This is a genomic window from Rhodococcus coprophilus NBRC 100603, assembly GCF_001895045.1.
Classification (GTDB): Bacteria; Actinomycetota; Actinomycetes; order Mycobacteriales; family Mycobacteriaceae; genus Rhodococcus; species Rhodococcus coprophilus.
In genome coordinates this window covers 1-230,686 of the sequence record NZ_BDAM01000007.1, presented here as the reverse complement: position 1 = coordinate 230,686, position 230,686 = coordinate 1, and the positions used below count along the sequence as shown (strand labels likewise).

At 66.3% G+C, this 230,686-nt stretch carries 212 protein-coding genes (1 of these 212 cut by a window edge); 113 read left to right on the top strand and 99 right to left on the bottom strand.

The window, feature by feature from the left end; all coding sequences use genetic code 11:
• From RDCOP1_RS21910 to dnaA, 6 genes are all read right to left on the bottom strand, one after another.
• A protein-coding gene (locus RDCOP1_RS21910) for an ATP-binding protein (RefSeq protein WP_072701128.1) crosses the window boundary here: on the bottom strand, positions 1 to 2,491 show its 5' portion. It extends 1,493 nt beyond the left edge of the window; the window shows 2,491 of its 3,984 coding nt (coding positions 1-2,491); its start codon is at positions 2,489 to 2,491; its stop codon lies beyond the left edge, outside the window.
• A gap of 365 nt (positions 2,492 to 2,856) precedes the next feature.
• Positions 2,857 to 4,893 carry a DNA topoisomerase (ATP-hydrolyzing) subunit B gene (gyrB, locus tag RDCOP1_RS12970; protein ID WP_072701474.1) on the bottom strand — a complete coding sequence of 679 codons (2,037 nt, stop codon included), beginning with the start codon at positions 4,891 to 4,893 and terminating at the stop codon, positions 2,857 to 2,859.
• 212 nt (positions 4,894 to 5,105) lie between these two features.
• The gene (locus RDCOP1_RS12965) at positions 5,106 to 5,663 is read right to left on the bottom strand and encodes a DUF721 family protein (protein WP_072701126.1); all 558 of its coding nucleotides are present in this window, start codon (positions 5,661 to 5,663) and stop codon (positions 5,106 to 5,108) included.
• Positions 5,656 to 6,891: a DNA replication/repair protein RecF gene (recF, locus tag RDCOP1_RS12960; RefSeq protein WP_072701124.1), complete on the bottom strand. Its 1,236-nt coding sequence runs from the start codon at positions 6,889 to 6,891 to the stop codon at positions 5,656 to 5,658. Before recF ends, RDCOP1_RS12965 begins: the two co-directional genes overlap by 8 nt.
• A gap of 24 nt (positions 6,892 to 6,915) precedes the next feature.
• Positions 6,916 to 8,100, bottom strand: coding sequence for a DNA polymerase III subunit beta (dnaN, locus tag RDCOP1_RS12955; RefSeq protein WP_072701472.1), 1,185 nt, complete (start codon positions 8,098 to 8,100; stop codon positions 6,916 to 6,918).
• Positions 8,101 to 8,606: 506 nt separating this feature from the next.
• Positions 8,607 to 10,286 carry a chromosomal replication initiator protein DnaA gene (dnaA, locus tag RDCOP1_RS12950; protein WP_072701470.1) on the bottom strand — a complete coding sequence of 560 codons (1,680 nt, stop codon included), beginning with the start codon at positions 10,284 to 10,286 and terminating at the stop codon, positions 8,607 to 8,609.
• Between the two features lie 565 nt (positions 10,287 to 10,851).
• Here dnaA and rpmH point away from each other — a divergent pair.
• From rpmH to RDCOP1_RS12905, 9 genes are all read left to right on the top strand, one after another.
• Entirely contained in the window at positions 10,852 to 10,995 is a 144-nt protein-coding gene (gene rpmH, locus RDCOP1_RS12945) for a 50S ribosomal protein L34 (protein ID WP_040744549.1), read from the top strand.
• Positions 10,996 to 11,015: 20 nt separating this feature from the next.
• On the top strand, positions 11,016 to 11,426 hold the full coding sequence (rnpA, locus tag RDCOP1_RS12940) for a ribonuclease P protein component (RefSeq protein WP_072701122.1): 411 nt from the start codon (positions 11,016 to 11,018) through the stop codon (positions 11,424 to 11,426).
• Positions 11,423 to 11,707, top strand: coding sequence for a membrane protein insertion efficiency factor YidD (yidD, locus tag RDCOP1_RS12935; protein ID WP_072701120.1), 285 nt, complete (start codon positions 11,423 to 11,425; stop codon positions 11,705 to 11,707). The genes rnpA and yidD overlap by 4 nt, the downstream gene beginning before the upstream one ends.
• A gap of 68 nt (positions 11,708 to 11,775) precedes the next feature.
• Positions 11,776 to 12,888, top strand: coding sequence for a membrane protein insertase YidC (gene yidC, locus RDCOP1_RS12930; protein ID WP_072701118.1), 1,113 nt, complete (start codon positions 11,776 to 11,778; stop codon positions 12,886 to 12,888).
• A gap of 22 nt (positions 12,889 to 12,910) precedes the next feature.
• Positions 12,911 to 13,477 carry a Jag family protein gene (locus tag RDCOP1_RS12925; protein ID WP_072701117.1) on the top strand — a complete coding sequence of 189 codons (567 nt, stop codon included), beginning with the start codon at positions 12,911 to 12,913 and terminating at the stop codon, positions 13,475 to 13,477.
• Between the two features lie 115 nt (positions 13,478 to 13,592).
• Entirely contained in the window at positions 13,593 to 14,273 is a 681-nt protein-coding gene (rsmG, locus tag RDCOP1_RS12920) for a 16S rRNA (guanine(527)-N(7))-methyltransferase RsmG (protein ID WP_072701468.1), read from the top strand.
• A gap of 697 nt (positions 14,274 to 14,970) precedes the next feature.
• The gene (locus tag RDCOP1_RS12915; RefSeq protein ID WP_072701115.1) at positions 14,971 to 15,942 is read left to right on the top strand and encodes a ParA family protein; all 972 of its coding nucleotides are present in this window, start codon (positions 14,971 to 14,973) and stop codon (positions 15,940 to 15,942) included.
• Complete coding sequence (locus RDCOP1_RS12910) at positions 15,939 to 17,108, top strand: ParB/RepB/Spo0J family partition protein (RefSeq protein ID WP_072701113.1); 1,170 nt, start codon at positions 15,939 to 15,941, stop codon at positions 17,106 to 17,108. Before RDCOP1_RS12915 ends, RDCOP1_RS12910 begins: the two co-directional genes overlap by 4 nt.
• Before the next feature lie 59 nt (positions 17,109 to 17,167).
• Positions 17,168 to 17,872 (top strand): hypothetical protein, encoded by a 705-nt coding sequence (locus tag RDCOP1_RS12905; protein ID WP_072701111.1) that lies wholly within the window; start codon positions 17,168 to 17,170, stop codon positions 17,870 to 17,872.
• 100 nt (positions 17,873 to 17,972) lie between these two features.
• Here RDCOP1_RS12905 and RDCOP1_RS12900 read toward each other — a convergent pair whose 3' ends face one another.
• From RDCOP1_RS12900 to RDCOP1_RS12885, 4 genes are all read right to left on the bottom strand, one after another.
• Positions 17,973 to 19,151: an N-acetylmuramoyl-L-alanine amidase gene (locus RDCOP1_RS12900; RefSeq protein WP_072701108.1), complete on the bottom strand. Its 1,179-nt coding sequence runs from the start codon at positions 19,149 to 19,151 to the stop codon at positions 17,973 to 17,975.
• Positions 19,152 to 19,279: 128 nt separating this feature from the next.
• Complete coding sequence (gene trxA / locus RDCOP1_RS12895) at positions 19,280 to 19,615, bottom strand: thioredoxin (RefSeq protein WP_072701106.1); 336 nt, start codon at positions 19,613 to 19,615, stop codon at positions 19,280 to 19,282.
• 44 nt (positions 19,616 to 19,659) lie between these two features.
• Complete coding sequence (gene trxB, locus RDCOP1_RS12890) at positions 19,660 to 20,628, bottom strand: thioredoxin-disulfide reductase (protein WP_072701104.1); 969 nt, start codon at positions 20,626 to 20,628, stop codon at positions 19,660 to 19,662.
• Positions 20,629 to 20,789: 161 nt separating this feature from the next.
• Complete coding sequence (locus RDCOP1_RS12885; protein ID WP_072701102.1) at positions 20,790 to 21,989, bottom strand: NADH:flavin oxidoreductase; 1,200 nt, start codon at positions 21,987 to 21,989, stop codon at positions 20,790 to 20,792.
• Positions 21,990 to 22,084: 95 nt separating this feature from the next.
• Between RDCOP1_RS12885 and RDCOP1_RS12880 the strand changes: the two genes are divergently transcribed.
• Positions 22,085 to 22,639: a TetR family transcriptional regulator gene (locus tag RDCOP1_RS12880; protein ID WP_174555809.1), complete on the top strand. Its 555-nt coding sequence runs from the start codon at positions 22,085 to 22,087 to the stop codon at positions 22,637 to 22,639.
• Positions 22,640 to 22,657: 18 nt separating this feature from the next.
• Here the strand turns inward: RDCOP1_RS12880 and RDCOP1_RS12875 are convergent, their stop codons facing one another.
• The 5 genes from RDCOP1_RS12875 to RDCOP1_RS12855 form a co-directional block, all read right to left on the bottom strand.
• Positions 22,658 to 23,326 (bottom strand): RsmA family anti-sigma factor, encoded by a 669-nt coding sequence (locus RDCOP1_RS12875; protein ID WP_072701099.1) that lies wholly within the window; start codon positions 23,324 to 23,326, stop codon positions 22,658 to 22,660.
• Positions 23,327 to 23,394: 68 nt separating this feature from the next.
• The gene (gene sigM / locus RDCOP1_RS12870; protein ID WP_072701466.1) at positions 23,395 to 23,955 is read right to left on the bottom strand and encodes an RNA polymerase sigma factor SigM; all 561 of its coding nucleotides are present in this window, start codon (positions 23,953 to 23,955) and stop codon (positions 23,395 to 23,397) included.
• Between the two features lie 105 nt (positions 23,956 to 24,060).
• Positions 24,061 to 27,873, bottom strand: a complete 3,813-nt coding sequence (murJ, locus tag RDCOP1_RS12865; RefSeq protein WP_072701097.1) for a murein biosynthesis integral membrane protein MurJ — start codon at positions 27,871 to 27,873, stop codon at positions 24,061 to 24,063.
• A complete protein-coding gene (locus RDCOP1_RS12860) occupies positions 27,870 to 30,290 on the bottom strand; it encodes a DUF6049 family protein (RefSeq protein WP_072701095.1) in 2,421 nt (806 codons plus the stop codon). Before RDCOP1_RS12860 ends, murJ begins: the two co-directional genes overlap by 4 nt.
• Positions 30,287 to 30,892, bottom strand: a complete 606-nt coding sequence (locus RDCOP1_RS12855) for an NUDIX hydrolase (RefSeq protein WP_072701093.1) — start codon at positions 30,890 to 30,892, stop codon at positions 30,287 to 30,289. Before RDCOP1_RS12855 ends, RDCOP1_RS12860 begins: the two co-directional genes overlap by 4 nt.
• Positions 30,893 to 30,967: 75 nt before the next feature.
• On the opposite strand from RDCOP1_RS12855, the gene RDCOP1_RS12850 reads away from it, so the two are divergent.
• From RDCOP1_RS12850 to RDCOP1_RS12815, 8 genes are all read left to right on the top strand, one after another.
• A complete protein-coding gene (locus RDCOP1_RS12850) occupies positions 30,968 to 32,422 on the top strand; it encodes a CCA tRNA nucleotidyltransferase (RefSeq protein ID WP_072701091.1) in 1,455 nt (484 codons plus the stop codon).
• 160 nt (positions 32,423 to 32,582) lie between these two features.
• On the top strand, positions 32,583 to 36,653 hold the full coding sequence (locus tag RDCOP1_RS12845; RefSeq protein ID WP_072701089.1) for a bifunctional nitrate reductase/sulfite reductase flavoprotein subunit alpha: 4,071 nt from the start codon (positions 32,583 to 32,585) through the stop codon (positions 36,651 to 36,653).
• 170 nt (positions 36,654 to 36,823) lie between these two features.
• Positions 36,824 to 38,479, top strand: a complete 1,656-nt coding sequence (locus RDCOP1_RS12840) for an NAD(P)H-dependent oxidoreductase subunit E (protein WP_072701087.1) — start codon at positions 36,824 to 36,826, stop codon at positions 38,477 to 38,479.
• A complete protein-coding gene (gene fdhF / locus RDCOP1_RS12835) occupies positions 38,476 to 41,157 on the top strand; it encodes a formate dehydrogenase subunit alpha (RefSeq protein ID WP_072701085.1) in 2,682 nt (893 codons plus the stop codon). The genes RDCOP1_RS12840 and fdhF overlap by 4 nt, the downstream gene beginning before the upstream one ends.
• Positions 41,158 to 41,337: 180 nt before the next feature.
• Positions 41,338 to 41,742 carry a TOBE domain-containing protein gene (locus RDCOP1_RS12830; protein ID WP_072701464.1) on the top strand — a complete coding sequence of 135 codons (405 nt, stop codon included), beginning with the start codon at positions 41,338 to 41,340 and terminating at the stop codon, positions 41,740 to 41,742.
• Positions 41,739 to 42,524, top strand: a complete 786-nt coding sequence (modA, locus tag RDCOP1_RS12825) for a molybdate ABC transporter substrate-binding protein (protein WP_072701083.1) — start codon at positions 41,739 to 41,741, stop codon at positions 42,522 to 42,524. The genes RDCOP1_RS12830 and modA overlap by 4 nt, the downstream gene beginning before the upstream one ends.
• The gene (locus tag RDCOP1_RS12820; protein ID WP_072701081.1) at positions 42,521 to 43,321 is read left to right on the top strand and encodes an ABC transporter permease; all 801 of its coding nucleotides are present in this window, start codon (positions 42,521 to 42,523) and stop codon (positions 43,319 to 43,321) included. The genes modA and RDCOP1_RS12820 overlap by 4 nt, the downstream gene beginning before the upstream one ends.
• Complete coding sequence (locus RDCOP1_RS12815) at positions 43,318 to 44,397, top strand: sulfate/molybdate ABC transporter ATP-binding protein (RefSeq protein ID WP_072701079.1); 1,080 nt, start codon at positions 43,318 to 43,320, stop codon at positions 44,395 to 44,397. Before RDCOP1_RS12820 ends, RDCOP1_RS12815 begins: the two co-directional genes overlap by 4 nt.
• Here the strand turns inward: RDCOP1_RS12815 and RDCOP1_RS12810 are convergent.
• The gene (locus tag RDCOP1_RS12810; RefSeq protein WP_072701077.1) at positions 44,394 to 45,674 is read right to left on the bottom strand and encodes an MFS transporter; all 1,281 of its coding nucleotides are present in this window, start codon (positions 45,672 to 45,674) and stop codon (positions 44,394 to 44,396) included. The two genes, RDCOP1_RS12815 and RDCOP1_RS12810, sit on opposite strands and share 4 nt — an antisense overlap.
• Positions 45,675 to 45,774: 100 nt before the next feature.
• Here RDCOP1_RS12810 and RDCOP1_RS12805 point away from each other — a divergent pair, with 100 nt between their 5' ends.
• Both RDCOP1_RS12805 and RDCOP1_RS12800 read left to right on the top strand, forming a co-directional pair.
• Positions 45,775 to 46,488, top strand: a complete 714-nt coding sequence (locus RDCOP1_RS12805; RefSeq protein WP_197713467.1) for a TetR-like C-terminal domain-containing protein — start codon at positions 45,775 to 45,777, stop codon at positions 46,486 to 46,488.
• A 4-nt stretch (positions 46,489 to 46,492) separates the two neighbouring features.
• Positions 46,493 to 47,110, top strand: a complete 618-nt coding sequence (locus tag RDCOP1_RS12800) for a YqgE/AlgH family protein (protein ID WP_174555808.1) — start codon at positions 46,493 to 46,495, stop codon at positions 47,108 to 47,110.
• 11 nt (positions 47,111 to 47,121) lie between these two features.
• Here RDCOP1_RS12800 and RDCOP1_RS12795 read toward each other — a convergent pair whose 3' ends face one another.
• Complete coding sequence (locus RDCOP1_RS12795) at positions 47,122 to 48,126, bottom strand: DUF1648 domain-containing protein (RefSeq protein ID WP_072701075.1); 1,005 nt, start codon at positions 48,124 to 48,126, stop codon at positions 47,122 to 47,124.
• A complete protein-coding gene (locus RDCOP1_RS21955; RefSeq protein ID WP_072701073.1) occupies positions 48,108 to 48,425 on the bottom strand; it encodes a recombinase family protein in 318 nt (105 codons plus the stop codon). Before RDCOP1_RS21955 ends, RDCOP1_RS12795 begins: the two co-directional genes overlap by 19 nt.
• Positions 48,426 to 48,646: 221 nt before the next feature.
• Here RDCOP1_RS21955 and RDCOP1_RS12785 point away from each other — a divergent pair, with 221 nt between their 5' ends.
• Entirely contained in the window at positions 48,647 to 49,006 is a 360-nt protein-coding gene (locus RDCOP1_RS12785) for a hypothetical protein (RefSeq protein WP_072701071.1), read from the top strand.
• A 35-nt stretch (positions 49,007 to 49,041) separates the two neighbouring features.
• On the top strand, positions 49,042 to 49,545 hold the full coding sequence (locus tag RDCOP1_RS12780; protein ID WP_072701069.1) for a hypothetical protein: 504 nt from the start codon (positions 49,042 to 49,044) through the stop codon (positions 49,543 to 49,545).
• Between the two features lie 465 nt (positions 49,546 to 50,010).
• On the opposite strand, the gene RDCOP1_RS21515 is transcribed toward RDCOP1_RS12780, so the two are convergent.
• Positions 50,011 to 50,157: a hypothetical protein gene (locus RDCOP1_RS21515; RefSeq protein ID WP_169848889.1), complete on the bottom strand. Its 147-nt coding sequence runs from the start codon at positions 50,155 to 50,157 to the stop codon at positions 50,011 to 50,013.
• Between the two features lie 145 nt (positions 50,158 to 50,302).
• Complete coding sequence (locus RDCOP1_RS21950; protein ID WP_111731613.1) at positions 50,303 to 50,953, bottom strand: translation initiation factor IF-2 N-terminal domain-containing protein; 651 nt, start codon at positions 50,951 to 50,953, stop codon at positions 50,303 to 50,305.
• Positions 50,954 to 51,643: 690 nt separating this feature from the next.
• Between RDCOP1_RS21950 and RDCOP1_RS12765 the strand changes: the two genes are divergently transcribed.
• Positions 51,644 to 52,078, top strand: a complete 435-nt coding sequence (locus tag RDCOP1_RS12765) for a helix-turn-helix domain-containing protein (protein ID WP_072701063.1) — start codon at positions 51,644 to 51,646, stop codon at positions 52,076 to 52,078.
• 880 nt (positions 52,079 to 52,958) lie between these two features.
• Here RDCOP1_RS12765 and RDCOP1_RS12755 read toward each other — a convergent pair.
• A complete protein-coding gene (locus tag RDCOP1_RS12755; RefSeq protein WP_072701061.1) occupies positions 52,959 to 53,363 on the bottom strand; it encodes an SdpI family protein in 405 nt (134 codons plus the stop codon).
• A 104-nt stretch (positions 53,364 to 53,467) separates the two neighbouring features.
• Between RDCOP1_RS12755 and leuS the strand changes: the two genes are divergently transcribed.
• Entirely contained in the window at positions 53,468 to 56,347 is a 2,880-nt protein-coding gene (leuS, locus tag RDCOP1_RS12750) for a leucine--tRNA ligase (RefSeq protein ID WP_072701059.1), read from the top strand.
• 60 nt (positions 56,348 to 56,407) lie between these two features.
• Here leuS and RDCOP1_RS12745 read toward each other — a convergent pair whose 3' ends face one another.
• The 3 genes from RDCOP1_RS12745 to RDCOP1_RS12735 form a co-directional block, all read right to left on the bottom strand.
• Positions 56,408 to 57,067: an IF2 family translation initiation factor gene (locus RDCOP1_RS12745; protein WP_072701057.1), complete on the bottom strand. Its 660-nt coding sequence runs from the start codon at positions 57,065 to 57,067 to the stop codon at positions 56,408 to 56,410.
• Positions 57,068 to 57,146: 79 nt separating this feature from the next.
• Complete coding sequence (locus tag RDCOP1_RS12740; RefSeq protein WP_072701055.1) at positions 57,147 to 57,710, bottom strand: flotillin family protein; 564 nt, start codon at positions 57,708 to 57,710, stop codon at positions 57,147 to 57,149.
• A gap of 117 nt (positions 57,711 to 57,827) precedes the next feature.
• Positions 57,828 to 58,652 (bottom strand): alpha/beta hydrolase, encoded by an 825-nt coding sequence (locus tag RDCOP1_RS12735; RefSeq protein WP_072701458.1) that lies wholly within the window; start codon positions 58,650 to 58,652, stop codon positions 57,828 to 57,830.
• A gap of 152 nt (positions 58,653 to 58,804) precedes the next feature.
• On the opposite strand from RDCOP1_RS12735, the gene RDCOP1_RS12730 reads away from it, so the two are divergent.
• The 3 genes from RDCOP1_RS12730 to RDCOP1_RS21505 are packed head-to-tail and all read left to right on the top strand — an operon-like array spanning position 58,805 to position 61,273.
• Positions 58,805 to 59,188 (top strand): nuclear transport factor 2 family protein, encoded by a 384-nt coding sequence (locus RDCOP1_RS12730; protein ID WP_072701054.1) that lies wholly within the window; start codon positions 58,805 to 58,807, stop codon positions 59,186 to 59,188.
• A complete protein-coding gene (locus RDCOP1_RS12725; RefSeq protein WP_072701052.1) occupies positions 59,188 to 60,168 on the top strand; it encodes an alpha/beta fold hydrolase in 981 nt (326 codons plus the stop codon). Before RDCOP1_RS12730 ends, RDCOP1_RS12725 begins: the two co-directional genes overlap by 1 nt.
• Before the next feature lie 37 nt (positions 60,169 to 60,205).
• Complete coding sequence (locus tag RDCOP1_RS21505) at positions 60,206 to 61,273, top strand: DUF6777 domain-containing protein (protein ID WP_072701050.1); 1,068 nt, start codon at positions 60,206 to 60,208, stop codon at positions 61,271 to 61,273.
• An 11-nt stretch (positions 61,274 to 61,284) separates the two neighbouring features.
• Here RDCOP1_RS21505 and RDCOP1_RS12715 read toward each other — a convergent pair whose 3' ends face one another.
• Together RDCOP1_RS12715 and RDCOP1_RS12710 are read right to left on the bottom strand one after the other, a co-directional pair.
• On the bottom strand, positions 61,285 to 61,956 hold the full coding sequence (locus tag RDCOP1_RS12715) for an SDR family oxidoreductase (protein ID WP_072701456.1): 672 nt from the start codon (positions 61,954 to 61,956) through the stop codon (positions 61,285 to 61,287).
• Positions 61,957 to 62,006: 50 nt separating this feature from the next.
• Positions 62,007 to 62,657, bottom strand: coding sequence for a SanA/YdcF family protein (locus RDCOP1_RS12710; RefSeq protein ID WP_072701454.1), 651 nt, complete (start codon positions 62,655 to 62,657; stop codon positions 62,007 to 62,009).
• Positions 62,658 to 62,710: 53 nt separating this feature from the next.
• Here RDCOP1_RS12710 and RDCOP1_RS12705 point away from each other — a divergent pair, with 53 nt between their 5' ends.
• Together RDCOP1_RS12705 and RDCOP1_RS12700 are read left to right on the top strand one after the other, a co-directional pair.
• Positions 62,711 to 63,721: a PHP domain-containing protein gene (locus RDCOP1_RS12705; RefSeq protein ID WP_072701049.1), complete on the top strand. Its 1,011-nt coding sequence runs from the start codon at positions 62,711 to 62,713 to the stop codon at positions 63,719 to 63,721.
• A 6-nt stretch (positions 63,722 to 63,727) separates the two neighbouring features.
• Positions 63,728 to 65,161 (top strand): flavin-containing monooxygenase, encoded by a 1,434-nt coding sequence (locus RDCOP1_RS12700; RefSeq protein ID WP_072701047.1) that lies wholly within the window; start codon positions 63,728 to 63,730, stop codon positions 65,159 to 65,161.
• 36 nt (positions 65,162 to 65,197) lie between these two features.
• On the opposite strand, the gene RDCOP1_RS12695 is transcribed toward RDCOP1_RS12700, so the two are convergent.
• Positions 65,198 to 66,223 (bottom strand): pirin family protein, encoded by a 1,026-nt coding sequence (locus RDCOP1_RS12695; protein WP_072701045.1) that lies wholly within the window; start codon positions 66,221 to 66,223, stop codon positions 65,198 to 65,200.
• Complete coding sequence (locus tag RDCOP1_RS12690; protein WP_072701044.1) at positions 66,220 to 67,158, bottom strand: spermidine synthase; 939 nt, start codon at positions 67,156 to 67,158, stop codon at positions 66,220 to 66,222. The genes RDCOP1_RS12695 and RDCOP1_RS12690 overlap by 4 nt, the downstream gene beginning before the upstream one ends.
• An 86-nt stretch (positions 67,159 to 67,244) precedes the next feature.
• On the opposite strand from RDCOP1_RS12690, the gene ggh reads away from it, so the two are divergent.
• Entirely contained in the window at positions 67,245 to 68,582 is a 1,338-nt protein-coding gene (gene ggh / locus RDCOP1_RS12685; RefSeq protein WP_072701043.1) for a glucosylglycerate hydrolase, read from the top strand.
• 56 nt (positions 68,583 to 68,638) lie between these two features.
• Here ggh and RDCOP1_RS12680 read toward each other — a convergent pair whose 3' ends face one another.
• The 3 genes from RDCOP1_RS12680 to RDCOP1_RS12670 form a co-directional block, all read right to left on the bottom strand.
• Positions 68,639 to 69,817, bottom strand: coding sequence for an alpha/beta fold hydrolase (locus RDCOP1_RS12680; protein ID WP_072701042.1), 1,179 nt, complete (start codon positions 69,815 to 69,817; stop codon positions 68,639 to 68,641).
• A 63-nt stretch (positions 69,818 to 69,880) separates the two neighbouring features.
• Positions 69,881 to 70,660 (bottom strand): LLM class F420-dependent oxidoreductase, encoded by a 780-nt coding sequence (locus RDCOP1_RS12675; RefSeq protein WP_072701041.1) that lies wholly within the window; start codon positions 70,658 to 70,660, stop codon positions 69,881 to 69,883.
• A gap of 66 nt (positions 70,661 to 70,726) precedes the next feature.
• Positions 70,727 to 71,371, bottom strand: coding sequence for a TetR/AcrR family transcriptional regulator (locus tag RDCOP1_RS12670; protein WP_072701040.1), 645 nt, complete (start codon positions 71,369 to 71,371; stop codon positions 70,727 to 70,729).
• A gap of 137 nt (positions 71,372 to 71,508) precedes the next feature.
• Here RDCOP1_RS12670 and RDCOP1_RS12665 point away from each other — a divergent pair, with 137 nt between their 5' ends.
• Both RDCOP1_RS12665 and RDCOP1_RS12660 read left to right on the top strand, forming a co-directional pair.
• Positions 71,509 to 72,678 (top strand): acyl-CoA dehydrogenase family protein, encoded by a 1,170-nt coding sequence (locus tag RDCOP1_RS12665; RefSeq protein ID WP_072701038.1) that lies wholly within the window; start codon positions 71,509 to 71,511, stop codon positions 72,676 to 72,678.
• A 10-nt stretch (positions 72,679 to 72,688) separates the two neighbouring features.
• Positions 72,689 to 73,825: an acyl-CoA dehydrogenase family protein gene (locus tag RDCOP1_RS12660; protein WP_072701036.1), complete on the top strand. Its 1,137-nt coding sequence runs from the start codon at positions 72,689 to 72,691 to the stop codon at positions 73,823 to 73,825.
• 49 nt (positions 73,826 to 73,874) lie between these two features.
• On the opposite strand, the gene RDCOP1_RS12655 is transcribed toward RDCOP1_RS12660, so the two are convergent.
• Together RDCOP1_RS12655 and RDCOP1_RS12650 are read right to left on the bottom strand one after the other, a co-directional pair.
• Positions 73,875 to 74,399 (bottom strand): TIGR04338 family metallohydrolase, encoded by a 525-nt coding sequence (locus RDCOP1_RS12655; protein WP_072701034.1) that lies wholly within the window; start codon positions 74,397 to 74,399, stop codon positions 73,875 to 73,877.
• Positions 74,396 to 75,205 (bottom strand): DUF2786 domain-containing protein, encoded by an 810-nt coding sequence (locus RDCOP1_RS12650; RefSeq protein WP_072701032.1) that lies wholly within the window; start codon positions 75,203 to 75,205, stop codon positions 74,396 to 74,398. Before RDCOP1_RS12650 ends, RDCOP1_RS12655 begins: the two co-directional genes overlap by 4 nt.
• 85 nt (positions 75,206 to 75,290) lie before the next feature.
• On the opposite strand from RDCOP1_RS12650, the gene RDCOP1_RS12645 reads away from it, so the two are divergent.
• From RDCOP1_RS12645 to RDCOP1_RS12615, 7 genes are all read left to right on the top strand, one after another.
• Positions 75,291 to 76,745 (top strand): alanine/glycine:cation symporter family protein, encoded by a 1,455-nt coding sequence (locus RDCOP1_RS12645; protein WP_072701030.1) that lies wholly within the window; start codon positions 75,291 to 75,293, stop codon positions 76,743 to 76,745.
• A gap of 47 nt (positions 76,746 to 76,792) precedes the next feature.
• Entirely contained in the window at positions 76,793 to 77,869 is a 1,077-nt protein-coding gene (locus RDCOP1_RS12640; RefSeq protein ID WP_072701028.1) for an ABC transporter ATP-binding protein, read from the top strand.
• 161 nt (positions 77,870 to 78,030) lie between these two features.
• Complete coding sequence (locus tag RDCOP1_RS12635; protein ID WP_072701026.1) at positions 78,031 to 79,308, top strand: ABC transporter substrate-binding protein; 1,278 nt, start codon at positions 78,031 to 78,033, stop codon at positions 79,306 to 79,308.
• Between the two features lie 19 nt (positions 79,309 to 79,327).
• Positions 79,328 to 80,401: a carbohydrate ABC transporter permease gene (locus RDCOP1_RS12630; RefSeq protein WP_072701025.1), complete on the top strand. Its 1,074-nt coding sequence runs from the start codon at positions 79,328 to 79,330 to the stop codon at positions 80,399 to 80,401.
• The gene (locus RDCOP1_RS12625; protein WP_072701023.1) at positions 80,398 to 81,249 is read left to right on the top strand and encodes a carbohydrate ABC transporter permease; all 852 of its coding nucleotides are present in this window, start codon (positions 80,398 to 80,400) and stop codon (positions 81,247 to 81,249) included. Before RDCOP1_RS12630 ends, RDCOP1_RS12625 begins: the two co-directional genes overlap by 4 nt.
• Positions 81,246 to 81,440: a hypothetical protein gene (locus RDCOP1_RS12620; protein ID WP_072701021.1), complete on the top strand. Its 195-nt coding sequence runs from the start codon at positions 81,246 to 81,248 to the stop codon at positions 81,438 to 81,440. The genes RDCOP1_RS12625 and RDCOP1_RS12620 overlap by 4 nt, the downstream gene beginning before the upstream one ends.
• A gap of 92 nt (positions 81,441 to 81,532) precedes the next feature.
• Positions 81,533 to 83,668, top strand: a complete 2,136-nt coding sequence (locus tag RDCOP1_RS12615; protein ID WP_072701019.1) for a transglycosylase domain-containing protein — start codon at positions 81,533 to 81,535, stop codon at positions 83,666 to 83,668.
• Here RDCOP1_RS12615 and RDCOP1_RS12610 read toward each other — a convergent pair.
• Positions 83,643 to 84,257 carry a TetR/AcrR family transcriptional regulator gene (locus RDCOP1_RS12610; protein ID WP_072701017.1) on the bottom strand — a complete coding sequence of 205 codons (615 nt, stop codon included), beginning with the start codon at positions 84,255 to 84,257 and terminating at the stop codon, positions 83,643 to 83,645. The two genes, RDCOP1_RS12615 and RDCOP1_RS12610, sit on opposite strands and share 26 nt — an antisense overlap.
• Before the next feature lie 51 nt (positions 84,258 to 84,308).
• On the opposite strand from RDCOP1_RS12610, the gene RDCOP1_RS12605 reads away from it, so the two are divergent.
• The 3 genes from RDCOP1_RS12605 to RDCOP1_RS12595 are packed head-to-tail and all read left to right on the top strand — an operon-like array spanning position 84,309 to position 87,387.
• A complete protein-coding gene (locus RDCOP1_RS12605) occupies positions 84,309 to 85,562 on the top strand; it encodes an acyl-CoA dehydrogenase family protein (RefSeq protein WP_072701015.1) in 1,254 nt (417 codons plus the stop codon).
• Positions 85,559 to 86,629 carry a phosphotransferase family protein gene (locus RDCOP1_RS12600; protein WP_072701013.1) on the top strand — a complete coding sequence of 357 codons (1,071 nt, stop codon included), beginning with the start codon at positions 85,559 to 85,561 and terminating at the stop codon, positions 86,627 to 86,629. Before RDCOP1_RS12605 ends, RDCOP1_RS12600 begins: the two co-directional genes overlap by 4 nt.
• Positions 86,629 to 87,387, top strand: a complete 759-nt coding sequence (locus RDCOP1_RS12595) for an SDR family oxidoreductase (protein ID WP_072701011.1) — start codon at positions 86,629 to 86,631, stop codon at positions 87,385 to 87,387. Before RDCOP1_RS12600 ends, RDCOP1_RS12595 begins: the two co-directional genes overlap by 1 nt.
• 87 nt (positions 87,388 to 87,474) lie before the next feature.
• Here the strand turns inward: RDCOP1_RS12595 and RDCOP1_RS12590 are convergent, their stop codons facing one another.
• Both RDCOP1_RS12590 and RDCOP1_RS12585 read right to left on the bottom strand, forming a co-directional pair.
• Entirely contained in the window at positions 87,475 to 88,575 is a 1,101-nt protein-coding gene (locus RDCOP1_RS12590; protein WP_072701009.1) for an inositol-3-phosphate synthase, read from the bottom strand.
• The gene (locus RDCOP1_RS12585) at positions 88,568 to 89,125 is read right to left on the bottom strand and encodes a PadR family transcriptional regulator (RefSeq protein ID WP_072701007.1); all 558 of its coding nucleotides are present in this window, start codon (positions 89,123 to 89,125) and stop codon (positions 88,568 to 88,570) included. The genes RDCOP1_RS12590 and RDCOP1_RS12585 overlap by 8 nt, the downstream gene beginning before the upstream one ends.
• Before the next feature lie 242 nt (positions 89,126 to 89,367).
• Between RDCOP1_RS12585 and RDCOP1_RS12580 the strand changes: the two genes are divergently transcribed.
• The 4 genes from RDCOP1_RS12580 (at position 89,368) to RDCOP1_RS12565 (ending at position 94,952) form a co-directional block, all read left to right on the top strand.
• Positions 89,368 to 89,790: a DUF5318 domain-containing protein gene (locus tag RDCOP1_RS12580; protein ID WP_072701005.1), complete on the top strand. Its 423-nt coding sequence runs from the start codon at positions 89,368 to 89,370 to the stop codon at positions 89,788 to 89,790.
• 837 nt (positions 89,791 to 90,627) lie between these two features.
• Positions 90,628 to 92,841 (top strand): transglycosylase domain-containing protein, encoded by a 2,214-nt coding sequence (locus RDCOP1_RS12575; protein ID WP_231923065.1) that lies wholly within the window; start codon positions 90,628 to 90,630, stop codon positions 92,839 to 92,841.
• 9 nt (positions 92,842 to 92,850) lie between these two features.
• On the top strand, positions 92,851 to 94,443 hold the full coding sequence (locus tag RDCOP1_RS12570; protein WP_231922865.1) for a glycosyltransferase family 87 protein: 1,593 nt from the start codon (positions 92,851 to 92,853) through the stop codon (positions 94,441 to 94,443).
• A gap of 26 nt (positions 94,444 to 94,469) precedes the next feature.
• Positions 94,470 to 94,952 carry an RNA polymerase subunit sigma-24 gene (locus RDCOP1_RS12565; RefSeq protein WP_072701001.1) on the top strand — a complete coding sequence of 161 codons (483 nt, stop codon included), beginning with the start codon at positions 94,470 to 94,472 and terminating at the stop codon, positions 94,950 to 94,952.
• Positions 94,953 to 94,976: 24 nt separating this feature from the next.
• On the opposite strand, the gene RDCOP1_RS12560 is transcribed toward RDCOP1_RS12565, so the two are convergent.
• From RDCOP1_RS12560 to RDCOP1_RS12545, 4 genes are read right to left on the bottom strand one after another with little or no spacing between them, the layout of a single operon-like run.
• Entirely contained in the window at positions 94,977 to 95,402 is a 426-nt protein-coding gene (locus tag RDCOP1_RS12560) for a DUF2752 domain-containing protein (protein WP_072700999.1), read from the bottom strand.
• Positions 95,399 to 95,788: a dihydrofolate reductase family protein gene (locus tag RDCOP1_RS12555; protein WP_072700997.1), complete on the bottom strand. Its 390-nt coding sequence runs from the start codon at positions 95,786 to 95,788 to the stop codon at positions 95,399 to 95,401. The genes RDCOP1_RS12560 and RDCOP1_RS12555 overlap by 4 nt, the downstream gene beginning before the upstream one ends.
• Positions 95,789 to 95,819: 31 nt before the next feature.
• The gene (locus RDCOP1_RS12550) at positions 95,820 to 96,407 is read right to left on the bottom strand and encodes a GNAT family N-acetyltransferase (RefSeq protein WP_072700995.1); all 588 of its coding nucleotides are present in this window, start codon (positions 96,405 to 96,407) and stop codon (positions 95,820 to 95,822) included.
• Positions 96,404 to 97,744 carry a glycosyltransferase 87 family protein gene (locus tag RDCOP1_RS12545; protein ID WP_072700993.1) on the bottom strand — a complete coding sequence of 447 codons (1,341 nt, stop codon included), beginning with the start codon at positions 97,742 to 97,744 and terminating at the stop codon, positions 96,404 to 96,406. Before RDCOP1_RS12545 ends, RDCOP1_RS12550 begins: the two co-directional genes overlap by 4 nt.
• Before the next feature lie 154 nt (positions 97,745 to 97,898).
• On the opposite strand from RDCOP1_RS12545, the gene rpsF reads away from it, so the two are divergent.
• The 5 genes from rpsF to dnaB all read left to right on the top strand — a co-directional run bounded on the left by rpsF (position 97,899) and on the right by dnaB (position 102,245).
• Positions 97,899 to 98,186, top strand: coding sequence for a 30S ribosomal protein S6 (gene rpsF / locus RDCOP1_RS12540; protein WP_072700991.1), 288 nt, complete (start codon positions 97,899 to 97,901; stop codon positions 98,184 to 98,186).
• 64 nt (positions 98,187 to 98,250) lie between these two features.
• Positions 98,251 to 98,769, top strand: a complete 519-nt coding sequence (locus RDCOP1_RS12535; RefSeq protein WP_072700989.1) for a single-stranded DNA-binding protein — start codon at positions 98,251 to 98,253, stop codon at positions 98,767 to 98,769.
• Between the two features lie 42 nt (positions 98,770 to 98,811).
• Complete coding sequence (rpsR, locus tag RDCOP1_RS12530) at positions 98,812 to 99,054, top strand: 30S ribosomal protein S18 (protein ID WP_072700987.1); 243 nt, start codon at positions 98,812 to 98,814, stop codon at positions 99,052 to 99,054.
• Positions 99,055 to 99,071: 17 nt separating this feature from the next.
• The gene (gene rplI / locus RDCOP1_RS12525; RefSeq protein ID WP_072700985.1) at positions 99,072 to 99,527 is read left to right on the top strand and encodes a 50S ribosomal protein L9; all 456 of its coding nucleotides are present in this window, start codon (positions 99,072 to 99,074) and stop codon (positions 99,525 to 99,527) included.
• A gap of 519 nt (positions 99,528 to 100,046) precedes the next feature.
• Entirely contained in the window at positions 100,047 to 102,245 is a 2,199-nt protein-coding gene (gene dnaB / locus RDCOP1_RS12520; RefSeq protein WP_174555807.1) for a replicative DNA helicase, read from the top strand.
• Positions 102,246 to 102,542: 297 nt separating this feature from the next.
• Here dnaB and RDCOP1_RS12515 read toward each other — a convergent pair whose 3' ends face one another.
• The 3 genes from RDCOP1_RS12515 to RDCOP1_RS12505 are packed head-to-tail and all read right to left on the bottom strand — an operon-like array spanning position 102,543 to position 105,992.
• Complete coding sequence (locus RDCOP1_RS12515; RefSeq protein WP_072700981.1) at positions 102,543 to 103,550, bottom strand: VOC family protein; 1,008 nt, start codon at positions 103,548 to 103,550, stop codon at positions 102,543 to 102,545.
• Positions 103,547 to 104,407 (bottom strand): alpha/beta fold hydrolase, encoded by an 861-nt coding sequence (locus tag RDCOP1_RS12510; protein ID WP_072700979.1) that lies wholly within the window; start codon positions 104,405 to 104,407, stop codon positions 103,547 to 103,549. Before RDCOP1_RS12510 ends, RDCOP1_RS12515 begins: the two co-directional genes overlap by 4 nt.
• 1 nt (position 104,408) lies before the next feature.
• Positions 104,409 to 105,992: a bifunctional 3-(3-hydroxy-phenyl)propionate/3-hydroxycinnamic acid hydroxylase gene (locus RDCOP1_RS12505; RefSeq protein ID WP_072700977.1), complete on the bottom strand. Its 1,584-nt coding sequence runs from the start codon at positions 105,990 to 105,992 to the stop codon at positions 104,409 to 104,411.
• A 132-nt stretch (positions 105,993 to 106,124) separates the two neighbouring features.
• On the opposite strand from RDCOP1_RS12505, the gene RDCOP1_RS12500 reads away from it, so the two are divergent.
• From RDCOP1_RS12500 to RDCOP1_RS12485, 4 genes are all read left to right on the top strand, one after another.
• Complete coding sequence (locus RDCOP1_RS12500; protein ID WP_072700975.1) at positions 106,125 to 106,745, top strand: TetR/AcrR family transcriptional regulator; 621 nt, start codon at positions 106,125 to 106,127, stop codon at positions 106,743 to 106,745.
• 35 nt (positions 106,746 to 106,780) lie between these two features.
• Positions 106,781 to 107,587 carry a transposase gene (locus RDCOP1_RS22020; protein ID WP_084722592.1) on the top strand — a complete coding sequence of 269 codons (807 nt, stop codon included), beginning with the start codon at positions 106,781 to 106,783 and terminating at the stop codon, positions 107,585 to 107,587.
• A gap of 198 nt (positions 107,588 to 107,785) precedes the next feature.
• Positions 107,786 to 109,573, top strand: a complete 1,788-nt coding sequence (locus RDCOP1_RS12490) for a dynamin family protein (RefSeq protein WP_072700971.1) — start codon at positions 107,786 to 107,788, stop codon at positions 109,571 to 109,573.
• Positions 109,570 to 111,012: a GTPase gene (locus RDCOP1_RS12485; protein WP_072700969.1), complete on the top strand. Its 1,443-nt coding sequence runs from the start codon at positions 109,570 to 109,572 to the stop codon at positions 111,010 to 111,012. The genes RDCOP1_RS12490 and RDCOP1_RS12485 overlap by 4 nt, the downstream gene beginning before the upstream one ends.
• Positions 111,013 to 111,024: 12 nt before the next feature.
• Here RDCOP1_RS12485 and RDCOP1_RS12480 read toward each other — a convergent pair whose 3' ends face one another.
• The 8 genes from RDCOP1_RS12480 to RDCOP1_RS12435 all read right to left on the bottom strand — a co-directional run bounded on the left by RDCOP1_RS12480 (position 111,025) and on the right by RDCOP1_RS12435 (position 118,937).
• Positions 111,025 to 111,381, bottom strand: a complete 357-nt coding sequence (locus RDCOP1_RS12480; protein WP_143152195.1) for a hypothetical protein — start codon at positions 111,379 to 111,381, stop codon at positions 111,025 to 111,027.
• Positions 111,382 to 111,481: 100 nt separating this feature from the next.
• Positions 111,482 to 112,027 (bottom strand): RNA polymerase sigma factor, encoded by a 546-nt coding sequence (locus RDCOP1_RS12475; protein WP_072701450.1) that lies wholly within the window; start codon positions 112,025 to 112,027, stop codon positions 111,482 to 111,484.
• A gap of 216 nt (positions 112,028 to 112,243) precedes the next feature.
• Positions 112,244 to 113,539 carry a DUF7373 family lipoprotein gene (locus RDCOP1_RS12470; protein ID WP_072700965.1) on the bottom strand — a complete coding sequence of 432 codons (1,296 nt, stop codon included), beginning with the start codon at positions 113,537 to 113,539 and terminating at the stop codon, positions 112,244 to 112,246.
• Between the two features lie 59 nt (positions 113,540 to 113,598).
• Positions 113,599 to 115,422 (bottom strand): Hsp70 family protein, encoded by a 1,824-nt coding sequence (locus RDCOP1_RS12465; protein ID WP_072700962.1) that lies wholly within the window; start codon positions 115,420 to 115,422, stop codon positions 113,599 to 113,601.
• A gap of 106 nt (positions 115,423 to 115,528) precedes the next feature.
• A complete protein-coding gene (locus RDCOP1_RS12460; protein WP_072700960.1) occupies positions 115,529 to 115,846 on the bottom strand; it encodes a nucleotide exchange factor GrpE in 318 nt (105 codons plus the stop codon).
• A gap of 62 nt (positions 115,847 to 115,908) precedes the next feature.
• Positions 115,909 to 116,697, bottom strand: coding sequence for a hypothetical protein (locus tag RDCOP1_RS12455; RefSeq protein WP_072700958.1), 789 nt, complete (start codon positions 116,695 to 116,697; stop codon positions 115,909 to 115,911).
• A gap of 165 nt (positions 116,698 to 116,862) precedes the next feature.
• Complete coding sequence (locus RDCOP1_RS12450; protein ID WP_231922866.1) at positions 116,863 to 117,696, bottom strand: DUF3626 domain-containing protein; 834 nt, start codon at positions 117,694 to 117,696, stop codon at positions 116,863 to 116,865.
• An 881-nt stretch (positions 117,697 to 118,577) separates the two neighbouring features.
• Positions 118,578 to 118,937 carry an Rv2640c family ArsR-like transcriptional regulator gene (locus RDCOP1_RS12435; protein WP_072700952.1) on the bottom strand — a complete coding sequence of 120 codons (360 nt, stop codon included), beginning with the start codon at positions 118,935 to 118,937 and terminating at the stop codon, positions 118,578 to 118,580.
• Positions 118,938 to 119,031: 94 nt separating this feature from the next.
• Between RDCOP1_RS12435 and RDCOP1_RS12430 the strand changes: the two genes are divergently transcribed.
• On the top strand, positions 119,032 to 119,538 hold the full coding sequence (locus tag RDCOP1_RS12430; RefSeq protein ID WP_072701448.1) for an ArsI/CadI family heavy metal resistance metalloenzyme: 507 nt from the start codon (positions 119,032 to 119,034) through the stop codon (positions 119,536 to 119,538).
• A 73-nt stretch (positions 119,539 to 119,611) separates the two neighbouring features.
• Here RDCOP1_RS12430 and arsB read toward each other — a convergent pair whose 3' ends face one another.
• Positions 119,612 to 120,652, bottom strand: a complete 1,041-nt coding sequence (gene arsB, locus RDCOP1_RS12425; RefSeq protein WP_174555812.1) for an ACR3 family arsenite efflux transporter — start codon at positions 120,650 to 120,652, stop codon at positions 119,612 to 119,614.
• A 35-nt stretch (positions 120,653 to 120,687) separates the two neighbouring features.
• Positions 120,688 to 121,089: an ArsR/SmtB family transcription factor gene (locus RDCOP1_RS12420; RefSeq protein WP_072700947.1), complete on the bottom strand. Its 402-nt coding sequence runs from the start codon at positions 121,087 to 121,089 to the stop codon at positions 120,688 to 120,690.
• Positions 121,090 to 121,154: 65 nt separating this feature from the next.
• Between RDCOP1_RS12420 and RDCOP1_RS12415 the strand changes: the two genes are divergently transcribed.
• Genes RDCOP1_RS12415 through RDCOP1_RS12405 form a run of 3 tightly spaced genes read left to right on the top strand, consistent with a single transcriptional unit; the run spans position 121,155 to position 124,106 of the window.
• Positions 121,155 to 121,619, top strand: coding sequence for an arsenate-mycothiol transferase ArsC (locus RDCOP1_RS12415; RefSeq protein ID WP_072700945.1), 465 nt, complete (start codon positions 121,155 to 121,157; stop codon positions 121,617 to 121,619).
• Positions 121,620 to 121,661: 42 nt separating this feature from the next.
• A complete protein-coding gene (zapE, locus tag RDCOP1_RS12410; protein ID WP_231922867.1) occupies positions 121,662 to 122,747 on the top strand; it encodes a cell division protein ZapE in 1,086 nt (361 codons plus the stop codon).
• Positions 122,748 to 122,771: 24 nt separating this feature from the next.
• Entirely contained in the window at positions 122,772 to 124,106 is a 1,335-nt protein-coding gene (locus RDCOP1_RS12405; RefSeq protein WP_072700943.1) for a class I SAM-dependent methyltransferase, read from the top strand.
• 26 nt (positions 124,107 to 124,132) lie between these two features.
• On the opposite strand, the gene RDCOP1_RS12400 is transcribed toward RDCOP1_RS12405, so the two are convergent.
• Positions 124,133 to 124,585, bottom strand: a complete 453-nt coding sequence (locus RDCOP1_RS12400) for a PPOX class F420-dependent oxidoreductase (RefSeq protein WP_072700941.1) — start codon at positions 124,583 to 124,585, stop codon at positions 124,133 to 124,135.
• Between the two features lie 89 nt (positions 124,586 to 124,674).
• On the opposite strand from RDCOP1_RS12400, the gene RDCOP1_RS12395 reads away from it, so the two are divergent.
• Positions 124,675 to 124,959, top strand: a complete 285-nt coding sequence (locus RDCOP1_RS12395; RefSeq protein WP_072700939.1) for an ArsR/SmtB family transcription factor — start codon at positions 124,675 to 124,677, stop codon at positions 124,957 to 124,959.
• On the top strand, positions 124,956 to 125,375 hold the full coding sequence (locus RDCOP1_RS12390; protein ID WP_072700937.1) for a VOC family protein: 420 nt from the start codon (positions 124,956 to 124,958) through the stop codon (positions 125,373 to 125,375). The genes RDCOP1_RS12395 and RDCOP1_RS12390 overlap by 4 nt, the downstream gene beginning before the upstream one ends.
• Here the strand turns inward: RDCOP1_RS12390 and RDCOP1_RS12385 are convergent, their stop codons facing one another.
• Positions 125,376 to 126,137, bottom strand: a complete 762-nt coding sequence (locus tag RDCOP1_RS12385; protein ID WP_072700935.1) for a class I SAM-dependent methyltransferase — start codon at positions 126,135 to 126,137, stop codon at positions 125,376 to 125,378. It abuts the gene before it with no gap.
• A gap of 294 nt (positions 126,138 to 126,431) precedes the next feature.
• On the opposite strand from RDCOP1_RS12385, the gene kdpF reads away from it, so the two are divergent.
• The 7 genes from kdpF (at position 126,432) to RDCOP1_RS12350 (ending at position 135,295) form a co-directional block, all read left to right on the top strand.
• Positions 126,432 to 126,530 (top strand): K(+)-transporting ATPase subunit F, encoded by a 99-nt coding sequence (gene kdpF / locus RDCOP1_RS12380; protein WP_072700933.1) that lies wholly within the window; start codon positions 126,432 to 126,434, stop codon positions 126,528 to 126,530.
• Positions 126,531 to 126,537: 7 nt separating this feature from the next.
• Positions 126,538 to 128,238 (top strand): potassium-transporting ATPase subunit KdpA, encoded by a 1,701-nt coding sequence (gene kdpA, locus RDCOP1_RS12375; RefSeq protein WP_072700931.1) that lies wholly within the window; start codon positions 126,538 to 126,540, stop codon positions 128,236 to 128,238.
• A 61-nt stretch (positions 128,239 to 128,299) separates the two neighbouring features.
• Positions 128,300 to 130,393 carry a potassium-transporting ATPase subunit KdpB gene (gene kdpB, locus RDCOP1_RS12370; RefSeq protein ID WP_371836828.1) on the top strand — a complete coding sequence of 698 codons (2,094 nt, stop codon included), beginning with the start codon at positions 128,300 to 128,302 and terminating at the stop codon, positions 130,391 to 130,393.
• 5 nt (positions 130,394 to 130,398) lie between these two features.
• Positions 130,399 to 131,058: a potassium-transporting ATPase subunit C gene (locus tag RDCOP1_RS12365; RefSeq protein ID WP_072701443.1), complete on the top strand. Its 660-nt coding sequence runs from the start codon at positions 130,399 to 130,401 to the stop codon at positions 131,056 to 131,058.
• Between the two features lie 7 nt (positions 131,059 to 131,065).
• Positions 131,066 to 133,609 (top strand): sensor histidine kinase, encoded by a 2,544-nt coding sequence (locus tag RDCOP1_RS12360; RefSeq protein ID WP_072701445.1) that lies wholly within the window; start codon positions 131,066 to 131,068, stop codon positions 133,607 to 133,609.
• Positions 133,606 to 134,286 carry a response regulator gene (locus tag RDCOP1_RS12355; RefSeq protein ID WP_072700927.1) on the top strand — a complete coding sequence of 227 codons (681 nt, stop codon included), beginning with the start codon at positions 133,606 to 133,608 and terminating at the stop codon, positions 134,284 to 134,286. Before RDCOP1_RS12360 ends, RDCOP1_RS12355 begins: the two co-directional genes overlap by 4 nt.
• Before the next feature lie 154 nt (positions 134,287 to 134,440).
• Positions 134,441 to 135,295 (top strand): LLM class F420-dependent oxidoreductase, encoded by an 855-nt coding sequence (locus RDCOP1_RS12350; RefSeq protein WP_072701441.1) that lies wholly within the window; start codon positions 134,441 to 134,443, stop codon positions 135,293 to 135,295.
• Between the two features lie 4 nt (positions 135,296 to 135,299).
• Here the strand turns inward: RDCOP1_RS12350 and RDCOP1_RS12345 are convergent, their stop codons facing one another.
• Together RDCOP1_RS12345 and RDCOP1_RS12340 are read right to left on the bottom strand one after the other, a co-directional pair.
• Positions 135,300 to 136,586 carry an RNA polymerase sigma factor gene (locus RDCOP1_RS12345; RefSeq protein ID WP_072700925.1) on the bottom strand — a complete coding sequence of 429 codons (1,287 nt, stop codon included), beginning with the start codon at positions 136,584 to 136,586 and terminating at the stop codon, positions 135,300 to 135,302.
• 5 nt (positions 136,587 to 136,591) lie between these two features.
• Positions 136,592 to 137,023, bottom strand: coding sequence for a YciI family protein (locus tag RDCOP1_RS12340; RefSeq protein ID WP_072700923.1), 432 nt, complete (start codon positions 137,021 to 137,023; stop codon positions 136,592 to 136,594).
• Between the two features lie 241 nt (positions 137,024 to 137,264).
• Between RDCOP1_RS12340 and RDCOP1_RS12335 the strand changes: the two genes are divergently transcribed.
• Complete coding sequence (locus RDCOP1_RS12335; protein ID WP_072701439.1) at positions 137,265 to 138,554, top strand: glutaminase; 1,290 nt, start codon at positions 137,265 to 137,267, stop codon at positions 138,552 to 138,554.
• 210 nt (positions 138,555 to 138,764) lie between these two features.
• Positions 138,765 to 139,622 (top strand): alpha/beta fold hydrolase, encoded by an 858-nt coding sequence (locus RDCOP1_RS12330; protein WP_231922868.1) that lies wholly within the window; start codon positions 138,765 to 138,767, stop codon positions 139,620 to 139,622.
• Between the two features lie 565 nt (positions 139,623 to 140,187).
• On the opposite strand, the gene RDCOP1_RS12320 is transcribed toward RDCOP1_RS12330, so the two are convergent.
• From RDCOP1_RS12320 to RDCOP1_RS12300, 5 genes are all read right to left on the bottom strand, one after another.
• Positions 140,188 to 140,745 (bottom strand): ABC transporter permease, encoded by a 558-nt coding sequence (locus tag RDCOP1_RS12320; RefSeq protein WP_231922869.1) that lies wholly within the window; start codon positions 140,743 to 140,745, stop codon positions 140,188 to 140,190.
• Positions 140,746 to 140,858: 113 nt separating this feature from the next.
• Positions 140,859 to 141,503, bottom strand: coding sequence for an ABC transporter permease (locus tag RDCOP1_RS12315; protein WP_072700919.1), 645 nt, complete (start codon positions 141,501 to 141,503; stop codon positions 140,859 to 140,861).
• Entirely contained in the window at positions 141,500 to 142,600 is a 1,101-nt protein-coding gene (locus RDCOP1_RS12310; RefSeq protein ID WP_072700917.1) for an ABC transporter ATP-binding protein, read from the bottom strand. The genes RDCOP1_RS12315 and RDCOP1_RS12310 overlap by 4 nt, the downstream gene beginning before the upstream one ends.
• 13 nt (positions 142,601 to 142,613) lie before the next feature.
• Positions 142,614 to 143,525 (bottom strand): ABC transporter substrate-binding protein, encoded by a 912-nt coding sequence (locus RDCOP1_RS12305; RefSeq protein WP_072700915.1) that lies wholly within the window; start codon positions 143,523 to 143,525, stop codon positions 142,614 to 142,616.
• Positions 143,526 to 143,729: 204 nt separating this feature from the next.
• Complete coding sequence (locus tag RDCOP1_RS12300) at positions 143,730 to 146,198, bottom strand: sensor histidine kinase (RefSeq protein WP_084722588.1); 2,469 nt, start codon at positions 146,196 to 146,198, stop codon at positions 143,730 to 143,732.
• Between the two features lie 253 nt (positions 146,199 to 146,451).
• Between RDCOP1_RS12300 and RDCOP1_RS12295 the strand changes: the two genes are divergently transcribed.
• The 9 genes from RDCOP1_RS12295 (at position 146,452) to idi (ending at position 154,027) form a co-directional block, all read left to right on the top strand.
• Positions 146,452 to 147,378, top strand: coding sequence for a LysR family transcriptional regulator (locus tag RDCOP1_RS12295; RefSeq protein ID WP_072700913.1), 927 nt, complete (start codon positions 146,452 to 146,454; stop codon positions 147,376 to 147,378).
• Positions 147,379 to 147,525: 147 nt separating this feature from the next.
• The gene (gene uraD, locus RDCOP1_RS12290; RefSeq protein ID WP_072700911.1) at positions 147,526 to 148,044 is read left to right on the top strand and encodes a 2-oxo-4-hydroxy-4-carboxy-5-ureidoimidazoline decarboxylase; all 519 of its coding nucleotides are present in this window, start codon (positions 147,526 to 147,528) and stop codon (positions 148,042 to 148,044) included.
• Entirely contained in the window at positions 148,044 to 148,391 is a 348-nt protein-coding gene (uraH, locus tag RDCOP1_RS12285; RefSeq protein ID WP_072700909.1) for a hydroxyisourate hydrolase, read from the top strand. The genes uraD and uraH overlap by 1 nt, the downstream gene beginning before the upstream one ends.
• 2 nt (positions 148,392 to 148,393) lie before the next feature.
• Entirely contained in the window at positions 148,394 to 149,314 is a 921-nt protein-coding gene (pucL, locus tag RDCOP1_RS12280; RefSeq protein WP_072700907.1) for a factor-independent urate hydroxylase, read from the top strand.
• A 307-nt stretch (positions 149,315 to 149,621) separates the two neighbouring features.
• On the top strand, positions 149,622 to 149,798 hold the full coding sequence (locus RDCOP1_RS21500; protein ID WP_169848885.1) for a hypothetical protein: 177 nt from the start codon (positions 149,622 to 149,624) through the stop codon (positions 149,796 to 149,798).
• 43 nt (positions 149,799 to 149,841) lie between these two features.
• Positions 149,842 to 150,660 carry a carotenoid biosynthesis protein gene (locus RDCOP1_RS12275; RefSeq protein ID WP_072700905.1) on the top strand — a complete coding sequence of 273 codons (819 nt, stop codon included), beginning with the start codon at positions 149,842 to 149,844 and terminating at the stop codon, positions 150,658 to 150,660.
• A gap of 115 nt (positions 150,661 to 150,775) precedes the next feature.
• Positions 150,776 to 152,410 (top strand): phytoene desaturase family protein, encoded by a 1,635-nt coding sequence (crtI, locus tag RDCOP1_RS12270; protein ID WP_072700903.1) that lies wholly within the window; start codon positions 150,776 to 150,778, stop codon positions 152,408 to 152,410.
• Complete coding sequence (locus RDCOP1_RS12265) at positions 152,403 to 153,374, top strand: phytoene/squalene synthase family protein (protein WP_072700901.1); 972 nt, start codon at positions 152,403 to 152,405, stop codon at positions 153,372 to 153,374. Before crtI ends, RDCOP1_RS12265 begins: the two co-directional genes overlap by 8 nt.
• 44 nt (positions 153,375 to 153,418) lie before the next feature.
• Complete coding sequence (idi, locus tag RDCOP1_RS12260) at positions 153,419 to 154,027, top strand: isopentenyl-diphosphate Delta-isomerase (RefSeq protein ID WP_072700899.1); 609 nt, start codon at positions 153,419 to 153,421, stop codon at positions 154,025 to 154,027.
• Here the strand turns inward: idi and RDCOP1_RS12255 are convergent.
• A complete protein-coding gene (locus RDCOP1_RS12255; RefSeq protein WP_084722609.1) occupies positions 154,024 to 155,532 on the bottom strand; it encodes a PucR family transcriptional regulator in 1,509 nt (502 codons plus the stop codon). The genes idi and RDCOP1_RS12255 overlap by 4 nt on opposite strands.
• 141 nt (positions 155,533 to 155,673) lie before the next feature.
• On the opposite strand from RDCOP1_RS12255, the gene RDCOP1_RS12250 reads away from it, so the two are divergent.
• Genes RDCOP1_RS12250 through RDCOP1_RS12240 form a run of 3 tightly spaced genes read left to right on the top strand, consistent with a single transcriptional unit; the run spans position 155,674 to position 160,570 of the window.
• The gene (locus tag RDCOP1_RS12250) at positions 155,674 to 157,047 is read left to right on the top strand and encodes an 8-oxoguanine deaminase (protein ID WP_072700895.1); all 1,374 of its coding nucleotides are present in this window, start codon (positions 155,674 to 155,676) and stop codon (positions 157,045 to 157,047) included.
• Positions 157,048 to 157,052: 5 nt separating this feature from the next.
• Positions 157,053 to 157,862: an FAD binding domain-containing protein gene (locus tag RDCOP1_RS12245; protein WP_072700893.1), complete on the top strand. Its 810-nt coding sequence runs from the start codon at positions 157,053 to 157,055 to the stop codon at positions 157,860 to 157,862.
• On the top strand, positions 157,859 to 160,570 hold the full coding sequence (locus RDCOP1_RS12240; RefSeq protein ID WP_072700891.1) for a molybdopterin-dependent oxidoreductase: 2,712 nt from the start codon (positions 157,859 to 157,861) through the stop codon (positions 160,568 to 160,570). Before RDCOP1_RS12245 ends, RDCOP1_RS12240 begins: the two co-directional genes overlap by 4 nt.
• On the opposite strand, the gene RDCOP1_RS12235 is transcribed toward RDCOP1_RS12240, so the two are convergent.
• Genes RDCOP1_RS12235 through RDCOP1_RS12220 form a run of 4 tightly spaced genes read right to left on the bottom strand, consistent with a single transcriptional unit; the run spans position 160,541 to position 165,166 of the window.
• Complete coding sequence (locus tag RDCOP1_RS12235; RefSeq protein WP_072700890.1) at positions 160,541 to 161,365, bottom strand: SRPBCC family protein; 825 nt, start codon at positions 161,363 to 161,365, stop codon at positions 160,541 to 160,543. The genes RDCOP1_RS12240 and RDCOP1_RS12235 overlap by 30 nt on opposite strands.
• A 32-nt stretch (positions 161,366 to 161,397) precedes the next feature.
• A complete protein-coding gene (locus tag RDCOP1_RS12230) occupies positions 161,398 to 162,252 on the bottom strand; it encodes an FAD binding domain-containing protein (protein ID WP_072700888.1) in 855 nt (284 codons plus the stop codon).
• Positions 162,249 to 164,675 carry a xanthine dehydrogenase family protein molybdopterin-binding subunit gene (locus RDCOP1_RS12225; RefSeq protein WP_072700886.1) on the bottom strand — a complete coding sequence of 809 codons (2,427 nt, stop codon included), beginning with the start codon at positions 164,673 to 164,675 and terminating at the stop codon, positions 162,249 to 162,251. Before RDCOP1_RS12225 ends, RDCOP1_RS12230 begins: the two co-directional genes overlap by 4 nt.
• Positions 164,672 to 165,166 (bottom strand): (2Fe-2S)-binding protein, encoded by a 495-nt coding sequence (locus RDCOP1_RS12220; protein WP_072700884.1) that lies wholly within the window; start codon positions 165,164 to 165,166, stop codon positions 164,672 to 164,674. The genes RDCOP1_RS12225 and RDCOP1_RS12220 overlap by 4 nt, the downstream gene beginning before the upstream one ends.
• Positions 165,167 to 165,306: 140 nt before the next feature.
• Between RDCOP1_RS12220 and RDCOP1_RS12215 the strand changes: the two genes are divergently transcribed.
• Positions 165,307 to 166,350 (top strand): alcohol dehydrogenase catalytic domain-containing protein, encoded by a 1,044-nt coding sequence (locus RDCOP1_RS12215; RefSeq protein ID WP_072700882.1) that lies wholly within the window; start codon positions 165,307 to 165,309, stop codon positions 166,348 to 166,350.
• 12 nt (positions 166,351 to 166,362) lie between these two features.
• On the top strand, positions 166,363 to 167,175 hold the full coding sequence (locus tag RDCOP1_RS12210; RefSeq protein ID WP_072700880.1) for a mycofactocin-coupled SDR family oxidoreductase: 813 nt from the start codon (positions 166,363 to 166,365) through the stop codon (positions 167,173 to 167,175).
• A 50-nt stretch (positions 167,176 to 167,225) separates the two neighbouring features.
• On the opposite strand, the gene RDCOP1_RS12205 is transcribed toward RDCOP1_RS12210, so the two are convergent.
• Positions 167,226 to 168,023, bottom strand: coding sequence for a DUF5602 domain-containing protein (locus RDCOP1_RS12205; RefSeq protein ID WP_072700877.1), 798 nt, complete (start codon positions 168,021 to 168,023; stop codon positions 167,226 to 167,228).
• A 171-nt stretch (positions 168,024 to 168,194) separates the two neighbouring features.
• Between RDCOP1_RS12205 and RDCOP1_RS12200 the strand changes: the two genes are divergently transcribed.
• Positions 168,195 to 168,827: a pyridoxamine 5'-phosphate oxidase family protein gene (locus RDCOP1_RS12200; protein WP_072700875.1), complete on the top strand. Its 633-nt coding sequence runs from the start codon at positions 168,195 to 168,197 to the stop codon at positions 168,825 to 168,827.
• Between the two features lie 23 nt (positions 168,828 to 168,850).
• Here the strand turns inward: RDCOP1_RS12200 and RDCOP1_RS12195 are convergent, their stop codons facing one another.
• The 8 genes from RDCOP1_RS12195 to RDCOP1_RS12160 all read right to left on the bottom strand — a co-directional run bounded on the left by RDCOP1_RS12195 (position 168,851) and on the right by RDCOP1_RS12160 (position 177,269).
• Complete coding sequence (locus RDCOP1_RS12195; protein ID WP_072700874.1) at positions 168,851 to 170,008, bottom strand: XdhC family protein; 1,158 nt, start codon at positions 170,006 to 170,008, stop codon at positions 168,851 to 168,853.
• The gene (locus RDCOP1_RS12190; RefSeq protein WP_072700872.1) at positions 170,001 to 171,122 is read right to left on the bottom strand and encodes a vWA domain-containing protein; all 1,122 of its coding nucleotides are present in this window, start codon (positions 171,120 to 171,122) and stop codon (positions 170,001 to 170,003) included. The genes RDCOP1_RS12195 and RDCOP1_RS12190 overlap by 8 nt, the downstream gene beginning before the upstream one ends.
• Positions 171,119 to 172,012, bottom strand: coding sequence for an AAA family ATPase (locus tag RDCOP1_RS12185; protein WP_072700870.1), 894 nt, complete (start codon positions 172,010 to 172,012; stop codon positions 171,119 to 171,121). The genes RDCOP1_RS12190 and RDCOP1_RS12185 overlap by 4 nt, the downstream gene beginning before the upstream one ends.
• A gap of 46 nt (positions 172,013 to 172,058) precedes the next feature.
• Complete coding sequence (alc, locus tag RDCOP1_RS12180) at positions 172,059 to 173,042, bottom strand: allantoicase (RefSeq protein WP_072700868.1); 984 nt, start codon at positions 173,040 to 173,042, stop codon at positions 172,059 to 172,061.
• Positions 173,039 to 174,445, bottom strand: coding sequence for an allantoinase AllB (gene allB / locus RDCOP1_RS12175; protein WP_072700866.1), 1,407 nt, complete (start codon positions 174,443 to 174,445; stop codon positions 173,039 to 173,041). Before allB ends, alc begins: the two co-directional genes overlap by 4 nt.
• Positions 174,442 to 175,719 carry a DUF6986 family protein gene (locus tag RDCOP1_RS12170; protein WP_072700864.1) on the bottom strand — a complete coding sequence of 426 codons (1,278 nt, stop codon included), beginning with the start codon at positions 175,717 to 175,719 and terminating at the stop codon, positions 174,442 to 174,444. Before RDCOP1_RS12170 ends, allB begins: the two co-directional genes overlap by 4 nt.
• A 108-nt stretch (positions 175,720 to 175,827) precedes the next feature.
• Positions 175,828 to 176,613, bottom strand: a complete 786-nt coding sequence (locus tag RDCOP1_RS12165; protein ID WP_072700862.1) for a thioesterase family protein — start codon at positions 176,611 to 176,613, stop codon at positions 175,828 to 175,830.
• Positions 176,610 to 177,269, bottom strand: a complete 660-nt coding sequence (locus tag RDCOP1_RS12160) for an SACE_7040 family transcriptional regulator (RefSeq protein ID WP_072700860.1) — start codon at positions 177,267 to 177,269, stop codon at positions 176,610 to 176,612. The genes RDCOP1_RS12165 and RDCOP1_RS12160 overlap by 4 nt, the downstream gene beginning before the upstream one ends.
• A gap of 94 nt (positions 177,270 to 177,363) precedes the next feature.
• Between RDCOP1_RS12160 and RDCOP1_RS12155 the strand changes: the two genes are divergently transcribed.
• The 5 genes from RDCOP1_RS12155 to RDCOP1_RS12135 are packed head-to-tail and all read left to right on the top strand — an operon-like array spanning position 177,364 to position 183,464.
• Positions 177,364 to 178,980, top strand: a complete 1,617-nt coding sequence (locus RDCOP1_RS12155) for a carboxyl transferase domain-containing protein (RefSeq protein ID WP_072700858.1) — start codon at positions 177,364 to 177,366, stop codon at positions 178,978 to 178,980.
• 5 nt (positions 178,981 to 178,985) lie between these two features.
• Positions 178,986 to 180,992, top strand: coding sequence for an acetyl-CoA carboxylase biotin carboxylase subunit (locus RDCOP1_RS12150; protein WP_072700856.1), 2,007 nt, complete (start codon positions 178,986 to 178,988; stop codon positions 180,990 to 180,992).
• Positions 180,989 to 182,152, top strand: coding sequence for an acyl-CoA dehydrogenase family protein (locus RDCOP1_RS12145; RefSeq protein WP_072700854.1), 1,164 nt, complete (start codon positions 180,989 to 180,991; stop codon positions 182,150 to 182,152). Before RDCOP1_RS12150 ends, RDCOP1_RS12145 begins: the two co-directional genes overlap by 4 nt.
• Complete coding sequence (locus RDCOP1_RS12140) at positions 182,149 to 182,646, top strand: MaoC family dehydratase (RefSeq protein WP_072700852.1); 498 nt, start codon at positions 182,149 to 182,151, stop codon at positions 182,644 to 182,646. Before RDCOP1_RS12145 ends, RDCOP1_RS12140 begins: the two co-directional genes overlap by 4 nt.
• Positions 182,643 to 183,464: an HpcH/HpaI aldolase/citrate lyase family protein gene (locus RDCOP1_RS12135; protein ID WP_072700850.1), complete on the top strand. Its 822-nt coding sequence runs from the start codon at positions 182,643 to 182,645 to the stop codon at positions 183,462 to 183,464. The genes RDCOP1_RS12140 and RDCOP1_RS12135 overlap by 4 nt, the downstream gene beginning before the upstream one ends.
• A 10-nt stretch (positions 183,465 to 183,474) precedes the next feature.
• On the opposite strand, the gene RDCOP1_RS12130 is transcribed toward RDCOP1_RS12135, so the two are convergent.
• Positions 183,475 to 184,224, bottom strand: a complete 750-nt coding sequence (locus tag RDCOP1_RS12130; protein WP_072701435.1) for an IclR family transcriptional regulator — start codon at positions 184,222 to 184,224, stop codon at positions 183,475 to 183,477.
• A gap of 214 nt (positions 184,225 to 184,438) precedes the next feature.
• Between RDCOP1_RS12130 and RDCOP1_RS12125 the strand changes: the two genes are divergently transcribed.
• Entirely contained in the window at positions 184,439 to 185,200 is a 762-nt protein-coding gene (locus RDCOP1_RS12125) for a CoA transferase subunit A (protein WP_072700848.1), read from the top strand.
• Positions 185,201 to 185,202: 2 nt separating this feature from the next.
• Positions 185,203 to 185,865, top strand: a complete 663-nt coding sequence (locus RDCOP1_RS12120) for a CoA transferase subunit B (protein ID WP_072701434.1) — start codon at positions 185,203 to 185,205, stop codon at positions 185,863 to 185,865.
• 23 nt (positions 185,866 to 185,888) lie between these two features.
• Here the strand turns inward: RDCOP1_RS12120 and RDCOP1_RS12115 are convergent, their stop codons facing one another.
• The gene (locus RDCOP1_RS12115; RefSeq protein WP_072700846.1) at positions 185,889 to 186,407 is read right to left on the bottom strand and encodes a DnaJ family domain-containing protein; all 519 of its coding nucleotides are present in this window, start codon (positions 186,405 to 186,407) and stop codon (positions 185,889 to 185,891) included.
• Between the two features lie 108 nt (positions 186,408 to 186,515).
• On the opposite strand from RDCOP1_RS12115, the gene RDCOP1_RS12110 reads away from it, so the two are divergent.
• The 4 genes from RDCOP1_RS12110 (at position 186,516) to dmpG (ending at position 190,265) form a co-directional block, all read left to right on the top strand.
• Entirely contained in the window at positions 186,516 to 187,313 is a 798-nt protein-coding gene (locus RDCOP1_RS12110; protein ID WP_174555805.1) for an IclR family transcriptional regulator, read from the top strand.
• A gap of 111 nt (positions 187,314 to 187,424) precedes the next feature.
• Positions 187,425 to 188,267, top strand: a complete 843-nt coding sequence (locus tag RDCOP1_RS12105; RefSeq protein WP_072700842.1) for a 2-keto-4-pentenoate hydratase — start codon at positions 187,425 to 187,427, stop codon at positions 188,265 to 188,267.
• A 1-nt stretch (position 188,268) separates the two neighbouring features.
• Positions 188,269 to 189,204 (top strand): acetaldehyde dehydrogenase (acetylating), encoded by a 936-nt coding sequence (locus RDCOP1_RS12100; RefSeq protein WP_072700840.1) that lies wholly within the window; start codon positions 188,269 to 188,271, stop codon positions 189,202 to 189,204.
• Positions 189,201 to 190,265, top strand: coding sequence for a 4-hydroxy-2-oxovalerate aldolase (gene dmpG, locus RDCOP1_RS12095; protein ID WP_072700838.1), 1,065 nt, complete (start codon positions 189,201 to 189,203; stop codon positions 190,263 to 190,265). The genes RDCOP1_RS12100 and dmpG overlap by 4 nt, the downstream gene beginning before the upstream one ends.
• A gap of 28 nt (positions 190,266 to 190,293) precedes the next feature.
• Here the strand turns inward: dmpG and RDCOP1_RS12090 are convergent, their stop codons facing one another.
• The 9 genes from RDCOP1_RS12090 to RDCOP1_RS12050 all read right to left on the bottom strand — a co-directional run bounded on the left by RDCOP1_RS12090 (position 190,294) and on the right by RDCOP1_RS12050 (position 197,378).
• Positions 190,294 to 190,584 (bottom strand): GNAT family N-acetyltransferase, encoded by a 291-nt coding sequence (locus RDCOP1_RS12090; protein ID WP_072700836.1) that lies wholly within the window; start codon positions 190,582 to 190,584, stop codon positions 190,294 to 190,296.
• A 127-nt stretch (positions 190,585 to 190,711) separates the two neighbouring features.
• Positions 190,712 to 191,188, bottom strand: a complete 477-nt coding sequence (gene bfr, locus RDCOP1_RS12085) for a bacterioferritin (RefSeq protein WP_072700834.1) — start codon at positions 191,186 to 191,188, stop codon at positions 190,712 to 190,714.
• Between the two features lie 48 nt (positions 191,189 to 191,236).
• Complete coding sequence (locus tag RDCOP1_RS12080) at positions 191,237 to 191,434, bottom strand: (2Fe-2S)-binding protein (protein WP_072700831.1); 198 nt, start codon at positions 191,432 to 191,434, stop codon at positions 191,237 to 191,239.
• A gap of 140 nt (positions 191,435 to 191,574) precedes the next feature.
• Complete coding sequence (locus RDCOP1_RS12075) at positions 191,575 to 192,324, bottom strand: AIM24 family protein (RefSeq protein ID WP_072700829.1); 750 nt, start codon at positions 192,322 to 192,324, stop codon at positions 191,575 to 191,577.
• On the bottom strand, positions 192,321 to 193,019 hold the full coding sequence (locus RDCOP1_RS12070; RefSeq protein ID WP_072700827.1) for an AIM24 family protein: 699 nt from the start codon (positions 193,017 to 193,019) through the stop codon (positions 192,321 to 192,323). Before RDCOP1_RS12070 ends, RDCOP1_RS12075 begins: the two co-directional genes overlap by 4 nt.
• An 8-nt stretch (positions 193,020 to 193,027) precedes the next feature.
• Positions 193,028 to 193,648: an AIM24 family protein gene (locus tag RDCOP1_RS12065; protein WP_072701432.1), complete on the bottom strand. Its 621-nt coding sequence runs from the start codon at positions 193,646 to 193,648 to the stop codon at positions 193,028 to 193,030.
• 101 nt (positions 193,649 to 193,749) lie between these two features.
• Positions 193,750 to 194,907: an acyl-CoA dehydrogenase family protein gene (locus RDCOP1_RS12060; protein WP_072700824.1), complete on the bottom strand. Its 1,158-nt coding sequence runs from the start codon at positions 194,905 to 194,907 to the stop codon at positions 193,750 to 193,752.
• Between the two features lie 36 nt (positions 194,908 to 194,943).
• A complete protein-coding gene (locus RDCOP1_RS12055) occupies positions 194,944 to 196,137 on the bottom strand; it encodes an acyl-CoA dehydrogenase family protein (RefSeq protein WP_072700822.1) in 1,194 nt (397 codons plus the stop codon).
• Entirely contained in the window at positions 196,134 to 197,378 is a 1,245-nt protein-coding gene (locus RDCOP1_RS12050; protein WP_072700820.1) for a CoA transferase, read from the bottom strand. The genes RDCOP1_RS12055 and RDCOP1_RS12050 overlap by 4 nt, the downstream gene beginning before the upstream one ends.
• Positions 197,379 to 197,670: 292 nt before the next feature.
• On the opposite strand from RDCOP1_RS12050, the gene RDCOP1_RS12045 reads away from it, so the two are divergent.
• Genes RDCOP1_RS12045 through RDCOP1_RS12035 form a run of 3 tightly spaced genes read left to right on the top strand, consistent with a single transcriptional unit; the run spans position 197,671 to position 201,296 of the window.
• Positions 197,671 to 198,801, top strand: a complete 1,131-nt coding sequence (locus RDCOP1_RS12045; RefSeq protein ID WP_072700818.1) for a thiolase family protein — start codon at positions 197,671 to 197,673, stop codon at positions 198,799 to 198,801.
• 36 nt (positions 198,802 to 198,837) lie between these two features.
• Positions 198,838 to 199,602, top strand: coding sequence for an SDR family NAD(P)-dependent oxidoreductase (locus RDCOP1_RS12040; RefSeq protein ID WP_072700816.1), 765 nt, complete (start codon positions 198,838 to 198,840; stop codon positions 199,600 to 199,602).
• 14 nt (positions 199,603 to 199,616) lie between these two features.
• On the top strand, positions 199,617 to 201,296 hold the full coding sequence (locus tag RDCOP1_RS12035) for a class I adenylate-forming enzyme family protein (protein WP_072700814.1): 1,680 nt from the start codon (positions 199,617 to 199,619) through the stop codon (positions 201,294 to 201,296).
• Between the two features lie 4 nt (positions 201,297 to 201,300).
• On the opposite strand, the gene RDCOP1_RS12030 is transcribed toward RDCOP1_RS12035, so the two are convergent.
• Positions 201,301 to 203,052, bottom strand: a complete 1,752-nt coding sequence (locus tag RDCOP1_RS12030) for a sigma-54-dependent Fis family transcriptional regulator (RefSeq protein ID WP_371836827.1) — start codon at positions 203,050 to 203,052, stop codon at positions 201,301 to 201,303.
• Between the two features lie 245 nt (positions 203,053 to 203,297).
• On the opposite strand from RDCOP1_RS12030, the gene RDCOP1_RS12025 reads away from it, so the two are divergent.
• The 9 genes from RDCOP1_RS12025 to RDCOP1_RS11985 all read left to right on the top strand — a co-directional run bounded on the left by RDCOP1_RS12025 (position 203,298) and on the right by RDCOP1_RS11985 (position 212,385).
• A complete protein-coding gene (locus RDCOP1_RS12025; RefSeq protein ID WP_072700810.1) occupies positions 203,298 to 204,926 on the top strand; it encodes an aromatic/alkene/methane monooxygenase hydroxylase/oxygenase subunit alpha in 1,629 nt (542 codons plus the stop codon).
• 81 nt (positions 204,927 to 205,007) lie between these two features.
• Positions 205,008 to 206,051: a 2Fe-2S iron-sulfur cluster-binding protein gene (locus RDCOP1_RS12020; protein WP_072700808.1), complete on the top strand. Its 1,044-nt coding sequence runs from the start codon at positions 205,008 to 205,010 to the stop codon at positions 206,049 to 206,051.
• A gap of 41 nt (positions 206,052 to 206,092) precedes the next feature.
• Positions 206,093 to 207,199 (top strand): aromatic/alkene monooxygenase hydroxylase subunit beta, encoded by a 1,107-nt coding sequence (locus RDCOP1_RS12015; RefSeq protein ID WP_072701430.1) that lies wholly within the window; start codon positions 206,093 to 206,095, stop codon positions 207,197 to 207,199.
• A complete protein-coding gene (mimD, locus tag RDCOP1_RS12010; protein ID WP_072700805.1) occupies positions 207,196 to 207,537 on the top strand; it encodes a propane 2-monooxygenase effector subunit MimD in 342 nt (113 codons plus the stop codon). The genes RDCOP1_RS12015 and mimD overlap by 4 nt, the downstream gene beginning before the upstream one ends.
• Before the next feature lie 14 nt (positions 207,538 to 207,551).
• On the top strand, positions 207,552 to 208,595 hold the full coding sequence (locus RDCOP1_RS12005; protein WP_072700804.1) for an amidohydrolase family protein: 1,044 nt from the start codon (positions 207,552 to 207,554) through the stop codon (positions 208,593 to 208,595).
• Entirely contained in the window at positions 208,592 to 209,347 is a 756-nt protein-coding gene (locus RDCOP1_RS12000) for a metal-sulfur cluster assembly factor (protein WP_072700802.1), read from the top strand. The genes RDCOP1_RS12005 and RDCOP1_RS12000 overlap by 4 nt, the downstream gene beginning before the upstream one ends.
• Positions 209,344 to 210,369 carry an NAD(P)-dependent alcohol dehydrogenase gene (locus RDCOP1_RS11995; RefSeq protein ID WP_072700800.1) on the top strand — a complete coding sequence of 342 codons (1,026 nt, stop codon included), beginning with the start codon at positions 209,344 to 209,346 and terminating at the stop codon, positions 210,367 to 210,369. Before RDCOP1_RS12000 ends, RDCOP1_RS11995 begins: the two co-directional genes overlap by 4 nt.
• Positions 210,370 to 210,400: 31 nt before the next feature.
• On the top strand, positions 210,401 to 212,050 hold the full coding sequence (gene groL / locus RDCOP1_RS11990) for a chaperonin GroEL (protein ID WP_072700799.1): 1,650 nt from the start codon (positions 210,401 to 210,403) through the stop codon (positions 212,048 to 212,050).
• Between the two features lie 11 nt (positions 212,051 to 212,061).
• The gene (locus RDCOP1_RS11985) at positions 212,062 to 212,385 is read left to right on the top strand and encodes a putative quinol monooxygenase (protein ID WP_072700797.1); all 324 of its coding nucleotides are present in this window, start codon (positions 212,062 to 212,064) and stop codon (positions 212,383 to 212,385) included.
• A gap of 86 nt (positions 212,386 to 212,471) precedes the next feature.
• Here the strand turns inward: RDCOP1_RS11985 and RDCOP1_RS11980 are convergent, their stop codons facing one another.
• Complete coding sequence (locus RDCOP1_RS11980) at positions 212,472 to 213,650, bottom strand: acyl-CoA dehydrogenase family protein (protein WP_072701428.1); 1,179 nt, start codon at positions 213,648 to 213,650, stop codon at positions 212,472 to 212,474.
• Between the two features lie 166 nt (positions 213,651 to 213,816).
• On the opposite strand from RDCOP1_RS11980, the gene fabG reads away from it, so the two are divergent.
• Both fabG and RDCOP1_RS11970 read left to right on the top strand, forming a co-directional pair.
• Positions 213,817 to 214,557, top strand: a complete 741-nt coding sequence (fabG, locus tag RDCOP1_RS11975; RefSeq protein WP_072700795.1) for a 3-oxoacyl-ACP reductase FabG — start codon at positions 213,817 to 213,819, stop codon at positions 214,555 to 214,557.
• A 41-nt stretch (positions 214,558 to 214,598) separates the two neighbouring features.
• A complete protein-coding gene (locus tag RDCOP1_RS11970; RefSeq protein WP_072700793.1) occupies positions 214,599 to 215,810 on the top strand; it encodes an acetyl-CoA C-acetyltransferase in 1,212 nt (403 codons plus the stop codon).
• Between the two features lie 7 nt (positions 215,811 to 215,817).
• On the opposite strand, the gene RDCOP1_RS11965 is transcribed toward RDCOP1_RS11970, so the two are convergent.
• The 10 genes from RDCOP1_RS11965 to RDCOP1_RS11920 form a co-directional block, all read right to left on the bottom strand.
• On the bottom strand, positions 215,818 to 216,702 hold the full coding sequence (locus RDCOP1_RS11965; protein WP_072700791.1) for a LysR family transcriptional regulator: 885 nt from the start codon (positions 216,700 to 216,702) through the stop codon (positions 215,818 to 215,820).
• 2 nt (positions 216,703 to 216,704) lie between these two features.
• Entirely contained in the window at positions 216,705 to 217,574 is an 870-nt protein-coding gene (locus RDCOP1_RS11960; RefSeq protein WP_072700789.1) for a LysR family transcriptional regulator, read from the bottom strand.
• Positions 217,575 to 217,642: 68 nt separating this feature from the next.
• Complete coding sequence (locus RDCOP1_RS11955) at positions 217,643 to 219,205, bottom strand: long-chain-fatty-acid--CoA ligase (protein ID WP_072700787.1); 1,563 nt, start codon at positions 219,203 to 219,205, stop codon at positions 217,643 to 217,645.
• Positions 219,206 to 219,460: 255 nt separating this feature from the next.
• Positions 219,461 to 220,981, bottom strand: a complete 1,521-nt coding sequence (locus RDCOP1_RS11950) for a TerD family protein (RefSeq protein WP_072700785.1) — start codon at positions 220,979 to 220,981, stop codon at positions 219,461 to 219,463.
• Positions 220,982 to 220,984: 3 nt separating this feature from the next.
• Positions 220,985 to 222,214 (bottom strand): TerD family protein, encoded by a 1,230-nt coding sequence (locus tag RDCOP1_RS11945; protein ID WP_072700783.1) that lies wholly within the window; start codon positions 222,212 to 222,214, stop codon positions 220,985 to 220,987.
• Positions 222,215 to 222,270: 56 nt separating this feature from the next.
• Entirely contained in the window at positions 222,271 to 223,107 is an 837-nt protein-coding gene (locus tag RDCOP1_RS11940; RefSeq protein WP_072700782.1) for an HAD family hydrolase, read from the bottom strand.
• The gene (locus RDCOP1_RS11935) at positions 223,104 to 224,210 is read right to left on the bottom strand and encodes a cysteine protease StiP family protein (RefSeq protein ID WP_072700780.1); all 1,107 of its coding nucleotides are present in this window, start codon (positions 224,208 to 224,210) and stop codon (positions 223,104 to 223,106) included. Before RDCOP1_RS11935 ends, RDCOP1_RS11940 begins: the two co-directional genes overlap by 4 nt.
• Positions 224,207 to 225,502, bottom strand: coding sequence for a phosphoribosyltransferase family protein (locus RDCOP1_RS11930; protein ID WP_072700778.1), 1,296 nt, complete (start codon positions 225,500 to 225,502; stop codon positions 224,207 to 224,209). Before RDCOP1_RS11930 ends, RDCOP1_RS11935 begins: the two co-directional genes overlap by 4 nt.
• Complete coding sequence (locus RDCOP1_RS11925; protein ID WP_072701426.1) at positions 225,499 to 226,656, bottom strand: HpcH/HpaI aldolase/citrate lyase family protein; 1,158 nt, start codon at positions 226,654 to 226,656, stop codon at positions 225,499 to 225,501. Before RDCOP1_RS11925 ends, RDCOP1_RS11930 begins: the two co-directional genes overlap by 4 nt.
• Positions 226,657 to 226,685: 29 nt before the next feature.
• A complete protein-coding gene (locus RDCOP1_RS11920; protein ID WP_072701425.1) occupies positions 226,686 to 227,807 on the bottom strand; it encodes a serine/threonine-protein kinase in 1,122 nt (373 codons plus the stop codon).
• Between the two features lie 288 nt (positions 227,808 to 228,095).
• Here RDCOP1_RS11920 and RDCOP1_RS11915 point away from each other — a divergent pair, with 288 nt between their 5' ends.
• From RDCOP1_RS11915 to RDCOP1_RS11905, 3 genes are all read left to right on the top strand, one after another.
• Positions 228,096 to 228,671 (top strand): TerD family protein, encoded by a 576-nt coding sequence (locus tag RDCOP1_RS11915; protein WP_072700776.1) that lies wholly within the window; start codon positions 228,096 to 228,098, stop codon positions 228,669 to 228,671.
• Positions 228,672 to 228,783: 112 nt separating this feature from the next.
• Entirely contained in the window at positions 228,784 to 229,881 is a 1,098-nt protein-coding gene (locus RDCOP1_RS11910; protein ID WP_072700774.1) for a DUF475 domain-containing protein, read from the top strand.
• A 123-nt stretch (positions 229,882 to 230,004) separates the two neighbouring features.
• A complete protein-coding gene (locus tag RDCOP1_RS11905; RefSeq protein ID WP_072701423.1) occupies positions 230,005 to 230,664 on the top strand; it encodes a TerD family protein in 660 nt (219 codons plus the stop codon).
• Positions 230,665 to 230,686: the final 22 nt, after the last annotated feature.

Below are 230,686 nucleotides of genomic sequence, written 5' to 3'. Positions count from 1 at the left end.
CGCGGGCGGGTACACCCGGAGTCGAACCCGGCTGACGCGGGGGAAGTCCCGGCGCCGCACCCGGCTGGCGAGTCGGCAGACCCGAGCGGTTGCCCGGGCCGCGCTGGGGCTGGCCCGGAATACCGGACTCACGAAGCGCCGACAACTCGTGCGCGCCGGTCGTCTCACGCGGAGCGGATTCACGCGATCCCGGCGGGAAGCCCGGGCGGCCCGAATCTCGCTGACGTTCCTCGTCGCGGGGTGCGGCGGGAGCTGCCGGATCTCGGCGGATCTGACCCGAGTCCTGGCCGTCGCCGGATCGTTCGTCTTGTCCGTAGTAGGACCGGTCGTACGCTTCGATCCGAATCGGCTGCGACTTCGGAGCGAAGTCGTCGCGATCGGGCCGGTCGTACGCATCGGCACGGATCGGCTGCGATTGCGGAGCGGACTGCGGTTGGGGCTGGGGCCGTGGCTCGGGTCGGGCCTGCGGCACCGGACGCGGCTTCGGCTGCGGCGCTTCGTATTCCTTCTCACGAGCAGGCGACGGCAGCTGAGGAGTCTCCTGCGAGGGCTGCGAGGCGGGAGCGGGAAGTGCCTCGGGCTGCGAGTCGGGCTCCGCATCGATGACGCGCGGCTGCGGACCCGTCTGGGACAGCGCGAGCGGCGAAACGAGAAGCACGTCCGGGATGTGAACGCTCGCAGTGATGCCGGGGTTACGCGCGGTGTCGAAGGTCGGGCGGAGCCTGACGGTGAGACCGTGACGCTCGGCCAGTCGCGACACCACGTACAGACCCATGTGGCGGGCGGTGTCGGGCCCGACTGCGCCACCACTGATCAGGCGCTGGTTGATGATCTCGAGTTCTTCGACCGGAATACCGATACCCCGATCGGCGATCTCGACGAGAAGGCCACCGTCGACGGCACGCGCGAAGCTGAACGTGACGGTGCTGTCGGGCGGAGACGCCCGCAGCGAGTTGTCCACCAGTTCGGCGAGCAGGTGCACGATGTCGGTCGCCACCGCACCGCTCAACGCGCCGTCGGGGGTGGAACCGATCTGGACTCGCTGGTAGTCCTCGACCTCGGACATCGCGGCACGCAGGATGTCACCCAGTTGCACGGGTGTCGATTGGCCGCGGCGAATACGCGTACCGGAGAGGATCAGCAGGTTGTCGCCGTTGCGGCGCATACGGGCGGCGAGATGGTCGAGCCGGAAAAGGCTTTCGAGTCGGCTCGGATCCTTCTCCTCGTACTCGAGACGTTCGATGAGCCCGAGCTGCTGTTCGACGAGCGACTTGCTGCGACGCGCGAGCGTCTCGAACATGTCGTTGATCTGGAGACGGAGGTGGGCCTGTTCACCTGCGAGACGGAGTGCCTGACCGTGCATGTCGTCGACCGCACGGGCGAGCTGTCCGATTTCCTCGGTGGTGTGGACGGGGACCCGCGTGAATTCGATGTCTTCGATGCTGTCGCCGACCTTGATGCGGTCGATGGCCTCCGGCAGTTCCTGGCGGGCGACCTTGAGGGTTCCGTACCGGAGCCGGCGGATCGGTCCGACGAGCGACCGCGAGACGAGCAGGGCCAGGATGAGGGCGGCGAGCAGAGCGGCGAGCACGATTGCGGTGTCGCGCAAGGCCGCTGCACGGGTTTCCGCGGCACGATCCTGGATCGTGGTGGTGATCTGCTGGGCAGCGGAGTCGATGATGCCGCCGTAGACATCGACGCTGTGCAGCAAGGACGCGCGGACGTTGAGGATCGGGAGCGGGCCTTCGCCGGCCGCCGCGACCATGTCGGTGCGTTCCTTGACGCCGGCGCGCAGGTCTGCGATCTGGGCGTCTGCCATCGGGTACGAGCGCGAAAGCAGATCGAGCATTGCAAGCTCGCCGCCGGAGGCGGTCACGAGCGAGGTGTCTGGCTTCTCGGGGTTCGCGAGAATGTCGAGGACACCGAGAACCTGGCCGAAGAGATAGCGCTGGGAGTACCAGGCATTGACGAGTTGGTTGCCGTAGTCGAGGATCTCGCGGTCGTCGACGCCGTCGAGGACCGCTTCCACGATCCGGTTGAGGTTGTCTCGAACCTCACTGGTGACGGTGGCGATCTCGGCGATCGAGACCGGCCCGGCCTTCATCTTGGTGTAGAGCGCCTCCGCACTGGCGATCGTGCGGTCGAGGTCCGAGACGAGCGCTTCGTCGAACTCGGGGCTGGCAGCGATCGTCTTCATCGTGATGAAAGTTTCGCCGAGGTGATCCATCTCCTCGGGCGTGATCGTGCCTGCCGCCACGTTGCCTGTGGCTGTCGCGAACGCGGTAGAGAAGTCGACGATGTCGGGCACGACCGCGACCTGATCCGCGGCGGAGGAGAAGTGCACAGCGTTGGTGAGTTCGTTCTCGACGCGAAGACCACCCAGGACCATCGCCACGGTCACGGGGACAGCGAGCACGGCGGTGACCTTCGTGCGAAGACCCCACCCCTCGATGTTCCACCACCGCTGGCGGGGCGGCGACTTGTCACTCATGGATTAACAGCTCTCCTTCCACCCCGTTCGCGCCAGGCGACGAGCGCCAACCGGCGCACCGCTCGAACTGAGTGCGTTTTCGATCGATGCATCGAACGAGACGTTCCTGGGTGAGGGCACCATAGCGGTACATACAGGAAATACGGAAGGCGATCTCTCACATCCTCCTGCAAAATGCACCGGACCCCCTGTACGGCAGCCACACTTGCCGGTGGCCCAATGGACTGTACTAGCGGGTAGCCGCCAAGTGTGACCAGCGTGTCATTGTCACGTGTCACAACATCGGGACCCCTAATGTGATGTCTCTCACAAAAGGGGTCCCGATGTGGCCGGCTTTTACTCAGCGAGCAACGAGCATCCCCGCGTCAGACGTCGAGGAACCGCACGTCTTTCGCGTTGCGGGTGATGAAGCTTCTACGTGCCTCCACGTCCTCGCCCATGAGGATGCTGAACAGTTCGTCGGCAGCAGCAGCGTCGTCGAGAGTGACCTGACGGAGGATCCGCACGGACGGGTCCATCGTGGTCTCCCACAGTTCCTTGGCGTTCATCTCACCGAGGCCCTTGTACCGCTGGATGCCGTCGTCCTTGTTGATCTTCTTACCGGACTCGAGACCGGCCTTGAGGAGGACGTCTCGCTCACGATCGGAATACGCGAACTCGGGCTCGCTCCGCTGCCACTTCAGCTTGTAGAGCGGCGGCTGAGCGAGGTAGACGTGACCTTCCTCGACGAGAGGCCGCATGAACCGGAACAGCAGCGTGAGAAGCAGTGTCGCGATGTGCTGACCGTCGACGTCGGCGTCGGCCATCAACACGATCTTGTGATAGCGCAGTTTCGCGATGTCGAACTCTTCGTGGATGCCTGTGCCGAACGCCGTGATGATCGACTGGACTTCCGCGTTCTTGAGCACGCGGTCGATGCGGGCCTTCTCGACGTTGATGATCTTGCCGCGCAGCGGCAGAATCGCCTGGTACATCGAGTCGCGGCCCGACTTCGCGGAGCCACCGGCGGAGTCGCCCTCCACGATGTAGATCTCGCACTTGCTCGGGTCCTTGGAACGGCAGTCGGCGAGCTTGCCGGGCAGGCCACCGATATCCGTGGCGCTCTTGCGCCGCACCAGTTCTCGCGCCTTGCGGGCAGCCAGACGAGCATGCGCCGACGAAACAGCCTTGGTCACAATGGTCTTCGCGTCGGCCGGGTTCGCCTCGAACCAGTGCGAAATGTGCTCGTTGCACGCCTTCTGCACGAACGACTTGACCTCGGTGTTGCCGAGCTTCGTCTTGGTCTGGCCTTCGAACTGAGGCTCGGCGACCTTGACGGAGATAATTGCCGCAAGGCCCTCGCGGATGTCGTCACCCGTGAGGTTGGGGTCCTTCTCCTTGAGAAGCTTCTTGTCTTTCGCGTACTTGTTCACCACGGTGGTCAGGGCCGCACGGAACCCTTCCTCGTGCGTACCGCCCTCGTGGGTGTTGATGGTGTTGGCGAAGGTGTGGACGGACTCGGAGTAACCCGAGTTCCACTGCATTGCAACCTCGAGTTCGTGGCCCGTGCCCTTGGCCGTGAAACCCACCACCGAGTTGTGGATCGGCGACTTCGTGCGATTGAGGTGGCGCACATAGTCTTCGAGACCACCGGGGTAGTGGTAGACGCGGGTCTTGACCTTGTGGACCTGGGGCTTCTGGGCCTCGAGTTCCTGATCCTCGGCGGTCTTGGGCGCGTCTGCCGTCTCGAGGACGACTTCGTCTGTGACTTCTTCGGGAAGGACGCGCTCGTCGGTGAGCGTGATGGTCAGTCCCTTGTTCAGGAACGCCATCTCCTGCAGACGCCGCGCGACCGTCTCGAAGTTGAAGGTGGTGGTCTCGAAGATGTCCGGGTCCGGCCAGAACCGGACGGTGGTTCCGGTCCTCGTCGTCGGCTCGCCCTGGATCAGCTCGCCGGGCTTGGAGTGCGTGTACGTCTGCTCCCAGTGGTAACCGTCGCAGTCGATCTCGACCTCGAGGGTGGTCGACAGCGCATTCACCACGGAGATGCCGACGCCGTGCAGACCGCCGGAGACGGCGTACGCATCGGAGTCGAACTTGCCGCCGGCGTGCAGCTGAGTGAGCACGACCTCGACGGTCGGCGCACCCGACGCGTGCATCCCGACGGGGATGCCACGGCCGTCGTCGATGACCTGGACGCCGCCGTCCGCGAGAAGGGTGACCTCGACCTTCGTCGCGTACCCGGCCATCGCCTCGTCGACCGAGTTGTCGACGACTTCCCAGATCAGGTGGTGCAGACCACGCTCTCCGGTAGAGCCGATATACATGCCTGGGCGCTTGCGTACCGCCTCGAGTCCTTCGAGGACGGTGATGGACGACGCACCGTAGTTGTTCTTGCTCTTGTTCGCCTTCTGGGCAGCCACGGGGGGGTAGCTCTCCTTCTCCGCCTCGGCCACGCACAACGCGCGCGGCATTCTTCATCCATCCTACGTGGCCGACACCCATATGCCCGGGGCGACACAGAATGCGGTTGTAACCCCGCTGACATGCCCGCAGCGGGCCGCGCGCGCATCGACACAAGTAATTTCGTGCGCCGGTTCAGTCCGGCGCTCTTAGCGGGCGCGGGCGACCTGGATCACCCGTACGTATCGCGAGGGCCGCGCCCCCGGACATGGCGCTCACCCTTGCGCCAACTGGGTGCTGTCGGACCGGTGATCCTCAGTTCCTTCACCACTCCGTGGCCGACCGAGGCGGCGATCTTCGCCAGGATCTGCGACTGCATCATCCGGAGCTGGGTCGCCCAGGCCGTGGACTCGGCCGAAATATGCAGGATGCCGTCGCGCAGCGTCGTCGGCTGGGCGTGCCCGGCGATGTCCTCACCCACCACGCGCGCCCAACTCCCCAGGACGGTGCCCTCCGATACATGGGTCGACCAGCCACGCTGCTTCGAGATCGCCCCGGTCAGCGCGCCGAGGGGCTGAGGGTCACGGTCGTCGGGCCCGGGGCCGGACCAGCCGCGACGACGCCTGCGAGGACGCAGATTCCCGCGCGACGCGCGCCCCTGTCCAACGGCCTTGCCACTGGCTTTGGCTGCGGCTCGAGCTTCCTCGAGCGCGCGCCGCGCCAGATCGACGCCCTTGAGTTCGGGCTCGCCGGGCTGCGGTCCGTCGTCGGGCCGTGGCTGATCACTCATCTGAACTCCCCACCGGTTGTGCATGCGGCCACTGCACGGATCCCAGCACAGAGGTCCGACCGTTTTCGGTGTCTTCGACATCTACCGGGAACCGTGCCCCGCTCAACTCGTCCGGAACGTCCTCGGGAACCGCCGCGGTGATCAGCACTTGTTCGGCCGAGGCGGCCACTTCGGCAAGCGCTGTACGACGACGACGATCGAGTTCGGCGAAGACGTCGTCGAGCATCAGCACCGGATCGGTACCGTCGGTCCGGAGCAGTGCGAACGCGCCGAGTCGCAGCGCGAGCGCGAACGACCACGACTCACCGTGACTCGCGTATCCCTTCGCCGCGTGATCGCCCAGGATCAACTCGAGATCGTCCCGGTGCGGCCCCACCAAGCACACCCCGCGCTCTATCTCCTTGGTCCGCGATTCCGCCAACCGGTGCAGGAACACCGTCTCGAGGAATTCACGGTCGTCGGGGGCGGGAACCCGGCCGGGGTCGGAGAACTCCTCGGGCAGGGCGTCACCGAGACTGCTGCGGTATCGCAGGCTCGCCGGGCGGGATTCCGGTGCGATGGACCGGTAGGCCTCCGTCACGTGCGGTGTGAGGGCGTGCAGCAATTCGAGTCGGGCCGCGAGCAATTCCGAGCCGTGCGCGGCGAGGTGGCCGTCCCATACGTCGAGGGTCGCCAATGCACTCGTACCGTCACTCGAGCGTGTACCGCGTCGCAGCGCACCTCCGGCCGTCTTGAGAAGCGCCGAACGCTGTCTCAGCACCTTGTCGTAGTCGGCCCGCACTCCGCTCATCCGGGGAAACCGGGTGGTGAGCAACTCGTCGAGGTACCGTCGCCGATCCCCGGGGTCGCCGCGCACCAGCGAAAGATCCTCGGGCGCGAAGAGAACGGTCCTCAGGATTCCGAGGATCTCCCGCGGCCGGCGGGCGGGCGACTGGTTGATCCGGGCGCGATTGGCCTTGCCCTCGAGGATCTCGATATCGATGCCCAGTTCACGGCCCGCGTTGACGACCTGGGCAGCAGCGAATGCGCGGGTGGTGCCGGCACGTAGCAGCGGTGCGTCGGACGCGACGCGGTGCGACGACAACGTCGACAGGTATCCGAGAGCCTCGAGCAGGTTGGTCTTGCCGTAGCCGTTACGCCCGACGAAGACCGTCGCTCCGGGCTGTAGATCCACGGAAACGGCTTCCCAGGAACGGAAGTCGCGCAACGAGAAGGTGCGAACGTACACGGCCGTCCAAATCTGGCGCGCCGGTCAGCCCGGCAGGCGCACCGGCATCAGCAGATAGGTGTAATCGCTCTCGGGGGCAGCGAAGGTACCCGAAGCGTCGGGCGACGGTTCTTCGTCGACTGCGGGCCGGAGTACGGCGGGCCGGCTCGCGGTGGTGAAACCGAACGAGACCTTGTCGGTGTGCAGCGAGGTCAATCCGTCGAGCAGGTACCCCGGGTTGAACGCGATGACCAGCGGTTCACCGTAGAACTCGGCGGGATGTGATTCCTCGGCGCGACCGGCATCGTCGCCGCCGGCGGACAGGAGGACCCCGCCGTCGGTGAACTCGAGTCGGACCTGTGCTCCACGCTCCGCAACGAGTGCCACACGCTTGATCGCCTCGACGAGCGGAGCGATCTCGACGGTGGCCATCGCAGTGTGCTCGTTGGGGAGCAACTGGCGGAACTTGGGGAATTCGGCGTCGAGCAGGCGGGTGGTGGTGCGACGGCCGTCGGCGACGATGCCGAGCAGTCCCTCCGCACCCACGGACGAACCACTGCCCAGCGCGAGCTGCACAGGCGAATTCGACGATCCGCCAACAGTTTTCGCAGCCTCGGACAGCGTCTTGGCAGGAACGAGCACTGCGGCCGTGGTGGTGTCGGTGGTGGGCATCCACTCGAGTTTGCGCACCGCGAGACGGAACCGGTCGGTCGCGGCGAGCACCACATCGGTGCCGTCGATCTCGACCCGGATGCCGGTGAGCATCGGGAGGGTGTCGTCCCTGCCTGCGGCAACCGCGACCTGGCTGATCGCCTCGGCGAACAGATCGCCGGCCAGCGAACCGGTCTGCTGAGGCAGCTCGGGAAGCTGCGGGTAGTCCTCGACGGGCATCGTCGGGAGGGAGAATTTCGCGCTGCCACACGTGATGAGCACGCGGGTGCCGTCGAGCACCACATCCACGGGCTTGTTGGGCAGCGAGCGGGTGATGTCGGCGAGCAGCTTGCCCGACACGAGCGCCTGACCGGTGGTGATTACCTCGGCGGCGACGTGGACCTGCGCCGATACCTCGTAGTCGAATCCCGAGACGGTCAATCCCTGTTCTTCGGCTCCGAGCAGCACGCCACCGAGAACGGGCACCGGTGGGCGGGACGGCAGACTCCGGGCAACCCACGCGACAGAGTCGGCGAAGTCCTCGCGAGCAACACGAAACTTCATGCTTCCAAGCTCCATCGCCCGGTGGATCCCTTCGATCGTGGTCTCGACAAGTCGTACGAAGTCTGACACAAGGCCCCGACTCCGTGGGGCGGCGTCGGGGGATGCGGCTCCACGGTATGCCTTCCCGGCCTGGTTGGAAAGCTGAGGACTCGGGGCACACGACTCCTCGAGAGGCCTGTGGACCGACTCCATCCACACAGCTGTTTTTAAATAGTTTTCTCAGAAGAACTCACAGAAGTAGTAATAGGTCCTGTGGAATCTGTGGACGGATCGACGTCTACGCTGGTGGGTGTACTTCTCGAGGGCCACACACTCGAGGATGAACTCGAGGACTACTCGAGGATGAATGTGAATTCCTCGAGACTGTTCAACCTCTGTCCACCGTCCGTCCACAAAGATCCCACGTTGTGCACACCCTTGTCCACAAGTGTGAGTGCCCGGACTTTCTCGAGATGCGGGACGAAAATGCCACAGGGAGCGCCCTGTGGGCACTCCCTGTGGATGACTTTCGGCGGTGTGAACTACCGCTTGGACCTCTGCTTGATGCGTGCAGTCAGTTCCTGAACCTGGTCGTAGACCTTCCGGCGTTCGGTCATTTCCTTGCGAATCTTCTTGTCCGCGTACATAACTGTGGTGTGATCGCGGCCGAACGTCTGACCGATCTTGGGTAGCGACAGGTCGGTCAGCTCGCGGCACAGGTACATCGATATCTGCCTGGCCTGGGCGAGTGGACGCGCCTTGCCCGGTCCGCACAGATCGTCGATGGACGTGCCGAAGTACTCCGCGGTCACCGCCATGATGGTCGCGGCGTTGATCTCGAGAGCCGTAGAATCGGGCATCAGATCCCGCAGCACGACCTCTGCCAGCGTCAGATCGAGCGGTTGCCTGTTGAGCGATGCGAAGGCTGTGACACGGATCAGTGCACCCTCGAGTTCACGAATGTTGCGTTCGATCCGGCTGGCGATCAGCTCGAGGACGTCGTGCGGGACGTTGAGCCCGTCCATCCGCGCCTTCTTGCTGAGGATCGCGATGCGCGTCTCGAGTTCGGGCGGCTGCACATCGGTGATCAGGCCCCACTCGAACCGGGTGCGCAGGCGCTCCTCGAGCGTCGCCAGTTGCTTGGGCGGCCGGTCCGACGACACCACGATCTGCTTGTTCGCGTTGTGGAGGGTGTTGAAGGTGTGGAAGAACTCCTCCTGAATACCTTCTTTGCCCTCGATGAACTGGATGTCGTCGACCAGCAGGATGTCGGTCTCCCGGTAGCGCCGCTTGAACGCGACCTTCCGGTCGTCGCGCAGGCTGTTGATGAAGTCGTTCGTGAACTCCTCGGTGGAGACGTACTTCACCCTCATCCCGGGGAAAAGGCGCTGCGCATAGTGTCCCGCCGCGTGGAGCAGGTGTGTCTTGCCCAGGCCGGACGCGCCCCAGATGAACAAGGGGTTGTATGCCCTGGCAGGGGCCTCGGCGATCGCGACGGCGGCCGCGTGGGCGAAGCGGTTCGACGCCCCGATCACGAAGGTGTCGAAGGTGTACTTGGCGTTGAGGCTGCTACTGCCCATCGACGGCGTTTCGGGTGGCGGCGGCTGCGTGAAGTACGACGGCCACGATTCGCGGACCGCGGTCAGTGCCTCCCGGTCGTCGTCCACTTCCTCATGGTCGCCGGGCTCACCGTCGAGCATGTCGTCGCGTGCCGTGCTGTATCTCCGGCGGAGGTGCCCGATACCTTCACCGGGCGACATGCCGTCACGGGAGGAGCGACCGTCTCGAGGCGAACCCGCATCTCGAGATCCCGCCGGCTCGCGTCGTGCGTCCCGGGCGCGGCTCTCTCCACTGCGGGTATCGACACCTGCTCGTTCCTCGGGCAGACCCTCGAGGGGAAGGGTGTCGCGCGGTTCCGCGTACGGATCCTCTGCGGGGTCGTCGATGCGCTCCCGGGGCTCTACCCGGACTCCGAGGCCTTCGACGCGATGTCCCAGGTAACGGGTGAGGACTCGCAGGATCGGTTCGCGCAGATCGCGCTCGATGGATTGCTGGGCCAACGTGGACGGTACCGACAGCAGGGCGAAGCCCTGGGCCAACGTGATCGGTTTGACCAGCGCGAGCCACGCCTTCTGGCTCTTGGTGAGCACTCCGTCGTCCGCTGTCAGCTCGGCGACGACGTCCGCCCACACATCGGCAAGCGCGTTCGGCTCGTCGTTCACGTAGCTTCCTCCCACAGGGTCGACATGATTTCCACACGATTATCCACAGGTGTGGACAACCGAGTGGTATGGCCCGGTGGATGTGTGCTGGTGATGTGCAACTCTGTGCACGGACGAAGGGGACGAACGAGTTTTCGTGCCGGCTTCTTGCGCTCAGTCTGGCATACGAGGCGCGGTCCGGCCGTTGCGCCTCGGCGCCGGTTCAGGAGCGGTCGTGCGCGACCGGCGGCCGCGCACATCGTCGATGCTCGTGCGGCGCCGGCACGAGAGGGCTTGTGTGCTGCGGGTTCGCGGACGAAGCCATGCGAGAGATGGTAGCCCACGGTGATGTGGCACACACCCGTTGTGAGAGGGCAACTTCGGGTCAAGTTGTCCGGCGTGTCGGGTTGCGCGGACACGGAGGCAGCGGTTTGATTTCGCGTCCCGATCCGAGTAGCCTCGAACAGTCACTCATGCAGAAGTGATAGGTCCGTGCTGCACTCATTGCGCACGGGTCGTGCGAAATCCGTATAAGTTAGACCGATGGCGCCTGCCGGCGTCACATATATCTCGAGGAGTGTTGACCGTGGCTAAGGGCAAGCGGACGTTCCAGCCGAACAACCGACGCCGCGCGCGCGTCCACGGCTTCCGTCTCCGGATGCGGACCCGTGCGGGTCGCGCAATCGTGACGGCGCGTCGCCGTAAGGGCCGCGCTTCACTCACCGCCTGATCCCGTAACGGGAGCTCGGGGTGTTACCTGAGCCGTATCGCCTGCGGCGCCGCACGGACTTTTCCGATACCGTCCGTCGCGGTCGCCGTCAGGGGCGGCGGGACCTTGTGATTCACGCTCTCGAGCGTGATCGGTCCGAGTTCTTGGTGAGTGTCGACGGTCCCCGTTTCGGGCTCGTCGTGAATAAGGCTGTCGGGCCGGCGGTGATTCGACATCGAGTCGCGCGCCGGCTTCGTCATATCTGTGCCTCCCTCGTCGAGCGCGTGCCGGCTGACACCGACGTCGTATTGCGAGCCCTGCCGGGTGCGGCGACCGCGGATTCGCGTGAACTCGACAAGCAGATCCGTACGGGTCTGGCTCGTCTCGGACTTCTCGACACCCCGGATGCCGTCGGTGAGCCGGTTGCAGCCGAGCTCGGGAACCACGCATGACCACCTCGCATTCGACCTGGAACGCGATCCGGTCCGCGCCGGCGCGGGCCCTGGTCTTTTGCATCGAGCTCTACCGCACGTACGTGTCGCCGACCCGCATGCCGACGTGCCGATTCGTGCCCACCTGTAGCGAATACGCGGTCGAAGCGTTGCGCAAGCGAGGGTTCGTGGTCGGAACGGCGCTGACCGTGGTGCGGCTGCTCAAATGCGCTCCCTGGCATCCTGGAGGATGGGATCCGGTACCCGAGCGGAGTCATCGGTCGTCCCACGTGGGTACCTGACCGGAGCGAAGACCTGAGACCGACGCCTCTCCGTGGCGACATGGACGACCCGAGGAGTACATAGAGCCGTGCTCGACTTCATCTACTATCCCGTGTCCTGGATCCTCTGGGTCTGGCACAAAGCCTTCTCGTTCGTGCTTGCGCCCGACAGTGGTTGGACGTGGGCGCTGTCGGTGGTGTTCCTCGTGTTCACCCTCCGCGCCATCCTGTACAAGCCGTTCGTCAAGCAGGTCCGCACGACTCGGCAGATGCAGGAGCTTCAGCCGCAGATCAAGGCACTGCAGAAGAAGTACTCGAACGACCGGCAGCGCCAGGCGCTCGAGATGCAGAAGCTCCAGAAGGAGCACGGCTTCAACCCCCTCATGGGCTGCCTACCGGTTCTTCTGCAGGTGCCGGTGTTCATCGGCCTGTTCCACGTCCTGCGCTCGTTCAACCGGACCGGCACCGGGTTCGGTCAGCTCGGCCTGACGCCGGAGCAGAACGCCCAGGTCGGCAACTACGCGTTCAGCCCGGAAGACGTCGAATCCTTCCTCAGCGCGCGTCTGTTCGGTGCCCCCATCTCGTCCTGGATCACCCAGCCGATCGCATCGCTCGAGGCTTTCGCCCCGTTCGGTGACATTCCGTCGCGGTGGCAGATCGCGGCTGTCGCCGTTCCCCTCATGATCGTGGCCGGCATCGCGACGCACTTCAACGCTCGCGCTTCGGTCGCCCGGCAGAGTGCCCAGGCCGCGGCGAATCCGCAAGCCGCGATCATGAACAAGCTGGCTCTCTACGTGTTCCCGCTCGGCGTCCTCGTCGGTGGTCCGTTCCTGCCGATCGCCATCATCCTGTACTGGGTGAGCAACAATGTGTGGACGTACGGGCAGCAGCACCTCGTCTTCCGGAAGATCGACCAAGAAGAAGAAGAGAAGCGCGCCGCGGCGCTCGCACGCCGGAACGAGAATGCTCCGAAGCCGGGTGCCAGGCCCAACAAAGCGAAGAAGAAGAAGGGCGCCGTAGCTTCGGCAGACAGCGCCCCGGTCGACGATACGAGCGCCGAAACCGGGCCGGAAGTTTCACTGACCAAGAAGGATGCAAGCGAAACCGGCACGACCGGCGACACCACGCCGACCTCCGGTTCGGGCTCGTCGACTCCGAAACCGGGTAGCCGTCCCAAGAACTCCAAGCGCAAGCGGCGCTGACCGAAGTAGAAGAGAGCTGATCATGGCCAGTGACCTGGACAAGGCACAGGAGGACATCGAGGTGACCGGCGAGGCGCGCGAGCCTGCACTCGAAAGCGACCCTGAACTCGACACCGACGTGGTCGACGACGAAGACCTGATCGAAGAGGGCGAAATCGCCGGCGACTATCTCGAGCAGTTGCTCGACGTGCTCGACTTCGACGGCGACATCGACCTCGACGTCGAGGGCGACCGGGCGGTAGTCAGCATCGACGGTGGCAAAGATCTGAGCAAGCTTGTCGGGAGCAACGGAGACGTCCTCGACGCACTCCAGGAACTCACCAGGCTCGCCGTACAGCAGGCGACCGGCGAGCGCAGCAAGTTGATGCTCGACATTGCCGGCTGGCGCGCGGGTAAGCGTGCCGAACTGACCGAGCTCGGCACCTCAGCCGCAAAGCGCGTCCTCGCCGGCGGTGGCCGTGAGGAACTCGCGCCGATGACTCCCTTCGAGCGCAAGATCGTGCATGACGCGGTCGCCAAGGTGGACGGGGTCTCCAGCGAGAGCGAAGGTGCCGAACCGCATCGGCGCGTTGTGATCGTGCAGGATTGAGCCTTCCGCTTTCGGCTCGAAGAGGGACCCTGAATCGTCGGGGTCCCTCTTTTCATTCGATGGGGGCCCGACGGAACGGGTGCCGGTGTCGGTGACGCACCGGCGGCAGGAGAGGATGTTTCACGTGGAACAAGACGAGCCAGACCTGCTTGCGAATGCGCAGCGGATTTTCGGCGACCGATTCGAGCTCGCCGAGCGTTACCATCACTCGTTGTCGACCGACGGGGTCGAGCGCGGACTCATCGGCCCGCGCGAGGTGTCCCGGCTCTGGGAACGCCACATCTTGAACTGCGCGGTTCTGGGTGAACTCATCCAGGAGGACGAAGCCGTCGTCGACGTCGGTAGCGGTGCGGGACTGCCCGGGATTCCGCTTGCGATCGCGCGACCCGACTTGAAGATCACTCTCGTCGAACCCCTGCTGCGCCGCACCGTGTATCTGGCGGAATTCGTGGAGACGAACAACCTCGACAACGTTCTGGTGGTTCGCGGCCGGGCCGAGCAACCGAGCGTGCTCCAGGAAGCCGGTGGCGCCGACGTGGTCACCTCTCGTGCTGTCGCTCCGCTCGCGAAGCTCGCCAAGTGGTCGCTACCCCTGATCCACGAGGGGGGCCGCATGCTCGCGTTGAAGGGCGCGTCGGCTCAGGAAGAGATCGACCGTGATCGCGACGAACTCGCTCGTCTCGGTGCCGGCAATCTCGAGGTGCTCGAGTGCGGGCGCGACATGCTTCCGGTTCCGACACTCGTCGTGAAGGCGGAACGTATGCCGCGGGCCTCGCGCCGGCGAAAGAACCGATAACTGTTCCACGTGAAACGAACCCCTCCCCTCCCCCGCTTCGGGAGGTGAGGGGTTCTTCGTTATCTCGGTGTGCCGGGTCATTTCCGGTGCCGCTGCTTCCACATTTCGTTGGACGCACGACGTGTCTCGAGCTCGAGTCACTCTCTCGAGTATCGGAACGGTGCCCATGGGGACTTTCATCACTCGATTTCTCGGGTATCTCCGCCCCACGTCTATTTCGTCACTGTGACGCTCAATTCCTGGACCGAGGTCGAGGGGTTATCCGAATGCCAAACATCCTGTCGAGCAACCATTTACAGGGCAAGCGTTTCGAAAAGTATTGCGCCGCCCTATATTCGAAATCCAGGATCTCCACCGAGACGTCTTGCCCGCGTCTTTCGTCGACGGCCGGACTGTTTCACGTGAAACGACCGGGTGTGCCGGTTTTGGTCGCGCTGTTTCACGTGAAACAAAGACCCATGTTTCACGTGGAACGTCCTGCGGTGCGATCGCGTGGGTGCCACATAGAATGCGGATGGAATACTGAACCGACCGAGGAAGTGGACGTAAGACCACGCGTCGAAGCTGCGACCATTTCTCCGGATCATGTCTCACCCTCCTCGTTGTCGCGAGCGCGTTGTGCGTCGTGCACCGTGTCCCGGGAACGAAGAGGATGTAGCGTGCGGACAGTGCGGATCAATCGTTTAAGGAGCGTTCTATGACGGGTGGATCTGAATCCGCTGTTTCACGTGAAACCGAGGCAATGAACGACGAATTCTCCCCCGTCCCGTTCGATGGGTTCTCCGGGATCGATACGCCCATCGGCGCAGCCGCCCATCGCGCGAGCCAGGTGCTTCATCCGAGTGAGGCAATCTCCCTCCCGAAGCCACACGAGCGCCGAGTCCTCACCATCGCCAACCAGAAGGGTGGGGTGGGCAAGACCACGACCGCGGTCAACCTTGCCTCCGCACTCGCCGTCCAGGGACTGACCGTCCTCGTCGTCGATCTCGACCCGCAGGGCAATGCAAGTACCGCGCTCGGGGTACCGCACCACTCCGGCGTGCCGTCGAGTTACGAGATCCTCCTGGGCGAGGTGTCGGCCGCCGACGCCGTTCAGCAGAGTCCCCACAGTGAGCGACTCTTCTGCATCCCGGCGACGATCGATCTGGCCGGCGCCGAGATCGAACTCGTCTCCATGGTGGCGCGCGAGAATCGACTCAGGAACGCGCTCACCAAAGAGGCGCTGGGACCGCGCGACTACGACTACGTCATCATCGACTGCCCGCCTTCTCTGGGCCTCTTGACGGTCAATGCGCTCGTGGCCGCGAAGGAAGTTCTGATCCCCATCCAGTGCGAGTACTACGCGCTCGAGGGCGTCGGTCAACTTCTCCGCAATATCGAACTCGTACAGTCGCACCTCAACCGCGACCTTCATGTGTCCACGGTGCTGCTCACGATGTACGACGGGCGCACGAAGCTGGCGGATCAGGTCGCCGCCGAGGTGCGCGCCCACTTCGGCTCCGCGGTGCTGCGATCCGTCATCCCGCGAAGTGTGAAGGTCTCTGAAGCTCCCGGCTACGGGATGACGGTGCTCGACTACGATCCGGGATCGCGTGGCGCGATGAGTTACCTCGACGCCGGGCGCGAATTGGCGGCACGCGGGACACAGAAGAAGCAGGGGAACGAATGAGCGCGACACGTAAAGGCGGGCTCGGTCGCGGATTGGCCGCACTGATCCCGACCGGCCCTCCGGTGGATGTGCCCGCATCGGACACCGCCGGAGCGGCTTCGACGACCACTGCTGCTCCCGCGGCGCCTGCCGCCACGCCGCCCACGAAGCCGGCAGCCAGTCGTCGGCAGGGAGCATCGCCGGGGATGACGCTTTCGCCGTCGGGACTCGGATCCGCCGCCGCAGACCTCATCATCGGGGACAGCAAGATCGCCCCGGCGGACGGGCAAGGCGACGACACCGAATTGGTCGAAGCGGGTTCCGAACCTCTCCCCTCCCCCGCAGGTGCGGTGTATCTCGAGATCCCGATCGACCGGATCGACCGGAATCCCAAGCAGCCCCGCCAGGTGTTCGATGAAGAGGCACTGACCGAACTCGTCCATTCGATCCGCGAGTTCGGTCTCATGCAGCCAATCGTCGTGCGGCGGGCCGAAGGTGATCGCTTCCAGCTGATCATGGGTGAGCGTCGCTGGCGCGCCTCGCAGGAAGCCGGCCTCGACACCATCGCCGCGATCGTCCGCGACACGGACGACCATGCGCTGCTGCGCGACGCTCTTCTCGAGAACATCCACCGTGTCCAGCTGAACCCTCTCGAAGAGGCCGCCGCCTATCAACAGTTGCTCGAGGAGTTCGAGGTCACCCACGAGGAACTGGCCACGCGTCTGGGACGCTCTCGTCCGGTCATCACCAACATGATCCGGTTGCTGAAGCTGCCCATTCCCGTCCAGCGTCGGGTCGCCGCGGGTGTGCTGAGTGCCGGACACGCGCGTGCCCTGCTCGCGCTCGAAGCCGGTGCCGACGCCCAGGAGGCGCTCGCGATGCGCATTGTTGCGGAGGGCATGTCCGTGCGGGCGACCGAGGAAGCCGTCATGCTCGCGAACCGGAGTGGCGCGCCCGATGCGCCGTCCCCGGCGCGACGGAAGCCCATCCAGATGCCTGGACTGCAGGACGTCGCCGAGCGGCTGTCCAACTCGTTCGACACCCGCGTGACCGTGAGCCTGGGTAAGCGCAAAGGCAAGATCGTGGTGGAGTTCGGCTCGGTGGACGACCTCGAACGGATCGTGACGATGATGCAGACCCAGCGCGTGACCGACCAGGGCGCTACGAACGAGACCCGTCCGTCTTGACTCCCGGCCGGGGCAGGACAACAGTCTGCTAGAGAAAGACGTGGAGGCGAAAGTATCCCGTGTCGACGCGAGTCACGCCGCTGTCCCTGAGTGCGATCGAGCAATTGCCCACGCACCCGCGCAGGTGTGTGTTCTGGGAAATGGATCCGGCGCCCGAAGGCCACGGCCGCGACTTCTGCGACCCCGAATTCGAGAAGGAAGCATGGCTCTCGATGGTCATGCTCGAGTGGGGGTCGTGTGCGCAGGTCGCCTCGTTCGGCGACTCCGACGACAAGATCGCTGGAGTCGCGTTCTATGCGCCGCCCAACATGGTGCCCCGGGCACGGCTCTTTCCGACCTCACCGGTCAGCGCTGACGCGATCCTCCTCACGACGATGCGGATCGAGCCCCACGCGTCCGACTTGGATGTGGGCGCCGATCTCATCCGTGCGGTCGTGACCGATCTGGTCCGCCGCAACGTCCGGGCTCTCGAGGCGTTCGGATTCCGTCGTCAGGAAGACGACAGGCCCTCGGCGGGGTACGTGCCCAGCACCACGTCGGTGCGCGAGTGCTCCCCGGCCGAGTGCATGATCGGCGCCGACTTTCTCGAGGACATGGGTTTCGAAGTGGTGGCGCCGCATCCGCGCTTCCCTCGGTTGCGACTCGAACTCGATCGCGATCACGGGTGGAAGGAAGAGGTCGAAGCGGCTCTCGAGCGCCTGATCGAAGCGGCGTCGCTGACCGTGGAAGACGTCACCGGGCGCACCGCGCTGGCGGTGCCGTAGACCGATCGCACCGGGCGGCCCCTGCCACGGCACGGGCGGGGCGGGGGCTCAGCGAGTCGGCCGGGACACGGGACTCAGCGAGTCGGCCGGGACAGGGGACTCAGCGAGTCTCGGTGATGGACAGTTCCTCGGCGAGCAGTTCGGCGAAGGTGTAAGTACCGGTCGGTTGATCGTCCTGCCCGAGCAAGTACAACCGCTTCACGGCGACGAGAATCGCCTCGGCGATCACGTCCCGAGTCTTCGGGTCGGCGAGCAGCGATGCGTCGTGCTCGTTGGTGAGGTAACCGAGATCGATCTGCACGGTCGGCATGTTGGTCAGGCGAAGCAGGTCCCACGTGCGACCGTGACTCCGGCAGTCCTGCAGCGACGTACGTGCGACGATCTCGCGCTGGATGAAGCCCGTGAGAACCTGCCCGATCATCGACTCCGAGCCGTGCGAGTTGCCGTAGTGGAAACTCGCGATGCCGCTCGCGTGCGGGTTCGAGCTCGAGTCGCAGCGCAGCGAGATCATCAGGTCGGCACCGAACGCGTTGGACGTGCCGGCGCGCTCCACATCGGTGGGATCGGCGTGATACGGACGCGAGAGGAACGTCTCCATGCCGGTGGCCGCCATCCGGCCCTCGAGCCGCCGCGCGAGATCCCACAAGATGTCGGCCTCGGAAATCGGACCGTGCTCGCTCGGCACGATGATGCCGTGGTCGCGCCCGCCGAGACCGGGATCGATGACGATCCGCTTCCCGCTCAGCTGAGGACCGGACCGTCGTACGATCTCCTCTTCGCTGATGGCATGCGGCGACCCACCAGACACCCGGGTACCGAGCAGTTCGAGCGACCGCAAGGTTTCCGGACCGCAGATGCCGTCTGCGGCGAGACCGATCTCGCGCTGGAACGAACTGAGCCCCTCATGGGTCTTCTGCCCGAAATAGCCGTCCACCCGGGACACGTAGAAGCCGAGATCCTGCAGCCGGGTCTGCAGCGCCGCCACGTCGTCGCCGTACAGCGGTGCGGACAACTGGTACATCAAGGTGCGTGCGCCGAGCCGATACGACGCTTCTTTGAGAGAGCGGTACGTCGCAGGGCCGACGATCCCGTCGACGAGGAGACCGCGCTGCTGCTGGAAGGCACGCACTGCACCGTCGAGCTCACGATCGAAGACGACGTCGGAGCCCATCCAGCCGTCAGAGGAGTCTGGACGAGCGTTGAGGAAACCCAGGCCGGCGAGAGTGCTCCGAATCTCGGCGACTGCCGGGCCATGGTCGCCGTGACGAAGAGGGCGCATGCGTTGGGCCTTTCCGTGCTGACCGGATTGCGCCCAGCGCGGGGCAGGGCAGCATCGAACGGAATTATCTCAGATGCGCCGGGAGCCTGGGCCCCGGGCGCATCCGAGAATCGATCCTCGGGACCGTACTACAGGACGTCCGCGAGGTCCCGGAGCAACGCCGCCTTGCCCTTCGCGCCCACGATGGTCTTCACAGGCTTGCCACCGGAGAACAGGATCATGGTGGGAATGGACATCACCTGGTAGTCGCGGGCCGCCGACGGATTGGCATCGATGTCGAGCTTGGCGATCGTCAGCTTGTCGCCGTGCTCACCCGCGATCTCCTCGAGGACCGGAGCGACCATCTTGCACGGACCGCACCACGTGGCCCAGAAATCGACAAGCACGGGCTTGTCGGACTGCAGTACGTCCTCGACGAACGAGGAATCGGTGATGGTAACGGTGTTGGTGTCCTTGACGGCCACGATATCTCCTGTGTCGAGCGGGAATTGATGAGTGAGTGGTGCTGTCAGACCTGGGCGGGCACGACAGCGGGCGGAACCTCGTGGCGCGCGACGAGCCAGCGCTCGGCGTCGATCGCTGCGGAACAACCGCTGCCGGCCGCGGTGATTGCCTGGCGGTAGGTGTGGTCGACGAGGTCGCCGGCTGCGAAGACACCCGGCAGTGACGTCGCCGTGGTGCGGCCGACGACCTTGACGTAGCCCTCGTCGTCCAGCTCGACCTGCCCGGCGACGAGCGCACTGCGTGGGTCGTGGCCGACGGCGACGAAGAGACCGGTCGCCGGGAGTTCGCTGAGCTCGCCGGTGACGGTGTCCTCGACGGTCAGCGACGAGACGCTGTTCTCACCGTTCACCTCGACGACCCGCGTCTTGGTGAGGAAGCGGATCTTCTCGTTCGCCTCGGCGCGCTCGAGCATGATCTTCGATGCGCGGAACTCTTCGCGGCGGTGGACGATGGTCACGCTGCGCGCGAAGCGGGTCAGGAAGGTGGCCTCCTCCATTGCCGAGTCGCCACCGCCGACGACGGCGATGTCCTGATCACGGAAGAAGAAGCCGTCGCAGGTCGCGCATGCGGACACTCCGCGGCCGAGGAGTCGCTCCTCCCCCGGCACGCCGAGGTACCGCGGTTCGGCGCCCATCGCGAGGACGACGGCACGGCTGCTGTAGGTTTCCCCGTTCGCCACGACGGTCTTGACCGGACCGGCCAGGTCCACTTCTTCGACGTCCTCGGTGCGGATGTCCGCGCCGAAGCGGAGTGCCTGCTCGCGCATCTGGTCCATCAGTTCGGGACCCATGATGCCGTCTTTGAAGCCCGGGAAGTTCTCGACCTCGGTGGTGGTCATCAGTTCGCCACCGAACTGTGTTCCCTCGAACACGATGGGCTTCAGTTCAGCGCGGGCCGCATAGATCGCGGCGGTGTATCCGGCGGGTCCCGAACCGATGATGATGAGATCGTGAATGGTGGGCTGGGTCGTCATGCGGCGAAGGCCTTCCGGGTCGGCGGGCGGGACTGTCGTAGCGGCCGCGGGCCGACAAGCGGCTCGGCAGCATACACAGATGTCAACACCAGGGTAAACGGTGTTGTTCCCCTCGCACCGTGCGTCACCCCACAGCGGGTGACCCACCCACCTCCGGACGGTCAGACGGCTCCGGGGACCTCACGCAGGGTTTCCCTGATCACGCACTTGGTTCCGGTGTAGATCGTGGGCATGCACTTGTTGCAGTGGATGCACAGTCCTTCGTCGGCGGTGTGGTTGCGGAACTTGTCGACGAGATACGGGTCGCGGAGCAGTGCTCGGCCCATGGCCACGAACTCGAATCCTTCGTGCAGAGCGTTGTCTATGGTGTCGATGCGGTTGATACCGCCGAGCAGGATCAACGGCAGCGACAACTCCGACCGGAACTGCCGGGCCATCGGGAGGAAGAACGCCTCCTCGAACGGCAACTTCGGGAAGATCTTGGGTCCGTAAACCTTCAGCCCCCACCCGACGACCTTCGGCTGAGACTGCACGAACTCCTTCATCGGGACGTCACCGCGGAAGAAGTACATCCCGTTGAGCAGCGAACTCCCACCCGTCAGCTGCATGGCGTCGATGGTGCCGTCGGACTCGATGAGCTTGGCCATCGGCAGTGATTCGTCGAGCCACAGACCCTTCGGCACACCGTCGGTCATGTTGAACTTGGCGATCACCGCGACCGAGTCGCCTACTGCTTCCCGGATCGCTGCGAGGACGCGTCGTGGGAATGCTGTGCGGTTCGCGATGCTTCCGCCGTAGTGGTCGCTGCGTTTGTTGAGGTTCGGGCTCATGAACGAGCTGAGCAGGTAGTTGTGTCCGAGATGGACTTCGAGTGCGTCGAATCCCGATTCCACGGCGTACCGCGCCGCTGAGACGTAGTCCGCGACGATCGCGTCGAGCTGATCGAGGGACGCGCCACGGACGAGGCCCATGGCGGGCGCGCTGATCCGCGTCGACGGCGCGGTCGTGCTCATTCCGTTCGACAGTTGATTGGCGACTAGACCCGCGTGCCCGATCTGAGCCGACGCGAGCGCACCCTCGCGGTGTACGGCGTCGGTGAGACGGGTGAGGCCGGGCACGGCATCACGGTCGAGGACGAGGGTGTCGCGGTGGACGCGGCCGGCGGGCGAGACGGAGCAGTAGGCCACTGTGGTCAGGGCGGTGCCACCGCGCGCGACCTCGGCGTGGAAGTCCACGAGCTTGTCGGTGACCGCACCCTTGGGCATGACGCCCTCGAAGGTCGCCGCCTTGATGATGCGGTTGCGGAGGGTGAGCGGCCCGAGGCGAGCCGGTTCGAAGACGGTGGATCGCGGCGCAGTCATGACCCTACTTTCGATGCCAGTGGTATCGTAATTTTCCCGACTATAACCCCGATCACACCCCAGGCGCTGTCTGGTCCCACCCACGCGAGATGCCGATGTCTGCTGCACCCACCGGTCGTCCCCGCGACCCCCGTATCGACAGCGAAGTCCTCGCCGTCACCCGCGAAATGCTCGTTCGCGACGGGTGGGACGGTCTGAGCATGCGTGCGATCGCCGCACGTGCGGGAGTCGGGCGCGCGGCATTGACTCGCCGGTGGCCCAGCAAAGCGCACCTGGTTCTCGACGCTCTGCTCGGTTCGGCGCCCGACCTGTCTCCGTACGACGGGATCGACCGCAAAGGGTGGATCGAATGGGTGGTCGCCGGCAGCAACGAACTCTTCTCGCGGCCGGAGGTCCGTGCCGCACTACCCGGATTGCTCGCGGCGCTGCGCGACCACGAGGACCTGCGAAACGCGCTGTGGCGCACATTCAGCGGCCCCAGCACCGCCCTGTTCACCGAGGACGGCGGCGAAGACGCCGAACTCGATGCGAGAGCGGCACTCGTCATGGCCGCCGGGACCGCGCTGTTCACCGGATTGATCGCTGCCGAGGACGACACTCCGGCGCTGCGCGAGCGGATACTTCACCTGTTGCTGACCATCGCCGAGTGACGCCCGGGTAGCTGGCGCCTACCCGATGGTATGAATTGCGAGGGTGGCGGGATCGGTTGCGTCACATTCGGTTCCGACAATCACTGCCGTCAGCTGCGGAGGGTTCGGCCCGCTGAGGAGGAGCAGAACCGCCTCGCGCTCACGGAATTCGGTCTGCCGCGATCCCAGCAACGGAGACGAAGAATCGAATCCGTTCGCCTGCAAGCATTCTCGGAGACGATCCTTGTCCGAGAGGGGACCGAGCGAAGTCTTGCCGACCATCGAACGCAGTTCGGCGGGATCGAACACGGCATCGCTGGGCGGAGCGGCGTAGGCGTCGCTGCCGGTGTCGTCTCCACCCGGTGCCGAATCGATCAGGACCATCGCGAACACAGCGGCGAACACTGCTGCCGCGGCGACACCGGCTCCGGCAATCCATTTCCGGGCAGGGCGTCGTCGGGCAGTTGCCAGCGCGGTGTCGATCCGGGCGGCGACATCCTGAGGAATCGGCTCTGCCGGTTCGCTGTCGCGAAGCCGGCCCAGCCGCGCCTGCACCGCGTCGAGACGTCCGACAACCGCGGCAGCTTCCGGGTCGGCACGTACCAAGGGCCAGAGGCGTTGCGCCACGTCGTCGTCCAGGACGCCCGCATGCAGATCGGCGAGCAGGTCGTGCGAGTACGGCGGACGGGGTATCTCGTCCTCGTTCATGCGCGTTCTCCTCGACGGATCGGGTGTCCTCACCAGAGTAAGACGATTCGGGCTCGTGTTCGGTTCCCTCATTCGCGAAGGTCGCCGAGCACCACCGCGAGTTTGCGGCGCGCCCGCGCGCACCGGCTCTTGACCGTTCCCTCCGGTACGCCCAGTCGAAGGGCTGCCTCACGTACCGAGTATCCCTCCACGTCCACCGCCACGATCGCCGCCCGCTGGTCCGGTGGAAGAGTGAACAGCGCTGTTCTCACATCGAGTGCGAGCTCAGTGTCATGGATGGAATCCCTTACCGCACGCGGTTTCTCGGATTCGTCCGTGAACAGAGGCACCGTCGGCCGAACCTTGTTGCGGCGGATGCGGTCGAGGCACGCGTTGACGACGATGGTGTGCATCCAGCTCCGCACCGCGGCGTCCTGGCGAAAGTTCGCAGCCATCCGATGCGCCGACAACAGTGCCTCCTGCAACGAATCGGCCGCATCCTCGGGTGAGTAACTGGTGCGTCGCGCGACCTGCCACAAATGGTCGTAATGGCGCGACAGCAACGTCGCGAACGCCTCTCGATCGCCGGCGACGTGCGCCGCCAGCAACGCGGCGTCGGACGCCGACGTACCCGAGACTTCTGTAGGCACAGAGTCGTCGGGCACGGCGATTTTTGCGATCCCCCCGAAAATTCGCACGCGCGGATGGTAGCCGATCGCACGGGCGTTGCCCCGGCTTACGCTGGGGCAATCCGATTACTCGGAGCCGCTGAACTCGATCTCGGAGATCGAACTCTTGTTGCTCCCACCGTCGGAGCTCAGGCCCGTGATCCACACCAACACGTGCGAGGTGCCTCCATCGGCCTCGAGCGGAATCTCGGTCTCGCCGGATCCCAGTGTCCCCGAACCGATCAGCTGGGTCTGGTCGAGAGAGGTCGAATCCGATGGTGCGCTCCGGATCTCGACGACCGTTCCGGGCGACGAGGACGTGATCTTCGCCGACGACAGCGTCGCCGAGTCCTCGAGCGTCACCAGGAGGCCGACCCCGTTCTTCAGGGAGGGGAACGGATCGAAATAGGCGTCGGTGCTCCACGACGTAGCAGGATCACCGTCGATTGCCAGCGACGCCGACGCGGGCGAATCGGGGGTGCCCTGCGGGGAGAACACCGCCACCGAAGAGGCGGTGACCGGTCCCCCTGCCGCTGCGGGAGCCGCCGCGGACGGAGGAGCGGACTCGGGTGACGCGGGTGCTTCAGCGGTCGGCGTGAGACCGAATTCCTGACTGGTCAGCGGGGCGTCACTCGTGTCGCCGGCGAGCAGATTCGTGATCCACCAACCGATGAGCGACAACAGCACGACCGTCGTGATCCCCAGGCCGATCAGCGCGTAGAGCATGCGCTGGGAATGCTTCTTCTTCTGCTCGAGTGCTTCCGGATCGGCGAGCGCGTGGGTTTCGGTCATGCTCGCGCGCTGGCCGATCCGCAGGGCGGGAATCAGATCGGTCTTCTGATCGACCACCGACGCCTGATCGAGGATGTGCTGCACGGTGGCTGCGGTACGGATACCGCCGTCGGTGCTCAGCGCTCGCACGGCGACGGCAGAGATCTCGAACGGCACGTCGGGACGGAGCACCTTCGGCTCGACGGGCTTTCCGTCGGCGCCGCGGTCCGCGTCCGGCATCCCACCGATGGTCGCACCGCTGTGATGCGGCGCCGGGGGGCGGCCGGGTGCGGCCGGTTCGTCGAGCGGCCAGCGACCGGTGATGAGCCCGTAGAGGCTCGCGCCGAGGCCGTGCACGTCGGAGACGGCGTCCGAATCCGAGAAGGTCGCGGGGAATGCCAGGACCGCGTCACCGGAGACACTGATCCGGATCCGGTCGGGATGGTCGATCGACAGCGCGCTGCCCGCTCGGTGCGAAGCTTCGGCGGCAGCCGCGAGAGCGCGGACGGCACGCGCGGCGCCCAGCGGCGACGGCTCGGTTGTGGACATCTCTCGCAGCGACCGGCCGGGCGTCCACTCGGCGACGACGATGCCGCCCGAACTTCCGCGGACCACGTCGAGGACACGCGCCAGGCCGGGCGAATTGATCCGGCCGAGCCGGAGCGTGCGGGACAGGATGGCCTGCGGGGAGTCCGGACCGGTGCCGTCGGCGGCACTCTGGTCGGCGTCCACGAAGGTCAGTGCCACTTCGCGATCGAGCTTGACGTCGAGTGCCTGCCAGAACCGCAGGCCGCGCGCGCCGCCGTGGGGCGAGAGGAGACGGTACCGTCCACCGGCGACGGAGGCGCCCGCAATGAGCTCGGGGCCGCGCATCGTGCGGCGTGGCGCCGCACCGGGGACTCGTACGGGCGGGAGCTGCGGCGATCCGATCGGTATGACTCCGGTGTCGTGGTGGGTGTCGCGCGGCGGCCTGGGTGGCGTCGGCCGTTGATCGTTGCCGGCCGGCGTCGAACCCGCCTGCTGTGACGCGTCGATCGTGGACCTTCCGGCAGCGTGGTCGTCGTCGCTCACCCTCACTCCTTCGTTGTCGACTCGTCCACTTCCGGTGCGGAGCCGAGGATCGCCGGTGGGGGCCGCGAAGTAGCGCGGACCACGGCGCCCGTGTCGAATCTGCTGTTGACCAGGGTACGGGAGTTGTTGCTGCGCCTCGCCTCGACGGGGCACGTCTCTGATCGCCGGCATGATCTCGGTGATCGCGTCGTACGGACCGACCCCGTAATCGCCGTAGTCGATGCGTGGCAGGACGACGGTCTTCTCGAGATCCGACTCGGGGTACGCGTCGTAGACGAAGCGCCGGCGGGCGGGAACCACCGCTCCATCGTCCTGCGAGGTACCGGTGGCACCGGCCTCTTCGGATTCAGGCTCGTCTGCACCGCCACCGCGCACCGCGGAGATCTTGCGCCGGACCGCGGCTTCGATCGCCATGACCTCGGGCACCTTGAGCAGGTACATGCCGACCAAGGCGACCAGCAGCATCAGCACACCGCTGATCGCGACGCGCACCATCGAGCCGAGACCACCGAAGCGCTCGGCGAGGGCGTCGAGCTGCAGTAGCCGGTCGGCGACGAGGACGACGCCGGCGGCACCCGCCGACGCGAGCACCACGTGCCAGATCGTCCGGCCCACATTGGCCATCCGCAGGTCACCGAGGGTGCGGTGCAGCAGGAAGCCACCGATGAACGCACCGCACGTGAAGGCGATACCGGTCGCGACGCCGAGGAGGACGACAACCTGCTGGTCGTCGGTCGCGACCACCGGGGCGAGCGCCGACAGGCCGATCTTGACGGCGGTGATCCCGAGGATGATCCAGGTCGGGGTCCACGCCTGCTCCCGCGCATAGAACACGCGCAGGTGGATGAGCACCAGCGAATACGGGATCAGCGTGAAGGCGGACCAGCTCACGGCCTGGCCCAGGAGCGAGGCGTTGCCCGCGCCGAAGTTGCCGTACCCGTACAGCGCGGTGCCGACGTGCGTGCCCGCGATCGTGAGGAACGTGACGATCGGGATGAGCGCGATCATCGTCATGCGCGTCGCTACCGATAGGTCGTCGACGACCGCTGGGGTGTCGCCTTCGGCGGCGTTGCGGCTCAGCCGCGGCATGATCGCCGTCAGCACGGTGACGCCGAGAACGCCGTACGGCAACTGCAGCAGCAGCCAGGCGTTGTTGTAGATCGCCGGGCCGGCAGCGTCGGCACCCGACGAGATGTTGGTCGCGAAGATCATGCCGATCTGGCTGATCAGCACGTACAGCACGATCGCGGCGGCCATACCGCCGAACTGGCGCAGGCGGTCGTCGAGGCCCCACAGCGGCTTCAGATTGATGCCTTCGCGGCGCAGGGCAGGGATCAGGCACATCGCTTGGGTGACCACGCCGAGAAGCACACCCAGACCCAGGACCAGCAACTTCGGCTCGCCCATGCGCACCGGGTCGAGGCTGATCTCTCCGGGCATCAGGTAGTAGATCACCAGCACGACGAGCACGACGACGTTGTTCGCGACCGGAGCCCAGGCGCCGGGCTTGAACACCTGCCGCGTGTTCAGGATGCCGGTGAACAGGCCCGACAGGCCGTAGAACACGATCGCGGGCAGCAGCAGGTACGACAGTGCTGTCGTCAGCGACGTCGACACCTTGCCGGAGTCGTCGAGGAACACATGGGTGGTGAGCAGCGGCGCGGCGGCCACGGCGAGGATGGTGGCACCACCGAGCAGCACCACCGCCGCGGTGAACAGCCGCCGGACGAACGCCTCGCCCCCGTCAGGGTCCTCGCGTTCGGCTCGGACGAGCACCGGCACCACGATCGAGGTGAGCACGGCGCCGAGGACGAGCTCGGAGATCATGTTGGGGATCTGGTGGGCCACGGTGAACGAGGACGCGACACTCGCACCGAGCAGCGTGAGGATCAGAAGCTGCTTGAGGAACCCGGTGATGCGGCTGACCAGGGTGGCGACGGCGATGGAACCGGTCGCGGCGAGCAGGCTCGGAGTCTTCCGGGCGGTGGGACCTGCACCGGTGACGTCCGGTGAAGTCGTCGGTGACTTCACGTCGTCGCGGGTCGCGTTCCCCGTCATTCTCGTTCGTACCCTTCGTCGGCTGGATCCGGTTCCCCGCGGAACCGGTGCAGAAGCCGCCTGCCCGCCAGGAACAGCAGGAGCGCTCCCGCACAGCCCGTGACGATCGCGAGAATCCGGCCATACGCATTGGAACGTACCGTCACGTTGGTCGGACTGCCGAGAGACAGGCCGGAGTCCGTGGTGAGCGAGAACTCGAGCGAGAGCTTCCGCGAGTCGCTGATCTGAGCGGGCACCGTCAGAGTGCGACTACCGCGCGGAGGAAGCTGGGTCGGTCCGATATCGGTGATCTCCATCGCCGCCGGCGCGTCCACATTCAACCGCACTGTGATGCCCACGGGCAGATCGTTGCGCGCTACCAACAGTAGGGGACTCTGTTCGGAAGTCAGGGTGTACACACCGCCCGGTGAGAGGACTGTCACTCCCGCGAACATTCCGTCCACGGCCTCCTCGACTTCCACAGCGCGCAGATCCGCAGCGTCGGCTGCTCCCTCGGGATCTTGACCACGACGTCCCGCGGACGACATCGCGCGCAACAGATCCTCCCGCAGCGGCGCGAGGAACTCCTGCGGTGTCAGCTGAGCCTGGAGATCCTCGACCATCGCAGCCTGGAGGGCGTCGAGTCGCGGTGGCTGTTCGGCAGCGATCGTGAGCACCTCTGCCGACGCCCCGTCGGTGATCGCCTGCTCCGGATAGGAGAGCGCGGACGCGATCGGGTCGTCGGCGGTCGCGGCGGCCGCCGCCACGAACTCGGCGAAGGGACGTGCCGTCGCGGTGCCGGAACGAACCAGGGACGAGACCATCGACAGGGTCGCCGACGCCTCCTCAGGGGACGGTGTCCACACCTGGGGCGGAGCGAACAGCACGGACCGGCCCGCGGGGGGCAGGGGCAGTCCTGTCGCTTCGCTCACGGACGGAGTAAGCGCGGGCCAGGCCAGCGCGCCGAGCGCGTCCTGGAGGCGCGCGGTCGCGGAGTCGTTGCCGAGTTCGTAGCGTGCGGACTTGGTCACGAACGACGGGGTCGACGGTTCGTAGCCCATCCCCGCGAGGGCGGCTGCCGCCGAAGCGTCGAACAGGCCCGCGGTCAGTCCGTCGACTCCGGACACACGGACGGCGTTGCGCGGGGGCAGGCCGCTCATGCCGGCCCTCCCGTCCTCCACCGCGGTATCCGCGAGGAGCGCTGTGACCGGGCCGTTCGCGGCGGCGAGGAGTCCGGCTTTCTCGGTGAGGACTCCCGAATCGGGCCAGACGACGTCGGGGAGAGACGTGGTCCTGAGGATCGTGTCGATGATGGTGCGCGGGGATTCGAGCGCGGGAACGTTCAGCGACGGGTCGTCCAGTTCAGCGAGCGCGGTGAGATCCACCTGGGCGAACGGCACCGCGACCGTGCACATGGACGCAGCCAGATTCCGGATCCGTCCGAGCCAGGCTATCGCCGCGTCGGTGCCCGATCCCGGCTGAGCGTCACCCATCGGATCGGCGGGGTCGTCCACGACGAGGTAGTCCCGGGTCATGTTGGTCACGGTGACCAGCAGGTCGGGGTCGACGGCCAGGCACATCCCTTCCGTGACGCGCGGGTCCGTCTCCAGCGCCTGCTCGGCGGCACGCAACAGCCCGTCGAGCCGTCCTCCGTCGGCGAGCGACGTGGCGAGCACGTCGTCGACGAGGCGCACCGGTTCGGTCACCGAGCCGGGGACACCCGATGCCAGCCGGGGCTTGTCGGCGAGGGGCCACAGCATCGAGACGGCGACGGGACGCGACACGTCGGGAGGTACGGCGGGAAAGGTGTCGGCCGCGCTGCGGGGCGTGGTGCTGCCCGTCCCGCCCGACTCCGCAGCCGCGGAGGTTCGTGGGCCACTGGTGTCCTGGCCTGCGGGTATGCCGAGAACGGGCAGGAGAAAGCGTGCATCGTCCAGCCGGGCCTGTCCCCCGTACTCGGGTGAGCCGTTGACATTGACGAGCAACGGATAGACGCCCGGAGTGTCGATACCGAGCGACGGTTCGGCTTCGGAGCGGAGAGGTAGTTCGATCGTGAAATCGACCCGGTCGCCCTGGCCGAGCCGGTCGGTCACCTCCTCGAATTCACCGACGGTGTCGAACCCCGACTGGTCGAGGGAGAGCGAGGTGCGCAATGCGGCGGGGTCGGAGATGACGGGTGCCCGCTGGAGCCGCACCCAGACGTCCTCGACGTCGCGGTCGCCGACATTGGTGACGGTGCCCTTGACGGTGACCACCGATTCGCTGGTGAGCGACACCACCGATGGGGTGATCTCGTCGATTGCCAACTCGAGGAACTCGGGGCCTTCGGAGGTCGGCTGAGCCGACACGGGTGCCGGAATCGCCACACCGATCGTCGTGAGAACGAGCGCGAGCACGGCCAGAACCGCGGCACCCGCCCGGGAAACCACCACCGTCATCCGAGATGGGCCCCCGGTTCGTCGGTGCGGGGACGCACCTCGGGATGCATCTCCGCAATGAGTTGGTCTGCGACGTCGGCGAGCTTACGTTCGTCCGCGTAGGCGAGTCGTGACCGGAGCTCTCGGAGCGGCACCCATGCGACTTCGGTGACTTCTACGTCTGCGTCCGACAGTTCGCCGCCGAGGTAGCGCAGAAGGTAGTGGTGCACCGTCTTGTGGACCCGGCGGCCTTCGGTGACGAACCAGTAGTCGATGCTGCCGAGCTCGGCGAGCACTGTGCTCCGTACGCCGGTTTCTTCGTGCACTTCGCGCATCGCCGTCATCTCGGCGGTTTCGCCGTGTTCGATGTGGCCTTTCGGCAGCGACCACAGAAGCCGGCCGCGGCGATCGGTGCGTCCGATGAGTGCGGCGCACAACTTGTCGGGTGGGCCACCGAGTCCGTCGACGACGAGCCCGCCCGCGGAGGTCTCCCTGACGGTGCGCAGGCGCGGGACCGGAGCGCCCGGAGCGCCCGGGGCTCCCCCCTGAGCAGCCTTTTTCGCGCTCGTGCCACGACGCCGCGAGCTGCGGCGGTTGCGATTGGCACGTTCGGCGGGCGACACCTAATAGATAGTAGATGTAGCGCCGTCGGTCCCGGCTCAACCACACGAACGCCCTGCTCGGTAAGGTGCAAAGACGTGAACTCACCCACCGCAGATCCCGACCGCCGAACCCGGTTGCTCGCCGGAGCCGACGTCACTCTGCGCTCGTTGTCCGATGTCCTGGCCCCTCTCGGCGCACGGTTCGCCGAGGCCGGCCACGAGCTGTATCTCGTGGGTGGCAGCGTCCGTGACGCCGTGCTCGGTCGGCTGGGCACCGATCTCGACTTCACCACTGATGCGCGGCCCGAGAAGGTCCAGGAGCTGTTGCGCGGGTTCGTGGACCATCAGTGGGACACGGGTATCGACTTCGGCACGGTCAGCGCGGCCAAGGGATCCGAGCAACTCGAGATCACCACCTTCCGCAGCGACGCGTACGACCGCGTGACCCGGCATCCCGTCGTCGAATACGGCACGAGTCTCGAAGAGGACCTGGTCCGACGCGACTTCACCGTCAACGCGATGGCAGTCCGGATCGGCCCGGACGGCGCCGGTGAGTTCGTCGACCCCCTGGGCGGAATGGATGCGCTGCTCGCGGGCGTACTCGACACACCTGCGCGACCGGAGGATTCGTTCGAGGACGACCCGCTGCGGATGTTGCGCGCGGCGCGCTTCGTTTCGCAGCTGGGTTTCACGCTCGCCGACCGCGTCCACACGGCGATCCAGGAGATGGCCGACGAGATTTTGCGCATCAGCGCCGAGCGGGTGCGGGCCGAGCTCGACAAGCTGATCCTGGGAGACCATCCGGTCGAGGGCATCGAGTGCATGGTGGAGACCGGTCTGGCGGAGCGGGTGATCCCCGAGATTCCCGCGATGAAGCTCGAGATCGACGAGCATCACCAGCACAAGGACGTGTACTGGCATTCGCTCACGGTGCTCACGCAGGCGATCGATCTCGAGGACGGTGATCCCGACCTGGTGCTGCGCTGGGCAGCACTGCTGCACGACATCGGCAAGCCCGGCACCAAGCGCAACGAATCCGGCGGTGGGGTCAGCTTCCATCACCATGAGGTGGTCGGGGCGAAGCTGGTGCGCAAGCGGATGCGCGCACTGAAGTACCCGAAGCAGATGATCGAGGATGTCGGCCAGCTGGTGTTCCTGCATCTGCGGTTCCACGGTTACGGCAAGGGTCAGTGGACGGACTCGGCGGTGCGCCGGTACGTGCACGACGCCGGCGACCTTCTCCCCCGGCTCCACAAACTGGTGCGCGCCGATTGCACGACCCGCAACAAGCGGCGCGCCGCCGCCCTGCAGGCCACGTACGACGACCTGGAGGTCCGCATCGCGCGGCTGGCCGAGGAGGAGGGCGTCGCGAAGGTCCGGCCCGATCTCGACGGCAACGCGATCATGGAGATTCTCGGCCTCCCCCCGGGCCCCGAGGTGGGGCGCGCGTGGAAGTTCCTCAAGGAACTGCGGCTCGATCGAGGTCCTCTCGACCGCGACGAAGCCGAGGCCGAACTCCTGAAGTGGTGGGAGCAGCAACCGAAGTCCTGAGGTTGTTTCCGGCACCTCACAACTCCGTGTGTCGCCCGTGAGCCAGATGTCACAGCGTGCTCATCCCGTTTGACGCATCCGAAACACCGAGTCCGCAGCATGGAGAGCGTCGTATCGGCGACGGCACCGGCGGGACCACGGTGCCGGCTAGGAGACTCGGATGCAGGACGCAATCACGACGGTGAAGACCGCCTGCTCCTACTGCGGTGTCGGGTGCGGCATGGTGCTCGACGTCGCCACCGATCCGGAGACCGGAACCCGCAGGGTGGTCAAGGCCTACGGCGACAAGGATCACCCCACCAACAGGGGCCGGTTGTGCACCAAGGGCGCGACGAGTGCGGAGATGCTCGCCGCGGGAGGGCGGCTCGAGACCGGCTTCGTGCGGGACGTCCGAGGTGGAACGCTGTCCCCGGTGCCGGTGGACGCCGCGATCACCGAAACCGCACGCCGATTGTCCGAGATCCTCGAGACCCACGGACCCGACGCGGTGGCGTTCTACGTGTCCGGTCAGATGTCGCTCGAGTCGCAGTATCTTGCGAACAAGCTCGCCAAGGGCTTCCTGCGAACCAGTCGCATCGAATCCAATTCGCGGTTGTGTATGGCGTCGGCGGGCACGGGTTACAAGCAGTCGCTCGGATCGGACGGCCCGCCCGGTTCCTACGAGGACTTCGATCACGCCGACCTGTTCTTCGTATCCGGGTCGAACATGGCGGACTGCCATCCGATTCTCTTCCTGCGGATGATGGAACGAGTCCGGCGCGGTGCGAAACTCGTCGTCGTCGACCCGCGCCGCACCGCGACTGCGGACAAGGCCGACCTGTTCCTCCAGATCGCACCGGGTACCGACCTCGCGCTGCTCAACGGACTGCTCCACCTGATCGTCGAGAACGGGCACGTCGATCGAGCCTTCGTCGACGAGTACACGGAGGGGTGGGAAGCCCTGGAGGCGCTCGTCGCCGAATACCCTCCGGCTCTCGTCGCCGGCATCACCGGCCTTGCGGAGTCCGACATCCGCACTGCCGCGCGGTGGATCGGAGAGGCCGGGGAATGGATGAGTTGCTGGACGATGGGGCTCAACCAGAGCACGCACGGCACCTGGAACACCAACGCCATCTGCAATCTGCATCTCGCAACGGGCGCGATCTGCCGCACCGGCAGTGGCCCGTTCTCCCTCACCGGTCAGCCCAACGCGATGGGCGGGCGCGAAATGGGTTACATGGGACCGGGTCTGCCGGGTCAACGCAGCGTGCTCTCCGACACCGACCGGGTGTTCGTGGAGGAACGCTGGGCGCTGCCTTCCGGCACGCTTCGCCCCGAAGCGGGGACCGGCACGGTCGACATGTTTCGGGAGATGGCGGAGGGAAACGTCAAGGTCTGCTGGATCATCTGCACCAACCCGGTGGCGTCGGTCGCGAACCGGGCGACCGTTCTCGAGGGTCTCGAGAAAGCCGATCTGGTCATCGCGCAGGACGTGTTTCTCGAGACCGAAACCAACTCGTACGCCGATATTCTCCTGCCCGGCGCGCTGTGGGCGGAGTCGGAGTACGTGACCATCGGCTCCGACCGGACCCTGAACCTGTTGCAGCAGGCTGTGGAACCGGTCGGGGAAGCGCTGCCCGACTGGCAGATCATCGCGCGGGTCGCCTGCGAGATGGGATTCGCGGACGCCTTCACCTACTCCTGTGCCGAGGAGGTCTTCGAGGAGATCAAGCAGTTCTGGAATCCGCAGACGGGGTACGACCTGCGGGGTGTGTCGTACGACCGGCTACGGCAGGGTTCCGTGCAGTGGCCGTGCGCCCCGGACACCGGTGACCGCAATCCGGTGCGGTACCTCAACGACGGCAACAGCCGGTCGCTGGTGGTCCGCGAGGACGGATCCGTGCCGCAGCTGGCCTTCGCGACCCCGGACGGGCGAGGTCGATTCTTCGCCCGGCCCCACCTTCCGGCCGAGGAACTACCCGACGACGACTACCCGTTCGTTCTCAATACCGGACGGGTGCAACATCAATGGCACACACTCACCAAGACGGGCAAGATCGCGAAGCTCGGCAAGCTCGATCCCGGACCGTTCGTGGAGATCAACCCCGAGGACGCGGTGCGGTATTCGATCTCCGACGGTGACGCGGTGGAGATCACCTCGAGGCGGGGCCGTGCCGTTCTTCCGGCGGTGGTGACCGATCGGGTGATGCCCGGCAACTGTTTCGCCCCGTTCCACTGGAACGACCTGTTCGGGGACGACCGCGCGATCAACGCGGTGACGAACGACGCCGTGGACCCCGCCTCCTTACAGCCGGAGTTGAAGGTCTGTGCGGTTGCAGTGGCAAAGGTCGCTGTGCCGCCCGAACCGGCACCCGTCACCACGGACGATTCGGTGATCGGGCGGATCGCGGCGGAACTCGGGGTCGCGGATGTGCCGGTCCCTCGGTTCGGCGACGACGAAAGAAATTATCTTGCAGGGCTTCTCGCAGGGCTGCGTTCGTCGAACGTCACGGCCCCGCCGAGCCTGCCGCGTTCGGCGCCGTTTCCGGCGGCCACACGGGCCTGGCTCGACGGACTGCTCGCGGGGATGTATGCATCGAACGGGCCCACCGGCGATGCCTCCGGAACGACGTCGGACGAGGCAGAGGATTCGGAACCTCCCGTCGTGGTGGCGTGGGCATCCCAGACCGGCAACGCCGAGTCCTTCGCGGAGGTCTGCGCCGACCGTGTGCGTGCGGCCGGCCGAGCGGCGACCGTCGTCGACATGTCGGCGATGAACGTCACGGACCTCGTGGATGTTCCGGAATTGCTCTTGGTGACAAGCACATTCGGCGACGGGGACGCGCCGGACAACGGCTCCGCCTTCTGGAAGCGCCTCAGCGGTGACGACGCCCCCGCTCTGGCAGGTACCCGCTACGCGGTCCTGGCTTTCGGCGACTCGAGCTACGACGACTTCTGTGGCTACGGACGCAAACTGGACGAGCGCCTTGCCGATCTCGGAGCGACCCGCCTGGTGCCACGCGTGGAGTGCGAACCTGACTTCGAGGACAAGGCGAACGAGTGGGTCGGTGCGGTGCAGAAACTGGTGGCACGCGGTGAGGTGCCGCCCGCGCCCGCGCTCCAGGTGGCAGCACCGGCGTACACCCGCAAGTCTCCGTTGGTCACCCGGTTGACGCGCAACACGGCTCTCAGCGCGACCGGATCGTCGAAGGATGTGCGGCAGTTCGGATTCGAGCTGTTCGACCCGGAATTCGAGTACGTTGCGGGTGATGCTCTCGGGGTCATGCCGACCAACGGACCCGAGGCCGTCGACGAATGGCTCCAGGTGACCGCGCTCGATCCGGAAGCGCCTGTCGAAACCCCCGACCGGCCCACTGTCGGGCTTCGGGAAGCCGCTGCCCGGTATCTCGACATCACCAGGACCACCACAGAATTGCTGCGCTTCGTACAACGCCAGAGTGGAAGCGCCGAACTCGCCAAGTTGCTGCGACCCGGTAACAAGATCGAGCTGCAGCGGTGGCTGTGGGGGCGGCAGGCGATGGACGTCATCGCCGAATACCCCTTCAAGGCGCCGCTCGAGGAATGGCTCCCTGTCCTCACCCGGCTGCAACCGAGGATGTACTCGATCTCGTCGAGCCCGAAGACGAACCCGCGCGAGGTGCAACTCACCGTGTCGGTGGTCCGATACGGTTTCGAGGGCCGCGATCGGGCCGGCGTGTGTTCGAGCTTCCTCGCCGATCACAGCAAGGGTGTCGACATCCCCATCTTCGTGCAATCCAACCCGCACTTCCGGCTTCCGCCGGGCGACACCCCGATGATCATGGTGGGTCCGGGCACGGGTATCGCCCCTTTCCGGGCATTCCTCCACGACCGCCGCGAATCCGGGCACACCGGCCGGAACTGGCTCTTCTTCGGCGACCAGCGTTCCGACACCGACTACCTGTACCGCGACGAGATCGAGCAGATGCACGCGGACGGGTTTCTCACCAAGCTCGAACTCGCGTTCTCGCGCGACCAGCGTCAGAAGGTCTACGTCCAGGACCGTATGCGGGAGCAAGGCGCCCACCTGTGGAGGTGGCTGGAGGACGGTGCCCACTTCGCGGTGTGCGGCGATGCCGGGCGAATGGCGAAGGACGTCGACGCGACGCTCCGCGAGGTGGTTCAGACGCACGGAAGGCTCGATCAGGACGCCGCTGCGGCCTACGTCGATCAACTCGTCGCGGAGAAGCGGTACGTCCGCGACGTCTACTGACCACCCCTGCTCCGATGGCCGGTGACCTGGGGGCACAGGGGGCACAGCATCTTGCCCTTGAACGACACTCCATATGCGGGCGTTCGGGATGAATCGCCGTGGGAGGTTGATCGACGCGGTAGGCGCGGAGGATCATGACCACGAAGGCTACGTCCGAGTGAGGGGTCGCCATGGGATCTGCCCCACGCGACGCATTCATCGATTGGCAGACGCGTTTCGGCGTCGACGGCGCCGAGATCGTCCGTCGCCTGAAGGAGGCGCAGACCGATCACGGCACCATCGCGCGTTCGGACGTGAGGACTGTTGCGCAAGATCTCGGAATGCCGGTCGCAGCGGTGGCCGGTACAGCAGCGTTCTACGCGGATCTCGCCGTCCCTGTGCGGCAAGAACGGCACGTGCGAATGTGTCGTGGCACGGCGTGCTTCGTCGCCACAGGCGGCAGCGCAGACGAGTCCCACCTCGACGGCGATCCTGGTGGTTCGGCGTCGGTTCAGCACGTCTACTGTCTCGGATACTGCTATGCAGCTCCGGCCGCCATGGACGGTACGACACCCGTAGTGGGTCGTCCTTTTATTGCCGCGAACGCTGTTGACCGGCGCGAGGATGTGCCGGTGATTCCGTTCCGGGCTGCCGACTCCGAGGCGGTGGTGCTCGCCGGACTCACCGGCGCTGCTCGATCGTGGCAAGTATGGCCTGAGGTGGTGAAGACAACGCCTCGAGAGCACATCCGTAACGAGGTTCTCCGGGCGGGACTTCGCGGCCGGGGCGGCGCCGGTTACCCCATCGCGGCGAAATGGGCTGCCGCGGGGGCCGGGGACCCGCCTCGGTATGTGGTCGCCAACGGGGACGAGGGTGATCCCGGCTCCTACTGTGATCGACTGCTCATGGAGTACGACCCAGCGCGCGTGCTGGAAGGCTTGGCCCTCGCCGGTTACGCGGTGGGGGCACAGCACGCCTACGTCCTGGTCAGGTCCGAATATCCCGCTGCGGTCGACGCGATGCGTGCCGCCGTCGACGAAGCCCGGCGCGCCGGTCATCTCGGATCTGGGGTGCACGGCGCGGATGTCGACTTCGACGTCACGATCCTGGTGGGAGCGGGGTCCTATGTGGCGGGCGAGGAAACCGCGCTCCTCCGATCCGTGCAGGGGCTGCGGGGTGGAGTACAGGCGCGGCCGCCCTACCCGACTGCTCGTGGTCTGGCGGCCCGGCCGACCGCGGTCAACAATGTCGAAACACTCGCCGCCGTGCCGTGGATCGTGCAGCACGGAGGCCCGGCATATGCGGCGCTCGGGCTGCCCGAGGAGAACGGGACCAAGCTCGTCAGCCTGAACGGACTGTTCCGCCGTCCCGGTGTCTACGAGGTCGAGTTCGGCACCTCACTCCGGACGATCGTGGAAACCCTCGGGGGCGGGATGCGGGACGGGCAGACTCTGCGGGCAGTGCAGGTCGGCGGCCCGCTCGGTGGGTTCCTGGGATCGGACGACCTCGACGTCCCACTGTCCGCGCCCGCGCTGGCAGAAGCGGGCGCTGCACTCGGGCACGGCGGCATCGTCGCGATCGGGGACACCGTACGCGGACAGGAGTTACTGCACCATCTGTGGACCTTCGCGGATGCGGAAAGCTGCGGCGCCTGCTCCCCTTGCCGGGTCGGATCGAGGCAGGGACTGGAGCTGTGTTCGGCACCGGATCAACGTCTACCGCCGGAACGGTTGCTCCAGACGATGGAGCGGGGCAGCTTGTGTGCCTTCGGGCGCGGAATTGCAGGCGCTGTGCGCAGCCTGCTCCGTGTCTATGCGGCGGATTTCGGTGGAACGGAGGAGTCGTGAGGGCGATCGTCGACGGCACGAATGTCGAGGTACCGGACGGTGCGCACCTTCTTGCCGCGATTCGTGCCGCAGGCGCCCGTGTCCCGGCCCTGTGCCACGACGACCGTGTCTCGCCGCGGGGCTCGTGCCGGGTCTGTCTGGTCCTTGCCGACGGCGACATCGTCGCTGCATGCACGACCCCGGTTCACGACGGGGTGGTAATCGAGACCGAAGGTACGATCGCCTCGTCGATCGCACGCGGCGCCTTGGAGTTGATCGTGTCCGAGTTGCCGGACCGGGCCCTGCAGATTCCCGTCGATCGCAGCGAATTGGTGCAAGCATGCGACCTGCTCGGTGTGAGCCGGAAGCCCGGCAACGCAGTCGAACGTGGGCGGGGAGTCGACGACTCGCACCCCTACATCAGGCTGGATCGCGACCTGTGTATCGCCTGTGGCCGATGCGTATCGATGTGCGCGGAAGTCCAGGGCACGTTTGCGTTGGAACTGAGCGGTCGTGGATTCGACACCGTCGTGTCGGCCGGAGATGGTGGCGCATGGATCGATTCGCCGTGTGTGAGCTGCGGCAGCTGTGTGGATTCGTGCCCGACCGGCGCGCTCACCGAGCCCGGGTTACGCGATCCGCGTCCGATCACCGGTACGACCAGCACGACCTGTGGCTACTGCGGGGTCGGCTGCACACTGAACGTACAAACCCGAGGAGCGGAAGTCGCCGCGATCACTCCTGCCCTCGACGGACCGGTCAACCGTGGGCACGCATGCGTCAAGGGACGATTCGCGCACGGGTTCCTCCGCGCCGACGACCGCCTCGACACCCCCTTGACGAGATCGGACCGTTCCGGTCCGCTGCGGCGAACCACATGGGCAGAGGCGATCGGGTATGCCGCCGATGAACTCGCCCGGATCCGGGATCGTCACGGTGCGCAGTCGATCGGTGTCATCTGTTCAGCCCGCGCCACCAACGAAGAAAACTACCTCGCCCAGAAGTTCGCCCGAGTCGTACTCGGCACCAACAACATCGACAATTGCTCACGGCTGTGTCACGCACCCTCGGCGGCGGGGCTGACCCGCTCGCTCGGTTTCGCCGGCGGAACCAACACCATGGATGACATCGACCGCGCCGATTGCATTCTCCTCGCCGGCGCCAATCCCACCGAGGCACATCCGGTCGTCGGTGCCCGCATTACCCAACGTGTGCTCGCCGGAGCGAAATTGATCGTGATCGACCCTCGCAGAACTGGACTCGCCGACCTCGCCGACGTCCACATCCAGGCACGACCGGGATCCAATGTGGCCGTGTTCAATGCCCTGGCCCATCTGCTCATCACACACGGTTGCATCGACAGGGACTTCCTGGCCGAGCGAACAACCGGACTCACCGAACTGACCGAACTTGTCAAGGACTACCACCCCGGACGTGTCGCCGACATCGCCGACGTGCCGCAGAATCCCTTGAGGGAAGCCGGACGGCTCTTCGGTGAGGCGCAGCGTCCGATCATCGTCTACGGCCTCGGCGTCACCGAGCACATGCACGGCACGGACGGCGTCCGCACTCTCGTCAATCTGGCGCTTCTGCGCGGCGCGATCGGCACCGACGGGTGCTGCGGCGTCCTCCCCCTGCGCGGGCAGAACAACGTGCAAGGCGCATCCGACATGGGGGCGCTACCCGATCTGCTGCCCGGATACCAACCCCTCACGAACGATGCGGCCCGAAACCGTTTCTCCGATGTCTGGAACAGTCCGGTACCACCCCACCCGGGCCTTCGGATACCACAGATGTTCGATGCCGCCTGCGCAGGCGAACTGCGCGCCCTCTATGTCATCGGCGAGGATGTCGCCGCATCCGACCCGAACACCGAGCACGTCCGGAAAGCATTGGCATCATGTGAGTTGCTCATCTGCCATGACCTGTTTCCGTCCGAGACGGCGCGTGTCGCAGACATCGTGTTTCCGGCCGCATCCTTCCTCGAGAAGGACGGAACCTTCGTGAACTTCGATCGGAGATTCCAGCGTGTGCGACCCGCGGTCGCGCCGCCGGCCGGGGTCCGGACCGATTTCGACATCATCGCCGGTGTTGCTCGTGCGATGGGCGCCGACCTCGGTTGCGTCACTCCCTCGGACGCGATGGACGAATGCGCTCGGGTCGCGCCGATGTTCGCCGGCATCTCGCACCGCCGCCTCGACCTCGCGGGCCCGCTGCACTGGCCGTGTCCCGACCGCGGGAAACCCGGGCAGGCCGTCCTGTATCTCGAGCGGTTCGCCACCGGCGACGGCCGGGCCCATCTCGCGGCCCGGCCCTACCTTCCGCCGGGTGAAGCCCCCGACGCCGATTACCCCTTCGTACTCGTCACCGGCCGACGGCTGACGCACTACAACACCGGCTCGATGACCAGGCGCACACCCGACATCGACCTGACCCCGCGCGAATCCCTCGATCTTCACCCTCACGACGCTGCAGCGATGGGTGTGCAGACCGGCGGCACCGTCGAGGTCCGCAGTCGGCGTGGCACCGTGTGCCTGACCGTCACCGTCACCGACGACACCGCTCCCGGGACAGCGTTCTGCGATTTCCATTTCCCGCACGCACCGGTGAATACCCTGACCTCCGCTCGTACAGACGAAGACACCGGGTGCCCGGAGTACAAGATCACCGCCGTGGCGATTCGCCCGGTCGGTCGATAACCGGTCGGCCTTCTCCGTACTCATGTGCTCGAAGCGGGGCGATTCGTCGATGCGGTCGCTGCACACAACCGTGCGGACTGTGGGGACGGGACCGCCAGGAAGGCGCGCTCGCCTACAGGCTTGAATCATCCGCATCTGCGGAAGTATGGTCAGCTGCATGACTCGTATGCGGACGCATCGGTGACCTCCTTCCGTATCCGCGATGCTGCGGGCCTGCTCGGCGTCAGCGACGACACCGTCCGCCGCTGGATCGACCAGGGCGCGCTTTCCGCGACCAAGGACGACGCGGGCCGCAAGGTGATCGACGGACGGGAACTTGCCGCGTTCTCCCGTGAACAGGCCGATGCGGCGCCCGACCTGCTCGGCGTCGGCAGTTCGGCCCGCAACAAATTCGTCGGTCTCGTCACCCGGGTGGTGTCCGATCCGGTGATGTCGCAGGTCGAGATGCAGTGCGGTCCGCACCGCGTCGTCTCGCTCATGAGTACCGAGGCGGTGCAGGAACTCGGCCTCGAACCGGGCAGCGTCGGGGTCGCGGTGGTGAAGGCGACGACCGTCATCATCGAAACTCCCGGAGGTGCCTCGTGAAGCGGGCACGGGCCGCATCGATCCTGGCGGCGGCCGTCGCTCTGGCCTCCGTTTCCTGTGGAACGGACACCGGTGCCCGCTCCGACGGTACGAACGGTTCTTCCGCCGGGGAGACGCTCACCGTTTTTGCGGCGGCGTCGCTGAAGGACACCTTCACGGAGATCGCTGCGCAGTTCGAGGAAACGCATGACGGCATCACGGTCGATCTTGCGTTCGCGGGCTCGTCGGACCTGCTGGCCCAACTGTCGCAGGGTGCGCCCGCCGACGTGTTCGCCCCAGCCGACACCGGCACCATGAGCCGAGCCGGAGACGACGGTCTCGTGTCGGGCGACCCCGTTCCGTTCGTTACCAACACCCTCACGATCGTGACCGAGGCGGGGAATCCGAAGGGCATCGAATCGTTCGACGACCTGACTCGGTCGGGGGTGACGGTGGTCGTCTGCGCTCCGCAGGTGCCGTGTGGAGCGGCCACCGTTCGCGCGGAAGAGGCGACCGGCGTCGAACTCGAGCCGGTCAGCGAGGAATCCTCCGTCACGGATGTACTCGGCAAGATCACCTCGGGACAGGCCGACGCAGGACTGGTCTACGTCACCGACGCCCGCTCGGCAGGCGACAACGTCACCGCCGTGCCGTTCCCCGGGTCGGCAGACTCGGTCAACACGTATCCGATTGCGGTGCTGGAGGATTCTCAGAACCCGGATACTGCACAGATGTTCGTCGACTACGTCGCCGGTCCGGAAGGCCGGAAGATCCTGGCCGACGCCGGGTTCGACGTCCCGTGACGGCAGCCGCCCGCACTCCGACCGGCCTGCCGGCCTGGATCTACGTTCCGGCGATCGTCGGCGGAGTGTTCGTGGTGCTGCCGCTGGTCTCGATCGTCCTGTCCGTCGACTGGCAGCGATTCCCCGAGTTGGTCACCTCCGAGGCGTCCGTCCAGGCGCTCCTGCTGAGTCTGCGGACGGCGTTGACCAGCACCGTGCTGTGCATCGTGTTCGGTGTGCCGATGGCCGCAGTCCTCGCACGCAGCACCGCACGCGTGATGCCCGTGCTGCGCTCACTGATCCTGTTGCCACTCGTGCTGCCCCCGGTGGTGGGCGGTATCGCACTGCTCTATACCTTCGGCCGGCGCGGACTGATCGGTGAACACCTAGAGGCGTTCGGGATTCGAATCGCTTTCTCCACCACCGCCGTTGTGCTCGCCCAGACATTCGTGGCGCTGCCGTTCCTGGTGATGAGCCTGGAGGGAGCACTGCGTACCGCCGGCCGGCGCTACGAGGCCGTGGCCGCAACCCTCGGTGCTCGGCCCACCACGGTGTTCCGCCGGGTCACCCTGCCGTTGGTGCTGCCAGGACTTGTGTCGGGTGCGATCCTGGCGTTCGCCCGGGCACTCGGGGAGTTCGGCGCGACACTCACCTTCGCAGGCAGCCTCCAGGGCGTCACCCGCACCTTGCCGCTCGAGATCTACCTCCAGCGCGAAACCGATCCCGACGCCGCCGTCGCGCTGTCGCTGCTGCTGGTCGTCGTGGCCGTGCTCATCGTGGTGGCCGCTCGGGGGCGGCGGACAGGCGGCGAGCTGTGACGGGTCTGCGCGTGCGAGCGCGGGTCGACGCAAGGTCGGTGGACCTGGATCTCGAGGTGTCGCCCGGCAGCGTCGTCGCGATTCTCGGACCCAACGGCGCCGGGAAATCCACGCTGCTGAATCTGGTTGCGGGACTTGTGCAGCCGGATGACGGACATATCGAGCTCGGTGGTCGCGTTCTCACCGACACCGAAACGGGCGTGGCGGTGCCGCCGCACCGAAGGTCGGTTGCTCTGCTCGCGCAGCAGGCACTGCTGTTCCCACACCTGACCGCCGCAGGCAATGTGGCGTTCGCGCCGCGTAGTGCCGGGATGAGCCGAGGCGCCGCGCACGCGGAGGCACTGCGCTGGCTCGAGGCCGTCGAGGCCCTGGAGTTCGCCGACCGCAAGCCCCATCAGTTGTCGGGCGGCCAGGCACAACGGGTCGCCATCGCCCGTGCTCTGGCCGCCGGCCCCCGACTGCTCATGCTCGACGAGCCGATGGCAGCACTGGATGTCGCTGCGGCACCGGCGATCCGGTCGCTATTACGACGGATTCTGCGCGAGGAGCAACGTACCGCGCTGCTGGTCACGCACGACCCTCTCGACGCGCTTGCCCTCGCGGACCGCGTCGCGGTCGTCGAGTCCGGGCGCGTCGTCGAACACGGCACCGTGCGCGACGTTCTCACTCGCCCACGTAGTACCTTCGCCGCGCGAATCGCGGGAACGAACCTGATTGCCGGCACCGTCACGAGCGACGGACTGCACGCCGAGGTGGGCACGGTACGAGGGGTCGTCGACGACGAGTGTGTGGAGGGCGATGCCGCTGCGGCCGTGTTCGCCCCCGCGGCGGTCGCCGTGTATGTGGAAGAGCCGCACGGAAGTCCGCGCAATGCGTTCGAGGTGATCGTGACCGAACTCGAAGTCCGGGGGGCGACGGTACTGGTGCGCGCTGCGGGCGGTCTCGCCGCCGAGGTGACCCCCGCCGCGGTTGCCGACCTTGCTCTCGAACCGGGTTCGAAAGTGTGGTTCGTGGTCAAGGCGGCGGAAGTACACGTCCATGGTGCCGCGCTTCCGGAGCGTGCGATGCGCGACTAATCACGCATCCGCCTCGAGGCGAGTACGGCAGCGAGCGCACATGCGTAGATCAGACCACCGGCAACCGCGAGTGCCGGCGAGTGACCGTCGGGCGCGATGACGAAGGCCGACGCAGCAATGGCGGTGAGGAACGCGAGATTGAACACCGTGTCCTGCAATGCGAACACCTGCCCGCGTCGCGCGTCGTCGATCTCGATCTGCATCGCGGCGTCGCCGGTCAGTTTGATGGTCTGGCCGGCGAGTCCGAGGAGGAACGCGGCGACCAGCAGGAATTCGATCGTCAAGGGGGTCACGAACGCGAACTGCACGACCGTCGCGGCGATCAATCCCATGATCACCGTGCGAGGGCGTCCGAGCCGGGGCAGGAGCACAGGTGTGAGCACTGCCGCGACGAGCATGCCGGCTGCGGTGCAGGCCACGGCGACGCCGAATCCGACGAGTCCGCCGGAGCCATCGGAGGTGGTCTCGGCTGCGCGCAGGACGAGCAGGGTGATGAGGGTGTTCAGGCCGAACACGATGCGGTGGGCCCCGATACCGAGCATCGCGGCGGCGACACCGGGATGCTCGGCCACGGCGCCGGCGCCGGTACGCAAACCCGCGAGCACCGCGCGTACCGGGGACCGGGGACGTGCGCCGTCGGGTCCGAGCGCGTGGCGGGCGAACCCTCCGGCGGCGACCGCGCCGACGATCGAACCGCTGACGCCGAGCGCCACCGCGACACCCGACCCGGTGTCGCCCGCGCCGACGGCACCGATCGTCGTGACCGCGACGGCGGCGCCCGCAGCCGCGACCACCGAACCGGCTGTCGCCAGAACGGAATTGACCGGTACAAGCCATGATCGGGCCGCGACGTGAGGTAGTGACGCCGACACCCCGGCGAGAACGAACCGGCTCACTCCCACGGCGGCCAGTGCGAGCAGCATGAGCGGCAGTTGGGGTCCTCCGGCGAGCAGCACCGCCGCGGCGGACGCGACGAGCACGCCGCGCGCCGCGTTGGCCCACAGCAGCACGAGCCGGCGATCCCAGCGGTCGAGCAGTGCTCCGGCGAATGGGCCGATCACCGAGTAGGGCAGCAGGAGAACCGCGAACCCCACGGCGATGTCCACCGGGTTCGTGTGCCGTTCCGGGTTGAAGAGGATCGCTCCGCCGAGGGCCGCCTGGAACAGCCCGTCCCCGAATTGCCCGGCGAAGCGCACCGCGGTCAGTCGCGCCAGCCCCGGGGAGTGACGCAACGCCGTCGCGGTCGATCGCCAAGCCTGCTTCCGCGAATCCCGCACACCTCGACCCTATCGACCGCGCAGGTGGCGGTTCTTCCCGCACGGTCGTGAGCGCCGCTCACATTTGTTTGCGGTGCTCGCGGTAAGGCACGCTGGGAAGGTGACGACACCCCGCGCCCGTGCCCGCGCTCGCACCCTGGCAGACATCGTGACCATCGGCCGTAAGCATCTCGCAGCCGGTGGGGCCGAGGCACTCTCGTTGCGCGCGGTAGCCCGCGACCTCGGGGTGGTCTCGTCGGCGGTATATCGGTACGTGGCCAGCCGCGACGAGCTTCTGACACTTCTCGTGATCGATGCCTACGACGATCTCGGCGATGCCGTCGACGCTGCGGTCGCGGCTTCGGACCCCGACGACCACCGGGCGCAGTTCATTGCTCTGGGCCGCGCGGTGCGCGCGTGGGCGCTCGCAGAGCCCGCTCGATACGCGCTGATCTTCGGCACCCCCGTGCCCGGCTATCACGCGCCCGCCGACCGGACCAACGAACCGGGCACCCGCGTCGTCCTGCGTCTCGTGCGCATTCTGGACGAGGCGCACCGGGCAGGGGCGCTGGAGGCGTCGGCCGGGGTGGAAGTGACGGCCGGACTCGTCGCAGATCTCGACCGTATCCGCGCAGAGATCGCCGCGGACCTGCCCGACGAGGTCCTGGCGCGGGGATTGTTCGTGTGGCCGACGGTGTTCGGCGCCGTGAGTTTCGAAGTGTTCGGCCAGTACGGCACCGGCACGTTCACGGACCCGGAATCGGTATTCGACTACCACCTCGCATTGCTTGCGCAGGCCGCCGGGTTCCGCCCGGCATCGGGGCGAGCACGGTGACAGAATGTTTCCCGTGGCGCAGCACCAGGAGGAACCCGAGGACCGCACCGCACCTGTGACTCCGAGGGTGCGGCCCGGAAGTCTCCTGGTCGCCGCCACCGACCTCACCGAACCCACCTTCCGCCGCAGCGTCGTCTACATCGTGGAGCACACTGCTTCCGGCAGTTTCGGTGTCGTGCTCAACCGCATCAGCAACACCTCCGTCGATGCGATGCTGCCGCGCTGGACCCGGCTCTCGGCGGCGCCGAAGGCGTTGTTCGTCGGCGGACCCGTCCACCGGAGCTCGGCGCTGTGTCTGGGCACGGTGCGTGTCGGGGCGACCGTCGACGGCGTGCCCGGTATCCGCCGTGTCGACGGCCGTGTCGTGATGATCGATCTCGATTCGGATCCGGCCGTCATCGCCCGCCATGTCGAGGCGGTGCGGATCTTTGCGGGGTACGCGGGGTGGAGTGCGGGCCAGCTCGATCGGGAGCTGCGCAACGACGATTGGATGGTCGTCTCCGCACTCCCGTACGACATCTTCGCGCCCGCTCACCTCGACCTGTGGGCGCGCGTGTTGCGTCGCCAGCCGCTACCGCTGGCACTGCTGGCAACCCACCCGATCGAGATCGAACGGAACTGACCTGCCCACCCTCAGGAGGACGGTTCGGTCAGCCCGGTGGCGTCGGTGGGTGCGTTCGCTCCGCGGCGATCCGCGAGTGTGTTGAGTGCCCCGGCCAGCTCGCCCGCCCGCGCCGAGGTGACGGTGAAGACGTGGCCCGACGCGATCGTCACCACCACGGCGGGGCCGCTCGTGGTGACGAGGCCGTACCTGCCGCGCCCCTTCACCCGCAGACCCCAGCCTCCCCAATCCTGGAACGGGCGGGTCTCGGTGACGTCGGCCCCGACGATCTCGTCGAGGTCGTAGAGCACCGCATCCGTCGCGAGATTGCGTACCCGGATGCCGTCCTCGTCCACGATCACGGTGAAGCGCAGCAGACTCACGACCAGCACGGCGAACGCAGCGACGAGCACCGACGGCCACCAGCTGTCGGCGACCGCACACACCAGCACGGTCGGCACGAGGATCAGGCCCAGGAGGACGACTGTGGTGCCGGCGCCGATGCCGACCCGGTCCACGAGCGGTGACTCGACCGGTCCGCGCGGCAGGTCGGGTGCGGGAGGCTGTGTCGCGGGTATGCGTTCGCGGCCGTCGCGGAGCAGGGCGGCACCCAGCCATCCGACCGCGGCACCCGCGATCGTGCCGACGGCGATCGACCACGTGGGAAATGTCGTCTGCGCCGCATCCGCAACGTCGAGTTGGCTGCCGAGCACGGCGACGTACGTCGCGACCATCAAACCCGTGACCCCGAGACCCATGACGAGCATGTAGCGACGCATCATCAGCAACGACCGGGCGAGCGCCGCGATCGCACAGCAGCCACCGCCGACCAGCACGACGAGCAGCGCCATCGTCCAGGCCGAGGATTCGACCGGGCCGAAGGAATCCGGGCCGGAAACACCCCAGTGGGTCGCCACCTCGTCGGGGAGCCGTGGCTCCCAGAGGTGGGCGAGGAAGAGCATCGAGGCGGCGGCAAGTACCGGAAGTGCAACGCCGAAGAGAACACCGACAGGATCGATCACGCGGGTCTGCGACACGGCCTCACCCTAAGGGCCCGAAGTCTCGTTCGCGCGTGGAGTTGGTCGAGTGGAGCCAGCGACCGTCGTCGGAGTCGAACATCGATCCGGTGGGAGTTGGTGGCGACGAGGGTGTTGCCTTCGCGGCAGGCGGCGAGTGCTTCGCGCAGACCGGGCCGGTGTCGATTGCGTCCGGTGTAGCCCTTGTCGGTATAGATCCGTGCGTCGGGGACTCCGAGGCGTTTGAGCGCTGTGCGTTGCGCTCGCAAATCTTGGCCCGCGGCGTTGCATCGGGCATAGCCGATCAGGATTCCGTGCATGCGGTGGTGATAGTGCTGTTTGGGTCAGCTATACGAGACCGGCATACAAGACAGTTAAACAGGACGGCCGGGCGGCCGTCTTCCCCAGGACACGATCGAGTGCCGGGCCGCTTCGCGTGTGCTGTTTGAGGATCGTTAAACAGCACACCCTTCCCGCCCGGCCAATCCAACCGCTATCCTGTGATTAGTTGTCATTTTTGTTTAAAGATTATGATCAAATCATGGATAGCTACAGCGAGTTGAGGTCGGCGGTTGCAGACTCCGGAGTGCACACCACGACGATGGAGACCCTCAAGCGGATCCAGGACGCGGGACGACTGGGTATCCACGTCCGGTCCGCCATCAGCCGGGCCCTGGCGTCTCACGGGATCGGTCACCTTCCTGCAGAACTGCCGCCCAACCAGGACGACGAGGTCCGCCTCTACCTGTTAGGCACCCCCATTGCCGATGTGGTGAGCGCGGTCCTGACCCCTAGTGAGCGTGGGGATGCGATGTTGCGTTCCGTGGGTTCGTCCGATGCCCAGGAGAAGCTCGCGTTGATCCGGGACATCGTGTGCGGTTCCCACAAAGAGGGGATCTGACGTGCTCGTACCTGACAGGGATCGAGGGGTGGGTCGTGCACGCCTTCATTGACGAGTCGAAGCGCGGCGACTACATCCTGTGCGCGGTGACTGTCCTGCCGGCGGGCGTGGACGAGATGCGAAAGCGGATGAGGGACCTGTGCCCCAAGGGGAACAGCCGGATTCACATGAAGTCAGCAGGGAAGGCCGCATCGAAGATCGTGACCGAGGTCGCGAAGTTGGACGCCGAAAGTCGCCTGTACGTGGTCAAGTCGCCGAAACTTACCGAGCGTGAAGCACGGGACCTCACGCTCGAGGCTGCGGCTTACGACTTGATGGAACTGTCGGCAAGTCGCGTCGTCATCGAGTCATGCGACCAGGACAGGGAAGATAATCGGGCGATCCGGAAGGTGGTAGGCCCTCAAGCTCCGTTCGAGTACCTTCACGATCGACCGAGCAATCCGTTGCTGTGGCTTCCGGACGTTCACGCGTGGGCGTGGGGCCGGGGTGGGTCCATGCGCCGCAAGATCGAGCATCGCATCGAAGTCGTGACGCTTTGAGATACGCGAAGGTCCCCTCCGGATGGAAGGGACCTTCTACGTGTGATGGGCACGCAAGGCTGGAAACCATTAGGTGGAGCTGCCCACGAATGGGTACTTACGCTCCGGAGACCTCCTACACGTACCGCTTCCCTTGACTACTGTCTCGGGCACCTACGACTGTAGCACTTCAGTACCGTTCCAGTACTACCTCTGTACTAGTACAGCACCATCTCTACAGAGCTTGCGGGCGCTCAAGTCAGCCGTCCTGAGCCCCGCTTGGCCGATGCGGATCAGGTCGTCGGTGGTGCGCATCGGATTGGCGAGGAAGGCTCTGAGATCCTCCGATTGGGGCCAGTTGGTTACGCGCGCCTCAAGCAGCAGCGTGAACGCCATTCTTGGCGATTTTTACTCTGACCTGGGGTTTTGCCGGAGATTTTGGATAGACTTGTCCCTCCCTCAGAAGTCAGGCGTTTTTTGCCCGGCCTACTTGCTCTTCTTCTTCGCCTTGACAAGGCGGACTGCGCGCTTGTTCACGCGATCCGACACCAAGGGAAGAAGCCGCAGTACGAAATTTCCGACTGCGAGGAGAGCAGCAGGGACGGACAGATGTTCCGCGATAGTCGCGAGCATCGCCGCACCTCCGCTTCTGGGGGATGACACCGACCAAGGCCAGTGTTTTGTGGGCCGCAGCGGGATTTGCTGCGGAGTTCGAGATGCCTTTGGGCATAGAAAAACCCGCTCCGGTGGAGCGGGTTCGAGGTTGTTGTGGAGCTGCTTACCAGCGACGCGTGCGGTTCCTGGCACGATCGTCGGCGGCGATCATCACGAGTCCGATCTTGAACAACCAGCCGCGATTGCCACGGCGAACGGGAGTCAGATGACCGCGGCGGATCCAACTGCGAACGGTCGAGGGGGCGACTCCGAAGAGCACGGCTACTTCATTGGTGGTGATGAGTCGGTTGTAGTAGGCGTCCGAGATTCCCAGTTTGGGAAAAACCTCGGGATCTTTTGTTCTGCTGCGTGTTTCGCTCTGCGCTCGCATCAGGTCGTCTCGATCGTAAAGGGTGGCGCGACCACGTTTTCCCTTGCCTTGTATATAGCCGCGTGAAGCCCATTGGCGAATCCGGTCGGGGCGGATGCCCAGGATCTGTCCAGCTTCGACGGCGGTGATCAATTGGCTCTGGGCCACGGCGGGCGTGCGTTTGTTCGGAGCCGGGGGACGCGGTCGCGGAGGCGGTTGAATCGGCAACGGATACGGGGGCCGGCCACTGGGCGGCGCCATCCGCATCCGTTGCACCACCTCACCCCTGAGGGTTGATGAAGCCGACTTCACGAACTCGCCCTGGTGCCGAAGCTGCGCAAGTAGGTCTCTGCTGGGGATGCCCAGTTCCTTGGCGAGTTCGTGGACCCGCATCTCATTGCTCAATCGGGCCTCGTGGTGTCGATCAAGTGTGACGGTGCATCAGTTCCGAAGTTTACGCGCCACCGCTCGAAATGCATCCGAGCTGATCAAGGCATAAAAAAACCCTCCCGGGAAACGGAAGGGCATTGATTTTGGGCGCAAAAATTCCGCCAACGGCAACAGTACACAATTTTGGGAGGGGCGTCAATCGGTGGACCATGTGTGGATCTCCCAGTGAAACCCCAGAGAACATCCCCGGTGAAGTCACCAGGAATGTTTCTCAGCTGAGGTCTCGGTGGCGTCCCCCGCTCGCGGGGGGCGGTGCAGCGATCATCGAGATTCAGTGGGGACGTGATGGATCCGGCCGGTGGTGGTCGAGGAGTTCGGCGACGTCCAGGGGTGGTGGCGCGCAGGGCGGTGATGTGTCCGTCGGTGATCCACACGGTGCCGTAGCTTGTCGATGGTGGCATCGGGTGTGGGTGTGTGGATTTCGGTGCGGGCGAGGACTTCTCCGGTGGGGCCGACCATGACCCCGAACAGATCCGCGTCCTGATCGGGCGGGAGCCCTCAGATTGGGGTCCTGTTGACGATCGTCAAACAGCACACTCAGGAATCCGCCCCAACGAGCCATGCGGACTTCCGCCGCGAGTCGAAGATTGCCCATTTTGCGTTTATTTCGTTTGCTGCGTATATTTCACTTAGAGGAGGTGGGGTATGTCCGCGATCGAACATCCCAGTGCCGTGGAGCAGGAACAGGCACGACAGGCGCTCAATGCCCTCCGGGACGTCAAAACCGGTCCCGACACGCTCGACGTCACCGTCGCCGGGGCAACCGAGTCCGTGCACCTGCCGAGTGCGGCCCTGGAGTTGATCAAAGACGTCTTGGCCAACATGGCGGCCGGCCAGGGAGTGACCGTGGTTCCCGCGCATGCCGAGCTCACCACCCAGCAGGCCGCCGAGCTGCTCAACGTCTCGCGCCCGCACGTGATCAAACTCCTCGACCAGGGCCTCATCCGGTATCGACTGGTGGGCCGGCATCGCCGGATCCTGGCGTCGTCGCTTCTCACGTACCGGCGCACCCAGCAGCGCGACGCGCGTGGGGCGGCGGACGAACTGGCCGCGCTGTCCGAGGATCTCGGACTGTACTGACGTGACCCCGTAGAGTTCGCCGCTGATGTTCGGGTCGGCGTCGACCAGTTGCGCTTCGATCGGCACCGCCGCCCACGGGGCGTCGACAGCGGTACGGATGAACCAGTCGCGTTGGGCGTGGCTGATCCGGGAGCGCACCTTGTGTGTGCGGGCAGTATCGTCGGCTGATCGCCTGGGCGGGTCCGGGTCCGGGCAGGTCGTAGCGGGCGGCCACGGTCACTGTCGGATAGGCATGGGCCTTTGCGGTCGCGGTGTCGATGTCGCTGCTGCGGCCGGCGATCACCAACATGGTGGCCCCGGCCTCGCCTCCGGCGCGGTTCACAGCTCCTGCTGCCCGGGCGGGTCCGGGTCGGTGTCGTCGTCGCCTCCCGGATCGGTGCGTTGGAGTCGCAGCGGACGTGCCTGCGTTCGTCACAGTACGGATTTCCGTCGGGTCCGGCCGGCTCGAGGTGCGGATCGTGCGAGCAAGGGCGCGCAGCTGCTGGAGCGATCGGATTCCGTCCGGGACGCTGCCGTCGCCGGGTGGCCGTCCCCCTCGGGAGCAGGCGCGGAAGTCCTCAGTGCCGGTCTCGTTCATCGCATCGTGGAGGTCTTGCGCTGCGGCGATGCACTCGGCGCGGTCCTGTTCGGCGAGCGAGCCGAGGTACCTCTTGCCTCTCCGGCGCGATTCGGTGGCCGGTGCGTCAGCTGTGGGTCGATCGTGTGCGGAATCGGCCGCGTGGTGCGGGTGAACATCGTTCCCCTCGGTGCGTATTCGGTGGTCTCTCATCATGCACGCCACCTGACGGCTCGACCGCGCATCGGCTCTGGACGGATGCGATCACACTGCCCCCGGGCACAGGTAGGTTGCCCGGCGGACCGGCAGCGGGATAGGAAGAGGTCAGGCGCTCGGCTCGCACGCCCCGCGAAGGCTGCACGCACCGCATGACGAGCCGCACCCGTCGGATTCCTCGGGCTTCGTGGCTGCCGCGACCCGGGCACCGACAGCGCCACCGGCACCGGCGGTGACGAGCGCCGCGACGACGGTGACGACGATCGCGATGACCGCCGCGACGGTCGGCAGCGTCAGGGACGCGATTCCGCCCACACCGAGGAGGGCAGCGGCACCGAGCATGCTGGGGGCAGCGACCTTGTTGGCCAGCGCGAATGTGGCGTCGTCGCGCATCGAGTCGGGGGTGCGCACGCCGGCCCAGCGGTTCCGCGGCAGCTTCCCGGCCAGTGCTGCGGCACCGACCGCTCCGACGACGAGAGCGAGCAGGAAGAGCAGAAGGGCAACGATCAGCACCCGGTAAGGATACGCGCCGGGCGAAGGCACCGGTCGGGTCGGGTGCGGGCACGTTCTACCCTGGTAGGAGCCCACAAACGCCGGCCGAGTAGATAGCGATCAACGTGACCCGTCCCGATCAGACCCCCGCACAGCCGCACACTGCTGCTCAGCAGTCGTCCGACGCCACCCCGAAGCATCGGTACACCGCCGAACTCGCGGGGCAGATCGAGCAGCGCTGGCAGGAGCTGTGGCGCGAGCGCGGTACCTTCCACGCCCCCAATCCGGTAGGTGCGCTGGCCGGCGACGTGCCCGCCGACAAGCTGTTCGTGCAGGACATGTTCCCGTACCCGTCGGGCGCGGGTCTTCACGTCGGTCACCCGCTGGGCTACATCGCGACCGACGTGTACGCGCGCTATCACCGCATGCAGGGCCGGAACGTGCTGCACACTCTCGGCTACGACTCGTTCGGCCTGCCGGCGGAGCAGTACGCCGTCCAGACAGGAACCCACCCCCGCACGACCACCGAGGCGAACATCGCCAACATGAAGCGCCAGCTCGGGCGTCTCGGACTCGGGCACGACGAGCGCCGGTCCATCGCGACGACGGATGTCGACTTCTACCACTGGACGCAGTGGATCTTCCTGACCATCTACAACGCCTGGTACGACCGGGCGGCAGGCAAGGCCCGCCGGATCTCCGAACTCGAGGCGGAACTGGACTCGGGTGTCCGCTCGCTCGAGGACGGGCGGGACTGGTCGAGCCTGTCCGACACGGACAAGCAGGCGGTTCTCGACGACCACCGGCTGGTGTACCGCTCGAATTCGCTGGTCAACTGGTGCCCCGGGCTGGGTACGGTGCTCGCGAATGAGGAGGTCACGGCGGACGGTCGTTCCGAGCGTGGGAACTTCCCGGTGTTCCGGAAGAACCTGCAGCAGTGGATGATGCGCATCACCGCGTACTCCGATCGGCTGATCGACGATCTCGAGTACCTGGACTGGCCCGAGAAGGTCAAGTCGATGCAGCGTAACTGGATCGGCCGCAGCAACGGTGCGCAGGTGAAATTCGCTGTCGCCGGCCATGATTCGGATATCGAGGTCTTCACGACCCGCCCCGACACGCTGTTCGGTGCCACCTACGTCACCCTCGCACCCGAGCACGCACTGGTCGACGAGATCGTCGCCGCGTCCTGGCCGGAGGGCGTCGATGCCCGCTGGACCGGGGGCGCAGCCACTCCCGCCGAGGCAGTGGCCGCGTACCGGGCGTCGATCGCGGCGAAGACCGACCTGGAACGGCAGGAGAGCAAGGAGAAGACGGGCGTCTTCACCGGTGCGTTCGCCGTCAATCCCGTGAACGGCGAGAAGTTGCCGGTCTTCATCGCGGACTATGTCCTCACCGGGTACGGCACCGGAGCCATCATGGCGGTTCCCGGCCACGACCAGCGTGACTGGGAGTTCGCGACCGCGTTCGGTCTGCCGATCCGCGAGGTCATCGCGGGCGGCGACATCTCGGTGGAGGCGTACACCGGCGACGGTGAACTGGTGAACTCCGGCTACCTCGACGGCATGACGGTGCCGGACGCGAAGAAGGCGATCATCGCCGAACTCGAGAAGTCCGGCGCGGGAGTCGGAAAAATCCAGTACAAGTTGCGCGACTGGCTCTTCGCGCGCCAGCGCTACTGGGGCGAGCCGTTCCCCATCGTCTACGACGCACAGGGTAATGCTCATGCGATCCCCGAATCGATGCTGCCCGTGCAGCTTCCGGAGGTCGAGGACTACGCTCCCGTCTCGTTCGATCCCGACGACGCCGATTCCGCGCCGTCGCCCCCGCTGGCGAAGGCCGTCGACTGGGTGAACGTCGAACTCGATCTCGGTGACGGTCTGCAGCACTACACCCGCGACACCAACGTGATGCCGCAGTGGGCCGGAAGTTCGTGGTACCAGTTGCGGTACATCGATCCGCTCAACCAGGAAGAGTTCTGCGCCAAGGAGAACGAGCAGTACTGGACGGGGCCGCGTCCGGATCTGTACGGGCCGAACGACCCGGGCGGTGTCGATCTCTACGTCGGCGGTGTCGAGCACGCCGTGCTGCACCTGCTGTACGCGCGCTTCTGGCACAAGGTGCTCTTCGACCTGGGTTACGTGACCTCGTCCGAGCCCTACCGTCGCCTGTTCAACCAGGGATACATCCAGGCGTACGCCTACACCGATGCGCGCGGCGTCTACGTTCCGGCGGACGAGGTCGTCGAACGCGACGGCAAGTTCTTCTGGGCCGGCCCCGGTGGTGAGCAGGAAGTCGCCCGCGAGTACGGGAAGATGGGCAAGTCGCTCAAGAATTCGGTTGCGCCCGACCAGATCTGCCACGACTACGGTGCCGACACGCTCCGTGTGTACGAGATGTCGATGGGCCCGCTCGACCAGTCGCGCCCGTGGGCGACCAAGGACGTCGTCGGTGCGTCCCGGTTCCTGCAGCGTGCGTGGCGCTTGGTCGTCGACGAGGAGACCGGCGACGTGCGGGTCACCGACGAGACGCCCGGGGACGAGACCTGGCGCGCGCTCAGCAAGGCGGTGGCCGGTGTCTCCGACGATTACGCGAACCTGCGCGACAACACCGCCGTCGCCAAGCTCATCGAGTACACCAACCACCTGACCAAGCAGTATCCGGCGGGTGCGCCGCGTGTCGCGGTCGAACCGCTCGTGCTCATGCTCGCTCCGGTGGCACCGCACCTCGCAGAGGAACTGTGGTCGCGGCTCGGGCACACCGAATCGCTGGCGCACGGGCCGTTCCCCACCGCCGACGAGAAGTGGCTCGTCGAGGACACCGTGGAGTACCCGATCCAGGTCAACGGCAAGGTACGCAGCCGCATCACGGTGCCGGCGGACGCGAAACCCGATGCGATCGAGGCCGCAGCGCTGGCGGACGAGAAGATCGTGGAGATGCTCGCCGGTGCGGCGCCCCGCAAGGTGATCGTCGTGCCCGGCAAGATGGTCAACGTCGTCAAGTAGATCGAACAGAGCAACGAGTGCCCGGCGGCCGGTGGGCTGCCGGGCACTCGCCTGCTTCGGCTACTGCGACTTACGCGCCGACTTCTCCGCGTCGGCGAGGTTGCCCGCCTTCTTCGCGTGCTCCTCGGCCTTCTTGGACTCCAGCTTCTTTGCCACGGCATCTTCGAGCGCGATCTTGGCCGGCTCGGATGCCTGCTTCTCGGCCTCCCGGACGACGGCCTGCTGCTTCCGCTTGGTCGCTTCGGCGGACTGTCGTTGCTTCTCGGCCTGCCGCTCGGCCTGTGCGGTCTGGGCGGCCTTCTTCTGCGCCGCTTCCTGCCCCGCCTGCTTCTCTCGCGCGGCGCGCTGGCTGCGTGCCTGCTCGACTTCCTGTTCGCGTTTCCGGCGAGCGTCCTCCCGCTCGTCGGCCGCGCGTTCGTGTGCGCGCCTGAGTTCCTCGTCTGCGGCACGTCTTTCGTCGGCAGCCTTCCTGTCGAGTTCTTCGGCGCGGATCACGGCCTGGGCGCGTTCGTTGGCGAGTGCCCCGCGGGTCGCGATGTCTTCGTCGCCGACGACACTGCCGACGATTCCGTCGAGCATCCCGAGGCCTCGCTCGTACATCAGCCGTGGCATCGCATCGGGCGGAAGGATCCGCAATTGCCGTTCGATCACTCCGAGTGGGAAGCGGACGACCCGGTATTGCAGTCGCAGAACGCTTTTGGGTAAGGCGATCAGGTCCATGGGCGCATCTCCAGTCTCCGGTTCTGTGGTCCGTACGAATCCGAGGTCACGGAACACGGGTAGCCGGGCAACAGCCCGGTCAGCGGTCGTGTTCTTCGAGCGTTTCTTCGAGTGCCTCGGCCCTGCGACGTTCCTGTTCTGCTTCCAGTCGGGCGCGTTCGGCGTCGCTCACGGCTGCCCCGTGTTCGGCGTGGGCCTCATTCACGTCGGCGGCAACGTCGGCAGCCTCGGCGTTCTCCCGCACGCGGGCGCGCTGCTCGTCGATTGCCGCGTCGCGTGCCGCCCGGGCCTGCTCGCGCGCGACATGTTCCTGCCGTTCGCGTTCGGCCTGCTGCTTTCGCAACTCGGCTTCCTGCTGGGCACGTGTTTCGGTGGCGTCGGCGCGGCGCTGCGCCGCCTCACGTTCCTGGCGGCCGGCGTCGTGCACGGCCTCGAGGTGTTCGGTGGCCTGTTTCGCCTCGGCTTCGGCCATCCGCGCGGACGTGTCCGCTTCCTTCAGTTTCCGGGCCTCCTCCTGTTCGAGGCGGCCTTCTGTTGTCAGGGAATCGTTGCGGGTGAGCGCACCGGTCACTTCCTTGAACTTGCCGACGACGGATTTCCTCAATCCGTCGCGGGCCTTGTGTGATGCATCCTCTTCGGCCACGGGAACTCCCTTCCGATGGATCCACGAGAAAGTGGTTCTCGGGGGGATATCCGCAGAAGGGGTGCTTCAATCCTCGACGGGCCCTCGATCTCGGCCGATCGGGAATCGTCGCGGCCGTCAAGCCGGAGTGCGAGTGTCCTCGAGGTTGCCGTGCACGAAATCGAGCACGTCGCCCAGCACTTCGTCGTGGTTGGTCTCGTTGAAGATCTCGTGCCGCGCGCCGGGATAGATCTTCGACGACGCTCGGGGGCCGGCCAGGGTGGCCCAACCGGCCGCGGTGCCGTCCAGGGGCACGAGCCGGTCTTGTTCTCCGTGCAGCCAAAGCACCGGCACGGTGTCGATCGCACCGGCCGAAGTGATGAGGTCCAGGCAGGACTTCAAGGCCTGGAGGGTGCGGCGCTCGAAGGGGCCGTGCCACACGAGCGGATCTTCGACGTACGCGCGACCGACCTCGGGATCGCGCGAAAGTGTCGCGGGATCGATAGGGGCGTCGGGGATCTCGTCTGCGGCCAGCAATTCGTCGACGACGGCCCAGGTGCCGAGGACCGGGCCGGAGAGAACGACCGCTGCGAGTTCGCCTCCGAATCGCTGCGCGTACCGGGCGGCGATCATGCCGCCCATCGAGTGCCCGATCAGTGCGACGGGAAGCCCGGGGTTGTCGTTGCGCGCCGTGAGATCGAGGAGACGGAAGTCGTCGACGACGCGCTCGAAGTCGGACACGACTACACGCTCACCGTCGCTGAGGCCGTGACCGGCATGGTCGACGGCGTACACCGCGGCGCCGTCGGCGACGAGTCGGGCGGCCACGTGGTCGTAGCGTCCGGCGTGCTCGCCGTAACCGTGACACAGCAGTGCGATATAGCGGGGCGACGCCGTCTCCCATCGTCGCGCCGCGAGTGTTCCGGCGTGTCCGTCGAGGGTGAAGGCGAGGGTCTCGGGCATCGGGCTCCTGGCGTCGCGGGTGAAACCGTCGTTGGCGGGGGTAAGCATGGCACGCCCGAGGGCTGGATCGGCGCCTTCACGGTCTGTCGGGAATGCGCGTCGTGCTCTAACCTCCAAGGTGAAACACGTTCTAGAAACGAAGGGGCACACCTATGGCACCCACCCGTGACGCGATTCGGACCACGGTCGAGAACTATGTCCGCTCGGTGGCGAAGGGAACGGTGGACGACGTGCTCGCCCTCTACGCACCCGGCGCGACCGTCGAAGACCCCGTCGGTACGCCGGTGCGCACGACCGAAGCGGAACTGCGCGAGTTCTACGGGGTGATCGAACCCATGACGCAGACGGGCGAGGTGCTCGAACTCAAGATCGCGGAGAACAACGCGGCCTTCCTCTTCCGGCTCGTCACCCACCTCGGCGAACAGGATCTCGTCATGGAGGTCGTCGACGTCATGACGTTCGACGAGGAGGCGAGAATCTCCAGCATGAAGGCATATTGGAGCCAGGAGGACATGAAGACCGTCCCGGCGTCCTGATGGCGACCCGCACCGTCGAGGTCGACGGTTTCACGTGGAACATCCACGACGACGGTGAGGGCCCCGCCGTGGTCATGTGCCACGGCTTTCCCGGCCTCGGCTACAGCTTCCGGCACCAGAGCGCCGCCCTCGCCGCCGGCGGCTTCCGGGCGCTCGCGCCCGATATGCCGGGCTACGGGGGGACCGGGCGACCGCAGGCGGTCGAGGAGTACACCTCGGTCGCCATCGCCGACCGTCTCGTCGGCTTGCTCGACGCACTGGGTATCGACAGGGCGGTGTTCGTCGGTCACGACTTCGGTGCGCCCGCAGCGTGGACCGTCGCACTGCGTCATCCTTCGCGCGTTTCCGGTCTCGTCCTGCTGGCGGTGCCGTACACGCCGGACAGGTTGCCCGCGCGCCCGACGGAGTTGTATCGGAAGATGGCCCGCCGCCATTTCCTGCACCTGCACTACTTCCAGGAGCCCGGCGTCGCAGAATCCGAACTCGATCCACGGGCACGAGAGTTTCTGCATCGACTGTTCTTCGCGCTCTCCGGCGACTACCGGTATCTCGACGTCTGGAATCACCCAGCGGAAGGAAACGGTTACCTCGACGTCCTCCCCCAGGCGCCGGATCTTCCGTGGGGGTGGCTCACGGAGGAAGAACTCGACACATACGCCGCAGCGTTCGACCGGACGGGATTCGGCGGCGGATTGTCGTGGTACCGCGCCTACGACGCGAACTGGATCGCTTCGGCGCCCTACGCCGGGGCCGCCGTCACCGTGCCGACCCTGTTCGTTGCGGGCGACCGCGATCCGGTGCTGACGATGTCGGGTACCGAGGCGCTCGATCGAATGGCCGCAGCGGTCCCCGACCTGCGCGGTGTCCATCTCCTCGCCGGAGCCGGACATTTCGTGCAGATGGAACGGAAGGACGAGGTCGACGCTCTGTTGCTGCACTTCGTAGGCGAAGTCGGTTCTGCTACCGGAAGTTCCGAATAGCCGATCCTCCGATGGCCGGCGCCCCTAACATGACGACGTGGCCACCGACACAGTGCGAGGACTCGGACTGGTGCTCGCACTCACCGCACTCGTGGTGGGTGCGTGTGGCTCGGGCGGCTCGCAGGAGCCCGCGACCGTTCGGCTCCAGGTCGCCACATCGCAGGGCGAGTATCCGTGGACGGGCCCGCTGCTCCCACCTCAGGCACCGGTCGCCGTTCCCCCGCCCGCACCGGACGCCGTCGAAGAGGCCGGCGACCCGGTATCGGCAGACGGTGCGGTTCCCTCGGTACCGGGCGACCGGGCGGCGCTCTACGGCGGAAGCCTCGAACGAACGCTGTGCGATCGGAACGCGATGGTCGACACCCTCGAGGGGGATCGTTCCAAAGCGGATGCCTGGCGCGGCGTGCTCGAGGTCGCCGACATCCGTGGCTACATCTCGAAACTCAGTCCGGTGCTGCTCCGCGCCGACACCCGCGTCACCCTGCACGAGTACCGCGACAACGCGGCGAGTCCCGTGCAGGCCGTGCTGGAGACAGGGACGATCGTGCTCGTCGACAACCGCGGAGTCCCCAGGGTGCGGTGTGCGCGCGGAAATCCGTTGTCGTCGCCCGTGATGACGGCCGATGCGGAACTCGAGGGCCGGACCTGGCCGGGCTTGAATCCGGAGCGACTGTTCGTCGTTCAACCCGCCGAAAAACCTGTCGAGGAGTTGCGGGTCGTCGACATCATGACCGGCGGCATCCTCCCGGTCCGGGTCGGAGAGGGTAAACAGGCGCCCGCGCCACCACCCCCACCGCCGCCGATCGAGACGTCGACGGAAAACCCGCAGTCTCCGTCATCGGAGGAGCGCCGCGCTCAGGTGCAAGAACCCGCACCCGTCCCCGAACCTGCCCCCGCTCCGGCACCAGCGGCACCGCCGCCGGAGTTCGTGCCGCAGCCCGCTCCGGCTCCGGCTCCGGCCCCCGAACCGGCGCCGGCCCCACCACCACCTGCGCCTGTCCGGCCGCCCGCTCCCGCACCGGCGCCTCCGCCACCTCCCCCGCCGCCGCAGATTCAGATCCCGATCCCGGGCGCACCGCCGGTCGTCATTCCCCTACCGTTCTGAGGTTTTTCCGCTCACCACGGTCGGAGGACTATCTCGGTGGGCTGTGCGTCGCGTGGCGTCTCGACTGCTTGCCGCACTGCGCGGGCCACGGTGCCCGGCTTCAGGAAACGCTCCGGGTCGTATTCTCCGCCCTCCGTCGCAACGATCGCGCGTTGCATGTCGGTGTCGATCCGGCCCGGATGCACGGAGGTGACCCGCAGCGACGGCTCCTCGAGCCGGAGTGCGTCACCGAACGCACGCAGTGCGAACTTGCTCGCCGCATACGCGCCCCATCCCGCGTTCGCGCGTAACCCGGCGCCCGAATTGATGAGCACCACATGCCCGCTCGCTGCCCGAAGGGCCGGAAGCAGCAACCGGGTGAGTTCGACGACCGCGACGACGTTGCTTTCGAAGGTGTCACGCCACTGCGCCGCATTCGCGTCGGCGATCGTTCCCAGGTCCGCGATTCCTGCGTTGTGCACGAGGACGTCGAGGCGGTCGATATCCGCCGTCGCCGCGGCAACGGCGTCGTGATCGAGAAGGTCGACGGGCCACGCGGTCGCACCCGGAAGCTCGGCGAGCACGGCGTCGAGAGAGTTGCGGCGTCGTCCGCCGAGAAGAAGATCGTGGGTGGGTGCGAGTTCACGGGCGATCGCGGCGCCGAGACCGCGGCCGCCGCCGGTGATGAGGGCTGTTGGACGCATGGCGTCCACACTATGAGCTGCGGCGCGGCATCGACACCCGCGGACGGGCGTCAATGCACGGCGAGGATTTCGGCGAGCCTGTCGTCGGGCGGGGTGCTGACAAGCGGATCACGTGGGAACCGCAACTCCAGGAACGCCTTCGGCCGTGAGAGCAGGAATTCGCGAAGAAGATTGCGGACGCGGGTGCTCACACGGACGTTCCCGCCCGCCCGGACCCCGGTGATGTCGATACCCGCCCGGCGGCACAGAGCGACGGCGCGGGAAAGGTGGAACGACTGGGTCACGACGAGCGCCTGCCTCACCCCGTAGGTCTCCACCGCGCGCCGTGCGGTGTCGTAGGTGTCGAGCCCGTAAGGATCGGTGACGATTCGCTCGCGCGCGACGTCGTGGGCGACGAGGTACCGCACCATCGCTGCGATCTCGTCCCCGGATCGGCCTGCCGCGTCGCCCGACACCAGCACGGCCTGCACGCGCCCGGCGCGGACCAGTTCGATTGCGGCGTCGAGACGTCCCCTCAGGTACGTCATCGGCAGACCCGCGCGCACCCGCGCCCCCGGCACGATCACCACGGGTGCGGCGGGCGCGTCGGTGAGGTCCACCATCCGGTCGTCGGCCTGTGCGGTCACCTGCGACGACACCCAGGCGAGCACGGATACGGCGCCACCGGCGGCGACGGTGAGGACAATCGGACATTTCGGCATGATCTCCACGGTACGGGCCCTCGCGGGGACGATCTCGCGGCCACAATGGAGTGATGGATCCGGTCACAGCTCTCAGTGAGGTCGCGTTCTATCTCGAACGCGAACACGCCGCCACCTACCGCGTCCAGGCGTTCCGGCACGCGGCCGATGTGGTCGCGGACCTCGACGACCTCACGCGCGCGTCGCGGCGGCGGAGCGACAACTGGACGGAACTGCCCGGTATCGGACCGAAGACGGCGGCGGTCATCCGGGAGTCGTTCGACGGTGTTCCCGACTATCTCGTCCGGCTTCGCGAAGAGGCCGAACCGATCGGCCTGGGTGGACAGGAGTTGCTGGCTGCGTTGCGGGGAGATCTGCACACTCACTCGGACTGGTCGGACGGCGGTAGTTCCATCGAGGAGATGCACAGTGCCGCGTCCTCGATGATCGGACACGAATACTTCGCGCTCACCGACCACTCCCCGCGCCTGACGGTCGCGAACGGGCTGAGCGCCGAACGCCTGCGCACACAACTCGACGGCGTCGCCGAGATCAACGAGAAGGGCGAGGGCGCAAGGATACTCACCGGTATCGAAGTCGACATCCTCGACGACGGCACCCTCGACCAGGACGAGGGCCTTCTTGCGGAACTCGACGTGGTGGTGGCCAGTGTGCACTCCCACCTCCGTGCCGACCGGGACGTGATGACGAAACGGATGCTCTGCGCCGTCGCAAATCCTCACGTCGACGTGCTGGGCCACTGCACGGGCAGATTGGTCACCGGCGGCCGTGGGCAGCGTCCGGAATCGAAGTTCGACGCAGAGAAGGTGTTCGCGGCCTGCCGTGACCACGGCACCGCGGTGGAAATCAACTCGAGGCCGGAGCGGCGCGACCCGCCGTCACGCCTGATCGATCTTGCACTCGAGACGGAATGCCTGTTCTCCATCGATACCGACGCGCACGCGCCCGGCCAGCTCGCATGGCTGGGTTACGGTTGCGAGCGCGCAGCCGAGCGGGGCGTCGAACCGGATCGGGTGATCAACACGTGGCCGGCCGGCGACCTCCTGGCCTGGACCGAAGGGTAGGAAACGGTGGAACATGTCGATGTGCTGATCGTCGGAGCCGGACTCTCCGGGATCGGTGCCGCCTATCGCCTTCGGACGCGGTGCCCGGATCTGAGCTACGCGATCCTCGAGGGTCGCGACGCGATCGGTGGAACGTGGGATCTGTTCCGTTACCCGGGAATCCGCTCCGACAGCGACATGTACACCCTGGGGTACCCGTTCCGCCCGTGGCGAGGTGAGAAGTCGATCGCCGACGGAGCGGACATCCTCCGATACGTGCGCGCCACGGCCGCAGAGAACGGCATCGACAAGCGAATACGATTCGGCCACAAGGTCACCGAGGCTTCGTGGTCCACCGAGCAGGCCCGCTGGACCGTGCGGGTCCGCACCGCGGACGGGATCACGGAGTGGACGTGCTCGTTCCTCTATCTGTGCAGCGGCTACTACAGCTACGAATCCGGGTACCTTCCCGAGATCACCGGGCTGGACGATTTCTCCGGCACCGTGGTGCACCCCCAGTTCTGGCCCGACGGTCTCGACTGGCACGACAAGAAGATCGTGGTGATCGGCAGTGGAGCGACGGCGATGACTCTGGTGCCCGCGCTCGCGGAACACGCCGCGCACGTGACCATGCTGCAGCGCTCACCGTCGTATGTGATGTCCCTTCCGGCCCGGGACCCGTTGGCGCGTGGGCTCCACCGGTACCTGCCCGGTGCCGTCGCCCATCGTGCGGTGCGAGCCAAGAACGTGATGACCAATCTCGGCTTCTACCAGTTCTGCCGTCGTGCACCGTTTCTCGCGAAGCGGGTGCTGCACATGCTCACCGAGCGTCAGTTGCGCGACGATGTGCACGTCGATCCGCACTTCACTCCTTCGTACGATCCGTGGGACCAGCGGCTGTGCGTGGTGCCGGACTCGGACCTGTTCCGGACTCTGCGGGCCGGTACCGCCGAGGTCGTCACCGACCACATCGACACGGTCACCGAGAAGGGCGTCCGATTGCGTTCGGGCACCGAACTCGAGGCCGATATCCTGATACCCGCGACCGGTCTGCGCCTCGTTCCGGCCGGCGGGATCTCGATCACCGTCGACGGCGAACCCGTCGATCTCTCGACGAAGGTCATCTACCGGGGAACGATGCTCGACGGCATCCCGAACGCTGCACTGTGCATCGGTTACACGAACGCGTCGTGGACCCTGCGTGCGGACCTCGCATCGCTCTACGTGTGCCGCTTGCTCGGCTACATGCGCCGGAAGGGATACCGGATCGCAGTACCGTCCTACACCGGGAACGGGGAGCGCAGACCGCTGCTCGGACTGAACGCGGGATACATCCACCGTGCCGAGAAATCACTGCCTGCACAGGGTTCGCGCAGTCCCTGGCTCATGCGCCAGAACTACCTGCTGGATCTGCCCGCCATGAGGCTCGGCCGAGTCACCCGGTCCATGCATTTCGAGTGACGAGGGTTCGAGTGACGAAGGCGGGAGGCGGTCCCGTCAGGGAGTTTCGAGCTTCCCGTCGGGGTAACGGGCGAAGCGTCCCGAATCCGCCGGATGGACCGGGCCGTCGGAGTTCCACGGCCAGCCACCGAACCCCGTGCGCCGGTAGTCGTCGAAGGCTTTGCGCACTCCCGCTTCGTCGTTGAGGACGAACGGTCCGTACGACACGACGGGTTCGCCGATCGGGCGACCCTGCAACATCAGGATCTGCGTCGCCTCTCCGCCGCCCCGGAGCACGACCGGCGCGGACGCGTCGACGAGCGCACCGTGCCCGGCCTCCACCCGGGTGCCGCCGATATCGGCTGTGGAACCGTTGTAGACGTAGAGAACCCGCCGGGTTTCGGAACCGGCGGCGGGCGGAAGAGTCCACTCCGCGCCGGCCTCGAGGTCGATGTTCCAGATCGCGACGTCGGCGTCGGGCCGGGACGCCCAGGAGGCCGGCGGCGGCGACGGCGGGACGGCGTCACCGAGGGCCCCTGCGAGCACCCGGACGTGCGTGGCGCGTCCCGAGGCGTCCGTCGACGCGACGGTGGGCGTCGCCTCGCTCCACAGCATCGTGAAGTGCGGGTCTGCGGTCTTCGACTCGCGGGGAAGGTTGAGCCAGATCTGGAACAACTCGAGGGGATTGGGGCGGTCTCGGTGGAGAAGCGGGAACATCTCGCTGTGCACCACGCCGTTGCCCGCGGTGAGCCACTGCGTGTCGCCCTCCCCGAAGCGCGCTGTGGCACCCACCGAGTCGGAATGATCGATGATGCCCTCGCGCACGAACGTCACGGTCTCGAAGCCGCGGTGCGGGTGCTGGGGGAAGCCCGGGACGGTCGTCCCGTGGTACATGTTCCAGCCCTCGGGGTTCCCGAAGTCCTGACCGATGGGCCGCCCGGTGAGCGGAGCGTCGGGACCGAGTTCGGAGTTGCCCGCCGGATACGCGTCCACGTGGTGGGCGACGAAGAGGAACGGATCGATCGTCTGCCAGGGCGAACCCAGAGGAAAAACCTGCATTACGGGCGAGTCCACGGAAGTCATGACTCCTGCAACCCCTGCGGCTTCCCATTTGTTCCGCCCTCTGCCGGTGTGGCGGGCTTCCGTACGGGGGCTTCACTGTCGTCGATCACGCGGGAACCCGCCGCGAACCGTCGCACCTGGGTGTCGTCCCACAGATGTGCCGGGACCGCCCCGCCGAGCAAATCCCTTGCCAGAGATGGGTTCCGGTCCAGCGGAGTGTCGCTTCCGGCGATGATGATGTTGCCGTAGCGCCGGCCCTTGAGCATCGCGGGATCGGCGATGACCACCAGGTGCTCGAACACGGACCCGATCGTGGCGGCTTCGCGTCGCGCGGTCGTCAGGTCGCGGGTGTCCCCGCAGTTGACGACGTAGATGCCCCCGGGAGACAGCACTCGCCGCGCGTGCCGCGTGAACTCGACGGTCGTCAGGGCCACGGGCGTCTTGTTGAAAGCGAAGACGTCGCGGACGATGAGATCTCTGCTGTCGTCCGAGAGGGTGGTGAGCACCGCGCGAGCTTCACCGACTCGAATCCGGAGCAGGGGCGCGCGGGGCAGGTCGAACCACTCCCGGACCAACTCGGCGAGCCGGCCGTCGATCTCCACGACCACCTGACGAGCGTCGGGGTACACGGCCGCGAAGTACCGTGCCATCGTGCAGGCTCCCCCGCCGAGGTGCAGGGCGCGGATCCGGGCGTCGTCGGCGAACCTGCTCTCGACGAGCATCGCGATCCAGCGCATGTACTCGAATTCGAGCAGCGTCGGGTCGCCCAGGTCGATGTGGGAGCTGGGTACACCGTTGACCTCGAGCACCCAGCCGTCGGGCAGATAACGGTCCTTGACCAGCTCACATGTACCGGTGTCGATGTCGTACATACCTTCGACGGGGCCCTTCGGCTCATCCGTCGTTTTTCCCCGGCGCGGCGTCGATGCAGCCCGGCCACCTCGCTGCCTGCCCATTCTTCGAGCCTAGTCCCGCGTGTATCGCGCGTGTTACACAGTCCGGCCCGGCGTGCGGATCGGCGGGGAAGCCGGAGAATGAGACGATGCCGGACCGAGGATTCACACCCACTCAGCTCGCTGCGCGCGCCGCCTACCTGCTGCGCGGCAACGACCTGGGCACCATGACCAGTGCTGCACCCCGGCTGTATCCGCACATGTGGAGCTGGGACGCCGCCTTCGTCGCGGTCGGGCTCGCACCGCTCAGCGTCGAACGTGCCGTCGTCGAACTCGACACCCTGCTGTCTGCCCAGTGGAAGAACGGCATGATTCCGCACATCGTTTTCGCGAACGGTATCGACGGGTACTTCCCTGGGCCGGCGCGCTGGGCGGTGTCCGATCTGGCAGCCCACGCCCCTCTCGGAGTCGAAACTTCGGGCATCACCCAGCCGCCGGTGCACGCGATCGCGGTGCAGCGCATTCTCGAGAACTCGCGGCGGCACGGCCGCAGCACGCGCGCCGTCGCGGAGGAGTTCCTCGACCGCCGGTGGGCCGACCTCGTGCGCTGGCACCGGTGGCTCGCTCATGCCCGTGACCTGGACGGGAACGGCCGCATAGCGCTGTACCACGGATGGGAGTCCGGGATGGACAACTCGCCACGGTGGGATCTGGCATACGCGAACGTCTCAGCCGGCGAGGTCCCGCTCTTCCGGCGGGAGGATCTCAACCACGTCGCCGATCCCGCCGAGCGGCCTACGGACGGTGAGTACGCCCGCTACCTGTGGTTGCTCGAGGAAATGAAGGTGGCGCGTTACGAAGACGACGCACTCGCCAAGACGATGAGCTTCGCGGTGGAGGACGTGTTCGTCAGCGCGGTGTTCTCCCTGGCGTGCGAGGTCCTCGCCAACATCGGCGAAGAGCACTCCCGGCCCAACGCCGACGTGCGCGAACTGTACGGCTGGGCCGAACGGTTCCGGCACGGCGTGGTCGCCACCACCGACCCACGCAGCGGCGCGGCGAAGGACTTCGATCTGCGCAGCGGACGATGGCTGACCACCGACACCCTCGCGATGTTCGCTCCCCTGCTGTGCGGCGGACTCGACCGGCAGGCGGAACGAGCGTTGATCCGCACGTTCGAGGGCCCGAAATTCTGTGGTCACCCCGACCTGCGATATGCGGTGCCGCCGTCGACCTCGCCCGTTTCGGGTGCCTTCCGGCCCCGCGAATACTGGCGCGGGCCGGTATGGCCGGTCATGACGTGGCTGTTCTCGTGGGCATTCGCTCGCCGCGGCTGGGCGGAACGGTCGAACATGTTGCGGGCAGAGGGGTTACGACAGGCGAGCGACGGTTCGTTCGCGGAGTACTACGAACCGTTCACGGGTGAGCCGCTGGGCAGTATGCAGCAGTCCTGGACCGCTGCCGCGGTGCTGGACTGGCTGGGGTAGCGAGGCGAGGGAGGTGCTCAGCCGCCGAAGATGAACGGGTGATGAGCGTTGTGCCATCAAGATCCGTCCGGTACGACACTTTCGGCCACGCCCTCGTCGTTCGTCTCGGTCGCGCCGGGACGCGAGTCCAGGAACGGAAGTATCCGGCGCGTGATCGCCTCGTTGTAGGCGGCCGGAGCCTCGATCGGGTTCGCATGCCCGATGCCGTCGAGCTTCGACACGAGCAGCGTGCCGTCGGGTCCGCCCGACTGGTCCACCAGGATCTGTTGCGTGTACTCGACGTCCACGACCGGGTCGGCGGGTGCGTACCGGGGACGGAGGAACACCATGGCGGGGCGAGCCTTGTCGTCGCGTTCGTCGGCGAGCGCTTGCAGATTGTCGACGGCACCCGAGGCGACGATCGCGCGGAACTGCGATTCGATCATTCCGTTGCTCGGGGCGTCATCGGACAGGATCTTGTCACGCAGCACTTCCTCGATCACGCCGCGCAGTTCGGCGGTGTCGATCCGCAGGTACCAACGGTCCGAAGGGACGACGAACCGTTCCTGACGTGCCGCGATCTCCACCGACATCCGCATGATGCGGCTCTCGCGGGCGCCCGGGATCCAGCCGGCCCAGCGGAGCATCTCTTCACCGGCGTTGCGGCTCTCGGCCCGCACCGCGTGGAGGTCGACGGGAGTGCAGTCCAGCACCACGCCCGTCACCTCCAGCGGGGTTTCCTCGTACAGGTGCTGTGCGACCTCGAGGGCGATGATGCCGCCCATGCTGTGTCCGACGAGGACGATGTTCTCCACGCCCGACCACCCGGCGCGCTCGAGGATCAGGTCGCTCACGACGGCGGTGTCGAGACCTCGGTTGTCGTATTCGACCGCCCACACCTGGCCGATCTCGCTCAGCGCGGACAGAGACTCGGCGGTGGCGGTCGCATCCAGATTGCCGAGTCCGACGAGATCGACCACCGCGGTGTCGAGCGCGCCGGGTGGGGCGTCGTGGACCTGGTGGATCCGCGGTTGCGTCAGGGCGAGTTGTTCACGAACGGGTGCGACATCCCACGACCAGTACTGGGCGGCCAGTACGACCAGTGGGACGAGCAGATAAGCGATGCGGGCGAGGGTGCGGCGTGCCGGCCCGGCGTTCGGCGAATGCCCCAGCCGGGTGTCGCGCAGGCGCCGCCTCCGGCGATCGTCGTCCCAGTCGCCAGGGCTGCACGGTGGAAGCATCGGTACATACGGCATGCATCATCGATGGTAGGTGCCTGCGTGTTTCGCCCGCATGAGGCACCTACCACCTGAGGTTTCTCAGGCGAGCCCGGCGCTCGCGTCACGCCAGGCGATCGCCTCGACCAGGCGAGCGAGGTCGTAGTCGGGGCCCCCGATTCCGACGGTGAACTGGGTGATGCCCTGTTCGACGTACACCGCGGCCTTGTCGACGCCCGGCCAGTCCGTGGAACGCTCGATCTCGTCGGGGTTACGGCCCAGGTCGGCGCAACGCTGCGCCAGGATCTCGGACTTCTCGACGTGCGTCTCGAACTCACCGAAGCTGTGCCAGATGTCGGCGTACTTCGCGACGAGCGGAAGGGTCTTCTTCGGTCCGCCCCCGCCGATGAGGATCGGGATGTGCCGCGTGGGCGGCGGGTTCAGTTTCTGGAAGCGCGACGTGATACGGGGCATGTACTCGGCGAGCAGGTCCAGGCGGGAACCCTTCGTGCCGAAGTCGTAGCCGTACTCGTCGTAGTCCTTCTCGAACCAGCCCGATCCGATGCCGAGGATGAGACGGCCGCCGCTGATGTGATCGACCGTTCGCGCCATGTCGGCCAGCAGGTCGGGGTTGCGGTAACCGCCTCCGGTGACCAGCGCGCCGATCTCGATGCGTTCGGTCTGCTCGGCCCAGGCACCGAGCATCGTCCAGCATTCGAAGTGAGCGCCGTCGGGATCGCCGTAGAGCGGAAAGAAATGGTCCCAGTTGAAGACGATGTCGACGCCGGCGTCTTCGGCGCGGAGCACGGTGTCCCGGATGACCCTGTAGTCGGGCTGTTGCTGGGGCTGGAGTTGGAGTCCGATGCGTATGGTGCGCGTCATGGTTCCACCGTAGGACGCGGGCGTCCACTCCGCACCGCTTGGCGAGGTAGTGCCCGGCCGGTGGCGTCACATTCGTGCCGGTTCGTCCGGGAGGCCGGGGTATTTGTCCTCGAGCCCGCGCAGGAACGATTCCAGCAGGAGTTCGAAGCTGTCCACGTCGATCTCTGCCGCGTACTCGCGTAGCCGATGAGCTTGGGAGAGGTGTGGATAGCGGGAGTTGTAGGTCTCGATGTGGTCGTCGAAGCTGCCCGCGAACGACGTGATCGCCGAGCCGATGACGATGTACTTGATCGAAGCGCCGATCAGGGTCGCCAAGCGAGGGGGCCAGCCCGCGCGGGTCAGTCCGCCGTGGACGGCGTCCGCATGATGCAGGGCGGTGGGACGCTGTCGTGGGCTCGACGCCAGGAAGGGGACGAGGTTGGGATGGACGGCGAGCGCGGCCCGATACGAGCGCGCCCAGATCCGCAGTCCTTCCTGCCAGTCCTCGCCCTCGAATCCGCTCACGTCCACCGTCTCGGCGATGCCGTCGGCGATGTCGTCGAACAGCTCTTCCTTGTTCGCGTAGTGGCTGTAGAGCGAGGGTGCGCGCACGCCGAGTTCGTCAGCGATCCTGCGCATGGACACGGCAGCTAGGCCGTACTCGTCCACGAGCGAGAGCGTGGTGTCGCGAATGAGCGACCGGCTGAGCAGGGGCGTGCGGGGTCGTGCCATGGAGGGTCCTTTTCGGCGCCGATCTGGACGAACTAACGATGTAAGGTTAGTTTTGCATTGTGTTGGGCGCCACAATCCGCAAAACGCGGATCCGGGCGCTCATGAGCCATTGCCACCACTCGTGACGGAAGGCCCCCATGAACCTGAAGCTCACCGAGGAGGAGCGCGCATTCCGTGACGAGATGCGCACCTTCTTCACCACCGAGATCCCCGCCGATGTGCGCTCGAAGGTCGCTGCCGGCAAATCTCTCGGCAAGGACGACTTCATCGCGACTCAGCGTATTCTCCATGCTCGGGGCCTAGCCGTCCCGAACTGGCCTGTCGAGTGGGGTGGTCAGGATTGGACCCCCATGCAGCGCAATATCTGGCTCAGCGAGATGCAACTCGCGTCGGTGCCCGAACCGCTGCCGTTCAATGCGTCGATGATCGGTCCTGTCATCGCGCAGTTCGGCTCGCAGGAAATGAAAGAGCGCTTCCTCCCCGCCACCGCCAACCTCGACATCTGGTGGTGCCAGGGATTCTCCGAGCCCGAAGCCGGATCGGATCTCGCCTCGCTCAAGACCCGCGCGGTGCGCGACGGTGACGATTACATCGTCAACGGACAGAAGACCTGGACCACCCTCGCGCAGCACGCCGACTGGATCTTCTGCCTCGTCCGCACCAATCCGGACGTGAAGAAGCAGGCCGGTATCTCGATGCTGCTCATCGACATGAATACACCCGGGGTCACCCGTCGGCCGATCAAGCTGATCGACGGCAGCCACGAGGTCAACGAAGTGTTCTTCGAGGACGTGCGTGTTCCCGCAGAAAACCTTGTCGGAGAAGAGAACACGGGCTGGACGCAGGCCAAGTTCCTGCTCGGCAACGAACGCACCGGGATCGCCCGTGTCGGCGCAACCAAGGTCAGGCTCGCTCGCGCCAAGAGCCTCGCGGCCGACATATCGGTCGGAGACGGCACTCTGCTGTCGGATCCGCTCTTCGCCGCGCGTCTCGCCGAACTCGAGAACGAACTGCTCGCTCTCGAACTCACACAGCTGAGAGTGGTCGCCGGATCCGCCGATGGCAAGCCCAATCCGGCATCGTCGCTGCTGAAGATCCGTGGCTCCGAACTGCAGCAGGCGGCGACCGAGCTTCTCGTCGACGTTGCGGGACCCGACTCGCTTCCGTCCGGCGCCTCGGACATCGATTCGCCGGTGTGGGCGCAACTCACCACTCCTGCCTACCTCAATACCCGCAAGGTGACCATCTACGGCGGTTCGAGCGAGGTACAGCGTTCGATCATCGCTTCTTCGATTCTCGGACTGTGAGGCCCAGGACATGAATTTCGAACTCGACACCGAGCAGGATCTGCTCCGTAAGACCGTCCGCGACATGCTCACTGCGGCGTACGACGTGGAAGCCCGCAACCGGGTCTCCGACAGCGACCTGGGGTGGAGCCCCGAGGTGTGGAAGCAACTCGCCGAACTGGGAGTGCTCGGACTGCCTTTCGCGGAGGAATACGGAGGCATGGGTGCCGGCCCGGTGGAGGTCATGGCGGTCATGACCGAAATGGGCCGCACGCTCGCACCCGAACCGGTACTGGCCGCGGTGTACCTGCCGGGCGGTCTCGTCGCCGAACTCGGTAGTGAGGCACAGCGTTCCGAACTCGTACCGCGGTTGTCCGAAGGGGATCTCCGGTTAGCTTTCGCGCACGACGAGCCCGGTAGCCGGTGGCCCGCGATCGACGTCGCCACCACCGCTACCCGCGACGGAGACCGGTGGGTCCTCTCCGGCCGTAAGAACCCTGTGCTGCACGGCGATTGCGCGGAGATGCTCGTGGTGTCCGCGAAACTCCCCGACGGTGGTGTGGGCCTGTTCCTGGTCGATGCCGGAGCAGACGGTCTCACACGCACCGTGTATCGCACGAACGACGAGCGACGCGGCGCGCAGATCGTGCTGGACAGCGCCGCCGCGCAACCCCTCGGTGACGCCGTCGACGCGTCCTCCGCGATCACCGCTGCCGTCGTCCGCGCGCAAGCCGCGCTGTGCGCCGAAGCGGTCGGAGCGATCGATGCGTCGGTTCAGCTGACGACGAGTTATCTCAAGCAGCGCAAGCAGTTCGGCGTGCCGCTGTCGATGTTCCAGGCGCTGACGCACCGCGCCGCCGATATGTACGTGATGTACGAACTGGCGGCCAGCATGAGCCTGTACGCGACCATGGCACTGGCGGACGGCATCGTCGATCCGGTCATCGCTTCGCGGGCGAAGTTGCAGGTGGGCCGCACCGCACGCAAGGTCGGGCAGGAAGCGGTGCAGATGCACGGCGGCATCGGTGTCACCGCCGAACACTCCATCGGCCACTACCTGAGCCGGCTCACCGCGATCGAGCACACGCTCGGCACCATGGACGACCACCTGCGGGTGCTTTCCGGCGGGCTGACGTCGTACGACCGGGTGGAGATCGCCGGAGTGTGAAGCACTCGAAGGTGCAGCAGGTGCGAAAGCGCGCCCGGCGAATTGTTCGTCAGGCGCGCTGTTCGCTCCCGTTGATCCCGGTCGCCCGGAGCACGAAAGCTGCTTCCGGACCGATTATCTCACCCACCAACGTGAGGAACCGATCGACGAAGCAGGCACCGTGGGCGGCTTCCGTCGGGTCGTCCGGATCCTGGGGATCGAGATGGTGCGCAAGTTCGTGCAGGACGACCAGTTCCCGGAAGGCCCACGCACGATTGGCGTGGTGCTCGGGGAGTGCGATCGTGGCGCAATCGTTTTCGTAGTGCGCGGCGGTGTTTCCTCCGCGGGCCCGGATACGGACGGGTACCGCGGCGCGGGACCAGCGGGCCCGTACCCAGTCCAGTGCCAGAACCGCGTCGACGTACCGCTGCACGGAGTCGAGAGACGCGAAGCGCCGTTCGACGGGCAGCGTGACACTCGATCCGGCCACGTCGACCGTCCGCAGGCCGCGTTCGTCGGCGAGATCGAACATGCGGCGCACCAACGACTCCGACTCGTACACCGCCGACTTGTGGATGTCGCGAACCCGGGTCATTCCTCCAGCCTCCTCGGCGACGACGGAAGCTCGGGTGCCGTACCCAGGCGGGCCGCCCGACCCGCGCGGTCGCCGGCCCGCTGCGCATCGGTCGAGCGGGCAGACGGGGCACGGTTGCCCCGCCAACTCCCCCGCGCCTGCGACGTACTGCGGTAGAAGTCACGCAACTCCAGGGCCTTTCCGCGGAGCACCAGGTCGGTTCCAGGCGATGCCGACACGGCTTCCTTCTCGGTCTCCTGCTTGGTTTCGGCCAGTCGCGCTCCGATACGGGCGGCGAAGGCCGACTGGAAATTCAGCCTCGCCGTCACGGGAGCGATCGGTTTGCGCACCCGCGTCCGCACCTCGCGCCCGCCCCGGCGCTCTACGACGGTGCGGACCGTCGATTCGCTGCGGTAGGTGCCGGAGCGCAGGTACGCGTCGGATGCTCGGACCATCTGCACGAGCAACGACGAGTACAGCGCCTCGCACACGTCGATGTCTTCGGCGAAGCCGTACGCGAAGATGACCGTCGACGTCGCAGTGATGTCGCACTGCACGTCGTTGGCGGCGGCGATGGCCAGGAACAGTTGCGCGTACGTGCGCAACCCCTTCTTGCCGACCTCGCCGATGGTGACCAGTCGCTGCACCGGTCCGGCTCGGCGTTCTCTCGCGCCCGTGTGGGCCCGCGCCATCGCGAGATCGACGGAGGCAGCGGTGGCGAGGCGCTGAGCGGCAGCCATGAACGCGTCGGCTTCGTGGGCATTGTCCGTGGACTCGGCCTGTCTCAGCAGGCCACCGATCCGGGTCAACATCTTGTCCGAGCTCACCAGAAAAGGGTAGGTCTTCCCACCGACGCGGTGTGCCCGGGTGAAAGCGCTGCGGGATCTCCGTGAACAGCCCAGGATCGGCAGGATGGACGTCGCAGTCGATTTCGTCACCGAACTCAACGACCGGTTCTGGTACGCCGTGATCGCGTTGCTCATCGGATCCGGCCTCTACTACACATTCCGGTCCCGGTTCATCCAGATCCGGCTGATCCCGGACATGCTGCGTTCCATCGTCGAGAAACCGTTGGACCTGCCCGACGGGGAGCGCGGAATCTCCGCGTTCCGGGCGTTCTCGATCTCGGCGGCGTCCCGCGTCGGTACCGGCAACGTCGCCGGGGTCGCGATCGCGATCAGCCTCGGAGGCCCGGGCGCGGTGTTCTGGATGTGGGCCATGGCGCTCATCGGTGCGTCGACGGCCTTTCTGGAATCGACCCTCGCGCAGTTGTACAAAGTGCGGGACAAGGGTGCCTACCGCGGCGGGCCCGCGTACTACATGCAGTACGGCCTCGGGAAGCGCTGGATGGGAATGATCTTCGCGGTGATCATCACGATCACCTACGGACTCGTGTTCAACGCGGTGCAGACCAACTCGATCGTCGATGCGGTCGCCGGTTCGGTCGGTGAGAAGACCTTCGGTCTGCAGGTCGTCGTGGGGATAGGAGTCGCGTTGTGCGTGGCCGCAGTGATCTTCGGTGGCGTCCGGCGGATCTCGTCGGTGTCGCAGATCGTGGTTCCGGTGATGGCGGCCGCGTATCTGGTGATCGGGATCGTGGTCGTGGTCCTCAACATCGGCGAGGTTCCCGGGATGTTCCGGTTGATCTTCGAGAACGCGTTCGGGCTTCGCGAGATCGTCGGCGGCGGATTCGGTGCGGCATTCATGAACGGCATCCGCAGGGGCCTGTTCTCGAACGAAGCGGGGATGGGATCGGCACCCAACGCCGGCGCCACCGCCTCGGTATCGCACCCGGTCAAGCAGGGACTCGTGCAGAGCCTCGGCGTGTATTTCGACACCTGGCTCGTCTGCTCGATCACCGCGTTCATCATCCTGTTGTCCGAACCTCAGTTCGGTGGAGGGATCGAGGGTGCGGCCATGACCCAGAACGCGTTGTCGCTGCAACTCGGCGACTGGACCGTGCATTTCCTCGCCGTCATGATCTTCTTTCTCGCGTTCACCTCGGTCATCGGCAACTACTACTACAGCGAATCGAACATCGAATTTCTCACCGGGAACCGCAGAGCGCTGCCGTATCTGAGAGCCGCGGTGGTGCTGTGTGTGTTCCTCGGCGCGATCGGGTCGGTTCCCCTCGTCTGGGCGCTCGCCGACCTGTCCATGGGAGTGATGGCGATCGTCAATCTCGTCGCGCTGATCCCGCTCTCGGGTATCGCCTACGCGATGTTCCACAACTACACCGCCCAGCGGAAGCAGGGGCGTGACCCTGTGTTCCACCGCGGGGACGTTCCCGGAGTGCGCGGCATCCAGGTCTGGGGCGACGACGACGAGTTCACGCCGAGTACCGGAAATACGCGACAAACACGGTAGATTCCCGTACCGCACGTGCCTGTGTTCCGCTTCGGAAAGGATCTGCGATGGCCTCGGTGACCTTCGACAAGGCGGTCTGCCTGTTCCCGGGCTCGAGTACACCCGCGGTCGATTCGCTGGATCTCGAGATCGAGGACGGGGAATTCCTTGTTCTGGTCGGGCCCTCGGGATGCGGGAAGTCCACCTCCCTGCGCCTGCTCGCGGGGCTCGAAGAAGTGCACAGCGGCCGCATCCTCATCGGCGACCGCGACGTCACCGCGCAGGACCCGAAGGAACGCGACATCGCGATGGTCTTCCAGAACTACGCGCTGTATCCCCACATGTCGGTCGCCGAGAACATGGGGTTCGCGCTCAAGCTCGCGAAGCATCCCAAGAGCGAGATCCGGGAGCGGGTGGTCGAAGTCGCCAAGATGCTCGACCTCGAGCCGTTTCTCGACCGCAAGCCCAAGGCACTGTCCGGTGGCCAGCGACAGCGTGTCGCGATGGGCCGCGCGATCGTCCGGCAACCGCAGGTATTCCTGATGGACGAACCGCTCTCCAACCTCGACGCCAAACTCCGCGTGCAGACCCGCACGCAGATCGCGCAACTGCAGCGCCGGCTGAACACCACCACCGTCTACGTCACCCACGACCAGGTCGAGGCGATGACGATGGGTGACCGCGTCGCAGTGCTCGACAAGGGCGTGCTGCAGCAGTGCGCGTCGCCGCGCGTGCTCTACAACAAGCCCGCCAACGTCTTCGTCGCCGGATTCATGGGGTCGCCGGCGATGAATCTGTTCCGTCTGCCGGTGATCGATCGCTGCGTGATGCTCGGCGATACCCGGGTGCCGGTGCCCCGCGACGTGGTCGGTCAGGTCACCGAGTCCGAAGTCACGCTCGGTATCCGTCCCGAGCATCTCGAGATCTCGAGCGAGGGCATCCCGATGGACGTCGACGTCGTCGAAGAACTCGGTTCCGAGGCGTACGTCTACGGTCGCGCGGTCGTCGGTGGCCGTGAACAGCAGCAGATCGTCGCGCGGAGCGACTGGCGGAGCCCGCCGCAGAAGGGCGAGCGCGTGTATCTGCGGTTCGATCCGGAGCGGGTCCACATCTTCAAGGCCTCCGATGGAGCACGTATCGGCTGACTTTCGCCGGGGCGGTGGAGGGGGCCGAACCCGACACCGGACCGGTCCAAGATGGGCGGAATGCCGACTTTTCGCGGTGGCGCGTGCCACAGTAGTGCCCTGTGTCGGTAACCCCCGTGTTACCGGCGAGTTTTTTCCGACCTCGAATGGGGAGATTGTTGATGATTCTCAACACGAAGGCGATGCGTAGAGCCGCGATCGCCGCGACGGCGGCCACAGCGCTCGTCCTCGCAGGGTGCTCGTCCGACGACAACGCAGGCAGCGACGACGGCGACACCAGTGCCGCAGCGGCCGGCGGCCGCGGACCGATCACGATCGTCGAGGGGCAGGATCCCCTGAACACGGCGCTCGAGAGCATCATCGCCGACTGGAACGCCGACCATCCGGACGAGCAGGTCACGTTCAAGCCGCTCGCAGCGGAGGCCAACGACCAGTACGACGACATCGCGCAGCGTATGCAGGCGCGCAGCGACGAGTACGACCTCATCGCCGTCGACGTCACCAACACCGCGGAATTCGCCGCCAACGGATGGCTGCGCCCCCTCGAGGGCGAGTACGCGATCGACACCGAGGGTCTGCTGCCCGCCACGGTCGAGTCCGCCACCTACAACGGCACCCTCTACGCGGCCCCCAAGAACACGAACGGTGCGTTCCTCTACTACCGCACCGACCTCGTCGACCAGGCACCCACCACGTGGGACGAGCTGAAGGCCGAATGCCCGAAGGCAGAAGAAGCGGGCATCGCGTGCTACCTCGGCCAGTTCAAGAACTACGAAGGTCTGACGGTCAACGTCACCGAGATCGTCAACGGCTTCGGTGGATCCTTCGTCGGTGAGAACGGTCTCGCATCGGCCATCGACGAGCAGACCGCAGAGGGCCTGCAGTTCATCGTCGACGCGTTCGAGGACAACATCATCCCGGCTGCTGCCCAGACCTACAGTGAGGGCGAGTCGCAGACCGCGTTCGGCAACGGCGAAGCGATGTTCCTGCGCACGTGGCCGGGCTTCTACACCGACGGTGAGAGCTCCTCGATCGCCGGTAAGTACGGCATCGCCGTCCTCCCGGGTGTCGACGGTCCGGGCGCGTCCACGCTCGGCGGTTACAACGTCGGCATCAGCTCGTTCAGCGATGCGCCGGAGACCGCTCGTGACTTCCTCGAGTTCATGCAGACGCGTCAGTCGCAGCTGTACTACGCCGAAGCCGGTGGCGCTCCCGTCCTCGCCGAGGTCTACGACGATGCGGCGATCATCGAGCAGTACCCGTACTTCACCACGCTGAAGGAAGTTCTCGAGGCTGCCAAGCCGCGTCCGGCGTCGCCGTACTACTCGGCCGTGTCCAAGGCGATCTCCGACAACTCCTACGCCGCGATCCGCGGTGAGAAGACCGTTCAGCAGGCGCTGGACGACACCTCGGCCGGCATCGCAACCGCCGGCAACTGATGCTCTAGGAGCAGTACACATGGCAGAACCGCAGGTCGGTATTCCCGCGGATCCGCCACACGACGCCGCGGTCGGGACCATGCCAGGTCCCGACCGCGGGCGTGTCGGTGGACGGCATCGTGTGCCCAACACGCCCGTACCGGTGGTGAAGAAGCGCAGCACGATACCGATATGGATGTTCGTCGCTCCGTCGATGATCGTCCTGGCCGTCATCATCTTGTATCCGCTCGGACGAGCGGTGTGGATGTCGATGCACGGTGACGCGAAGACCCTCGATCCCGAGACCGGCCGGTTCGTCACCGGTGGCTTCGTCGGAATCGAGAACTACACGCGCTGGCTCACCCAGACCTGCGGGACGGCCACCGGCACGATCCCTTGCCCTCCGGGGACGCTCGGCTCCCAGTTCTGGCAGTCCATCTTCAATACGTTCTTCTTCACGGGCGTGACCGTGACGCTCGAAACCGTGGTGGGTTTCGCGATGGCGCTGGTGATGGCCAAGTCGTTCCGCGGCCGCGGACTGTTGCGCGCTTCGGTCCTGGTGCCGTGGGCGATTCCCACGGCCGTCACCGCCAAGCTCTGGTTCTTCATCTTCGCCAACGACGGAGTCGCCAACAAACTGCTCGGCACCGACATCATGTGGACCGCCGATCCGTGGCCCGCCCGGTTCGCCATCATCGTCGCCGACGTGTGGAAGACCGCGCCGTTCATGGCGTTGCTCATCCTCGCGGGCCTGCAGATGATCCCGTCCGACGTGTACGAGGCCGCGAAGGTCGACGGCGCCAACGCGTGGCAGCGCTTCACGCAGATCACGTTGCCGCTGGTCAAACCCGCGCTGATGGTGGCGATCCTGTTCCGCACCATGGATGCGCTGCGCATGTACGACCTGCCCGCGATCATGATGGGCTCCAACCCGGCGACGTCCACGATCTCGGTGCTCGTGGTCGACCAGATGCGGCAGGGCGCCAATTCGGCGTCGGCACTGTCGACGATCACGTTCCTCATAATCTTCGCGTGCGCATTCGTCCTCGTCCGGTTCCTGGGCGCCAACGCGGTCAGTACCCAGGAGAAGCAGCGAAAGGGAGAGGTCGCATGACCGCCGCGCGCACATCCAGGACCCGGTGGCGGTCACTGGGCACCTATCTCGGGGTCGCGATCATCGTCGTGTGGGGCCTCGCACCGTGCTACTGGATGATCGTCACCGCACTGCGGGACCCGAAGGACACCTTCAGCACGTCCCTGTGGCCGTCGAACCCGACGTTGCAGAACTTCGCGGACGCACTCGATCCCGCGGCCAAGGTGAACTTCTCGCGTGCGCTGCTCAACAGCGTGATCATCGCGGGCGCCACCACCGCGGTGGCTTTGCTCATCGGTGTGTTCACGGCCTATGCGCTGTCGCGGTTCGAGTTCCGCGGCAAGTACTTCGTCACCGGCATCATCCTGGGCGCCTCGATGTTCCCGGTGGTCGCGCTCGTCACGCCGCTGTTCCAGTTGTTCACCGACATCGGCTGGATCGGCAGTTATCAGGCGCTGATCATTCCGAACATCTCGTTCGTGCTGCCGCTGACGGTGTACACACTCACGTCGTTCTTCTCCGATCTTCCGTGGGAACTCGAAGAGGCCGCCCGGATGGACGGTGCCACGCGCGGGCAGGCGTTCCGTCTCGTGATGCTGCCGCTGGCCGCCCCGGCGCTGTTCACCACCGCGATCCTCGCGTTCATCGCGACGGTCAACGAGTACCTGCTGATGTCGCAGCTCTCGAGCGAACGCACGGCGCCGGTGACGGTCGCGATGGCCAGGTTCACCGGCACCGACCCGTACGTCACCCCGTATGCGTCGATCATGGCCGGCGGCACCCTGGTCATGGTGCCGCTCGTGATCATGGTTCTGCTGTTCCAGCGGCGGATCATCTCGGGTCTGACCGCGGGTGGCGTCAAGTCGTGAAACGCGTTCCGAGACGGCAGCAACTGGAGATGCTGCTCGGCTTCCTCAGCATCTTCACCGTTTTCGCGGTGATCGGTGCGGTAGCCGAACTGATGTCACCGGCGCCGGGCATCGTCCCGTCGCTGGTGCTTCTCGGCTTCGCCGTGGCCTGGTGGTTCGCGTTCCGGGCTTGGCGGCGCACCGGTCCATGACCTGTTCGTAGATCAATGGGGTCGGGCACTTTCCGTATCATGCGTTCGGCGGTGCGATTTGCCCGTCCCGGACTCCGGAGAAAGCGGTACGTGTGACTTCCTCGAAACGCCCGACAGCCGGCAGACACGGTGCTGCTGCCGCGTCCGCGAAGGCCCGCCGGTGGCGGGTAGCGCGATATGTGGTGCTCGCCGTCGTCGCGCTTCTCGTGATCGTGCCCGCAGGCTTCTTCATGTCGTCGTATTCGTCGGTGGAGGTACCGCGTCCGGCCGACCTCAAGACCAATCAGATCGCGCGGATCTACGCGTCCGACGACACGACCGAGATCACGCGGGTCGTGCCGCCCGAGGGAAACCGCGTCGAGATCACCATCGACGACGTGCCGGAGCATGTCCGCAACGCGGTGTTGTCGGCGGAAGACCGCGATTTCTACACCAACCCGGGTTTCTCGATCACCGGTTTCGCCCGCGCTGCTCGCGACAACGTCATGGGCAAGGAGAGCGCGGGCGGTGGTTCCACCATCACGCAGCAGTACGTCAAGAACGTTCTCGTCGGTGCCGACCGGACCCTCGACCGGAAGATGCGCGAACTCGTCATCTCCACGAAGATGGCGCGCGAATGGTCGAAGGACGAGATCCTCGTGGCCTACCTCAATACGATCTATTTCGGGCGCGGCGCGTACGGAATCGCAGCGGCGTCGCAGGCGTACTTCGGTAAGTCCGTCGGCGAGTTGTCGGTGGCCGAAGGCGCTGTGCTCGCGGGCGTGATCCGGACGCCGTCGACGCTCGATCCCGAATACAACCGCCTCGCTGTCGAGCAGCGCTGGAACTACGTGCTCGACGGCATGGTGGGCATGGGAGTGCTCGACGAATCCGAGCGCGCGACACAGGTTTTCCCCGACACCGTGCCGTCGAACACGCTCGCTCTCGCCAGCCAGGCGACGGGTCCGGAGGGCCTGATCCGTACTCAGGTGCTGCGCGAACTGTCGCAGGCCGGAATCAGCGAACAGGTGCTCAACACCGAGGGACTGCGTATCACCACGACCATCGATCCCGTCGCCCAGCAGGCCGCGGTGGATTCTGCGCGCGGCACGCTCGAGGGTGAGAACCCCGAGTTGCGTACCGCGGTGGTCTCGATCGACCCGCGCTCGGGCGCCGTGCGGGCGTACTACGGCGGCGAAGACGGTGCCGGTTTCGATTACGCGCAGGCTCCGCTGCAGACCGGTTCGTCGTTCAAGGTGTTCGGCCTGCTCGCCGCTCTCGACGAGGGAATCGGGCTGAATGCGAAGTACGACAGTTCTCCCCTGAAGATCGGCAACCTCGAGATCGGCAACGTCGAGGGCGAATCGTGCGGGCGCTGCACCATTGCGGAGGCACTCAAGCGGTCGCTCAACACGAGCTTCTACCGGCAGATGTTGTCTCTGCAGGACGGTCCCCAGAAGATCGCCGACATCGCGCATCGGGCGGGTATTCCGAAAACTATTCCAGGAGTGGAAGGTACGACGCTCGGAACCACCGACGGGCCACCGGAGGGTGGCATCGTGCTGGGCCAGTACGAGTCGCGGGTCATCGACATGGCATCGGCTTACGCGACGCTCGCGGCGTCGGGAACGTTCCGCGCGCCGTACTTCGTGCAGAAGGTCGTCACGGGCGACGGTGTGGTGCTTCTGGACCGGCCCGCGTCCCCCGCCGAGCAGCGCATCGATCCTGCCGTCGCCGACAACGCTACGCAGGCGATGCTGCCCATCCCGGCGCATTCGCGCGGGCACGGTCTCGCGGGCGGCCGGCCGGCTGCGGCGAAGACCGGCACCACCCAGCTCGGCGAGACCGGACTCAACAAGGACGCATGGATGGTCGGTTACACGCCCTCCCTGTCGACCGCGGTCTGGATCGGAACTCCCGACGCGGGCCCCATCACGAACCGCTCGGGAGGATCGATCTACGGATCGAGCCTGCCGGCGGACATCTGGAAGGGCACGATGGACCGGGCCCTCGCGGGCACCGAGATCGAGAGCTTCCCGTGGCCGGCTCCGATCGACGGTCAGGCCGGTGTGCCCGCCGACCCGGGCATCGAACCGCCGAAGGAAACGCCCCCGCCCGGACGCCGGCTTCCCGACTTCTCGAACCTTCCGCCCATCATAATCCCGGCACCGCCGGTTCAGTTGCCGGTGCAGGTTCCGCCGCAGATCGAGGTCTTCCCCGGGGTCACGATCCAGATTCCGGGTCTGTGAAACCGTCGGCCGGTGTGAGGACCGGCGGCAGGAGCGTGCTCGCGTAGTCGACGACGTCGTCCACGGAGAGATTCGGTTCGCGTAACCGGTCGATCGCGAGCGACTCGACCATCGACCACCATCCGCGCAGCCGAATCCGGGTGAGCGGGGTGTCCGGGCAACCGAGTGCCGCGATCACGCGGTCGACCAGCGTGTTCTTCATCGAGCCGTGGATCTCCCGGATCTGCGGGTCGGAGCCGTAGCCGCCGTGGAAGCAGGCTTGATAGTTGTCGCCGTGGCGGTCGACGAACGAGACGAAGGCGCGCAGAACGGCCCGGAGAGGGTCGGGATCGCCGGGTGCGGGGACCGCCGCACGCAGCAGGCGGCGCGCGGCCGATCCGACGACCGCGACGTAGTAGTCCTGCTTGGTCGGGAAGTAGCGGAACAGCAGGCTGCGGGAGATCCCGGCGAGTTCGGCGACTCGGTCGATCGAGAGCGCGTGGATGGGACGCGCGGCAAGTTCCTGCAGACCGATGGCGACGAGTTGCCGGCGTCGCTCCTCGGGTGGCAGCCGGCGTCGTCTGCCGTCCTCTTGTCGCGGGGTGCTCATCCGGTTAGCCTAACTGAGCATTGCTCATTTACCGCCCTACGGAAGGCGCACATGGATTTCGGACAGTCCGACCGCAGCCGCGACTATCTCGAGCGGCTCCGTACTTTCATCGCCGACGAGGTTGCTCCTGTGGAAGCCCGCCTCCATGCCGCCCGCGGTGTCGCGCAGGCCCAGCGTCAGGACACCTCCGGTGCAGACACCTGGGCAGTGACCGACGAATTCCGCGAGCTCCAGCGCGCCGCACGCGCCCAGGGTCTGTGGAATCTCTTTCTCCCCGATCCGGAACTCGGGGCCGGTCTGTCGAACGTCGAATATGCCTCCCTCGCAGAAGAAATGGGACGCTCGCCGTTCTACTCGGCAGTGTTCAACTGCTCCGCTCCGGACACCGGCAACATGGAGGTGCTCTACCACTACGGCAGCGAAGCCCAGAAGGAGCAGTGGCTCCGTCCCCTGCTCGACGGTGAGATCAGGTCTGCGTTCTGCATGACCGAACCGGGCGTCGCCTCGTCCGATGCCACGAACATGGCCGCGACCGCCGTGGTGGACGGCGACCAGGTGGTGCTCAACGGACGCAAGTGGTGGAGCACCGGCATCGGGCACCCGGACTGCAAAGTCCTGATCTTCATGGGCCTGACCGATCCCGAAGCCCACAAGTATCAGCGACATTCGATGGTTCTCGTACCCGTCGACACCCCCGGCGTAACGATCGAACGCATGTTGCCGACCATGGGTTTCTACGACGAACCCGCGGGCCACGGCGAGGTGTCCTTCACCGACGTGCGACTGCCGCTCGACGCGATCATCGCAGGACCCGGCCGCGGATTCGAGATCGCCCAGGGCAGGCTCGGTCCCGGCCGTATCCACCACTGCATGCGACTGGTCGGTCTCGCCGAACATGCTCTCGAACTCGCGTGCCGGCGCGGACTCGAACGCACCGCGTTCGGCAAGCCCGTCATCGACCTCGGTGGTAACCGTGAGCGTGTCGCCGACGCGCGCATCGCGATCAACCAGTTGCGTCTGCTCGTCCTTCACGCGGCGTGGTTGCTCGACACGCAAGGTCTTGCCGGCGCCCGGTCGGCGGTATCGGAGATCAAGATCGCTGCGCCGCGGGTGACGCAGCAGATCGTCGATTTCGCGATCCAGATCCACGGCGGCGGAGGGCTGTCCGACGATTTTCCGCTCGCCGGCGCATGGACGGCGGCGCGGTCGCTGCGCCTCGCGGACGGGCCGGACGAGGTTCATCAGAGTCTGGTCGCGCGGGGCGAGCTCGGAAAGTACAAGCAGGGTGGGGTGCGGCAGAAGTGACCGCTCTTCCCGACAACGCACGCGAAGTCCGTGAAGAGGATGGGTTCGACGTCGCGGCGGTCGCATCGTGGCTCTCCGAGCATGCGGGCATCGGCGGCGTACCCGAGGTACATCAGTTCGCCGGTGGGGCTTCCAATCTCACGTATCTGCTGAGGTATCCCGACCGTGATCTCGTACTGCGGCGACCGCCGGTGGGGGCGAAACCGTCCTCGGGTCACGACATGGTCCGCGAGTACCGCATCCAGTCGTTGCTGGCGCCGGTCTATCCGTACGTGCCGACGATGATCGGACTGTGCACCGACCACAGCGTCCTCGGCAGCGATTTCTACGTGATGGAGCGGGTACGCGGAACAATTCTGCGCACGAATCCGCCGGCGGACCTCGCACTCACCCCCGAAGAGACCCGTCGGCTGTGCCTGCGGGTCGTCGACCTGCTCGTCGAGTTGCACAGCGTCGACCCTGCGGCTACGGGATTGGACGAATTCAGCCGCGGCACCGGATATGTCGCCCGGCAGGTCGCGGGATGGTCGTCCCGGTACGAGAAGGCCCGCACCGACAACGTTCCCGACTTCGATCGGGTGCGGGTGTGGCTCGAGGAAGCGCAGCCCGCCGACGTGGCGCAAACCGTCATCCACGGCGACTTCCGTCTCGACAACGTCGTCCTCGACGAGAACGACCCGTGTGCACCGCTGGCGGTGCTCGACTGGGAACTCGCGACCGTCGGCGACCCCCTGATGGATCTCGGTTCCTCGCTTGCCTATTGGGTGCAGGCCGACGACGATCCGTTGCTGCTCGCGACCAAGCGACAGCCCTCGGACCTTCCGGGAATGCTGACGCGGCAAGAGATCGTGGACTACTACTCCGAGAAAACCGGCCTGCCGGTGAACAATTGGGGTTTCTACGAGGTCTTCGGACTGTTCCGGCTCGCCGTCATCGCGCAGCAGATCTATTTCCGCTACTACCACGGACAGACCACGAACCCGGCGTTCAAGGACTTCTGGGTGATAGTGGGCTACCTCGATACGCGCTGCAACGCGCTGATCGACCGAATCGAAAGCGAAGTGTGATGGCTCGACCGGAACGACAGAACATCCTGATCACGGGCGCGAGTTCCGGTCTCGGCGCCGGGATGGCGCGTGAGTTCGCAGCGCGGGGACGCAATCTCGCGCTGGCGGCACGACGTGTCGAGCGGCTCGAGGAGTTGCGGTCGGAGTTGCTCACCGAACACCCGCACATCACCGTCACGCTGCGCGCTCTCGACGTCGACCGGCACGAGGACGTCTTCACCGTCTTCCGCGAGTTCGACGAGGAACTCGGGGGAATCGACCGGGTCGTCGTCAACGCGGGGCTCGGTAAGGGACAACCGTTGGGCACGGGCTACTTCCGGGCGAACGTGCAGACAGCGAACACCAACTTCCTCGGCGCCCTGGCACAGAGCGAGGCGGCACTCGAACTCATGAGGCCGCGTAATGCGGGCCACGTCGTGCTGATCTCGTCGATGAGCGCTCTGCGCGGGATGCCGAGAAACATGACCACATACGCGGCCTCGAAGGCGGCGGTGGCGTCGCTCGGCGAGGGGATGCGGGCGGACCTGGCGGACACCGGAATCGGCGTGAGCACGATCTACCCCGGCTTCATCCGGTCGGAGATCAACGAGAAGGTCAAGAATGTGCCGTTCATCGTCGACACCGAAACGGGATGTCGCGCACTGGCGGCGGCGATCGAGAGAGAGCCTGCCCGCGCCTACGTGCCTGCGTGGCCGTGGTTCCCGCTGGGCCTCGCGATGAGGGTGCTGCCGTTGTCGGTCGTCCGCCGGATGGCCTGACCGCTCTTCCGGAAACAAAAAACGGATGTCACATTCGGGCAGTACGAGCACTGCCCGAATGTGACATCCGGTGGAACGAGGCGCGAATCAGGCGTCGGCGCCGATGATGAAGGCCTCGAGCTCGGTACGGGCCTTGTCGTCCGCCATCTGGACCGGCGGGGACTTCATCAAATACGCGGAAGCCGGCAGGATCGGTCCGCCGATGCCGCGGTCCTTGGCGATCTTCGCCGCACGGATGGCGTCGATGATGATGCCGGCGGAGTTCGGCGAGTCCCAGACCTCGAGCTTGTACTCGAGGTTGAGCGGGGCGTCACCGAAGGCGCGGCCCTCGAGGCGCACGTACGCCCACTTGCGGTCGTCGAGCCACTGCACGTAGTCGGACGGGCCGATGTGCACGTCGCGGTCGTGAACCTTGCCGGCGAGCGGGCCGGTGAGGTTGGACGTGACGGCCTGGGTCTTGGAGACCTTCTTGGACTCGAGACGCTCACGCTCGAGCATGTTCTTGAAGTCCATGTTGCCGCCGACATTGAGCTGGTAGGTGCGGTCGAGCACGACACCGCGGTCCTCGAACAGCTTCGCCATCACGCGGTGGGTGATCGTGGCACCGACCTGCGACTTGATGTCGTCGCCGACGATGGGGACACCCGCGTCGGTGAACTTCTTCGCCCACTCGGGGTCGGATGCGATGAACACGGGCAGTGCGTTGACGAACGCCACACCGGCGTCGATGCAGCACTGTGCGTAGAACTTGTCGGCCTGCTCGGAGCCGACGGGCAGGTACGACACGAGAACGTCGACCTCGGCGTCCTTGAGTGCCTGCACGACGTCGACAGGCTCGGCCTCGGAGACCTCGATGGTCTCGGAGTAGTACTTGCCGATGCCGTCGAGGGTGTGGCCGCGCTGCACGGTCACGCCGGTCGGCGGTACGTCGGCGATCTTCATGGTGTTGTTCTCGCTCGCGAGGATCGCCTCGGACAGGTCGAAGCCGACCTTCTTGGCGTCCACATCGAATGCGGCAACGAACTTGACGTCGCGCACGTGGTACGAGCCGAACTCCACGTGCATCAGGCCGGGGACGGAAGCGGTGGCGTCCGCGTCCTTGTAGTACTCGACGCCCTGGACCAGGGACGAGGCACAGTTCCCCACGCCCACAATGGCCACGCGCACCGAGGTGCTGTTCTCACCCATGGTCGGGTTCTCCTTCTTTGTTGCGTGCTGCTGTCGACTGCTCGGCGGCGATCAGTTCGTTGAGCCAACGCACTTCGCGTTCGCTCGACTCGAGGCCGAGCTGATGGAGCTGACGGGTGTAGCGGTCCAAGGTGCCGCCGGCCCGTCCGATCGCGTCGCGGAGCGCTTCACGGCGCTCCTCGACCTGGCGGCGCCTGCCCTCGAGAATCCGCATCCGCGCCTCGGCGGGGGTGCGGCTGAAGAAAGCGAGGTGCACACCGAATCCGTCATCGGTGTAGTTCTGGGGTCCCGTGTCGGCGACCAGTTCGGTGAAGCGTTCCCGCCCCACCGGTGTGAGCCGATACACGCGCCGGGCACGTCGTTTGACGGTGCCGGGTACTCCCGAATCTTCTTCGATGAGCCCGTCCGCCTGCATGCGCCGCAGGGTGGGATAGAGCGACCCGTAGGAGAAGGCACGGAACGGCCCGAGGAGCCCGGTGAGACGTTTACGCAGCTCGTACCCGTGCATGGGCGACTCGAGAAGAAGGCCGAGGATAGCGAGTTCAAGCACGAGTCACCTCCTTGTCCGAGCGAACCAACCGATTGATACGACACAAAACTATATCGCGCCGATATAAACGACGATACGCCTAGGGCGGAATTGTGGGAGCAGGCCGTACACCCGGAACGGGCTCCCGTACGTGGTCTGTGTATCGCCGGGCCCTCCGGCGTGACCCAGATCGCCGTGCGTCCCATGGTTGCTGTTACCACTCCGCACCCACCTGTCGGCTCGGCGCACGTACTCTGGGGTCCGTGCGAATTCAGCGGCAGGTGGTGGACTACGCGTTGCAGCGTCGGTCGCTGCTCGCCGAGGTCTATTCGGGGAGGCGAGGGGTGGCAGAAGTCTGCGACGCCGGCCCCTACCTGCTGCGGGCAGCGAAGTTCCACGGCTTGGGCAGCGACGTCACCTGCCCGATCTGCCGGAAGGAGCAGGTGACCCTCGTCTCGTGGGTCTTCGGAGAGAAGCTCGGCCCGGTGTCCGGGTCGGCCCGCACGCCCGAAGAGCTGACCCGTCTGGCTGCCAGCCAGGAGGAATTCTCGGTCCATGTGGTCGAGGTATGTCGCACGTGTAGTTGGAATCACCTGGTGCAGTCGTACGTGCTGGGGTCGCAGCCGGCCCCGAAGCGCCCACGTCGCCGGTCGACGGGGCAGGACCGTCGCACCGCAAGCGAGTGAACGGGCCCCGGACGACGTGAGCGAACGCTGCCCGATGAAGTTCCTTCCCGCATACCGCCAGCACGATCGAATCGTCGTGTGCCCGTCTCCGGACGGGCATTCGGAGATGCGGCGCCATCCGTCGCGCAAACAGTTGGAGATGAGTACGTGAGTTCCCCCGACAACGAACCCGAGGGCAACAGGTCGAACCCGCCTCACCGGGACAACCCGGGAGGTCCGCCGCCGCAGCAGCGACCGGCGCCGCAAGGGGGACCCGCCCAGGGACGACCGTTGCCGCCTCAGCCGCGCCCCCAGGGCCGGCCCGGCCAGCCTCAGCCGCCGCAGCCCGGCGGCCGTCCGCCGTACCCTCCCCAGCCGTACCCACAGCAGGGCCGGCCGCCCCAGGGGCAGCCGTATCCCCCGCGTCGCGGTCCTGTGCCTCCCAACCCGAACGCTCAGAACCCGAACGCCCAGCCGCCTCGCGGACCGGGCGCCGGTCCGGTGCCGCCGGGAGCGAACCCTCCGCAGCGCACGCAGCAGTTCCAGCCGGGTGCCCCCGGCGGCATGTCCCCGGCCAGGGGTCCCCAGCGGCCGCCGCAGGATGCGGCTCGTGGTCCCCAGGGCGGTCCGTCCGATCCCGGTGCGGCGACCCGCCGCGTGGCGACCCCCGCCGGCCCGCCGTCGCGCTCTGCGCAGGACTCGCGTCCGACGACCGCCGTCGCGGGTGGTCCTCCCGGGACGCCGCCTCCCACCGGCCGTAAGGGCGGTGGCGGTCGTGGTGGCAGCGGAGGCGGTGGCCGTAAGAACACGCGCTGGCGCACCATCCGTCGTATCGGTTACGGCGTGGTCGCGGCAGGCATGCTCGTACCGTTGCTCGCCTTCATGCTTGCGTACGTGGCGCAAGATGTGCCGCGCCCGGGTGAGCTCGTCACCAATCAGGCTGCGACGATCTACAACTCCGACGGAACCGGCGTCATCACCAAGGTGATCCCGCCCGAAGGCAACCGCAAAGAGGTCGCACTCGATCAGATCCCACTGCACGTACGGAACGCCGTGCTCGCAGCGGAGGACCGCGACTTCTACTCCAACCCCGGGTTCTCCGCGACCGGTTTCATCCGTGCCGCGCGCGACAACATCCTCGGACGTGAGAGCGCAGGCGGTGGTTCGACCATCACGCAGCAGTACGTCAAGACCGCGCTGGTCGGCAACGAGCGCAGCCTGACCCGCAAGATGAAGGAACTCGTCCTCTCGGTCAAGATGGCGAACCAGTGGTCCAAGGACGACATCCTCGCCGCATACCTCAACACCATCTACTTCGGTCGCGGTGCGTACGGCATCTCGGCCGCGTCGAATGCGTACTTCGGCAAGCCGGTCAACGAACTGACCATCGAGGAAGGCGCGGTTCTCGCGTCCTCCATCCAGTTGCCGTCGCTGCTCGATCCCGAACAGAATCCCGAGGGCGCGAAGTCCCGCTGGACCTACGTGCTCAACGGCATGGTGGACGCCGGCACCCTCAACTCCGCCGACCGCGAAGGTATGGAGTACCCGGCATACGTTCCGCTGGCAGAACTCGACAACGGCGATCAGTCCTCGGGCCCCGAGGGCTTGATCAAGGGCCAGGTGCTGCGCGAGCTGGCAGCCGAGGGGATCGACGAGACCCTGCTCAACACCGCCGGTCTCGAGATCACCACGACCATCGATGCAAAGGCGCAGTCCTCCACGCTCGACGCAGTGAGGAACACCCTCGAAGGCGAACCGGAGGAACTTCGCACCGCCGTCGTCTCGGTCGACCCCCGGTCCGGAGCCGTGCGCGCCTATTACGGTGGTGAGAACGGAATCGGGTATGACTTCGCGAATGCGGGCCTGCAGACGGGTTCGTCGTTCAAGGTATTCGGTCTCGCCGCGAACCTCGATCAGGGTGTGCCGCTGTCCAAGACTTACGACAGCGGTCCGCTGACCGTCAACGGCATCAAGATCGGCAACGTCGAAGGCCAGTCGTGTGGCGAGTGCACCATCGCCGAGGCGCTCAAGCGATCGCTGAACACGAGCTTCTACCGGATGATGCTCGAGATGGACGACGGCCCGCAGGCCATCGCCGATATGGCGCACAAGCTGGGCATCCCCAAGGAAGTTCCCGGCATCGGTGAGACGCTCACCGAGCCGAACGGCGCCGGCCCCAACTACGGCATCGTGCTGGGCCAGTACCAGTCCCGTGTGCTCGACATGGCATCTGCCTACGCGACGCTGGCGGCATCCGGCCGGTACCACGAGCCGTACTTCGTGCAGAAGGTCGTCACGTCCGAGGGTGAGGTCCTGCTGGACCGGGGCAGCCCTGTCGGCGAGCAGGTGGTCGACGAGGTCGTCGCCGACAACACCACCGCCGCGATGATGCCGATCGCCGCCTACTCCAACGGGCACGCGCTCGCGGGAAGCCGTCCGTCCGCATCGAAGACCGGTACGGCGCAGCTCGGTGACACCGGCTCGAACAAGGACGCGTGGATGGTCGGTTACACCCCGTCGCTCTCGACCGCGGTGTGGATGGGAACCGAGGAAGGCCTCCCGCTCGAGAACAGCTGGGGCGGGATGATCTACGGCTCCGGGCTTCCGTCCGACATCTGGAAGGAGACGATGGACGGTGCGCTCGAGGGCACCGAGGTCGAATCCTTCCCCAAGCCCGGAGCGATCTCGGGTGTCGCGGGTGTGCCCTCGTGGACGGTGTCGGAAACGGCGAAGCCCACCAAGACGGCGCCCGAGACCACCCGCACCATTCCGACCATTCCGGAGATCCCGGAGATCACCACCCAGAACGTGGAGATCTTCCCGGGTGTCACGATTCCGGTACCGGGAGTCGCGCCGCAGACCACCCGGCCGACGGTGCCGTCGCGTCCGGACTCCGGAGTGGAAGAGGAACAGGAAGAATCCGGCGGCGGGGTCAGCGGCAACGACGAGGAGAACTCGCCGTCGCAGCAGACCACGCAGAACCGTGTACCGGGGCAGAACGAGCAGCAGACGATCCCCGGCGCGCAGGGGCAGATTCAGCAACTACGGCCTGAACTCGCGCCGGCACGGTAAACAGGTCGCGTGATCGACGAAGGGGAGCACACAAACCGGGAACCGGTGTCTCCGGGACCCCTCGCCGAGGATCGCCGATCGGTGGATTGGCGCGACACCCCGGGTCGTACCGACCCGATGGTGTCGCGCCTGACCACGTTGATCGGCGGTCCCGTCGGTAGGCACGCCATGATCGGCCGGGCCCGCTTCTTCACTCCCGTGCGCGCGATGCTTCTGCTCGCGGTGGTGTTTCTCGCCTTCGGCTGGTTCACGAAGGCGGCGTGCATCCAGCAGGCGCCGATGGGGCCCGCGGGCGAACTCGGCCTCGACTGGAGCGACAATCGCCAGTACGTGGCGATGTGCTACTCGGACATCGTGCCGTTGTACGGGGCGGAGCGTCTCAGTGAAGGCGCATTCCCCTACAAGACGTCGTGGGAGGAACCGGGCCCCGACGGGCAGATGCAGACCCGGTACATGGAGTATCCGGTCGTCGCGGGTCTGTACCAGTACGCGTCCATGCGGATCGCGAAGGCATGGGACGCGACACCCTGGCTCCCCGGCGGCCTTCAGGTGGCGCTCTATTTAAATGTCGTGGCCTGGGGACTCGCGCTGGCGTGGCTCGCGACCGTGTGGGCCACGGCCATGTCGGCGGGCCGGCGTGTCTGGGATGCTGCGCTCGTCGCGGCCTCTCCGCTCGTGATCGTCCACGCCTTCACCAATTTCGATGCGCTGACCACTGCGTTCGCCGCCGGTGGATTGCTTGCGTGGGCGCGACGCCGGCCCGTCCTCGCGGGTGTGCTGCTCGGCCTCGGAGCCGCCACGAAGCTGTATCCGCTGCTGTTGCTCGGACCGCTGTTCGTCCTGTGCCTGCGCACCGGGAAACTCCCTGCGTTCTACCGGACGGCGGGCGCGACGGCGGTGACATGGCTGCTGGTGAATCTGCCGATCATGCTGTTGTACCCGAAGGGCTGGGCGGAGTTCTTCCGCTTGAACTCCGAGCGAGGCGCCGATCCCGACTCGATCTACAACGTGCTGCACTCGTTCGTCGGGTGGCCGGACTGGGCACCGTCCACTCTCAACACCGTGTCACTCGTGCTGTTCGCCGCAGCGTGTGCCGGCATCGGGTGGGTGGCGCTCACGGCTCCGCGCCGTCCGCGGCTGGCCCAATTGGCTTTCCTGGTCGTCGCGGCGTTTCTGCTCACCAACAAGGTGTGGAGTCCGCAGTACTCCTTGTGGCTCGTCCCTCTCGCGGTGCTTGCCATTCCCCACCGCAGAGCACTGCTCGCCTGGATGACTGTCGATGCCCTGGTGTGGGTACCACGCATGTACTACTACCTCGGTCCCGCCCACAAGGGGCTACCCGAGCAGTGGTTCACCGTGACCGTCCTTCTTCGTGACGTCGCGGTGGTGGCACTGTGTGCCGCGGTGCTGTGGCAGATTCGGCGGCCGACCGCCGACCCGGTCCGATACGGGTTCATCGACGACCCGGTGGGCGGCGTCCTCGATCAGGCGCCGGACACGCCGCCGTCCTGGCTTCCGGACCGGCTGCGCCCCGCTCATCAGCGGGTGAGACAACCGAAATCATCCGAATGGATTACGGCTTCTGGCGCCCCGGGGTCCTAGGCTGGAAGAGGAAGTGAGGGGGTTGTGTGACGACGGACGGACGAGCATCGGGTCTGGGTGTCGGAGGTACGTCCTCGGGCTTCATGGCGTGCGACCTGGCGCGCTCGGTCGCAGCCGGTGACGCCGCTGCGCTCCCGCTGCTGCTTCGTGACCTGCACCCTGCGGTATCGGCCTACAGCCGGGCGCGGGCGCGCAACGTCGGGCACCCGTTCTCGGAGGCGGATCGTCTCGCCCTCGACGCGTGCCGTTCCATCCTCGCCGCGCTGGCCTCCCCGTCCGGTGCCGACCTGCCGTTCCTGCGTCTTGCGTACTCCCTGGCGGCCGAGACTGCCGACACCCGCTTCGCGGTCCGGCGCGACGCGCCCCTCACGCGCCTCCAGCAGGACATTCTGATCCTCCGCACGATCGTCGGCCTCGATCCCGAACAGACGGCGGTAGCCATGGCTCTCAGCCCCCGCCGTGTCCGCGTCGAGCAGCACGCTGCACTGTCGTCGCTACGCGCGGCATGACGTTTCTCCCGTGCTTCGGACAGGTCAGATACGCAGGGCGGTGAACGGCGCGACCGGAATGTTGCGCACGACGAACCACAGCGCGATCGTCACCAGCGCGATCCGCGGAGCCCACCGGGAGCGGCCCCATTGCGGTCCCGTGGTGCCTCGCACGCGGCCGACCGTCCATGCTGCAAACGCCACCACCGCGATCGCCACCGCCACCACGCCCAAGGCGTTGTAGTGCAGCGCGGCCTGGATATCCAGGTGCACAAGCGAATACAGCATGCGAGAGAGTCCGCACCCCGGACAGTAGATGCCGAAGATCGTGTAGGTCGGGCACGGTGGGATCACGCCGCCCGGAGTGGTCGGGTCGGCCCACACGACTGCCGCGCACACGCCCGCCGTGCCCGCCGCGACGAGTGCCGGGGTTCTCAGGCGCGTGAGCGCGGGGCGCAGGGTGTCGCTCATCCCGATTTCCCCGATTGTTGCTCGGACCGAGCGACCCGGTGCCCCTTCGGACGGTACGTCCGCCCGAAGCTCCGCGGACTGTCCTCGTAGATGTCGATCAGGTCCCAGTCGAGTCGCCGCCCGCCCGGCGCGACGAAGACCTGCAACTCGTCGATCAGGTCGTGCTCGAGCGCCTGCCGGGCGATGTCGGCACTGATGATCTGCACATCCCTGTCGCCCGCGTCGTACTCCGCCCTGCCCGAGATGATCACCGCGACGTCTCCGGCCATGCGTTCCGTCGTGCCCTCGGCAAGTGGCTCTGACGCCGACAACCAGCTCATGTCGTGACCGGGTCCGGCGATGAAGCCGTCGATCGAGCATGTGAATCCCCAGGCCACCTTGCCCATCTCTACTCCTTGCCGGTCGAAGGTGACGACGTCATCGGTTCAGCCGTGCTTCCAGCCGCACCCGCGCGGCGGGCCACTCGTCGTCCGTCATCGAGAACAGGGCAGTCGTCCGCCAGCTGCCGTCGCGTCGCCGCCGGTGTTTGCGCAGCATTCCTTCGTGGTGGGCGCCGAGGCGGGCGAGGGCGTCGCGGGAACGAGTGTTGAACTCGTCGGTGTGCCACTCCACGCGTACCGCACGGAGGTCTCCGAAGGCGCGGCGCAGCAACAGCAGTTTCGCTTCGGTGTTGACGTGGGTGCGCTGGACCGTTGTCGACAGCCAGGTGTGCCCGATCGTGAGTTTCCGGTGTTCCGGTTCGAGCAGGTAGTACGAGGTGGAGCCCACGACGGCGCCGGTGTCCTTGTCGATCACCGCGTAGGGCTGCCGGTCCGGATCGTCGACGGCGCTGCGCACGAACGATTCCGCTTCGGTGGGGTCACGGATCACCGCGTTCGACCAGCGGAAGATGTTCTCGGGATCGTCGGCGGCGGCCAGCAGCCCGGGCGCATGTGCGGCGGTCAGGGGATCGAGCCGCACGCGCGCACCGTCGAGAGGCGGGTGTTCGGACCAGATGTCGCTCATCGAACGCTTTCCGTGCCGAGGGCTTCCCGACCGTGCTCCGCGGGTGGGATGCCGGGCGGCGGCCGCCGCGGTGCGCGCAGGAAGACGAAGAACAGCACGACCAACAGTATCGCGCGACCCCACACGCCGATGGTGGTGAGAACGAGCGGTAGTTCGATGTCGATCGCACCCCCGGTCGCGTAGAACCAGCGGAAGACACCGATGCCTATCGCGAGGTCGACGACGAGATATGCCGCGACGAGCCGCCACGGAACCCGCAGCAGGACCAGCAGCGGCAACAACCACAGCGTGTACTGAGGCGAGTGGACCTTGTGGAAGAGCATGAAGCCGCACAGCATCGCCGCTCCGACCGAGAGCCACGGGTAGACGCCGTCGCGGAGATACCGCCGCCGGCCGAGCCACAGGGCGAGAACGAACGATGCGGCGATGAGCAGCGGCGACACCCAGGCGACCACCGTGTTGAACTCAGGTGTCACAGCGGTGCCCTCGTAGCCGCCCAGCAGTGGACGCAGACCCCAGAACCAGATCGTGTTGCTCGTCCCGTCGGCCGCGCGGTTCTGCTGGAACGTGAACGACGCGCGCCACCCCTCGTAGCCGACGACAGCGAAGGGAAGGTTTATCGCGATCGTCGTCGCCACTGCGGTCGCGGCCACCGCAAGCGCGCCGCGAACGTCACGCACCGTGCGGGGCGCACGACCGCCGGTGAACACGTAGATCATCAACGGCAGCACGAAGATGCCGGGATAGATCTTCAGACAGAACCCTATTGCGAGGAGCGCCGCCGCGAGGACGCCGCGCGTGCGCAGCGACCAGCGTTCGACGCCGACCACCGCGATAGCCAGGACCGTGACCGCGACGACCGGAAGTTCCCAGTTGAGGAACGCGTAGAGCACCAGCGGCGGTGTCGCCGACCATGCGAGGGCGGCCCATCCCGCGAGGCGCGCGAGTAGCCACGCGGTGAGGAGACCGAACGGCGCGAGAAGCAGGGCGGACTGCAGCAGGAAGTCCGCGTCGGTATGGACGCCGATGGCGCCCAGCCACATCAGCAGACCGCTGAGCACGGGATATTCGACGGCGCCTCCGACGAGATTCCCGGCCGCGTCGATGCTGCCGTCGACGAAGGGGAACTGGTGGAGATTGATGCCACGTCCGAGCCACAACTGCTGGATGTCGGAATAGCAGACGTGCGCGTCCTTGATGTCCTCGAAGCGGATCGTGCGACCGAGTTCGTCGAACGGTGGACCTGCACAGCGGGCCTTGTTGAGGTATCCGAGCCAGAGCGCCACCGCGCACGTCAGCACCGCGACGAGCGAGATCGTCCTGGGGCTCGTGCGCATGGAATCACCCTAGGTCAAATCTTCTGTTCGGGGCGGTGGTCGATTTCCCTGGTCAGGGCTGGCTCATGTACCCTTCTTGGGTTGCTGACGCAACGACCCTCCTGTCACGGATCGTCCGTGACCGTTCACAGTCCATAGGAGGTGATGAGGTCTTATGCGTCATTACGAATTGATGATCATCCTGGACCCCAGCCTGGATGAGCGCACTGTTGCTCCCTCGCTGGATACGTTCCTCAATGTTGTTCGCCAAGAAGGCGGCAAGGTCGACAAGGTCGACGTGTGGGGTAAGCGTCGTCTCGCATTCGAGATCGCGAAGCAGAGCGAAGGCATCTACGCGGTCATCGACATCAGCGCGACGCCCGCCACGGTTGCAGAGCTGGATCGCCAGCTCGGTCTGAACGAGTCGGTGCTTCGCACCAAGGTTCTGCGCCACGGCAAGTGAGCCTGTCGGCGCCTGGCCGTAGGCTCTGGCGCATCAGGTCTCCACACACAGCAGGAGGAACCACATGGCAGGCGACACCGTCATCACCGTGGTCGGCAATCTGACCGCCGATCCCGAGCTGCGTTTCACCCCGGCGGGAGCTGCGGTCGCGAACTTCACCGTCGCGTCCACTCCCCGTATCTTCGACCGTCAGTCCAACGAATGGAAAGACGGCGACGCTCTGTTCATGCGCTGCAACATCTGGCGCGAGGCAGCGGAGAACGTGGCTGAAAGCTTGACCCGGGGCTCGCGCGTAATCGTGCAGGGCCGGCTCAAGCAGCGCAGCTACGAAACGCGTGAAGGCGAAAAGCGCACTGTCGTGGAGCTCGAGGTCGACGAGATCGGCCCCTCGCTCCGTTATGCAACCGCCAAGGTCAACAAGGCCGGTCGCGGTGGCGGCGGAGGCGGCTTCGGTGGTTCTTCCGGCGGATCAGGCGGTTCACGCCCTAGTTCCAACGCGAACGTCGGCGGCGACGACCCGTGGGGCAATGCTCCGCAGGCCGGTTCGTTCGGCGGTTCCGGGGACGACGAGCCCCCGTTCTGATCCGACCTTCGATCGGAACATCCAGAAGTACGGAGAAAGACCATGCCTAAGTCGCCCGCGCGCGAGAAGGTTTTGAAGAAGAAGGTCTGCACTTTCTGCAAGGAAAAGAACACGCAGATCGATTACAAGGACACAACGCTGCTGCGTAAGTACGTCAGCGATCGCGGCAAGATCCGCGCTCGCCGCGTCACCGGCAACTGCGTGCAGCACCAGCGCGACATCGCTGTTGCTGTCAAGAACTCCCGTGAGGTCGCTCTGCTGCCTTACGTCTCGACGGCTCGCTAGGAAAGGGAGGGAACACGATGAAGCTCATCCTCACCGCCGATGTGGACAACCTCGGTGCGCCTGGCGACACCGTTGAGGTCAAGGACGGCTACGGTCGCAACTACCTGCTGCCCCGCGGCCTGGCGATCGTTGCCACCCGTGGCGCCGAGAAGCAGGTCGAGGGCATCCGCCGTGCGCAGGAAGCCCGCGCAGTGCGTGGCCTCGAGCACGCCCGCGAGCTCAAGGCCGCCATCGAGGGCCTCGAGAGCGTCTCGCTGAGCGTCAAGACCGCCGGCGACTCGGGCAAGCTGTTCGGCTCGGTTACCGCTGCCGACGTTGCCGGCGCGCTCAAGGCTGCCGGTGGCCCGGTTGTCGACAAGCGTGTCGTCGAGCTGCCCAAGGCTCACATCAAGGCGACCGGCAAGCACCAGGTCGTCGTGAAGCTGCACCCGGACGTCGTCGCGAAGTTCACGCTGGACGTCGTGAGCGCCTGATTTCCGGTTCGAGGAGCCCCGCGCGATCGTTGCGCGGGGCTCCTCGGCGTCTGTGCACAACCTGTGGATTACGGCTGTGGGTAAATCCAGCCTTGTGATCGGGGTCATATCGTTTCGGGAACGAACTGATGAACACGCCCGGGCGTGCTTGTTACCGCGACACGCCGAAAAAGTGTTCTTCCACAGGTGTGAACAGTGATTTTCCCCGGATAACCTGCACCGTTATGGAATGTGAGATGCATCCTCCCCAGGTTATCCACATCAGGTGCACAACCCTGTCCACCTGATTCCACAATTTATCCCCAACTGTGTGCACAACCCGATTTGGTCGCGTCAGGAATCGTCCCTAACGTCGAGCGCGCAACTCTCCCCTCGGGGGGGGGCGTCGCGCGTCCCTACGCGGTGTCGGTGGGGACAGGTAGAACGTGGATTGATTCCGGTGGCGCTCACCGGGAGTCGGTACGGGAAACGGCCGGCGAACCACCGGGCGACGGTATTGGAACGGAAGGCGGCATCACGTTGGCTGTTGTGGACGATCGTGGCCATTCCGACTATCCGGGGCCTTCCGACGAAGAGCCCGGCGGCGATTTCGGTCGCCAGCCTCCCCAGGACATGGTCGCCGAACAGTCCGTCATCGGCGGCATGCTGCTGAGCAAGGACGCAATCGCCGACGTTCTCGAGGTTCTGCGCCCCGGAGATTTCTACCGTCCCGCGCACCAGGCCATCTACGACTCGATCCTCGACCTCTACAGCCGCGGCGAGCCCGCCGACCCGGTCACCGTGTCGGCAGAACTCGATCGCCGCGGCGAGCTCAAGCGCATCGGCGGGCCCGCATATCTCGTCACCCTCACTCAGACGGTGCCCACCGCCGCGAACGCCGGTTTCTACGCGGAGATCGTCGCGGAGAAGGCCATCCTGAGGCGGCTCGTCGAGGCGGGCACCCGCATCGTCCAGTACGGCTACGCAGGCTCCGACGGTCAGGACGTCGCCGAAGTCGTCGACCGTGCGCAGGCCGAGATCTTCGACGTCTCCGAACGACGCACCACCGAAGACTTCGTGGCTCTCGAAGAACTGCTGCAGCCCACGATGGACGAAATCGATTCCATCGCCAGCCGCGGCGGTATCTCGCTCGGCGTGCCCACCGGTTTCGCCGAACTCGACGAACTCACCAACGGTCTGCACCCGGGCCAGATGATCATCGTCGCCGCCCGCCCCGGTGTCGGCAAGGCGCTGGCGCTCGACACCCCGCTCCCCACGCCCAGTGGATGGACCACCATGGGCGAAGTGCGCGTCGGCGACGAACTGCTCGCCCCCGACGGCACTCCTACCCGTGTCGTCGCGGCCACCGAGGTCATGCACGACCGTCCCTGCTTCGACGTCGTATTTTCGGACGGCACGGTCCTCGTCGCCGACGAACAGCACCAGTGGCGCACCTCGGACGGCGTGGTGCGCACCACCGGCGAACTCGCCACGACCGTCGACGCCGGGCACACCGTCCCCCACACCGAGCCCCTCTCGCTCCCCCCGGCCGAGTTGCCTGTCGCGCCGTTCACGCTCGGTGCGTGGCTCGGCGGACCGCCGTCCGACGCAGAAGTGAACATGCGTGTCGAGGGCGAGGGCGGGTTCACCGAAGAACTGATGTCGCTCGGTGCCCACATCCCCATCGAGTACCGACGCGGGTCGATCGAGCAGCGCCGCGACCTTCTTGCCGGACTTCTCGACGCCGGAGGCCGCGTCGACGACGACGGCACCATCCGATTCCCGACCGAGCGTCTCGCCGACGACCTCGCCGAACTCGTGACGAGCCTCGGGTACGCATGCACGGTCGACGACGGTGTGGTCTCGTTCTGCGCCGACGACGATGTATTCGTGCTGCCGAGCAAGGCAGTGCGCCACAAGGAATGCCGGCAGACCGTCGTACGCGAGCGGAGCATCGTCGCCGTGCGCCCGGTCCCGTCGGTGCCCGTGCGCTGCGTTGAGGTCGAGGGCGATCACATGTACCTCGCGGGCCGGGCGATGATCCCCACCCACAACTCGACTCTCGGCATGGACTTCATGCGGTCGTGCTCGATCAAGCACGGCATGGCATCTGTGATCTTCTCCCTCGAGATGGGAAAGACGGAGATCGTCATGCGCCTGCTCTCCGCAGAGGCGAAGATCAAGCTCGGCGACATGCGCTCGGGTCGCATGACCGACGACGACTGGACTCGCCTCGCGCGGCGCATGAGCGAGATCAGTGAAGCACCGCTCTACATCGACGATTCACCGAACCTGACGATGATGGAGATCCGCGCAAAAGCGCGGCGGCTCAAGCAGAAACACGACATCCGCCTCATCGTCGTCGACTACCTGCAGCTGATGACATCCGGAAAGAAGGTCGAGTCGCGACAGCAGGAAGTCTCCGAATTCTCGCGTAGCCTCAAGCTTCTCGCGAAGGAACTCGAAGTTCCCGTCATCGCGATCTGTCAGCTCAACCGTGGTCCCGAACAGCGCACCGACAAGAAGCCGATGGTCTCCGACCTCCGCGAGTCGGGATCGCTCGAGCAGGACGCCGACATGGTCATCCTGCTGCACCGCCCCGACGCATTCGAGCGCGACGACCCGCGCGGCGGCGAAGCGGACCTGATCGTCGGTAAGCACCGTAACGGTCCGACGGCGACGATCACCGTGGCCCACCAGCTGCACCTGTCGCGGTTCGTGGATATGGCGCGAGGCTGATCTTCTTCTGTACGTTCCGGATCTAGTTGGCCATTTCCGGAACTACATGTCCCACACTTGTCATAAATCCCACCTGTATGTCCTAAACGGCCCCCGATTGATAACGGGCTGTGAGTTGAGTCCCGGATGATCGTGTAACGCGGTCCTCGTCCTCGTCGGCGGATTCGCCCGCGAGACACGGCCACCGCGTGAATGTCGATCTGGTCGACCTCACCATGGTGCATGAAGGGCAGTTGGTCGAAACCGAGCCGAGGATCTGACCCTTTTGTCGGCCGGCGCCGTTCGTGCGTCAGGTGCTCACCTGGGGATGCCCTCCAGAGGGCTCAGCGCCGGGACGGTCATCTCCTGCTGCATCTTCGAGCGGACCATGGTGCGGAACATGTTCATCTTGTGCAGCACGGTCTCGCCGACCGGGGTGTGGCCCCAGATCGAGATGCCCTGGTAGGTGGACGGCTCCCAGGTGGCCTCGACCTCCGGGGTGATCAGGACCGGGTTCCAGCCCACCTCCAGCTCGAACCCCGATGGGGTGACGCAGTAGAAGGAGAGTTCCCGGTCATTGGTGTGCTGGCCCACCGCCCACATCATCTTGAAGCCCTCGGCGGTAACCCGTTCGAAGGCGCCGACCATGTCGTCGAGTTCGGCAACCTGGATGTTGACGTGCTGGACGTCGGAGGGGATGGGGTTGACGGCCAGACCCTTGACGTTGGCGAGGGCGATCGAGTGGTGGCGCTCGTTCACTCGCAGGAACCGGATCCGCAGGGAGATCGGCCCTACTCGTTCCTCGATGAAGTCGGTGAGACGGGCGTCGAACACCTCGGAGTAGTAGCCGTGCATCTGCATGGCGTCCTTGGATGCGATGGCCACGTGTCCCATGCCGCTGGCACCGGTCACGAACGCCGAGTTGAGCATCGTCAGGGGCTTGCTGGTGGTCCGTGGCGTCGTGAAGATCTCGGTGGCAATGCCTTTGGGGCCGGCGAAGCGCCACAGTCGCTCCACGCCGCGCAACGCGCACTCCTCGGGAGTGCCCTCGGTGATCGGGATGCCGGCCTTGACCACTCGGCCCAGGATCACGTCGAAGGTTTCGTGGTCGTCGACCTGCCAGCCGAGGGCGGTCACGTCTTCCCGGTCGCCCTTCTGGATCAGGAACCGGCATTCACGGTCGTCCAGTCGGAAGCGGGTCACGTCGGGGCTCAGCACGTCGATGTGCATGCCGATGGCGTCGCGGCCGAATCGCTGCCACTCGCTCATCCTGCGTGACTCGACCACCAGGTAGCCCAGGTGGACGGAACCGAAGACGTCTGTCATGCCTGCCCCCCGGTCGCAGAGGCGCCCTCGGACAGGAAGAGTTCGGCCAGCGCCCGGAACCGGGAGGCCTGCTCGATCTGGACCCAGTGGCCGGCGTGCGGCAGTACGTGCAGCTGGGCGTTGGGCAGGTGCTTGGCGTAGTAATACGAGGCGTCGACGCTGATGATCGAGTCCTCGCGGCCGTGCACGACGAGGACCTCGTGGTCGACCTCGCCGAGTTGCTCGGCGGTGAAGAACAGCGGGGTGGGCTCGGGGGTGAATGTCCGCTCGTGCGAGCGGCGGATGTCGGACCGGGCGGCGAACTCGGCCCGCTCCTTGGCCACCTCGCGCAGGGTGTCTCCGAAAGACGACGTGTCGTGCATGAAGTGCTGGAGTAGGTTCTCCATGGCGTCGGGTGACTCGTTGGTGTAGTAGAGCACCATCTTGATGAGGTTCTCGCTCGGCGGCAGCGGTGCCCCGGCGCTGCCCATCAGGATGACTCGGTCGAACCGCTCGGGCTTGCGCTGGAGCATCAGCATCGCGAGCATCCCGCCCAGCGAGTTGCCGACCACGTGCGTCTTGTGGACGTCCAGGGCGTCCAGCAGAGCGAAGAGGGAATCGACCCGAGTCACAGAGGAGGCGCCGACACCGGCGGGCAGGTCCTCGGGGTGCTCGGAGTCGGCGAAACCGAGGACGTCCGGGGCGATGTGATGGTAGTCGGGCATGGTCTCGACGAGCTCGGCCCAGTTCGAACGGGCGCTGACACCCGGTCCGGAGCCGTGCAGCCACAGGATCGCGGGCGCCTCGGTGTCGCCGGCTTCCAGGACGTTGAGTCGCCAGGCCTCAGCCTGGACGTCGCGGGTGGTGATCGTGTTCATGTCACTTCTCCTTGAGGTTGCCGCGGGGGGCGGGGACGTCGAGGCCGGTGGCGTCGGTGGCCGCGACGAGGCGGTCGGGTCGGACCACGAGCACTCGGGCGTCGAACTTCGCTGCCCAGTCGCCGAGCAACCCCGTGTGGTCCACCAGGGAGTCGGGGTCGGTGGCGGTGTCGGTGGCGGGGTGAACGGTCAGGAACCGGGCGCCCAGAGCACTCCAGGCCTGAGCCTGGGTCGGGGACATTGCGTGCCGGGGGTTCGTCCCCAGGCCGAATACCAGGAACCCGCGCCCGGCCAAATCGTCCAGCAGACCGGTCGTGCCGGAGGCGTCGGTGACCTGGGGCTGCGGGATCATCCGCCCGACGGCGCTGCGCCGACCGGTTCGGCCGGTGGCCCATCCGTCGACGAAACGGTTGGTCTCGTTCTTGGGACGCAGTGCCTCGATGACCAGCTTCACGTTCTGCAGCTTCGGGGCCAGCCAGTTCCTCAGGCCGACCGCCCAGCCCTTCTCCATCTCGATGAATCGGCCCAGCCGCAGGGAGATGTCGGTCATCTCCTTGACGTGCATCCACCGCTCGGACTGGACGGTGTCGAGGATGTCCTCCCCGACCCGGCCGTGCACGAGCGCTTCGATCTTCCACGCGATGTTCTGCGCGTCGCGGATCCCGGACTGCATGCCCTGGCCGGCCCACGGCGGCATCAGGTGGGCGGCGTCACCGATCATCACGACGCGCCCGGCGCGCCACTTCTCGAGATGTCGCACGTGGTGGCTGTAGAACGCCCATCCCTTGATGGTCACGTTCTCCTCGGTGATGCCCAGCGGTGCCAGGCGCTCCCAGACTCGTTCCTCGGACTCGTAGTCGTCGTCCCGCTCGCCGTCGTTGAGCGGAATCTCCCAGCGGTGGTTGCCCTTGGCCAGCGGGATGTCCACGACCGGCCAGGTCTGGTCGGACCAGAAGACCAGCTCGTCATGCCCGGGCCAGGGCTTGCGTACCGCGCCGTCGATAACCAGCCAACGGCGTGGCTTGGTATCGCCGACCAGAGAGTAGCCCGCGGCCTCGCGGACCCGGCTGCTACCTCCGTCGGCACCGATGACGTACTTGACCCGCAAGTCGTAGGGGTTGTCGGCGGCGTCGGTTGCGATGAGCGTCACGCCCTCGGAGTCCTGGGACAGTTTGGTGAAGGCGTGGCCGAATCGGAGGTCGAGCGACTCGTGCTGCGCGCAGTTGTTCCGCAGCTCCTGTTCCATGTCGGGCTGGTAGATCATCATGGCCGCCGGCTGTCCGAGCTCGCCAGGGTAGACGTCGAGGTGGAAGACCGTCTGGCCGGTGTAGGTCTTCCAGGTCATGCCTCGGGCCGGGTCCATATCCTGCTTGACGCGTTCGGCGACTCCGAACTCCTGAAAGATCCGAAGCGTCCAGTCGTTGACGGTGACGGCGCGGGCGCGGCTGTAGAGGTCTTTATCCTTCTCCAGGACGACGGTGGAGATCCCCGCCATGCCCAGGTAGGTGGCGGCGATCACGCCGCTCGGTCCGTAGCCGACGATCGCGACGTCTGCGTCGTAGCCGGTGTGCTCGGGTCTGGTCATTCGAAATTCTTTATCCTCTGTGATCGGAACCACTTCTGGATGGATCATTCCAGTCAGTCGGGATTCATGCAATGCTGCGAGGCGGACGAGCGAGTCGGGAAGGGAGTGCGCAGCGGCCTAGACTCCGGGGCTATGGCCGGACGAAACCGTACCGAGATCCGCGGCGAGCAATCCCGCGACGACGTCCTGCGCGCCGCTGAGGAACTCATGTCCCGCCGCGGTTACCGGGCCACGAGCATGGCTGAACTGATCCGTGAGTCGGGGGTGCCGTCGAGCAGCATCTACTGGCACTTCAACTCCAAGGCAGGGGTGCTCGCAGCAGTCATGGAGCGCGGTGCCGAGGCGTTCTTCGCCAGCATCTCCGCCGACGCGCCGGACAACGGTGCAGTAGACCCCCGGGAGGCGCTCGAGCGGGTATTGCGCCGCAGTATCGGTGCCGCCGTGGACAACCCCGGTTTCCTGACTCTCTACCTGGACTTCCTACTGCATGCGGAGGATGAACCGGCCATCGCCGACCAGGTGGCAGGGGTCCGGCGGATGGCTCTGGAGACCGTGCGCACCAACCTTCGGTTGGGGTATGCCAGCTACGGTGAGGAACGGGCTGCTCGCGTCGCGGACCGAATCGCGCCCTTGGCGGTGGCCTTCTTCGACGGCATGTTCGTCGCCGCCAAGTCGGTGGACCCGCCGGACGTCGAGCAGGCCCTGGTCGACGTCGCGCGGTCCTTGCACTTCGTGGCTGAAGCCACGCACTGACTGGATGGCCTGTGGCCACGACACCGCGCAGTCGCATGGACTGGACACCGTGCTCGGCTAAGGCAGTGGCGATCCTGCGGGCGCTTCACCCCCGAGGACTGGTCGACATGAGCACCCATCGACCTGTCGATGTCCTACCGGATCGGCGAGCCGACACTGTGACCGAGTGGCTGACGACGCATCCAGGCGCTCGGGTGATCTGCCGCGATCGCGCCGGCGCTTACGCCGAGACGGTTCGTGCCGGTGCACCGGAGCCGATCGAGGTCGCCGACCGCTGGCATCTATTGCACAACCCGGCCGAGGCGGTGGAGAAAACCGTTGCTACTCATCACCATTGTTTGCGATCTACGATCGCCCCGGAGCCGGGCGTCAATCGGACCAATATTGAGGAGCAACAGCAGGCCGCAGACGAAATGATCGCGGTACGCCAGAAGAACGCGCGCCTCGCCGAACGCACGGAGTGTCGTTTCGCGGACGTATCTGCCCTCAAGCTCCAAGGACTACCCATTTCGGCGATCTGCCGGGAGCCAAGCCTGGCACGCAACACGGTCAGGCGGTTCTACCGCGCTGCCGATGTCACCGAACTACTCGCCGCTCCGGCGGCGAAAGTCTCAATTCCTGGATGGCCGCGGTCAGGGCGGATGATCTGCCCCTGCTGCACCGCTTCGTTCGTGGCCCGGAAACCGACCGTGATGCACCCCGAAACGGACTCACCCTCACCCTACAGTTCCCGCGCCGTCGAAGGTCACGTCAACCGTATCGAGATGCTCGAACGGCAGACGCAGACGTATGGTCGTGCCGGTTTCGATCTGCTCCGCAAACGAATTCTGCTCAGCCACTGACACCCAGAAGCCGTCACGGAAAGTGGGCCAGAACCAGTTTTCACGTGCCGTCGGCACGCGTCATTTTGGACTGCACGGCGACATCTTCCCCGCCGCGGTGTCGTCGGGGCCTTACGGCCCGAACTCTTTCCGGGTTGGGAGACACATGATGGCTTCTCGGGTGACCGAAATGTCCGTTCATAGGTAGTCTCCTGGTCCGTGTCTGCTAATCCGTCTCCGGCTGAGGTGATCGACGGTGCATGCAAAGTCCTGCGCGCCTACAAACTCGACGCAGTGGCGGCGCGCGCCGAACAGAAACTGTCCGGCGACTCCCGGTCCCATGCGGTGGTCGTGGTGGGAGAGATCAAACGCGGGAAGAGCCTGCTCGTCAGTGCATTGATCGGCCGCGACGGTACCTCGGTCGACGACGTGGAGAACTCGACCGCCGTGGCGATCCGGTTCGTCGCTGCGGACGACGAGTTCCCGGAGGGGACCGCCGAATTGGTGTTCGCGGATGCGCGACGTCGCATCGACCGGTCCGAGCTCGCGGACTGGACTGTCACCGGTGGCCGGAAGGTGCGGGACCCATCGGTCGAGGCGTTGCCGATCGCCGCGATCGTGCCGGTCGCATCACCTCGCCTGGCCGAGGTCGCCGTCGTCGACACCCCCGGCACCGGAGGTCTCGATCCGCGGCATGCGGCAATGGCGGCCCAATCGGTCGACAAGGCAGCGGTATTGGTCTTGGTATGCGACGCGTCGACACCCCTCACCGAACCGGAGATGCGGTTTCTGCGGGAGAGTGCGTCAGGCGTCGAGAACGTCGTCGTGGTGGTCACCAAGACCGACAAGAACCTCACTCGCTGGCGTGAGGTCGTTGCGGAGAACCGAAGGGCGATCACTGCACATGTCGGGCGGGACATCCCGGTTGTCGCCGTTTCGAGCGTACGGGCGTTGGCTGCCTACCAGTTGCGCCCCTCGCCAGCCCGTGACCGCGCTCTGGCCTGTTCGGGGCTTCCGGAATTGTGGTCCCTACTCGACGAACGTCTGGCCGCAGCGCAGCGGTGGCCGGTGACCGACGCGCTGCGCACCGTGCTGGAAGGTTTGCGCCAGGTCGAGCGCACCATCGAAGAGGATCTCACCGTAGCCCGCGACGGAGAAAAGGCTCTCCCCGATCTGACGGCCGAGGTGGAGCGCCTTCGCGGGCTCAAAGACGAAGTGCAGCAATGGGAACAGCATCTGCAGCGGGATTTGACACTTGCGCGTCAACGTGCGGTGGCCCGGCTCGACGAGGCTCTCGCCGAGGTCCGCGAATCGTGGACGACGCGGATCAACAAATCGTCCATGGAGGTGCTGCGCCGTTCACCCCAGGTGTTCACAGCGCGCATCCAGGCGGATCTACTCGCCGCGATGTCCGTCACGGCGGAGGTGTTTCTCGACGATCTCGAACAGATCGTCGCCGGGCTGTTCGAGGATGGTGAGGAGTGGGAGCGTATCCGCGAGATCACGGTCACCGCACTGCAGGCCGAGCCGCTCACGGTCGGTGAGGTCGCTTCCAAACGGCAGGGCTTGCTGGATCCGAGTGTGCTGACCATGGGCATGATCGGCACCACGATGCTCGGTGCGGCGATCGGAGCCGGTGCGATCGCCGGGGTGGCGTGGGTAGCGGTCAACCTCGGATTCAAAGCGATGCGGGCCGGCAAGACGAACCTGCTCACCTGGTTGCGCGAGACTATCGCGACAGCGCGCACCGCCACAACGCGGATGCTCGAGGCCGCGATGGCAACGACTCGCCCCGAGATCGTGCTGCGGCGTCGCCGTTGTCTCCAGGACCGGATCACGGAGTTGCAGAGCCGGATCGAAGAAGCCAAGCGTTCCGCTCAGGTCGACGCGGCCACACGCACGGCGAATGTCGAACGGCTGGAGAAGAACCTGCGCATCACTCGCGGCAGAATCACCCCCGTCGAAACCGCTCTGGCAGCCGCAACGGCGGCGGGAGCTGCCGCATGAGTACCTCCCACCGCCCCGCTGCGGCCGGTGCTGTCGATCCGGTCCATCACCGCATCGACGGTGCGTTGCACCAGCTCGCGTCTCTCGGCGGAGATCTGGTCGGACACGCCAACCGCATCGGTGCGATTCTGTGGTCGCCGCCGCGGGTCGTGGTGACAGGTCGGCTCAAAGCCGGCAAATCGACCCTGGTCAACGCGCTGATCGGGGCACCGGTCGCAGAGACCGCGGCCCTCGAAGCCACCAACGTGGTCACCGTCTACGAGAACGGCGCGCCCTCCCGGGCGGAGGTCGTGTTGCTCGACGGTGACCGACGGCCCGTGCCGCTGTCGCTCGGCGCGACCGTGGACGTGGGTGTCCCTACGGCCGAGGTGGCTTACGTGCAGCGCTATCTGCCCTCTCACGCGCTTGCACGCATCACCCTCGTCGACACCCCTGGCCTGGCGACGCTGACGGTCGCCAACGCCGCCGCGACCGAGCGGGCGCTGATCGACGGATTCGAGCAAACCCGCTCGGCGTCGGTGGACGCCGATGCGGCCGTGTTCTTGTTCGACTCGATGCCCCGCACCGACGAGGTGGACTTCCTGCAACGCTTGGGGTTCACACCGTTGAACACGCTCGGAGTGCTTTCCCGCGCAGACGGATTCGGCCGGGGCGTTCTGGGTAGGCGTGATCCGCTCGGGCACGCCGCCGAACACGCGGGTGTGCTGGCGCGGCGGCTGTCCGGCACGGTCGGGACCGTGGTGCCGGTAGCCGGGCTGTTGGCTCAGACCGCGCACACCGGCGCGTTCACCGACGCAGATGCCCGGGCACTGGCAGCGCTCGACCCCTTCGCGCCGCTCGAGTTGTTCGATCTGCTCGATGCCGACCCGGGTGCGCTGCCGGTGCCGCGAGATGTGGTGTGGCGATTGCTCGAGCTGATCGGTGAGTACGGGGTGGTGCACGCCCGCGGCCACACGGCCGGAGGGGCACACCAGGTCAACGAGTGGCTGTCTTCGGTCTCCGGGATCGGTCCGTTGCGGTCCGTGCTGGACCAGTCGGTGCGGCGGTTTGCGGTGTTGCACCGCGCCGGCAGGATCGTGTCCGAACTGGACTCACTGGCATATACCCATCCCGCTCGGGATTCGATCCGCCAGATCGTGTCGGCGCTGCGCACCGACCCGGCTCTGACGCCGGTGGGTCTGCTCCGTGCGCTGCGCTCGCTACTGCAAACCGACCCGGCTGCGCCGGTGGTGGAGGAGCTGACGCAGGTGCTGAGGGGAACCACAATCGCCGAGTCCCTCGGGTGCGACCCGGCTTCCCCTCCCGACCGTCTTCGAGCTGTAGCGCGGGAGCGCTTGGTAGCGGTGCAGGCCCAGACGCTGAGCACCCGTTCGGCGGGTGAAGACGCGGCGCTGGCGGCACTGACCCAGGCCTACACGGTGGTTGCTCGCGGGCAATGACGCGAGCCGGGTTTACAGATCCGGACCGGCGTCGCCGCTGTCGGTGCCGGCCGCAGGATCGGGAAGCTCGGGTTCGTCGAGTTCCGCGAAGTCGCTGGGGGCGATGTCGACATCAGCATCGGTGGCCCCGCCCTCGGTGCCGGGAGCGGCTCCGAGATCGTCGGCCGTGAAAACATGGAGGTCGAGGTCGAGGTCATCGGGCTCGTCGACCGGGATCAGAACCCCGCCGACTGCCGCCGTGGCGGGGTCGGTGGCGACGTCGAGCATCTGGTCCCACGACTGCTCCGGCAGCTCCGGGAGGCCCGCGAGCACGTCGATGCCGAGCAGCTCCCCCAACGGGGGTAGCGGATCGGTCTCTCCGGTTGCCATAGCCACTTCCTTCTTCCGGGTCTGCACCCACCATCGTGCACCTTCATCCACTTGGATGGGTGCAGAGCCCGCAATGTTCCCGTCGATCCGAGCGGAGCGATCAGGGAACGAGGTCCGCAGGATCGAGCCGCGACGGATCCAGCAGTCCGACGAGCTGCATGCGCCCCCGGCTGATTCGGCTCTTGATCGTCGCCACCCCGACATCTTGATGTTCGGCGATCTCGGCGTAGGTCAGCTGCGCATACTCACGCAGCACGACCGCGACCCGAAATTGCTCGGGTAACTGCGCCAGCGCGCGCCGGACCGCGTCGGCGTCGACAACGCCGTCCGCCAGCGCGGGACCGGCGGCGCGCTCCGCGAGGCCGGTCTCGTCGACGGGGAGCTCACGGCGCTTGCGCACGATCGCCAGTGCCGCATTGCTCGCGATGCGGTACAGCCAGGAGGAGAACTGGGCGGTGCCGCGGAACTTGTCGAGGTTCTGCCACGCGGCGATGAGCGTGTCCTGCAACGCATCTTCGGCGTCGTGCCGGTTGCCGGTGACCTGCACGCACACCGCCCACACCCGCGTCCGGGACGGTGCGATCAGTGCAGCGAACGCGGCCTGGTCACCTGCCCGGCAACGCTCGATCAGTTCGGCTTCCTTCATGACGGCCCCCATCTGTCCGGGCAGTAACCTACCTGTTGCCGTCAGTCAAGCGCGAGGCATGGAAGGCCAGATCGACAGCGCCCGAGATTCCTTGCCGATCGGGCACGCCGATCGGCCGGCTCGGATGTCGTCAAGGCGTCGATACGGCAGTGGCTGGAACGGGCCGCGGGCGCCGGCACAGAGCGCACCCCGGCCGCCCGGCGAGCTCAACCTCGTTCAGTTCTTGCCCAGCCCTACTTCGTCGGCGCGGACGAACTTGGTGTACTGCGCGCCGAGACGCTGCGGCACAGTGCGCAGGGTGTCCTTGTCCGGATCGGTGTTCCCGATCGGCCGATGGCCGGACAGCTCGGCCATGTAGCGGTCGTGGACCATCAAGCAGAACGCCACCCGACCCTGCGTCGTGTCGCCCGACCAGCAAGTGGTTCCGGGCAACTCCTGCGTGATCGACGTGTCTTCGATCAGGTCGGGGTACTCGCCGAGGAAGATCTCCGCGATACCGTCGCGCAATTCCTCAGCCGCAGCATTGCTGCCGGCGCGGTACACATTGGAGTTGTGCACGGCGACGCGGTCGACACCGGCGGTGTCGAAGATCTTCTGCGTCGCCACAGGGTCGATCGTGAAGTGCAAGAACCCATCCGGGCCGTAGACCGCGGAGTCGGAGTTGCGGGAGTTCTCGCTCTCGACGAACCCGACCGAGCGGGCAAGAACCTTGTCCACATCCACCGGTAGTCTCTCGATCTCCTCCGTCGGGGTGGGGGGAAACCGATCGAGCAACGCCATCTGTTGCTGTACGGCCGTCTCGGTTGTGCTGGTGAGCCACGCGGTATCCGCGTCGGCGTCACGGGCGTAGGTGGAGATCACGAACATCCCTTGGGGAGTGAATGTTCCGACGTCCTCGGTACCGGTCTCCCACAGGTGGGTGGTCGCATAGGTGCCGGGCAGTCCATCCAGTGTGAGCGGCGTCTGCGGCCCGCTGGAAAACGCGCTGTCTTCCGGATCGAGGGCATTGAGGTACAGGGCCTCGGCAGCTCCGGCGGCGTCGGCCTCGCTGGGGAAACGCCACACCGCGATGCCCAATTCCCGGGTCTGCTCGGGGTTGTCGCGGAAGCTGTGGAAACCGCTGATCAAGCCGTACTGCACGATGGTGTCGTCGGCACCGGCCTGTAAGAACGAGCCGACGCCCCCCACGCTGACCCCGTTCCGGACTCCGCCGGCGACGAGTGTCGGGTCGACATCGTGGGGATGGACGACGAACTCGGCCAGTCGTTGGCCTTCGACGGCGGGCCCGAAGTCCCCGGCAAACTGTCCTTCGGCCACGAAATCACGCGGTTCGGTGTTGTAGTCACCTGTGTCCAGTGAATTCAGGTCGAGTGCCCCACCGGCCGTCTCGGTGCTGGTCGCGGAATTGTCGATCTGACTGTCGGCGTCGGTACCGGAAGTGCATCCGGCCACTGTCACAGTGGCGACTGCTGCCAGCGCCAGGACGGCGCGCGGCGTGCGGGAAATAGGCATGGGAGAACAACTCCTTGTGAGTACGGAAAATCAGAAGAAGGCGGCGGATGGAGGAGCGCTCACACGTCCCAACCGAGTTCGGCCAGTAGGGATGAACCCTGGTCTACTTCGTCCATCGAGAAGCGCACGTTCAGTCCCGTCGACTTGTCGATGAAGGTGAAGCTGACGTCGGTTTCCGCCTCGTCGTAGTCGACGATCCGGCTGCCGTCGGGCGACACGGCAGTGGTGTGCCCGTCCTTCGCGTCTCGAAGGCGGATGAACATCGATCGTGCGTACTGGTCGTCACGCCAGGCGGTGACCGAATAGTAGTCTTGGCGCTGCATTCCGACTGCCTTGCCGAGCGTCGAATCGGGATTGATCAGGCACCGCACCTGAAGTGCTCCTTCACCCGAGAAGCCGGATTTCTCGCAGGCGGTGGAAGAAGTGAGCAGTTTCGTCGGCAGCAGCACGAGCACGTCGTCGGTGGCATCACTGCGGTAGTCCGAATCCGCTGTGGCCGCGGGTAACCTACCGTCGGAAACCGCTGTGTCGCCTGGTGCAGGGGATTGCTCCAAAGCGGCCGCTGCGGAGGCGGGTGTGCCGGAATCTCCGCCGTTCGCGAAGGTGAAGACCACGCCCGCTGCGACGATCCCCGCGAGCACCACACCGGCAACCACCAGCGGCGTGCGGGACTTCGCCGACCGTTCGCCGGTGCCGGTGTCGGCGACGGTTCCTGGGTCGAGCGATCGGGACGCCACGGCCTGCTCTGCCGGCCGACCCGGTCTCGGTCGCAAGACCTCTGTGTCCAGTACGGCCGACGGTTCTGTGCCGCGTCCTCCGGCAACAAATCCGGCTGCGCCTTTGGCCACCACCGTCTTCGGGTCGTCGAGGGTCGCGATCGGGCCGAGTTCAGACAGACGCCGGTGGACGTAGGGTATGCGCGACGATCCGCCGGTCAGATAGAGCGCTTGCAGCGTCGAACGATCTACACCTGCCTCGCGCAATACCTGTGCGGCAAGTCGCACGCCGCGGGTGATCTGCGGTTCGATCATCTGCTCGAATTCGTCACGGGTGAGCGTGAACACCATGTCGGCACCGTTGCCGGTGACCCGGATCGTTGCCGAGGGATGCTCGGACAGCAGTTCCTTCGCCCGGCGGATCTGGTCGTCGAGAGTGCGCCGGGTGTCGAGCCCGGCCGGGCTGCGCAACCATGCCATCAGATCGGGGTCGTCGTCGCGCAATCGATCCTCGACCCAGCGAGCGATCGTCGCATCGATGTTCTTCCCGCCCAGGGAGTTGTCCCCTCCGGCACGGATCACTTCGAAGGTCCATTGGCTGGTTGCGGTGAGCACCGCGATGTCCAGTGTCCCACCGCCGAAGTCGAACACCGCGATGGTCGAGCCTTTGACGATCTTCGCGTCGTGCTGACGCGAGTAGTAGAACGCCGCCGCCCGTGGCTCGGAGATCAGGGACACCGCCCCACCGAGACCGGCGAGCGAAGCGGCCTCACGAAGCACCGCGAGTTCGCGCTGCGACCAGGCTTCGGGGTGTGTGAGCACCACCTCGGACGGTGGTTGATTGTTGTGACGTTGGAGGGCTTGGCCGTACACGGTGCGCAGTACCGCCGCGATTGTCGCAGCGACGGCGATGTCTTGGCCGCGCACGAGTAGCCATCCCGCCGCGACGTGCATCTTCGGCGCGATGATGAAGCCGGAAGGATCCACGGTGGCCTGGTTGATCGCCACGTCCCCGGTCGTGATCGAGTGGGGGCCGTCGACATACACCGACGACGGCATCAGGTTGCCGGCGTGGGTGAGCGGCAGCGATTCGACCCTGTCCGGGCCGATGCGGTGCGCCGCAGACGTATTGGACGTTCCGAAATCGACCGCCAGAACCCAGCTCATCGGAACATCCTCCCCTCGAACACGATGCGGCCCGACGACCGTGTTGCCTGCACCTCGCCGGAAGTAGCCGCCGCGGGGCTCGGCGCGGACTGCGCGATGTGCGATATCACGACGCCCCCGGCTCCGGGCAGCGAGACGGCGGAACCTGTACCCGCACCTCGACATACCGCAGTATCCGTCCGCCGTGGCGCCAGCCCGGCCGTACCGTGGCGGCGATCAGGTTTTCCTGTCCGGGCGTGGACACCGGCACCACCGCCACCGCCCGATGGATGTTCGGGTCGAACCTGGAACCGGTGTCGGCGACCAGTCGCTCGACGCCGAGCGCAGCCAGTCGGGCCACTGCCTCGGCCCGCTCGGGTCCGTCCGCGGCAACATCGGCCGCGGCGACCAACTCGTCGATCTGCTCGTCCACCCGGGGATTCATCGCATCCACCTACTCTCCAACATCGTCCTCCGAACTTGCAGTGGCACAACAGTCGGACGAGCTCAGACCATGTCGGCATCGACGGAGCCGGCATCGGTTCCGTAGGTGGAGACGTCGACGTAGTCGTCGGCAACGCCGTCGCCGTCGTAATCGACCGCGCCGGAATGCAGGTCCACTACTGCGTCGACCAGTCCGTCGCCGTCCTGGTCGTACACGGCGACATCCAGCAGGCCGTCACCATCGAAATCTCCGGCAGCGCTGTCGACCTGGCCGTCACCGTTGGTATCCATTTGGATCAGGTCTGCTACCCCGTCACCGTCGGTATCGGCGACCACCGCATCGATCTGTCCGTCCCCGTCGAAATCGAACGCGGACAGATCGACCTGTCCGTCTCCGTCCATGTCGATATCGGTGACGTGGGTGCCGTCCTCGAGCGTGTACTCGTCGAGCACGACAGGCTCGCTCTCACCGGCGACCGCGGGCGTCGGGGGCGCCGAGGTCGCGGAGGTCGAAGCGGAGGAAGACTGCGCGTTTTCCGAAGCCGCACGATCCGCCCGATCCGAAGCCGAGGACGACGATCCCAGCGATTCGGTAGAGCCCGAGCTGCTCGCCGAGCCGTGGGACGAGTCCGAGTTCGACGACCCGGACGAGTCGTAACGCTCGTAGCGTTCGTACGACTCGTAGCTCGTCGACCCCGACTGCGCCGCCGACGACGATCCGAACGAGGAGTCGTTGTCGTGCGACGCCTGCGATTCGTACGACGAATCTGCACGATCGCTGGCGGTGGACTCCGACGCTGCGCGGTCGGTGCTGTTCGAAGCGGTGTTTCCGAAGAACGACTCGGTAGCCATGCTGGTGCTCTCTTTCGACGTCTGGGGATGACGCAGATAAGAGACGCGGCGCGTACGAAAGGTTCCCAACGAATCGAAAAATTTCTCGACGGGCGCGCCCGGTCGCCGGCGCTCGTGCGCAATTGTCGGCTGGGGAACTTGCCCCGCCTTGAACTGCCGGGTGGGTCACGGTGCAGGTGCTGCCCGGCCGTACCGGGCGACGTAATGCCACACCTTCTTCAGATCTTGTGGATCGACACTCCCTACCCGAGCTGGTCCGAGCGAATACGGCGTGATCCACTCTTGCCGGGCGACCGAGCGAGCCACCTCGACCACCGCATTCCCTCGGTACTCCGGATGAGACTCGACCTGCTCTATCGCGAGTCTGTAGCCGGCGTGCCACAGAACAGCGCAGGGCATCGTCCTTGCGACGTCCTCGAACCGAGTGCCTCGGTAGCTCGGGTCCAGAACGAGTGCCTCGACATCACATTCGATGTTGATGGGCCCGTGCACATGGGCCTCGATGTAGTGGTCGAGCGGATCGTCGAACTCGGCAACCGCAGCGGCCTCCATCAAATGGCTCGATGTCTGCGCGGTCCCGAACAAGTGTGGTTCGTGCACGCTGTCGGGAAAGCAGAACGTAGTGCGCTCGAGAGTGTGTTCAGCCAGCACGAAGTACGACGACCCGAACCGCGGCGAACCCCCGTAGCCGTCGCACCGACGGTCGAGGGAACCGTATTTGGGACGATCCGACGCCGGGCGTGAGTCGTAGACACCGCCGAACATCCGGCTTTCCCACCGCCACCGATCACCGCCTTCGAACGCCGTGAGTCCACCATTGCCAGTGTTCGTCTCGAACTGTGAAAGATAGGCGCCACGATGGGCAATTGCGGACAGCGTCGACCGCCCACGGTACGGAGCATCCGGATGAAAATGCATCGTGACCCGCATCGACCCGCTGATGCTCTCCCCCACAGCCAACGCACGTACGTGGGCAACTGCAGCCTTTGCCGAATCCACCAGCCTCTCCATCGCGCACTCTCCCGCTATGCGACGCAACACTGCAACCACGCGGTCGCCACACCGCATTCTGCCTCGAACTGCCACCCGCACGTCGATTGAACGGTAGTTCTGCGACCGCGGTGCCCGGCAGTGCTTCGTGAAAGGCCTGAAGCATTCACTCGCCGAGGCGTTTCCATTCCATAGGCGCATCCCGATGCGTGCCACGCAGGCCACCGTTGGCGTGCTGTTCGAGCATGAACAGCACGTAGTCGCGGAAGCCTTCCACGGCTGCGTCAACGCCTGCTCCGCGGCCTCTTCGGTGCGGTCCGCATAATGCCGCATCTTCTCTTCGAGTACGACGGCGGCGAGTTCCTGCGCCGATGAGAACCTGCGGTAGATCGTCCCCCACGCCGACACCGGCAACGTCCGCAATGTGTTCGAGGGTTACGTCGGTTCCCTGCTCGGTGAACACTGAGGCGGCTGCGCAGATGATGGCGCGCCGGTTGCGTTCGGCGTCGGCTCGCCGCGGTCGATCCTGGTTCATGGTGCGACCCGGACGAGAGCACGACGTCGAGCCGGGGGCATGGTCTTCGCGGGTGGTCCCGACGAGGTTGCGAGCCGAATCCTCCACCTACACAGCCTTCTCGGAAACGATCGTCGGATCCTGCAGATGGATGTCGGTGGCATGTCGCAGGCGGAGGTGCTTCGCAGCATCGAACTTCTGGGCACCGAGGTCCTCCCTCGAATTCGCCGGGAGGTGGGCTGAGGCCGGCAGAACATGTAAGGCCGGGACCTCCGGTCTTCGAGTTCGTCACTCCGCCCGTGGAGCACGAGCCGTGCCGAGCAGTCGGGTATAAGCGGACCCTCCTGTAACGACCCCGATTGGGCATTCGGCGGCGTCAGGTGCAGCAGTTCGGATCCAGTACGACGCGCAGCGCTTCGAGCGCGTCCGTTCGTACGCGGTGGTGGACGTTCATTCCGTTGCGGGTGGATTCCACCATCCCCGCCTTGCGCAGCTGCCCGAGATGGTGACTGACGGTGGATTCCGACAGGTCGACCGCCGTGGCGAGGTCGCATGTGCAGACTTCGCCGGCGGGGTCCGTTAGCAGGATCGACATCAGCTGGATGCGGGTCGGATCGGCCAAGGCTTTGAGGCGGAGTGCCACTTCGAGTGCAGCGTCGGCGCTCATCGGGGCGGCGGCCACCGGGTCGCAGCAAATCGGTGTGGTGATGTCGACGACGGGCAAAGCCTTGGGCATGTGACTATTCTGCCGACCTCCTTGACATATGTCAAAAAGGTGGACCACACTGGAACTCTCTAATTCGATGTATGTCTCACACGTGGAGGTTCTCATGTCCCGCGCTCAGCTAGCCCTCAACGTCGACGACTTGTCCGAGGCCGTTGCGTTCTATTCGAAGTTGTTCGGTGCCGAACCGAACAAGCTCAAGCCGGGTTACGCGAACTTCGCGCTGTCGGAACCGCCTCTCAAGTTGGTGCTCCTCGAGAATCCCGGCAAGGGCGGCTCGCTCAATCACCTGGGCGTCGAGGTCGAATCCAGCGAGAAGGTGCACGAGGAGATCGCCAGGCTCACCGACGCCGGGTTGTTCACCGACGAGGAGATCGGCACGACGTGCTGTTTCGCCACGCAGGACAAGGTGTGGGCCACCGCTCCGGACGGAGAGAAGTGGGAGGTCTACACCGTGCTCGCGGACAGCGACACCTTCGGCACGAGCCCCACGCTGCTCGCGGACGAAAACTCCGGTGGGGCAGCGTGTTGCGGGACGGCCGCCTCGTCTGCCGCTACCGAGCCCGACGGCGACAACCGCACCGCTGCGGAGCAATCGACTTCGTGCTGCTGACACCTCAACCCCCGTCCTCCCGGGTGGATATCCGGGAGGACGGGGCTCGGTGAACTGCCGATTCCCTTGCCGCTCAGGAGGCGGTGGAGGTGGACGCTCGGGCGAACCGCTTCCGCAGGGCAAGCGAGACGTACACGAGCGCAACAAGTACGGGCACCTCGATCAATGGGCCCACTACTCCGGCCAGGGCCTGCCCCGAGGTGACGCCGAACGTCGCGATCGCCACTGCGATCGCCAGCTCGAAGTTGTTTCCGGCGGCGGTGAACGCCAGGGTCGTGGTGCGCTCGTAGCCCAGGCCCACGGCGGCACCGAACAGGTAGCCACCGCCCCACATGAGAGCGAAGTACGCCAGCAGCGGCAATGCGATCCGCCCGACATCCCAGGGCTGCGACGTGATCCGATCGCCTTGGAGCGCAAACAGAATCACGATCGTGAACAGAAGGCCGTACAGCGCCCACGGGCCGATCTTCGGGATGAAGGTGTCCTCGTACCATGCGCGGCCCTTGGCCTTCTCGCCGAAGTGTCGCGTCAGGAAACCGGCGACCAGTGGGATGCCGAGGAAGATCAATACCGATTTGGCGATCTGCCACGGCGAGACATCGAGAGTGGTCTGCTCGAGTCCGAGCCACCCGGGCAGCACCGACAGGTAGAACCAGCCGAGTACGGCGAACATGACCACCTGGAAGACGGAGTTGATCGCGACCAGCACTGCCGCGGCCTCACGATCACCGCAGGCGAGGTCGTTCCAGATGATCACCATCGCGATACACCGCGCCAGTCCGACGATGATCAAGCCCGTGCGGTACTCGGGTAGATCCGGGAGCAGTAGCCACGCAAGTGCGAACATCAGGGCCGGGCCGAGCACCCAGTTGAGGACCAATGACGAGATCAGCAGCTTGCGGTCGCCGGTGACGGTGTCGAGACGGTCGTAGCGGACCTTCGCCAGCACCGGATACATCATGATCAGCAGACCCAGCGCGATCGGCAATGAGATGCCGTCGATCTCGATGACACTCAGCGCATCTCCGAGTCCGGGGATCATGCGGCCCAGGAGGAGACCGGCGACCATGGCGACGCCGATCCAGACGGGCAAGAATCTGTCGAGGGTCGACATCTTGCCGACGACCGGCGGACGGCCGGTAGTGGCGGTCACGAGAGTGTCTCCTGGGAAGTTGCGCTCGGGGCACAGTACGAGGCGGGTAGTACCCCGGATTCGATGGCCAGCACCGCGGACAGTTCTTCGAGAGCAGCGGGGACGACTCGGTAGTACACCCAGGTGCCGCGGCGCTCGCAATCGAGCAACCCGGCTTCGCGCAGCACTTTGAGGTGGTGCGAGATGGTGGGCTGCGCCAGATCGAATGCGGGGCTGATGTCGCAGACACATGCCTCGCCACCCCGGTGACCCGCGACAATGCTGAGCATTCGCAAGCGCACCGGATCGCCGAGGGCTCTGAACACCCGGCTGAGGTCGGCCGCCCGCTCGGCGGACAACGGCTCACGCCCGATCGAGGGGCAGCAAGGCGCGACCCCACTCGACAGCTGATTCGACATACGTCTATATTGACGCTTGTCGATACAATGCGTCAAATGGGCCTCACCGGAAAGGGCCATCCACCGTGTCAACTCCTTCGGTGCTGTTCGTCTGCGTGAAGAACGGCGGCAAATCCCAGATGGCCGCCGCGCTCATGCGTAAGTCCGCCGGTAACCGCGTGGCCGTCCATTCGGCCGGAACGGCCCCCGGATCGTCCCTCAACGCCCTGTCGGTGCAAGTACTCGACGAGGTCGGTGCACCGACCGACGGTGAACACCCCAAGCCGATCGATCCGCACCTCCTCAGCGAGGTGGACCTGGTCGTCACTCTGGGCAGCGAAGCCCGCGTCGACGCGCCCGCCACTGTCGTCGTGGAGAACTGGAACACCGACGAACCGTCGGAACGCGGTATCGACGGGATCGAGCGCATGCGTCTGGTTCGCGACGACATCGCCGCCCGCGTCGAGGCACTCGCCGTCCGATTGCTCGCGGCCGCGGACGGACGACAACCCGCTTCGTTCCCAGAGGTCACTCGCGACAAGCGTGAGTGAAGTCTCTGTCTTTCCGCCGCCCGCGCGCGTTAGGGTTCGCCCGTGCGCAGGAGATTCAGAACACCGCCCCCTCGTGCGCTCGGGGTCACCATGTCGGTGTTCGACACGACTGCGCAAGAATTGGGCTTCGCTCTCGACGCCGCACAACAGCGTGCGGTCGCAGTCCTCGCGGGCTCCGATCGGAATGTTTATCTGTGGGGTCCGGTAGGCCGGGGCAAGAGTTGGCTGATGGCAACGTATTTCGCCGCAGTGCCGACCGACCGGAAGAAGCGCATCCACTTCCACGAGTTCTTCCGCGATCTGCATCTCGCCATCCGGCGACATCGCAGCAATCTTTCGGCTGCCCTGGACGAACTGCTGAGCGACGTGGACCTGCTGTGCTTCGACGAATTCCACGTCCATGACCCGGCGGACGGAAAGTTCATCGCTCGGTTGGTGCCCGCGCTTCTCGAGCGCCGCATCCGGGTAGTCCTGACCTCGAACTACCCGCCCTGGTCCTTGCTCCCCAACCCGCTGTTCCACGATGACTTCCTCCCCACGATCGAATTGATCGAGAGTTCCCTGACGGTCGTCGCGATCGACGGTGCTCTCGACTACCGAACCACCTCCCGCCACGAAGGTGGATTCGCCGCAGGATGGTGGGTCACGCCCGGTACAGCGGAACAGCGTGCTCATCTTGGGCTCTGCCCGCCGGATCACGGCGAACGGACAATCCTCGTCCCGGCCGGCCATGCCGTGCACGCCCGCCGCGTGACGGAGCATTCCGTCTGGTTCGACTTCGGCGACCTCTGCGGAACCACCACGGCACCGGCCGACTATCTCGCGCTCGCGACGAGCCATCGGGAGTGGGTGATCGACGAGGTGCCCGACCTTCGCACCGCAGGACGGGAAGCGGCGCAGCGCTTCGCCAATTTGGTCGACGTGCTGTACGACCAGGACGTGACGCCCGTTTTTCTCGCAGCCACACCTGTCGCCGATCTCATCGCAGGCGCTCGGCTTCGCCTGGATATCGCACGGATCGCGAGCAGGCTCGGCCAACTCGGAGCTGTCGAAGCGGAGGAAGGCTCGCGACCTGAGCCGAACCGTGCCTCAGTTCCGATCGACTTTCCCGAACGAGGCGACCGCTGATGCCGGATCGTTTACCGTCGAGCGATGAACGGCGACACCAAGCGGTCCGCTGCGGTCCGGGTCCGGGACGCATTCGAGAATATCCTGGGTATTCCAGTGCCCGTGCGGGTTCGGTGCTGGGACGGTTCCGTGAGTGGGCCGGAATCGGCTGCGACGGTGGTGTTTCGCAATCGCCGCGCGATCCGCCGGGTGTTGTGGTCGCCGGGCGAACTTGGACTGGTGCGCGCGTATATCGCCGGTGACCTCGAGATCGACGGAGACGTGTACGCGCTGCTGTCACTGCCCGAGCTCGTGACCCGGGTCGGGGCGTTCGACGTCCGAGACGCCCGCCGGGCGCTCGGCGGTGTGTGGGAGTTGGCCCGGCTCGGTGGCGTCGGGTTGCGGCCGCGACCGCCCGAGGTCGAGGTGTCTCGGCGGCGCGGCATCAAGCACAGTCGCGCCCGCGACGCGTCGTCGGTGTCGCATCATTACGACGTCGGCAACGAGTTCTACCGGATCTTCCTCGGGCCGAGCATGGTGTATTCGTGCGCGTACTGGGACGAGACGGCAAAGGATCTCGACGCCGCCCAGCATGCCAAGCTCGACCTGGTGTGCCGCAAACTCGGTCTGCGTCCGGGGATGCGACTGCTCGACGTCGGCTGCGGGTGGGGGTCGATGGCGATCCACGCTGCGCGCCGCTACGGCGTCGACGTCGTCGGAGTGACGCTGAGCCGCGAACAGGCGGCGTGGGCACGAAAAGCCGCGGCGGAGGCGGGCCTGTCGGATCGGCTCGAGTTCCGGGTCCAGGATTACCGAGATGTCGACGACGGGCCGTTCGACGCGATCTCGAGCATCGGGATGTCGGAGCACGTCGGTGATGCCGCGCTGCCCACCTACGCCGCCGCACTGCACTCACTGTTGCGGCCGCAGGGCAGGTTGCTGAACCACGCTATCGCCGCGGTCCGCACACGAGATCCCGGTGGCAACGACAAGCCCGGCCTGATCCAGAACTACATCTTTCCCGACGGGGAGATCCTGCCGCTGAGTCGCACCGTGGACGCGTTCGAGCAGGTCGGTCTCGAAGTGCGCGACAGCGAGGCATTGCGGGAGCACTATGCGCTGACGCTCCGCGAATGGGTGCGCAGCCTGCAGGAATCCTGGGACGATGCTGTCGCCTCCGTGGGCGCGGAGCGCGCACGCACGTGGCTGCTGTATCTCGTGGCCAGCGCGCTCGGATTCGAGGAGCCCGGCAGGCTCACCATCCACCAGGTGCTCGCCGTGCGCCCCGCCGACGACGGAACGAGTGGTGTTCCCCGGACGCGATCACAGTGGCTCGCCGCGTCGAAGACGCGTGAGCTGGACGCCGCAGAAGCCCCCTGAAGCACGTCCGGGACGGTTCGGGGCGCTCACGCAGGCGGAAACCCGCCGGTGGCGACCGGTCCCCAGCGTTCGATCCGAATGCGGATCAGCGACTTGTTCTGACGAGCCATGGCCTCGCGATATTCGTTCCAATCCGGGTGCTCGCCGGCGATTCCCCGGTAGTACTCGACCAGTCCGTCGAGGGCCTCCGGCATGTCCAGCACCTCTGCGCGACCATCGACCTGCACGTACGGCCCGTCCCAGTCGTCCGACAGCACACACACCGAAACGCGGGGGTCCCGCCGGGCATTGTGGGACTTGGCTCGTTGCGGGTAAGTGGAGACGACGATGTTCCCCTCGGCATCGAGACCGCAGGTCACAGGAAACATCTGGGGACTCCCGTCCGCGCGGAACGTGGTGAGTACCGCCCGGTGCCGTGAACGGAGAAACTCGAGAAGTTCGTCGCGATCGACCTTGTCGGCGGTGGCTGTGCGGGGCATGTCGGACCTTTCAGTCGGGTGTCGTCACACCGTGAATTCTGTGCCGGAAAGTATTGATATGCAAGTAGATACTTGCCTATAGTGGGGACGTGGTCACCGTCTATCGTGCGCTCGACGACGAGACGCGGCGCATCATTCTCGACGAATTGGCGGCGAGCGACGGAAAGACCCTGTTCGAAATCTGTTCCCGGCTCACGATGCAACACGGACTCGGCCTTACGCGCCAGGCGATCTCGCAGCACCTCGGCGTTCTCGAGGCGGCCGGGCTGGTGGTGACCGAGCGCCGGGGCCGGTCCAAGTTCCACTACTTCAATTCGGAGCCACTCACCGAGATCACCAGGCGATGGCCCATCGGGGAAGGAAGAGAACCATGAGACTCGACATGACGAGCGTGTACGTCGACGACCAGCAGGCAGCCCTCGCGTTCTATACCGAAGTGCTGGGATTCACGAAACGCCACGAGATTCCCCTCGGTGACGACTGGTGGCTCACCGTCGTCTCTCCCGATGCTCCGGACGGTCCCGAACTGCTGCTCGAGCCGTCTGATCACCCCGCCGTGAAACCCTACCGGGATGCACTGGTGGAGGACGGAATTCCCCTGGCGCAGTTCACCGTCGACGATGTCGACGCCGAGTTTGCGCGGCTGACCGCACAAGGGGTGGTCTTCACGCAGCCGCCGACCGATATCGGCACGGTAATCGTCGCGGTCTTCGACGACACCTGCGGCAATCTCATCCAGATCGTCGCGCCGAAGCCGGAACCGGTGGGTGAAGCATCTCTTCCGCAGTGATCACTGCACCCCCAGTCGCACGGTCACCGGCCAGGTGATCCGCCGTCTCCGGGTCGGCTCCCCCCAAAGGCGGCGCAGGTCCGCCGCGAAAGAGTGGAGCAGCGGCGTCCGCTGGGCGGCTTCGACGGCACGCACGGCAGACCACGTCGAGATATAGCCGAGTGTGTCGTCCACGGTCCACTCTTGGTGGATCTCCATCGGCGGTGCCTGGACCTCCGTGAACGGAAATTCGATATCGGCGTATCCGCTGTCGACGAGTTGCCGTTCCGGAGGCCAGTACCGTCCGATCTCGAACCGGTAGAAGTCCTGGAATCGCGCGTCGAGGTCCGGGCCGAACTGCATCACGCCGTAACTGACGAGCGCGAGCACCGCCTGATCGGCCGCGATCCGGCGCACCTCGGAATAGAATGCGCGCCGATCGAACCAGTGTGCCGCCTGCGCTGCCGTGATCAACGCGGTGCTCCGGTCGAGAATCGGCATGTTCTCGGCGGCAGCGACGACATACCGAACCCCCTCGGCCTCACGAGCATTGCGAAGTTGATCGACGCTGGGGTCCGACCCGACGACCGTGTCGAAGTACGGGGCGAGCTGTGTTGTCAGCTGGCCGTTTCCGCAACCGGCATCGACCGCGAGCCCGTACGACGGAGCAAGGGACGCCAAGAACCTCGCCAGGTCGGCTGGGTACTCGGGACGGAACCGTGCGTACGCCTCGCCGCCCCGATCGAACCAGTTCTTCGGTGGCCCCTCCTCTGCCTCGGACACGCTCGTCCCCTTCCGTGGGTGGCCGGCGTGCCCACCAGCCACTAGTCGACCGCCCGGGCTGTGCGCCGTAAGGAAAACGTCAGGAACGGTACCTCGGGGCGTCAGGATTCCGCATGGATCCACGTCGCCGGCCCGGAGGAGTGCCAGCGTGGTCTGCGGGCGCCGACCGGCGCTCACTGCGCCGACGACAGGGGAAGACGACATGGCAGACACCGCGTATGTGGTGCTGATCCTCGCAGGATTCGTAGCGTGCTCGCTGGTGCTGCGCGCTCTGCGGTCGGATGGTGAAAGCCGATGACCTGGGCCGGAGCGACGAGCGTCGGGCTCGTCCTGATCGTCGCGGCACTGGTGATCTATCTACTCGCAGCGCTGCTCGACCCCGAGAGGTTCTGACCGTCCGATGAATCCTGCTATTGCCGCGGCACTGCACATCGCCCTCGTCGTGGCTGTTCTCGCACTGGCATACGTTCCGCTCGGTGACTACATGGCGCGGGTGTACACCACCGATCCCGATCTCCGTTCCGGAGACGGGCGGGTGGAGTCGCTGATCTACCGTCTGGGCCGGATCGATCCGCGCGCCGAGCAGACCTGGTACGGGTACGCGGGCAGCGTGCTCGGGTTCTCGCTGGCGAGCGTTCTGGGCTTGTACCTGCTACAGCGCACCCAAGGACTTCTGCCGCTCGACCACGGCCTTTCCGGGGTCAGCCCCGCGGTCGCGTTCAATACCGCGATTTCGTTCGTCACCAACACCAACTGGCAGTCCTACGTTCCGGAAACCACGATGAGCCCAGTGACCCAGTCGGTCGGGCTCGCCGTGCAGAACTTCGTGTCGGCCGCGGTGGGCATGGCCGTTGCGATCGCCCTCATCCGCGGCATCGTGCGCACCGTACGGGGTGGCGAAATCGGAAACTTCTGGGTCGATCTCACCCGGGGCACGCTCCGCATTCTGCTGCCACTCGCGTTCGTCATCGCTTTGATTCTGCTCAGCCAGGGCGTCATCCAGTCCTATCGCTCCGGGTTCGACGCGGTCGGTGTGGACGGCAACGGATTCACCACCGCCCTCGCGCCCGTCGCATCGCAGGAAGCCATCAAACTCCTGGGCACCAACGGCGGCGGCGTGCTGGCGGCAAACTCGGCCCATCCGTTCGAAAACCCTACTCCGGTCAGCAATATCGTCCAGATCATCGCGATCCTGCTGATCCCGGTGGCGCTCACCCGCACGTTCGGCACCATGGTCGGGAACAGGCGTCAGGGATTGACGGTGCTCGGGGTGATGGCGCTGTTGTTCGCGGCGATGCTCGCATTGGCTTCTGCTGCCGAGTCCGGTACCCGCGGGGCGGCTGCCACGGCGGCCGGCGCAATGATGGAAGGCAAAGAGGTCCGGTTCGGTATCCCCGGATCCGTACTGTTCGCGGTGTCGACGACCGGTACCAGTACCGGCGCAGTGAATTCGGCACACGACAGCATGTCACCTCTCGGCGGCGGCACCGTGCTGCTGAACATGCTGCTCGGCGAGATCGCCCCCGGTGGGGTGGGCAGTGGCCTCTACGGGATCCTGGTTCTCGCGGTGATCGCCGTATTCGTCGGTGGCTTGCTCGTGGGCCGTACGCCGGAATTCCTGGGCAAGAAACTCCGCAGACGCGAAATCACCCTCGCCGCTCTGACGGTTCTGGTGATGCCGGCACTGGTGCTGACCGGCACGGCCGTCGCCGTGATCCTGTCGTCCACCACCGGCTTCATGGGGAACTCCGGCGAGCCGGGTACGCCCGGGGCGATTCACGGATTCGGGGAAGTGCTGTACGCCTACGCATCCGCCGCCAACAACAACGGCAGTGCCTTCGGCGGTCTCACCGTGACCAGCGACTGGTTCCAGGCCTCGCTCGGGATGTGCATGCTCTTCGGGCGCTTCCTCCCCATCCTGTTCGTGCTCGCTCTGGCCGGGTCGTTCGCGGCGCAACGCCGGATCCCCGCGGGCGCCGGAACGCTTCCCACCACCGGCGTCGCGTTCGCGGGCCTGCTCACCGGCACGGTGGTCCTCGTCGCGGCACTCACGTTCTTCCCTGCGCTGGCGCTGGGGCCCATTGCCGAGGCCCTGCAATGACTTCGGCGTTCCGTCCATTCCGCTCCATCACGACTTACACCCTGGAGATGTCTCGGTGACCATCGAACTTCGACGCCCTCGGGAGGACGACGTAACCGCGCCCGCCCCCCGCATCGCCGACGGTCTGTTCTCGCCCCGGCAACTGATCGAGTCCCTGCCGGGTGCAGTGCGCAAACTCGATCCCCGGCACATGGCACGCAACCCGGTGATGTTCGTCGTCCTGGTCGGTTCGGCGATCGCAACCGGTGCCGCGATCGTGGAGCCCACCGTGTTCTCCTGTCTGATCGCGCTGTGGTTGTGGTTCACGGTGCTGTTCGCGAACCTGGCCGAATCGGTCGCCGAGGGGCGGGGTAAGGCGCAAGCGGCGAGTCTCCGGAAGGCGAAGCAGAACACCGTCTCTCGCCGCTTGATGCCGTCGGGCTCGGAAGAGTCCGTACCGGCCACCGAATTGAAGGTCGGAGATCTCGTCGTCGTGGAGGCCGGTGAGACGATCCCCGGCGACGGCGACGTCATCGAAGGGATCGCAACCGTCGACGAGTCCGCGATCACCGGCGAATCCGCGCCGGTCATCCGTGAATCCGGCGGGGATCGTTGTGCGGTCACCGGAGGCACCACCGTGTTGTCGGACCGTATCGTCGTGCGGATCACCGCTCCCGCGGGCCACACGTTCGTGGACCGCATGATCGCTCTCGTGGAGGGCGCGTCCCGGCGGAAGACCCCGAACGAGATCGCGCTCGACATCCTGCTTGCGGCACTGACGATCGTGTTCCTGTTCGCCGTTGTCGCTATCGGGCCCATGAGCGCGTACGCGGGCGCCGAGCAGGGCCCGGTCGAGTTGATTGCGTTGCTGGTCTGCCTGATCCCCACCACGATCGGTGCGCTGCTGTCGGCGATCGGTATCGCGGGGATGGATCGGCTCGTGCAGCGCAACGTGCTGGCGATGTCCGGGCGCGCTGTCGAGGCTGCAGGAGATATCGACACCCTGCTTCTGGACAAGACCGGGACGATCACCTTCGGCAACCGCCGCGCGACCGCGCTGCATCCCGCGCCCGGAGTGACGGAGGCGGAGGTGGCCGGCGCCGCGCGACTGTCGAGTCTTGCCGACACGACACCGGAGGGGCGCAGCATCGTGGAACTGTGCGCCGAGCAGTACCGTCTCGATCCCGAACCCACCGGGGTCGGCGCCGACGCGGAGTTCGTGCCGTTCAGCGCGCACACCAGGATGAGCGGACTCGACCTCACGGACGCGGAGGGCACGGCGGTACGTATCCGCAAGGGCGCCGCCGACGCGGTCGGCCGCTGGACCGCACAATTCGGGACGACGGTGCCGGCCGCCGTCACCGATCTCGTGACGGACATCGCCCGCAGGGGCGGCACCCCCCTGGTCGTTGCCCGGGTGTCGGGCACGACAGCCTCGGTGCTCGGCGTCGTCGAACTGTCCGACGTGGTCAAACCCGGTATGTCGCAACGTTTCGCACAGCTCCGGTCGATGGGTATCCGCACCGTGATGGTCACCGGGGACAATCCGCTGACCGCGAAATCCATCGCGGCAGAGGCGGGTGTGGACGACTTCCTCGCCGAAGCGACCCCGGAGGACAAACTCGCCCTGATCCGCTCCGAACAGGACGGTGGCCGCCTCGTCGCGATGACGGGCGACGGCACCAACGATGCGCCCGCACTCGCGCAGGCCGACGTGGGCGTGGCGATGAACACCGGCACCTCTGCCGCCAAGGAAGCGGGGAACATGGTCGACCTCGACTCCGATCCCACCAAACTGATCGACATCGTCGAGATCGGCAAGCAACTGCTCATCACTCGCGGCGCTCTGACGACGTTCTCGCTGTCCAATGACCTTGCGAAGTACTTCGCCATCCTGCCGGCGCTGTTCAGCGGCATCTACCCGCAGTTGGCAGCGCTGAACATCATGGGGCTCGCGACGCCACAGTCCGCGATCCTCTCGGCGGTGATCTTCAACGCGCTCGTCATCGTCGCGCTCATCCCGCTCGCACTGAAAGGCGTGCGGTACCGCCCCGCCGCCGCATCGTCGCTGTTGGGGCGCAACCTGCTGGTCTACGGCGTCGGCGGCGTGGTGACGCCCTTCGTGGGCATCTGGCTGATCGACCTCGTCGTTCGTCTCGTTCCGGGAATCGGGTGAATGTCATGAGTCAAGGAAATTTCGTGCTCGGTTTCGTGCGGCAACTGAAGGCAGGAGTCATCGTGCTGGTGGCCCTCACCGCGATCGTCGGCCTCGCGTACCCCGCGGCAGTGTGGGCAGTGAGCCGGATCGACACCCACGCCGCGGAAGGATCGCCGCTGGCCGATTCGGCTGGGTGCGTCGTCGGCAGCGAACTCATGGGAGTCGATCCTCAGGTGGCTGCCGGGGAACCCGATCCCTTCTTCCACCTGCGTGTCGTCGGTTCGGTCGCGGACGGCGATCCGTTCGCTCCCGGCGATCCGGCCGCGGCTCTGCCGTCCAACCAGGGGCCCAGCAGCGAGGTGCTGGCGCGGTTCGTGGACGAACGACGCGCCGCGATCGCGGTCCGCGAGGGTGTTGCTCCCGAGGATGTCCCCGTCGACGCGGTCACGGGCTCGGGTTCGGGCGTCGACCCGCACATCTCTCCCGCGTACGCCGCGATCCAGGTACCGCGAGTCGCACGAACGCTCGGTATTCCGGAGGATGACGTCCTCCGCGTCGTCGCCGATCACACTCAGGGACGTCAACTCGGGTTCCTCGGCGCCGAGCGCGTCGATGTTCCCGCCCTCAATGTCGCGCTGGGCTCGACCGCCCCGGACTGTGCCGGTGACACACCGGGTGGATGATGGCGAGATGACCGGTTCCGACCACACAGCATTCCCCGGCGCATCGCGGCGGGGAATGCTGCGGATCTACCTCGGTGCCGCTCCCGGTGCCGGCAAGACCTACGCCATGCTCGATGAGGCGCATCGGCGTCTCGCGCGCGGTGGCGACGTGGTGGTCGCGATCGTCGACACGCACGGCCGCGCACATACCGCCGAGAAACTGGAGGGGCTCGAGATCGTTCCGCCTCGCCGGATCACATATCGCGACAGCGAGTTCGAGGAACTCGATCTCGACGCCGTGCTGGCGCGGCGGCCCGCTGTCGCGCTGGTCGACGAACTCGCCCACACCAACGTGCCCGGTAGCCGGAATGCCAAGCGCTGGAAGGACGTCGAGGAACTGCTCGCCGCGGGAATCGACGTGCTCTCGACCGTCAACATCCAGCATCTCGAGTCCCTCAACGACGTCGTGGAGCAGATCACCGGTGTGGTGCAGCGCGAAACCGTCCCCGACGACATCGTCCGCCGCGCCGACCAGATCGAACTCGTCGACATCACTCCGCAGGCACTGCAGCGCCGGCTCGCACACGGAAATGTGTACGCGCCGGAGAAAGTCGACGCCGCACTGCACAACTACTTCCGCGAAGGCAACCTCACCGCGTTGCGGGAACTGGCACTGTTGTGGCTCGCCGACCAGGTCGACCTCGCACTGGCGAAGTACCGGGGTGATCACGCCATCACCGCCACGTGGGAGGCACGCGAGCGGGTCGTCGTCGCCATCACCGGGGGCCCCGAATCCGAAACGCTCGTGCGACGCGCCAGCCGTATCGCAGCGAAATCCAGTGCCGCACTGATGGTGGTGCACGTCGTGCGGGGCGACGGCTTGACCGGTGTGTCCGCACCCCGGATGGGACAGGTCCGTGAACTCGCCGCGAGCCTCGATGCGAGTCTGCACAGCATCGTCGGCGACGACGTCCCGAGCGCACTGCTCGACTTCGCCCGCGAGGTGAACGCGACCCAGCTGGTGCTCGGGACCTCTCGCCGCCCGAGGTGGGCGCGCATTCTCGACGAGGGTATCGGCGCCGCCGTGGTCCGGGACTCCGGAAAGATCGACGTGCACATGGTCACCCACGAGCACACCTCGTCGGTGCCGGGGCTGGCGCTGGCCGGCCGGCACGACCGCCGGCTCCTCTCGTGGGTCGCGGCCCTGTTCATCCCCCTCGCTGCCGCTGGCATGATGATGGTCCTCGACCGGGTCACCGGATTCACCGACCAGAACATCCTGTTCTTCGTCGTGGTCCTGGCGGTCGCGCTGTTCGGCGGTATCGGCCCGGCGATCGTCGCGGCGTTGTTGTCCGGTCTGCTGTTGAACTTCTTCTTCACCGACCCGCGTCACAGTCTTCTCCTCGCGGACCCGGGGAACTTCGTCACCACCGGCGTGCTGCTCGTCGTCGCCGTCGCGGTGGCGGCGCTCGTGGATGCGGCCGCCGCGCGCAGCAGGGAAGCACGTCTCGCGTCCCAGGAGGCCGAACTCCTCGCATCGTTCGCCGGTGCCGTGCTGCGTGGGGCCGATGTACCGGCGCTGCTCGAGAAGGTCCGGGAAACCTATGCGCAGCAGGGCGTCGGATTCGTCCGCAGCGAAGGGGACGGCTGGGAGGTGCTCGGATCCGCGGGAGCAGCGCCCCCGTTGTCGATCGACCAGGCCGACACCGTCTGCCGGATCGACGACAAACCGTACGTGCTGCTGCTGTCCGGCCCACGCCTCCGCGCGCGCGACCGCAGGATCCTCACCGCGGTGACGGCACAGGCCGCAGGTCTGGTCCGGCAGGAAGAACTCGCCGTGGAGGCTGCGCAGGCGGCGACGCTCTCCGAAACAGACCGTATGCGCCGGATGCTGCTGTCGGCGGTGAGCCACGACCTGCGCACTCCGCTCGCGGCGGTGAAGGCCGCGGTATCGAGTCTGCGCAGCACGGATGTCGCGTTCTCCCCGGACGACACCGCCGAACTGCTCGCGACCATCGAGGAGTCGGCCGATCAGCTCACCCGCCTGGTCACCAACCTGCTGGATTCCTCCCGGCTCGCCGCCGGGGTGGTGGCGCCGGCGTCCGAGCGGGTGTATCTGGATGAGGTGATCCATCGAGCCCTGGTCACCCTCACGAGCAGTGGCCCCGGCACCGCCCGCTCGATACGTGAGCGTGTCGAGGTCGAGGTGGACGACTCTCAGGTGCAGGCAGACGCCGCGCTTCTCGAACGTGTCCTGGCCAACCTCCTCGACAACGCGCTGCGGTACGCACCGACCGGCCCGATCCGGGTCGGTGCGACCTGTGCGAACGACCGGGTGACGGTGACGATCGCCGACTGTGGGCCGGGGCTCGCCGACAGCGAACACGACGACGTCTTCTCCACGTTTCCGCGATCCGGCGATCAGCGGGCGGCGGGCGGCGCGGGATTGGGGCTGACGGTCGCCCGCGGTTTCGTCGAGGCGATGGGCGGCACGGTCACCGCCACCGGCACTCCGGGAGGTGGCACAACGATGATGGTCGAACTCGCCGCGCCGCACGAGGACCCCCGGTGACCCGCATCCTCGTCGTCGACGACGAGCCCCAACTGTTGCGCGCCCTGCGCATCAATCTGACGGCACGGGGCTACGACGTGATCACGGCCGCCGACGGACGTACCGCCCTGCTTGCGGCGTCCCGTCATCATCCGGACGTGATCGTCCTCGATCTCGGGCTGCCGGATCTGGACGGCATCGAAGTGCTGGCGGGCCTGCGCGGCTGGAATACCGCACCCGTCATCGTGCTTTCCGCCCGGACCGATGCCGCCGACAAGGTGGCCGCTCTCGATACCGGTGCAGACGACTACGTCACCAAGCCGTTCGGAATGGAGGAGTTCCTCGCCCGCATCCGCGCCGCCGTCCGGCGCGCGGCGACGCTGCCCGATCTGTCCGACCCGGTGGTCGTGACCGATGCGTTCACCGTCGATCTCGCGGCGAAGAAGGTCGTGCGAGACGGGGCCGACGTCCATCTCACCCCCACCGAATGGGGCATGCTCGAAATGCTGGTGCGCAATAGTGGGAAGCTCGTGGGCCAGCGTGAGCTTCTCACCGAACTGTGGGGACCGTCCTATGTCGGCCAAAACCATTATCTGCGTGTCTATCTGACGCAATTGCGGCGCAAGCTCGAACGAGACCCGACTCGTCCGCGGCATCTGATCACCGAGTCCGGGCGGGGTTACCGGTTCGAGCCTTGACCTGCACCTCCGGGCGAGTTCCGGGCGGTGCAACCGTTGACCGGGACAACGCTGTCGCCGGGATGTGCCGTTAGATTAGCGTGGCCGGTATGACACCTGACCGCCTCGTAGGGCGCGGACCGCGGATGGCGGCCGCCGGACGCCTCCGATGACTCTGCGCCTCGGCATCACGAGCCCTATCGTGACTCGGGTGCCCGGAGTCGCCGGGGACTGGGAGGCCGACGCGGGCGTCGAGGACCTCGTCGCGATCGCGGAAGCCGCCGACCGTCTCGGCTTCGACCATCTGACCTGCAGCGAACACGTGGCCGTACCGGTAGATGTTGCTGCGCAACGAGGTTCGACCTACTGGGATCCACTCGCGACGTTGGGATTCCTGGCTGCGCGCACGCGGAACATCCGGCTCGTCACGCAGGTACTCGTGCTCGGGTACCACCACCCCCTCGAGATCGCGAAACGCTACGGGACCCTCGACCGAGTCAGCGGTGGGCGACTCGTCCTGGGCGTCGGTGTCGGCAGTCTCGCAGAAGAATTCGAACTCCTCGGAGCTCAGTTCGCAGGACGTGGCGAGATCGCCGACGACGCGCTCCGCGCCCTGCGTTCGGCCTGGGGCCGCGAACGACCGTCGTACTCCGGTGCGCATTTCGAGTTCTCCGACATGGTCGTGGATCCCCACGGTGTCCGTACCGAAGTACCCGTCTGGGTCGGGGGCCGCACACCGCGATCTCTTCGGCGTGCGGTGGAACTCGGTAACGGATGGGTGCCCTTCGGCCTCGATCTCGACACCCTCACCGAGATGTTGTCGCGTGTCGAACCACCCGCCGCTTTCGACGTCGTGCTCGGCACCGGCCGGCCCGTCGACCCCATCGGCGACCCGGTGCGGACCGCGGATCGGCTCAGACGCATCGGCGAGGCGGGTGCCACCGTGGCGGGCGTGACGATCGCCGCGACGTCGTCGGAGCATTACCTCGATCAACTCGAGGCACTCGCGGCGCTGAACCGGCAGGAATGAATTCTCACAGGTCGAAGGACTCGCGGACTTCCTCCGCCTTCGCCAGGAGCACCGCACGCTCTCGTTCGTTTCCGGTCAGGCGTGCCGCCTCGAGCAGCTCGCCGCGAGCCTCCACCCCGCGGCCGACCCGGCGGAGCAATTCGCCCCGGACACTGGGCAGCAGGTGGTACCCGGCGAGAGTGCCCGACGCGGCGAGCCTGTCCACATGTTCGAGCGCGACCGCCGGGCCTTCGGCCATCGACAACGCGGCCGCATGGTTGAGGTCGACGACCGGGGACGGCGCCACCCTGGCGAGGATTTCGTAGATCAGGACGATGCGGTCCCAGTCCGTGTCCTCGAAAGTGAGCGCGCGGCTGTGGCATTCGGCTATCGCCGCTTGAAGCCCGTACGGCCCCCGGCCCCGCCCGATTGCGTCGGCGCGGGCGAGTGCGGCAATGCCGCGATTGATCTGGGCGCGATTCCACCGGGTGCGGTCCTGGTCGGCGAGAAGGATCGGCTCGCCGTCGGGGGTCGCGCGGGCGGCGAACCTCGACGCCGTCAATTCCATGAGTGCGACGAGTCCGTGCACTTCGTGTTCTTCGGGGAGAAGCTCGGCGAGGATGCGGCCCAGTCGCAATGCTTCGTCGGCGAGGTCGGCGCGGATCCAATCGCCACCCGAACTTGCGACGTAGCCTTCGTTGAAGATCAGGTAGATCACGCCGAGTACGGCACTGAGCCGGCTCGGAAAGGCCTCTCGGTCCGGCACTTCGAAGGGCACCCGGGCGGCGGTGAGGGCCTTCTTGGCGCGAACGATCCGCTGCTGGACAGCGGTGGTGCGGGTGAGGAAAGCCTTCGCGATCTCGTCGGTGCTCAGGCCCCCTACGACGCGGAGGGTCAGAACCACCTGGGCGTTGCGGTTCAGCACCGGGTGGCACGCAACGAACATCAGCCGCAGCACGTCGTCGTCGATCCGGTCGGGATCCCACGCGTCGGTGTCGAACTTCGATGCGTCGTCCCTCAACTCGCGTGCCAGATAGGCATAACGCTCGTCGAGCCGGTCCCGGCGCCGCCACCCGTCGATCGCTCGTCGGGTGGCCACCGATGTCAGCCACGCCGCCGGATTGCGCGGTACCCCGGTTCCCGGCCACTGCTCGAGTGCCGCGAGCAGTGCCTGTCCAGCAAGATCTTCTGCGAGATCGAGATCACCGACGGTGCGTGTCAGGGCCGCAACGATCTTCGCCGACTCCATGCGCCACACGGCCTCGACGACGCGGCGTGCGTCGTCGAGGCCGTGCGGCCGCGTCTCGCTCATCTCGGTCAGCCGACCACCGGCTTGTCGGTGCCCAGTTGCTCACGCCATTCGGCTTCCTTGCGGACGTATTCGTTGTTCTGATCGAAGTCCTCGGCCGCGGTGACGCGACGTACTTCGAGCTTGGAACCCGGTCCGAGGGGGCAGCGTTTCGCCCACTCGGCGGCTTCCTCCCTGCTCGAGGTCTGGATGATCCAGAAACCGTTGAACAGTTCCTTGGTCTCCCCGTACGGGCCGTCGGTGACCAACGGAGGATCGGAGTCGAAGTCGACGACGAATCCTTCCTCGGCGTCGGACAGGCCTTCCCCCGCGAGAAGGACACCAGCTTTGATCAGATCCTCGTTGTACCGGCCCATGGCGTTGACGATCTCGTTGAAGTCCATGTTCTTGGAAGCTTCGATGGCGGCGTCGGTGGACCGCATCACCAGCATGTATTTCATGGGATTCCCCTTCGTGTCGGAGACCGCGATTCGATCTCTCCTATCTACCCGTCGAACGGGCCGATCGGCGATCGACATTCCGGAGAGATCTTTTTGCCGGGGGTTGCTCGTAATTACCTGTACCCGCACCCGGTATTCCATCGTGGCCCGACGCCTCACGGGTTGTCTACGAATCCGCCTCCTCATTTCCCCGAGGGAACGCCCACGACCGGCGGTATCCGCAATGAGCGACGATGGACCGATGCGTTCACCTCTGCCGGATTACCTGACCGAAGTTCTCTCCGTCTGTTCGAAAGGGGCAGGCGCGACGTCAGACCACATCCCCGAATTGAAGAATGCGGATCCGGACCGCTTCGCGATTTCGCTGGTCACCGCGGAGGGCGTGACATATTCGGTGGGTGACGACGAGACCGAGTTCAGCATCCAGTCGATATCGAAGCCCTTCGTCTACGGTCTCGCGCTCGAAGAGCAGGGCTTCGAGAAGGTGCTCGACAGGATCGGTGTCGAACCGTCGGGTGAAGCCTTCAACGAGATTTCCCTCCAGCGAGATACAGGTCGTCCCCTCAACCCGATGATCAACGCAGGCGCCCTCACCGCACACGCACTGGTGTGCGACAACGCGACGGCAGAGTCTCGTGTCGAGGCCATCCGGAGCCTGTTGTCGTCGATGGCGGGGCGTGAACTCGAAGTCGACGACGCGATCGCAGCCTCGGAACTGAACGCGTCGTTCCGAAATGTCGCTATCGCGAACCTGCTGCGCAACTACCAGAGCTTCCCCGACGATCCCGACGACGTGGTCGCCGGATATGTCGGGCAATGCTCGGTGAAGGTGAATACGGTCGATCTCGCGATGATGGCCGCCACGCTCGCCGGCGGAGGTGTGCAACCGCGCACCGGCGAGCGGATTTTCTCCCGTTCGGTCGTGCGGCAGGTGCTGTCGGTGATGGCGACCTGCGGAATGTACGACGCGGCAGGCGACTGGCTCTCCACCGTCGGCATTCCCGCGAAAAGCGGCATATCGGGCGGGATCATCGGAGTTCTTCCGGGCCAGTTGGGTATTGCGGTGTACTCGCCCCGGCTGGACGAGCACGGCACGAGTGTGCGCGGCGTCGAGGCCTTCGAGCGGTTGTCGCACGACATGAACCTCCACCTCATGGAGGCACCGATCGTGTCGCAATCGGTGTTGCGCCGCCGTGCCGTCCAGGGAGAGGGCGATGAGGCCTTCACCCTTCTCGAACTCCACGGCGACATCCACTTCACGAACGCAGAGGGGATCGTGCGGGCGATGGTGGAGGATCCCGCCGAAACTCCGGGCGTGGTGTTCGATCTCACGTTGGTCCGGGCGGTTCTTCCGGTCGGACGCAGGATGCTGCTCGAGGTGATCCGGCGCCTTCACCGCGACGACATCGAGGTTGCGCTGGTAGACCCCGACGGACGCCTTGCCGACCCGGACGCCGGTGACGGCTATCGTCCACGAGTCGTCTCCTCGGTCGACGAGTTGCGGCAGGGAGTCACCGGCTCGCCCCAGTGACGCCGTGGTACCGGAGTGACGCGAGGGACGCGCGCGCCCGAAGGCCGGAGTGGATGCTGGCGTGGGCCACAGGAGTGAGCTACGGTGTCGTCCGGTGTGCCGCAAGGTCGGCGAAGAGTTGTCGTGCCTACGAGAGAAGATTCATCCCATGCAGTTCACCTGTGAACATGTCGTCGTGCCCGGTTCGGCCCGGGTTGTCGGGTGATTCGGATGCTCACCCGATCCCCCTACCGCTGCCCCGGTGACGACAGCGTCATTCATTCTGCGTGCGCGGGCATGCTGTCGCACTGGGCAAGGCCGGTCGACGAGCACATCGCACGCACGTCGCTGGGCGAGACCTACATCCTGAGTATCGGCGAGGCCACCGCCCGGCCGATCGTCGTCCTGGCCGGTGGAGACCTCCCGGCCGCGGGACTGCGACTCCTCGCGGAGGAGTTCGACAACTCCAGCCGCGTCATCCTGGTCGACCTGCCGGGCCTGCCCGGTGGAAGCGCCCGCACCCGGCCTGCGTCCGAGATTCACGCGGCCTACGGTCGCTGGTTCGTCGAGGTGCTCGACGCACTCGGACTTCCGAGCGCCTCGGTGATCGGACTGGGCTGGTCGGCGTCTGTCGCGGCCGCTGCGGCCGACGTGGACCGCGTCGACAAACTCGTTCTCGCCGCGCCGCTGGGTCTTGTGCCTCGCGCGCGGTGGCATCGCGCCCTCATCCCCGGCCTCCAATGGCGGAACGAACCGAATCTCGAGAACACCCAGCGATACCTGCAGGCGCTGGCCGGCAGTGGCTATCAGCCCGACGATCCGACGCTGCGCTGGTCGTGTCGCGTCGGTGCGTACTGCACCTCGCTGACCGGCCTGCCGCGGATCGGTCGTTCGGTGCTCCAGCGCTGGCGGGGCCGCCCGGTCGAGATCGTGGTCGGTGAGCAGGATCCGCTGGTGCAGGTCTCGTCGCTGCGCAAGCTCGCCGAGGACATGGCGATCGATCTCCAGGTGGTTCCGGGCGCCGGACATCTGCTCGCGGTCGAAGCGCCCGCCAGGCTCGCAGAAGAGGTCTTCGCCCCTCGGGCATGAGCCGTTCTTGCGCGGCACCGCGAAAGTGTGAGCTACGTCGCGTTCAGAACCGTGGTATCCGGTGGTACACCCATTAGGACATACGGCACGGACGGAAGGTCGACGATGCTCTTTTCTTCGCTGTATCCCGTAGCGGGCCGTGTCAAGCCCGATTCGGGCGCGGCCGAACCTGTGAATCCGGCGCCGTCCGAGGATTCGCTGAGGACGACGGTCTCCGCCCTGCGCGCGTGGGGTGCGGATGATTCGGGTGCGGGCACCACAGGTCGCTCGTAGCGCACCGAAATCGGTGGGTGTTCCGGTGGCAAATGCGGCGCCGGACTCCCCCGACGGGCGTGCCTCAGTCCGGCGCCGCAGTTCGCAACACGACACGTCGTACCACAACGTGAGGGTCCCCGCCGAGCGGGCTGTGTAAACCGTAATGGAAGATCACGAAAAGGTCACGCGAAAGCGACACTCCTCGTAGGTCGACGTCTGCCGCGTCGATCGCGTCATCGCTTCCGCACCGCCGCGTAGGCGTATTCGTGCAGGGCACAGCCACCGAGAGGGCTCCGGTACGGGGATTCAGTCACCCCGGCGAGGCCCTCAGGCCTTCCGGCACCAGCACGCGGCGCAGCACCGCGAAGATGCCCAGCACTACCACGGAGCACACCGCCGCGAGAGCGGCACCGCCCACCACGAGTGCGTAGTCGCTACGCGCGAGACCGTCGACGATCGGCCTGCCCACTCCGCCGAAACTCACTGACGCCGCGATCGTCGCGGTAGCCACGATCTGGACCGCCGCTGTCCGCATCCCTACCAGGATGAGCGGCATCGCAACGGGTAGTTGCGCGCGGAGCAGCACCTGGACGCGGGTCATGCCCATACCGCGCGCCGCATCCGTGAGAGCGGGATCGACGTTGCGGATCCCCTCGTAGGAGTTGAGCAGCACGGGCGGCACCGCCAGTGCCACGAGCGGAACCAGAATCGGCACGAGTCCGATGCCGTAGAGCACCACCAGCAGTACGAGCAGTCCGTAGGTCGGAAGTGCCCGCGCGGCGTTCGCGAGGAGGGTCATCAGGATTCCGCCGCGGCCCGTGTGCCCGGTCCACAGCCCCAGAGGCAGCGCGAGCAGGACGGTCAGCATGAAGGCCAGGAGCGTGTAGCCGAAGTGTTCGAGGAGGCGAGCCGGGATTCCGGACGGTCCCGACCAGTTCGCGGCGTCACCGAATCACTCGACGAGATAGTGCCACAACGTCGTCACCGGGTTGCTCCCGCAGACCGGTGCAGCCACGGTGTGGCCAGCCACTGCACGAGCACCAGCACCGCGTCGGCGACGAGTGCCATCACGACTGTGATCGCGACTCCGATCAGCGCGAGATCGAGCCGGTCCAGTTGCACCGACGCGGTGAAGAGCGACCCGAACGCACCCATTCCGATCAGCGCACCGACACTGACCAAGCTGATGTTGGCCACGACCGCGACACGCAACCCCGCGAGGACCGCGGGAAGCGCGATCGGCAGATCCACGATGAGCAGCCTGCGGGGTTCGGAGAATCCCATCGCGATCGCGGACTGGCGCACGCTGTCCGGGACTCCACGCAGTCCGTCGACCACGTTCGGAACGAGGCCGGCGAGGGCATACACGGCGAGCGGCAGGATCACGGTCGTCCGGCTGATGCCGGTGAACGCGATGAGCAGGACGAAGAAGGCAAGCGACGGAATCGAATACAGCACACTCGAGATCGCCAGGACGGGAGGGTACGCCCGCGGCCATCGCACACACACCAGGCCGAGCGGCAGCGCCACCACCAGTCCCAGGAAGGACGCACCGAGAGCCATCACGAGGTGGTCCGACAGCAGTTCCCAGAACGTACCGAGGTAGCCCGGGATTCGGAGGTTCACGGGCGACCCTGCGCCGGTTGGGAATCCGCACGGCGTCGATGCCTGCTGCGAATTACCGCGGTCACTTCTTCGCTGCTGACGACTCCGATTGCCCGCCCTCCCTCGTCGACTGCGACCGCGAACCCGGACGGCGACAGTACCGAGGCGTCCAGAACGCCACGCAACGTGTCCTGTCCGGGCACGAAACCCCGTCCGGCCGGCGCGAGGGCCTCGGGTGCCTGCGGGTCGCGCCAGCCGAGGGGCCGTTTCTCGTCGTCGACGACGAGTAGCCAGCGGTCGTCGCCGGCCCGGCCGGACACGTCTCCGGTGGTCGTGATCCGATCGGTGTGCAGCGGAAGATCTGTTGTGGAGAAGAACGAGAGCAGCCGCACTCCCCGGTCGACCCCGAGGAATCCGGCCACGAAGTCGTCTGCCGGATCGCCCAGAAGCTCTTCGGGAGTGGCGTATTGGGCGAGCACCCCACCCGGACGAAGTACGGCGACGCGGTCGCCGAGAGTGATCGCCTCGTCGATGTCGTGGGTGACCAGCACGATGGTCTTGGCGAGGACCGATTGCAAGCGCAGCAACTCTTGCTGCAACTCCTTGCGGACCACCGGGTCGACCGCCGAAAACGGTTCGTCCATCAGGAGTATCGGCGGATCGGCGGCGAGGGCGCGAGCCACGCCGACGCGTTGCTGCTGCCCGCCCGACAGTTGTGCCGGGTATCGACGGGCCAGTTCCTCTCCCAGTCCGACCCGGCCGAGCACCTCCATGGCGGTCGCCCGGGCCTGCTTGCGTGAGGCACCCATCAATCGTGGCACCGTTGCGACGTTGTCTACGACGGTCCGGTGTGGGAACAACCCGGCGTGCTGGATGACGTATCCCATCCCCCGCCGGAGCGTTCGAGGATCCTGGGTGCGCACGTCCTCACCGTTGACCAGCACGCGCCCGCCGGTCGGGTCCACCATCCGGTTGATCATGCGGAGAGAAGTGGTCTTACCGCATCCGGACGGTCCGACGAACACGGTCAGCGTGCCGGTGGGCACCTCGAGCGACAAGCCGTCGACCGCCACCGTTCCGTCGGGATACTGCTTCTCGACGTTGTCGAAAGTGATCACATCACACCGGCTTTCATTTCAGGCCGTTGCTCTGCAACCATTCTTCGGCGACGACGTCGATGTCACGTCCCTCGGTGACGACCTGTCCCACCAGTTCGATGAGAACATCTGTGGTGAGGTTCTGCGACACGGCGTCGAGTGCTGCGACGTCCTCGTTCGTCAGGTCTTCGCGGTGAACGAGTGGAGTGACATTCTGCGCTCCGAAGACCGATTCCGGGTCTTCCAATGCGACAAAGGGTTCGGTGCTGAGGGAGGGATCGGTGGTGAAGATGTTCGCGACCTGGATGGTGTCGTCGCCGAGCGCACGGATGGTGATCGGTCCGCCCGTGTCGGTGGGCACGAACTCTTCGAACTCGACGCCGTAGACGTCGCGGAGGCCGACGACACCCTGGCGTCGAGTCTCGAACTCCGGCGGTCCGCCGAGGGCGAGTTCTCCCGCCACCGGTGCGAGGTCCGCGATGGTCGTCAGATTGTAGCGATCCGCGGTCTCCGTCGTGACGACCAAGGCGTCCTTGTTCTCACCGGGCGCGGAGGTAAGGATGGTCAGCCCCTCGGGAAGCGACTCGGCCAGAGCCGAATTGACCTCGTCGGTGGTCGCGGCAGTGTTCTCCGGGTCGACGCGGGCGAGCAGCGCACCGTTGTACTCGGGCAGCACGGTGATGGCCCCCGACGCGACCTGGTCGTAGTAGATTTCCCGGCTGCCGATGTTGAACTGGCGTGTCACTTCGGCGCCCTCGGCTTCGAGCGCCTGAGCGTAGATCTCTGCGAGCAAGACGTTCTCGGGGAAGTTGGCAGAACCCACGACGATGGGGCCGCCCTCCCCGGCGTCGGCTGCGAGTGGATCATCGGCGTTGTTTCCGGAGCATCCGGCCACCACCAAAGCGGCGGTGGCGACAACTACGGCGGTGCGCACGAAACGTTTCACGTGTTTCTCCCTCGGCGTCGGCGTGTCGACTCTAACGCGCTCATCCGGGGGATACGCCTGATTTGTCGCCGATCTGCGCCCCGATGCAGGTGATGCCGCCGGGGACCGAATGGTCGCCCTGCGGCATCACCTGCATAGGTTCAGCGCCGGATGCAGGCTCCGGCTGTCGAGCCCGGGCTCACACCGTCGAGGCGGAGGAACCGGTCACTCACCGTTGTTGCGTGAAACCCAGCGTTCGTGCAACTGTCCGCGCCGGATTCCCGGACTCGTTCCGGGAGCGGGTCCCGGCGGGTTGCTCGGCGGAAGGGGACGCTCCCACGGATTCTCCGCCGGTGCGCCGTTGTTGTACGAGTCGTTGCCGTTGCGGTCGTACCCGTTGTTGTACGAGTCGTTGCCGTTCTGGTCGTACCCGTTGTTGTTCTGCTCGAAGGAGCCGTACGAGTCGTCGCCGTTCTGGTCGTACCCGTTGTTGTACGAGTCGTTGCTGTTCTGCTCGTATCCGGCGTACGAGTCGTTGCTGTTGCGGTCGTACCCGTTGTTGTACGAGTCGTTGCCGTTCTGGTCGTACCCGTTGTTGCTCTGCTCGTAGGAGCCGTAGGAGTCGCTGCCGTTCGCGGACGCGTCGCCGCCGTTCTGGCCGGCCGAGGCAAACGCTTCGTTGCCGTTCTGGGACCCTCCGGCATACGACTCGACGGCATTCTGACTGTAGGAACGAGTCTGGTCGTACTGATCGGTGTACTCCGACGAAGTCTCCCCGGCCGGCGTCGGAAGTCGTCGGGGCCGGTCGATCTGGAACGGATCGGACTGGCTCCCGGTGCCCTTGAGCAAGCGGATCGGCAGGTACAGGCTCGCGGTGACGCCGGAGTTGGTTGCGGAGTCGAACGTCGGGCGCAACCGCACCGTGATGCCGTGGCGGGCGGCGAGACGGGCGACCACGAACAGACCCATGCGACGAGCCGCACCGGAACCTGCTTCGCTGTCGGTCGCCAACCGTTCGTTGATCTCGGCGAGTTCGTCTCCGGGGATGCCGATTCCGCGGTCGGCGATCTCGAGGAGCAGACCACCGTCGACTGCGCGCGAGAACGCGAAGGCCACGGTGCTCTCGGGCGGTGAGGCGCGCAGCGCGTTGTCGAGGAGTTCGGCAACCATATGGACGACGTCGGTCACCGCGGTACCGACGAGGGAACCTTCCGGGGCGTTTCCGACATTCACACGCTGGTAGTTCTCGACCTGGGAGACTGCGGCACGCAGAACGTCGCCGAGCGGGGTGTCCGGGATCCGGCCCATGCGCTGCCGGGTGCCGGCGAGGACGAGCAAGGAGTCACCGGTGCGGCGCATACGCGCTGCGAGGTGGTCGAGTGCGAACAGGTTCTGCAGACGTGTGGGGTCGCGTTCTTCGTGTTCGAGCGAGTCGATGAGCGAAAGCTGCTGCTCGACGAGCGTCTTGTTGCGGCGGGCCAGCGTTTCGAGCATCTCGTTGACCTGGCGGCGCAACTGGGCCTGCTCGCCGGCCAGGCGGAGCGCGCCCTCGTTCATCGTGTCGACAGCGCGGGCGACCTCGCCGACTTCTTCCTTCGAGTGCACTCGCACGGGAGGAAGCGTCACACTGTCGATCTCGGCGCCGTCCTTGATCGCGGCGATGGCCTCGGGCAGGCTCTGTTCGGCGGCGAGCAGCGTGTCGTTTCGCAGGCGGCGGAGGGGGCGCACGATCGACAGAGCCACCATGACGGTCAGGCCCAAGGCGACCGCCAGCACGACGGCAATACCGATGGCGTTCTTGAGTGCCTCGGTACGAGCTTCGCTCGCATGCTGGTCGAGGAGGCCGACGATGCGGATCGAGGAGTTGCGGACTTCCTCGATGTACACCATGAGGCTCGTGAAGATCGAGTTCCGCAGTGCTGCGGTGTCGCCGGAGCCGCTGTCGAGGCCGGCAGTCAGTGTTCGGCGGTTGTCGAGTTCGGCGGTCAAGGCATCGAGGGAGCTCGTGTCCGTGATGCTGGGGTTGGCCTCGACGGTCTCGCGCAGGATCGACACCTGGGCGGCGTCGGTGCCGAGCGCGTTGCTCCACATCAGGAGGGACCCTTCGGTCCCGTCACCGAGCGCGGAGAACGCCACGACCTGGTCGAGCAGTGCCCACTGGGTCGTCCACATGTCGAGCAGGGTCGCGCTTTCCTGCAGGACGTCCGGTTCCGGCGCGGTCGACGCGGCGGCGCGGAAGACCGAACTGACACGGCTGATGAATGCCTGTGCCCGTTCACTGGCGACCAGTGGTGCCATCGACCCGGCGACGGCGCTGTCGAGCAGGCTGTTTCCCTCGGCGAGCACCTTGTTGAGCGCCGACTTGATCTCGGGCTCGAGGCTGATGTTCGCCATCTGTTCCGTCAGGACCCGCTCGGCTTCGCGCGAGGTTGTCTCACCGTTGTCGGTGGGCAACCCGATGATCGTCGCCGCGGCGGCACCGGCGACGCCGGTGCTGTACTCGGCGAACATCGGAAGAATCGAGACCTGCTCGGCAGCGGTGGCGAAGTGGCGCGAGTCCTCGAACAGGGTGTAGACGCGGAGCGATCCGAAGAAGGCGGCCGCGATGATGGGAACCGCCACGATTGCGGTGACCTTGCGCCATAGGCGCCAGTTTTCGGGGGAGTACTGCCGGAACTGTTGCTTGAGACTCATCGTGTTCGGCCCGAACCTCTCTTGTACGTACACCGGTCGGCCGGCCGAAGCGGATGACAAATCACATGGGCCAGGGCGAAACACGGGTCCGCCGCCGTCAGGACGTGGGTCAGCGTAAGTGTCGTTCGACCGGCTCACAAGATCGAAAAGTAACTCGGATAGCTGCTATACATCTTTGGGTATAGGCAGCGGTGGTGGGATACGATCCCGCCGGAATTTACCGTTACGCCGGGTTCCGGAAAGGTGGTGCCGAGTGGACTTGAGGCGGGTGGATCTCAACCTGCTTGTCGTCCTCGACGTGCTGCTCTCCGAATGCAATGTGACCCGCGCGGCCGAACGACTGAACATGTCGCAGCCGGCGACGAGTACGGCCCTCGCCCGGCTGCGGAAACAATTCGACGATCAGTTGCTGGTGAAGAACGGTCGCAACCTGCGACTCACCCCACGGGCGCAGGCACTCGTCGGACCGTTGAGGAGCGTGCTGCACACGCTGGAACGTTCCATCCTGACCGAACCCACATTCGACCCGACCGTGGATTCGCGTGTGTTCACACTGCTGACCGGCGATTACACCGAGGTCGCGCTGCTCCGCATGCTCATGCGACGAGGGCATCCGGCCAACGTCAGGTTCGATCTGCGCCCCCTCAGCAAAGCGTCCATCGCGGCCTTCCATCGCCACGAGGCAGATCTTGCCGTGCTGCCCGAACAACTGCTCGACGCACCGGAATTCGAACGGTGCCACCGCAGGGCCGTGCTCACCGACCGCTATGTCGGTGCGGTATGGACGGGGCATCCGTACACGGGGACGGAACTGAACCGCGAAGTGCTGTCCCACTACCCGTTCATGTCGTACCTGCAATACGACGACGACACGGCCCTGGGCCGGTCACTGCTGCGCGCGGGGATCGTCGCGCGTACGGGGGCATCGACGACGAATATCGCGGTGCTCCCCTACGCACTCGAACACACGGTCTTCGTCACGCTCATGCCCGAACGGATGGCGGAACGGATGGCCGCGGTCGCATCGCTGCGCATCCTCGAGCCGGCGTTCGACCTGCCTCCGCTCTGTGAATACGCGGTCTGGCACGAGGAATCCGAATCGGATCCCGCTCACATATGGCTCCGTAGCCAGATCGACCCGTCGCTCGTCGAGCGCGTGCCGGTCTCCCAGCCCGGCTGACCGCGCCGCGACGCCGGTCCGGCGTCACCGGAGACGGCTTTGTCGGATCATCCAAGGAGTGGGTAACGCTCCCCGCGAACTTTGTAGCGCGTCCGGTACCGGCAGCTCCTTCCATCCGCCATCGTGGGGACAGGAGAGAGGAGTCCCGTGCCGTATACCTGTGCCGAGTTCGATGCGCTTCCCGTCCCCGACGCAGACGCGATCCTGTCCGAGTGCTGCTCGAGCAGGACGTGGGTAGGTCGACTCGTCGACGGACGCCCCTACGGTGCCCGCGCCGAATTGCTGCGCGCATCCGACGAGGCAACGGCTGCACTGGCTCGCGACGACGTCGCCGACGCCCTCGCCGGGCATCCCCGGATCGGGGAGCGTTCGGACCACCCCTCGTCGCGACGGGAGCAGGCGTCGGTGGGAACCGCCGATGCGCGCATCCGCGATGCGCTCGCCGAGGGCAACCGGGAGTACGAGGAGCGCTTCGGGCACGTCTATCTCGTGCGCGCGTCGGGGCGATCCGCCGCCGAACTCCTCTCGATCCTGCAACGCCGCCTCACCCATGACCCCGAAACCGAATGGAACGAGACCAAAGCCGCTCTCGCCGAGATCAATCGCGTGAGGCTCGAAGTGCTTGTCGCCGACGACTCGGCCGGTCCCGGAAGGAAAGGTGTGTAGTGACCATCCTGAGCACGCACGTCCTTGATGCGACCACCGGAACACCCGCAGCGGGTATCGAGGTGATGCTCTCGTCCGGCGGAGCGGAACTCGCGCGTTCCCGCACCGACGACGACGGACGGATCACCGAATTCCCCTGTCCGCCGATCGAAGCCGGGACCTACACGCTTACGTTCGCGACAGGTGATTACTTCGCGCATCGGCGAACCGAGACCTTCTATCCCGAAGTCGTCATCACATTCCGGATACCCGAACAGCGACCGGATGCCGCACCGGACGAAAACCGGAAATTCCATGTACCGCTGCTCTTGTCGCCCTATTCCTATTCCACCTATCGAGGGAGCTGACCGTGAGTGAACTGACCGGAAAGATCGTGCTCGGCTCCAATCGCTACGGCAAGGCCGAGAACCGGGTCGTCCGGATCCAGCGGGACACCCCCCGCCACGAGATCCGCGACCTCAACGTCTCGACCTGCCTGCGGGGCGACTTCGACGCCGCACATCTGGCCGGCGACCAGGGCGCCGTGCTGCCCACCGACACCCAGAAGCAAACGGTGTACGCCTACGCGAAGAGCAAGGGCGTGGAATTCGTCGAGACCTATGCGCTCGACCTCGCGCGGCATTTCGTCGACGATGTCGAACCCGTGCGCGCAGCCCGCGTCGAGATCGACGACTACGCCTGGGAGCGGGTGTCGATCGACGGCGTCGAACACGATCACACGTGGACCCGCACAGGTCCGGAGGTGCGCACCGTCGCGGTGACCGTCGAGGGAACCGGGGCCGAGCGACAGGAATGGGTGATCGGCGGAGTCAAAGATCTCGTCGTGCTCAAATCGACCGGGTCCGAGTTCGCGGGCTTCCTCACCGACCCGTACACGGTGCTCGAGCCGACCTCCGACCGTGTGATGGCGACCAGCCTGGTCGCGCAGTGGCGTTTCACGACCGTGGCCGTCGACTGGGACACCACCTATTCCGGGATCAGGGCCACGATGCTCGAGCGCTTCGCGAATCTGCAATCGAAGGCCCTGCAGCAGACCTTGTTCGAGATGGGCCGGGCGGTGCTGGAGAAATACCCGGTGATCGCCGAGATCCGCCTGTCGGCGCCCAACAAGCATCACTTCGTGTACGACCTCGAACGGTTCGGTCTCGAGAACCCCAACGAGGTGTTCCACGCCGACGATCGGCCCTACGGGCTGATTCAGGCCACGGTGGAACGGGAAGATGCACCCGACGCCGGAATCGCATGGGAGCGATTCGTCGACTGGATGTGACGGCCGGACGACTGTTCGGGACGTGGTGGTGTGCGCCTGCAAGCCCGGCGCGCGCCACCACTTTCGTGTTGCGGGGGTGAACGGGGAACTTTTTCGGTCCCGTACCCATCCGCACCTACCCCGGCTCCGAATCGCAGGCAGACGGTAGAGGACCGTCTCCGTCCCGAAACGTGTCGGCACGGTGACCGCGAGACGAGGTGGCCCACATGCGCGCGCAGGTAGAAGCAGGTTTCCTGGCGATTCATACTCCGCTGGTCGAGTCCGGCACGTGGCCGCTCAGCGTCGTGCCGATGTGAGGCGAGATCTGATGTCTCCTCCTCCTGCCGCCGGCTCCCCCCGGCACCACGGCCCGTACTCGTCGTCGGGTGTCGGATTTCTGCAGATGTTCATGGATGCCCAGCGGGTAGACTCCGCGGTGTCGAGCGATTCACCCGAGGAGGTGGCGCACGACGCCGACCCCACGGACGAGCGGCTGCAGCGATGAGCGTGGTCCCGCCGCACCACACGCCGACCCGGTACGCGCGCCGATGACGCGCGTGGTGTGGGCGATCGTCGCGGGTGCGGTGCTCGCCCAGATCGCTTATCCGCTCGCGAGCGATGCTTCGAGGGATGTCGTCACCGTCGCGGTCGTGCTCCTTCTCACGGCTGCGTCGCTGGTACATGCCGCCATCACGCGGGGCCCGCTCTGGACCGTGGTCCTCTTCGCCTCGACTGCCGGACTCGGTCTCCTCTCGGAGGTCATCGGTACTGCGACGGGTTTCCCGTTCGGAAGCTACTTCTACGCCACCGGTCGACTCGGTCCCGAGATCGTGGGCGTTCCGGCGGTCGTGCCCCTGGCGTGGACTGCCGGCTTCTACCCGATCTGGTGCGCAGCAACCTTCGTCCTCCGGCGAGCAGGGATATCGGGAGAGAGACGGGCCTTCGGGCGAGTGCTGATGGTCGCAGTGGGGATGGTCGGATGGGACCTGTACCTCGACAGCCAAATGGTGACCGACGGGCAGTGGACCTGGACCTCCGGCAACGCCGGGCTCCCCGGTATCCCCTCCATTCCGTACACCAACTACCTCGGCTGGTTCGCCGTCGCGCTCCTGATGGCGATCGTCGTGGACAGGGTGGGAGGGCTGACCGAGTCGCGCAGGCCGCGCGGCCGGAGCATGTCGGATGCCGCGCCGCTGGTTCTTTTCCTGTGGACGTGGCTGGGGTCGGGTTTCGCGCACGCATTCCTCTTGGAGGGTGACGAAATGCGCTTTTCGGCTGTCTACGGTTTCTGCGTCATGGGGGTCGTAGGGTTCCCCTTGGTGGCCTTATGGATTCGGCAACCCGGAAAGGTCACGGTGAAGACATGATCGCAACGAAGACGTCCGCTCCACGAGAAACGAGCCGGGAAATGAGCACATTCGTGCCGCACTGCGTCGTAGCCACCGTTGTCGTCGCCACCGTCGTTGCGAGCGGGGGCCGGTCATGAGGTCGGTACCCGGTGACGTCGACTCGGTCGTGGTGGTGGGAGCGGGCCTCTCCGGTCTCGCCGCCGCGTTGCATCTCGCCGGCGCGGGCAAGCGCGTCACCGTCCTCGAGCGCGACAGCACGGTCGGTGGACGGGTGGGTACCTACCCGGTATTCGACGACGCAGGCCGGCCGCTGTACAGGATCGACAACGGTGCCAGCGTGCTCACGATGCCGGAACTCATCTCCGACGCGCTTTCTGCCGTCGGGGAGTCGTTCGCGACCACCACTCCCAGAGTCGAACTGAGCAAGCTCTCTCCGAGCTATCACGCCCGCTACGCCGACGGAACTTCCCTGAACGTCCACTCGGATCCCGCAACCATGTATGCGGAGATCGAAAGGGTATGTGGCCCAAGCGATGCGGATGGATATCGCAGGCTGCGGGACTGGCTGGAGACGATCTTCGACACGGAGTTCGATCGCTACATCGCCTCGAACTTCGATTCACCGCTCGACCTCGTGGCGTCGCGTGCAGCCCTGCGCGACACGGTGAAACTGGCCTTGCTCGGGGGTTTCGGGCGGCTCGGCCCCCGGATCGCGTCGTTCGTCGAGGACGACCGGCTACGCCGGATCTTTACTTTCCAGTCCCTCTACGCGGGCGTTGCTCCGTCGAAGGCGCTCGGCGTGTACGGCGCCATCGCACACATGGACACCTCGCTCGGAGTCTATTTCCCCGCGGGTGGAATGTCCGCGATCGCGGAAGCGATGGCGGACGCGCTGACACGGCACGGCGGCGCGTTGTGCACCTCCGCCGAAGTCGCCGAACTGGAAATCCGGAACAAGCGAGCGACGGCCGTCCGGACGACGGACGACCGCCGCTTCCCCTGCGACGCGCTGGTGCTCACGGCCGACCTTCCGGTCGTCGACGGGTTGCTGGAGCAGGCCGGCGTGACGGCCCGGGGCAAGAAGCGTGGATACGGTGTCGTGTCTCCGTCCGCGGTGGTGTTCCACGGCACGGTTCCCACCGAGGTCACGCAGTCGTGGCCCTCCGCCTCGCATCACACGATCGACTTCGGCGAGCAGTGGGCCGAGACGTTCGCACGTATCACTGCAGGACGCGGGCGTGGACAGTTGATGGAGGACCCGTCCTTGCTCATCACCCGGCCGGCGGTCAGCGACCCCTCCCTGCACATGGTCCGAAACGGTGTCCGGAGCGAGCCGGTGTCGGTGTTGGCACCGTGTCCCAACTTGGCGTCCGCTCCCATCGACTGGAACCGCCGGGCCGTCCCCTACATGCGGGAAATCCAGATCGTTCTCGAACAGCGTGGTTACCGGGGGCTGACCGCCGCGATGGTGATCGATCACCTCGACACTCCGCAAACCTGGCTCGAGAAGGGCATGCTCGACGGAAGCCCGTTCTCCTCGGCGCACGTTTTCAGCCAGACCGGCCCGTTCCGGCGCAAGAACATGGTCGCGGGCGTCGACAACGTGGTGCTGGCGGGGTCGGGTACCACACCCGGTGTCGGGGTGCCGACCGTCCTCGTCTCCGGGCGCCTGGCCGCCGAGAGGATAATCGGATCGTCCGGGAACGAGAGGTCTCGGCAGCCTGCCGCCACACGGCCGGGACTCTCCGAGGGAGTAGAGCATGGGTGAACTCGCCGGGATCGACCCCGGACTCCACGAGGCGTATCGTGTGTGCCGCGAACTGAACGAGCAGCACGGGAAAACGTACTTTCTCGCGACGCGAATCCTTCCGGCGTCCAAACGCGCAGGCGTGCACGCACTCTACGGATTCGCGCGGATGGTCGACGATGTCGTCGACGTCGAAGGCGGCTCGGATCGTGCGGCCGCGGCGACGGTGGATGCGTTCGAGGAACACATCCGATCCGCCTTCGCCGGAGGACCTCTGGGACGGAGCCGATCCGATCTCGTGCTCGCAGCGCTCGTGGATACCACTGCGCGATACGATATTCCGCACGATTACTTCTACGCCTTCCTCCATTCGATGAGGATGGACATACCGGGAACGCCGATGTTCCGCTCTCGGTACCGCACGATGGACGAGTTGTCGGAGTACATGTACGGATCGGCCGCGGTGATCGGCTTGCAGATGCTTCCCATCCTCGGCACCGAAGTCGATCGCGAGGAGGCATCGGGCCCGGCTGCCGCGCTCGGGGAGGCTTTCCAGCTCACGAACTTCATCCGGGACATGGGCGAGGATCTCGATCGAGACCGGATCTACCTGCCCACATACGATCTGGAAGCTTTCGGAGTCGATGAGGACCTGCTCCGATACTGCCGGACGACGGGCCGTAACGATCCCCGGCTCGAACGTGCGCTCGCCCACCTGATCGCGCACACCCGGTCGGTGTACCGCACCGCCGACCCCGGAATCGACATGCTCGACCCTCCGGTGCGACCGGGCATGCGCACGGCGTTCGTGCTGTACCGCGACATTCTCCGGGAGGTGGAAGACAGCGGATATCGCGTACTTCATCAACGGGCCCGCGTCTCCCGGCGGCGTCGCCTCGCTGTCGCTGCGCCACGCTTGGCGGAGGCGGGATGGACAACCTTCCGTACCCGGGCGAAGACGGCCAAGAGCGTGGGTCAGGCGTAGTGACCGGCCCGCCACTCCCAGAGAAACGGACAGACAGGAACACCATGGAGCATGTAGTGCTGCTCGACGATGCGGGCCGCGCCGTCGGCACCGAACCGAAGGCCAGCGTGCACACTGCGACGACACCGCTGCACCTCGCGTTCTCGGCGTACGTCTTCGACCAGGACGGAAACCTGCTGATCACGCGGCGTGCCCTGGAGAAGCGGACGTGGCCCGGCGTCTGGACGAACAGTTGTTGCGGTCACCCCGCGCCGGACGAGCCACTCGAACTCGCCGTCCACCGTCGGCTGGGCCAGGAACTCGGCATCGAGATCGACGACGTCGGCATCGTCCTGCCGTTCTTTCGGTATCGGGCGGTGATGGACAACGGCATCGTCGAGAACGAGATCTGTCCCGTGTACCGGGTTCTGTACCGCGGGTCGCACCCGGCTCCCGATCCGGACGAGGTGTGCGGAGTCGAATGGGTGGATTGGACGACGTTCGCGGATGCGGTGGTGAACGGAACCCGTGACGTGTCGCCGTGGTGCTTGGAGCAGGTGCAGCAGTTGCGGAAGCTGGGGCCCGACCCTCTGCTCTGGCCGGTGGCACCGGTGACCGATCTGCCCCTGGCCGCGCCCGATCGCCCGGACGAGGACCTCCACAGCCCCGCCTAGGACTGCTGCATGTGCAGCGACCGGAGCGCGAGATAGACGTCCAGCTTGTCGTCCAGCCGGGACAGATCCCGGCCGGTGAGCTTCTCCACCTTGCCGATTCGGTAGCGGACGGTGTTGAGGTGCACGTGGATCCGGTCCGCGGTGCGTCGCCACGAACCGCTGCATGCGAGAAACACCTCGAGTGTGGGAAGCAGCCCACCGTCGTTCGAGAGGTCGTGATCGAGCACCGGGCCCAGCACGCGTCGTGCGAAATCGTGACGCAACCGGTCGGGAACCGCCGAGAACAACTCTGCCGCCGAGTCCATCGCGGCGACGCGCACCGATACCGGCTCGGGAAGGTCGCCGTCGTCCGCGGCCAGTGCGGTTGCGGTGGCGATCGCACCGGCCAGCGACCCGAGTGTGCAGGTCGCGCTGACTCCGATGCGTAGGCCCGTGCCCTCCGATGCCGGGACGATGCGTGACAGCCGCCGGCGGAGCAGCATCCCGACGTCGGTGTTCTCACCGGCGACGGTCAGGACCACTCGGTCTCCGTCCAGAGCACTGACGCTTCCCGGAAGAGCGTCGCAGAGTACGGCGCGAAGGGAATGCAGGCGATCGGTGGTCACCACCCCGGCTCGGGGATGGACCGGCACCCGGCGCGCGACCACCGTGACGAGCCTCCGCGATGCGTCGAAAGCCGTTGCCGCACCGGCAACGACACCGGTGGCGTCACATGTGTCCCACGTGGAACGCCTGCGCTCGTCCCGACGGACACGGTCGAGTGCGGCGACTGCCGCAAGCTCGCCGAACGCGTCCAGGCAGTCCGCACGGCCAGGACCGGTGTGCCGCACCACGAGCAACCACGAGGATGCGCGGTCGCGCAGGCCGGCACCCACGGAGAGAACGGTGTAGTCGCCCGTCGTGTGGGGAAGGCGCTCGGCCGTCAAAGCCGACTCTACGAGGTGGTCCACGGTGTCCTCGTCGAGGTGCTCGTCGCCTACGAGACATACTCCGGTAGCGGTCAGCAGCCAAGCATCGGCACCGAATTCACTTGCGGTGCGGGCGAGTAGATCGTCGATGCTGCGGCCGTCGGCCACCGCCTCGAGGAGACGCCGCTGCCGCGCGAGCCCGTTCTGCAGACGGTCCATCCGCGCACCGGACATGCGTGCCGTGAGGCGCTCGATGATCCGGCTGAACGGCATGTCGGCGGGAACCGAGACCAACGGCAAACGGTGCCGTATGCACGCGGCCACCACGTCGTCGGGCACCGCCCCCAGCAGCGCCTCTCCCGCGGCGAGAGCCGTCACGCCCATGCGCGCGAGGTGCTTGACGAACAGGTCGGAGTCCTCGGCGGACTTGTGCCACACCAGCCCCGAGAACACCAGCGACCCCGCGCTGACATACCGGGTGGGATCGGGCATGTCCGTCGTACACGTCCGGAGCACCGGACGGTCGAGCATCGCACGGTCGCCGTGCAGGACCCTGATCCCGAGTTCGGCATCGTCGAGTACATCCTGGAGAAGCACTGCACCACCTCCGTGCGTCGATCTTTGGACGATCGCACAATACGAAGCGGTCATTTCGTTGCGGTTTCGTACACGGTGCCCGGGGTGTTGCGTCTCGAGCAGGAGTTCACTGGTAGGTGTCCGCCTACGTGAGGAGCAACCGTGCACACTCGCCCCACCACCCGCCCCACCGTGATCCGCGGTGCACACGTGGTCACGATGGATGCAGGACGTGCCGAATACCGCAGCGGTCATGTCGTGGTCGAAGGGAACCGGATCGTCGCCGTCGGCGACGGCGAACCCGTCGGGTACGACGACGCGCGGATCGTGGACGGCACGGGATGCCTCCTCACCCCCGGACTCGTCAATACCCACCATCACCTGTATCAATGGATCACTCGCGGCCTGGCGGTGGATCACACGCTGTTCGAATGGCTGACCACCTTGTACCCGATCTGGGGTGGCATCGACGCCGACATGGTCCACGTGGCCGCGACGGGTGGCCTCGCGCATCTGCTGAAGACGGGATGCACGACCAGTACCGACCATCACTACGTCGTCCCGCGAGACGGGGGTGATGTCTTCGGGGCCGAGATCGCCGCCGCAGCAGAGGTCGGTATCCGGTTCCACCCGTGCCGCGGGTCGATGGACCTCGGCGCGAGCGCGGGCGGTCTGCCGCCGGATCACATCGTCGAGGATCTCGACGCGATCCTCACAGGAAGCCAGGACGCCGTCCGGCAGTGGCACGACCCGTCGTTCGATTCGATGCTCCGGGTCGCGCTGGCGCCCTGCTCGCCGTTCTCGGTCACGGGTGAATTGCTGAAGCAGTCGGCGGTACTCGCCCGCGACCTCGGCGTCCGGATGCATACCCACTTGGCGGAAACCCTCGATGAGCAGGACTTCTGCATGGAGAAGTTCGGGTGCAAGCCCGTCGAGTACATGGAATCTCTCGGGTGGACGGGCCCGGACGTCTGGTACGCCCACGCGGTGCATCTCGACGACCGCGACATCGGGGTGCTCGCCGCGTCGGGAACAGGTGCGGCGCACTGCCCGACGTCCAATGCGCGCCTCGGTGCCGGCATCGCCCGCGCGGCGGATCTCTACGCTGCCGGGGTCCCGTTGGGCCTCGGTGTCGACGGCGCCGCAAGCAACGAGTCGTGCTGCATGCTCGAGGAGGCCCATCACGCGGCACTGTTCGCGCGGGCACGCAGCGGTCCCCGTGCGATGACGGTCCGGCAGAGCCTCGCCCTCGCGACCATCGGTGGTGCCCGGGTGCTGGGGCGCGAGAACGAGATCGGGTCCCTCGAGGTGGGCAAGCTCGCGGATATGGCTCTGTGGCGGCTCGACACCCTCGCGCATTCGGGGATCGCGGATCCGGTGGCGGCTCTCGTCCTGGGGTCGCAACCACCGTTGGATCTGCTCCTTGTGAACGGTCGGGAGGTAGTGCGCGACGACCGGGTTCTCACCGTCGACACCGAGGTCGTCGCGCGTGGTGTAGCCGGCGCGCACGATCGTCTCGTCGCCAAAGCGGGGTGAGGACAATGGATCTGCACACGGTGGCCGATTACACCGTCGCGCGGTCGCGGGACGATCTCGCCTGGGGGCCGGGTACGGCGTTCGTCGGAGGCGGGACGTGGTTGTTCTCGGAGCCGCAACCACACCTGAGGCGCCTCGTCGATCTCTCCGGATTGGACTGGCCCGCGACGTTGCACGGCGACGCCGGTCTCGAGATCGCTGCGACGTGCACCGTCGAGGAACTCTCGGCACTGTCCGATACCGAAACGTGGACTGCGGCACCTCTTTTCCGGCAGTGTGCGGATGCCCTGCTCGCTTCGTGGAAGATCTGGAAGCGCGCCACGGTCGGTGGCAACATCTGCCTGTCGCTCCCTGCCGGTGCAATGATCTCGCTGGCAGTCGCGCTCGACGCCGACGTGGTGATCTGGAGCCGGGACGGCGACGAGAAGCGGGTACCGGTGGAGGAGTTCGTCACCGGGGCGGGCGAGAACATCCTCCGTGACGGAGACATCCTCCGCAGCATCCGAATCGCACCGCGCCTTCTCGACTCGCGCACCGCCATGCGGAAGATCTCGTTTTCCCCACTCGGGCGTTCCGGTGCGGTGGTGATCGGCCGCCGCGACAGCGACGGTGCGTTCACCTTGTCGATCACCGCCGCCACGACCCGCCCCTACGTATTGCGATTCCCCGGCGCCCCGTCGCCGGCAGACCTCGAAGCCGCACTTGCCTCGCACGTACCCGCCGACGCCTACTACGCGGACGTCCACGGCACCCCGAGCTGGCGTAGAGCGGTCACACAGGTTCTCGCGCAGGAAGTCCGGGAGGAGTTGTCATGAAGCTGACAGTCAACGGCAGCGAGGTCGACGCCGCGCCGCGACCGGGACAGTGCCTTCGCACGATGCTGCGGGAACACGAACACTTCGAGGTCAAGAAGGGCTGCGACACCGGCGACTGCGGTGCGTGCTCGGTGCTCGTGGACGGCGAGGCGGTGCACTCGTGCGTGTATCCCGCGGCCCGGGCGGAGGGGTGTGCCGTGACCACGGTCAGTGGTTTGGGTACACCCGACGAACTCCATCCCCTTCAGCGACGGTTCGTCGACGCGGCCGGATTCCAGTGCGGATTCTGCACCGCGGGCATGATCGTCACCGCATCCACCTTCACCGAATCCGACCTCGACGACCTGCCGCGCAAACTCAAGGGAAACCTGTGCCGCTGCACCGGATACCGCTCGATCGACGACGCGCTGCACGGTGTCACCAACGTCGAACGGTCGTGCGGAAAGCAATTCGGCGCTTCACATCCCGCGCCTGCCGGTCCCCGCGTCGTCACCGGCACCGAACCGTACACGTTCGACAGTGTGGTCGACGGTGTGCTCCAGATCGCGGTACTCGGCAGTCCGCACCCACATGCCCGGATCGTCACGATCGACACCACTGCGGCCGAACAGTTGCCGGGAGTGCACACCGTCCTGTGCTGGCGCGACGCACCCGAAGTCGCCTATTCGACCGCGCGCCACGAAAACCGGGAAGAAGACCCCGACGACACCTACCTCTTCGACCGGACCCTGCGATACGTCGGTCAGCGGGTCGCTGCGGTGGTCGCCGAGACCGAAGCCCAGGCGCAGGAAGCTTGCCGGCTTCTCGAGGTGGAATACGAGATCCTGCCGTTCGTGCTCGATCCGGACGAAGCCGCTTCCCCCGGCGTCCCGCTGCTGCACGGCGACAAAGGCCCGCAAGCACGGATCGCCGACGTCTCCCGCAACCTCATCGGCGAGGTGCACGGTGGATGCGGTGACGTGGAAGCGGGGATCGCCGCGGCCGCGGCGGTCGTGCGAGGGCGCTGGCAGACCCAGCGGGTCCAGCACACCCATCTCGAAACGCACGGAGCCGTCGGATGGCTCGACGACGACGGTCGCCTCGTGATCCGCAGTTCCACCCAGGTGCCGTTCCTCGTCCGCGACGAACTGTGTCACATCTTCGGACTCGAACGGCACCGCATCCGGGTGTTCACCGCCCGCGTCGGCGGCGGGTTCGGCGGAAAACAGGAAATGCTCGTGGAGGACGTCGTCGCGGCTGCCGTCCTGCGCACCGGCCGTCCCGTGCGCTGGGAGTTCACGCGCTCGGACCAGCTCACGGTCGCGCCGTGCCGACATCCGATGCGGGTCGACGTCACGGTGGCCGCCGATGCCGAGGGCATTCTCACGGCCATGGCAATCGATGTCCTCAACGACGGCGGCGCCTACGGCAACCACTCGGCGAGCGTGATGTTCCACGGGTGCGGCGAGTCGGTCGAGGTCTACCGGTGCCCGAACAAGCGAGTCGACGGCCGGTCCGTCTACACGAACAACCGGCCCTCCGGCGCCTTCCGGGGCTACGGTCTCGGACAAGTGATATTCGCGGTCGAGTCCGCCATGGACGAACTGGCCGTCCGGTTGGATCTCGACCCGTACGAACTGCGACGACGCAACGTGGTGGTGCCCGGCGACGAACTGGTTGCCGCCCACCCCGAGGGCGCCGACCTGGGTTTCGGCAGCTACGGCCTCGACCAGTGTCTCGAACTCGTGCGCACGGCGATGTCGAGTGGGCGAGGGCTTCCCGAACCGAGCGGGCCCCGATGGCAGATCGGGGAGGGAATGGCACTTGCGATGATCGCGTCGAACCCACCGGGCGGGCACTTCGCCGACACGTCGATCGAACTTCTCCCGGACGGAACGTATCTCGCACGTGTCGGCACCGCGGAGTTCGGCAACGGCACGACCACGGTGCACACGCAGATCGCGGCGTCCGTGCTGGGGACCGATCCGGAACGGATCCGCGTCGAACAGTCGGACACCGATGTCACGACGCACGATACGGGTGCGTACGGATCGTCGGGCACCGTCGTCGCCGCCAAGGCTCTGCTGGCCGCTGCCGGAACGCTGCGCGAGGAGATGGCGAAATGGGCGGCCGAACTGGCAGGAGGATCGCCTGACGACGTCGAGTTCACCAGCGACGTCGCGCAGGTGAACGGTACGGAGGTGTCGTTCGCGGATCTGCTGGAGGCCGCCGGGGGGACCCTGCGCGCGGAAGGCAGCCACGGGGGACTTCCCCGGTCACTCTCGTTCAATGTGCAGGGGTTCCGCGTCGCAGTCGACACCGGCACCGGCGAGGTGCGGATACTGCAGTCGGTGCAGGCCGCGGACGCCGGCGCCGTCGTCAACCCCGAGCAGTGCCGTGGACAGGTGGAAGGTGGTGTCGCGCAGGCCATCGGGGCCGCCATGTACGAGGAACTCGTCACCGACGCCGCCGGCACCGTCGTGACTTCGACCCTGCGGAACTATCACATTCCGCAGTACGCGGACGTGCCCCGTACCGAGGTGTACTTCGCGGACACCTACGACACGCTCGGTCCGATGGGCGCGAAGTCCATGAGCGAGGCGCCGTTCAATCCCGTCGCACCTGCGCTGGCCAATGCAATCAGGCGAGCCATCGGAGTCCGGCCGCACGAACTACCGCTGTCCCGCGACCGGATCTGGTCACTTCTTCCGGCGCCCACAGGCCCCTGAACGACGCCCGCATGCATTCGAACGGCGCCCGCAGGACGCCGAACGGCTACGGTTGCGCCGCCGGACGGTGCGGCTCGACACCACGCCCACCACGATCGCCACGACGGCCACCACGGCGATCGGGACGAGACGCTGGATGACCGAACCCCGCGCGAACTCCATGAGGTCGAGAGGTTCGGTCTCGGGCTGGGGTTTCGTCCCGGAGTGCGCGGTGCCGGTCCCCGTCGATTGCGCGGTGGCCGCAGAGGGCGGGGCGGGTGCGGTGCCGTCGGGTGGCGTGGTCGCCGCCGCCGGCGTACCGGACGGAACCTTTTCGTTGGGGACCGATTCGGCTGCAGCCGGTTCCGCGGCTTGGGGTCCGAGCTTGTCCGACAGGCAGGACGCGAACTGTTGGAGAATCTTCCCGCCGACATCGGAAATCATGCCTCGCCCGAACTGTGCGGGCTTGCCGGTGACCGTCATGTCGGTGTGGACCGTACCGTCGGTGCGGTCACCGTCGCCGGTGAGAACGATCGTGATGGTCGCGCTGACGGTGCCGTTGCCGCGCGTGTCCTTCGCGTTCGCCTCGATCACGGCCTTGTGGTTCTGTTCGTCCGACTCGACGTAGCGGCCCGTGCCCTTGAACGTCAGCGCCACGGGCCCCAGTTTCACCTTCACCGTGCCGGTGAAGGTGTCGCCCTCGACTCCGGTGAGCTTCGCCCCGGGCATGCAGGGGGCGACCTTCTCCGGGTCGAGCAGGGCCGTCCACACGACATCGACGGGCGCCGGTACGGACAGGGTGTGATCGAGTTGCATTGTGTCCTCTCAGTCTTGGAAGATTCCGGAAATCAGATGCCCGCGGCTGTCGTCACGGCCCGGCGCGTGAGGACCCGCGCCAGATGGCTTCGATACTCCGCGTCGGCGTTTCCGTCCGTCATCGGGTCCGTTCCGTCCGTCGCACGTTCCGCGGCTGCCCGGATAGTCTCCGCGGTGGCGGGCTGACCCACGAGAGATTCTTCGACGCCGTGCGCCCGGACCGGCACCGTCGCCATATTCGTCAGCGCCACCTTCGCCCGTTCGATGGTGCCACCCGCGACCGAAACAGTCGCGGCGACGCCGACTATCGACCATTGTTGTGCTGCGCGATGGAACTTTTCGTACCTCGCCGCCCAGTCGGTGTGCTTCGGAATGCGTATCTCCGCGAGGATCTCCCCGGCGTCCAGGGCAGTGGTGAAGTAGTCCTGGAAGAAGTCCGCCGCAGCCACAGTGCGGATACCCGAGGGGCCCACCACCCGGAACGTCGCATCCAGTGCCATGGTGGGAGCAGCGAGATCACCCGCGGGATCGGCATGTGCGAGTGATCCGCCGAGGGTTCCCCGATGCCGGATCTGTGGATCCGCGACGGTCGCGGTGGCTTCCGCGAGCAGTCGCGCATGCCGGGCGACGAGAGGGTCGTGGAGCACTTCGTGGTGCGTCGTGGTCGCGCCGATGACGATGTCGTCGCCGTCCTCGCGGATGCCCCGCAACTCGGCCACGCGACCGAGGTCGACGAGTGCCGACGGCGCCGCGAGACGTAGCCGCAGCACCGGCATCAGGCTCTGACCCCCGGCGATGATCTTGGCGTCCTCACCGGCGTCGCGAAGTGCCGTGACGGCCCCGTCGAGGCTGGTGGGGGCGAAATACTCGAACGCTGCCGGAATCATTCCGTTCCTCCCTGGCTGGAAACCGCACCGTTGCCGTCGGCTGCTCCGCCGCTCTGCGCGGAACGAATGGCATGCCACACCCGCATCGGAGTACACGGCATCTCGATGTCGCGAACTCCGTACTGCCGCACCGCGTCCAGCACCGCGTTTACGACGGCCGGCGTCGACGCGATGGTCCCGGCCTCACCGACACCCTTGACGCCCAGAGGATTTCCCGGTGCCGGTGTGTCGGTGCGGTCCGTGGTGAACGACGGCAGGTCGACGGCGGTCGGCAACAGGTACTCGGCGAACGAACCGCTGAGCAGAGTGCCGGACTCGTCGTGCACCGCTTCCTCGTAGAGCGCCTGTGCGATCCCTTGGGCAAGGCCACCGTGTACCTGTCCCTCGACGATGAGGGGGTTGACGACGTGGCCGATGTCGTCCACGCAGACGTATTTGCGGATGCGTGCGTGACCGGTGTCGGTGTCGACCTCGATCGCACACAGGTGGGTGCCGTGCGGGAACGAGAAATTGTCGGGGTCGTACGTCGCCTCGGAGTCGAGGTTCGGTTCGATTCCGTCGGGCAGATCGTGCGCGGCGAACACGGCCAGCGCGATGTCGGTGAGTCCTACCGATTTCGCGGTTCCCTTGACCCGGAACTGCCCGTCGGTGAAATCGAGATCGTCCTCGGCGCATTCCATGAGATGAGCGGCGATCGGTCGTGCCTTGGCGACCACTTTCTCCGCGGCCTTGACGACGGCGATGCCGCCGACGGCGAGCGACCGCGACCCGTAGGTGTCGAGGCCCCGCGGTGACGACTGGGTGTCGCCGTGCAGGACTTCGATGTCCTCGAACGGAATCCCGAGCCGATCGGCGACGATCTGGCTCCACGCGGTCTCGTGTCCCTGCCCGTGCGCGGACGCTCCGGTGACCACCTCGACCTTGCCGGTGGGCAGCATGCGGATGGCGGCGTGCTCCCAGCCACCGGCGCCGTACGAGAGCGATCCGAGGACCCGGGACGGCGCCAGACCACACATCTCGGTGAAGGTCGACACCCCGATGCCCAACTGCACCGGGTCCTTCCGCTCCCGGCGCTCGGCCTGCTCGCGTCGCAGGCTGTCGTAGTCCAGCAGTTCGAGCGCCTTGGCTGTGGCCGCTTCGTAGTTGCCGGAGTCGTAGGTCAGGCCCGCGACGGTGTCGAACGGAAATTCCTCGTGCCGGATCCAGTTCTTCTTGCGCAGTTCGATCGGGTCCATCGACAGTTCGACGGCGAGTTCGTCCATGATGCGTTCGATCGCGAAGGTCGCCTCGGGCCGGCCCGCCCCCCGATACGCATCGGTGGGCACCTTGTTGGTGAACACGTTGGTGCAGGTGAATCGGTAGGCGTCGAACTTGTAGATGCCGTTGAACATGAACGCCCCGAGGATCGGCACGCCGGGCGTGACGAGTCGCAGGTACGCGCCCATGTCTGCGAGCAGATCCACTTTCAGGCCCGTGACGGTCCCGTCGCGTCGCGCCGCGATCGTGATCTTCTGGATCTGGTCGCGGCCGTGGTGCCCGGCCATCATCGACTCACTGCGCGTCTCGGTGTACTTGAGAGGCTTCCGCAACCGCCGCGAGATCAGCAGTGTGAGCACCTCTTCCGGTGTCACCTGGAGTTTGCCGCCGAATCCGCCACCCACGTCGGGGGCGATCACCCGCAGGGTGTGCTCGGGGATACCGAGCGTCATCGCAAGCATCAATCGCAGAATGTGCGGCACCTGCGTGGCCGACCACATCGTGGTCTGGGCGGCAGTGGGGTCGACGACCACCGACCGCGGTTCCATGAACGCGGGAATAAGGCGCTGTTGGCGGAAGGTCCGCTCCACGACTACTTCCGCGTCGCGGATGGTGTCGTCGACGTCGCTCCCACTGCCCGCTTCGGCGGAGTCGTACACCCACGTCGCACTGCGGTTGGTTCCGAGGTCGGGGTGGAGGACCACGGTGTCTTCGGCGGCGGCCGCGAGGTCGAGTACGACCGGCAGGTCCTCGTAATCCACATCGATCGCGTCGAGTGCGTCGTGCGCTTCGTAATAGGTGCGGGCCACCACCACGGCCACGGCCTCCCCCGCGAACCTGACCGTGTCGACGGCGAGCGCCGGCGCGGGTGGGGTCAGCATGTCTTCGGTGATCTGCCACGCGCACGGCAGACTTCCCTGCTCCTCTGCGAGATCCGCGCCGGTGTAGACGGCGACGACGCCCGGTTGCTTCTTCGCTTCCTCGACGTCGAGGTGGGTGATGCGGGCGTGGGCGAAGGGGCTACGCAGTATCGCGGCGTGCAGCATGCCGGGAAGGACGATGTTGTCGGTCCAGCGGGTGCGGCCGGTGATGAGATGTTCGTCTTCCTTGCGGCGGCGTGCCCTGCCGAGTTCGGATTCGGTGCGTGGTTCGGCGGTGCTCGTCATCGTGTGCCTCCCTGCGTTTCCGCCGGTGCCTCACGAAGGCGCTGGGCGGCGTCCTGCGCGGCAGCGACGATGTTCTGGTATCCGGTGCAGCGGCAGAGGTTTCCTTCGAGGCTGTGCCGGACCTGTTTCTCGTCGGGATCGGGGTCCTCCGCGAGCAGATCGATCGTCGCCATGATCATCCCCGGCGTGCAGAACCCGCACTGAAGCGCGTGTTTCTCGCGGAACGCCTCCTGGACGGGGTGCAGCGAGCCGTCGAGTGACAGTCCTTCGACGGTCGTGACCTCTTGCCCGTCGACCTGGACTGCGAGTACGGAGCACGATTTGATGCTCCGGCCGTCGAGCAGGACGGTGCATGCGCCGCAGTTGCTGGTGTCGCAACCGACCACCGTCCCCACTTTGCCCAGTCGGTCTCTGAGGTAGTGCACGAGCAGAAGGCGGGGTTCCACCTCGTCGGTATAGGGCGTTCCGTCGACGGTGACAGTGATGCGCATCGAACCTCCAGTTTCATGCCGCGGGCGATTCCGGTGATACAGATCACTGACACTGTGCGTCACGAGAGGGGGACGATGGCCTGAATCGAAGAAATCGGTCGCCGCGGCTCGGGTGAACCACGAAGACGAGGGGCTCGCTGATGGGAATCGCGGCAGTGATCGTCCCCGAACGTGCCCTCGAAGTGACCGAAGTCGACTGGGGGCCGTGCGCACCGGGCGAGGTACGTATCGAGGTGGCGTACTGCGGAGTGTGCGGGTCGGATCTGCATCTGTTCTTCGATCCGCCGGACCCGCTCACAGGGCATGTCCTCGGGCACGAGTTCTCCGGGATCGTGAGCGAGGCAGCAGCGGATGTGGAGGGATGGAACCCCGGCGACCGGGTGGTGGTCCGGCCGATCGACGACTGCGGAGACTGCACAGCGTGCCGGAGCGAGGACGGTGTCTGCCTCACCGGTCTGGTTCGAGGGCCCGGCCTGGGACGTCCGGGCGGGCTTGCGGAGTCGGTGACCGTTCCCGCCGGAATGCTGCACCGGATACCCGAGGACCTGAGCTTGCGGGACGCCGCTCTCACCGAACCGCTCGCGGTGGCGGTGCGCGCGGTTGCGCAGTCCGAGGTCGTGCCCGGCGACGGGGTCGTGGTGTTCGGTGCCGACCCGATCGGCCTGCTCGTCGTCGAGGTGCTCCGGGCCAGGGGCATCACCGACGTTCTGGTGATCGAACCCAACGACGCGCGACGTGCGCTCGCGAGCGGATCGGGCGTGCGGACGGCCACGCCCGGCCGGGTGCGTGAGGAAGCCGCCGCGTTCGCCAACGGTCCCCGCGCGGTCCTCGAGTGCAGCGGTCACCCGGGGTGCGCACAGAACGCCGTCGACCTCCTCGGCTATCGCGGTCGTCTGGTGATCGTCGGGATCTCCTCCGTTCCCTCCGAAGTCCTGTTGTCGCAGGTCTCGATGTTCGAGATGACGATCGTGGGCTCGACCGCCTACAGCGAGCGAGACTTCGACGAGGCGCTCGGCCACCTCGCTGCCGGACGCATCAGGGCCGACGCCCTCGTGACGTCCGTCGTCGGTCTGGACCGTGTCGATGCGAAGTTGCGCGAATTGTCCGACGGCACCGGACCGGACATCAAGGTCCTGGTGCAACCGACCGACCCCGGGTCACACGACCCGAGGAAATCGACCTGAGGAGAACAGTCCGTGAGCCGATTCGACGGCAAGATCGCTTTCATCACCGGTGTGGCCCGAGGTCAAGGGCGGGCACATGCCGTCCGGCTTGCACGTGAGGGCGCGCGCATCGTCGGCGTCGATATAGCGGGCCCGCTGCCCGGGGTGCCCTACGAGTCCGCAACGCTCGCCGATCTCGACGAAACGCGCCGTCTCGTCGAGGCCGAAGGCGGGAAGGCGCACTTGGTGCAGGGCGACGTTCGTGATCTCGAGGTGCTGAAGGAGGTCGCGCAGGAGGGCGTGGCACGATTCGGTGGCCTCGATGTCGTCGTCGCCAATGCCGGAATCTGCATCCCGGAGACGTGGGAAGAGATCAGCCCCACCAGTTTCCGCGACACCCTCGACATCAACGTCACCGGCACGTGGAACACCGTCACGGCGACTGCACCTCATCTCATCGAGCGTGGCGGTGGCTCGATCATCCTCATCAGTTCACTGGCCGGGGTGAAGATGCAGCCGTTCATGGTGCATTACACGACCAGCAAGCACGCGGTGACCGGGATGGCCCGCGCGTTCGCAGCAGAGCTGGGCCGGCACAACATCCGTGTCAACAGTGTTCATCCGGGTGCAGTGAACACACCGATGGGCTCTGGCAGCATGCGCGAACGGATCGCCGAAACCGCGGCGACCAACCCCAAGCTCGCGTCGATGACCACCCCGTTCCTCGAGAAGTACATGGCGGAACCGGAGGAGATCGCGGATATGGTGGCGTTCCTTGCCTCCGCCGATTCGACGTTCGTCACCGGACAGCATCTCGGCGTGGACGGCGGTGCTCAGTACTTCTGATCGGGCACCGGTTCGGTCATCGAAGTGCTCGTGCGACCGGTTGGGCGGGCTTACGACGCCTCGCGCATCGTGAGCCCGCCGAGTTCGACCGTGTACGTCTGCGCCGCTTCGTCCCACCGCACGGCGTAGGTGGTCGGGTAGAGGCCCGCGCGCTGGTACGCGGCGGGCTGAGGCAGTGGCTCCTCGATCGTGGGCCGGGACGCGAGCCACTCCCGGGTCATCATGGGTTCGATGAACGCCTGCTTGCCGTCCCACGACCCGTAGAGCACCCTCTCGGTGAAGTGGTGCTCGGTCTCGGTGGTGTCCAGCCAGTGCAGTCCCATGCCGGGGACAGTCGCTGTCAGCGGATTCCCGTCCGGTTCGTACCCCCGGGGCATGTACGGGGGGTCGGGCACGCGGGACGCGGCCTGGATGTAACCCGGGGCGAGCGGCTGGATCGCCTCCACCGTGGCTCTGTCCAGTAGATAGAAATGCACGTCGAAGTGCGGAACGTCGAAACCGTGTTCGGGGTTGTGGCCCCGGGAATTCCAGTCGATCGTGACGTGGTCGAACGGGGTGGTGTTCGCCTGCTCGGGTAGGTCGAGCACGTAGGCCTCGGTGATCGGCAGCAGCCCGTCGGGCAGGTTGTCGAGCGCGGCCGCGTCGAGTCGCACACCGAGCGCGGCAGGCGTGCCCTCGGCGTCGAGAGTGACATACGTGCGGGCCGAGCCCGCGCCGACCGGGCGGGCCGGCCCGTCGGCCGAGACGGGGACACCCTCGCCGGCCACGGTTGCCGGGGCGGCGAATACGCTGAGGAATACCGCAGCGGCGATCACGGAAACTGGCCGAAAACGTGGACGAACAACCATCTGAGGCCCTCGATTCGGTCGCCGGGCAGCATCGTCTCGGATCGTACCGAGGTACCGCGGGCGACGAGACGGACCGGATCGATTCGTGATGTGCGGGGTAACGGGATTTCGGTGCGCGCTGGGGAGAAAACGTGTTGTCTCCCGTGCGGTCGCACTGCTTCGATCGGTGTTATGAGCGAACGAACACGGCTGACTCGCAAACCCGAACGAGGCAACGACGATCCGGGAGTCCTGCATCGCCTCCTCGACGAGGCGCGCGTGGCCCACGTCGGGTTCGTGCGTCGCGGCTGTCCGGTGGTGCTTCCCATGGCCTTCGGCCGGGACGGCAATCGGCTGTTCCTCCACGGGTCTACCGGCGCCGGCGCGTTCCTCGATTCTCGTCAGGGGCTGGAGGTGTCGGTCGCGGTGACTCACCTCGACGGACTCGTGTTCGCGCGGTCCGCATTCGACAGCAGCATGAACTATCGCAGCGCGGTGATCTTCGGGCACGCAATGCCTGTACCGGCCGAAGACAAGCAGGACGCGCTGCGGGCGGTCACCGAACACCTCATGCCAGGCCGCTGGGAGGAAGTCCGTCCGCCCACCCCGAAGGAACTCGCGGCGACGACGGTGCTGGTGCTTGCGCTGGACGAGGTGAGCGTCAAGGTGCGCGCGGCCGGTCCCGGCGAGGATCCGGACGACGGCGAGGACCGGTCGGTGTGGGCCGGGGTCGTCCCGATACACACCGCCTTCGGCGCTCCGGAGAGGTCGCCGCTCACCGATCCCACACTTCCGTTGCCGAGGTCGGTCACCGCGCTGCTCTGACGGCCGCTCACATCCGGCCGGGCTCAGATCTTCCGGGCGGCACTGCCCACGGACCGAACCGGTTCCTCATGGGCATGGATCGGTCCGTCGGTCTCGCCGAGTCGCTGCCCGCGACCACCCCACCGCAACGCGATGATCTCGGCGGCGATGGACACCGCGGTCTCCTGCGGTGTCCTGGCCCCGAGATCCAGGCCGATCGGTGACGACAACCGGGCGAGGTCGTCGTCCGTCATTCCCGCTTCCCGCAACCGGGCCATCCGGTTGTCGTGCGTACGACGCGAACCCATCGCCCCGACGTACGCCACGTCGAGTCGCAGCGCGACCTCGAGCAGTGGAACGTCGAACTTGGGGTCGTGGGTGAGCACGGTGATCACCGTGCGCTTGTCGATCCGGCCGGCGGCGGCCTCGGCGGCGAGATAGCGGTGCGGCCAGTCCACGACGACTTCGTCGGCACCGGGGAAACGCGCCGCGGTCGCGAAGACGCCCCGCGCGTCGCACACCGTCACGCGGTAGCCGAGGAACGCACCGAGATCGGCCATTGCGGCGGCGAAATCGATTGCGCCGAAAACGATCAGCCGGGGAGGTGGCTGGAACACGTTGACGAACACCGACATTCCCTCGCCACGGCGTTCACCGTCGGTGCCGTAGTGCAGTGTCCCCGAACGTCCGACGTCGAGCAAGCCGCGCACGTCGTCGGTGACGGCGTCGTGCATCCGCTCGGACGGCAGCGTCCCGGCGTCACGATCGGGCCACACCACGAGGCGTTGCCCGAGTACCGAGGGATCGGGATGTTCGGTGACCGTCGCGATCGCCACGGGCTCGCCGCTATGCACCGAATCGACGACGTCGCCGAATGCGGGGAATCCGGTGGTGTCGATCCGCTCGACGAACACGTCGATGATTCCGCCGCACGTCAATCCCACGCTGAACGCGTCGTCGTCGGACACCCCGTACCGCTGCAACACGGGTGTGCCGTCGCCCATCACTTCCTGAGCGAGTTCGTACACCGCGCCTTCCACGCATCCACCCGACACGCTGCCGGTGACCGTGCCGTCGCCCGCGACCAGCATCGATGCTCCCGGCGGGCGCGGAGCAGAACGGAACGTCGACACCACGGTGCCGACGGCGACGGTCTCGCCGGCGCGATAGCGGCGGTCGAGTTCGTCGAGAACCTCACGCACGATGAACCTCCTCGAGCAGTGTTTCCAGTGTCGCAAGGCTGTGGCCCGCGAGCAGACGATCGACGTGCGGCAGCGCGGCGGAGATGCCCGATTGGATCGGTTCGTATCCGCTGTGCCCGGCGTGCGGGTTGACCCACAGGACAGCATGCGCCAACCTGCGCAGCTGAGCCATCTGCTCGCCGAGGAGTGCCGCGTCGCCGCGTTCCCAGCCGTCGGAGAAGATCACCACGACCGCACCCCGGGCCAGTCCGCGCCGGCCCCAGCGGTCCAGGAAGGCACGCATCGTCTCGCCCAGTCGCGTGCCGCCGGACCAGTCGGGCACGGCACGCGCGGCGGCGGCGAGCGCGTGGTGCGGGTCGCGGGCGCGCAGGGCACGGGACAACCGCGTCATGCGCGTGCCGAGCGAGAACACCTCGGTTCCGGCCGGGTGGGATCTGGTGACGACGTGCGCGAATCGCAACAGCGCATCGGCGTAGGGGGCCATGGACCCCGACACGTCGATCAGCAGCACCACCCGGCGTGGCCGCGTCGCCCGGCGATGACGCACGGGGCTCACCGTCTCGCCGCCTGCCCCGAGCATTGCCCGCAGCGTTCGGCGTGGATCGACGTCGCCGCGCCGGGAGGGACGCCTCCGCGCGGCCGCACGCCGTGGCGGGCGGGGTCGCAGTCGCGTGAGCATTTCCGTCAGGTGGGCTTGTTCGGCGGGGGTCAGCTCCGCGATGTCGCGGTGCCGCAGTACCTCGGTGTCGTCGGCTGCGACCTGCAGCTGCGGCGTCTCTTCGCCGGAGTCGTCGCCCGCAGGCCCCCGTGTGCTCGCCAGTGCGGCGATCCGAGCGGTGCGGGTGCGGTGGCCCCGGGTGCGGGAGATCGCCGGCACATCACCTCCGAACCAACTGCGAAATGCGGCGTCGTAGCGGGGCAGGTCGTCGGGTTCGCGACACAGGGTCGCCCGTCCTGCCCAATAGACCTGCACCGGATCGCCGAGGTCGATTTCGCGGAGCGCCCGGACATATGTGCCGGTCGCGTCAAGGGCCACCGGCATGCCGGATTCGGCGAGTGCCCGGGTGAACCCGGCGAAGCCCACCAGCGTGCCGTGTCCGCCGGCCGAGGTCATCCGGCGAGGACCCGGTCGAGACCCGCGCGCATCGCGCGCTCGAAGTCCTCGCGGTATTTGAGGACGGCACCGAGGGTCGCGGCGGCGGTAGCCGCGTCGAGCACGTCGCGATCGAGTTCGTGCAGCGCACGAGCCCAGTCGAGCGACTCCGCGACGCCGGGTGGTTTGAGCAGGTCGTAACCTCGCAGGGCCTGGACGGCGTGCGCGACCTGCGAGGCGAGCCGGGCATCGATCTCGGGCAGTCGGCGCCGCAGTATCGCGATCTCGCGGTCGAGGCCGGGGTGCTCGACCCAGTGGTACAGACACCGCCGTTTGAGCGCGTCGTGCACCTCGCGGGTGCGGTTGGACGTGAGTACCACCAGCGGCGGCACCGCCGCACGGATCTCGCCGAGTTCGGGAACGGTCACCGCGTTCTCGTCGAGTACCTGGAGCAGCAGCGCCTCGAATTCATCATCCGCGCGGTCGATTTCGTCGACGAGCAACACGCACGGAGCTCCGGTGAGGGCTGCGAGCAGCGGCCGGGCCAGCAGGTACCGCTCGGTGTACAAGGAACGCTCGGCGGTGTCCGCGTCCAATGCGCCCCCGCTCGCGGCCTCGAGCGTGCGCAGGTGGAGCAATTGCCGGGGAAAGTCCCAGTCGTAAAGCGCCTGCGACGCGTCGATGCCTTCGTGGCACTGCAACCGGACGAGCGGCAGGCCGAGCGCCTCGACGAGCGCCGTCGCGAGAGAGGTCTTCCCGGTGCCGGGTTCGCCCTCGCAGAACAACGGCCGTCCCATACGGATCGCGAGGAACGCCGTCGTCGCGAGGCCCTCGTCGGCGAGGTATCCGGTCGACTCGAGCGCCGCTACGAGATCCCCGGGGGACTGCACTTCGGTCACCGCACCTGCCATGGGCTGAGCCTAGGACACCCGGGCGCGCGGCGACGGCGACTCGAAGTCACGGGGTGCCCGGTTCTGTGAGGCGCCCGTGCACGCGTAGCCGCGAGATACCCCCGTCCGGATACACGTCCAGTCGCACGAACGACATCGGAGTGTTCGCATCGATGCGGAACCGGTGACGGCAGTCGGGGAGCAGAGCGGTTTTCGGAAGCAGTTCGACGAACGCCGATTCGTCGGTGGCGTCCGACCCGGCGGGCAGGCCCGACAGTCGCGCCCATCCCGGCGCATTGCCGACGTAGTACGACGTGTCGATCTCCACGTGGTCGACCAGCGAGGTGCCGGCCAGGCGCACCGTGACGTGGTCGTTTCCGTCGTCGCGGCGCCGTGCGTTCTCCCACCCTCCGCCCATGTTCGCGGCTCGGCCGGGGGCGATGATGTTTCGCGGCGAGGAGTAGAAGTGGTTCGAGCAGTCGGCGATGTCGGCACCGTTCTCGAGCGCCGCCACGTCGATGGTGCCGGTGAGGAATGCCGGGTCGGGACGAACCTCGCCGTGGACGCGCAGTCGGGCTACGCCCCCGTCGGGATAGATGTTGAGACGCACGTGGGTCCAGCGTCGTTCGCTGTCGACGGGGAAGGCGTTCGCAGTGTCACCGAGCAGCGCCACCTTGCCGACGAGGGGTTCCCAGGGCGCTTGCAGCAGTTCGGCGGCGTCGGGATATCCGTCGGCACACACGGCCTCGATCGACGCGAACGGCGGGTAATTGCCCGTGAACCATGCGGTGTCGATGACCACGCCGCGGATCACGCCGGGGGCACCGAGACGCACGATAGCGAAATCGTGCCCGGGTTCGCGTCGCCTGCGGGTCTCCCACCCGTCGTACACCTTGCCCTTGTGCCCGAACGCGGACAGGTCGTGCTGAGCCGCACCGGGAGCGATGAGATTCTCACGCTGCGCGAACAGTTCGTCGTTGGCGTACATCACCGAACCGGTCAATTCGCGGGAAGCGAGATCGGGGAGTTGCCGGAAATCGAGTGACGTCATCGAGTGTCCTTCCGGGACAGCAGTTTCGCGCGGGGCGCAGGGGCGGGACTGTCGCCGGTGGCGACGGGGGCGGGACTGTCGCCGGTGGCGACGGGGGCGGGACTGTCGCCGGTGGCGACAGGGAGGGGTTCGCCGGCCAGCCATGTCTGGCGCACCACCCCGGCGAGCGCCATTTCGGCATAGGGGGTGACGGCGTTGCGGTGATGGAGCTTTTCGGGAAAGACCACGAAGGCGTCGTCGGGGGCGAGGACGCACAGGTCGGCGGTGTTGCCGACGGTGATCTCGCCGCGGCCCGCCAGTCCCGCCACGGCAGCGGTGTTGCGGGCCATCCAGCGGACCACGTCGGCGAGCGAGTGTCCACGTCTCCGTGCTTCGGACCAGACGATCGGCAAACCCAGTTGGAGGGAGGAGATGCCGCCCCAGGCTTCGCCGAAGTCACCGATTCCCAACTTCTTGAGTTCGGGTGTACACGGTGAATGGTCGGACACGATGCAGTCGATCGTGCCGTCCGCCAGGCCGCGCCACAGACCTTCTCGGTTGGTGGCTTCCCGGATGGGTGGGCAGCATTTGAAATGTGTGGAGCCGTCGAGGATTTCCTCACTGAACAGGGTCAGGTAGTGCGGGCAGGTCTCCACGGTGATGCGGACGCCGGCCTGCTTCGCCGCCGCCACGAGCGGCAGGCTCCCGGCGTCCGAGAGGTGGAGAATGTGGACGCGGCAACCTGTTTCGGCAGCGCCGTCGATCACCTGGGCGATGGCTCGTTCTTCCGCGAGGCGTGGTCGCGAGTGCAGGAAGTCGGAGTAGCGACGGCCCGACGGTGCCTGCTGGGCGTCGAGCGTGGGTCCGTCCTCGGCGTGGACGATGAGAAGGCCGTCGAATCCCGCGATGATCCGCATCGCTGCGACCATCTGTTCGCGGTCCAGCGGCGGATACTCGTCGAGTCCGGAGTGTGCGAGGAAGCACTTGAATCCGTATACGCCTGCGTCCCAGAGCGGTTCGAGATCGGCGAGGTTGCCGGGGACGGCACCGCCCCAGAAGCCGACGTCCACGACCACCTGGGGTGCGGCGACCTTCTTCTTGACCTCGAGCGCAGCTACATCGACGGTCGACGGAATCGAATTGAGCGGCATGTCGATCAGCGTGGTGACCCCGCCGGCGGCGGCGGCGCGGGTCGCGCTCGCGAACCCCTCCCACTCGGTCCGGCCGGGGTCGTTGACGTGCACGTGGGTATCGACCAGGCCGGGAAGCAGCGCTTCGTCGTCGGCCAGGACGACCTCTCGTGCCCCGGGAACCGGTGTCGCGTAATCCTCGACGGCGACGATCCGTCCGTCCCGGATGATCACTGCGCACGCCCGTTCACCGTCGTCGACGACGGCGCGGCGGGCCCGGATGACGGTGGTCACTCGAAATGTCCTTCCTGACGGGTGAATCCTGCCAACTCACCCAGTCGGCCGGGCGTGACGCCCGCGCGCTCGCGGACCTCGGAGTCGGTGAGGGCTCCGCATTCGAGCCCGCGATGCAGGAACGACGCGAGTGCCCGCACGGTTGCGGGTTCGTCGAGGAACCCGCCCTCGGTACGCGCGAGATACGTCGAGATCCGTGCGGCGGCGGACTCGAACGAACGACGGTAGAAGGCGAATGTCGCCGCATAGCGGGTCGGTAACTGGGCGGGGTGCAGGTCCCAGCCCTGGTAGAAACCGCGGCGCAAGGACCGGTCGACGAGCCTGGCGTGCAGTGACCAGGCAGCGCGGATCTCGTCCGCCGCGCCGACCGGGAGTCGGTTGGTCGAACCGTCCGAGAGCAGCACGCCGGTGCCCGCCGCGGCGACCTGCATGGTCGCCTTCGCGTGGTCCGCGACCGGATGGTCCATCGCCTGGTATTCGGCCGCGATACCGCACGCCGCCGAATAGTCGTAGGTTCCGTAGTGCAGACCCGAGCAGCGGCCCTGTGCGGCGTGGATCATCGACGCGACCTGCGCGGTCCCGTCGGGTCCACAGACGGACTGGGGTGTCTCGATCTGGATTTCGAAACGCAGCGGTGTCGTGAGTCCGTGGTTGCTCTCGAGGTATTCGCACACGGTGACCATGGCGGCGACCTGTTCGGATGCTGTCACCTTGGGCAGAGTGACGACGAATCCCGCAGGGAGAGAGCCGTTGTCGGCGATCTCGGCGAGGAACATGTCCATGGTGCGTACTGCGCGTGCCCGAACTGCGGGTTCGAGGCACTTCACGCGGATGCCCGAGAACGGCGTCGGGTTCGGGGTGGCCCGTAACGCTCGAGCCGCCCGCACGAGGTGGGCGTCTTCGTCGGCGTCACGTCCGCCGGGTGCGATGCCGGCTTGCGGGAACCCGTCTTCGAAGTCGATCCGCAGATCCTCGATCGGCTCTGCGGCGAGTTTCGCCTCCACGAGCGGCAGAACCTCGCGGGCGAGGGTGGGTTCGATGCCGACGATGTCGGCGAGGTCTTCCGCTCCGGAGACATATCGGGAGAACGTGTCCTGCGCCTGCGCACCCCACGAACGAACCGTGTCGGCGTCGTATCGATCGACGGGAACGTAGACGGTATGTACGGGTTGCCGTTCCGCGCGGAGTCCGGGATAGGCCGCGGCGTACCGGGCATCGACGGCACCCAACGCGACATCGAGCGAGTCGAGCAACCGCTCGCGTCCGTCTGCCATCCGATCTCCCGTGTCTGCTCGGGGTGTATTCACCCTTGTATACGTGCTCAGGGGGCAGACGGTAGTGCTCTCGCGTCAACCGATTGATTACTCCGGGTAACGACTGCGTTACGTGGCCTTCGGCGCGCCGGGACGGACGGTGAGGATCTGCGACATCGTGCCGATCGGTCCGGACGTGTCGTGGAGCACGGTGCTCGTCAGACCGACCCCGTCGCCGCCGAACGAGACCGAGGTGTCGAAACCGATCCAGTCGCCGCGGGGTTCGGCGAACAGATGGACGGTGAGGTCGAGATTGGGAAATGCCACCTCCCGCGGATCTGCCCGCACGGTCATGCCGTTGGCGATGTCGAACAACCCTGCCGCGGCCGCGAGCGGGCTCACCTTCTCACCGTCGACGAGCGGGACCGGCGTCCGAACCCAGAACGACGCCCGCCCCGGCTCCTTCTGGTTGCGGCGGACCTCCACCGATTCGATGAAGCCGCCGGGCCAGATCGTCGTGGGGTCCCACGGAGCGCACCGGTCGGGTGCGGCGATGCGGGGCAACGTCGTCCCCTGGATCTCGGCGGTGGGCTGGGGCTGCATCAGCCAGGCGCGTGCCCGCACCACTGCCCGCCCCGCGTAGGTCAACGTCGCTTCCACCAGTTCGATGGTGCGGCCAGGGCGCAGTACGTCCACCGTCACATCGACCACATCGACCGGAACCGTTCCCAGGATGTCGTACGACAGGCGGCCGATCACCAGTGCGTCGTCGCGGCGAGCGTCGCGGTCGCACTCGATGACGTGGGCGAGAAGCCCGAGTGCGGGTGCGATGTGCTGCTCGGTCTCTTCCCATGCGCCGCCGGCACGCGGGGTCGCGCGATACGAGGCCGGCCCGAGTCGTTCGAAGTAGCTCATCTGTCCTCTGTGCTGGTCGTCGGTCGGTTGTTCGCCGGTTGCAGTTGGGGGGCCGCGGCAAGTGCCGACAGGGCCATCAGTCGAAGGACGGCGCGGGTGCCTTCGGGTGAGCGCGGGTCGGCGCTGTGGGGGGTGGAGTTGATCAGTCCGAATGTCGCGTGGGCCATCGTGCGCGCGTCGGACTCGGCCAGATCCGGGGTGATGCGGCACAGGATCCCGACCCAGATCTCGACGTACCGCCGCTGGGTGAGCCGTACTTCGCGCCGAGCGTCGTCGGGCAGCGAATGGAGTTCGCGGTCCTGGACGCGGATGAGGTCGGGGTCGCCGAGGGCGAAGTCGAGGTGGAAGTCGACGAGTCTCTCGAGCGTGTCACGCGGGTCGGTGGTGTGGGCGACGACCGCGGTGCCGCCGGCGAGCAGCCGCCGGCTGATGTCGACCAGGAGTTCGACGAGCAGGGCGTCCTTGTTGGGGAAGTGCCGGTAGACGGCGGGGCCGCTGATACCTACCGCCGCACCCAGATCCTCGAGTCGGACCCCGGCGAATCCGCGCTCGGCGATCAGCCGGGCGGCGGAACGAAGCAGTTGGGCACGACGCTCGGCTTTGGCGCGACTGCGCCGCGTCGTCGCGGGTGGTGCCGCTTCGGCCGGCTCTTGCATGCGGGAAAACTCCACTCGTCTGTGATCTGGACAACTCGGTTAATCATAACTAACCTAGATTTCAGTTAATGGCGATTAGTTCAATCAACCGAGGATGGTGTCCGTGACGACCGCCCAGGCGATCTCGACAACCAGCCGCGACCAGCACGAACAACTGGTCGGAGAGCTCCGCGACAGGCTTGCCGCGGCAGCGCTCGGCGGCAACGAAAAATCCCGTGAGCGGCATGTCTCCCGCGGCAAACTGCTTCCCCGCGACCGCGTCGACGGTCTCCTCGACACCGGAAGCCCCTTCTTGGAGCTTTCGCCGCTCGCCGCCGCCGGCATGTACGACGACGAGTGCCCCGGTGCCGGCATCATCACCGGTATCGGCCGGGTGGCCGGGCGCGAATGCGTGATCGTCGCCAACGATGCGACCGTCAAGGGCGGCACGTACTACCCCGTCACGGTGAAGAAGCACCTGCGGGCGCAAGAGGTGGCCTTGCAGAACAACCTTCCCTGCCTCTACCTCGTCGACTCCGGCGGCGCGTTCCTTCCCCGGCAGGACGAGGTCTTCCCGGACCGCGAGCACTTCGGCCGCATCTTCTACAACCAGGCGACGATGAGCGCCAAGGGCATTCCGCAGATCGCCGCGGTGCTCGGATCGTGCACCGCCGGCGGCGCCTACGTGCCCGCGATGAGTGACGAGGCCGTCATCGTCCGTAACCAGGGCACCATCTTCCTCGGTGGCCCGCCGCTGGTGAAGGCCGCGACCGGTGAGGTGGTCACCGCGGAGGAACTCGGCGGCGGCGACCTGCACTCCAAGGTCTCCGGCGTGACCGACCATCTCGCCGACGACGACCGCGACGCCCTGCGCATCGTGCGCAACATCGTCTCCACCTTCGGACCTCGCACGGAACGGCCGTGGGACGTCGAGCCCGCCGTCGAACCCGAGAAGTCCCCGGAGACCCTGTACGACGTGGTCCCCACCGACTCGCGCATCCCCTACGACGTGCACGAGGTCATCGCCCGCATCGTCGACGGCGCCGGCGCCGGCCCTGGATCCAGCAGCTTCCACGAATTCAAGGCGGAATACGGCAAGACCCTCGTGACCGGGTTCGCTCGCATCCACGGACACCCGGTGGGCATCGTCGCGAACAACGGCGTGCTCTTCGGCGAATCCGCAGTCAAGGGAGCACATTTCATCGAACTGTGCGACAAGCGCTCGATCCCGTTGCTGTTCCTCCAGAATATTTCCGGCTTCATGGTCGGCCGCGACTACGAGGCCGGTGGCATCGCCAAGCACGGCGCCAAGATGGTCACCGCCGTTGCGTGCGCCCGCGTCCCGAAATTGACCGTGGTGATCGGCGGGTCCTACGGCGCCGGAAACTACTCGATGTGTGGGCGGGCGTATTCGCCGCGATTCCTGTGGATGTGGCCCAACGCGCGCATCTCCGTGATGGGTGGCGAGCAGGCCGCGTCGGTCCTCGCGACCGTCCGATCCGACCAGCTGGACGCCTCGGGCAACCCGTGGACCGCCGAGCAGGAAGACGAGTTCAAAGCCCCGATCCGCGCGCAGTACGAGGCGCAGGGCAATCCCTACTACTCGACGGCTCGGCTCTGGGACGACGGAATCATCGATCCTGTCGATACCAGAAAAGTTCTCGGACTGGCACTTTCGGTGTGCGCCAACGCGCCCCTCGAGCCGGTCTCCTACGGCGTCTTCCGGATGTGAGTGACATGAGCGATACGAATCGGATCGATACGGTTCTGGTAGCCAACCGCGGTGAGATCGCCGTGCGGGTCATCCGGACCCTGAAGGATATGGGACTGCGCTCCGTCGCGGTCTTCAGCGAAGCCGACCGCAACGCGCGGCACGTGCGTGAGGCCGACACCGCGGTTCTGCTCGGTCCTGCGGCGGCACGCGAGAGCTACCTCGCGATCGACAAGGTCATCGACGCGGCAGTCGCGACCGGCGCGCAGGCCATTCATCCCGGATACGGGTTCCTTTCGGAGAACGCGGCTTTCGCTGCTGCGTGCGCCACCGCGGGTATCGCGTTCCTCGGCCCGTCTGCGCATGCCATCGAGACGATGGGTGACAAGATCACCGCGAAGAGCGCGGTGTCGGAATTCGGAGTCCCCGTCGTACCGGGCATCTCCCGGCCGGGACTGACCGACGCGGACCTCATCGCGGGCGCCGAGGAAGTCGGCTTTCCCGTACTGGTCAAACCGTCCGCCGGTGGCGGCGGTAAGGGCATGCGCCTGGTCACCGATCCGTCCGATCTGCCGGCCGCACTGGTGTCCGCGCGACGTGAGGCGGCATCGTCGTTCGGCGACGACACCCTGTTCCTCGAGCGGTTCGTCCAGCGGCCACGCCACATCGAGGTGCAGATCCTCGCCGACATGCACGGCAACGTCGTCCACCTCGGCGAGCGCGAATGCAGCCTGCAACGCCGCCACCAGAAGGTCGTCGAAGAGGCCCCGTCGCCCCTTCTCGACGCTCAGACACGCGCGCGTATCGGCGAAGCCGCGTGCAACACCGCCCGCAGCGTGGACTACACCGGCGCCGGCACCGTCGAATTCATCGTCTCCGCGGACCGGCCCGACGAGTTCTTCTTCATGGAGATGAACACCCGCCTGCAGGTGGAGCACCCGGTCACGGAAATGGTGACCGGCCTCGACCTCGTCGAGTGGCAGGTCCGTATCGCCGCCGGCGAGCCGCTGGGCTTCCGTCAGGACGACATCACCCTCACCGGCCACGCCATCGAGGCGCGCATCTACGCCGAGGATCCGGCCCGCGGCTTCCTGCCCACCGGCGGGCACGTCGCCGACGTCGTCGAGCCCTCCGGCCCGGGAGTGCGCGTCGACTCCGGCGTGCAGGCCGGCACGATCGTGGGCAGCGACTACGACCCCATGCTCGCCAAGGTCATCGCCCACGCCGGCGACCGGGCCGGTGCCCTCCGCCGCCTCGACCGGGCACTCGCCGACACCGCCGTTCTCGGCGTGGTCACCAACGTCGACTTCGTGCGCTTCCTCCTCGCCGACGACGAGGTCGTCGCCGGTGCACTCGACACGGGACTGCTCGACCGGCGCCTCGAGGACTACGTCGCGACGGGGACGTCCGACGCCGCTCTCGTTGCCGCTGCCGCGTACCGCTGGTTGCAGCGCTGGCCCGGCTCGAACTGCGACCCGTGGGCGGTGCCGGACGGCTGGCGTGTCGGCGCCCACCTGCCCACCAGTTTCCGGTTCACCTCCGGCGACCGCACCATGCACGTGCGCCTGACCGGAACCCCGGCCGAAGGCTCCGCGAGTATCGAAGACGGCGAACGTAGTTCACTGTCCGCGACCCTCGACGGATCCGTCCTCGCCGTGGTGCTCGACGGCCGTCGCCACGTCTTCCGGGTCGCTGAGTCCGACGGCGCGATCTGGCTCGCCGACGGCCACGGCAGTGTCTCGGTCCGAGACGTCGAAGAGGCCGGTGTCCGCGGGGACGACGCGCACGCCGGTGACGCCGACATCACCAGCCCGATGCCGGGAGCAGTCATCGCCGTCGCCGTCGAAACGGGGGCCGAGGTGACTGCCGGGCAGGCGATCGTGGTCGTCGAAGCCATGAAGATGGAGCATTCGCTCACCGCGCCGGTCGACGGCACCGTGGAGCTCTTCGCCTCTGCGGGTGAGCAGGTCAAGGTCGATCAACTTCTCGCGCGGGTCACCCCGCACGCCGAAACGAAAGAGGCAACGGAATGACGGAATACCTGGCAACCGGCGGGCTTCCCGACGAGTACGAGCAGCTGCGCAAGACCGTTGCCGACTTCGCGCGTACCGTCGTCGCCCCGGTCGCGGCCGAGCACGACGCCGCACATACGTTCCCGTACGAGGTCGTCGCCGGCATGGCGGATATGGGCTTGTTCGGTCTTCCCTTCCCCGAGGAGTACGGCGGAATGGGAGGCGACTACTTCGCTCTGTGCCTTGCGCTCGAGGAACTCGGCAAGGTCGACCAGTCGGTCGCGATCACCCTCGAAGCCGGTGTGTCCCTCGGTGCGATGCCGATCTACCGCTTCGGCACCGACGCCCAGAAGGAGGAGTGGCTGCCCCAGCTCGCCTCGGGCCGAAATCTCGCCGCGTTCGGGCTGACCGAGCCCGGCGCGGGCAGCGACGCCGGGGGAACGAAGACCACCGCGAAGCTCGACGGCGGCGAATGGGTCATCAACGGCAACAAGCAGTTCATCACCAACTCGGGTACCGACATCACGTCGCTCGTGACGGTCACCGCGGTCACCGGCGTACGGGACAACGGGAAGAAGGAGATCTCCACGATCCTCGTTCCGGCATCCACCCCCGGTTTCACCGCCGAGCCCGCCTACAACAAGGTCGGCTGGAACGCGTCGGACACGCATCCGCTGACGTTCGCCGATGTGCGCGTGCCCGAGGAGAACCTGCTCGGTGAGCGCGGACGCGGTTACGCCAACTTCCTGCGGATCCTCGACGAAGGCCGCATCGCGATCGCCGCGCTCTCGACCGGTGCCGCACAGGGATGTGTCGACGAGTCGGTCAAGTACGCCAAGGAGCGCGAGGCGTTCGGCAGCCCGATCGGCAGCAATCAGGCGATCGCATTCAAGATCGCTCGCATGGAGGCGCGAGCCCACACCGCCCGCACCGCCTACTACGATGCCGCAGCGGCGATGCTGGCCGGACGGCCGTTCAAGAAGCAGGCTGCCATCGCGAAACTCGTTGCCTCGGAGGCAGCCATGGACAATGCCCGCGACGCCACCCAGATCCACGGTGGCTACGGATTCATGAACGAGTACGCCGTCGCGCGGCACTACCGCGACAGCAAGATCCTCGAAATCGGCGAGGGCACCACCGAAGTGCAGCTCATGCTCGTCGGACGGGAGCTGGGCCTGTGAGTGGGGCGGCACCCGCGGAGGGTGAGAAGCGAATCACCCAGCGGGGACTGTGGTTCGAGGAATTCGAGCTCGGCGCGGTCTACGAACATCGGCCCGGACGTACCATCACCGAGGCCGACAACGTCCTGTTCACCACCCAGACCATGAACACGCAGGCACTGCACCTCGACGCCGCGTACGCCGCCGGCACTGCCTTCGGGGAGCGGCTGGTGAACTCGATGTTCACCCTCTCCACCATGATCGGACTCTCCGTCGCGCAGCTGACACAGGGAACGATCGTCGCGAACCTCGGGTTCTCCGAAGTCGCGTTCCCGAAGCCGTTGTTCCACGGCGACACGCTGTACGTGGAGACGAAAATCCTCGACAAGCGCGAATCGAAGAGCCGGCCGGGCGAAGGCATCGTCACCCTCGAGCACACCGGGCGCAACCAGCACGGTGACGTCGTCGGGATCGCAGTCCGCCAGACCCTCGTACAGAAGAGGCCCACGACATGACATGGACACTTCCCGGCCCGGCGTGGCTGTTCTGCCCTGCCGACCGACCCGACCGTTACGCCAAGGCTGCTGCACGCGCCGACGTGGTGATCATCGACCTCGAGGATGCCGTCGCGCCTGCCGACAAGCAGGCGGCCCGTGATGCGCTCGTCGCCACGCCGCTCGATCCCGAGCGCACCGTGGTGCGGATCAACCCGGTCGGCACCGAATATCACGGACCCGACCTCGAGGCATTGAGCCGCACCGCGTACACGCGGGTGATGCTGCCGAAGTGTGAGAGCGGCGATCAGGTGCGATCGCTCGCACCGCTCGAGGTGGTCGCTCTCGTGGAGTCTCCACTCGGTGTGCTCGAGGTCGCGGACATCGCGAAGGCCGGAAACCTCATCGGCATGATGTGGGGCGCGGAGGACCTCGTCGCCGGATTGGGTGGCAACTCCAGCCGGGGGCCGGACGGCCTCTACCGGGGGGTGGCGCAGCACGCCCGCGCCGTCACCTTGCTCGCAGCGAAGGCACACGGTCGGTGGGCGCTCGACTCGGTGTACCTGGACATCAAGGACACCGACGGCCTGCACGACGAATCGCTCGACGCCGTAGCGGTCGGATTCGACATCAAGGTGGCGATCCACCCGGGCCAGATCGATGTGATCCGCCGCGCCTACGCCCCGACGCCGGACGAAGAAGCATGGGCACGGCGGGTACTCGACGCGGCACAGTCGCAGCGCGGCGTGTTCGACTTCGAAGGCAAGATGGTCGACGCCCCGGTGCTGCGTCACGCCGAGCGGTTGCTCCAACGTGCTGCGGCGGGTGCACCTTCGTGATCGGACCGCGTCACCGGGTGCGGTGACGCAGTAGCTGAGTGAGGCGGTGTGCCCCACTGAGCAACAGGGCCCCGACGTGGGGTGTGCGATCGGCTCGGAAGCGACTTTCCACGCCGGTCAGGCTCAACGCCCACGTCGGGGCTCCCCTGTGGTCGAACACGGCCGCACCCATTCCCCAACTGCCCTCGACGACGAGTGCGGGATTGACGGAGTATCCGGTCAGGCGTGTCGCCGCTATCCGTTTCTCGACGGCGGCGCGAGAGTGAGCGTCGCCCCATGCGGCGGTCAGGTCGACGCGGGACAGGTATTCGTCGATGTCCTTGTCGGACATGTGCGACAGGATGGCGAGCCCGGCGGACGCAACCCCGAGCGGGAACCGGATTCCGATGTGCAGAACGTGCGACCGCAATGGGAAGCTGCCTTCTTCGCTTGCCACGCAGACTGTTTCGTCTCCTCGGCGAGCGGTCAGAAAGGCGCTTTCCCCGGTTTCGCGGGCGAGGTCGCGCAACACGTCGCCGGCGAGGTCGGTGATGTCGTATCGCGTCGCTGCCACCGAGCCCAGCAAGTACAACTCCGGCCCGAGCGACCACCGGCCCGACTTCGGGTCCCGGTCGACGAGTCCCTCCTCGGCAAGCGAGCCGAGAAGGCGATGGACAGTCGGCCGGGCCAGGTCGGTCGCGCGGGCGAGATCCGACGTGGTGGCCCCGTCCGGTTCGTACGACGACACCGTCCGCAGTAATGCGCCCACCCTGCCGACCAACTGTCCCTGTGCACTCACGGCCCCAACTCTACGTCCACCCAATGAACAGATTCTCGACAGGCGTCCGGATAGCGAGCAATCACATCGGACTCGGCGCGCTCACTTGTGATTCTCACCTGCACCGATTTAGTTTGACGAGACGAGACGGTGGCGTTCATCCAATGAACGTCCCCCGGCCGAACTGGTCGGGGCCGACTGACCCGAGAGGTGTGCATTGGCAACGAAAGTATTCCGGTCCGCGACCGAAGCCGTCGCGGACGTCACCGACGGTTCGTCCCTGGCGGTCGGCGGGTTCGGTCTGTGCGGTATCCCCGACATCCTGATCCGGGCACTCGCCGAGTCGGGTGTCACCGACCTCGAGGTCTTCTCCAACAACTGCGGAGTCGACGGTCACGGGCTGGGAATTCTGCTCGGCGACAGGCGTATCCGCCGTGTCACCGCGTCGTACGTGGGTGAGAACAAAGAGTTCGCGAGGCAGTATCTCTCGGGAGAACTCGAGGTCGAGCTGACACCCCAGGGCACGCTGGCCGAGAAACTGCGTGCCGGTGGCGCGGGTATCCCCGCCTTCTTCACTCCCGCAGGCGTCGGGACGCCGATCGCGCTGGGCGGACTGCCGTGGCGCTACGACGCCGGCGGAGCAGTCGCGGTGGCATCGCCGCCGAAGGAGGTGCGTGAGTTCCGGGGCAAGAAGTACGTGCTCGAGGAATCCATTACCGCGGACTTCTCGCTGGTACACGCGCTGAAGGGGGACACCGAGGGGAATCTGGTGTTCAACAAGGCCGCGATGAACTTCAACCCGCTCGCGGCGATGGCCGGTCGCATCTGCATCGCGCAGGTCGAGGAACTCGTCGAGCCGGGCGAGATCGACCCGGGACAGGTACATCTGCCGGGGATCTTCGTCGATCGCATCGTGCACACCGGCGTCCAGGACAAGCAGATCGAGAAGCGCACCGTCAGCGCCGGCAAGGAAGGGTGATCATGAGCGTCGAGGTCGAACGGGCAGTGGGCTGGACACGCACGCAGATGGCGGCGCGCGCGGCGCAGGAACTGGCGCCGGGTGAGTACGTGAATCTGGGAATCGGGTTGCCCACCTTGATACCGAACTACTTGCCTGCAGGCGTACGGGTCACACTCCACAGCGAGAACGGCATCCTCGGAACCGGGCCCTACCCTGTGGAAGAGGCGATCGACGCCGACCTGATCAATGCCGGCAAGGAGACCGTCACGGTCAACGCGGGTGCCGCATTCTTCGATTCCGCGCTGAGCTTCGGCATGATCCGCGGCGGGCACATCGATACCGCGGTGCTCGGGGGGATGGAGGTCTCCGCGACCGGTGACCTGGCGAACTGGATGGTGCCGGGCAAGATGGTCAAGGGCATGGGCGGTGCGATGGACCTGGTGCACGGTGCGCGCAAGGTCATCGTGCTGATGGAGCACACCGACAAGTCGGGCAATCCCAAGATCGTCGAGCGTTGCTCCTTGCCGCTGACCGGTGAGGGCGTCGTGCACCGGATCATCACCGACCTCGCGGTGATCGACGTGACCGGCGACGGATTGGTCCTGCGTGAATTCGCACCGGGAGTGACCGAGGAACAGGTGCGCGCGGCCACCGGCGCGCCTCTCACCGTCAGCCCGGCCTGACACTCTCCGGTGGTTCTGCACCGTCACCCGGCGCGGAACCACCGGAGGAACCGGCGCTTCCGTGCCGGTCGCGCGCGGCTGGAGGGAGGATCGGTGCGCCCTGGCTGAGCTGCCTGCAGCGCGCGCCGCGCTTCCTCGCGCCGCGCCTGGCGTCCCGCTTTCCAGGTCTCGACCACTTCGTCGGCATTCGCCTTGTGGATCGGGATCGGTAGCTGACCTGGAACGAGCATGCATTCCATTACCCGCCGGTTGAGTCGGGCGACTATCTCCCGCACTGTTTGTTCGGACGGTACATTCGCTACGGTCTCGGGCAACCGCTCGATCTCCCGGCGCAACTGCAGCGGCAGCGGGAGCAGTGCCTCGGCCGACAGTCCTTGCCGCGCGAGGTAGGCCTTCACCCACCACAATTCGTCGTCGCCGTGGTCGGGAATCGGTTTTCCCGCGCCCGGGAGATCGTCGAAATCGCCGCGCTCCTGTGCGGCGCGGATCTGCCGTTCGATCCACGTCTCGAAGGTGATGTCCGGTCGTTTCCGCTCGGTCACCGATCCAGAATGCCACTGCGCCCCGGTGGCGACGCAACGTTCCCTGCCGTCCCAAGGACGTCCGAAGCCGCTGCCGTCCGGTGTTGCCGGTGGCATACCCTGTGGCACATGGAAGGACAGCGGCCGACGCGCCGGGCGGCCGACCCGCCCGTGGACACTTCGACCGTGCTCGGCAAGGTCGTCACCGTCCTGCACGCGTTCACCGCCGACGACCACGGAGTGTCGCTGGCCGAACTCGGCCGCCGGACGGGTCTGGCCAAAGGCACTCTGCACCGCGTGGTCAACGACCTGATGAACGTCCGGTTGCTGGAAAAGGACGCGTCCGGATACCGCCTCGGTGGTCAGATGTTCGAACTCGGTATGCGTGCGTCGGTGGAGCGGCGACTGCTCGAGGTCGCGATCCCGTTCATGGAGGATCTGTACGAGCGCACCCACGAAACCGTGCACCTCGGCGTCCCCGAGGGCACCGAGGTCGTCTACGTCTCCAAGATCGGCGGTCATCGACCGGCGCCGGCGCCGTCGCGTGTGGGCGGACGAATGCCCATGTACTGCACCGCTATCGGCAAGGCTCTGCTCGCCTTCTCCTCGCCGGCGCTGTTCGCGGACGTCGTCGCCGACGGGCTCGCCCGCAAGACGCCGCGCACCATCACCGCGCCGGGCCGGTTCCGCGCGCACATCGATCGGATAGCCGAGACGGGCGTCGCCTTCGAATACGAGGAGTCGGCTGTCGGCTTGGTGTGCGTCGCCGCCCCGGTGCTCGTGGGCGACGACGATCCGGTTGCCGCGATCAGTGTCACCGGGCCTGCGACGCGGTTCCGGCCCGAGAAACACGCTGCTGCGGTGAAGGCGGCCGCGGCGGGTGTGGCAGCAACGCTCGGTCGTCGCGCGGCGCTGCGAACACCCTGAGCGGGACTGCTGGGGATTTGTGCCGGGTCGTTCCACTGAGCGGAACCTACGGCTAGGTAAGCGGTACTCGTACCCCCACGATGGAGTTACCCATCGATCGACGAGGACCTGATGACCACTACTCCGAACCCCGCCGGCGAAGCCGCACACCTCGAAACCGTCAGCGCAGCAGCCACCCGGCTCATCGACGCGACCCGGACCGCGGTGCCGTGTTCCCCGGTACGGGATCTTCTCGGCGAAACCGACATCGACCTGGCCTATGCGGTGCAGCAGCATCTGACCGAGCACAAACTCGCGTCCGGTGCCCGCATCGTGGGACGGAAGATCGGCCTCACCTCGCCGGCCGTTCAGCAGCAACTCGGCGTGAACCGCCCCGACTTCGGGGTGCTGTTCGACGACATGGACGTCACCGATCTCGCCGAGGTGCCCAGCGATCGCCTGCTCCAGCCCAAGGCCGAAGCCGAGATTGCATTCGTGCTGAAGGCGGATCTCGACGACGACGATCTCGACCTCGACGCCGTCCGGGCGGCCGTCGACTATGCGGTCGCGGCGCTGGAGATCGTCGACAGCCGGGTGGCCGGATGGGATATCAAGATCACCGACACGGTGGCGGACAACGCCTCGAGCGGCCTCTACGTGCTGGGTTCCCATCGCGTGCCCCTGGCCGACTTCGAGCCGATCGACGCAACCATGCGGATGTACGTCGACGACGAACTCGTCTCGGAGGGCACGGGCGCAGCCTGCCTCGGCGATCCGCTGAACGCACTGCTGTGGCTCGCGCGCACCGCACGCGAATTCGGTCAGCCGCTGACTGCCGGTCAGGTAGTGCTGTCCGGTGCGCTCGGCCCCATGGTGCCTGCTCCCCCCGGTGTGACCGTGCGCGCCGAGATCTCGCCGCTCGGCACCGTCACCGCCCCCTTCTCGTCCTCACCGACTTCGGCACAGGAGAACTGACATGACCACGACCAAGGTCGCCATCATCGGGCCGGGCAACATCGGCACCGACCTGCTCATCAAGATCAAGAGGCTCGCCGACAGCGAACTCGAGACGATCGCTCTCGTGGGCATCGATCCCGCATCCGACGGCCTGGCCCGCGCCAAGCGACTGGGCATCGACGCGATCTCCACCGGAGTGGAGGGTCTCATCGAGCACCCCCGTTTCGACGAGATCGAGATCGTCTTCGACGCCACCTCGGCGAAGGCGCACGAGTACAACGAGAAGATGCTGCGCCCGCACGGCAAGATTCTGATCGACCTCACCCCCGCCGCGATCGGCCCCTACGTGGTGCCTCCCGTGAACCTCGACGAGCACCTCGACGCGACGAACGTCAACATGGTCACTTGCGGTGGTCAGGCCACCATCCCGATTGTTGCCGCCATCTCGCAGGTCACGCCCGTCTACTGGGCCGAGATCGTCGCCTCGATCTCCTCGAAGTCGGCCGGCCCGGGTACTCGCGCCAACATCGACGAATTCACCGAGACGACGTCGCAGGCCATCGAGAAGATCGGTGGCGCCGCACGCGGCAAGGCGATCATCATCCTCAATCCCGCAGAACCGCCGATGATCATGCGCGATACGGTTCTCGCGCTCGTCGGCGAAGACCGCAAGGACGAGATCGTCGCATCGATCGAAGCGATGGTCGCCAAGGTTTCCACCTATGTGCCCGGATACAAGCTCAAGCAGGAAATCCAGTTCACCCCGATCAACGAGACCGTCGGCACGCTGACCGATCACACCGGTCCGATGTGGAAGGTGGCGGTGTTCCTCGAGGTCAAGGGCGCAGCACACTACCTGCCCGAGTACGCGGGCAATCTCGACATCATGACGTCCGCTGCCCTGCAGGTCGGCCGGGCAGTCGCGGCACGCAAGAAGGAGCAGGTTTCGGCATGAGCGAGACGATCACGAGTGACGCCCGGCAGCGCGAATACGCGACTCACGGTGCCGCCCTGTACATCCAGGACGTGACCCTGCGTGACGGCATGCACGCCATCCGCCACCGCATCACCCCCGACGACGTTGCAGCGATCGCCGGCGCACTGGACCGCGCCGGTGTCGACGCGATCGAGGTCTCCCACGGCGACGGCCTCACCGGGCACTCCCTGACCTACGGTCCGGGCAGCCACACCGACTGGGAATGGCTCGAAGCCGCTGCCGGAGCGATCAATTCGGCAATTCTCACGACGCTGCTCCTCCCGGGTATCGGCACCGTCCACGAACTGAAGCGTGCCTACGAACTCGGTGTGCGGTCGGTGCGTATCGCCACCCACTGCACCGAGGCCGACGTGTCCGCCCAGCACATCGCTGCGGCAAAGGAACTCGGCATGGACGTCTCCGGCTTCCTGATGATGTCGCACATGGCTCCTGCGGAAGAGCTCGCCCGACAGGCGAAGCTCATGGAGTCGTACGGCGCCGACTGCGTCTACGTCACCGACTCCGGTGGACGGCTGACCATGGACGGTGTCCGCGAACGTGTCCGCGCCTACCGCGACGTTCTCGAAGACACCACGCAGATCGGTATCCACGCGCACCAGAACCTGTCGCTGTCCGTCGCGAACTCGGTCGTCGCCGTCGAGGAAGGCGTCATTCGCGTCGACGCGTCGCTGGCCGGGCAGGGTGCCGGAGCGGGCAACTGCCCGATCGAGCCCTTCGTTGCTGTGGCGGACCTGCACGGCTGGAAGCACTCCTGCGACCTGTTCGGTCTGCAGGATGCCGCCGACGATCTGGTTCGTCCGCTCCAGGACCGGCCGGTCCAGGTCGACCGCGAGACGCTCACCCTCGGTTATGCCGGCGTGTACTCGAGCTTCCTCCGGCACGCCGAGACGGCCGCGGACATCTACGGACTCGACACCCGCGAAATCCTCGTGGAGATCGGCCGTCGTGGACTGGTCGGTGGCCAGGAGGACATGATCACCGACGTCGCGCTCGACCTCCGCAACCGCGCGGGTCACTGACGATCGTGTGCTCGCGTCGGCGGCGAGTTCAGTCGGCGAGATCCTGATACTCAGGATGCTTGGCGATGAAATTGTCGACGTACGAGCAGATCGCCACGACTCGCTTGCCGCGCTCACGCACGTCGTCGAGTGCGAATCGGACCAGCTTGCCGGCGAGGCCCTGACCGGAATAGGCCTTGTCGACCACGGTGTGGTCGAACACGAGTTGGGTGTCGCCGTCGGGGTGGTACTCGGTGAATCCGATGACGGAGCCGTCGTCGACGAGTTCGTAGCGCTGCCGGTCGGCGTTGTGAACTACGTGCACGGACGAGTCACTCACGGTGTCCCCTCACTGTCGAGAGCAGATTGAACGAGTACACCGTACATACCGCGCACGAAAAGACGGGCCGCGACAGATGTCGCGGCCCGTCTTCGTGACTGCGGGGAACCGTTCGGCGCCGTGCCGGCTATTCCGAAGGCGAGATGTGCTGGGCGATGTAGAGCGGTTCGCCCAGCTGTGCCAGCAGGTCGAGCTGGGTTTCGAGATAGTCGATGTGTTCTTCCTCGTCGGCGAGGATCGCCTCGAAGATGTTCGCGGAGGTGATGTCGCTGACCGACCGCATGTATTCCGATCCCTTGCGGAGCCGGTCGCGGGCTTCGATCTCGACCTGGAGATCCGCCTCGAGCATCTCCTTCACGTTCTGTCCCAGGCGGAGCGATCCGAGCCGCTGATAATTGGGGAGTCCGTCGAGGTAGAGGATGCGGTCGGTGAGAGTCTCGGCGTGACGCATCTCGTCGAACGACTCCGCGCGGGTGTGTGCCGCGAGCTTCGACCATCCACGGTCTTCCTGCATCTTCGAATGAAGGAAGTACTGGTTGATCGCGGTGAGCTCCGCCGTCAACTGCTCGTTCAGGTATTCGATGACCTTCTTGTCGCCCTTCATGGCACCTCCCGGGGTGAACCATCAGGTTTACCGCCGGGCAGGGGCTGGCTACACGGCGGTCTCGAGCTCGATCGTCTCATTCCGTACGCGAGCCTGCCGGATGATCGCAGAGATGTTGCGTACGCAGTTTCCGCAGTCGGTCCCTGCGCGGCACGCCGCGCTCACTTCGCGGGTGCATCGCGCACCTGCGGCCACCTCTTGCTCGATGTGGTGGTGGGTGAGGGCGTGGCAACTGCAGACGATCATGTGAAGTCACCATCCTGGAGGTTGTTAGGTTGCCCAAACCTTACCTCTGGTTAGGCCCGCCTATCCTGTGAGCGTAGTCACAATTCGGTTGAGTCTGATCCGGGCTATGCCCGGTGTCGGCCCAGGGTCCGGTGCGGGAGTTAGCTCTGTTGCAGCTGTTGCGAAACGACCTGATTGATGCGCTGCAATCCAGAGGGCGACAGGCCTGGAATTTGATTTTCGAGGGTTCGCACCAGCGATGAGTCGTCGATCACCTTCTCGCTCGACTGGATCAGCACCGTCCCGGCGCCGGTGAAGTCGAACTGGCGTTCCTCGCCCGACTGCACCCCGAAACGTCGCGCGCCGGCGGACACGAATCCCGTGATCCACGATTCGTCGTAGTGGTGGCTCGGGGACGGGCAGTCGGCCCAGCCGACCAGTGCTTCGGGATCGACGCGCAGCGGCGGTTCGGCGAACATCACCGGACCGTTCGACGAGGCGAGGAACCTGCCCGTTCCGATCAGAGTGAGGAAACCCGGCACGATCGACTGGTTGAGCGACAGGCCCGGCTCGAAGGCCAGCAGGTTCGACTGCCGGATGGTGAGGTTGCCGTCGTCGAGGTCGTAGGAGTTGATGTCGTACCCGCGGTCCCCGAGGATCAGCTTCCCGAAGCCGTCGGCCACCACGTAGTCGCCGAGATACATCGGCGCCGAGAATCGCCGGGCCACCATGTCGAGCAGTCCGCCCTGCAGTCCGTGGGTGAGGGCGGAGAACCGCACTTGCCCGTAGTACGCGATCATCGCGCCCTTCGACAGGAACCACGGCGTCTGCAGATCGATGCAGTAGGCGTAGCTGTTTCCGGGAACGTTGTCGCTCCCGGTGAAACTCGAGGGATTGAGGACGACGCTCACAGTTTCTCCTCCGATGCCTGCACGTAGACGATGCCCTGACCGGTGCACTCGAGTTGCATGGACTCGCCACCGCTGCGGCCGACGTTGCGCCAGCTCATCGACGATTTCAGTTCGGTGCGGACGCCTCCGCTCGCCGCGACGAAGGCTTGCGGATCCACGATCACGGGCGCAGGCCCACCCACACGAAGTTCGAAGACGCCGCCGTGCGCGAGCAGCACCACCGCGCCGTACCCGGACAGCTGCGTCGTGAACATTCCCGTTCCGGTGACCGCGCCCGTCGCGGCGCCTCGGAGTGCGCCCAGCAGGCCGCCTCCCCCGCCCGCCTGTGCCGCGCCCGACGACACGACGGTGCTCTGCAAGCCGACCGTGTTCGCGAGCAGCCGGGACGCGTCGACGCGAAGCTCCCCGCCGGCGGACATGTCCACCACGTGGGTTTCGAGGCCCCGGAATCCGTAGTGCACCGTGCCGGTGCCCTGCGCGATCATCGTTGCCTCGTGCTCGCCCTGAAGTATCCGCCCGGCCATGCCGGCGAGCCCGCCGAAACCGGGAGCGCCCCCGGCTCCGCCGGGTACACCGTGGGGAGCGAAGCGGACGTCGCCGGTGTAGAAGAGCATCGCGCCCCGTCGGGCGATCACGGGACCCGAACGGTTCAGGTCGACGCTGACGACCTTGCTGTTGACCTTGGTGAATGCCACTGCCGTCCCTAACGTTCCGCGGGCTGGATGGAGACCACGCCCGTGCCGTCCCACTTCAGAGAAAAGGCTTCTCCGCTGCCCTGCCCGACCATCGAGCGCCACGACACGTCGGTGACGAAGGACTGTGTCAGTTGTCCCTTGGCGCAGACGAATGCGTCGGGATCGACGACGAGGGGGTACTGCGGCGACACCTCGAGATGGATCAGGGGACCGCCCGCGGAGAGCAGCGCGACCTGGCCGGTTCCGGTTACCGTCGTGGTGAACAGGCCCTGCCCGCTCATGCCGCCTCGCAATCCTGCGAACGTCACGTTGGTGTTCAAGTTGCCGTTCAGCGCGAGCAATTGTTCGGACTCGACCTGCAGGGTCTCGTTGTTCAGTTCGAGAATCGTGACGTCCTGCCCCTGATGTGCGAGGTAGACGACGCCCGTCCCGGTGCATTCCATGAGCGACAGGCCCTCGCCCGTGGCGCGCTGGCGCAGACCCGCGAGGACGCCCTCACCTCCACCGAAGCCTGCCGATTTGAATGCGACCTGTCCCTCGTAGGCCACCATCGAGCCCGAGAGAGCCCTGATTCCGGAGTTGCTCAACTGGGCCTCGATGACCCGTTTCGATTTCACGAGCAGTCGCATGTCGCGAACGATATCGGGTGTGCGCACGCACCGCGCAGCCGCATTCGCGAACAACGGCGCCACCCGCTCCGAGAGCAGGCGGCGCCGTCGCGGGACTCGTCCTACAAGCCCAGATCCTTCGCGATGATCGTCTTCATGACCTCGCTGGTACCACCGAAGATCCGGGTCACGCGCGTGTCTGCGTACAGACGCGCAATGGGGTACTCGGTGATGTAGCCGTAGCCGCCGTGCAACTGCAGACACTTGTCGATGATGCGACCGGCCGCTTCGGTGGCGAAGAGTTTGGCTCGCGCGGCATCGGCCACCGACAGTTCGCCGCGGTCGTTGAGTTCGATGGCGTTGTCCACCATGATCTGCATCGCCTGCAACTCGGTCGAGCATTCGGCGAGCACGAACTTCGAATTCTGGAACGAGGCCACCGGCTTGCCGAACACCTTGCGTTCCTTGGTATATGCGATCGCGTGGTCGATCGCGGCGGCCGCCGTCGCGGCGGCACCGAACGCGATGGTGAGCCGTTCCTGCGCGAGATTCTGGGTCAGGTACGAGAACGCTTCGCCTTCGTTGCCGAGCAGATCGGTGACGGGGACCTTCACGTCGTCGAACGACAACTCGGCGGTGTCGGAGGTCTTCAGCCCGATCTTGTCGAGTTTGCGTCCGACTGCGAACCCTTCGCTCGTGGTGTCGACCACGAGCATCGACAGTCCACCGCGGCGGTTCTCCGGGTCGAACGGTGAGGTCCGGCACACCAGGAGGATCCGGTCTGCGAGTGCGCCACCGGTGATGAACGTCTTCGCGCCGTTGACGACGTAGTGGCTGCCGTCGTCCGAAAGTTTTGCGGTGGTGGAGATGTTCGCGAGGTCGGAGCCGGTTCCCGGTTCGGTCATCGCAATCGCGAACATCAGTTCACCCGAAGCGAATCCGGGCAGCCAGCGCTGTTTCTGCTCTTCCGTCGCGTGCTGCATGATGTACGGCAGGATGAGGTTCGAATGCACCGAGTACGAGCCGAATGTCACGCCCGCAGCAGCGGTTTCCTCCGTCACCACGACGTTGAACTTCAGCGACGACTCACCGCCACCGCCGTACTCCTCGGGAGCCTGGATGCCGAGGATTCCGAGGTCACCGAGACGGTTGTAGAACTTGCGGGGAGGATGGCCGTCGGCCTCCCACTCGTGGTAGACGGGTGTGACCTCTTTCGCGATGAAGTCGCGGACCGTCTGACGGAACGCTTCGTGGTCCTCGTCGAACACCGTACGTTTCACGCGGATTTCCTTCCGAAGATGAAGTGGTGCAACGCTCTACAGGCTGTAGTCGCGGAGTACGCCTTTGCTGATGATCGTCTTCTGGATCTCGCTGGTGCCTTCTCCGATGAGCAGGAAGGGTGCCTCGCGCATGAGACGCTCGATTTCGTACTCCTTGGAGTAGCCGTAACCACCGTGGATGCGGAAGCTGGCTTGGGTGACCTCCGAGCAGTACTCGCTCGCGAGATACTTCGCCATTCCGGCAGCGACGTCGTTGCGTTCGCCCGAATCCTTCAGACGCGCCGCGTTGACCATCATCAGGTGCGCCGCCTCGACCTTGGTGGCCATCTCGGCGAGTGAGAACGAGATCGCCTGGTGTTGTGCAATCGGCTTGCCGAAGGTGCTGCGCTGCTGCGCATATTGGGCGGCGAGTTCGAACGCGCGGATCGCCACGCCGCAGGCGCGGGCGGACACGTTCACGCGACCGACTTCCACTCCGTCCATCATGTGCGAGAACCCGCGACCCGGGGTGCCGCCGAGGATCGATTCGGCAGACGTCTTGTAGTTGTCGAAGACGAGTTCGGTGGTGTCGATGCCCTTGTACCCCATCTTGTCGATCTTGCCGGGAATGGTGACGCCGGGGACGACTTCGCCGAATCCCGCGGGCTTCTCGACGAGGAAGGTTGTCAGGTTCTTGTGGGGCTTGTCGGCGCCTTCGTCGGTCTTGACGAGCGCCGCGACGAGAGTCGAGGTGGCACCGTTGGTCAGCCACATCTTCTGTCCGTTGATGATGTAGTTGCCGTCGCTGTCGCGCTTGGCCTTGGTGCGGATCGCCGCGACATCCGATCCGAGTTCGGGTTCGGACATCGAGAAGGCACCCCGCACCTCGCCGGTCGCCATACGCGGCAGGAAGTGTTCCTTCTGGGCCTCGGTGCCGTGCTGACGGATCATGTACGCCACGATGAAGTGTGTGTTGATCACGCCCGAGACGCTCATCCAGCCACGGGCGAGTTCCTCGACGCACAGCGCATAGGTGAGAAGAGACTCGCCGAGACCGCCGTACTCCTCGGGGATCATCAGACCGAACAGACCCATCTCGCACATCCGGTCGACGATCGCCTGCGGGTAGGTGTCGGAGTGCTCGAGTTCCTGTGCGGTAGGGATGATTTCGCGATCCACGAACGTGCGTACGGTATCGAGGATCTCGGACTGGACATCCGTGAGTCCGAGCGTCTGGGCGAGGCGGGTCATGCGGGGTCCTTCTGCTTGGTACGGACGGCGCCGGCAGCGGCGAGGGCATCGATCTCGTCACCGGTCAGACCGAGATGCTCCGAGAGGACGGCGGCGGTGTCGTCACCGTTCGCGGGTGCGGGCCGAACGGTCGGGTGGACACCGTCGAACGACATCGGGGTGCTCGGCGCGAGATACTCCCCGATACGGGGCTGATCGAGTTTCTGGAACATCGGGTTGTCGGTCACGCGCGGGTCGCGGGCGAGTTCGGCGAAGGTGCGATACCGCTCGTGCAGGATCGACGTGGCAGCGAGCGCTTCTTCGACGTCGGCGGCGGTGCGTTTGCCGAACCACGCGCCGAACAGGCTGTCGAGCACGTGACGATGCTCGAAACGGCTGCCTTCGTCGCGGAAGTCCACGTCGAGTGCGGCCTCGAGTGCGGTGACCGCATGGGTTGTCCCGGTGAGTTCGGTGAGATCGCGGAAGTGCCGGGGCGTGAGGGCCACGATCATGAAGCGGATGCCGTCAGCAGTAGTGAAGTCGCACCCGTAGGTGCCGTAGACGGCATTGCCGATGCGGCGCCGTCCCGGTCCGCCGAGTTGTGCCTCGGCGATGTACCCGAGGTTTCCGACGGTCGCGAAGGCGACATCTTCCAGCGGAAGGACGACTCTGGTTCCGGCGCCAGTGATTTCGCGGCGGTACACGGCGGATACGACCGACAGTGCGGCGTACAGACCACACGACACGTCCCACGCGGGGAGGACGTGGTTGACCGGATCGGACAGGTTCTCTGGACCGGTGACCTGAGGGAATCCCGCCGCGGCGTTGACGGTGTAGTCGACGGCACCGGTGCCGTCGGCGCGGCCGAGGACCTGGACGTGGATCAGGTCGGGGCGGATCGCGGCGAGTTCGTCGTAGTCGAGCCACTCGCGGCCCGCGGCATTGGTGACCAGGATTCCCGCGTCGAGGACGAGGTTGCGGATCAGCCCCTGCGCTTCGGGGTTGCGGAAGTCCGCGGCGAAGGATCGCTTGCCCTTGTTGAGACCCGCCCAGTAGATGGACTCGTTGTCCTCGGTGAGGGGCCAGCGCTTGTAGTCGGCGGCACCCCCGATCGGATCGACGCGGATCACCTCGGCGCCGAGCTGCGCGAGCGTCATACCGCACAGGGGTGCGGCCACGAAGCTCGACACCTCGACCACGCGCACGCCGGCGAGGGGTGCGGTGGACGAGGGCAACTCGTCGGTGGAAGCGGTGGGGTTCATGCCTGCTCGCCTGTCCTGGTCGCGGGTCGTCCGGACACGCGGCCCGAACACGGTGCACCGCCAGCATGCAACAGGTATTCCCCGGGGACCAGAGCGGTTCGGCTATCGATCGGTTAGCGCAGACCAATACCGTTCGAGCACCGTTCGGGGGCGGCCGCTGTTCCGCCACTCTCGCCGGCATAGCTTCCACCTAACGAAAGCTTCCGCCGAAAGTCTTTCCTTCACCGTCGTGCGCGTGGTCCCCTCGACGGTGAGAACAACGCACCCCGTCTGCACCAGCGAAGGAAGTCTCATGCGTGATGCCGTGATCGTCGACGCCGTCCGTACACCCATAGGACGTCGCGGGGGTGCCCTGTCCGAGATCCACCCCGCAAATCTGTCGGCGCACGTGCTCACGGCCCTCGCCGACCGCACCGGGCTCGACCCGGCGATCGTCGACGACGTGGTGTGGGGCTGCGTGAGCCAGGTCGGTGAACAGGCCGGGATCGTCGCTCGCACCGCGGTCTTTGCGGCGGGCTGGCCAGTGTCCGTTCCCGCGACCACCGTCAACCGTGCGTGTGGGTCGAGCCAGCAGGCGGTCGCATTCGCCGCGGCCACCGTGATCTCGGGCCAGAACGACGTGGTGATCGCCGGTGGGGTCGAGACCATGAGCCGCGTCCCCATGGGTAGCGCCGCCAAGAACGGTGAGCATTTCCCGCCGAACGTGCTCGAGCGGTTCGGAGTCGAAGGCTTCAGCCAGGGAATCGGTGCCGAGATGATCGCCGAGAAATGGGGCTTCTCCCGGACCCGGCTCGACGAATATTCGCTGCGCTCGCACGAACTGTCCGCAGCTGCCACCGACTCGGGGGCCTTCGAAAAGCAGCTCGCACCCGTCGCGGGCCTGACCTCGGACGAAGGCATCCGGCGCGGCGGCACCGTCGAATCGCTGGCGAAGCTGAAGACCGTGTTCAAGGAGAACGGCGTGATCCACGCCGGAAACTCCTCGCAGATCTCCGACGGTGCAGGCGCACTGCTGGTCACGACCAGCGAGTACGCCGCGGCACACGGCTGGACACCGATCGCGCGGATTCACACCACCGTCGTCGCTGCCGACGACCCGGTCATCATGCTCACCGGTCCCATCCCCGCCACGGCGAAAGTGCTGAAGCGGGCCGGCCTGTCGATCGACGAGATCGGTGCCTTCGAGATCAACGAGGCGTTCGCCCCCGTACCCCTCGCATGGCTCGCCGAGACCGGCGCGGACAGCACCCGCGTCAATGCGCTCGGCGGCGCGATCGGTGTCGGCCACCCGCTGGGCGGGTCCGGTGCGATTCTCATGACCCGCCTCGTGCACCACATGCGCGACAACAACATCCGCTACGGTTTGCAGTCGATGTGCGAGGCCGGCGGAATGGCGAACGCCACCGTCCTCGAACTGCTCTGACCACGCACTCGCACTTCACACAAGGATCGAGACACCATGGAACTCAAGGATCTTTCCGTCGCCGTGACCGGCGGCGCTTCGGGCCTCGGACTTGCGACGGCCCGTCGTGTGCTCGCGGCCGGCGGTACCGTCACCCTCATCGACCTGCCGTCGTCGGACGCCGCGGACATCGCCACCGAACTCGGTGACGGCGCGACCTTCGCGCCCGCCGACGTCACCGACGAGGAACAGTTCGCAGCCGCACTGGACGTCGCACACGAGCGCGGCGGTCTGCGGGGCGTCGTGCACTGCGCCGGTGCCGGTCGCAAGATGCGCATCCTCGACAAGAACGGCAAGGCCGGGTCGCTCGAGGATTTCGAGTTCGTGATCCGGCTCAACCTGACCGGTTCGTTCAACGCGCTGCGACTCGGCGCCGAGCGAATGGCCGAACTCGAACCGATCGACGGAGAGCGTGGCGCGATCGTGATGACGGCATCCGCTGCCGCGTTCGAAGGACAGATCGGGCAGATCAACTACTCGGCGTCCAAAGCCGGCATCGTCGGAATGACGATCGTCGCGGCCCGCGATCTCGCGAGCAAGGGTATCCGCGTCAACACCATCGCGCCCGGCATCATGGACACCCCGTTGCTGGCGCGACTGCGCGAGGACGTGCGCAAGTCGCTCGAAGCGACCGTGCCGAATCCCGCGCGGCTCGGTGACCCCGACGAATTCGGCCGTCTCGCAGTCAACATCCTCGAGAACGGATACCTCAACGGCGAGACGATCCGTCTCGACGGAGCTATCCGCATGGCACCGCGCTGATCGGGGGCGCGGCAATGACTTCCGGCAGTTCGACGTGGACGTCGACGAGCCTGTCGTACCCGCAGACATCGATGGCGGTGTGGGCGCCGAGCATGGCGGCTACATACGGCGACCGGCCGGCGATCGTCGACGGTGAGCGCGTATACAGCTACCGCGAACTCGACGAACAGTCGGCACAATTCGCGTGTGCGCTTGCTTCCACGGGTGTGGAACCGGGAGACGTCGTGCTCCTCCACCTCGGGAACTGCGCCGAATTCCACGTCGCGTACTACGGTGCGCTCCGCGTGGGTGCGGTTGTGTCGCCGGTGAATCCGCTGCAGCCCGAATCCGAATTGCGCCGCCGGATCGAGGAGACCGGTGCTGTCGCGGTGGTCACCGGCCGGCAACAGTTCGAGATTCTCCTGCGCGCCCAGATCGATACGACGGTCGGTCTGATCGCGGTTGTCTCGGACGAACCGGTGCGCGGCGGCAACCCTGCGACGATGCGCTTCAGCGATGTGATCGCCGGGCAGCGCAGCTCGTTCAGGCCCGCGACCGTATCCCCCGACGATGTTGCACACATCGCGTACACCGGCGGAACAACGGGCATTTCGAAAGGCGTGCGCGTTCTGCACCGCAACGTCGTCGGAAACATCACGCAGATGTGCGGGTGGCGTGCCGGGCATCGCTTGGTGACCGGCCGGGACGGGCTGGTCTCTCTCGAACCCATCGACGGGAAGGATGTCGACGGCGTGGTCCCGGGGGTGGGCTCCACGATCGTGGTTGCCCCGCTGTTCCACGCGCACGCACTGATCAACACCTCGTTCCTCCTGATGTGCGGTCTCACCCAGGTGCTGTCGGGCCGCTTCGACCCTGCTCGCGTACTGGAGGAGATCGAGCAGCACCGCGTCTCGTACATCACCGGAACGCCGGCCATGTGGCACGCGCTGGTCACGCACCCGGACGCGTCCTCACGCGATTTGTCGTCGGTTCGCGTGGTGTCGTCCGGTGCGGCGCCGATCGACCCGGGGACGCTCGACAATCTTCGGCGCGCATTCACCGCCGCGCGGGTGGTCGAGGGATACGGGCTGACCGAGGCCACATGCCTGGTGACAGCCGCACCGCTCGGCGTCGATTCGGAGTGCCCCGTCGGGAGTGCCGGGCTGCCGGTGTTCGACACCCAGATACAAATCCGCGCACTCGACGACCCGGCGACAATCCTCGAGGAGGGTGAGCGCGGCGAACTGTGGGTGCGTGGACCCCAGGTGACCGACGGCTATCTGGGGACTCCCGAGATGACGGCCCGCCAGTTCGTCGACGGATGGCTCGCCACCGGCGACATCGCCTACCGGGATGCCGATGGGTTCGTATACATCGTGGGCCGGTCGAAGGACATGCTGATCTACAAGGGCTACAACGTGTATCCCCGTCTGCTCGAAGAAGTTGCCGCGTCGCACCCGTCCGTGTCGACGGTTGCCGTGGTGGGCAGGGACGTCGGCCCGGCCGGTGAGGAACCTGTCGCATTCGTCGTTCCGGCGGGCGATGCGACGACAGACAGTGACGAGCTGATGGCGTACGTCGCCGAACGAGTACTGCCGTACGAGAGGATTCAGGAAGTGATGTGGGTCGACGCGCTGCCGACCTCCGCGGAAGGGAAGATCCTCCGGAACGATCTGCGGGAACGTCTCCGGGTGAAGCCTGTTCTCTCCGAGTAACGTGTCACGGGCGGCCGCGAGACCTGACAGATCGCGCTCTGTACTCGATGCCGTACTCGCGGACCTTCCGGTAGATCGTCGCGCGCGACATGCCGAGAGCCTTTGCTGCGGTGGCCTTGTCACCGTTGTGGAGAGCGAGGGCCTCGACGACCGCGTCGCGCTCGAGCGACTCGAGCTTCGTCAGCCGCCGACGGGTGGTCGATCGGCATTCCGCAGGAAGATCCTCGAGTTCGATCGTTCCGGACCGCCGTCGCCTGCAGATCTTCTCCAGCACCGATTTCAGGTGGGTCACATTGCCGGGCCACGACAACCGCGCGAGTTGGTTCACCGCCGCCGGGGACAACACGAGTCTGCCGGCTTCCATGGTGTCGAGCAGGAATCGGGACAATTCGGGAAGATCTTCGACGTGATGCCGTAGCGGCGGCACCGTCACGGTCTTCGGGAACATACGCAACAAGGGATGGGTGTCGGCCGGCCCGTCGCTCGCGTGCAGCGTGATCGCCACCCAGGGGCCGTCCGTCGCGGAGTTCGAGCACACATCGAGTAGGAGGTCGCCGATCGCGTCGATGTCCTCGCCGTCGAGATGGTGGATCTGCCGGAGCAGAAGGTCGGAACCTTCGTCCACCGCGGTGACGACCTGCTCGAGTACGCTCTGTGCGCTCGACGCCGTCGCGTCCACCGAGACGAGAATCCTTCCGTTCCTGACGTGGTCGTGCACGGCCCGGACGAGGGCGGATCGACCGGCGCCGGGTTCGCCGTCCGCGACGAGCCACTCGTTGCGCGTGCAGGCGTCGATCATCTCCTCCACGGTTCGGGTCCAAGTAGCACTCGTTCCGGCGACGGAACGCAGAACAGGTGCCCGGACGCGAGCGCGAGGACGTGTTCGCCGACGATCCACCTGTTCCCTCACGTGCACGATCCCGCCCGCGAGCCTGTCGTCGACGAAGGTGGGGCGATACGACAACCGCGCGGTCACGCCACTCGGGAGGTCGGCGAGCAGCGTGAACTGTTCGGTTCTGCCTCGCGAGTCCCGCGTGTGGTCGATGATCGCCGCTTGATCTCGCGAATCGAACACTCGTTGCGTGAGCTGGTTGATCATGAGAACTTCCTCGCCGATCGCGATGACCGGCCGACCGGTGTGCTGACACGCGAGGTGGTAGTCGCGCAGCAGCGCCCGATCGAGTTCACCGGCCTCCTCGAGGATCTGTTCGCGGATCCGTTGCGCGACCATCTTGGCGAACGACAGCAGGAGCGCGTTGGAGTTCTCCGCCAGTGTGGTCAGATCCACGGCCCCGAGCAGGGCGCCGGTCACCGGATGTGTCACCGGAGCGCCCGCACACGAGAAGCGGCGCAGACGTCCGTTGTAGTGCTCGTCCCCACGGATGAGTAGTGGAGCACCCACCTCGAGTGACGTCCCGATACCGTTCGTTCCTACGTTGCTCTCGGCGTACCGGAATCCCGGAGCCAGATGAACACTGTCGAGTGCAGCAGCGAGACCCGCGTCTCCGAGGCGACGACGCAGCACGGTTCCCGAAGCGTCGGTAAGGATGAGCGACACCGGTTCGTTGTCAATCTCCCGGGCCATCGCATCCAGCACCGGTGCCGCCGCGCGGGTCAGCACGGTGTCCAGCGAATCCGGGTCGATGTAGTCGGCGCCCGGCTGATCGGGGTCGACGTTGGCCTGTTGCGATCGTTCCCATGACACGCGCAGCCAGTTCCGCGTTCGCCCCCGGTCACCGGGTCCGGTCGCGCTGATTTCCGGTTCGTCGCGCGTCGCTGGGCGTTCGGATGTTGCGCCCGGTCTCTCTGTACTCACCGTCGATCCCCCGGATTCTCGTCGCCGCGGGTCACTGTGCGGATGGATTGCCGTCACTTTAACGCGACCGACTGTGATCCAAGTCTCACATTGAGACAGATTGTGCGTCGCTTCCGCGGTTGTATCGCAGAACCCCGATCTCCCGACGGCCGGTGTCAGCCGGCTCCCGATCCAGGAGGCACACATTGAGCAGGCAGAGCCTCACCAAGGCGCATGCGAAGATCACCGAACTGTCGTGGGAGCCCACCTTCGCGACCCCAGCGACCCGTTTCGGCACCGACTACACCTTCGAGCGGGCGCCGAAGAAGGATCCGCTGAAGCAGATCATGCGGTCGTACTTCCCCATGGAAGAGGAGAAGGACAACCGCGTCTACGGCGCGATGGACGGCGCGATCCGCGGCAACATGTTCCGTCAGGTCCAGCAGCGGTGGCTCGAATGGCAGAAGTTGTTCCTGTCGATCATCCCGTTTCCCGAGATTTCGGCGGCGCGTGCCATGCCCATGGCGATCGACGCCGTACCGAATCCAGAGATCCACAACGGGCTCGCGGTGCAGATGATCGACGAGGTTCGTCACTCGACGATCCAGATGAACCTCAAGAAGCTTTACATGAACAACTACATCGATCCCGCGGGATTCGATATCACGGAGAAGGCGTTCGCGAACAACTACGCCGGCACCATCGGCCGCCAGTTCGGTGAAGGCTTCATCACAGGTGACGCGATCACCGCGGCGAACATCTACCTCACGGTGGTCGCGGAAACCGCTTTCACCAATACGCTTTTCGTGGCGATGCCGGACGAGGCCGCAGCCAACGGCGACTACCTCCTGCCCACGGTCTTCCATTCGGTGCAGTCGGACGAGTCCCGGCACATCTCCAACGGCTATTCCATCCTGCTCATGGCCCTCGCAGACGAACGCAACCGTCCGCTGCTCGAACGGGACCTGCGTTATGCGTGGTGGAACAATCACTGCGTCGTCGACGCCGCTATCGGCACGTTCATCGAGTACGGCACGAAGGACCGCCGGAAGGATCGCGAATCCTATGCGGAGATGTGGCGGCGATGGATCTACGACGATTACTACCGCAGCTACCTGCTGCCCCTCGAGAAGTACGGGTTGACCATCCCGCACGATCTCGTCGAGGAGGCATGGAAGCGCATCACCGAGAAGAGCTACGTGCACGAGGTGGCCCGCTTCTTCGCGACCGGCTGGCCGGTCAACTACTGGCGGATCGACGCTATGACGGACGCCGACTTCGAATGGTTCGAGGAGAAGTACCCCGGCTGGTACTCGAAGTTCGGCAAGTGGTGGGAGAACTACAACCGCCTCGCGCATCCCGGACGCAACAAGCCGATCGCATTCGAGGACGTCGGATACCAGTATCCCCACCGGTGCTGGACCTGCATGGTGCCGTGCCTGATCCGCGAGGACATGGTGGTGGAGAAGGTCGACGGCCAGTGGCGCACCTACTGTTCCGAGCCCTGCTACTGGACCGACGCCGTCGCCTTCCGTGCCGAGTACGAGGGTCGTGAGACGCCGAACATGGGTCGCCTCACCGGCTTCCGCGAATGGGAGACGCTGCACCACGACAAGGATCTCGCCGACATCGTCCAGGACCTCGGGTACGTGCGCGACGACGGCAAGACCCTGATCGGGCAGCCACACCTCGATCTCGACCCGAAGAAGATGTGGACTCTCGACGACGTGCGGGGAAATACCTTCCAGAGCCCCAACGTGCTGCTGAACCAGATGACCGATTCAGAACGTGAAGCGCACGTCGCGCAGTACCGGGCCGGGGCGACTCCGCTCTGACGCAACTGGATCCGGCCGGCGCGAATGCACTCCTGCATCTGCACCGGCCGGGTCCTCCCCTCGAAGCACAGGAGGTCTACGGTGGCCGACACTCACCGCATCCACTTCGAACCCGTCGACATAGAGATGGACGTCGACGAGGACGAGAAGATTCTCGACGCGGCCTTCCGGCAGGGCATCCACCTGATGCACGGATGTCGTGAGGGGCAGTGCTCGGCCTGCAAGTCCTACGTCCTCGACGGCGAGATCCAGATGGATCGGTACTCGACGTTCGCGTGCAACGACTCGGAGGTGGAGGAAGGTTATGTATTACTCTGCCGCGCACATTCGTACAGCGATTGCACCATCGAGCTGCTCAACTTCGACAAGGACGAACTTCTCGGCGGTGTGCCGATTCAGAACGTGCGCGCCCGGGTGCTCGCGATCGAGCCGGTGACCAGGGACATCGTCTCCCTCGTCCTCCGGCCGCTCGAGCCGGAGATCTTCGAATTCAAGGCGGGGCAGTACGCCGACATCACCATCCCGGGCACGGAGGACCACCGCTCGTTCTCGATGGCCACCGCGCCCGCGACCTCCGATCGTGTCCAGTTCCTTGTCAAAAAGTATCCGGGCGGGGTCTTTTCGGGCCTGCTGGACGGCGGATTGACCGTCGGCGACGAGGTGCACCTGAACGGACCCTACGGATCGTCGACCCTCAAGGAAGGCCACGTACTCCCCGTCGTCTGCATCGGTGGAGGGGCGGGGATGGCGCCCATTCTGTCGTTGCTCCGGCACATGAGTGACACCGGAGATCCCCGGCCGGTCCGCTTCTACTACGGTGCCCGCACCGCCGCCGATCTCTTCTACCTCGACGAGATACGAGATTTCGCAAATACGTTACGGGACTTCGTCTTCGTGCCATGCTTGTCCGAGAATTCGGACTCTCTTCCCGACGGGGTTACGGGAGTGGAGACGGGAATGGTCCCGGACGTCGTGGGAGCCCGCGAGAGCGAACTGCACCGGTGCGAGACATACCTCTGCGGTCCGCCTCCGATGGTCGACGCGACCTTGGACCTGCTCGAGAGCAGAGGCGTGCCCAAGGACCAGATCTTCTACGACAAGTTCACCAGCCCGACCTTCGAGTGATCGAGTTCCCCATTTCGTCCCAGCGACAGGAGAATCCGCAGATGACCGCCACCGCAGATCCCGCGCGGCGCAGTTTCCCCCGTATCGAGTTCACCGATGCCGAGGCCGGCGCCCTGGAGTTCCCGAGTTCGAAGAGCCGCACGTACAACTACTACAAGCCCGCGAAGCTGCGGGCGACAACCTACGAGGACGTCACGGTCGACGTGCAACCGGACCCCGAGCGGTACCTGAGCCAGGGCTGGATCTACGGGTTCGCTAACGGCCCAGGTGGCTACCCGAAGGAATGGACTGTCGCGAAATCGTCGGACTGGCACCAGTTCCGGGATCCCAACGAAGAATGGGACCAATCGATCTACCGTAACAACGCGGCGGTCGTCCGGCAGGTGGACCTGTGCCTGAAGAACGCGAAACGAGCCGATGCGTACGAGGTCTGGAACACTCCCTGGCTCACCTTCATCGCGCGGAATCTCGGTGCATGGATGCACGCAGAGCACGGTCTGGGACTGCATGTGTTCACCTCGATACAGCGGTCCGGTCCGACCAACATGATCAACACCGCGGTGGCGGTCAACGCGGCGCACAAGCTACGTTTCGCGCAGGATCTCGCGCTGTTCAACCTCGACCTCTCCGAATCCGGTGTGCCGTTCGACGGAACGGTGCACAAGGAGGTCTGGCAGTCCGCTCCCGAGTGGCAGGCGACCCGCGAGGTTGTCGAACGGCTGACTGCGGTGGGCGACTGGTGCGAACTGCTGTTCGCCACCAACATCGTCTATGAGCAGTTGGTGGGATCACTCTTCAGATCCGAGCTGATCATGCAGATCGCAGCGCGGAACGGCGACTACATCACGCCGACGATCGTCGGCACCGGCGAGCACGACTACGACCGCGATCTCGCATACACGCGAGCGCTGTTCCGGATGCTCACGCGGGACGAAGAATTCGGAGAAGCGAACAAGGAACTGTTCTCCGCCTGGATGAGCACATGGGTGCCGCGTTGCATCGAGGCGGCCCGGTCGCTGCAGCCGATCTGGTCGCAACCGTCCGACAAGGCGATCACGTTCGCCACGAGTCTCGAATCCGCCTCGACCAAGTTCCGAACTCTGCTCGAGGAGATCGGCCTGGAAGCACCGAAGGAGCTGGAACAGTGACTATGAATTTCGGATCCTCTACCGAGATCTCCGACAGATGCGGTGTGACTCTCATGAATACGCCTATCGGACGTGTCGTCGCGGACGTGATGGGCGCCAAGGAGGGGGTGGACTTGACGGAGTACCCCTCGATGATCCGCGTCGACGGCACGAAGCTTCTCGAGTTCGACTACGACGAACTCACCGACGCGCTCGGCAGCGAGTTCGACGGATCCGTCTTCGAAGAGATCAGTTCCACCCATTACGGACGCATGGTCCATCTCGACGACAGGACCATGTTGTTCGCCAGCCCCGAGGACGCCGCCGAGTACATCGGCTTCGACCTCACCGCGCCCTAGGAATCGAGGACGGTATGTACACCAAAGACGACGAAAACTACTTCATCGTCGATTCGCACGTTCATATCTGGGACGCGCGTCCTTCCAACCTGAGGAACATCCACGGCCAGCAGTTCATCGACTGCTTCTACGACTACCACAAGAATCTCAGTCCGCAGGAGGAGGTGTGGGACTTCGACACCTACGCCTACTACGGCAGCGAGAGGTTCATGAAGGACCTGTTCGTCGACGGTTACGTCGACCACGCCATCTTCCAGGCGACTCTGCTGAGCGAGTTCTACAAAACCGGTTTCGGGCAGACGGAGGAGTGTCTTGCGCTGACCCGCAAGCATCCCGGCAAGCTCACCTACAACCACGCCTACGATCCGCGGAACGGGGAGGCAGGCCTCGAGCAGTTGCGCCGGGACGCCGAGAGCATGAATCTGCAGGGGGTCAAGCTCTACACCGCCGAATGGTTCGGCGACTCACGCGGATACAAGCTCGACGACATGTGGTCACGCCGGTACCTGGAAGAATGTATCGAACTGGGTATCAAGAACATTCATGTCCACAAAGGACCGACGATCCGGCCGCTGGACCGCGATGCCTTCGACGTCGCCGACGTCGACAAGGTAGCTACCGATTACACCGATCTTCGGTTCATCGTCGAACATGTCGGTCTGCCCCGCCTCGAGGACTTCTGCTGGATCGCGACCCAGGAGTCGAACGTGTACGGCGGCCTGGCGGTGGCGATCCCGTTCATCCACACCCGCCCACGCTATTTCGCGCAGATCATCGGTGAGCTCATGTACTGGATCGGGGAGGACAAGATTCTCTTCTCGAGCGACTACGCCCTGTGGACACCGCGATGGCTGATCGAGAAGTTCGTCGACTTCCAGATCCCGGAGGACATGACGGAGTACGCACCCCTGACGGTCGACCAGAAGAAGAAGATCCTCGGTCTCAACGCCGCCGCGCTCTACGACATCGACGTGCCCTCCGAGTTGCGGCTCGCCGAGCCGGCAGGACAGGAAGGGGTCGACGTCGCCGCGGGCGCGCAGGATGCGGTGTCGTCATGACCGGCGAATCGGTGACCTCCGACGATGTCCTTGGGGCGTTGTCGGAGGTCGTAGATCCCGAACTGGACGAGCCCATCACCGATCTCGGGTTCGTCCGTTCGGTGCTGCTCGACGACGAGGGTGTGACCGTGCACCTGCGCCTGCCCACAGCCTTCTGCTCACCCAATTTCGCCTACCTGATGGTCTCGGATGCGCAGGACGTGCTCGAGGGCGTCGCAGGGGTGGGACGGGTTCGGGTCCTGCTCGACGATCACCACGACAGTCAGAAGATCAACAGCGGTCTTGCGGCAAAAGCGGGATATCAGGGGACCTTCGGGGTCGAGGCGGTGGACAGCCTCGACGACCTGCGGCGCACCTTTCTCCGAAAAGCGCATCTCGCGGCACTCGAACGGTGCGTCGAAGCGCTCCTCCGCGAGACCGCACTGACGCTCGATGCCCTCCCGTCGCTGACTTTGCGTGACATCCCGGCGGGCCGGTACAGGTCGGCTCTGCTCCGCCGTCGCCTCGCGATCGGCCTGACGCTGTGTCCGGCCGGGCGGGTATTCGTCGACGACGACGGCACACCGATCGCGCCGGATGCGATCCCGATGCGCCTGCGGTTCGCGAAGTCCGTGCGGATCTCCATCGAAGGCAACTCCCATTTCTGCCGGGGCCTGCTCGCCACCCGCTACGCAGACGACGACGGCACCGCAGGACCACGGATCGTCGACGTCCGATCAACCTCGTCCGTTCCAGTCAGGAGGGTGTCATGAAGGCCGTGCAGGTCGTGGGCTACCACACGAAACTCCAGCTCACCGAGATTCCGGAACCGGAAGTGGAAGGCCCGTTCGACGTGATCGTGCGCATCGGCGGAGCCGGGCTGTGCCGCACCGACATCCACATCCTCGAAGGCCAGTGGGCAGGGAAGAGCGGCGTCGAACTGCCGTACACGATCGGCCACGAGAACGCCGGCTGGGTGCACGCGATCGGCGACGCGGTCACCAACGTCGCGGTGGGCGACAAGGTGATCCTGCACCCGTTGATCACGTGCGGACAGTGCCGTGCGTGCCGTTCCGGCGACGACGTCCACTGCGAGAACAGCGCCTTTCCCGGCATCGACACCAACGGCGGCTACGCGGAATTCCTGCGGACCACGGCCCGTAGCGTCGTGCGGATCGACGACTCGCTCGAACCCGCAGATGTCGCAGCCCTCGCCGACGCCGGCCTGACGGCCTATCACGCAGTTGCCAAGGCGGCGAAAGTGCTTCGCCCCGGCGACACCTGTGTGATGATCGGCGCCGGCGGTCTCGGCCACATCGGCATTCAGGTATTGAAGGCGATCTCGGCCGCCACCCTCGTCGTAGTCGACCGAAATCCCGACGCTGTGAAACTCGCGGCCGAGATCGGCGCCGACCACGCGATCGTCGCGGACGGCACCCACGTGCAGCAGGTCCTCGATCTCACCGGTGGCAACGGCGCCGAAGCTGTCGTCGACTTCGTGGGCGAGGGCGGTGCAACCGAGGAGGGCGTGGCGATGCTGCGACGTGCCGGCAGCTACTACGTCGTCGGCTACGGCGAGAACATCGATGTCCCGACCATCGACATCATCTCGACGGAGATCAACTTCATCGGCAATCTCGTCGGCTCCTACAACGACCTGCAGGACCTGATGGTTCTCGCCGCGCAGGGCAAGGTCGGGCTCCACACCACGAAATACCCGCTCGGCGACTTCCAGCGGGCGATCGACGACCTCGACGCCGGCCGCGTCCGGGGCCGCGCGATCCTCGTCCCCTGAACCGCGCACCGCTCACGGAAGGAATCTGTACATGGCCAAGGATCTGCGGTTCGAGCAGGAAGCCCGCACGCTGCTGGAATACGGAGTCAACGCCCTCGCCGACGCGGTGAAGGTGACACTCGGCCCCAAGGGCCGTAACGCAGTACTGGAGAAACTGACCGGTCCCCCGACCATCACCAACGACGGTGTCACGATCGCCCGCGAGATCCAGCTTCGCGACCCCTTCGCCAACATGGGAGCGCAGTTGGTCAAGGAAGTCGCGATGAAGACCAACGGCGCGGTGGGCGACGGAACAACCACCGCGACTGTGCTCGCGCAAGCCATGGTGCGAGAAGGGCTCCGCGCCGTCGAGGCCGGTGCCAACCCGATGCGTGTGCGTCGCGGTATCGAGCGCACGGTCCCCGTCGTCGTCGATGCGGTCCGCACCCACTCCGTGCAGATCAGGGACCGCGACGACCTCGCTCGCATCGCGTCGCTCGCAGCCGGTGACGACGACTCGATCGGCGAGGTCATTGCCGATGCGGTCGTCCACGCCGGACGCTCCGGCGTCGTCACCACCGAGGAATCGGACACGCTCGGGATGTCCGTGGACGTCGTCGACGGAATCGAGTTCGACCACGGCTACATCTCGGGGTACATGATCACCGACCCCGAGCGGATGGAGTCCGTCCACGAGAACCCCCTGGTGCTGCTCACCAACAAGAAGATCAGCCAGGTGCAGGACATCATGCCGAGTATCGAGGCGGCCAAGCGGGCGGACCGGCCTCTGGTCGTGCTGGCCGAGGACGTCGACGGGCCGGCCTTGCACCTGCTCGTCGGCGGCAACATGCACAAGACGATGCAGTCCGTCGTCGTGCGCGCCCCCGGCTTCGGGCACCGGAGGGTCGCGGAACTCGAGGATCTCGCAGTGGCGCTCGGAGGCCACGTCGTCGCCATGGACACCGGCATCGAACTGTCGGAGGTCACCGCCGATCACCTCGGATCATGCGACCGCGTCACGGTGACCGAGAACGATACGACGATCGTCGGCGGTCACGGCGATCCGAAACTCGTGGAGGCCCGCGTCGCGCAGCTCGAGGCCCAACTCGGTCGCGCCCGGCTCGATGCCGACCAGGACGCCCTACAGCTCCGCCTGGCGCGACTGACCGGAAGTGTCGCCGTCATCAAGGTCGGTGGCGCCACCAGCGTCGAACTCAAGGAACGGATGTTGCGGGTCGAGGACGCGCTCGCCGCGACGCGCGCGGCATTGGAGGAGGGTGTGGTCGCCGGTGGTGGCACCGCGCTGGGGCAGGCGCACCGAGCACTGGCCGGCCTGGATCTTCCGGGGGACGAAGCGGTCGGGCGTGATGTCGTGCGACGGGCGCTCGCCGAACCCGTGCGTCGCATCGCGATCAATGCGGGATTCGACGGCGATCACGTGGTTCAGGTGGTCGAAGGATTGCCGCTCGGTCACGGGTTCAATGCACTCACCGGTGAGTACGGCGATATGTTCGACGAGGGCGTGATCGATCCGTTCAAGGTCACCCGGGCGGCCTTCGAAAGTGCGGCCTCGATCGCGGCGCTGCTCATCACGACCGAGACGGCCGTGGTCGAGGAGGTCGTGGGCAATCCCGGGGCGATCCACGCGCCCGGCTTCGGCGACCTCGCCGAAGGCATGATCCGTCCCTCGAACATCTACTGACCGGAGGCAAGATGATCTTCATCGTGGTCCGCTTCAAGGTGCTGCCCGAGCATCAGGACGACTGGCTCGCCACGACGGCGGAGTTCACGGAGTCGACCCGGAAGGAACCCGGGAACCTGTGGTTCGACTGGTCCCGGAGCGTGGACGACCCGTCCGAATTCGTTCTCGTCGAGGCATTCAGGGACGGGGACGCCGGAGCAGCCCACGTGAAGTCCGACCACTTCCGCAACGGACTCGACGCGATGCGACCGGCCCTCGCCGAGACCCCGCGCATCCTCAACACGGAGATTCCCGGCACGGAGTGGTCGCGGATGGGTGAACTCGAAATCAGCTGAGGGACTACGGGTTCGGTCTGCTACGGGTTCGGGTGTGGAGTCCAGCGGGATTCCACACCCTCCCGTCGCCGGCCCGCGACCGAGGGTCAGCCGCGTTGAGCCTGCTTGACCAGTCCGCCACCGATGATCAGACGCTGGATCTCGCTGGTGCCCTCGTACAGTCGCAGCAGACGCACGTCGCGGTAGATCCGCTCGACCGGCACCTCGCGCATGTATCCGGTGCCGCCGTGGATCTGGACCGCCAGATCTGCGACCTTGCCTGCCATTTCGGTGCAGTAGAGCTTCGCCACCGACGGCGCGATGCGCCGGTCGGTCTCGTCGACCCAGGCCCGTGCCGCGTCGCGCACCAGCGCGCGACCGGCCATCACACCGGTCTGCTGATCGGCGAGCATCGCCTGGACCAACTGGAAGTCGCCGATGGGTGTGCCGCCCTGTGTCGCGGTCGCGGCATAGGCGACCGACTCGTCGAGCGCCCGCTGCGCCTGCCCCACCGACAGGGCGGCGATGTGCACGCGTCCCCGGGCCAGCGACACCATCGCGGCCTTGTACCCCACGTCCTCATTGCCTCCGACCAGTGCGGAGGCGGGAACCCGTACGCCGTCGAAGTGCACGTCGGAGGTCCAGGCGCCTTCCTGTCCCATCTTCGCGTCTTTGCTACCGACCTCGACGCCGTCGGTGCCGGCGGGAACGAGGAACACCGCGATACCCGGGCCGCGGTCGTCGGCGGGACGGGTGCGGGCGAAGACGACGAACAGGTCGGCAAGCGGAGCGTTGGTGATGAACCGCTTCTCGCCGGTGATCACCCAGTCGTCACCGTCGCGCACCGCCTTGGTGCGCAGTCCCGACGGGTTCGATCCGGCGCCGGGTTCGGTGAGCGCGAAGGATGCGACGACTTCTCCGGACGCGATGCCCTCGAGCCACTGCTGCTTCTGTTCGTCGGTGCCGAAGTTGACGAGGACCTGACCGGCAATTCCGTTGTTGGTCCCGAACATCGACCGCAATGCCAGTGTGGTGTAGCCGAACTCCATCGCGAGTTCGACGTCCTGGGCGAGGTTCAGGCCGAGCCCACCCCACTGCTGCGGAATCGCGTATCCGAACAGGCCCATGTCCTTCGCGGCCCGGCGGATGTCGTCGGGGATCGCGTTCGTCTCGGCAATCTCCTGTTCCCGCGGCACGACCACGTTGCGCACGAACGCACGGGTCTGGGTGAGGATCTCGCGGAAGTCGTCGTCGTCGACCTCTGCCGCCTGTGTCGAGAGTGTCATGACCTCCACTTTCCGTCTTGCCTGCGCGGCATGTCCAATACGAATGGCGCCATCGCCGTATAGGCATTGTCGATGGATCGGAAGGAGTGTGAGGCCGTATCCCACCGTTATATTCGACGCATCGACCTGCTCACGGGCGTTTCTCGACCCGCCGAAAGGAAACCTGATGTCTTTGCTGGAGAACCGCACTGCTGTCGTCACCGGTGGAGCACAGGGGATCGGTTTCGCCATCGCCCGCGAATTCGTCGAAGCGGGTGCTCGTGTGGTGATCGGTGACCTGGACCTCGACGCGGCCACCGCGGCGGCGGAAAAACTCGGGAGTCGCGAGGTTGCCCGTGCCGTGCGCAGTGATGTCGTCGTGGCGAAGGACTGGGACGCACTACTGGCAGAGGCTGTCGAAGGGTTCGGTTCGCTCGACGTGGTGGTCAACAACGCGGGCATCACCCGCGATGCCACCATGCGCACGATGACCGAGGAGGACTTCGACCTCGTGATCGGCGTTCACCTCAAGGGCACGTGGAACGGCACCCGGAAAGCGTCGGCGATCATGCGTGACGCCAAGCGTGGTGCGATCGTCAACATCTCGTCGTTGTCCGGCAAGGTGGGGATGGTCGGTCAGACGAACTACTCGGCAGCGAAGGCAGGCATCGTCGGCCTGACGAAAGCGGCCGCGAAAGAAATGGCGCATCACGGCGTGCGCGTCAACGCAATCCAGCCCGGCCTGATCCGGTCCGCGATGACCGAGGCCATGCCGCAGAAGGCGTGGGATCAGAAGATGAGCGAGATTCCGATGGGCCGCCCCGGAGAAGTCGGTGAAATCGCCTCGGTTGCACTCTTTCTCGCGTCGGACATGTCGTCCTACATGACCGGGACCGTACTCGAGGTCACCGGCGGTCGCTTCATGTGACATCCACCCGTCACCTCGTCACTTCCTCCTGAAAGGTCGTCATGCGCGAAGTTGTCATCTGCGAGCCTGTCCGTACCCCGATCGGGCGTTACGGCGGAATGTTCAAGTCCCTCACCGCCGTCGACCTCGGCGTCGCAGCACTGAAGGGGATGCTGGACCGAACCGGGGTCGCCCCCGACGAGATCGACGACGTCATTCTTGGGCATTGCAACGGCAACAGTGAAGCACCCGCGATCGGGCGCGTCGTCGCTCTCGACGCGGGTCTGCCCGTGACCGTCCCGGGCATGCACATCGATCGCCGGTGCGGGTCGGGCCTGCAGGCCGTCATCCAGGCTGCAATGCAGGTCGGCAACGGCGACAACGACCTTGTCGTCGCCGGTGGCACCGAGTCGATGAGCAACGCCGCGTTCTACTCCACCGACATCCGCTGGGGTGGGGCGAAAACCGGGGTGCAGATGCACGACGGTCTCGTACGTGCCCGTTCGACCGCCGGTGGCCGCTTCTATCCGGTCCCGGGCGGCATGATCGAAACTGCCGAGAACCTGCGCGCCGAGTATTCGATCTCCCGCGGCGAGCAGGACGAGCTTGCCCTGAACTCCCATCTGCGGGCGGTGGCCGCGCAAGCAAACGGCATCCTCGCCGAGGAAATCGTGCCGGTGACTGTGCGCAGCCGGAAGGGCGAACAGGTCGTCGACACCGACGAGCATCCTCGCGCGGACATCAGTCTGGAAGCACTCGCGGCGCTCCGCCCGATCATGGGCAAGCAGGACCCGGAGGCCACCGTGACGGCCGGCAATGCCAGCGGCCAGAACGATGCCGCGTCGATGGCTCTGGTCACGACCCCGCAGAAGGCCGCCGACCTCGGCCTCACGCCGCTCGTCCGCATCGTGTCGTGGGGCGTGGCGGGGGTCGCGCCCAAGATCATGGGGATCGGTCCCGTGCCGGCGACCGAGATCGCCCTCGCCAAAGCCGGAATCACCCTGGCCGACGTCGACGTCATCGAACTCAACGAAGCGTTCGCGGCTCAGGCTCTGGCGGTGACCCGCGAGTGGAAGTTCGGTGCCGCCGACTTCGAGCGCACCAACGTCCACGGTTCCGGCATCTCGCTCGGTCACCCCGTCGGCGCGACCGGCGGCCGGATGCTCGCGACGCTCGCCCGCGAGTTGCAGCGTCGCGAAGGCCGCTACGGGCTCGAGACCATGTGCATCGGGGGCGGACAGGGTCTGGCGGCGATCTTCGAACGCGTCGCCTGACCGCTGCTCAGGGCTGGGTCTTCGTGGACCGGACCAGGTCCACGAATGCCCGTCCGGCTTTCGACAGAGAGTCGGGAGCGAAGGCGAGACCGAACGGCCGGGTGAAGGTGGGTTCGCATGCCCGCACCACGGCGACGTCCTGGGCCGACTCGGCCAGCGACCGCTCCACGAACGACCCGCCGAGTCCAGCGAGCACCATCGGCAGTCGCGCTTCTCGGTGTTCCGTCAGCACCGCGATCGGGCGTCGCACTCCCGCGCGGCGCATCGCGTAGTCGATCTCGTCGCTCATCGCCCCGCCGCCGCGCGGCACGAACACCATCGGAATGTCGGGCAACGCGGTCAGGGCCACGGGGCCGGGCGGCAGATCCGTGCCGGGCGGATACACGAGCCAATATTCCTGCTCACCGAGTTCGATGACTTCCAGTCCGACTCCGTCTTCGAGCGGCAGATGCGCCATCACGAATTCGCAGTGCCCGTCCCGGATCACCCCGGCGGCGAGTTCTTCGGACCGGAGATCGCCGAACCGCACGGTGGACTTGGGGTGGGCGCGCCGGAACCGCGCCACCAGGTCCACGATCGGGCCGGTCGCAAGTGCCGGAAACACCATCAGGTCGAGGCTGCCCGTGACGTCGTCGGTGGAGTCCGAGAGCAGTTCCTCCACCGCGTTCACGTCACGCAGGATCTGACGGCTGGGACCGATGAGGCTCTTTCCCGCTGCGGTGAGCACCATTCCACGACCGATGCGGTGGAACAGATTGACGCCGAGTTCCCGTTCGAGGCTGCGGAGTGCTTGGGACACCGTCGGCTGCGCGACACCCAGCGCGGCGGCGGCACCGTTGATGCCGTCGTTTTCCACGACGGCGAGGAAGTACTCGACCTGCCGGAACTCCATGGCTACGCCTCCCGGCCGTCGGTGGTGGCGGACGCGAGGAACGCGGCGGCTGCCGGGGAGGGTTCCCCGGGCCGCAGCACCAGCCCGACCGGCCGCATGAACGGAGGATCCAGCGACCGGACCACAGCACCGGGCATGCGTTGCTGTGCGACCGGCCGCGACACCACTGTCGCCGCGGTGCCCCGCGTGACGAATTCCCAGATGGCCGCCGGATGCGCACAGTCGACGACGACGTTCTGCTCGCCGAGCAGTTCGCCCACCCGAGCCGCATTCGCGCGTGATCCGAGGTCGAGGACGAGCGGAATCGACCGGACACGGGCGCGCGTCACGGGATCGGGAACGTCGGTGGCGAGGTCCGGGTGCATGGCGAGCACCATCTCCTGCTCGAGGAGCGGGACGGTGATCATGCCCGCGTGCTCCACCGACATGTCGGTGACACCGATCTCCGCTTCGCCGCGGCGCAGTGCCGCATGCACGCCCGCCGGTCCGTCGGCATCGGACACGTTCACGGTGATGCCGGGATAGCGGGAACGGAATTGCTGGACGAGCGCGACGACGGGGTGGACGGAGAACGCGGAGAACGTCACGATCTCCACCCGTCCTGCCTCGAGGTCCCGGACGGCAGCGACCTTCTGCTTGGCGCGGTCCACATCGGCAAGGATGCGGCGCGCAGCGACCTCGAGGGCCCGTCCCTCCGCCGTGAGCGTGAGCCGCCGCCCGGTGCGGTCGAAGAGGGTCGTGTCCAGCCGCCGTTCGAGGGTGCGGATTGCCTGAGAAAGCGATGGTTGCGAAATGTAGAGGGCTTGAGCGGCTTTCGTGATCCCACCGTGGTCGACGACAGCCACGAAATAGGTAACGAGATGCAGGTCCACGCCGTCATCGTAGGCGACAGCGGAAACCCGCTGCCGTTCCGTGTGCCTCGGTGTTCAGCTCGGGGGCATCATCGGGAGGCGGTGTCGGACGTGCTCAGAGTGTCGCGGAGCGTGCGCTTGAGGATCTTGCCGCTCGCGTTTCGCGGCAGTTCGTCCACGACGTGGATGCGCTGCGGTTTCTTGTACGACGCGAGACGCCCGGTGGTGAAGGCGACGAGTTCCTGCTCGGAGGGCGGTTCGACGCCGTCGGCGATGCGGACCACAGCGGTGACAGCCTCTCCCCAGCGCTCGTCCGGAAGACCCACCACCGCTACCTCGGCGACAGCGGGGTGCTCGGCCAGCACGGCTTCCACCTCGACGGGATACACGTTTTCTCCGCCGGTGATGATCATGTCCTTCACCCGGTCGGTGACGAACAGGTAGCCGTTCTCGTCGAGGTGCCCGGCGTCGCCGGTCCGCAGGAAGCCGTCGTCGGTGTACAGCGCGGCCGATTCCGCGTCGCGGCGCCAGTAGCCCGAGACGTTGTTGCGGGAACGCGAGACGATCTCGCCCGTCTCGCCTTGCGGAAGCGGTTCACCCGTTGCGATATCGCGGATCTGTACTTCGGTACCGGGCAGGGGCTTGCCGGCCGAACGCAGAAGATGGGTGCGGGTCCCGCGGGGATCGTGGTCGCCGGAGCGCAGCGCGGTGAGCGCGCCCATCGTCTCCGTCATGCCGTAGCGCTGTACCATCCGGCAGCCCAGGGTGTCCATCGTCCGCGCCAGCAACGTGGGAGTGATCGGCGACGCGCCGTACGCGATCACCTTCAGACTCGACAGATCGTAGGTCGAGAGATCCGGCAGTTCGAGCAGCATGCCGATTGCGGATGGCACGAGGAAGGTGTGGCTGACCCGGTGCTCGGCGATCGCAGCCGCCACCAGCGGGGGGCGCAACTCGTCCAGCAAAACCGTGTGCAGTCCCGCCGACAACGACGTGCTGAGCCAGCCTGCCCCCGCGATGTGGAACAACGGCAGGGCGTTCAGCGAAACGGAGTCGTCCTCGAATTCGTACAAGGCGAAGGTCTCCGGGACGTTGTACAGGTTCCGGTGAACAATGACAACGCCTTTCGGTCTTCCGGTGGTTCCGGACGTGTAGAGCTGTAGCAGTTCGGTCTCGGGATCGTCTCCCCAACCGGGATCGGTGTCCTCGCCTGCCGCGACGAACTCGTCCCACGGGCATGCTTCGGCCACCGCGCTGTGGTCACCGACGACGACGATGCGGAGGCCCGGAACAGCCGCCGCGATCGCTGCTGCCGACGCCGCGAAGTCGGACTCGACGATCAAGACCTCCAGTTCGGCGTCCACCGCGATCGCGGCGACCTCGTGGGGAGTGAGGCGCCAGTTGAGCGGGGTGAAAACGAGACCGGCCTTCGCGCACCCGACGAAGGTCGCCACTCCGGGCAAACCCATGCGCAGCAATGCGCCGACGCGTCCCGGCGCCGACGCCAGCGAGGTCAACGCACACGCCATGCGGTTGGTGTACGAGTCGAACTCACCGTAGGTCAGGGTGGTTTCGCCTTCGGTGACCGCCGGTCGATCCCGGCGCTCGACGGCGAAACGACGGATTCGATTCGGAAGGTGCAGTTCGCTCACGTCATGCGCTCCTGATCGGCGATCGCGCGAACGGAGTGATCACGCTTTCCCAGTCCAACACGACCGTGACGGCGGCCACAAGAACCCCGCCGCCGCACGCCCCCATAGGGAGAACCTATGGAGCAGGATCGTCTGGACACCACGTCTTCGGCGATGGCGGGACTTCCCTGGCGTACGAGGAAGCAGCGGATCTGTTGTGGGAGGGCGCAATTACTTCTATGTTCGAGGCCCGCCCGCGCTCGCCGCGGACTTGATTCAGCCTCCGCCGACTTCGAGTGTCGCAACTACCCGGTGCAGAAACTCGGTGTCGCCGGGGAGCGTGTCGGCTGCGAACCGCCAGTCCGTGTTCGTCCACGGGTCGGCAAGATGCCCGTCCTCGGACGCGGGCAGATGCTGCGACGCGTCGTGCAGCAAGTCGTATGCGGGATTGTCCACGACATCGTCGTCCGCACCGGTGATCACAATCGAAATATTCTGTGCCGAACTCATTCTCGCGAGATGCACAATGTTCACCAGATCGATGCTGTCGAACCCGTGCGGCAGGCCCGCGAGCACGATGACGCGTGGTTCGGGCCGGCGCGTGTCGGCACCGGAGGACAGTGCCAGGCCTGTGAGGTCGGCGGCTTCGGCGAGGCCCTTCAGTTTCGGCGCCACCCCGGCGACGTCGTGAATGGGAGGTCCGGCGAGCATCGGGCGTGCCAGTCCGCCCAACGCGCGCAACGATCCGGACGGATCGATGATGTCGAGGCGTGATCCGGGGCGCGCGGAAAGCAGTCGCAGTGCCAGCGACGATGCCACCGCGCCGGCAACTGCGGTCTCACCGTCGATCCACAACGGCCTACCGAGGGGAAGCGGTACGCACAGCGGTAGCCGGAGCGCCCCACGTTCGGGTGCCGACAACTCGCCCACGCGCACACCGTCTCCCGGGACAAGCGTGCCGCGCCATGCGCCCGAGTCCCACGAGGCAAGCGACGCGGGCAGCACCGCATCGACCGTCTCGAGTTCGGCGGTCAGTGTCACGCTGTCGGCGCGATGCCGGGCTTCCGCTGCCGCAACGAGTTCTTCGCAGCGCCGGTGTGCTTGTGCGCGGGCGGTTTCCGCCGCCTCGCCGGTGCGGGCGGCGGGGTCCGCCACCGCCACCGACAATTCGTCGTCGAGCCGATGCTGCGCGTATTCGTGCGCAGCGACGTAGGCGGCGGCCGATCGGGAGGCGTCTTCGAAGATCCGCCACACCAGTTCGCATGACGGAGGGAGTTCGGTTCCGGTCGTCGGTGGTGCCGCATCCGCCTGTGCGGGAGCAGCATCGGCGGGTTCGTCGACGACGACGCCGTGCGCCGTGAACATCTCCGCGAGTCCACCGGCATAGCCCGCACCGAGCGCGCGCATCTTCCAGTTTCCGTTGCGACGGTAGATCTCCCAGCACAGAAGAGCGGATTCTGTGCCCGTCACCGGTGTGATGTGGAAGGACGCGAGGAGTGTTCCGTCGGCGTGACACAGCGTGGTGGACACCGAGGTCGTAGATTCTGCTCCCACAGCGCAAAGCACTCGCGCGCCCGGGCGCACGGCGTCCGGCTCGAGGACGATGGTGTCGCCCTCGACCCGGACGCCCGCGGTGGCCGGCTGGTTGTAGAAGACCACGTCGTCCGAGGTCGCGACCTGCAGGAGGTCGTCCACCACGAATGCGCACAGGTCGAGCTGAACCTGCGCGGACGCAGCGAAGCGCAGCGTGCGGCCCGTCAGCGGGGCGTTCTGCCCCGCTGAGAATTCATGGGTCATCCGCTACGTAGCCAGGAACCGGCCCAGCTGGGGTGCGGCCTCACCGGGATGCTTGGCCTGGATCCCCTCGCCGATCGCTTGCAGCTTCCAGGAGTTGCCCTCGCGGTACACCTTCGCCATCACCATGCCCGTGAACGGCATACCGCCCTGCATGGTGTAGCGGGCGAGTTCGGCGTTGGTGGTGCCGTCGACGAGGCGGCAGAACGCGTTCTGAACCTGCTCGAAGGAGTGGCCCTTGTACGACGTGACGACGAACATCACGGTCGTGATGTGCGCAGGGATGCGCGTGAGGTCGACGAGTACGACCTCGTCGTCACCCGCTCCCTCACCGGTCAGATTGTCGCCTTGGTGCTGGACCGATCCGTCCTTCGACTGCAACTGGCCGTAGTAGGCCACGTCCACGATGTTGTGGTCGGCGAACAGGACGGCGGACGCGTCGAGGTCGACGTCGGCGGAACGATTGCCGAACAGCCCGCGCTTCTCGATCGGATCCCAGCCGAGGCCCATCCGCAGGTACGTCAGTGCCACGCCGCCTTCCTTGCGGAGCGTGACCTTCTGGCCCTTGACGAGGCTCACGGGACGGTTCTTCGACAGGCTTACCTCGGTGGGCTGCGCAGGTGCGGCCGCCGGCGGCGGAGCCTGGTTGAACTGCTGCTGGGGCGCGGGCGGCGGGGTGTACTGCGGCTGCGGCGCCGGGGGCGGCGTCTGGGCAACGCTCGGTGCCGGGGCGTCGTCGACGGACACTCCGTGATCGGTGACGAGCGCCGCGAATCCGCCCGCGTAGCCCTGGCCGACCGCGCGCACCTTCCACGACCCCTGTCGCCGGTACAGCTCGAGAGCGATCACGATGGACTCGCTGGACAACCCCTCGATCCGGTATTCGAACAGCACGTTGCCCGCCGTGTCGGAGACGCGGGCGGTGGGCGGCGCGAAACGGCCGAAACTGCTTGTCGCGTCGTCGAGTGTGATCACCGCGCGCACCTGGTCGATGTCAGCGGGAACCTGCGGCAGTGAGACGGCCAGCGACGAATTCTGTCCAGCCTGTCCGGGTACGAGACGCACACCCGGCCCGGCCGGCTGGTTGAAGAACACGAAGTCGGCGTCGGACCGCACCTTTCCGTCGGCCTTGACCAGCAGCGCCGAGAGATCGGCGGGCGTCGTGAGCTCGAGCGAAACGACGACGTCGGAGACGTTGAGCGGTCCGTTCTGACCCTTGGAGAGCGAAGTCGGCAAGAGATGTGTCCTCACTGTGTCGGCGACCGGGGTTGGCGGTCGCATGCAGTCCTACTCTACGAAGCGCCTTCGACGCGGGCCGACCGGGCGAACCAGGAGAGAATCTCCTCACCGGCCGCGATCCCCGACTGTTCGGTCACCGAGAGGTTCGAATGCTGCCACTCGAGCAGTTCGAGCTCGCCGTGGCGCGGCCGGATCGCAGCGTCCGCGGCCATCAGCATCTCGGCGTCGAGCGCGCCGTCACCGGCCGCGAACACCGGGGCGTCGGCGTCGATCACCCCTTCCTCGGCGAGCCGGCGGTACACCTCGGCGACCGCGTGCGATTTACAGACACTGTCCGGCATCGTGTAGATCTTGCGGCCCTGCTGCGAGGCGTTCCATCCGCGACCCTGGCACCAGGTCTGCCACTCCTCGAGGAACCCGGCGGGTTGCGCGGCGACGTCGACGACGAGATAGCAGAACAACTCGTCGGCGATCCGGAACTTGGTGACCCAGCTCTCGGAGATGCGGGCGCGCAGTTCGGCGGTGACCTCGTCGAGGCCGGCGCCTCCCTCACGTACCGCGGCATCCACGTGCCGGCGCCACTGCTCGTCGAGTTTCCCGTCCGCCAGCAGCGCTCCGCCGTTGCTGGCGATGGCGTAACGCCACGGACCGCCGGGCAGATCGATCCGGCGGAACTGTTCGGGCGTCCGGGTGGTGGTGGGTACGACGGTGTGCGCGGTGGTGAGGTCCTCGAGTTGCCGGGCGGCGGTCTCGGTGACGTACGACAGCGGGGCGCCGTCGAAGTACTCGATGCACCTCAGATTCTCTGTCGAGTACTGCGATCCTGTCATCGCCGCACGCGAGTAGATGAGGGTGCGGTCCAGATCGGTGGCGATCAATGCTGCTGTCATGGTAGGTCCTTGATCAATCCCATACACGAATACGCGAGGTCGGGTATCTCTTCGACGGGCACGTCCCGAGCCGCTGCGAGCATCCGGATGTGCGCGTGTTCGTCGGCGGTGAGGTCGCGCACAAGGACCTTCCACGGGACGCGGCGCAGCAGTACCCGGGTTGTCTCCCCCACACCCGGCTTGACGAAGTTGATGCTCGAGATGCCGTACCGCACGCGGATGCGTTCCACGGACTCCCAGCCGGCCCAGGTGGGTTCCCGGTCGGATTCGAGCAGCGCGCGGGCGCTCTCGAATGCCGATGCGCGGTCGCCGAATTCGGCTGAGACCGTGTCGAGGAGGAGATTCGAGACGTCGTCGCCCGCGAGTTCGGCGTAGAACTTTGCTCCGTGGAACTCGCCGGGACCTATCCAGGCGTCGTTCAGCACCGTGCGCGACACCAGCCCCGATACCGTCGAGTTCAGGCAGGCCGACGCGATGAGGAAGTCGTCGCGGGTGCCGTAGGTGCGCACGCAGTGTCCGGGATCGGCGAGCACGGCGAGGTCGTCCGACAGGACGGGTCCGCCGGCAGCGGAGTACTCCGCGAGGGCGGCGGACAACTCCCTCGCGATCGCCCCCTTGCCGGTCCAGCCGTCGACGAAGACGACCGAGCGAGGGTCATGGTGTGCGGTTATGTAATCCAGTGCGGCAGAGTCGATTCCGCGTCCCCGCACGATCGAGACCGCGTAGTGGGGCAGCGACAGACCGTGGTGACGCTGCGCCCAGCGGCGGATCAGGATCCCCACCGGGGTGCCCGCGCGTGCCAGCGACACGAGGGTGAGATCCGTTCCCCGTTCGGCGATCAGCAGTTCGGTCAAGGTACCCACCGCGTGCGCGAGCCGTCCCGCGGTCGACGCCAGAGCTTTGTCGAACAACTCCCGGTACGGAGCGTCGGGTTGGTACTCGACCGGGAGAGATTCCGCGTAATGCGCGAGACCCGCCTGGATCCGGGCTTCACGCTCGGCGATATCTCCTTCGAGATCGACGTGCGAGAGGTCTTTGAGGAGCCAGGTCGCCTCGTCGGGGGCGTACGAACCGAATTCGGGTCCGGTCAGCGGCGTGGTCATACGGTCTCCCTCGAAGCGCGCAGTGCTGCCGGATCTGTGGCGGGAACGATCGCGACCAGTACGTCCTCGCCGGCGGCGGTCAGGACGTCGAGCGCCCCACCGTCCGCGCGCAGGCGGTCGGTGTCGGCCGGAGAATCGATCACCAGAACCAGCTCCGGTCGTTCGGTGGCAGGCTCGGGCCACCGGGCGTTGTACAGGTACCGGGCCGCCTCGGCTTCGTGTTCGGACGGAATGTGTTCGGGTGCGACGAAAGAGAATCCGCGCCGCAACGGATAACCGGGAACGTCCCGGACGAACGCGGGCGACCGTGTCGTGGTCTGGAATGTGGCCGGGGTTCCGCGGGTCGCGAGTGCATGCGCGAGCCGCAACGGGAGGTACATGAGTTCCTCGTGACCGATCACGATCACCGGGCGGTCCGTGTCCCGAACAGAATCGACGACCTCCGCAGCCGTGGTGATCGCGGAGTCGTAGCCGGCGAAGTCCGCGCGGACCACGCCGTGGCGTCCACCGTCGGGAACATCCGACGGCCACGGAACCTCGATGAATCGGACCGAACCTCGCTGCGGCGCGACGGGATTGAGCTCGGGAACCGGCAGCGCGGTGACGCGGTCGGTGAGATCGGCGGGCAGGACGGTGTGTCCCTGCGCGAGACTGACATGCTCGATCGTCGTACCGAGTTCGAGTTCGGCTGCCGAGGTGAAGCGACGATGTTCGTCTCCGCGCATGTCCACCAGCGAAGCGATCACGTAACGGTCGCGGGGGTGGGAGCGGTGCAATGCACGAATTGCGTCGATCGCGGTTGCTCCGGTAGAGATTTCGTCGTCGACGAGGACGAGCGGTGCGGTATTTGAGAAGAGATCGGGCGAAGTCGGCTGCAACAGGTGCGAGGTCGCGTGCGAATGCCCCTCTTCGAAACCGGCGAACACCTCCGCGCCGGGCACGCGACGGCGCGTCGAATGCAGGTAACACCCGGCGTCCAGGGCTTCGGCGACGCAGTGGCCCAAACCGGTAGCTGTCTCGGCGAATCCCAGGACGAGAGCTTCCCGGGCGACGTCGCCGAGCAGGTCGGCGACGAGTTCGCCCAGGCGCCGTCCGGCGCCCAGCACCACTGCGGGATCGGTGGGAATGTGTTTGCCGAGCACCGTCGACACCAGAAGGTGCGCGCGCCGCGGGTTCCGGCGCAGTCCGGGCTGGACGAGTTCAGGGACGGTGTATCCGGTCGACGTGTCGCGATGCTCGAGTGCGAGACCGAACTCCTCGGTGGCCCAATACTTCTGGAGAGTGTCGGTCATCGGTCCACCAGCGCCGTCAACAGGTCGACGAATGTGACGCCCTTGTTGGTGACCCCGAACACGGAGGCGCGCACCAAAGTTTGTTCCGCCCAGGTGCGGTGCGGTCGGCGTTCGTTCATCTTGTTGCCGTATCCGGACGCGCTCACTCCGCCGGTGTCGCGGTCGAGGATGTCCGTGGCGTCGTGGAACTCCTCGTGCGTGACCGCCGACAGCGCGTGAACCGCCGCGACGTGCGACGGATGGATGACCGTCTTGCCCTGGATGCCGTTCGCGCGATCCAGCGCGATCTCCCGCAGGAGACCGTCGAGGTCCCGGCTCACCAACTGCTGCCGGAACACCACCGCATCCTGCTCCTCGAACGGTGTGGCCCGCAGCATCGGGCGGAACATGCGTTCGTGATCGGCGAAGTACTCCCATACCGGACCGGTGATGACGAATCCGGTGCCGTCGGTGCGACCGAGGTGATTGACGATGTCCGCGATCACGTCCACGACGACCCGCACGTCGTAGATCGTCAGATCACGGTCGCGGCGGATCCCGAATGTCGCGCACATGTCGGTCGCGCCGATCCGGACGGCGAGGATCCGGTCGCGATGCTCGGCGAGCAGCAGGGCGATCGCCCGCAACTCGTCGTCGCGCGTTTCGCGGTGCACCACGGCAGCAGACTCGATGACGGGCATCGCGTAGAGGTGCCGCCCGATCCTGCCGGACGCAGCGGCGACCGCCTCGAGGAATGCACGTCCGGACGTCGCACCGAACTTGGGAAGCACGAACCCGGTGAGCACGCTGTGTCCGGGACCGAGCATCGCGGTGAGCCGATCGACCCCGTCAGGGGTACGGACTCGGACGAACAGCATCATCGGGGGTTCGTCGCGGAGGGCGAGCGCGTCGAGGGTCGCGACGGCGTTGCGGAGCCCGTCCTCGACTTCGTCGTCGGCCACGGCGTCCTCGAGATCGAGGACCATCGAGGTCACCCCCTCGCCGGCGCGTCGCAGGATGGTCGACGTGAGGTCGTGGCGGGTCGCGGGGACGTACAAGGTCGCTCCGAGGGCCATCGCGAGTCGTTCGCGGGCGTCGCTGTGACCGAAGGGCTGAGGGGGGTGGAAAAAGAGTCGGTCCAAGGTGGGCCGATCCAGATGTCGGAAGTGCCGCATTGCGCGCACCTCGGTGAAAGTCGCCCCGGTCATCGGTCCGTGTTCCGTCCTCTCATTCGATTCACCACTCCGGTGATGAACGTCGATACCGCGTCCAGGTCTTTGACATATGCCCAGTAGTCGGGATGTACGCCTGACAGCGCATCGACTGCCCGGTCGATCCGATCGAGCTGGGCGTCGAGGACGGAACCCCATTCTGCTGTGAGTCCCCGCTGTACCGCGAGGTGTTGTGCGTCACGCAACCGAAAGCGCACGTCACGGACCTTGGCGTCGGGATCTGCCTTCACCGCGCGCAACGTGGCGAGCCGCTCGGTCACTGCGTCGACGAGTGCCTCGGCCTGTGCGAGTTCGGCGCGCACCACACCGGCCTGGGCGAGAGCTTGTTCGGGGTTCCCCGCACGGAGTGAAGTCCGTGCCACCTCGAGTTCTTCGGCGGCACGCTCGAGCAGCAGAAGGGCCTGTTGTTCGTTGCCGGACAGATCTGCGGAACTGGCCGCGTTGAATTCGCGCAGCAGTGCCGAGTAGGCCGGCGAGAGTCCCTCCGAACGGGTGCGTACGGCGCCGAGCCGGGTGGTGACGGAGGCGAGGGTGTTGCGCGCCTCGGCTTCGCGTCCCGGCGCTTCGGCGAGCGCTTCACGGAACGCCGCCGTCGTTTCCTCCACCCGGTGGGCGGCGGTGCGCACGGTGCCGGCCCCGACCGCGGAGTCCAGGTTGCGCAGAGCCCGCTGCAACGCCTCGGTGGTCGCGCGGACCGACGGATAGTCGGCGAACGCACGGTTGCCCGGAAGATCCAGCGCCTCCAGGGCGCCACGGGCATCGGCGCCGACACGCTGTGCCAGCTGCGGCGCGGTCTGCGCGACGGTCACCGCGTGCTCGAGGTGGCCTCGGTTGCTCTCGTAGAACTGGTCCAGAGTCCTTGCCGCGTCTGCGATCTGGTGGGTCACCTGCTCGTATGCCGCAGCCGGCGAAAGCTCGTCCCCGGGTTCGGTACGAGCCAGTTGCAAATACGCTTCGGCAGCCAGGTAGCACTTGTGCCTGATCGGTTCCCACACGCGGAGAAGGCCTCGTTCCGGCGCGATCTCGTGGGATGCGACGACGCTCGCCTCCGCAACGGACTGGCGTTTGTCCATGTCGAGGAACGCGGCCACCATCGCGTCATGGGCGCGGAGGGCCGCGGGATCATCGGTGCGCCCGCCGCCGAAGAGGCGGCGCGTCCATCGGCTCGCCACAAGACCGAATGGTACTGGTCGCCCGACCCACGCCTGTCTTCTCGACATTCCCGCTCCGCGCGACTCGGCTTTCAGGGGGTCACCCGGCCCGGAGTCGGCATAGTGGGTAGGGGCGCACCTCACAGAGACCTATTACTGTGGTGGCATACGCGCAACCTGGGCGTGCCCTTCCGGTACGTCGACCCGTAGGAACGATCGAAAGGACCCCGCATGGGCGTCAGCTTGACCAAGGGTGGCAACGTTTCGCTTACGAAGGAAGCGCCGAACCTCACGGCTGTGGCCGTCGGCCTCGGCTGGGACGTGCGTACGACCACCGGTACCGACTTCGACCTCGACGCCAGCGCGATCGCTACGGGTGCCGACAAGAAGGTGGTTTCCGACCAGCACTTCATCTTCTTCAACAACATGAAGTCGCCCGACGGCTCGATCGAGCACGCCGGCGACAACCGCACGGGTGAGGGCGAGGGAGACGACGAGGTCATCAACGTCGATCTGTCCGCCGTTCCGGCGAACATCGAGTCCATTTTCTTCCCCGTCTCGATCTACGACGGCGAGACCCGCAGCCAGTCGTTCGGCCAGGTGCGCAACGCGTACATCCGCGTCGTCGACCGCGCCAACGGCACCGAGCTGGCCCGCTACGACCTCTCCGAGGATGCCTCCACCGAGACCGCCATGGTCTTCGGTGAGCTGTACCGCAACGGTGCCGAGTGGAAGTTTCGGGCCATCGGCCAGGGCTACGCCTCGGGCCTGTCCGGCATCGCGCGCGATTACGGTGTCAACGTCTAGTTCGATCCTCGTGATCCGGTCCCGGCCGCGCCGGGGCCGGATCGCCGCTCTCCGGAGCCTGCAGTAACCACCCTGCACAGCCCCTGACCTCTACTCAGAAAGGCCACGCTTCGTGGTTCTGCGAATATTCGGCCCGTCGCTGGCCGTCACCGTCATCTCTCTGGTGGTGGCGTTCCTCTACGGCGGCCCCCAGGCTCTGTTTCTCTGTGTGATCCTCGGCATCCTCGAAGTCTCGCTCTCGTTCGACAACGCGGTCATCAACGCGACGGTCCTGCGACGGATGAGCGAGTTCTGGCAGAAGATCTTCCTCACCATCGGCATCCTCATCGCCGTGTTCGGCATGCGTCTGGTGTTCCCGCTGCTCATCGTGTGGGTGGCATCCGGACTCGGCCCGGTGGCAGCAATCGATCTTGCACTCAATCCGCCGCCGGACGGCGCCGCATACTTCCCCGACGGCAGCGCGAGCTACGAGACGCTGATCACCGACGCGCACCCGCAGATCGCTGCGTTCGGCGGCATGTTCCTGCTCATGTTGTTCCTGCACTTCATGCTCGAAGAACGTGAGATCAAGTGGCTGCGATGGCTCGAAGTGCCGCTCGCGAAGGCCGGCAAGCTCGACCAGCTCGAGGTTGTCGTCGCCACCGCACTGCTGCTGATCACCGCTACCGTCATCGCACCCGAGGACAAGGTGTCGACGGTGATGATCGCCGGTGCGCTCGGCATGATCACCTACATCGCGGTCAACGGTCTCGGCGAGATGTTCCATATCCCCGAAGAGGGCGAAGAATCCTCGGGCGGACCCTCCGGACTGGCGAAGGCCACCGGTAAGGCCGGGTTCTTCCTGTTCCTCTACCTCGAGGTCCTCGACGCTTCGTTCTCGTTCGACGGCGTCATCGGGGCGTTCGCGATCACGTCCGACCCGATCATCATCGCCCTGGGTCTGGGCTTCATCGGCGCGATGTTCGTCCGATCCATCACCATCTTCCTCGTCCGCAAGGGCACGCTGAACGACTACGTGTATCTCGAGCACGGCGCCCACTGGGCGATCGGCGCGCTCGCGTTGATCCTGCTGTACTCGATCGGCACGCACGTTCCCGAGGTGATCACCGGCCTGGTCGGTATCGCCCTGATCGGCGCGGCTTTCGCTTCGAGCATCTACCGCAACCGCAACAGCAAGAAGACGGACGCAGTCGAAGAAGTGTCCGCCTGACAAGTACGACCGTGAGATCCACAGCGATGGGAGCCCTCTGCCCGAATCTCGGGACGGGGGCTCCCATCGCTTTTTCGTACCCCCGTGGATCTCGCACCCACCACTCCGACGAAAGGCAACCGAATGGCAATCGACTACAGCAAGAAGCCCGAACAGAACACCGGGGGCGTGAACCTCGACAAGATCAATCTCACCAAGGACGCCCCCACCGTCAGTCTGTCCAAGGGCGGGTCCGCGCGGGGCGTCACGCGCGTCAACCTCGACTGGTCGCGTGGCGAGCAGAAGAAGGGCTTCCTCGCGAAGCTGACGGGGGCGAGCAACGGTGTCGACCTCGACCTCGGCTGCCTTTTCGAACTCGCCGACGGCTCCAAGGGCGTCATCCAGGCCCTCGGCAACAGCTTCGGATCGCTGAACACTCCGCCCTACATCCACCTCGACGGTGACGACCGCACCGGGTCGGTGGCCGGTGGCGAGAACATGCACATCAACTTCGAACGGCCGGAACTGTTCAAGCGCGTGCTGATCTTCGCAATGATCTACCAGGGCGCGCCCAACTGGGCCGCCGTCGACGGTGTCGTCACGCTGTCCCCGCCGTCCGGACCGCAGATCGAGGTCCGCCTCGATTCCCCCAACAACGGGGCACGCATCTGCGCCATCGCGATGATCGAGAGCACCGGGCAGGGAGTGACGGTGAACCGGCTGGTGGAGTACATCGACGGCAGCCAGTCCGATCTCGACCGCAAATACGGTTGGGGCATGAAGTGGCAGGCCGGCCGGAAGTAGCACGCCACAAGGACTGCCGGGT

Bases quoted from the DNA above. Each gene is read 5' to 3' on its own strand.
- RDCOP1_RS12965 (WP_072701126.1), bottom strand. From the start codon at position 5,663: ATGAGTGATCAGCCACGGCCCGACGACGGACCGCAGCCCGGCGAGCCC.
- dnaN (WP_072701472.1), bottom strand. From the start codon at position 8,100: ATGGAGCTTGGAAGCATGAAGTTTCGTGTTGCTCGCGAGGACTTCGCC.
- yidD (WP_072701120.1), top strand. From the start codon at position 11,423: ATGACCACCTCGCATTCGACCTGGAACGCGATCCGGTCCGCGCCGGCG.
- RDCOP1_RS12925 (WP_072701117.1), top strand. From the start codon at position 12,911: ATGGCCAGTGACCTGGACAAGGCACAGGAGGACATCGAGGTGACCGGC.
- rsmG (WP_072701468.1), top strand. From the start codon at position 13,593: ATGTTTCACGTGGAACAAGACGAGCCAGACCTGCTTGCGAATGCGCAG.
- RDCOP1_RS12915 (WP_072701115.1), top strand. From the start codon at position 14,971: ATGACGGGTGGATCTGAATCCGCTGTTTCACGTGAAACCGAGGCAATG.
- RDCOP1_RS12910 (WP_072701113.1), top strand. From the start codon at position 15,939: ATGAGCGCGACACGTAAAGGCGGGCTCGGTCGCGGATTGGCCGCACTG.
- RDCOP1_RS12900 (WP_072701108.1), bottom strand. From the start codon at position 19,151: ATGCGCCCTCTTCGTCACGGCGACCATGGCCCGGCAGTCGCCGAGATT.
- trxB (WP_072701104.1), bottom strand. From the start codon at position 20,628: ATGACGACCCAGCCCACCATTCACGATCTCATCATCATCGGTTCGGGA.
- RDCOP1_RS12885 (WP_072701102.1), bottom strand. From the start codon at position 21,989: ATGACTGCGCCGCGATCCACCGTCTTCGAACCGGCTCGCCTCGGGCCG.
- RDCOP1_RS12880 (WP_174555809.1), top strand. From the start codon at position 22,085: ATGTCTGCTGCACCCACCGGTCGTCCCCGCGACCCCCGTATCGACAGC.
- RDCOP1_RS12875 (WP_072701099.1), bottom strand. From the start codon at position 23,326: ATGAACGAGGACGAGATACCCCGTCCGCCGTACTCGCACGACCTGCTC.
- murJ (WP_072701097.1), bottom strand. From the start codon at position 27,873: ATGACGGGGAACGCGACCCGCGACGACGTGAAGTCACCGACGACTTCA.
- RDCOP1_RS12860 (WP_072701095.1), bottom strand. From the start codon at position 30,290: ATGACGGTGGTGGTTTCCCGGGCGGGTGCCGCGGTTCTGGCCGTGCTC.
- RDCOP1_RS12845 (WP_072701089.1), top strand. From the start codon at position 32,583: ATGCAGGACGCAATCACGACGGTGAAGACCGCCTGCTCCTACTGCGGT.
- RDCOP1_RS12840 (WP_072701087.1), top strand. From the start codon at position 36,824: ATGGGATCTGCCCCACGCGACGCATTCATCGATTGGCAGACGCGTTTC.
- RDCOP1_RS12800 (WP_174555808.1), top strand. From the start codon at position 46,493: ATGTTTCCCGTGGCGCAGCACCAGGAGGAACCCGAGGACCGCACCGCA.
- RDCOP1_RS21955 (WP_072701073.1), bottom strand. From the start codon at position 48,425: ATGCACGGAATCCTGATCGGCTATGCCCGATGCAACGCCGCGGGCCAA.
- RDCOP1_RS12785 (WP_072701071.1), top strand. From the start codon at position 48,647: ATGGATAGCTACAGCGAGTTGAGGTCGGCGGTTGCAGACTCCGGAGTG.
- RDCOP1_RS21515 (WP_169848889.1), bottom strand. From the start codon at position 50,157: ATGCTCGCGACTATCGCGGAACATCTGTCCGTCCCTGCTGCTCTCCTC.
- RDCOP1_RS12765 (WP_072701063.1), top strand. From the start codon at position 51,644: ATGTCCGCGATCGAACATCCCAGTGCCGTGGAGCAGGAACAGGCACGA.
- RDCOP1_RS12745 (WP_072701057.1), bottom strand. From the start codon at position 57,067: ATGGACCTGATCGCCTTACCCAAAAGCGTTCTGCGACTGCAATACCGG.
- RDCOP1_RS12735 (WP_072701458.1), bottom strand. From the start codon at position 58,652: ATGCCCGAGACCCTCGCCTTCACCCTCGACGGACACGCCGGAACACTC.
- RDCOP1_RS12730 (WP_072701054.1), top strand. From the start codon at position 58,805: ATGGCACCCACCCGTGACGCGATTCGGACCACGGTCGAGAACTATGTC.
- RDCOP1_RS12725 (WP_072701052.1), top strand. From the start codon at position 59,188: ATGGCGACCCGCACCGTCGAGGTCGACGGTTTCACGTGGAACATCCAC.
- RDCOP1_RS12715 (WP_072701456.1), bottom strand. From the start codon at position 61,956: ATGCGTCCAACAGCCCTCATCACCGGCGGCGGCCGCGGTCTCGGCGCC.
- RDCOP1_RS12710 (WP_072701454.1), bottom strand. From the start codon at position 62,657: ATGCCGAAATGTCCGATTGTCCTCACCGTCGCCGCCGGTGGCGCCGTA.
- RDCOP1_RS12705 (WP_072701049.1), top strand. From the start codon at position 62,711: ATGGATCCGGTCACAGCTCTCAGTGAGGTCGCGTTCTATCTCGAACGC.
- RDCOP1_RS12695 (WP_072701045.1), bottom strand. From the start codon at position 66,223: ATGACTTCCGTGGACTCGCCCGTAATGCAGGTTTTTCCTCTGGGTTCG.
- RDCOP1_RS12690 (WP_072701044.1), bottom strand. From the start codon at position 67,158: ATGGGCAGGCAGCGAGGTGGCCGGGCTGCATCGACGCCGCGCCGGGGA.
- ggh (WP_072701043.1), top strand. From the start codon at position 67,245: ATGCCGGACCGAGGATTCACACCCACTCAGCTCGCTGCGCGCGCCGCC.
- RDCOP1_RS12680 (WP_072701042.1), bottom strand. From the start codon at position 69,817: ATGCCGTATGTACCGATGCTTCCACCGTGCAGCCCTGGCGACTGGGAC.
- RDCOP1_RS12675 (WP_072701041.1), bottom strand. From the start codon at position 70,660: ATGACGCGCACCATACGCATCGGACTCCAACTCCAGCCCCAGCAACAG.
- RDCOP1_RS12670 (WP_072701040.1), bottom strand. From the start codon at position 71,371: ATGGCACGACCCCGCACGCCCCTGCTCAGCCGGTCGCTCATTCGCGAC.
- RDCOP1_RS12665 (WP_072701038.1), top strand. From the start codon at position 71,509: ATGAACCTGAAGCTCACCGAGGAGGAGCGCGCATTCCGTGACGAGATG.
- RDCOP1_RS12660 (WP_072701036.1), top strand. From the start codon at position 72,689: ATGAATTTCGAACTCGACACCGAGCAGGATCTGCTCCGTAAGACCGTC.
- RDCOP1_RS12655 (WP_072701034.1), bottom strand. From the start codon at position 74,399: ATGACCCGGGTTCGCGACATCCACAAGTCGGCGGTGTACGAGTCGGAG.
- RDCOP1_RS12645 (WP_072701030.1), top strand. From the start codon at position 75,291: ATGGACGTCGCAGTCGATTTCGTCACCGAACTCAACGACCGGTTCTGG.
- RDCOP1_RS12640 (WP_072701028.1), top strand. From the start codon at position 76,793: ATGGCCTCGGTGACCTTCGACAAGGCGGTCTGCCTGTTCCCGGGCTCG.
- RDCOP1_RS12635 (WP_072701026.1), top strand. From the start codon at position 78,031: ATGATTCTCAACACGAAGGCGATGCGTAGAGCCGCGATCGCCGCGACG.
- RDCOP1_RS12630 (WP_072701025.1), top strand. From the start codon at position 79,328: ATGGCAGAACCGCAGGTCGGTATTCCCGCGGATCCGCCACACGACGCC.
- RDCOP1_RS12625 (WP_072701023.1), top strand. From the start codon at position 80,398: ATGACCGCCGCGCGCACATCCAGGACCCGGTGGCGGTCACTGGGCACC.
- RDCOP1_RS12610 (WP_072701017.1), bottom strand. From the start codon at position 84,257: ATGAGCACCCCGCGACAAGAGGACGGCAGACGACGCCGGCTGCCACCC.
- RDCOP1_RS12605 (WP_072701015.1), top strand. From the start codon at position 84,309: ATGGATTTCGGACAGTCCGACCGCAGCCGCGACTATCTCGAGCGGCTC.
- RDCOP1_RS12595 (WP_072701011.1), top strand. From the start codon at position 86,629: ATGGCTCGACCGGAACGACAGAACATCCTGATCACGGGCGCGAGTTCC.
- RDCOP1_RS12590 (WP_072701009.1), bottom strand. From the start codon at position 88,575: ATGGGTGAGAACAGCACCTCGGTGCGCGTGGCCATTGTGGGCGTGGGG.
- RDCOP1_RS12575 (WP_231923065.1), top strand. From the start codon at position 90,628: ATGCTCGTACCGTTGCTCGCCTTCATGCTTGCGTACGTGGCGCAAGAT.
- RDCOP1_RS12560 (WP_072700999.1), bottom strand. From the start codon at position 95,402: ATGAGCGACACCCTGCGCCCCGCGCTCACGCGCCTGAGAACCCCGGCA.
- RDCOP1_RS12555 (WP_072700997.1), bottom strand. From the start codon at position 95,788: ATGGGCAAGGTGGCCTGGGGATTCACATGCTCGATCGACGGCTTCATC.
- RDCOP1_RS12550 (WP_072700995.1), bottom strand. From the start codon at position 96,407: ATGAGCGACATCTGGTCCGAACACCCGCCTCTCGACGGTGCGCGCGTG.
- RDCOP1_RS12545 (WP_072700993.1), bottom strand. From the start codon at position 97,744: ATGCGCACGAGCCCCAGGACGATCTCGCTCGTCGCGGTGCTGACGTGC.
- rpsF (WP_072700991.1), top strand. From the start codon at position 97,899: ATGCGTCATTACGAATTGATGATCATCCTGGACCCCAGCCTGGATGAG.
- RDCOP1_RS12535 (WP_072700989.1), top strand. From the start codon at position 98,251: ATGGCAGGCGACACCGTCATCACCGTGGTCGGCAATCTGACCGCCGAT.
- rpsR (WP_072700987.1), top strand. From the start codon at position 98,812: ATGCCTAAGTCGCCCGCGCGCGAGAAGGTTTTGAAGAAGAAGGTCTGC.
- rplI (WP_072700985.1), top strand. From the start codon at position 99,072: ATGAAGCTCATCCTCACCGCCGATGTGGACAACCTCGGTGCGCCTGGC.
- RDCOP1_RS12515 (WP_072700981.1), bottom strand. From the start codon at position 103,550: ATGACAGACGTCTTCGGTTCCGTCCACCTGGGCTACCTGGTGGTCGAG.
- RDCOP1_RS12510 (WP_072700979.1), bottom strand. From the start codon at position 104,407: ATGAACACGATCACCACCCGCGACGTCCAGGCTGAGGCCTGGCGACTC.
- RDCOP1_RS12505 (WP_072700977.1), bottom strand. From the start codon at position 105,992: ATGACCAGACCCGAGCACACCGGCTACGACGCAGACGTCGCGATCGTC.
- RDCOP1_RS12500 (WP_072700975.1), top strand. From the start codon at position 106,125: ATGGCCGGACGAAACCGTACCGAGATCCGCGGCGAGCAATCCCGCGAC.
- RDCOP1_RS22020 (WP_084722592.1), top strand. From the start codon at position 106,781: ATGGACTGGACACCGTGCTCGGCTAAGGCAGTGGCGATCCTGCGGGCG.
- RDCOP1_RS12485 (WP_072700969.1), top strand. From the start codon at position 109,570: ATGAGTACCTCCCACCGCCCCGCTGCGGCCGGTGCTGTCGATCCGGTC.
- RDCOP1_RS12480 (WP_143152195.1), bottom strand. From the start codon at position 111,381: ATGGCAACCGGAGAGACCGATCCGCTACCCCCGTTGGGGGAGCTGCTC.
- RDCOP1_RS12475 (WP_072701450.1), bottom strand. From the start codon at position 112,027: ATGAAGGAAGCCGAACTGATCGAGCGTTGCCGGGCAGGTGACCAGGCC.
- RDCOP1_RS12470 (WP_072700965.1), bottom strand. From the start codon at position 113,539: ATGCCTATTTCCCGCACGCCGCGCGCCGTCCTGGCGCTGGCAGCAGTC.
- RDCOP1_RS12465 (WP_072700962.1), bottom strand. From the start codon at position 115,422: ATGAGCTGGGTTCTGGCGGTCGATTTCGGAACGTCCAATACGTCTGCG.
- RDCOP1_RS12460 (WP_072700960.1), bottom strand. From the start codon at position 115,846: ATGAATCCCCGGGTGGACGAGCAGATCGACGAGTTGGTCGCCGCGGCC.
- RDCOP1_RS12455 (WP_072700958.1), bottom strand. From the start codon at position 116,697: ATGGCTACCGAGTCGTTCTTCGGAAACACCGCTTCGAACAGCACCGAC.
- RDCOP1_RS12435 (WP_072700952.1), bottom strand. From the start codon at position 118,937: ATGCCCAAGGCTTTGCCCGTCGTCGACATCACCACACCGATTTGCTGC.
- RDCOP1_RS12430 (WP_072701448.1), top strand. From the start codon at position 119,032: ATGTCCCGCGCTCAGCTAGCCCTCAACGTCGACGACTTGTCCGAGGCC.
- arsB (WP_174555812.1), bottom strand. From the start codon at position 120,652: ATGTCGACCCTCGACAGATTCTTGCCCGTCTGGATCGGCGTCGCCATG.
- RDCOP1_RS12420 (WP_072700947.1), bottom strand. From the start codon at position 121,089: ATGTCGAATCAGCTGTCGAGTGGGGTCGCGCCTTGCTGCCCCTCGATC.
- RDCOP1_RS12405 (WP_072700943.1), top strand. From the start codon at position 122,772: ATGAACGGCGACACCAAGCGGTCCGCTGCGGTCCGGGTCCGGGACGCA.
- RDCOP1_RS12400 (WP_072700941.1), bottom strand. From the start codon at position 124,585: ATGCCCCGCACAGCCACCGCCGACAAGGTCGATCGCGACGAACTTCTC.
- RDCOP1_RS12390 (WP_072700937.1), top strand. From the start codon at position 124,956: ATGAGACTCGACATGACGAGCGTGTACGTCGACGACCAGCAGGCAGCC.
- kdpF (WP_072700933.1), top strand. From the start codon at position 126,432: ATGACCTGGGCCGGAGCGACGAGCGTCGGGCTCGTCCTGATCGTCGCG.
- kdpA (WP_072700931.1), top strand. From the start codon at position 126,538: ATGAATCCTGCTATTGCCGCGGCACTGCACATCGCCCTCGTCGTGGCT.
- RDCOP1_RS12365 (WP_072701443.1), top strand. From the start codon at position 130,399: ATGAGTCAAGGAAATTTCGTGCTCGGTTTCGTGCGGCAACTGAAGGCA.
- RDCOP1_RS12360 (WP_072701445.1), top strand. From the start codon at position 131,066: ATGACCGGTTCCGACCACACAGCATTCCCCGGCGCATCGCGGCGGGGA.
- RDCOP1_RS12345 (WP_072700925.1), bottom strand. From the start codon at position 136,586: ATGAGCGAGACGCGGCCGCACGGCCTCGACGACGCACGCCGCGTCGTC.
- RDCOP1_RS12340 (WP_072700923.1), bottom strand. From the start codon at position 137,023: ATGAAATACATGCTGGTGATGCGGTCCACCGACGCCGCCATCGAAGCT.
- RDCOP1_RS12335 (WP_072701439.1), top strand. From the start codon at position 137,265: ATGCGTTCACCTCTGCCGGATTACCTGACCGAAGTTCTCTCCGTCTGT.
- RDCOP1_RS12330 (WP_231922868.1), top strand. From the start codon at position 138,765: ATGCTCACCCGATCCCCCTACCGCTGCCCCGGTGACGACAGCGTCATT.
- RDCOP1_RS12320 (WP_231922869.1), bottom strand. From the start codon at position 140,745: ATGCTGACCGTCCTGCTCGCGCTGCCTCTGGGGCTGTGGACCGGGCAC.
- RDCOP1_RS12300 (WP_084722588.1), bottom strand. From the start codon at position 146,198: ATGAGTCTCAAGCAACAGTTCCGGCAGTACTCCCCCGAAAACTGGCGC.
- RDCOP1_RS21500 (WP_169848885.1), top strand. From the start codon at position 149,622: ATGTCTCCTCCTCCTGCCGCCGGCTCCCCCCGGCACCACGGCCCGTAC.
- RDCOP1_RS12275 (WP_072700905.1), top strand. From the start codon at position 149,842: ATGACGCGCGTGGTGTGGGCGATCGTCGCGGGTGCGGTGCTCGCCCAG.
- crtI (WP_072700903.1), top strand. From the start codon at position 150,776: ATGAGGTCGGTACCCGGTGACGTCGACTCGGTCGTGGTGGTGGGAGCG.
- RDCOP1_RS12265 (WP_072700901.1), top strand. From the start codon at position 152,403: ATGGGTGAACTCGCCGGGATCGACCCCGGACTCCACGAGGCGTATCGT.
- idi (WP_072700899.1), top strand. From the start codon at position 153,419: ATGGAGCATGTAGTGCTGCTCGACGATGCGGGCCGCGCCGTCGGCACC.
- RDCOP1_RS12245 (WP_072700893.1), top strand. From the start codon at position 157,053: ATGGATCTGCACACGGTGGCCGATTACACCGTCGCGCGGTCGCGGGAC.
- RDCOP1_RS12240 (WP_072700891.1), top strand. From the start codon at position 157,859: ATGAAGCTGACAGTCAACGGCAGCGAGGTCGACGCCGCGCCGCGACCG.
- RDCOP1_RS12235 (WP_072700890.1), bottom strand. From the start codon at position 161,365: ATGCAACTCGATCACACCCTGTCCGTACCGGCGCCCGTCGATGTCGTG.
- RDCOP1_RS12230 (WP_072700888.1), bottom strand. From the start codon at position 162,252: ATGATTCCGGCAGCGTTCGAGTATTTCGCCCCCACCAGCCTCGACGGG.
- RDCOP1_RS12225 (WP_072700886.1), bottom strand. From the start codon at position 164,675: ATGACGAGCACCGCCGAACCACGCACCGAATCCGAACTCGGCAGGGCA.
- RDCOP1_RS12220 (WP_072700884.1), bottom strand. From the start codon at position 165,166: ATGCGCATCACTGTCACCGTCGACGGAACGCCCTATACCGACGAGGTG.
- RDCOP1_RS12215 (WP_072700882.1), top strand. From the start codon at position 165,307: ATGGGAATCGCGGCAGTGATCGTCCCCGAACGTGCCCTCGAAGTGACC.
- RDCOP1_RS12205 (WP_072700877.1), bottom strand. From the start codon at position 168,023: ATGGTTGTTCGTCCACGTTTTCGGCCAGTTTCCGTGATCGCCGCTGCG.
- RDCOP1_RS12200 (WP_072700875.1), top strand. From the start codon at position 168,195: ATGAGCGAACGAACACGGCTGACTCGCAAACCCGAACGAGGCAACGAC.
- RDCOP1_RS12190 (WP_072700872.1), bottom strand. From the start codon at position 171,122: ATGACCTCGGCCGGCGGACACGGCACGCTGGTGGGCTTCGCCGGGTTC.
- RDCOP1_RS12185 (WP_072700870.1), bottom strand. From the start codon at position 172,012: ATGGCAGGTGCGGTGACCGAAGTGCAGTCCCCCGGGGATCTCGTAGCG.
- alc (WP_072700868.1), bottom strand. From the start codon at position 173,042: ATGACGTCACTCGATTTCCGGCAACTCCCCGATCTCGCTTCCCGCGAA.
- RDCOP1_RS12170 (WP_072700864.1), bottom strand. From the start codon at position 175,719: ATGGCAGACGGACGCGAGCGGTTGCTCGACTCGCTCGATGTCGCGTTG.
- RDCOP1_RS12165 (WP_072700862.1), bottom strand. From the start codon at position 176,613: ATGAGCTACTTCGAACGACTCGGGCCGGCCTCGTATCGCGCGACCCCG.
- RDCOP1_RS12160 (WP_072700860.1), bottom strand. From the start codon at position 177,269: ATGCAAGAGCCGGCCGAAGCGGCACCACCCGCGACGACGCGGCGCAGT.
- RDCOP1_RS12155 (WP_072700858.1), top strand. From the start codon at position 177,364: ATGGTGTCCGTGACGACCGCCCAGGCGATCTCGACAACCAGCCGCGAC.
- RDCOP1_RS12150 (WP_072700856.1), top strand. From the start codon at position 178,986: ATGAGCGATACGAATCGGATCGATACGGTTCTGGTAGCCAACCGCGGT.
- RDCOP1_RS12145 (WP_072700854.1), top strand. From the start codon at position 180,989: ATGACGGAATACCTGGCAACCGGCGGGCTTCCCGACGAGTACGAGCAG.
- RDCOP1_RS12135 (WP_072700850.1), top strand. From the start codon at position 182,643: ATGACATGGACACTTCCCGGCCCGGCGTGGCTGTTCTGCCCTGCCGAC.
- RDCOP1_RS12120 (WP_072701434.1), top strand. From the start codon at position 185,203: ATGAGCGTCGAGGTCGAACGGGCAGTGGGCTGGACACGCACGCAGATG.
- RDCOP1_RS12110 (WP_174555805.1), top strand. From the start codon at position 186,516: ATGGAAGGACAGCGGCCGACGCGCCGGGCGGCCGACCCGCCCGTGGAC.
- RDCOP1_RS12105 (WP_072700842.1), top strand. From the start codon at position 187,425: ATGACCACTACTCCGAACCCCGCCGGCGAAGCCGCACACCTCGAAACC.
- RDCOP1_RS12100 (WP_072700840.1), top strand. From the start codon at position 188,269: ATGACCACGACCAAGGTCGCCATCATCGGGCCGGGCAACATCGGCACC.
- dmpG (WP_072700838.1), top strand. From the start codon at position 189,201: ATGAGCGAGACGATCACGAGTGACGCCCGGCAGCGCGAATACGCGACT.
- bfr (WP_072700834.1), bottom strand. From the start codon at position 191,188: ATGAAGGGCGACAAGAAGGTCATCGAATACCTGAACGAGCAGTTGACG.
- RDCOP1_RS12080 (WP_072700831.1), bottom strand. From the start codon at position 191,434: ATGATCGTCTGCAGTTGCCACGCCCTCACCCACCACCACATCGAGCAA.
- RDCOP1_RS12065 (WP_072701432.1), bottom strand. From the start codon at position 193,648: ATGCGACTGCTCGTGAAATCGAAACGGGTCATCGAGGCCCAGTTGAGC.
- RDCOP1_RS12055 (WP_072700822.1), bottom strand. From the start codon at position 196,137: ATGACCCGCCTCGCCCAGACGCTCGGACTCACGGATGTCCAGTCCGAG.
- RDCOP1_RS12050 (WP_072700820.1), bottom strand. From the start codon at position 197,378: ATGAACCCCACCGCTTCCACCGACGAGTTGCCCTCGTCCACCGCACCC.
- RDCOP1_RS12045 (WP_072700818.1), top strand. From the start codon at position 197,671: ATGCGTGATGCCGTGATCGTCGACGCCGTCCGTACACCCATAGGACGT.
- RDCOP1_RS12040 (WP_072700816.1), top strand. From the start codon at position 198,838: ATGGAACTCAAGGATCTTTCCGTCGCCGTGACCGGCGGCGCTTCGGGC.
- RDCOP1_RS12035 (WP_072700814.1), top strand. From the start codon at position 199,617: ATGACTTCCGGCAGTTCGACGTGGACGTCGACGAGCCTGTCGTACCCG.
- RDCOP1_RS12015 (WP_072701430.1), top strand. From the start codon at position 206,093: ATGACCGCCACCGCAGATCCCGCGCGGCGCAGTTTCCCCCGTATCGAG.
- RDCOP1_RS12005 (WP_072700804.1), top strand. From the start codon at position 207,552: ATGTACACCAAAGACGACGAAAACTACTTCATCGTCGATTCGCACGTT.
- RDCOP1_RS12000 (WP_072700802.1), top strand. From the start codon at position 208,592: ATGACCGGCGAATCGGTGACCTCCGACGATGTCCTTGGGGCGTTGTCG.
- RDCOP1_RS11995 (WP_072700800.1), top strand. From the start codon at position 209,344: ATGAAGGCCGTGCAGGTCGTGGGCTACCACACGAAACTCCAGCTCACC.
- groL (WP_072700799.1), top strand. From the start codon at position 210,401: ATGGCCAAGGATCTGCGGTTCGAGCAGGAAGCCCGCACGCTGCTGGAA.
- RDCOP1_RS11985 (WP_072700797.1), top strand. From the start codon at position 212,062: ATGATCTTCATCGTGGTCCGCTTCAAGGTGCTGCCCGAGCATCAGGAC.
- RDCOP1_RS11980 (WP_072701428.1), bottom strand. From the start codon at position 213,650: ATGACACTCTCGACACAGGCGGCAGAGGTCGACGACGACGACTTCCGC.
- fabG (WP_072700795.1), top strand. From the start codon at position 213,817: ATGTCTTTGCTGGAGAACCGCACTGCTGTCGTCACCGGTGGAGCACAG.
- RDCOP1_RS11970 (WP_072700793.1), top strand. From the start codon at position 214,599: ATGCGCGAAGTTGTCATCTGCGAGCCTGTCCGTACCCCGATCGGGCGT.
- RDCOP1_RS11965 (WP_072700791.1), bottom strand. From the start codon at position 216,702: ATGGAGTTCCGGCAGGTCGAGTACTTCCTCGCCGTCGTGGAAAACGAC.
- RDCOP1_RS11950 (WP_072700785.1), bottom strand. From the start codon at position 220,981: ATGACCCATGAATTCTCAGCGGGGCAGAACGCCCCGCTGACGGGCCGC.
- RDCOP1_RS11940 (WP_072700782.1), bottom strand. From the start codon at position 223,107: ATGACAGCAGCATTGATCGCCACCGATCTGGACCGCACCCTCATCTAC.
- RDCOP1_RS11935 (WP_072700780.1), bottom strand. From the start codon at position 224,210: ATGACCACGCCGCTGACCGGACCCGAATTCGGTTCGTACGCCCCCGAC.
- RDCOP1_RS11930 (WP_072700778.1), bottom strand. From the start codon at position 225,502: ATGACCGACACTCTCCAGAAGTATTGGGCCACCGAGGAGTTCGGTCTC.
- RDCOP1_RS11925 (WP_072701426.1), bottom strand. From the start codon at position 226,656: ATGCGGCACTTCCGACATCTGGATCGGCCCACCTTGGACCGACTCTTT.
- RDCOP1_RS11920 (WP_072701425.1), bottom strand. From the start codon at position 227,807: ATGGTGGCCGCGTTCCTCGACATGGACAAACGCCAGTCCGTTGCGGAG.
- RDCOP1_RS11915 (WP_072700776.1), top strand. From the start codon at position 228,096: ATGGGCGTCAGCTTGACCAAGGGTGGCAACGTTTCGCTTACGAAGGAA.
- RDCOP1_RS11905 (WP_072701423.1), top strand. From the start codon at position 230,005: ATGGCAATCGACTACAGCAAGAAGCCCGAACAGAACACCGGGGGCGTG.